Origin of the sequence: Tahibacter harae, from assembly GCF_024437735.1 — a bacterium.
GTDB classification, from domain to species: Bacteria; Pseudomonadota; Gammaproteobacteria; order Xanthomonadales; family Rhodanobacteraceae; genus Tahibacter; species Tahibacter harae.
The window spans coordinates 1-187855 of record NZ_JANFQO010000012.1 but is presented as its reverse complement, the minus strand read 5'-3'; the positions used below and the strand labels follow the sequence as shown (position 1 = coordinate 187855).

Annotated in this window: 143 protein-coding genes; 79 read left to right on the top strand and 64 right to left on the bottom strand. The window is 68.7% G+C overall.

The genetic code is table 11. The features are described from left to right. Positions 1–14: 14 nt before the first annotated feature. Both NM961_RS14260 and NM961_RS14255 read left to right on the top strand, forming a co-directional pair. Complete coding sequence (locus tag NM961_RS14260) at positions 15–9995, top strand: putative Ig domain-containing protein (protein WP_255915072.1); 9981 nt, start codon at positions 15–17, stop codon at positions 9993–9995. 8 nt (positions 9996–10003) lie between these two features. After that, on the top strand, positions 10004–10558 hold the full coding sequence (locus NM961_RS14255) for an ankyrin repeat domain-containing protein (protein ID WP_255915071.1): 555 nt from the start codon (positions 10004–10006) through the stop codon (positions 10556–10558). Positions 10559–10750: 192 nt separating this feature from the next. On the opposite strand, the gene NM961_RS14250 is transcribed toward NM961_RS14255, so the two are convergent. Together NM961_RS14250 and NM961_RS14245 are read right to left on the bottom strand one after the other, a co-directional pair. Next, positions 10751–11941 (bottom strand): GGDEF domain-containing protein, encoded by a 1191-nt coding sequence (locus NM961_RS14250; RefSeq protein WP_255915070.1) that lies wholly within the window; start codon positions 11939–11941, stop codon positions 10751–10753. 95 nt (positions 11942–12036) lie between these two features. Continuing rightward, complete coding sequence (locus NM961_RS14245; protein ID WP_255915069.1) at positions 12037–13806, bottom strand: DUF885 domain-containing protein; 1770 nt, start codon at positions 13804–13806, stop codon at positions 12037–12039. Between the two features lie 196 nt (positions 13807–14002). Here NM961_RS14245 and NM961_RS14240 point away from each other — a divergent pair, with 196 nt between their 5' ends. Both NM961_RS14240 and NM961_RS14235 read left to right on the top strand, forming a co-directional pair. Beyond that, positions 14003–14782, top strand: coding sequence for a rhomboid family intramembrane serine protease (locus NM961_RS14240; protein ID WP_255915068.1), 780 nt, complete (start codon positions 14003–14005; stop codon positions 14780–14782). 136 nt (positions 14783–14918) lie between these two features. Continuing rightward, a complete protein-coding gene (locus NM961_RS14235; protein WP_255915067.1) occupies positions 14919–16154 on the top strand; it encodes a DUF3142 domain-containing protein in 1236 nt (411 codons plus the stop codon). Positions 16155–16306: 152 nt separating this feature from the next. Here the strand turns inward: NM961_RS14235 and NM961_RS14230 are convergent, their stop codons facing one another. Beyond that, positions 16307–16774, bottom strand: coding sequence for an Lrp/AsnC family transcriptional regulator (locus NM961_RS14230; protein WP_255915066.1), 468 nt, complete (start codon positions 16772–16774; stop codon positions 16307–16309). A 130-nt stretch (positions 16775–16904) separates the two neighbouring features. On the opposite strand from NM961_RS14230, the gene phhA reads away from it, so the two are divergent. Beyond that, positions 16905–17795, top strand: a complete 891-nt coding sequence (phhA, locus tag NM961_RS14225) for a phenylalanine 4-monooxygenase (protein WP_255915065.1) — start codon at positions 16905–16907, stop codon at positions 17793–17795. A 447-nt stretch (positions 17796–18242) separates the two neighbouring features. On the opposite strand, the gene NM961_RS14220 is transcribed toward phhA, so the two are convergent. The 5 genes from NM961_RS14220 to NM961_RS14200 all read right to left on the bottom strand — a co-directional run bounded on the left by NM961_RS14220 (position 18243) and on the right by NM961_RS14200 (position 23728). Next, the gene (locus tag NM961_RS14220; RefSeq protein WP_255915064.1) at positions 18243–20729 is read right to left on the bottom strand and encodes a Calx-beta domain-containing protein; all 2487 of its coding nucleotides are present in this window, start codon (positions 20727–20729) and stop codon (positions 18243–18245) included. 550 nt (positions 20730–21279) lie between these two features. Continuing rightward, positions 21280–21744 carry a hypothetical protein gene (locus tag NM961_RS14215; RefSeq protein ID WP_255915063.1) on the bottom strand — a complete coding sequence of 155 codons (465 nt, stop codon included), beginning with the start codon at positions 21742–21744 and terminating at the stop codon, positions 21280–21282. 478 nt (positions 21745–22222) lie between these two features. Further along, positions 22223–22780, bottom strand: a complete 558-nt coding sequence (locus tag NM961_RS14210) for a lysophospholipid acyltransferase family protein (protein ID WP_255915074.1) — start codon at positions 22778–22780, stop codon at positions 22223–22225. A 35-nt stretch (positions 22781–22815) separates the two neighbouring features. Then, positions 22816–23238: an alternative ribosome rescue aminoacyl-tRNA hydrolase ArfB gene (gene arfB, locus NM961_RS14205; RefSeq protein ID WP_255915062.1), complete on the bottom strand. Its 423-nt coding sequence runs from the start codon at positions 23236–23238 to the stop codon at positions 22816–22818. Between the two features lie 4 nt (positions 23239–23242). Further along, positions 23243–23728, bottom strand: a complete 486-nt coding sequence (locus NM961_RS14200) for a YajQ family cyclic di-GMP-binding protein (RefSeq protein WP_255915061.1) — start codon at positions 23726–23728, stop codon at positions 23243–23245. Between the two features lie 112 nt (positions 23729–23840). On the opposite strand from NM961_RS14200, the gene NM961_RS14195 reads away from it, so the two are divergent. The 3 genes from NM961_RS14195 to NM961_RS14185 all read left to right on the top strand — a co-directional run bounded on the left by NM961_RS14195 (position 23841) and on the right by NM961_RS14185 (position 29661). After that, entirely contained in the window at positions 23841–27074 is a 3234-nt protein-coding gene (locus NM961_RS14195) for a CHAT domain-containing tetratricopeptide repeat protein (RefSeq protein WP_255915060.1), read from the top strand. Positions 27075–27875: 801 nt separating this feature from the next. Then, positions 27876–28295, top strand: coding sequence for a hypothetical protein (locus tag NM961_RS14190; RefSeq protein ID WP_255915059.1), 420 nt, complete (start codon positions 27876–27878; stop codon positions 28293–28295). A 61-nt stretch (positions 28296–28356) separates the two neighbouring features. Further along, positions 28357–29661, top strand: coding sequence for a S8 family serine peptidase (locus NM961_RS14185; protein ID WP_255915058.1), 1305 nt, complete (start codon positions 28357–28359; stop codon positions 29659–29661). 55 nt (positions 29662–29716) lie between these two features. On the opposite strand, the gene NM961_RS14180 is transcribed toward NM961_RS14185, so the two are convergent. The 5 genes from NM961_RS14180 to NM961_RS14160 form a co-directional block, all read right to left on the bottom strand. After that, complete coding sequence (locus tag NM961_RS14180) at positions 29717–30457, bottom strand: pseudouridine synthase (RefSeq protein WP_255915057.1); 741 nt, start codon at positions 30455–30457, stop codon at positions 29717–29719. Further along, entirely contained in the window at positions 30454–32640 is a 2187-nt protein-coding gene (locus NM961_RS14175; protein ID WP_255915056.1) for a S46 family peptidase, read from the bottom strand. Before NM961_RS14175 ends, NM961_RS14180 begins: the two co-directional genes overlap by 4 nt. A 141-nt stretch (positions 32641–32781) precedes the next feature. Further along, entirely contained in the window at positions 32782–33534 is a 753-nt protein-coding gene (map, locus tag NM961_RS14170; RefSeq protein ID WP_255915055.1) for a type I methionyl aminopeptidase, read from the bottom strand. A 131-nt stretch (positions 33535–33665) separates the two neighbouring features. Next, positions 33666–34343 carry a hypothetical protein gene (locus NM961_RS14165; protein WP_255915054.1) on the bottom strand — a complete coding sequence of 226 codons (678 nt, stop codon included), beginning with the start codon at positions 34341–34343 and terminating at the stop codon, positions 33666–33668. A 68-nt stretch (positions 34344–34411) separates the two neighbouring features. Next, a complete protein-coding gene (locus NM961_RS14160) occupies positions 34412–34708 on the bottom strand; it encodes a 7(1) septoil knot domain-containing protein (protein WP_255915053.1) in 297 nt (98 codons plus the stop codon). A gap of 472 nt (positions 34709–35180) precedes the next feature. On the opposite strand from NM961_RS14160, the gene NM961_RS14155 reads away from it, so the two are divergent. From NM961_RS14155 to NM961_RS14135, 5 genes are all read left to right on the top strand, one after another. Then, on the top strand, positions 35181–36035 hold the full coding sequence (locus tag NM961_RS14155) for a hypothetical protein (RefSeq protein ID WP_255915052.1): 855 nt from the start codon (positions 35181–35183) through the stop codon (positions 36033–36035). Between the two features lie 44 nt (positions 36036–36079). After that, positions 36080–36787: a PspA/IM30 family protein gene (locus NM961_RS14150; protein ID WP_255915051.1), complete on the top strand. Its 708-nt coding sequence runs from the start codon at positions 36080–36082 to the stop codon at positions 36785–36787. 10 nt (positions 36788–36797) lie between these two features. Then, entirely contained in the window at positions 36798–38621 is a 1824-nt protein-coding gene (locus NM961_RS14145) for an ATP-binding protein (RefSeq protein ID WP_255915050.1), read from the top strand. A gap of 159 nt (positions 38622–38780) precedes the next feature. Then, positions 38781–39221, top strand: a complete 441-nt coding sequence (locus tag NM961_RS14140; protein WP_255915049.1) for a TerB family tellurite resistance protein — start codon at positions 38781–38783, stop codon at positions 39219–39221. 64 nt (positions 39222–39285) lie between these two features. Continuing rightward, positions 39286–39711, top strand: a complete 426-nt coding sequence (locus tag NM961_RS14135) for an OsmC family protein (RefSeq protein WP_255915048.1) — start codon at positions 39286–39288, stop codon at positions 39709–39711. 212 nt (positions 39712–39923) lie between these two features. On the opposite strand, the gene NM961_RS14130 is transcribed toward NM961_RS14135, so the two are convergent. Then, complete coding sequence (locus NM961_RS14130; RefSeq protein ID WP_255915047.1) at positions 39924–40901, bottom strand: hypothetical protein; 978 nt, start codon at positions 40899–40901, stop codon at positions 39924–39926. A gap of 14 nt (positions 40902–40915) precedes the next feature. Beyond that, positions 40916–41749 carry a hypothetical protein gene (locus NM961_RS14125; RefSeq protein WP_255915046.1) on the bottom strand — a complete coding sequence of 278 codons (834 nt, stop codon included), beginning with the start codon at positions 41747–41749 and terminating at the stop codon, positions 40916–40918. A 354-nt stretch (positions 41750–42103) separates the two neighbouring features. Here NM961_RS14125 and NM961_RS14120 point away from each other — a divergent pair, with 354 nt between their 5' ends. Further along, a complete protein-coding gene (locus tag NM961_RS14120; protein ID WP_255915045.1) occupies positions 42104–42694 on the top strand; it encodes a DUF4303 domain-containing protein in 591 nt (196 codons plus the stop codon). 18 nt (positions 42695–42712) lie between these two features. Here the strand turns inward: NM961_RS14120 and NM961_RS14115 are convergent, their stop codons facing one another. After that, positions 42713–43282, bottom strand: coding sequence for an ECF-type sigma factor (locus NM961_RS14115; protein WP_255915044.1), 570 nt, complete (start codon positions 43280–43282; stop codon positions 42713–42715). A 127-nt stretch (positions 43283–43409) separates the two neighbouring features. Here NM961_RS14115 and NM961_RS14110 point away from each other — a divergent pair, with 127 nt between their 5' ends. From NM961_RS14110 to NM961_RS14085, 6 genes are all read left to right on the top strand, one after another. Further along, positions 43410–43892, top strand: coding sequence for a hypothetical protein (locus tag NM961_RS14110; RefSeq protein WP_255915043.1), 483 nt, complete (start codon positions 43410–43412; stop codon positions 43890–43892). A gap of 3 nt (positions 43893–43895) precedes the next feature. Continuing rightward, on the top strand, positions 43896–44675 hold the full coding sequence (locus NM961_RS14105) for an ADYC domain-containing protein (protein ID WP_255915042.1): 780 nt from the start codon (positions 43896–43898) through the stop codon (positions 44673–44675). A gap of 320 nt (positions 44676–44995) precedes the next feature. Then, positions 44996–45325 (top strand): hypothetical protein, encoded by a 330-nt coding sequence (locus NM961_RS14100; protein ID WP_255915041.1) that lies wholly within the window; start codon positions 44996–44998, stop codon positions 45323–45325. Between the two features lie 260 nt (positions 45326–45585). Further along, positions 45586–48345 (top strand): protein kinase domain-containing protein, encoded by a 2760-nt coding sequence (locus tag NM961_RS14095; protein WP_255915040.1) that lies wholly within the window; start codon positions 45586–45588, stop codon positions 48343–48345. 132 nt (positions 48346–48477) lie between these two features. After that, positions 48478–49206, top strand: a complete 729-nt coding sequence (locus tag NM961_RS14090) for a helix-turn-helix domain-containing protein (RefSeq protein WP_255915039.1) — start codon at positions 48478–48480, stop codon at positions 49204–49206. Positions 49207–49447: 241 nt separating this feature from the next. After that, entirely contained in the window at positions 49448–52159 is a 2712-nt protein-coding gene (locus NM961_RS14085; RefSeq protein WP_255915038.1) for a serine/threonine-protein kinase, read from the top strand. Positions 52160–52381: 222 nt separating this feature from the next. Here NM961_RS14085 and NM961_RS14080 read toward each other — a convergent pair whose 3' ends face one another. From NM961_RS14080 to NM961_RS14065, 4 genes are all read right to left on the bottom strand, one after another. Next, a complete protein-coding gene (locus tag NM961_RS14080; RefSeq protein ID WP_255915037.1) occupies positions 52382–53068 on the bottom strand; it encodes a phospholipase D-like domain-containing protein in 687 nt (228 codons plus the stop codon). Between the two features lie 284 nt (positions 53069–53352). Continuing rightward, positions 53353–55017 (bottom strand): ubiquinone biosynthesis regulatory protein kinase UbiB, encoded by a 1665-nt coding sequence (ubiB, locus tag NM961_RS14075; RefSeq protein WP_255915036.1) that lies wholly within the window; start codon positions 55015–55017, stop codon positions 53353–53355. After that, positions 55014–55655: a ubiquinone biosynthesis accessory factor UbiJ gene (locus NM961_RS14070; RefSeq protein ID WP_255915035.1), complete on the bottom strand. Its 642-nt coding sequence runs from the start codon at positions 55653–55655 to the stop codon at positions 55014–55016. Before NM961_RS14070 ends, ubiB begins: the two co-directional genes overlap by 4 nt. Positions 55656–55902: 247 nt before the next feature. Then, positions 55903–56859, bottom strand: a complete 957-nt coding sequence (locus NM961_RS14065) for a helix-turn-helix transcriptional regulator (RefSeq protein ID WP_255915034.1) — start codon at positions 56857–56859, stop codon at positions 55903–55905. 165 nt (positions 56860–57024) lie between these two features. Here NM961_RS14065 and NM961_RS14060 point away from each other — a divergent pair, with 165 nt between their 5' ends. The 3 genes from NM961_RS14060 (at position 57025) to NM961_RS14050 (ending at position 61229) form a co-directional block, all read left to right on the top strand. Continuing rightward, positions 57025–58890 (top strand): winged helix-turn-helix domain-containing protein, encoded by a 1866-nt coding sequence (locus tag NM961_RS14060; RefSeq protein WP_255915033.1) that lies wholly within the window; start codon positions 57025–57027, stop codon positions 58888–58890. A gap of 134 nt (positions 58891–59024) precedes the next feature. Further along, entirely contained in the window at positions 59025–60380 is a 1356-nt protein-coding gene (locus NM961_RS14055; protein WP_255915032.1) for a hypothetical protein, read from the top strand. Positions 60381–60596: 216 nt separating this feature from the next. Next, entirely contained in the window at positions 60597–61229 is a 633-nt protein-coding gene (locus NM961_RS14050) for a LysE family translocator (protein ID WP_255915031.1), read from the top strand. Between the two features lie 36 nt (positions 61230–61265). Here NM961_RS14050 and NM961_RS14045 read toward each other — a convergent pair whose 3' ends face one another. Both NM961_RS14045 and NM961_RS14040 read right to left on the bottom strand, forming a co-directional pair. After that, positions 61266–61871 (bottom strand): hypothetical protein, encoded by a 606-nt coding sequence (locus NM961_RS14045; RefSeq protein ID WP_255915030.1) that lies wholly within the window; start codon positions 61869–61871, stop codon positions 61266–61268. Next, positions 61868–63031 (bottom strand): mannosyltransferase family protein, encoded by a 1164-nt coding sequence (locus NM961_RS14040; RefSeq protein WP_255915029.1) that lies wholly within the window; start codon positions 63029–63031, stop codon positions 61868–61870. The genes NM961_RS14045 and NM961_RS14040 overlap by 4 nt, the downstream gene beginning before the upstream one ends. Positions 63032–63614: 583 nt before the next feature. Between NM961_RS14040 and NM961_RS14035 the strand changes: the two genes are divergently transcribed. Then, a complete protein-coding gene (locus tag NM961_RS14035) occupies positions 63615–69767 on the top strand; it encodes an RHS repeat-associated core domain-containing protein (protein ID WP_255915028.1) in 6153 nt (2050 codons plus the stop codon). A 10-nt stretch (positions 69768–69777) separates the two neighbouring features. Further along, on the top strand, positions 69778–70002 hold the full coding sequence (locus tag NM961_RS14030) for a hypothetical protein (RefSeq protein ID WP_255915027.1): 225 nt from the start codon (positions 69778–69780) through the stop codon (positions 70000–70002). 152 nt (positions 70003–70154) lie between these two features. Here the strand turns inward: NM961_RS14030 and NM961_RS14025 are convergent, their stop codons facing one another. Then, positions 70155–71165 carry an NAD-dependent epimerase/dehydratase family protein gene (locus NM961_RS14025; RefSeq protein ID WP_255915026.1) on the bottom strand — a complete coding sequence of 337 codons (1011 nt, stop codon included), beginning with the start codon at positions 71163–71165 and terminating at the stop codon, positions 70155–70157. 114 nt (positions 71166–71279) lie between these two features. Beyond that, positions 71280–73169 carry a biosynthetic arginine decarboxylase gene (speA, locus tag NM961_RS14020; protein ID WP_255915025.1) on the bottom strand — a complete coding sequence of 630 codons (1890 nt, stop codon included), beginning with the start codon at positions 73167–73169 and terminating at the stop codon, positions 71280–71282. 235 nt (positions 73170–73404) lie between these two features. On the opposite strand from speA, the gene speE reads away from it, so the two are divergent. Together speE and NM961_RS14010 are read left to right on the top strand one after the other, a co-directional pair. Then, positions 73405–74256 carry a polyamine aminopropyltransferase gene (gene speE / locus NM961_RS14015; protein WP_255915024.1) on the top strand — a complete coding sequence of 284 codons (852 nt, stop codon included), beginning with the start codon at positions 73405–73407 and terminating at the stop codon, positions 74254–74256. Between the two features lie 218 nt (positions 74257–74474). Beyond that, positions 74475–75386 (top strand): AEC family transporter, encoded by a 912-nt coding sequence (locus tag NM961_RS14010; RefSeq protein WP_255915023.1) that lies wholly within the window; start codon positions 74475–74477, stop codon positions 75384–75386. Between the two features lie 73 nt (positions 75387–75459). On the opposite strand, the gene NM961_RS24195 is transcribed toward NM961_RS14010, so the two are convergent. Next, positions 75460–76716, bottom strand: coding sequence for a glycosyltransferase (locus tag NM961_RS24195; protein WP_255915022.1), 1257 nt, complete (start codon positions 76714–76716; stop codon positions 75460–75462). Positions 76717–76823: 107 nt separating this feature from the next. Here NM961_RS24195 and NM961_RS14000 point away from each other — a divergent pair, with 107 nt between their 5' ends. Further along, positions 76824–77993, top strand: coding sequence for a glycosyltransferase (locus NM961_RS14000; protein ID WP_255915021.1), 1170 nt, complete (start codon positions 76824–76826; stop codon positions 77991–77993). A gap of 84 nt (positions 77994–78077) precedes the next feature. Here NM961_RS14000 and NM961_RS13995 read toward each other — a convergent pair whose 3' ends face one another. The 7 genes from NM961_RS13995 to NM961_RS13965 all read right to left on the bottom strand — a co-directional run bounded on the left by NM961_RS13995 (position 78078) and on the right by NM961_RS13965 (position 87289). Further along, a complete protein-coding gene (locus tag NM961_RS13995; protein ID WP_255915020.1) occupies positions 78078–78671 on the bottom strand; it encodes a hypothetical protein in 594 nt (197 codons plus the stop codon). Next, entirely contained in the window at positions 78668–79987 is a 1320-nt protein-coding gene (locus NM961_RS13990; protein ID WP_255915019.1) for an O-antigen ligase family protein, read from the bottom strand. The genes NM961_RS13995 and NM961_RS13990 overlap by 4 nt, the downstream gene beginning before the upstream one ends. Next, positions 79987–81366 (bottom strand): FG-GAP repeat domain-containing protein, encoded by a 1380-nt coding sequence (locus NM961_RS13985; RefSeq protein WP_255915018.1) that lies wholly within the window; start codon positions 81364–81366, stop codon positions 79987–79989. Before NM961_RS13985 ends, NM961_RS13990 begins: the two co-directional genes overlap by 1 nt. A gap of 110 nt (positions 81367–81476) precedes the next feature. Then, a complete protein-coding gene (locus NM961_RS24385; protein WP_255915017.1) occupies positions 81477–84113 on the bottom strand; it encodes a putative Ig domain-containing protein in 2637 nt (878 codons plus the stop codon). Positions 84114–84128: 15 nt separating this feature from the next. Next, positions 84129–85367, bottom strand: a complete 1239-nt coding sequence (locus NM961_RS13975; protein ID WP_255915016.1) for a DNA-directed RNA polymerase — start codon at positions 85365–85367, stop codon at positions 84129–84131. A gap of 258 nt (positions 85368–85625) precedes the next feature. Further along, on the bottom strand, positions 85626–86408 hold the full coding sequence (locus NM961_RS13970; RefSeq protein ID WP_255915015.1) for a cupredoxin domain-containing protein: 783 nt from the start codon (positions 86406–86408) through the stop codon (positions 85626–85628). Between the two features lie 158 nt (positions 86409–86566). Further along, on the bottom strand, positions 86567–87289 hold the full coding sequence (locus NM961_RS13965; protein WP_255915014.1) for a TorF family putative porin: 723 nt from the start codon (positions 87287–87289) through the stop codon (positions 86567–86569). Between the two features lie 166 nt (positions 87290–87455). Between NM961_RS13965 and NM961_RS13960 the strand changes: the two genes are divergently transcribed. The 8 genes from NM961_RS13960 (at position 87456) to NM961_RS13925 (ending at position 95270) form a co-directional block, all read left to right on the top strand. Next, positions 87456–88085 carry an RNA polymerase sigma factor gene (locus NM961_RS13960; protein ID WP_255915013.1) on the top strand — a complete coding sequence of 210 codons (630 nt, stop codon included), beginning with the start codon at positions 87456–87458 and terminating at the stop codon, positions 88083–88085. Between the two features lie 4 nt (positions 88086–88089). Further along, a complete protein-coding gene (locus tag NM961_RS13955; protein ID WP_255915012.1) occupies positions 88090–88764 on the top strand; it encodes an anti-sigma factor in 675 nt (224 codons plus the stop codon). Next, a complete protein-coding gene (locus tag NM961_RS13950; protein ID WP_255915011.1) occupies positions 88754–90070 on the top strand; it encodes a S8 family serine peptidase in 1317 nt (438 codons plus the stop codon). Before NM961_RS13955 ends, NM961_RS13950 begins: the two co-directional genes overlap by 11 nt. 47 nt (positions 90071–90117) lie before the next feature. Beyond that, positions 90118–91143 carry a DmsE family decaheme c-type cytochrome gene (locus NM961_RS13945; RefSeq protein WP_255915010.1) on the top strand — a complete coding sequence of 342 codons (1026 nt, stop codon included), beginning with the start codon at positions 90118–90120 and terminating at the stop codon, positions 91141–91143. Between the two features lie 13 nt (positions 91144–91156). Beyond that, entirely contained in the window at positions 91157–93709 is a 2553-nt protein-coding gene (locus tag NM961_RS13940) for an MtrB/PioB family outer membrane beta-barrel protein (RefSeq protein ID WP_255915009.1), read from the top strand. A gap of 88 nt (positions 93710–93797) precedes the next feature. Further along, on the top strand, positions 93798–94199 hold the full coding sequence (locus NM961_RS13935; RefSeq protein ID WP_255915008.1) for a cupredoxin domain-containing protein: 402 nt from the start codon (positions 93798–93800) through the stop codon (positions 94197–94199). Between the two features lie 54 nt (positions 94200–94253). Beyond that, complete coding sequence (locus tag NM961_RS13930) at positions 94254–94913, top strand: c-type cytochrome (RefSeq protein WP_255915007.1); 660 nt, start codon at positions 94254–94256, stop codon at positions 94911–94913. Positions 94914–94940: 27 nt separating this feature from the next. Then, positions 94941–95270 carry a high-potential iron-sulfur protein gene (locus NM961_RS13925; protein ID WP_255915006.1) on the top strand — a complete coding sequence of 110 codons (330 nt, stop codon included), beginning with the start codon at positions 94941–94943 and terminating at the stop codon, positions 95268–95270. 30 nt (positions 95271–95300) lie between these two features. On the opposite strand, the gene NM961_RS13920 is transcribed toward NM961_RS13925, so the two are convergent. The 4 genes from NM961_RS13920 to NM961_RS13905 form a co-directional block, all read right to left on the bottom strand. Continuing rightward, complete coding sequence (locus tag NM961_RS13920) at positions 95301–96140, bottom strand: ABC transporter six-transmembrane domain-containing protein (RefSeq protein ID WP_255915005.1); 840 nt, start codon at positions 96138–96140, stop codon at positions 95301–95303. Positions 96141–96480: 340 nt separating this feature from the next. Continuing rightward, positions 96481–96924, bottom strand: coding sequence for a rhodanese-like domain-containing protein (locus NM961_RS13915; RefSeq protein WP_255915004.1), 444 nt, complete (start codon positions 96922–96924; stop codon positions 96481–96483). Between the two features lie 123 nt (positions 96925–97047). Then, entirely contained in the window at positions 97048–97464 is a 417-nt protein-coding gene (locus NM961_RS13910) for a hypothetical protein (RefSeq protein ID WP_255915003.1), read from the bottom strand. Positions 97465–97543: 79 nt separating this feature from the next. Further along, on the bottom strand, positions 97544–98020 hold the full coding sequence (locus tag NM961_RS13905; RefSeq protein WP_255915002.1) for a YiiD C-terminal domain-containing protein: 477 nt from the start codon (positions 98018–98020) through the stop codon (positions 97544–97546). On the opposite strand from NM961_RS13905, the gene NM961_RS13900 reads away from it, so the two are divergent. The 3 genes from NM961_RS13900 to NM961_RS13890 all read left to right on the top strand — a co-directional run bounded on the left by NM961_RS13900 (position 98019) and on the right by NM961_RS13890 (position 101333). Then, entirely contained in the window at positions 98019–98906 is an 888-nt protein-coding gene (locus tag NM961_RS13900) for a uroporphyrinogen-III synthase (RefSeq protein ID WP_255915001.1), read from the top strand. The genes NM961_RS13905 and NM961_RS13900 overlap by 2 nt on opposite strands. A 76-nt stretch (positions 98907–98982) precedes the next feature. Then, a complete protein-coding gene (locus NM961_RS13895; protein ID WP_255915000.1) occupies positions 98983–100071 on the top strand; it encodes a uroporphyrinogen-III C-methyltransferase in 1089 nt (362 codons plus the stop codon). Next, positions 100068–101333: a heme biosynthesis HemY N-terminal domain-containing protein gene (locus NM961_RS13890; protein WP_255914999.1), complete on the top strand. Its 1266-nt coding sequence runs from the start codon at positions 100068–100070 to the stop codon at positions 101331–101333. The genes NM961_RS13895 and NM961_RS13890 overlap by 4 nt, the downstream gene beginning before the upstream one ends. Before the next feature lie 183 nt (positions 101334–101516). Here the strand turns inward: NM961_RS13890 and NM961_RS13885 are convergent, their stop codons facing one another. The 3 genes from NM961_RS13885 to NM961_RS13875 form a co-directional block, all read right to left on the bottom strand. Continuing rightward, a complete protein-coding gene (locus NM961_RS13885; RefSeq protein ID WP_255914998.1) occupies positions 101517–101888 on the bottom strand; it encodes a GFA family protein in 372 nt (123 codons plus the stop codon). Between the two features lie 125 nt (positions 101889–102013). Continuing rightward, positions 102014–102577, bottom strand: coding sequence for a DUF2845 domain-containing protein (locus NM961_RS13880; protein WP_255914997.1), 564 nt, complete (start codon positions 102575–102577; stop codon positions 102014–102016). Further along, a complete protein-coding gene (locus NM961_RS13875) occupies positions 102574–103626 on the bottom strand; it encodes a CDP-6-deoxy-delta-3,4-glucoseen reductase (RefSeq protein ID WP_255914996.1) in 1053 nt (350 codons plus the stop codon). Before NM961_RS13875 ends, NM961_RS13880 begins: the two co-directional genes overlap by 4 nt. A 123-nt stretch (positions 103627–103749) precedes the next feature. Here NM961_RS13875 and NM961_RS13870 point away from each other — a divergent pair, with 123 nt between their 5' ends. The 4 genes from NM961_RS13870 (at position 103750) to NM961_RS13855 (ending at position 107142) form a co-directional block, all read left to right on the top strand. Then, a complete protein-coding gene (locus NM961_RS13870; protein WP_255914995.1) occupies positions 103750–104178 on the top strand; it encodes a hotdog fold thioesterase in 429 nt (142 codons plus the stop codon). Then, a complete protein-coding gene (locus NM961_RS13865; protein ID WP_255914994.1) occupies positions 104175–105125 on the top strand; it encodes a serine/threonine protein kinase in 951 nt (316 codons plus the stop codon). Before NM961_RS13870 ends, NM961_RS13865 begins: the two co-directional genes overlap by 4 nt. Before the next feature lie 157 nt (positions 105126–105282). Continuing rightward, on the top strand, positions 105283–106125 hold the full coding sequence (locus tag NM961_RS13860) for a lysophospholipid acyltransferase family protein (RefSeq protein ID WP_255914993.1): 843 nt from the start codon (positions 105283–105285) through the stop codon (positions 106123–106125). Positions 106126–106137: 12 nt separating this feature from the next. Then, positions 106138–107142, top strand: a complete 1005-nt coding sequence (locus NM961_RS13855; protein ID WP_255914992.1) for a YheT family hydrolase — start codon at positions 106138–106140, stop codon at positions 107140–107142. 38 nt (positions 107143–107180) lie between these two features. Here the strand turns inward: NM961_RS13855 and NM961_RS13850 are convergent, their stop codons facing one another. Continuing rightward, a complete protein-coding gene (locus NM961_RS13850; protein ID WP_255914991.1) occupies positions 107181–108677 on the bottom strand; it encodes an AAA family ATPase in 1497 nt (498 codons plus the stop codon). Positions 108678–108789: 112 nt separating this feature from the next. Here NM961_RS13850 and NM961_RS13845 point away from each other — a divergent pair, with 112 nt between their 5' ends. Together NM961_RS13845 and NM961_RS13840 are read left to right on the top strand one after the other, a co-directional pair. Beyond that, entirely contained in the window at positions 108790–110871 is a 2082-nt protein-coding gene (locus NM961_RS13845; RefSeq protein ID WP_255914990.1) for a tetratricopeptide repeat protein, read from the top strand. A 26-nt stretch (positions 110872–110897) separates the two neighbouring features. Continuing rightward, positions 110898–112214, top strand: coding sequence for an aspartyl/asparaginyl beta-hydroxylase domain-containing protein (locus NM961_RS13840; protein ID WP_255914989.1), 1317 nt, complete (start codon positions 110898–110900; stop codon positions 112212–112214). Positions 112215–112305: 91 nt separating this feature from the next. On the opposite strand, the gene NM961_RS13835 is transcribed toward NM961_RS13840, so the two are convergent. The 5 genes from NM961_RS13835 to NM961_RS13815 form a co-directional block, all read right to left on the bottom strand. Continuing rightward, a complete protein-coding gene (locus tag NM961_RS13835; protein ID WP_255914988.1) occupies positions 112306–113067 on the bottom strand; it encodes an ABC transporter permease in 762 nt (253 codons plus the stop codon). Continuing rightward, a complete protein-coding gene (locus NM961_RS13830; protein WP_255914987.1) occupies positions 113064–113990 on the bottom strand; it encodes an ABC transporter ATP-binding protein in 927 nt (308 codons plus the stop codon). The genes NM961_RS13835 and NM961_RS13830 overlap by 4 nt, the downstream gene beginning before the upstream one ends. 257 nt (positions 113991–114247) lie before the next feature. After that, positions 114248–115300 carry an RNA 3'-terminal phosphate cyclase gene (gene rtcA, locus NM961_RS13825; RefSeq protein WP_255914986.1) on the bottom strand — a complete coding sequence of 351 codons (1053 nt, stop codon included), beginning with the start codon at positions 115298–115300 and terminating at the stop codon, positions 114248–114250. Positions 115301–115332: 32 nt separating this feature from the next. After that, positions 115333–116010 (bottom strand): hypothetical protein, encoded by a 678-nt coding sequence (locus NM961_RS13820; protein WP_255914985.1) that lies wholly within the window; start codon positions 116008–116010, stop codon positions 115333–115335. Between the two features lie 13 nt (positions 116011–116023). Beyond that, on the bottom strand, positions 116024–117247 hold the full coding sequence (locus NM961_RS13815; RefSeq protein WP_255914984.1) for an RtcB family protein: 1224 nt from the start codon (positions 117245–117247) through the stop codon (positions 116024–116026). Between the two features lie 1441 nt (positions 117248–118688). On the opposite strand from NM961_RS13815, the gene rtcR reads away from it, so the two are divergent. Continuing rightward, complete coding sequence (gene rtcR, locus NM961_RS13810) at positions 118689–120311, top strand: RNA repair transcriptional activator RtcR (RefSeq protein ID WP_255914983.1); 1623 nt, start codon at positions 118689–118691, stop codon at positions 120309–120311. Positions 120312–120418: 107 nt separating this feature from the next. Here rtcR and NM961_RS13805 read toward each other — a convergent pair whose 3' ends face one another. Together NM961_RS13805 and NM961_RS13800 are read right to left on the bottom strand one after the other, a co-directional pair. Further along, complete coding sequence (locus NM961_RS13805) at positions 120419–122278, bottom strand: TPM domain-containing protein (protein ID WP_255914982.1); 1860 nt, start codon at positions 122276–122278, stop codon at positions 120419–120421. 23 nt (positions 122279–122301) lie between these two features. Next, positions 122302–123090: a DUF3667 domain-containing protein gene (locus NM961_RS13800; RefSeq protein WP_255914981.1), complete on the bottom strand. Its 789-nt coding sequence runs from the start codon at positions 123088–123090 to the stop codon at positions 122302–122304. A gap of 107 nt (positions 123091–123197) precedes the next feature. Here NM961_RS13800 and NM961_RS13795 point away from each other — a divergent pair, with 107 nt between their 5' ends. The 6 genes from NM961_RS13795 (at position 123198) to NM961_RS13770 (ending at position 130451) form a co-directional block, all read left to right on the top strand. After that, on the top strand, positions 123198–124088 hold the full coding sequence (locus tag NM961_RS13795) for an HAD family acid phosphatase (RefSeq protein WP_255914980.1): 891 nt from the start codon (positions 123198–123200) through the stop codon (positions 124086–124088). A 4-nt stretch (positions 124089–124092) separates the two neighbouring features. After that, a complete protein-coding gene (gene pyrF, locus NM961_RS13790; protein ID WP_255914979.1) occupies positions 124093–124812 on the top strand; it encodes an orotidine-5'-phosphate decarboxylase in 720 nt (239 codons plus the stop codon). A 356-nt stretch (positions 124813–125168) separates the two neighbouring features. Continuing rightward, on the top strand, positions 125169–126095 hold the full coding sequence (locus NM961_RS13785) for a hypothetical protein (protein WP_255914978.1): 927 nt from the start codon (positions 125169–125171) through the stop codon (positions 126093–126095). Between the two features lie 84 nt (positions 126096–126179). After that, the gene (gene plsB, locus NM961_RS13780; RefSeq protein WP_255914977.1) at positions 126180–128708 is read left to right on the top strand and encodes a glycerol-3-phosphate 1-O-acyltransferase PlsB; all 2529 of its coding nucleotides are present in this window, start codon (positions 126180–126182) and stop codon (positions 128706–128708) included. Positions 128709–128807: 99 nt separating this feature from the next. Next, complete coding sequence (locus NM961_RS13775; RefSeq protein ID WP_255914976.1) at positions 128808–128972, top strand: hypothetical protein; 165 nt, start codon at positions 128808–128810, stop codon at positions 128970–128972. A gap of 141 nt (positions 128973–129113) precedes the next feature. Further along, positions 129114–130451 carry a Na+/H+ antiporter NhaC family protein gene (locus tag NM961_RS13770; RefSeq protein WP_255914975.1) on the top strand — a complete coding sequence of 446 codons (1338 nt, stop codon included), beginning with the start codon at positions 129114–129116 and terminating at the stop codon, positions 130449–130451. Here NM961_RS13770 and NM961_RS13765 read toward each other — a convergent pair. Then, positions 130439–130645 (bottom strand): YdcH family protein, encoded by a 207-nt coding sequence (locus tag NM961_RS13765; protein WP_255914974.1) that lies wholly within the window; start codon positions 130643–130645, stop codon positions 130439–130441. The two genes, NM961_RS13770 and NM961_RS13765, sit on opposite strands and share 13 nt — an antisense overlap. Positions 130646–130800: 155 nt before the next feature. On the opposite strand from NM961_RS13765, the gene NM961_RS13760 reads away from it, so the two are divergent. From NM961_RS13760 to NM961_RS13740, 5 genes are all read left to right on the top strand, one after another. After that, a complete protein-coding gene (locus tag NM961_RS13760; protein WP_255914973.1) occupies positions 130801–132918 on the top strand; it encodes a TonB-dependent receptor in 2118 nt (705 codons plus the stop codon). A gap of 31 nt (positions 132919–132949) precedes the next feature. Continuing rightward, on the top strand, positions 132950–134017 hold the full coding sequence (locus tag NM961_RS13755; RefSeq protein ID WP_255914972.1) for a PepSY-associated TM helix domain-containing protein: 1068 nt from the start codon (positions 132950–132952) through the stop codon (positions 134015–134017). A gap of 557 nt (positions 134018–134574) precedes the next feature. Continuing rightward, the gene (gene ttcA / locus NM961_RS13750) at positions 134575–135450 is read left to right on the top strand and encodes a tRNA 2-thiocytidine(32) synthetase TtcA (protein ID WP_255914971.1); all 876 of its coding nucleotides are present in this window, start codon (positions 134575–134577) and stop codon (positions 135448–135450) included. 72 nt (positions 135451–135522) lie between these two features. Then, the gene (locus NM961_RS13745; RefSeq protein WP_255914970.1) at positions 135523–136437 is read left to right on the top strand and encodes a recombination-associated protein RdgC; all 915 of its coding nucleotides are present in this window, start codon (positions 135523–135525) and stop codon (positions 136435–136437) included. A 116-nt stretch (positions 136438–136553) separates the two neighbouring features. Beyond that, positions 136554–137312, top strand: a complete 759-nt coding sequence (locus tag NM961_RS13740) for a M48 family metallopeptidase (RefSeq protein ID WP_255914969.1) — start codon at positions 136554–136556, stop codon at positions 137310–137312. A 120-nt stretch (positions 137313–137432) separates the two neighbouring features. Here the strand turns inward: NM961_RS13740 and NM961_RS13735 are convergent, their stop codons facing one another. Beyond that, positions 137433–138287, bottom strand: a complete 855-nt coding sequence (locus tag NM961_RS13735) for an alpha/beta fold hydrolase (protein WP_255914968.1) — start codon at positions 138285–138287, stop codon at positions 137433–137435. Continuing rightward, a complete protein-coding gene (hemH, locus tag NM961_RS13730) occupies positions 138277–139332 on the bottom strand; it encodes a ferrochelatase (RefSeq protein WP_255914967.1) in 1056 nt (351 codons plus the stop codon). Before hemH ends, NM961_RS13735 begins: the two co-directional genes overlap by 11 nt. A gap of 144 nt (positions 139333–139476) precedes the next feature. Here hemH and NM961_RS13725 point away from each other — a divergent pair, with 144 nt between their 5' ends. From NM961_RS13725 to NM961_RS13700, 6 genes are all read left to right on the top strand, one after another. Then, entirely contained in the window at positions 139477–140424 is a 948-nt protein-coding gene (locus NM961_RS13725) for an NHL repeat-containing protein (protein WP_255914966.1), read from the top strand. A 110-nt stretch (positions 140425–140534) separates the two neighbouring features. Next, positions 140535–141227 carry a lipid-binding SYLF domain-containing protein gene (locus NM961_RS13720; protein WP_255914965.1) on the top strand — a complete coding sequence of 231 codons (693 nt, stop codon included), beginning with the start codon at positions 140535–140537 and terminating at the stop codon, positions 141225–141227. A gap of 214 nt (positions 141228–141441) precedes the next feature. After that, on the top strand, positions 141442–141681 hold the full coding sequence (tatA, locus tag NM961_RS13715; protein ID WP_439334217.1) for a Sec-independent protein translocase subunit TatA: 240 nt from the start codon (positions 141442–141444) through the stop codon (positions 141679–141681). A 9-nt stretch (positions 141682–141690) separates the two neighbouring features. Further along, the gene (tatB, locus tag NM961_RS13710; protein ID WP_255914964.1) at positions 141691–141987 is read left to right on the top strand and encodes a Sec-independent protein translocase protein TatB; all 297 of its coding nucleotides are present in this window, start codon (positions 141691–141693) and stop codon (positions 141985–141987) included. Then, on the top strand, positions 141974–142726 hold the full coding sequence (gene tatC, locus NM961_RS13705; RefSeq protein WP_255914963.1) for a twin-arginine translocase subunit TatC: 753 nt from the start codon (positions 141974–141976) through the stop codon (positions 142724–142726). The genes tatB and tatC overlap by 14 nt, the downstream gene beginning before the upstream one ends. Before the next feature lie 171 nt (positions 142727–142897). After that, positions 142898–143119 carry a hypothetical protein gene (locus tag NM961_RS13700; RefSeq protein WP_255914962.1) on the top strand — a complete coding sequence of 74 codons (222 nt, stop codon included), beginning with the start codon at positions 142898–142900 and terminating at the stop codon, positions 143117–143119. A gap of 386 nt (positions 143120–143505) precedes the next feature. Here the strand turns inward: NM961_RS13700 and NM961_RS13695 are convergent, their stop codons facing one another. Together NM961_RS13695 and tfpB are read right to left on the bottom strand one after the other, a co-directional pair. Then, complete coding sequence (locus tag NM961_RS13695) at positions 143506–144231, bottom strand: glutamine amidotransferase (protein ID WP_255914961.1); 726 nt, start codon at positions 144229–144231, stop codon at positions 143506–143508. A 4-nt stretch (positions 144232–144235) separates the two neighbouring features. Next, positions 144236–146071, bottom strand: coding sequence for a type IV pilus assembly ATPase TfpB (tfpB, locus tag NM961_RS13690; RefSeq protein ID WP_255914960.1), 1836 nt, complete (start codon positions 146069–146071; stop codon positions 144236–144238). A gap of 71 nt (positions 146072–146142) precedes the next feature. Between tfpB and glyQ the strand changes: the two genes are divergently transcribed. The 4 genes from glyQ (at position 146143) to NM961_RS13670 (ending at position 152952) form a co-directional block, all read left to right on the top strand. Further along, the gene (gene glyQ, locus NM961_RS13685) at positions 146143–147060 is read left to right on the top strand and encodes a glycine--tRNA ligase subunit alpha (RefSeq protein WP_255914959.1); all 918 of its coding nucleotides are present in this window, start codon (positions 146143–146145) and stop codon (positions 147058–147060) included. Then, positions 147053–149185, top strand: a complete 2133-nt coding sequence (gene glyS, locus NM961_RS13680; RefSeq protein WP_255914958.1) for a glycine--tRNA ligase subunit beta — start codon at positions 147053–147055, stop codon at positions 149183–149185. The genes glyQ and glyS overlap by 8 nt, the downstream gene beginning before the upstream one ends. A gap of 548 nt (positions 149186–149733) precedes the next feature. Further along, positions 149734–151332, top strand: coding sequence for a DNA recombination protein RmuC (locus tag NM961_RS13675; RefSeq protein WP_255914957.1), 1599 nt, complete (start codon positions 149734–149736; stop codon positions 151330–151332). A 120-nt stretch (positions 151333–151452) separates the two neighbouring features. Further along, positions 151453–152952 carry a DUF4139 domain-containing protein gene (locus tag NM961_RS13670; RefSeq protein WP_255914956.1) on the top strand — a complete coding sequence of 500 codons (1500 nt, stop codon included), beginning with the start codon at positions 151453–151455 and terminating at the stop codon, positions 152950–152952. Between the two features lie 45 nt (positions 152953–152997). Here the strand turns inward: NM961_RS13670 and NM961_RS13665 are convergent, their stop codons facing one another. Together NM961_RS13665 and secB are read right to left on the bottom strand one after the other, a co-directional pair. After that, complete coding sequence (locus NM961_RS13665; protein ID WP_255914955.1) at positions 152998–154020, bottom strand: NAD(P)H-dependent glycerol-3-phosphate dehydrogenase; 1023 nt, start codon at positions 154018–154020, stop codon at positions 152998–153000. A 4-nt stretch (positions 154021–154024) separates the two neighbouring features. Next, positions 154025–154510: a protein-export chaperone SecB gene (gene secB / locus NM961_RS13660; protein ID WP_255914954.1), complete on the bottom strand. Its 486-nt coding sequence runs from the start codon at positions 154508–154510 to the stop codon at positions 154025–154027. Positions 154511–154829: 319 nt separating this feature from the next. On the opposite strand from secB, the gene rpmB reads away from it, so the two are divergent. Both rpmB and rpmG read left to right on the top strand, forming a co-directional pair. Then, a complete protein-coding gene (rpmB, locus tag NM961_RS13655; RefSeq protein WP_255914953.1) occupies positions 154830–155066 on the top strand; it encodes a 50S ribosomal protein L28 in 237 nt (78 codons plus the stop codon). Between the two features lie 11 nt (positions 155067–155077). Beyond that, on the top strand, positions 155078–155242 hold the full coding sequence (rpmG, locus tag NM961_RS13650) for a 50S ribosomal protein L33 (protein WP_255914952.1): 165 nt from the start codon (positions 155078–155080) through the stop codon (positions 155240–155242). Between the two features lie 218 nt (positions 155243–155460). Here the strand turns inward: rpmG and NM961_RS13645 are convergent, their stop codons facing one another. The 4 genes from NM961_RS13645 to NM961_RS13630 form a co-directional block, all read right to left on the bottom strand. Then, positions 155461–157470 (bottom strand): serine hydrolase domain-containing protein, encoded by a 2010-nt coding sequence (locus NM961_RS13645; protein ID WP_255914951.1) that lies wholly within the window; start codon positions 157468–157470, stop codon positions 155461–155463. Positions 157471–157553: 83 nt separating this feature from the next. Beyond that, entirely contained in the window at positions 157554–159173 is a 1620-nt protein-coding gene (locus NM961_RS13640) for a hypothetical protein (protein WP_255914950.1), read from the bottom strand. 91 nt (positions 159174–159264) lie between these two features. After that, entirely contained in the window at positions 159265–159630 is a 366-nt protein-coding gene (locus NM961_RS13635) for a hypothetical protein (protein ID WP_255914949.1), read from the bottom strand. Between the two features lie 163 nt (positions 159631–159793). After that, the gene (locus NM961_RS13630) at positions 159794–160990 is read right to left on the bottom strand and encodes a DesA family fatty acid desaturase (protein WP_255914948.1); all 1197 of its coding nucleotides are present in this window, start codon (positions 160988–160990) and stop codon (positions 159794–159796) included. A gap of 172 nt (positions 160991–161162) precedes the next feature. Between NM961_RS13630 and NM961_RS13625 the strand changes: the two genes are divergently transcribed. The 6 genes from NM961_RS13625 (at position 161163) to NM961_RS13600 (ending at position 166787) form a co-directional block, all read left to right on the top strand. Further along, positions 161163–161912 carry an ABC transporter ATP-binding protein gene (locus NM961_RS13625; protein WP_255914947.1) on the top strand — a complete coding sequence of 250 codons (750 nt, stop codon included), beginning with the start codon at positions 161163–161165 and terminating at the stop codon, positions 161910–161912. Continuing rightward, the gene (locus NM961_RS13620; RefSeq protein ID WP_255914946.1) at positions 161909–162661 is read left to right on the top strand and encodes an ABC transporter permease subunit; all 753 of its coding nucleotides are present in this window, start codon (positions 161909–161911) and stop codon (positions 162659–162661) included. Before NM961_RS13625 ends, NM961_RS13620 begins: the two co-directional genes overlap by 4 nt. Beyond that, entirely contained in the window at positions 162661–164007 is a 1347-nt protein-coding gene (locus NM961_RS13615) for a GldG family protein (protein ID WP_255914945.1), read from the top strand. The genes NM961_RS13620 and NM961_RS13615 overlap by 1 nt, the downstream gene beginning before the upstream one ends. Position 164008: 1 nt before the next feature. Continuing rightward, positions 164009–164815: a DUF4340 domain-containing protein gene (locus tag NM961_RS13610; protein WP_255914944.1), complete on the top strand. Its 807-nt coding sequence runs from the start codon at positions 164009–164011 to the stop codon at positions 164813–164815. Then, positions 164815–165627 carry a bifunctional DNA-formamidopyrimidine glycosylase/DNA-(apurinic or apyrimidinic site) lyase gene (gene mutM, locus NM961_RS13605; RefSeq protein WP_255914943.1) on the top strand — a complete coding sequence of 271 codons (813 nt, stop codon included), beginning with the start codon at positions 164815–164817 and terminating at the stop codon, positions 165625–165627. Before NM961_RS13610 ends, mutM begins: the two co-directional genes overlap by 1 nt. A gap of 83 nt (positions 165628–165710) precedes the next feature. Beyond that, on the top strand, positions 165711–166787 hold the full coding sequence (locus NM961_RS13600; protein ID WP_255914942.1) for an OmpA family protein: 1077 nt from the start codon (positions 165711–165713) through the stop codon (positions 166785–166787). Between the two features lie 19 nt (positions 166788–166806). On the opposite strand, the gene NM961_RS13595 is transcribed toward NM961_RS13600, so the two are convergent. Then, positions 166807–167427: a thymidine kinase gene (locus NM961_RS13595; RefSeq protein WP_255914941.1), complete on the bottom strand. Its 621-nt coding sequence runs from the start codon at positions 167425–167427 to the stop codon at positions 166807–166809. A gap of 195 nt (positions 167428–167622) precedes the next feature. Here NM961_RS13595 and NM961_RS13590 point away from each other — a divergent pair, with 195 nt between their 5' ends. Next, a complete protein-coding gene (locus tag NM961_RS13590; protein ID WP_255914940.1) occupies positions 167623–169602 on the top strand; it encodes a UvrD-helicase domain-containing protein in 1980 nt (659 codons plus the stop codon). Positions 169603–169693: 91 nt separating this feature from the next. Here NM961_RS13590 and NM961_RS13585 read toward each other — a convergent pair whose 3' ends face one another. The 3 genes from NM961_RS13585 to NM961_RS13575 all read right to left on the bottom strand — a co-directional run bounded on the left by NM961_RS13585 (position 169694) and on the right by NM961_RS13575 (position 178155). After that, the gene (locus NM961_RS13585; protein ID WP_255914939.1) at positions 169694–173047 is read right to left on the bottom strand and encodes a DEAD/DEAH box helicase; all 3354 of its coding nucleotides are present in this window, start codon (positions 173045–173047) and stop codon (positions 169694–169696) included. 471 nt (positions 173048–173518) lie between these two features. Continuing rightward, positions 173519–177070, bottom strand: coding sequence for an indolepyruvate ferredoxin oxidoreductase family protein (locus tag NM961_RS13580; protein WP_439334218.1), 3552 nt, complete (start codon positions 177068–177070; stop codon positions 173519–173521). A 155-nt stretch (positions 177071–177225) separates the two neighbouring features. Next, positions 177226–178155: a lysophospholipid acyltransferase family protein gene (locus NM961_RS13575; protein ID WP_255914937.1), complete on the bottom strand. Its 930-nt coding sequence runs from the start codon at positions 178153–178155 to the stop codon at positions 177226–177228. 87 nt (positions 178156–178242) lie between these two features. On the opposite strand from NM961_RS13575, the gene NM961_RS13570 reads away from it, so the two are divergent. After that, positions 178243–179412, top strand: coding sequence for a hypothetical protein (locus NM961_RS13570; RefSeq protein ID WP_255914936.1), 1170 nt, complete (start codon positions 178243–178245; stop codon positions 179410–179412). 307 nt (positions 179413–179719) lie between these two features. Here NM961_RS13570 and NM961_RS13565 read toward each other — a convergent pair whose 3' ends face one another. Next, positions 179720–181480 carry a beta-helix domain-containing protein gene (locus NM961_RS13565; RefSeq protein ID WP_255914935.1) on the bottom strand — a complete coding sequence of 587 codons (1761 nt, stop codon included), beginning with the start codon at positions 181478–181480 and terminating at the stop codon, positions 179720–179722. 208 nt (positions 181481–181688) lie between these two features. Further along, positions 181689–184613 (bottom strand): TonB-dependent receptor, encoded by a 2925-nt coding sequence (locus NM961_RS13560; RefSeq protein WP_255914934.1) that lies wholly within the window; start codon positions 184611–184613, stop codon positions 181689–181691. Positions 184614–185208: 595 nt separating this feature from the next. Here NM961_RS13560 and argS point away from each other — a divergent pair. Continuing rightward, the gene (gene argS, locus NM961_RS13555) at positions 185209–186894 is read left to right on the top strand and encodes an arginine--tRNA ligase (protein WP_255914933.1); all 1686 of its coding nucleotides are present in this window, start codon (positions 185209–185211) and stop codon (positions 186892–186894) included. 14 nt (positions 186895–186908) lie between these two features. Beyond that, complete coding sequence (locus NM961_RS13550) at positions 186909–187559, top strand: SPOR domain-containing protein (protein ID WP_255914932.1); 651 nt, start codon at positions 186909–186911, stop codon at positions 187557–187559. Positions 187560–187855: the final 296 nt, after the last annotated feature.

The following is a 187855-nucleotide window of genomic DNA, read 5'->3' as shown; positions in this document are numbered from 1 at the left end:
ATGTGACCGTGCAGGTGCAGGACGCCCACGGCGCCAGCGACGACCAGGTGTTCCGCGTGATCGTGAATGCGGATCTGGTGGGGCATAGTCATGTGGGGAGGGAGTTCTGGTTCACCCATAGCCCCAACTATTGCGTAGCGGACAAGATCGGCTGTACTCCGGCCAGCGACCCCGCCCGCAGCCACTGGGTCACCGTGGCCGCGCTGGAAGGCGCCGAAGGCTATGTCGAGATCGCCGGACTGAACTACCGCCAGAACTTCACCCTGGCCGCCGGCGGCATTGCCGAAATCCAGCTGCCCTGGCAGGCGATGAATGTCGCCAACCTGATGGCGGCGAACAAAGGTATACATGTGGTATCCGACCGGCCGGTGACCGTGGTGTCGCTGAACCGGCTCATGGCTTCCACCGACGCGGCGGTGATCTATCCGGTGGAAGTGCTGGGCACGCACTACACCGTCATCGACTATCCGCGCCTGTTCGGCGAAGGCGGCCAGGCCGCGATCGTCGCGACCCAGGACAACACCGTCATCAGCATCGCGCCGCCGGCCACCGGCCGGCCGGTGCAGCGCCCCGGCGCCGCCGGCACAGACGCCTGGAGCGTCACGCTGCAGCGCGGCCAGGCTTACGCCATGAGCGCCTGGGAAGGCTTGTCCCACTTCGCGCCGTACAGCGGTACGCGCATCGTCGCCTCCGCGCCAATCGCGGTGTTCGGCGGCAGCCTCTGCGCCGATGTGCCGGACGAAGTCAGCGCCTGCAATCACCTCTACGAACAGCTGCTGCCGGACCGCAACCTGGGCCAGGATTTCCTCGCCGGCGATCTGGCCACCCGCGCCGTGGGCAATATGTACCGCTTCGTCGCGACCGAGGACGATACGGCCATCTATGCCGGCAACCGCCTGATCGCGGTGCTGCGCGCCGGCCATACCGCCCAGCGCATCCTCGACGGCCCGGTGGCCATCCACGCGACCAAGCCGGTACAGGCTTTCCTGATCGCCCTGGGCGAGCACGCCGACAGCGGCCGCCGCGATGTGCCGCCGGGCGTGCCGGTCTCGCCGTCCGGCGATACCGATGGCGACCTGCTCGATCCGTTCGCGATCGCGCTGCCGCCGGTGGGCACCGAGCTGTCGGACTACCTGTTCACGACGGCGCAAGAGCCGGCGATGAAGCTGCATTACGCCGGCATCACCATTCCGGAATCCGCCGTGGCCAGCCTGCGCCTGGACGGCGCCGCCGTCAGCGGCGTGACCTGGCGCGCCATTGCAGGCACCGGCAAGGTGCACGGCAACCTGCGCGTCAGCGTAGGCCGTCATCGCCTGGACGCTGCCGCGCCGTTCGGCCTGATCGTCTACGGCTACGGCTACTACGAAGCCTACGGCTACGCCGGCGGCCTGCTGATCGGCAACCAGGACCGCGTGCGCCGGCTCGAAGTCACGCCGCTGGCGCAGACACGCACCGTCGGCGACAGCGCCTGCTTCGCCGTGGTCGCCCGCGATGAGCAGAACAAGCGCATTCCCTACGCGCGCTTCGCCGTGCGCGTAGAAGGCCCGCTGCCGCGCGCCGAGTCGGGCTATCTCGACGGCACCGGCCGCGGCGAATACTGCTTCGACCAGCCGTTCCCGGGCCTCACGCCGGTCACCTTCCAGTCCGGCCAGGCCCAGCTCGAAGCCCAGGTGGAATGGCTGGCGCCGACCGACGGCGTCAACCGTGCGCCGGTGATCGTGTCGCTGCCGCAGCTGGAACTGCGCGATCCACAGTTCAGCTACGACCTGGACGCGGTCGATCCCAATGGCGACGTACTGGAATATGTGCTGGTCGCCGGCCCGGCCGGCGCGCAGATCGACGCGCAGAGCGGCGTGCTGAGCTGGACCCCGGCCATCCCGGCCAACCGCAAGGCGCTGCTGCAGGAGTTCACCGTGCGCGCCCGCGACGCGCAGGGCCTCTACGACGAACAGATCTTCGAAGTGCAGGTGCATTTCCCGCCCAAGCTGGAATTCATACCGCAGCCGGCTGGCTTCGATGACCAGGTTGCCTACGAGAACACCAACTACAGCGTGCCCATCCGAGGCCTCGGCGGTTTTGCCGCACTGCTGCGCACGGACGTCATACAGGGGCCGCCGGGCATGTCGGCCTATCTCAGCGACCGCGAGGGCTCCATCCTCTGGCGCGATGCGCAGTCTCCCGCCTTGCGCCATGCCGATACCTTGCAGCTGGGCAGCTGGGACAACCGCGTCGGCAGCGCCGACATCGCCATGGACACGGCCTGGAGCCAGACCAGCAACCTGATCGCCGTGCCTGTGTTTGGCCGGCCGCTGGATACCAATGCCGACGGCGTGGTCAATGCCAGCGACCGCCTGGTCGTCGTCGGCATCGGCGGCGGCCGCGTCATTGCGCGCTATGTCGATACCGGCGACCTGCTGCCCTGGTCGGGCACGCCCGTCGCCAATGCGGCGCTGGTGCCGGCCTTCGTCGATCTCAACGGCGACGGCAAGGACGAAATCCTCTACAGCAGCGGCAGCCCGCCCAAGCTCATCGCGATCAACGGTGCCAACCAGCGCGTATGGGCCACCGACCCGCTGCTCGGCGCGAATAATCTGATCTATCTGCAGTCCAGCATAGAAAGCGCCGACCTGGACGGCGACGGCAGCCCCGAGATCATCGCCGCCGGCAGCGTGCATGGTGCCGACGGCGTGCGCCGCTGGACCATAGGCACGACCAGCGCCGGCAATATCGGCTCCGACACCGTGCATCCGCTGATCAGCGACCTGGATGGCGATGGCAGCAAGGAAGTGCTGTTCTTCAATGAAGTGCGCCGCGCCAACGGCACATTGTGGTGGAGCGTGCCTGCGGACGGCATGCCCAACAATGCTTCGTCCGAGTTCGCCGTCCACGATTTCGATGGCGACGGCAAGAAAGAGGTCATCGCCCGCGTCGTCAGCAAGGGCGGCAGCGGCATCTATCGCCTGGAACGCCTGGCCTACAACGGCACGCGCCTGGGGCCGTCCATCACGCTGCAGACTGAAGGCTGCATGCCGTCGATCTTCGATATCGATCGCGACGGCAGCGCGGAAATCTACCTGCCCTGCGAGCGCAAGGCCTATGCCATCGACGGCAGCGTGCGCCTGGCGCGGCGCGCCAACATGCCTGGCGTGACCACGCACAGCCCGTTGCTGGGCGACGTCAATCGCGACGGCGCCGTGGAAGCCTTCGGCATGACCAGCGCCGCGCGCATCAGCGATGTGCAGTCGGACTGGATCTGGTCGACACTGCGTTCGGCCTCCGGCGCCGACAACCGCGGCCTGGGTGCCTTCGTCGACAGCGACGGCGACGGCAACGCGGAATTGTTCGTCGCCGGCTATTCCAATGCACTGGAAAAACCCATCCGCGGTGTATGGCCGATGGACCGCGCCGGCCGCCGCAGCTACCGCGACGGCGTGGAACGCCATGCCGGCAGCTTCGGCCTGGAACTGCCGCCGGCCACGCAAGTCGCCGGCCTGCGCTACGACGCCTGGATAGGCGATCTGCGCCAGCGCGCCGGCAGCGATGCCGCGCACAAGCGCTATGAAGTCAATGTGCGCAACCGCGGCCTGCGCAGCATGGATCATCCGCTGACGGTGAGCCTGTACGCCGGTTCCCGCGGCGGCGGCGGCCGCGAGCTGGCGCGCACCACGGTGGCAGCGCTTCGTTCCGACGCAGTGACGGCCGTGCAGTTCCCCGAAGTTCCGGTGCAGCAGCTCAGCGGCTGGATCTACGCCTATGTCGATGCGGCCGCCGCGGAAGCCACGGCCGATATCCGCCTGGACAACAACGTCATCGGCGCGCATGTGATCGAGGTCGCGCTGACCGACGGTGCCGACCGCCTCGACAGCATCGTGCACAGCGTGGAGGTGACCGAGAAGAGCATCGCGCTGAGCCTCAGCGGCGGCCTGCCGGAAAAAATCTATTCCGGCCATCCGGTCACCTTGCAATTGCTGGCCAACCAGATCGACGCCGACAACGCGCCGCATTTCTCCCTGGTCGCGCCGCCCAAGGGCGTGCGCATCGATCCGTGGACCGGCGTGCTGACCTGGACGCCGACCGCGGCCCAGGCCGGCAATCACAGCTTCTCCGTGCGCGTGAAGCTGTTCCGCGGCACGGAAGTGCTGCACACCTTGTACACCCAGGTCATCGCCAATCCGAACCGGCCGCCGGTGATCACCTCCACCGCGCCGGGCTACGCCGTGGTCGGCCAGGCCTGGAGCTATGCCGTCGCGGCAAGCGATCCGGACGGCGACACGCTGAGCTATGCGCTGGATGCGCCGGTACTCGCCGGCATGAGCATCAACGCCCAGACCGGCGTCATCAGCTGGACACCGGACGCGGCCCTGGAAGGCACGCGCCGCGCCACCGTGCGCGTGACCGACTCGGCCGCCAATGCGACGACCCAGCTGTTCACCGTCATCGTGCAGACGCCGGCGACTTCCATCCCTGTCTTCACCAGCAATCCGCCGGCGATGGCCAAGGTCGGCTGCGTCTACACCTACGACGCCAATGCGGCCAGCGCCAGCGGCGCGAGCCTGGTCTACGGCCTCTACACCAAGCCCGCCGGCATGACCATAGACAGCGCCAGCGGCGTGCTGCAGTGGACGCCGACCGCGGCCCAGGCCGGTACGCAGGCGGTTTCCGTTTCCGCGCGCAACACGACGTCCTATGCCTACCAGACCTGGAATGTCACCGTGGTCGGCGCAGAACGGCCGCTGCGGCTCGATGTGCTGGCGGAACCGCGCTACATCACGCTGGGCCAGAGTGCGCTGATCGGCACCGTGGTCACGGATCCCGCGGGCGCCTACACGCTGACCGCCACGGCCAACGGCACGCCGTTGACCCTGGATGCCCAGGGCGGCGCGAGCTATACGCCGGCCAGCATAGGCGCGCACACCATCGCGGTGAACGTGAGCGACGGCTGCCAGACGGCACAGGCCACGACTACCGTCTATGTCGCCGATCCGGCCGACGCCGACGCGCCGGCGGTGGACCTGATCTCGCCCGAACCCGATGCGGTCATCACCAAGCCGACCGCCGTCGTGGGCACAGTCAACGACAGCCACCTGGCCAGCTGGCGCCTGGCGCTCAAGGAAAACCAGGGCGACAGCCAGTACCGCGTCATCGCCAGCGGCACGAACAACTTCAGCAGCGCCGCGTTCGCGACCCTGGATCCGACCCTGCTGATGAACGGCATCCACATTCTGGTGCTGGAAGCCACCGACACCAGTGGCCGCAGCAGCACCGACTCGGTCGCGGTCAGCATCGAGGGCGACATGAAGGTCGGCCACTACTCGGTCACCTTCCTCGACGTGGAAGTGCCGCTGAGCGGCATCCCCATCCGCGTCACGCGCACCTACGACACGCGCCGCGCGCATGAGGATCTCGACTTCGGCTACGGCTGGAGCGTGGACTACCAGAACGTCAGCGTGCGCGAGAACCGCAAGCTCGGCTTCAGCTGGCGCCTGGCGCAGAGCGGCGGCGGCCTGACGCCCTGGTGCGTACGGCCGCTGTCGGATCCCATCGTGACGGTAACCCTGCCCCACGGCGAAGTAGAAAAGTTCAAGGCCTACTTCCATCCGGAGTGCCAGCCGTACACGGCGACGGTCTACGGCGAACTGCGCTTCGCGCCGGTGGGCAATACGCACAGCCAGCTGGAACAGCTGGACTACGGCACCATCCGCGTGATCGAACAGGGCGAAGCCGCCAACCTGGCCGATCCGGATTCGCCGAACGTGCCGCTGGATCCGGGCACCTACCGCCTGACCACCGAAGAAGGCCTGGTCTACACCATCGACCAGAACTTTGGCATCCGCACCATTCAGGACCAGGCGGCCAACACCATCACCTACAGCCGCGACGGCATCGTGCACTCCAGCGGCCGCCGCGTCGGCTTCGAGCGCGACGACATGGGCCGCATCGTGCGCATCACCCTGCCCGACGGCGAGGCGCGCAAGTACACCTACTCGCCCGCCGGCGACCTGCTCACCGCGGCCGATCCGCTCGACAACACCAGCCGCTTCGGCTACCTGCAGAACCCGCGCTGGCCGCACTACCTGGAGACCATCCACGACCCGCGCAACACCCTGATCGCGCGCCACGAATACGACGCCGAAGGCCGCCTCGTCGCGACCACCGACGCCAACAACAAGCGCATCGAATACACCCATAACATCGCCGGCAAGATCGAGACGGTGAAGAATCGCCGTGGCTTCACGACGACGTATGTGTATGACGACAACGGCTGGGTACTCAGCGAGACCAATGCGCTGAACGAGCAGACGGTGCATACGTATGACGAGAACGGCAATGAGCTGACGACCAAGGATCCGCTGAATCGGGTGACCATGCGGACGTTCGATGCGCGCGGCAATCTGTTGACGGAGACGAATCCGGCGGGTGAAACGATCACGCGGACTTACGGGCGGTACAACCAGTTGCTGACGGAAACGGATGGACAGAATCGTGTCGTCCTGACCAATACCTACTGGCGCAATCTGGTCGGAGAGCAGACAGGATTCCTGACCTCGTCGACGGATGGGTTGGGGAACGTCACTTCCTACGAGATGGACCTGTGCCTGACCATGACCTGTGCCAATACCGGCGATCTGACCTCGATCGTCGATGGCAACGGTAACCGGCTCTCCTTCGACTACGACCTGTACGGCAACATGACCCAGCAGACGGATGCTCAGGGCAATGTGACCGCGCGTCAGTACGACGCCATGGGCCGTGTGCTCACGGAAACACGCCGGCGCATGGTCAACGGCCAGCGCGAAGAACTGGTCACGACCAACGAGTACGATGCGGCCGGCAATCTCATCAAGAGCACAGCGCCGGACGGTGTGATTACCCTCAACACCTACACCGAAGGACTGCTGCAGCACGCGCAGGTCGGCACCTTCCGCAAGACTCATATCTACACGCCAGACGGGAAGGTAGACACGACCTACTTCGGCAGCTCGGGTGGTACCGAGCGTTCGATCTATGACGCCGAAGGCAATGTCGTGGAACAGCGCGACCGCATGGGCCGTGTCACCAAGATGGTCTACGACGCCGCCAACCGGCTGACCGAAACCATCCATCCGGACGGCACCGGCGGTGATACCGACAATCCGCGCAGCAGGCAGGCATTCGACAAGGCCGGTCAGCTCAAGACCAGCTGGGACGAGCGCAACCAGGCGACCTCGTATGAGTACGATGCGGCAGGCCGCCAGATCGAAGTACGCAATGCGTTGAACCAGGTCACGGCGGTGGAGTACGACGACAACGGCCGCCGTGTTCTTGAGCGCGATGCCTTGGGGCGTGACGTACACAGCATCTACGACATCGCCGGGCGACTCACACGGACCGTGCTGCCGGATCCGGTCGTGGAAGACCAGGACCTGTCCAACAATCCCTACATCGACTACAGCTACGACAGGATGGGCCGCAAGATTGCCCAGACCGACGTTGCTGCCCCCCTGTCGGGAATTCCGCCGAAAACGACGCGCTACGCCCATGACGCTGCGGGACGGCTGACTGCTGTTGTACTGCCCAACCCACAGACGGGCCAGAACCCGGAAGCCATCGCCGAGGCGCTGGCGCGCGGCGAATATCCGGCAGCCGCCATCAGCAGCAACGGTGTGCTGGTCACGCGCTACAGCTATGACGAACAGGGCAACAAGATCCGCCAGATCGATGCGCTGGGACGCGCCACGAACTGGACCTACGACAAGGCCGGCCGCGTCATACGCCGTACGTTGCCGCTGGGCCAGTACGAGGAGTTCCGTTACGACTCCCGCGGCGTGCTGGACTGGAGCACGGATTTCAACGGCCAGTTCACCAAGTACACGCACGACCCGGACCACCGGCTGACAAATACGCGCTTCGGCGACAACAGCGAACTCGTACTCACCTACGACAACCTGACGCGCCCGCTGACCTTGAGCTATGGCGGGATTACGGAAACCCGCCGCTACGACGAGCGTGGACGCATGGATCAGGTCAAGTGGTCCGACGGCCAGCAAATCGACTACGCCTATGACAAGGCGGGCAACCGCACGTCTATCGCCACCGGTACGCGAACCGTCACCTTCGGTTTCGACGAGTTGAACCGCCTGAAGACCGTCAGCGAAGCCGCCAGCGTCGCGCTGGGCCAGACCGGCGCAGCCAAGGTCACTACCTTTGGCTACGACGACATCGGCAATCGCGATCACGTCGTTCATAGCAACGGTACCCGCGTGGACTATCGCTACGACCGCATGAACCGCCTGGTCAGTCTTATGCACAAGAAAGGCGCGGCAGTGTTGCTGGCGCTGGGCTATACGCTGAATCCGGACGGCACGCGTGCGCAGATCGCCGAACAGGTGCAACAGCGCGATGCGCAGGGTCAGTACCTGGTCGACAGCCTGGGACAGCCTGTACTCGACAGTACGCGTACCACGGACTATGTCTATGACGCGGTCAAGCGGCTTGTCGAAGAGTCAGTCACCTCGGCGACTCCGGGCCATGCGCGAACCACGCAATGGAGCTATGACGGGGTTGGCAATCGGCGCAGCCAGATATTGGCAACTGCGGGAGGCGGGATGGTAGTGCCTTCGTCGACGACAACGAGCTATAGCTACGACGACAACGACCGGTTGCTGAATGAAACCGCCGTCAGCAATGGTGTCAGCCACACCACTACGAACCGCTACGACCTGAACGGCAATCTGACGGAAAGCATCACGCCAGAAGCAACGATCGCCTACCGCTGGAATGCCCAGAATCGTCTTTCACAAGCCGAGCAGCGTGTAGGAAGCCTGCTGGACATAACGCAGTACACCTATACGACGGAAGGGGTACGCCGCAGCCAGATACGCAGGGCCGGTACGCCTGACGCGAGGGAAATACGCTATCTGATCGACCCCAACCAGGCTCACGCGCAGGTGATTGAGGAGCGCATTGGCAATCCGCTGGCTATCGGTGGTCAGGTAAGCAGCCTTGCACTGAAGGCAGCCTACACCTACGGCGAAGATCTGCTTGGTCAATACGCGCTGCGTGATGCGACAGGCTCGCTGCTTCCGGGCGTCGGCTTGCCCAGTGGTACCCCGAACCCGGTTGCTGTCGCAGGTACTTTCCACTACGACGGTTTGGGTACTACGCGGCTGTTGACCGACGCCGCAGGCAATCCAGTCGACCAGTACGCCTATCACGCGTTCGGAGACCGGGACGAACTTGCAAGCGTACTGGCCGCGCCGGATCAGCCGGCTACGGACTATCAGTACACGGGAGAGCAGTTCGATTCGAATCTCGGGTTCTACTACTTGCGGGCAAGGTACATGGATCCGAAGGCCGGCCGTTTCACGGCAATGGATTCGTGGCTCGGTGACGTCGGCACGCCGGAATCGCTGCACAAGTATGTATACGCCAATGCCAGTCCGACGATGTTCGTGGATCCGACGGGTCACTACACGGCGGATTTCGGAAGAGCGGTTGAGGATGAAGTGTGCGACCAGTACATTACCCAGGTGCCAACTGGACCTGCTACCGAATGCGGAAAGGTTGTCTATTACGACCCCAGCAGCTACTTCAAGCCAGACATCATGGATTGGGGGATTTTCAAGTTCAACGAAATCAAGCCGCTGAGTCTGTCAGGTATTGCGAAAGGAATAGTGCAGATAGAATTGTATACAAAGGCATACCAGCAGTGGGGTTTCTCGCCGAATCTCTTCTGGGTTCCACAAACGGCCGTGGTAAATGGCGATCAGGTGGATTTCTTTAACCTGTCCGGCGTGATTTTCTATACGGATGACACAGCCCTGAGGCGGGAAATGGCTGCTGCCACCCTTGCGACTGCTGCCGCGATTGTGCGAAGGCATGCCGTGAGAATCACAACCAAGCTGGGGGCGGATGCCGTAGCCAGAGCCGCGCTGACGCGGGGGTTGATGGCTGTGTCAGCGGCGAATACGGCTCGAATCCATGCCACGTTTACCATGGCCTTGATGCCTCTATGAAAAGTCCATTGGACGATCTGTTTGCTGCAGCTCACAAGAATGACGCCAGGACAGTAGCGGCTGCGATTCGCGCTGGTGTCGATCCTGATGAACCGCATCCGCGGGCAGGAACGATATTGTTGCAGCTGGCTTGTCAAGGTGACGCTGTTGACGTCATCAGAGAGCTTATTGCTCTTGGCGCGGATGCGAATTTGCGGTTCACGCGGCGGTCGCGAGTCGATGGACACGTATTCGCCAACCACACACCACTGATGTACGTAAAAAGTGAGCTGGCGGCGAAGTTGCTGATTGATGCAGGAGCCGATGTCGATCCTGCCGATGAAAGGGGTTGGACACCGTTGGCCAAGGCTGCGCTAGCCGGGAATGTTGCGCTATCCAGGTACCTTTTGAGTAAAGGTGCCGACCCGGATGTGAAAGTCCAATACGATGGAAAGCAGATGAAGATCCGCGATGTGATTGGCTTCAACATTGCTGATCTCACCGAAGCCATCAGGGGCGGCCGTAGAGACTTGGTTGAGTCGTTGGACCAGCTGCGTGAGGTCAGGGAGTTGTTTGCGTCGTAGAGCGGATGCGAAAAATCGGTGTTGGATTCACCTGCGGCTGAAGCAAAAGCCCCGCATTCACGGGGCTTTTGCCAAGCTGTTATGGTCGATCTGCCGTGGTCCGGTATTGGCCCACAATGTTCCGCGCCTTCACAGGCGAAGCAGGGGCAGGAGAAGAGACAAGGAGAGGATGCTTCGGGAGAGTCTCGTACCTCAATGCACCACCGTCACCACCGGCATCTCAATCTCCCCCGTAACCACCCGGTTCCTCCCCGCGCTCTTGGCCGCATACATCGCCCGATCCGCTCTCCGCACCAGCTCGCCGAAATCACTGCGCTCGGACTTGCGGCTGGCCACGCCTATGCTGATCGACAGCGGCACGCGGTAGTCGCCTTCGCCCAGGTCCAGGCCGGCGACGGCGGCGCGCAGGCGTTCGGCGACCTGTACGGCTTCGGCTTCGCCGGTGTCGTCGAGCACGATGAGGAATTCCTCGCCGCCGAGGCGGCCGATCAGGTCGCCGGGGCGCAGTTGCAGGCGCGAGGCGGCGACGACGGCCTTGAGCACCATGTCGCCGACGTCGTGGCCGAAGTTGTCGTTGATGTTCTTGAACTTGTCCACGTCCAGCAGCAGCACCGACAGCGGGCGCGGACGGCGGCGGGCCTCGGCCAGCTGGGTGGTGACCAGCTGTTCCAGCATGCGCCGGTTCAGCGAACCGGTGAGCGGGTCGGTCGCGGCCAGCTGTTCCAGTTCGGCGCGGGCGTGTTCGCTGCACATCAGCACGAAGCCGAAGGTGGCGATCACCGGCACCAGCGCGGCATAGCCGAACATCAGGCCCTGCATGGGCGTGCTGGCCATGCCGCTGGTCAGCGGCGCCGGATTGACTGCCTCGAAAACGGCGCGCGCCAGCAGCAACAAGGCGCCCAGCAGGAACGTGGATGCGGTGATCAGGCGGCTGGCGGAACGCGGCCGCGGCGCACGCAATGCCTCATAGGTGGCGATCAGGAACAGCAGCAGCACGATGGTCGAGGTGACCACCGTACGCATCGGTACGTTGCTCTGCGGCCAGGTATACGCGGCGACGGGTGCGATGACGCTGAGCGCGATCCAGTTCGGCAGCTGCCAGTTGCCGCTGTTGCCGTTGAAGGCATGCAGGGCGCGCGAATACTGCGCGTAGGCCAGGCAGATCGCGGTATTGCCCAGCAGCACCGAGAGCAGATCCGGGATCAGGTCGCGCAGGCCCAGCAGCAGCCAGGCCACGGGTTGCAGTGCGGTGCCGTATACCCACAGCACCGCCGCCCGGCGCTGCGGGCCGCGTTGGCGCCACAGCGTGAACGCCAGGGCGATGGAAAGCAGGAAGGTGATTCCCGCCGTGAGCAGCATCGCCGTGCGTACATCGATCAGCACCTGGCCCCCTTGTTGCCGCCGGCAGGGTCCGGCGGCAACTTTCTATACTGCTCGCATCTAACTGCAGCCCGGGGGCGGCCGCAATTCAAGAATGGTTAAAGATTCTTGCCGCCATCGCGGATGAATTGCTCCACGCGCTGGTCCAGCAGCGGCAGCGGCACGGATCCGAGCGACAGTACGGCGTCGTGGAATGCCCGCAAATCAAAGCGTTCGCCCAGTTCCCGCTCCGCTTTCGCGCGCAATTCGCGAATGCGCAGCTCGCCGAGTTTGTAACTCAGCGCCTGGCCCGGCCAGGAAATATAGCGATCGACCTCTGTAGTTATTTCATGCTCGGAAAGCGCCGAATTGTCGCGCAGCAGGGCCAGCGACTGTTCCCGCGTCCAGCCCTTGGCGTGCACGCCGGTGTCGATGACCAGGCGGCAGGCGCGCCACATTTCGTAGGTCAGGCGGCCGAAATGATCGTACGGCGTCTCGTAGATACCCATTTCCACGCCGAGGTGTTCGGTATACAGCGCCCAGCCTTCGCCGAACGCGGAAATGTAGGCGTAGCGGCGGAACGGCGGCTGTTCGCCCTGTTCATTGGCCAGCGCGCCCTGCAGATGATGGCCGGGCACGGCTTCGTGCAGGGTCAGCGCGGTCAGTGCGTACAGCGGCCGCGCTTCCAGCTTCCAGGTGTTGACCCAGTAGAAGCCGGCAGTCTTGCCGTCGGCCGGCGCGCCGGCGTAGCGGCCAGTGGTGTAGTACGGCGCGATCGCGGCGGGCACCGGTGCGATACCGTACGGAAGGCGCGGCAGCTTGCCGAAATATTTGGGCAGTTCGCCGTCGATGCGCTTGGCGATGTAGCTGGCCGTCATCAGCAGCTCGCGCGGCGTCTTGGCGTAGAACTGCGGATCGGTGCGCAGGAACTTGAGGAACGCGGCGAAATCGCCGTCGAACTTCGCGTCCTTCATCACCTTTTCCATTTCCGCGCGGATCCGCGCGACTTCGCGCAGGCCGATGTTGTGGATCTCGTCGGGGCTGAGATCCGTCGTGGTGTATTCGCGGATCTGCTGCTGGTAGTACTCCTTGCCGCCGGGCAGCTGGTAGGCGCCCAGGGTCTTGCGTGCCTTGGGCACGTAGTCGTTGACGAAATACTTGTGCAGCTTGGCGTAGGCCGGAATCACCTTCTCGCGGATCGCCTTCTGCGCATCGCGGCGCAGCGACTCGGCCTCTTCGGCCTTCATCGTCGCGGGCATCTTGAGGAAGGGCTTGTAGAACGGGTTCTGCTGGATGTCGGTGCCTTCGGCGATGTCGCGTATCGGGCCGTCGCGGCCCTGCAGCACGACCTGGGGCAGAGTCATGCCGATCTTCACGCCTTTTTTCAGCAGATCGATGTGTTCGTCGAAATAGGCCGGGATGGCATCCAGGCGCTTGATGTAGTTTTCGTAATCCTCGCGCGTGGACTGCGGTGCGGATTCGCCCATCTGGGTGAGGTCGGCGTAGAAGCTGGAATCCGAGGTCATCGGCAGCAGGTAGGCGCGCACGCGGATCGCGCCGATGCTGTTGGCCAGCTGCTCGCGGTAGATGGCGTAGTTGACCTGGTCCGCCGGCGGCAGCTCCGCGGCCGGGATTTCCTGCAGTTCGCGCTGGAACGCTTCCAGCTGCTTGAGGCGGCGCTGCTGGCTGGCCTCGTCCACATGGCCCAGTTCGCCGTCGCGGGCGTGGTTGCCCACATAGGTTCCCAGCTGCGGGTATTCGTCCTGGCGCCAGCTCCATTCGCGCTCATACAGCGACTTGAAACGCTCGGCGGCGGTGGACGGCGCGGCGGCGGCGGTGCCGGCCAGGCCTAGGCAGAGCAGTGCGGCGGCGATGCGGGACAGTGTCATGATTTCCTCCTGGGCAACCCGCCAAGGCTAGCCCATGCCGCCCGCGCGCTGCCCCTGCAAAAGGTCGTAGCCGATTGTTGGCCAGCCCGGCCGGCCCCGGCTTGCGCAATCCGGCGGCCCGGGCGTGGCTGGGGCACTTTTCCGCCGCGGCGGCGGCGCCTCTTGTGCCGGCCGCTGCTGCCCCAACCTCGCCGCGATGGATACCTCAGCTCCCATTCCCCGCCGCGATACGCAGGAACTCCGGCGCGCCGGCTGGATCGCCCTGGCCTTCGTCGCCGTGCTCTGGCTGGTCAAGCTGGTGGAGGAATTCGCCGGGCTGGATTTCAGCGATTTCGGCGTGCGCCCCGGGGAAATCCTCGGTCTGGCCGGTGTGCTGACCGCGCCGCTGATCCACGGTTCGTTCCAGCACCTCATCATGAACAGCCTGCCGCTGGCGGTGCTGCTGGCCCTGGCCCTGTTCAACTACCCGCGCGGCGCCTGGCGCGCGCTGCTGCTGATCTGGCTGCTCGGCGGCCTGGGCATCTGGCTGATCGGCCGGCCGTCCTCGCATATCGGCGCGAGCGGGCTGACCCACGGCCTGATGTTCTACCTGTTCCTGCTCGGCCTGCTGCGGCGCGACCGCAACGCGACGGTGATCGCGATGGTGGTGTTCTTCCTCTACGGCGGCATGGTCATGACGGTGCTGCCGCGCGAGCCCGGCGTGTCCTGGGAGGCGCACCTGTGCGGCGCTGTGGCCGGCGCGCTGGCGGCGGTGCTGTGGCGCAGGCTGGATCCGCCGGAGCCGCTGCCGCGGCCGAGCTGGGAACTGGAGGAAGAAGCCGCCGCCGCTGCCGCCCGGGACGATGCCGATACCTACGAGCTGCCGCGCCCGGCCCAGGTGCCGGTGCTGTGGCAGCGCCTGCCGGACGAGCGCGGCGTGATCCTGGAATTCCCGCGCCGGCGCCGCGACGAGGACGTGCCGCCCACCCTGCATTAGCCGGCCGGCGCACTGCGCTGCGCCTTCAACTCGGCCGGATCAACTGGCCGCCGTACCGGACGGCTGGCGCAGCCGGCGTCCGCTGTCGCGGCGATGCCGGCGCGGTTTCCCGGCCGGACATGGCAGACTGCCGCGGATGCGTCCGACTTTTCTTCCGCGCCCGCCGCTGCGGCGCCTGATCGCTGCCGTCGCCGTACTGGGCGCGCTGGGCCTGGCTTGGTATTTCGTCGCCGCGCGCCGCGCGCCCGCGCCGCTGGCGCAGGATGTCTACGTCTGGCAGCGCGTCTGGGACGCACAGCTGCACGATGCGCTGCGCGAATCGCGCGATTTCCTCGCCGGCCTCGGCGTGCTCGGCCTGCAGCGCGATGCGCGCGGGCGCTGGGTGGAGCCCGCGGTCGATCTGGCCGCACTCGTGCGCGACGGCCGTCCGCTGCAACTGGTGGTGCGCCTGGATGGCAGCGCGCCGGACTGGCCGGCGGCGGAACTGGCGCAGCGCGTGCAGGCCGTGCTGCAGCGCTGGCGCGAAGCCGGGCTGGCACCGGCGCTGCAGCTGGACCACGACTGCGCCACCGCGCGCCTGGGCGACTACGCCGCGCGCGTGGCCGAGCTGCGCCGGCAATTGCCGCCGGGGCAGGGCCTTTCCATCACCGCCTTGCCCGACTGGCTGCAATCGCCGCAGCTGGAAACGCTGCTTGCTTCGGCCGATGCGAGCACTTTGCAGGTCCACGCCGTGCAAAGCCCCACCGACGGGCTGTTCGACGCGGCCCTGGCGCAGCGCTGGGTCCGGGCCTGGGCCAGGCGTGCGGGCGCGCGGCCGTTCCGCGTCGCGCTGCCGGCCTATGGCGCGCGGTTGAAACTCGATGCCGAGGGCGGCGTGGATGCGGTCGAAAGCGAGCAGCCACTGCCGCGGCGCAGCGCGCAGTCGCGCGAACTCAAGGTCGATCCGCGCGCAGTCGCCGGTTTTCTGCGCTGGCTGGAACGTGCGGATCTGCCCGGCCTGGCCGGCGTCACCTGGTTCCGCCTGCCGCGCGCCGGCGACAGCCGCGCCTGGGCGCTCGCGACCTTGCGCGCCGTAGCGCGCGGCGAGGCGCTGTTCGCGCAGCTGGAACCGCGCTGGCAGGCCCAGGCCGGCGGCGCGCTGGATCTGGAACTGCACAATACCGGCACGCTGGATGCCGAACTGCCGGCGCGTCTTGAACTGGCCGGCGATTGCAGCGCGGCCGATGCGCTGCCGGGCTATCGCCTGGAGCGCGCGGGCGCCGGCTGGGTGCTGCTGCGCACGGCCGAAGGCGAGCTGGGTGCCGGCCGCGGCCGCGCACTGGGCTGGCTGCGCTGTGCGGCGCGGCCGCGGCTGCGGGTTGGCGCGGACTGAAGGCGCGCAGCGCCGGTGTCGGCGCGCCGGCTCGTGTCGTTGGGCGCGGCATCAGGCCGGAATGCCTGTCCGCCAGGTGCGAAGCGGCGGCGCAGCACCGTGGCTGCGCCGCATCACCGTCAGGGGCCGCCACCGCTGCCAGTATCCGCACCTCACAAAGGCAGCGCGCCCGTCTGCTTCACCGTGCGCAGCACGAAACTGGAATTCACATCGGCCACGCCGGAATCGTTGAGCAGGCGGTCGAGCAGGAAGCGCGAGAAGTGGTCCAGATCCTCGACCACGACGTGCAGCAGATAGTCCATGTCGCCGGTCAGCGCATGGCAGGCCACCACCTCGCGCGATTCATTCACGCGCTGCACGAAATGATCGATCGACGGCGCATCGTGCCGCGCCAGCTGTACGCGCACGAAGGCCTGCAGTCCCAGGCCCACCGCCTGCGGATTCACCCGCGCCGCGTAGCCGGCGATCACGCCGGCCTGCTCCAGCCGCTGCAGCCGGCGCAGGCAGGCCGAGGCCGACAGGCTGACGCGCTCGGCCAGTTCGGCATTGGTGATGCGGCCGTCCTGCTGCAGCACTTCGAGGATGCGCAGGTCGGTCCTGTCGAGACTGGCGTCGGTCATTTATTGCTTTGACAAAGCGGATGGCGACGGAATATTGCGCCGAAACGCCGTACTGCCGCAACAAAGCAAGCCTCTTGCGCCGCCGCGCACCTAAACTGCGCACTGCCAGAACGGCTCCCCGGAGAACGCCATGCAGACCGCCGCCCAGAAAGTCGAACACCAGCTCACCGACAAGGGCTATGTGCCGGTCTATACCACCCGCGTGATCGAGCAGCCCTGGGACAGCTACAGCGCCGTCGAACACCAGACCTGGGCCACCCTGTTCCGCCGCCAGCGCGAGCTGCTGGCAGGCCGCGCCGCGCGCGAGTTCGTGGAGAACCAGGAACGCTTCGGCATGTCCGCCGACGCCATTCCCAAGTTCAGCGAACTCAACAAGGTGCTGCGCAAGGCCACCGGCTGGGAGCTGATCGGCGTCGAAGGCCTGCTGCCCGAACTCACCTTCTTTGAACACCTGGCCAACCGCCGCTTCCCGGTGACCTGGTGGATACGCAAGCCGGAGCAGCTGGATTACCTGTCCGAGCCGGACCTGTTCCACGACCTGTTCGGCCATGTGCCGCTGCTGCTCAACCCCGTCTTCGCCGACTACATGCAGGCCTACGGCGCCGGCGGCGTCAAGGCCGCGGCGATCGCGCCCGAGGCGCTGGTCAACCTGACCCGCCTGTACTGGTACACCGTGGAATTCGGCCTCATCAACACCGCCGAGGGCCTGCGCATCTACGGCGCCGGCATCGTCAGTTCCAAGGGCGAATCCATCTACAGCCTGGAATCCGCCGCCCCCAACCGCATCGGCTTCGACCTGGAGCGTGTGATGCGCACGCGCTACCGCATCGACACCTACCAAAAGACGTACTTCGTCATCGACAGCTACGAACAGCTGATGGAAGCCACGCGCCCGGACTTCACGCCGCTGTATGCGCGGCTGGCGCAGCAGGAATCGTTCCCGGCGGGCGAGGTGCAGTCCGGCGACCGGGTGTTCCAGCGTGGTAGTGGCGAGGGGTGGCTTGATGGGGGGGATGTTTGAGGGGGGTTTTTTGGGTTAGGGATATGGGGTTCGGGAGTCGGGGGCGGGAGTCGAGTCGGGAGTCGCAGGAGCAGGCCTCGAAAAAGCCCGCCGTCCCAAGCGCGTTCACACGCTTGGGGCAGCGGGTTGGATGAGTGGGCAGCGCGTCAGTTTGCGCAGGATTGCGGTTTTCGCCGGCTTTTCGTGAATTGAAGATTCCGGCGAAAATTCAAGCAGCTAGGCGTGTTGATCGTCGCCCCCTCACCCTAGCCCTCTCCCCCAAGCGAGCTTGGGGGAGAGGGGCCTTCCCGCTTCTTCTCGAAGCAATACGGCAAATTTCACTTGCCAAAAAACCTCGGATTCGCCGCAGAATGACTGCGAATCTCGAATCTCGAATCTCGAATCTCGAATCTCGAATCTCGAATCTCGAATCTCGAATCTCGAATCTCGAATCTCGAATCCCGCCCCTCACTCCACCTCGAACGACTGCAACATCACCGGCGTCGAAACGTCGATCGTCACTGCCGCGCCGGTTGGGTCGACCAGTTCCACACCGCCCTGCGGATTCGACAGCTGTACCGCGAACGTCTGCGCCGGTTCCGTGACCAGGTCGTTGACGATGGGCACCTGTATCGTCTTGCTGCCGCTTTCGCCGTCGTTCCAGTGCAGGCTGCCGCTGGTGGTGGCGTAGTCCTCGGGGGCGGTCGCGGTGCCGTCGGCGGTGGTGTAGTCGATATCGACGGCGCCTTCGCTGGCGCCGAAGCGTTCCACTTGTATGGTGGCCAGTCCTACGGACTCGGGCACCGTGAACGCGATGGAGGCGGACGCCACGCGCACCGAGCCCGGTATCGGCACGCGCACCGGTGCGGAGAATTCCGACGTGTTGTTGGCCGGGCCGGGCACGAGCAGTCCGGGCGGATTGGGTTCGCTCGCGCCGGGATCGGTGGGTTTCAGGTCAGTCACCGTGGCGGTGATGTATTTGCCGCGCGTATCGGTGGGCGTGGCCGGGTTCAGCGGCGCGGTGCCGCTGGCCAGGCCGGCGGCGTCCGTATTCGCCGTGGTTTCGCCGATGAAGGTCTTGCCGCCTGAACTGTTGTCGTCGTTGAGGTAGAACTCGATGCGGTACTGGCCGCTGGCGCCGGATTGCAGGCTCCAGCCGGCCGAGCTGGCGCCGCTGCCCGGGGTATAGCCGGCTGCGCCCAGCACCACCGTGTTCTGCTGCCACTGGGCGTAGTTCTGCGCCGTGGGCACGCGGTCGCCGCCGTTGCTGCCGTCGGTGGGATCCGCGCCGTTGTCGACCACGTCCAGATCTATGCCCAGGCTGCCCGCGGGCACGCCGTAGATCGAGTTCTTGCGCAGCAGGTTGGACCAGGCGAACGCGGTCTGGAATTTCACCCCGTGCGAACCGTTGAAGGCGATCACGTTCTTTTCCGCGTCGCCGTCGCCGCCGATGCGTGTATTGCCCGACAGCACCCACAGGCCTATGCCGGCATTGCCCTGGTCGGCGCCTTCCAGCGGCGGCGGCAAGGTGCCTATGGAATTGCCGCGCACGACATTGCGCACCGTGCCGCTGCCGCCGCGCACGACCACGCCGTGGCGGCCGTTGGCGCCGACGATATTGCCTTCGACCACGGTGGCGCCGCCGATCTCGTGATCCGTGCCGACGATATTGATGCCGTCGGCCGCATTGCCTATGTCGATGGCGCTGCCGTCGGGCGAGGACAGGCCGACGATATTGCCCCAGATGCGCACATGGTTGGAGTTGCCGTCGGTGACGACGATGCCGCCCTTGTCGTTGTTCGCATCATTCGCCGCCACGCTGGCGCCGCCGCGATTGTGGCCGACGATATTGCCCGGGCCGACCACCACCGACAGCTGCACCGGATTGGGCACCGGATCGGCATTGGTGGTGATGCGCGCATCGGCCACCCGTATGCCGGACTGCGCGTTGCCCAGATCGGTCACCGGATTGAGCGGCGAGAAGCCGACGAAATTGCCGGCAACGAAATTCGGGAATGGCACCTTGCCGGTGGAAATGTGGATGCCGTCCGACAGCGGCGAGGCATTGTTGCCGGCGACGCGGTTGTCGATGCCGACGAAGTTCAGATAGGCCGAGGCCGTGATCAGGATGCCGTGGCTGGCGCTGTTCTGGCCGTTGGGTACGGCTGCCGTGCCGCTGGCGTTGAGGCCGATGATGTTGTCGAAGATGACATTGGTCGCGGTGTACTGGCCGAAGACCTCGATGCCGTCGCCGTCGTTGCCGGAAATGACATTGGTGACGATGCCGTTGGGCGCCAGCGCCGGTGCGGCGCCGGCGACGAAGGCGAGGATGGCCGGCAGGTCGGCCAGCTCGCCGGGCAGCGGGATGCCGGAAAGATCGGGTATGTCGCCGTCGCTGATATCCGCGGAGATCGACACGCCGTCGCCGGAGTTGCCGTCGGCCGTGCTGCCGTTGGGCAGCAGGCCGATGTAGTTGTTGTAGACCACGTAGCCGTGGCCGTCGAGGTTGACGCCATTGCCCGAGCAGTTGTGGATGACCCAGTTCTCCACACGCGAATTGTTGGCCTGCGGCACCAGCGGATTGGGCGCCTGGCCGCCGCCGCCGGGCGAGGACAGGCTGAAGCAGCCGTTGCTGCCGTTGCCGTCGAGTTCGGCGCGGCCGCCGCCGAAGCTGCCGTCGATGACGACGCGCTCGGTGGCCGCGGGCAGGCTCTGCGCCAGGGTGATCTTGGCCCGGCCCATGGTGATGCGGTCGAAGCCGGCAGTGGCATTGGCCTGCTGTATCGCCGCATGCAGCGTGCAGCCGCCGCCGGCGATATCGCAGACATTGTTGGCCAGGTTGTTGTCGCCGGCCGAACCATCGGTGACGACGTTGAAGGTGGCCGCGCCGGCCGGCAGGGCGGCCAGGGCGAGCAGGGCGGTTGCGGCCCGGCGCAAACGTGGAGAAATGGACATAGCGGACTCCCTCGTGACGCGGCGCTGCGAGTTGCGCCTTCTGGCTCAACGCCCGCCGACGAACAAAACGAACGTTGCGCGGCGCAGGGGCCAGGAGGTTTTGGCAGGTTGTGCGAACGGTGTCGCAAAGCGCGGGTGAGATGCGCCGTCTGCAGCGGGCTGTGCAGGAAAACGCCGTGTTTGCGGGCCAATCCGCGCTTTCGTGTCTTGCAAACGACAGGGAGACAAGCGCGGCCTCGGCGACGCACGTTTCCGCCGCGCGCGAACCGCAGACCGCGTTTTCGGGTGGGCCGATGTTCGGCGCGTTCCCGGCGCGCTGCGGCTGGCGGGCCTGGGTTCCCGCTGGCGTGTAATCGGCCGCGTCTCCGGAATGGTGCTGCGTGGCGCCGCCGCGCGATATCGAGAGCTGACCGTGTTTCGGGGTGCACGGATGCGCGGGGCGCGTTCCGCGCGCTGCGAATGAGGGGCCGTGGGTTTCAGCCTGGGCCGGGTGGTCGGCCGTGTCTTCCGGATGATGCCGCGAGATGGAAGCGTTTCCGCGGCGGCCGCCTCAGCTCCAGCGCTTGCGCAGCAACCCCGCGCGCTGCGGCCAGCGCAGCGCGCCGGCGGCGAGATTGAGCAGGGCCGCGGTCACCACCACGCCGACGCCGGGCAGTTCCAGCGGCGGCCAGCCGCCCTGCAGCGTGGTCAGTACGGTGGACAGCAACAGGGCCGCGCCCGGAATCAGCTGGAATACCCAGCGCCGCCAGGACCAGTGCAGGCGCTGGTGCCGCGCGCGCCACCAGAACGGACCTACCAGCATGGGCAGCGGCAGGCCCAGCAGGGCCGGCAGGGGGAACATCAGGCTCAGCGGCGAAGCCAGCAATACCAGCTCCAGCGCCGCGGCGCCGAGCACGAAGGCAAAGGCCGCATCCCAGCGCCTGGCATGGCCGGCCTCGTCGCGGCTCCAGGCCGCCGCGCAGGCGAAGCCGGCGAGGGTGAGGCAGAGCAGGGCGAGGAGCAGCAGGTTGGCCATGGCGGCCAGTGTGGGCTGGCTTCGTGACAGTAGTGCTACGAGGCCGGGACTGGCGCTTCGGGAATCGCGCTTCCGGTTGCGATCTGATGCCGGACATTCGCATTCCGGATTGCGCGTAGAAATCGGGAAGGGGGAGTTCGCCGAATGCGCTGGGCCCGCATCTCGATCCCGGATCCAATCGCGAGCCCTGCGCCTGAGCCGCAGCCTGGAAAGCCCTGTCCTCCAAGCTCGCTTGGGGAGCGGGTTGGGTGAGGTGGCAGCGCGTCAGTTCGCGAAAGAGTCAGGATTTTGCCGGCTCTCCGTGTGTTGGATATTCAGGCGAAAATTCAACGGAGGGGCGGATTGAGCGTGGCCCCCTCACCCCGGCCCGCTCCCCCAGGCGAGCTTGGGGGAGCGGGAGCAGAGGAGTGAATCCGGATCCCGACCGCTGAGTCCCAATCCCCAATCTCGACCTCGACCCCGACGCCCGAACCCCGGCTCAAAACGCCCCGCGCCGCTTCCCCTGCCAAGGCCGGTAGAACTCGCGGATGCGCGCGATATCCGCCTCGCGGTCGTCGCTGAGCTGGAATACCGGCCCCAGGCCTATGGTCTTTTCCGGGTAGTGGAAATACACCGTGAACACCGGCACCTTGGCCTCGTGGGCGATCTGCCAGAATCCCGATTTCCACTTTGTGACTGCCTTGCGCGTGCCTTCGGCGGCAATGCCCAGCCACAGCCGTTCGCGTTCGTCGAAGCGCGCGACCATCTGCTCGACCACGCCGTGGGCCGCGCTGCGTTCGATGGGGATGCCGCCCATGCGGCGCAGCAGCCAGCCCAGCGGCCAGAAGAACAATTCCTTCTTGGCCATGAACGAGGCGTCCAGGCCGATCGCGGCCTTGAACATCAGGCCCCAGACGCCGTCCCACCAGGACGAATGCGGTGCGGCGACGAAGACCAGCTTGGGCAGGTTGGGGAATTCGCCGACCAGCTTCCAGCCGCACACACCCAGCAGCCAGGTGAAGAAGCGGCGATACCAGTTGCGCGGCGCCAGCGGCATCTGCGCCGACAGCTGTTCGGGACGGAACGCCGGGCTCACTCGTCTTTCCAGTTCTTGGCGCGGCCGCGCTTGTGCGAGGCGCGGGTCTTCTTTTCCTGCAGGCGGCGTTCCTGCGAGCCCTTGGTCGGCTTGGTCGCGATGCGCTTCTTCGCCACTACGGTGGCGGCGCGGATGATCTCGGCCAGGCGCGCGCGCGCATCCTCGCGGTTGCGGCCCTGGTCGCGGAAGCGGCTGGCGGAAATCACCAGCACGCCTTCGTCGGTGAGGCGGCGGTCGCGCCGGGCCAGCAGGCGGGCGCGCACGGCATCGGGCAGCGAGGGCGAATGGGCCACGTCAAAGCGCAGTTCGACCGCGCTGGCCACCTTGTTGACGTTCTGCCCGCCGGGGCCGGAGGAACGCACGAAGCTTTCGCTCAGTTCGTCGTCGCCGATGCGGATTTGCGGAGTGACTTCGAGCATGGCCTCAGTCGCGGAAATTTTCGTACTGCAGCGGCATGTCGATGTCCGGGCTCTTGCGCAGGAAGGCGATGGCCACCTGCAGGTCGTCGCGCTTCTTGCCGCTGACGCGCAACTGGTCGCCCTGGATCTGCGCCTGCACCTTGAGGCCGGCGTCCTTGAGCAGCTTGACGATCTTCTTGCCCAGGGCCTGGTCTATGCCCTGCTTGAGGGTGACCTTCTGGCGCGCGGCGGAAAGATTGACCTCGGCCTCGCCGATGTCGGCGCAGCGGATGTCGATGCCGCGCGCGACCAGGCGCTGGAGCAGGATTTCCTGCATCTGCTTGAGGCGGAATTCGGCATCGGCCTTGAGCGTGACGATGCCGTCGGCCAGCTCGGCGCTGGCGTTGGCACCGCGGAAGTCGAAGCGCTTGTCCAGCTCGCGGTTGGCCTGGTCGACGGCGTTGGCGACTTCGTGCTGGTCGAGTTTGGAAACAATGTCGAAGGATGGCATGGGCCGGATTCTAGCCGGGTTGACGGCCGACTCATGCTGCGCCGCGTTGCAGCCGCTGCAGCGGGGCCGTGCTGTGGGAAACTGCGGCTTCGCCGCCGCCCACGGAAGACGCATGCCGCCCGCCCCGTCCCAGGCCCGTCCACTGGCCGCACTGCTGCTGTTCTGCGCCAGCCTGCTGCCGCTGGCCGCGCCGGCCGAACCCGCCGCGCTGGTGCCCGGCGAGACCGCGGCGCTGACGCTCGCGCCGGGCCAGACCCTGCGCTTGCCGCTGGCCGTCAGCCCCGGCCAGGCTCTGCGCGTACAGGTGGACGAGCAGGGCGTGGACGCGGCCGCCGCCCTGGTCGGCCAGGCCCAGCGCTGGCCGGCCGAGGATGACGACATCCTGCGCTGGGGCAGCCTGCGCCTGGCCGTGGCCGCGGCTGAAGCCGGCCTGCAGCTGGAACTGCGCGCGCCGCGGCTGGGTTCTCCGCCGGCCACGGTGAAGGTGCGGCTGGAGAACGTGGATCTGAGCGACAGCGCCGCCAGCCGCGCGTTCGGCCTGGACCTGGCCGCGGCCGAGATCGCCCAGCGCTTCGCCGATCCACGCCGGGTGCGTGAGCCGGAGACCGCGCGCATGCTGCAGTCTCTGTGCGCAGCGCGGCGCGAGGCCGGCGACGAGGCCGGACTGCTGCGCTGCGTCGGCGTGCTGGAGCGCGTGCTCGCACGCCAGCAGCGCCGCGCCGAGGCCGTCGCCGCGCTGGAACAGGTGCTGCCGCTGTGGCGGCGCTCGTCCGACCGCCGTGGCGAAGCCTCGGCGCTGAACAACCTGGCCATGCACCACAATGCCCTGGGCGACGGGCGCCTGAGCCGCGCGCCGCTGCGCCAGGCACTGGCCGTGCTGGACGGCGTGGACGACAACCTGCTGCGCGCGGTGATCCAGAATAATCTCTGCCTGACCGGCGTCCTGCGCGACAGCCTGCAGTCCGCACGTACCTGCTACGAGGAAGCGCTGGCTTTATCCCTGGCCAGCGGCGATGAAATGCGCATCGCCACGGCGCTGAACAATCTCGGCGGCGCCTACCTGCTGCTGGGCGATGCGAGCCGTGCGGCGGATCTGTTCAGCCAGGCCATCGCCCGGCGGCGCCAGTTCGACGACCAGGCCGGCAGCGCCGATCCGCTGCAGAACCTGGCCCTGACCGACTTCGCCCGCGGCCGCTATTCCCAGGCCCTGCGCGGCTTCGAGCAATCCGGCGCGGCCTATCGCAGCGCCAACGACCGTGCCGGCGAGGCGCGCACCCTGCGCCACCGCGGCCATGTGCAGCTCGTGCTGGGCGAGCCCGCCCGGGCGATAGACCTGATGCAGCAGGCGCTGGAACTGCAACGCCAGGCCGGCCGCCGCAGCGATATGGCCAAGACCTTGTCGCGCCTGGCCGAAGCCCAGTTGGCCGAGCAACAGTTCGACGCCGCCCGCGCCTCCGCGCGCGAGGCGGCGGAAATCGCCGCCGTGGACGCCGATCCGGCCGTGCTGGCCGATGTGTGGCTGCGCACTGCGCGCGTGCAGCGGCGCAGCGGCGATCTCGCCGGCGCCGGCGAATCGGCGCGCCAGGCCGAGGCGCTGGCGCGCAAGCTGGAGCAATACAGCACGCTGGACCAGGCGCGGCTGGAACTTGCACAAGTGAAAATGGCGCGGAACGAGCCGGCCGCGGCACGCCGGCTCGCCGCGGCCACCTTGCAGCACGGCCGTCTGGGCCAGGTCTTCGCCCTGGAAGCGCGCAACCTGATCGCCGCCGCACTGCGCGCCCAGGGCCGCAAGGCCGCGGCGGAACAGGCCTACCGCGAGGCGCTGGCGGCGATCGAGAACGCCGGCTCCTACGTCTACGACCTGGAGCTGCGCGCGATCTTCCTCGCCACCCAGCGCGAAGCCCAGCGCGGCCTGCTCGCCCTGCTGCTGGAATCCGACGGCGCCGGGCCGGCCCGTGCCGCCGAAGCCCTGGTGCTGAGCGAACGCCTGCGCGCGCGCAGCCTGCGCGAACGTCTCGATGCCGCGCCGGCGCCGCCGCTGGCCACGGCCGAGCGCGAACAACATCTGGCACGCCTGGCCGAACTGGGACTGGCGCGCTGGAAATTGCAGGAGGACCGCGCCACGCCGGCGCGGCTGGCCGAACTGGATGTGCAGATCCGCGCCGCCGAAGCCGCGCTGCGCAGCGCCGACGCTGCCGCACAGGAAAGCGCCGCGCTGCCGCCGCCGGGCGGCCGGCGCGCCGACTTGGCCGTCGCCGATCTGCAGCAGGCGCTGCCGGCGGAGGCGAGCCTGGTCGTCTATCGCCAGCTGCCGCAGCAAAGCTACGCCTGGGTGCTAAGCCGCGACAGGCTGCATGCGGTACCCCTGGCCGACGAGAACGAACTGGGCCAGGCCGTGCGCGAAGTGCGCGCCGCCCTGGCCGGCAGCGATACCACCGCGGCGGCGGCGGCCCTGGAGCATGCCCATGGCCTGCTGTGGCAGCCGCTGGCGCCGTTGCTGAAGACGCCGCGCGTATTCGTCGTCGCCGATGCGTCGCTGGATGCGCTGCCCTTCGCCGCGCTGCGCCCGCCCGCCGGCGGCTATCTGCTGCAGCAGCACGAGATCAGCCTGCTGCCGGCGGCCTGGCTGCTGCTGCGGCCGCCGCCGCCGGCCCTGCGCGCCGACTACCGCGCCCTGCTGGTCGGCGATCCGGTCTACACCCGCGACGATCCGCGCCTGGGCGTGGCGCCGGAGGTCGAATACATCGCCGCGGCGCCGGTGCTGCGCAACGGCATCAGCCGCCTGCGCGGCAGCCGTGACGAAGTGCAGCGCGTACAGTACCGCCTCGGCGCCGCGCACAGCACCGTGCTGCAGGGCCTGGACGCCAGCCTGCCCGCGCTGCAGGAGGTGAACATGGGATCGTTCGACCTGCTGCACTTTGCCACGCACGGCGTGGACGGCCGCGCCGGCATCAGCGGCTCCGGGCTGGTGCTGTCGCTGTTCGATGCGCAAGGCAGGAGCGCGGACGGATTCCTCTCCAGCCGCCGCATAGGCGCCGGCCGCCTGGACGCCCGCCTGGTCGTGCTCGGCGCCTGCGATACCGCCGTGGGCCGCGCCATCGGCGACGAAGGCAGCGCCGGCGTCGCCCACGCCTTCCTGCAGGCCGGCGCCCGCCATGTCGTCGCCACCCTGTGGCCGGTGCAGGACGGCGTGATGCCCGAACTGATGACCGACTTCTACGCCGACCCCGCACTCAGCGCCCGCCGCCCCGCCCAGGCACTGCGCCAGGCGCAGCTGCGTTTCCTGCAGCGCTATCCGCAGGCCAGTCCCGCGTTGTGGGCCGGGGTGGAGGCCTGGGGCTGGTAGGGCGTGGCGGCGCGCGGGCTGTGGTTGGGGTGTGCGGGTGGTGGGGCGATGGTGTCTGGCTGGTTGCGAATTCCGGGGTGTGTGTTGCGCTGGGGATTCGGCATTCGGCATTCGGCATTCGAGGTTCGAGGTTCGAGGTTCGAGGTTCGGACTTCGAGACTCGGACTTGGAGATTCAGGATTCAGCACGTCACGCCCTGTATCCGGAGCCTGGAAAAGCCCTCTCCCCCAAGCGCGTTCACGCGCTTGGGGGAGAGAGGGTTGGGTGAGGGGGCGAAGCTTCAGATTGCGAAGAATTCCGGTTGTAGCCAGTTCTTAGCGCGTTGAATAATTCCGCGAAAATCCAAGCGGCGAGGCGCGTTGATCGTCGCCCCCGCCCCGGCCCTCTCCCGCGGCGCAGCCGGGGGAGAGGGAGTTTCCGCATTCCCCCGGTGGATCGTGGAGTTCCGCGCGCCGCAGTTCTTGCGTATCGCGGGCCGTCCGCTGCGGACCTCGCACGAGGCCGATTCCGGAAACGCCCGGACATTCCACCGTGCCGGACCTCGGCGCCACCACCCGCGCCCGTCCCGCCGCTTTCACCCAATCGATCCTGTCGGTAGCTAATCCCGTCGGCGGCTAATCCCGCCAGCAGCCAATCCTGTCAGCAGCCAATCCTGTCAGCAGCCAATCCTGTCAGCAGCCAATCCCGCCTGCCGCGCTTTTTCGGGCCAGGTGCGATAACCCGCATCCGCGATGCACTTGAATGCTGCGGGAAACGCTTCCCGTGCAATCGACCTATCAACGGCAAGATCAGGGGACTGTCATGGCACTGACCGATTTCGAACTGAAAGAATTCGCCATCCACCACAGCATTACGCTGACCGATATCGTCGCGGCAGCGGAGGACGATGTAATGACGATCGAACTGGACACGCTTCCCGTCAGCGGCGAGAAGTACATCAAGAGTCTCAACATGGACTCGGCCAACGCGGACTATGTGAACATCTGGAAGAACGCGACCAACGTGGCTTACAACGCCGCCTACGACAACATCACCGGCAACATCTATACGCTCGGCCCGATCGTCGAGGAGGAGCAGACCTATATCGAACGCAGCTTCTGCATGAGCCTGACCGGCAATCCGTCCGACCGCGGGATCTACCTGCACGTCTATGTCAGCGGCGCGGTCGGCGGCGGCGGCGGCGATCCGGACGACGGCAGCTGGACCGGCGATACCAACTGAGGCCGGCCTGAAAACGGGCGCCGCATCCGGCGCCCGTGCACCGCACAGGGGAGCGAGTGTCATGCTGCGCGACTTGCCCGGCCGCCCGCAGCGGCGGTTGCTGCTGCTGTCGCTGGCCTTGCTGGGGCTGAAGACCGGCCAGTTCGCCGCCGATCTTTCCGCCGCGGCGCGGGCGCAGGACGCGCTGCCGGCGATCTTGCCGCTGGCGGCCGCCGCGCTGCCGCGCTGCGCGGACGATGAAGCGCAGATGCCGGATCCGTCGGACCTGCGCTTCGCCGAACCGTACGACGCCCAGGGCGACGCCGGCGACACTGAAAATCCAGAAGAAAATTCAAGTGCCGCGGCCGCCGCGCCGCCGCCGCAGGCGCCGCCTGCCACCCTCCCCGCGCACTACGAGGATCCGCTGCAACCGCACAACTTCAAGCTGCTGGCTGCGATCCGTGCGCCGCGGGCGGCGCCGCGCGTGCATGTGGCGGTGCTCGACGGCGCGGTGCGCGCCGATCATCCCGATCTGCCGCCCCTGGTCTGGATACAGCCGCGCCTGCGCGCTGCCGACGGCGGTTGCGGCGGCGAGGACTGCTGTCCGCGCCGGCCGCCGCAGCGGCCCAGCGGCCATGCCACTGCCGTGGCCGGGCTGATTGCCGCGGTGCGCGAGAACGGCCGCGGCATCGCCGGGCTGGCCGAGGTCGGCGATCTGGTTTCCATCGCCGCACCGGTGGAGGCCGCCGACGGCGACCTGCGCCTGGCAGCGGCCCTGTACTGCGCCATCGAATACCGCGGCACGGACGGACAGCCGCTGCGCGTGGTGAACATGAGCCTGGGCCTGCAAGCGCTTCACGGCACCGCTCTGCGCGATGCGCTGGCGGCGGCCAGCCGTGCCGGGTTGCTGCTGGTCGCCAGCGCCGGCAACAAAGGCCGCGACATCGCGCGCCTGCCGCGCTGGCCGGCCTCTTTCAACTCGGATACGGCAATCACCGTGGAAGCGCGCCGCTACGACGGCGGCCTGGCCCGGAAGTCCAACTACGGCGCCGGCGTAGACCTGGGTGCGCCGGCGCCGGAGCCCGGCGAGGACACGCCGCTGTGCACCACCGCCCTGGCCGGCACCGCGGCAGACCCAGCGGCCTGCGCCGGCGATTACGGCGAATTCGACCGCACCTCGGCCGCGGCGGCGGTGGTCAGCGGCGCCGCCGCGCGGGTCTGGCGCGATCCGCGCTACGCCGGCTGCAGCGCGGCCCAGGTGCGCCGCATCCTGATGGCCGAAGGCCGCTACTGCCGCGATTCCGGCCGGCCCGGTGTCGCGCCGGTATGCATGCTGGACCTGGGTTTTCTCGATGAATCGCGCAGTGTGGAAGATTGCAGAAAATGAGGCTGTGCCGGGTGCCGTCTGGTCCGGCGCATTCATCCCGGCGGATGCGGCATCCTCAGTTTTCGTCCGTCGCTTCCTGCGCCAGCGCCGCCTCCCAGCCGAACGCCTGTATCACCCGCTGCCAGCTCGCATCCAGCGGCGCCTGCACGCTCATGCGCCGGCCGTCGGCGGGATGGTCGAATTGCAGCCGGCGCGCGTGCAGCAGCAGGCGGTGCATGGACCAGTGGATGCGGAACAGGCGGTTGTGATCGCCGCGGCCGTGCGTGGTGTCGCCGATAAGGTGGTGCGAGGCATGGGCGAAATGGCGGCGTATCTGCTGGTAGCGGCCGGTTTCCGGTTCCACCCGCAGCAGGGCGTAGCGCTGCTGTTCGTAGCGGCCCATGGCGATGGGCAGCTCCACCGTGGCCAGCCGGCGCCAGCGCGTGCGGGCCTCTTTCGCCGGGCCTTTCAGGCTGGAGCCGCTGAGCGGATGGTCGATGCAGCCGCTTTTCCCGGGCCAGCCGCGCACCACGGCGAGGTAGTGCTTGGCCACGCTGCGGTCCATCAATTGCTGGCCCAGGGCCGCGGCGATTTCGCGCGAGCGCGCCACCAGCAGCACGCCGCTGGTGGCGCGGTCCAGGCGATGGGCAAGGTACAGCGGCCCTTCGACCTGGGCGCGCAGCCGGTCGATCACGTAGTCCTCGTCCGCGCCGACCAGGTTGCTGCGGTGCACGGCCAGCCCGGCCGGCTTGTCCACTACGACCAGGCCCTCGTCCACATGCAGCAGGGGCAGGGCGCCCGCGGCGGATTCGCTCACGGTGCGGCCACGCCCATCTCGGCCAGCAGCGCCGGCGCGGGATAGACCTTTTCCATCAGGAAACGCAGATAGCGCATGTCGACATGCACGGCGCGCTTGTAGCGCGGATCGAACCACCAGCTTGCGCTGACCGATTCCCAGTTGCTGTCGAAATTCAGGCCGATCAATTCACCGCGCGCATTCAGCACGGGCGATCCGGAGTTGCCGCCGGTGGTGTCGAGGTTGGTGAGGAAATTCACCGTCTGCGTGTTCAGCGCCGGGTCCTTGGTATCGCCGAAGTCGCCGCGCGCAATCGCCGCCAGCAGCGGCTCGGGCGCGTTGAACGGTTCCTTTCCGGTGTGCTTTTCCACGATGCCGGCGACCGTGGTCACCGGCTGGTACTGCACGCCGTCGCGCGGGCTGAAGCCGCTGACGCGGCCGTAGCTCACGCGCAGCGTGGCGTTCGCATCCGGGAACAGCGGGCGCTGCTGGCTGCGGTACCAGCGCTTGAGCGCGGCCATGTAGGCCGGGCGCAGCCGCTGCAGTTCGCCTTCGCGCTGCTTGCGTTCCTGTTCCAGGCGCAACAGGGCCGGCTGCAACTGGCGGGCGAGGACGAGCAAGGCGTCGTCATCGGCGCGCACGCTGGCGGGTTCGGCCTTGAGCAGTTCCAGCCGCGCGGCTTCGTCGCCGAGCCGGGTCGCGCCGTAGACGCGCGCCAGCACAGCCCTGGCGCCGGCCTCGTCGCTGCCGAAAGCGGCGTCGAATTCGGCCACATGCTGTGCCGCCGGCAGCGCGCGGTAGCGCCGCAGCAGTTCCAGCAGCAGGGCCTGTTCGGTGCCGGCGGCGTAGCGGCGCTGCACCTGCTTGAGCTGGGCTTCGATCAGGTTCTCGTCGCGGCGCTGGTAGCCGGTCTCGCGTTTCGCATCGGGCTTGCCGCGTTCCAGCGCGAGGCGCTGCAAGGTGTTGGCCGCGCGCAGCAGCTGGGTCTGGTTGAGGATGGCGCCCAGGACCAGGTCGCGCTCGCGCGTCGCGCTGGCGGCATCGAGCTGGGCCTGCACCAGGCCGATGCGGCGCAGGGTCTCGGCGGCGCTCAGGCACTTCGCGCCGCTGTCGCAGCGCGCCGCGGCATCGCTGCGCAGCCAGTCCAGCATGGCCTTTTCCGCGTCGGTGCGCAGGCGCTGCGCGTCGCTGCGCAGCAGGCCGGTGCGCTCGCCGCTGAAACGCTTGGAGTTGTTCTTCAGGCTGGCCAGCTGGCTCGCGTACTTCACCGCCGCATCCTTGTCGGTGGCGCCTTCGCGCTCGATGATCGCGATGAGCGCATCGAGCAAGTCGACATTGGCGGCCAGGCCCCAGCCTATGCGCTCGGCGAATTCGCTGGCCAGGCGGTGGCGGTAGGTGATGCCGGGATAGCCGGCGAGCATGGCGAAATCGCCGTCGCGCGGACCGTCCCTGGCGATCTGCAGATGGCCGGGCGGCGTATACGGCTTGTTGTCCGGGCTGTAGTCGGCCGGCTGGCCGTCAGCGCCCACGTAGGCGCGCAGCAGGGTGAAGTCGCCGCTGTGGCGCGGCCACATGAAGTTGTCGATCTCGTCGCCGTATTTGCCGATCGCGCTGGGCGGCGCGTAGACCAGGCGTACATCGCGCAGTTCCAGCTGCTGGATGCGGTAGAACTCCGCGCCGTAGTCCATGCTGGCGACGCTGCAGCGGCGGCCGCGCTGGGTCTCGCACTCGGCGACCAGGGCCTTGCTCGCGCTGTCGACGGCGTCGAAATAGTCCAGCCCCTTCTTGCCCGCGGCGGCCTTGAGCACGCGCTCGGTGACGCGCTCGAAGCGTTCGGTCACCAGCACGCGGAAATCCGGGCTGCCGCGCAGTTCGCCGGCCTGGTCGGGCGCCGCGAAGCCCAGCTCCAGCAGGTTGCGCTCGGGCTTGCTGTTGTACTGGATCACGCCGTAGGCGACGTGATGATTGGTGACCAGCAGACCCTGGCCGGAAACGAAGGCGCCGGTGCCGCCGCCGGATTTGACCACGGCGTTGAGCGGCGCCGCGGTCAGGTCGGCCAGCGCGGCGGGATCGCCGCTGAAGCCGGCCGCGCGCAGCTGCGGCGCGATCTCCGGCAGCTGGCTGGCCATCCACATGCCTTCGTCCGCGGCGGCGGGCAGGGCCAGGCTCAAACAGAGGGCGAGGACGAGACGGCGCAGCGGCATGGCGGTTTCCGGCTGGGAAAGGACCGGCAACCATAACAACCCGGGCGCGGCCCCGGTAGTGCGGAAAGTCGCCGTGGTCCCGGCGTATCCGCGAGCGGTTGCGCGCGGCACTGCGGGTGGGCAGCCGCTCCGTTCCCGACCTCAGCCGGCCAGACGTGTCACCACGATGGGTTCGCCCCGGGTCACGATCAGCGTGTGTTCGTACTGCGCGGCCAGGTTGCCGGGAGCGGCTTTCAGGGTCCAGCCGTCCTCGGCTTCCTCGACCCAGTCGCTGCGCGTGGACAGGAAGGGCTCGATGGTGATGACCATGCCTTCGTGCAGCAGGCGCCGGTCGCCGGCGTCGAAATAGCCGGGAATGTGTTCCGGTTCCTCGTGCAGGGCGCGGCCTACGCCGTGGCTGCCGAGATTGCGGATGATGCGCAGCCGATGACGCTTGGCGACCTGCTCTATCGCGCGGCCCAGGCGGTTCAGCGGCGCGCCGGCGCGGGCCTGCTGCAGCGCGGCGTTCAAGGCCTGCTTCGTCGCATGGCACAGTTGCAGTTTCTGCGGCGTGACCGGCGGCACCGCGCGGCTGCCGCCGGTGTCGGCGAAATAGCCGTCGAGTTCGGCCGACACATCGACATTCACCAGATCGCCGGCCTGGATGCGCCGCGCGCCCGGAATGCCGTGGGCGACTTCTTCGTTGACGCTGATGCAGGTCGTGCCGGGAAAACCGTAGGTCAGCTGCGGCGCCGGCCGCGCGCCGGCTGCGGCGAGCAGGCGCGCGCCCAGGGCATCGAGTTCGGCCGTGGTCATGCCGGGTTCCAGTGCGTCCAGCATCTGCTGCAACACGGAGGCGACGACGCGGCCTATGCGGTGCAGGCCCTGGATATCGGTTTCGTTCTGTATGGTCATGGCGGCCTCCGGCGCAGAGGCGCGCAGTCTAGGCGCTGCCGCCGGGTTCGCGCAGGCCCGCGCCGGGCCTGGAGTTTTCGCCGCCGCCGCAGTGTTGCGCGGGACGCCGGACGCGCCGCCGTGCCGCCGTCTCAGGCTTCGCTCAGCGCAGCGAGCAGTGCCGCCGCCCAGCGCTGCCAGCGCGCTGCGGCGGCGTCGGTGACGGGATGCAGTTCGCTGCGCGGGTCTGCCGGCGGCGGGTTGTGGGCGGGAAACGGCTGCATGCGATTCTCCTGGTCGTAGGGCGCTGCGGGTGATCGGCCAGCCGCGGATGGCGACGGCTGTTCATTGAAAATATGTTGGAAATTGCAATCGCTGCCTCTGATGCGCGCGGGATCGGTGGCGATGGCGTCCGGCGCGATTGCGGTTGCGCCGTTCCCGGCCGGGCCTGGCCTGCCTCCGCCGTGCGCCGGGCGGGCGGCGATGGCGTCCTGTATCGCCATCAGGTCGAGGTTGACGCCGCTGCACTGGCCGACGCTGCCGGCGAACCGCGCGCTGGAGCCGGGGCCGGGCGCCTGCGCGCCGTGGCGGTATTCAGAAGGGACAGACGCATGAATGACCTCCGCCGGGATGCGCGAAACAGGGACTGCGCGCGCCCATGCCCGACACATACGCAGGCGCCGCCGCGCGGGGATCACGCGCGGAAAAAATTCTTCCCGCGGCGTTGATTCCGGGCGGCGGCCGGGATTGCCGCAAGCCCGGACGTCGGCGCCTGTCCTGCGCCGGCGCGTTTGCGTGCTGGCGGGGGAACACGCCGGGATTGCGCCCATGAACCGATCGCCCGCCCTGTTCCCGCCGCCGGCGCGGCTGCGCGGTGCTGTGAGCGCTGCTGCGCTGCCTACTGCCGCGGGCCGGGAAAACTATCCACGTAGCGGATGGTGAAGTCGGGGAAGCTTTCCACGATCTGGATCTTGTAATCGGGGAAGCTCTCGACGATCTGCCATTTGCCCGGCGCGTCGGGGAAGCTTTCCACGAGCTTGACGTGCAGGTCGGCGAAGCTGTCGACCAGTTTCACCTTGTAGTCCGGGAAGCTGGTGACGAACTGGATACGGCCGTGGATGCGCGCCACATCGATCTTGTCTCCGGCCGCAGCGGGCAGGGCGGCCAGCAGCAACAGGGCGAGCAGGACGCGCATGGGAAGGCTCCGTGGCGAGGGATGACGCTCCCAGCCTAACCCAGCCGTGCGCCGGTCTGCGCCATTGGTCATTCTTGCGGCGGCGCCGGCCGCCCTCATTGCCGATCCGCAGAGGCAGCGGGCGGGCGAGGCTTGTCATCGGCCAGCAAGCGGCCGCTGGTATCGCCTACACTGCGGCAGTCGGTTCCGGGGCGATGGGGAGATCGCAATTGAGCAGATTCCTGTGCGCGCTGCCGCAGGCGGGCCTGGTGCAGCGGGAGGAAAGGGCGGCGGCCTGCCGCCGCCGCATGGCTCGCGCCGCCGCCGCGGCTGCGCCGGCGGGCCCGCGGCTGCGGCCCTCGGTGCCGCTGCGGCAGGGGCGATCCGCGCCCGGCGCGCCGCCGGCCATCTGCACAGGCCGCGCCCTGCCGCCATCGCCACCGTACCGCGCCGCGCGGACGCCCGCGGATGCCGTCCGCCAGAGAGCCCTGCCGTGAACAAGATCAATCGTGGAGAACTGGAAAGCCTGGTCAACTTCAGCGCGCAGGAGCGGCTGGTGTACGAGGCGATCAGCCAGGCCCTGGGCGAGCCGCGCCAGCGCCTGCGTTTCCTCGGCCGCTACACCAGCTGGAACGGCCTGTTCGGTTCCGGCGTGGCTGCGCTGGCCGGCAAGATCGGCCGCGCGCGCCGCCTGTTCCTGGATCCGGACGAACCCATCCACGCCCTGGCCGACCGCAGCGTCTACGTCGCCAGCTTCTTCTTCGACGCCGCGCGCAACGAATTCGACGACCACGACAGCGTGCACCGCGACACCCACCGCTGCCTGGCCCAGGCCCTGCTCAAGGGCGTGCTGCTGCTGGAGGCGGCGCAGCTGCCGGCACTGTCCGACCCGCACAGCGCGAATGTCCTGCTGGCCGAGCCGGAGTGGCTGCTGCAGCTCAACCAGAAAGTCGCGCGCGGCTACGGTGCGCACAGCGAGGACGACCTGCCGGCGATCTTCCACGCCATCGGCTATCACCTGGGTTCGGCGCTGCTGGCCGATCGCGAGTTCTCCCTGATCGACGAGACCCTGCGCCGCACCGCGCCGGAACTGGTGCAGCACCTGCTGGCCACGCGCATCGCCATCGCCGGGCAGGAACACGTGGCCTACCACTGGATCGCGCTGCATTCCGGCCACGGCGGCGGCATGGAGGCCGACCATTTTGAATGGGCCACGCAGGGCGCGCGCCTGGCCCTGCGCTTCACGCCCGAAGCCGAGCACCCGGCGCTCAAGCGCGCACTGATCGACGGCTTCATCAGCTTCGCCCAGGATCACCGCCGCTTTTTTGAACAGGTCAACCAGGCCTGAGTCCGCGGCCAACCCATCGCAGCCCGCAAGGAGACTCCCGCATCATGGCAAGCATCAATTTCTTCGACCGGCTAGGCAACCTCTGGCGCGGCTTCGTGTCGCTGTGGATCGCCGACGTGGAAAAGAAGCACCCGGAAATCGCCTACGAGAACGCGATCAACAGCCTGGTCGCCAAGTACACCACGCTCAAGGGCGCGACCGCAGCCATCATCACCCGCCGCGACGAGATCGATCAGCGCGTGGAAAGCGAACGCCAGTCCCTGGCCGCGATCGCGCGCGACCTGGACGCCGCCCTGGCCACCAACCAGGACGATCTGGCCCTGGTACTGCTGCAGAAGAAGAGCGCGGTCGAGGCCGAGCTGACCTCGCTCGCCACGGAGGCCGAACAGGCCAAGGCCGAAGCCGACGACGCCAAGAACGCGCTGCTCGCGGTCAAGAGCGAGATCGACAAGCTCAAGGCCGAGCGCGACCGCATGCTGGCCAAGATGAAGAGCGCCCAGGCGCGCATCCAGATCCAGTCGCAGCTCGACGGCCTCAGCGTCGAGGCCGACGTGCAGGCGCTGGACAAGGTGCGCGACCACATCCGGAACACGATCTCCGAAGCCAACCTCGGCAAGGAACTGCGCGATTCCGACCTCGACGTGCGCCTGGACAAGCTGCGCCAGCAGTCCGGCGCCATCACCGCGCGCGCCCAGCTGGAAGAGCTCAAGCGCCAGCGCGCCGCCCAGGCCGCGGCCGGCAAGCAGATGTAAGGAGTGCCCCATGCCGGCCCGTCCTGCCGCCATCCTGCCGCGCTGGGCCGAAACGGTCCGGCGCAAGTACATCGGCGGCGAAGCCTCGATGTTCGTGCTGCACCACAACGTGTTCGACGAGATCCTGCACGGCGGCGAATTCCATTCGCTGGTGGAATTCCTGACCGAGGTGCTGCTCAAGGACAACAAGGACACCATCATCGTCTACGACCCTTCCGCCGGCGTGCGCTATGCCAAGCGCACCAGCACCCTGGGCACCGAGCCGGTGCGGCCGAACAGGCCGCCGGAAGAAGCGCTGGCGGACATCGAGCACGAGATCCTGCAGCGCCACAGCGCCGCGCTGATCGTGAGCTACGCCGGCAGCCTGGCGCCGCCGGGCGAGGAGAATTTCCTCTCCCACGCCGACCGCATGGCGGCGATACGCCTGCACCGCTGGTCGCTGAGCCCGGAGCTGGAGAGCAAGGACAACGTGGTGTTCCTGCTCAGCGAATCGCTGGCGGAACTCAATGCCAAGCTCATCGCCAACCCGCGCGTGGCCGCCGTGGAAATCCCGCTGCCGGACCTGGACGAGCGCGCCGCGGTGGTCCGCAGGGTCGACCCGGCCATGCATGAGGACAATGTCGAGCGCCTGGCCGAACACAGCGCCGGCCTGCGCGCGGTGCAGCTGCGCCAGCTGCTCACGCCGCGTTCCTCCGACAATGCCCTGGGCGACCGCGAGCGGCTGGAGCTGATCCGCTCGCTGTTGGGCAACAGCGCCGACGCCGCCCAGCGCGCGGCCAAGCTGGCGGGCATCACGCGCGGCATGGATACCGAGGAAATCCGCCACCTCATCAATCCCGACCTGCCGCTGCCGGAGACCGACGCCGGCGATCCCTACGCCGCGGTGATCGAGCTGGTGCACAAGCGCAAGCGCGAAATCATAGAGAAAGAATGCGCCGGCCTGATCGAATTCGTCGACGCGCGCCACGGCCTGGAGGCGGTGGGCGGCGCCGAGGGCATCAAGCAGGAACTGCTGCAGATCGCCGCGGCGATCAGGAACGGCGACCGCCACCGCGTGCCCCTGGGCCTGCTGTTCGTCGGCCCCATGGGCACCGGCAAGACCTTCATCGCCAAGGCCTTCGTCAAGTCGTCCGGCCTGAGCGCGGTCACGCTGAAGAACTTCCGTTCCAAATGGGTGGGCTCGACCGAGGCCAACCTGGAAAAAGTGCTGCGCATGGTCAAGGCGCTGGGGCCCATCATCCTCATCATTGACGAGGGCGACCGCAGCTTCGGCGGCCAGTCCGGGGAAACCGACGGCGGCACGTCTTCGCGCGTGATCGCGCGGCTCAAGGAATTCATGAGCGAGCCGGACAACCGCGGCCAGGTGCTGTTCATCCTGATGACCAACCGGCCCGACAAGCTCGACATCGACATCAAGCGCGCCGGGCGCATAGACCGCAAGATCCCGTTCTTCTACCCGGATACGGCGCAGGATGTGGAAGCCGTGCTGCGCGCCATCTTCACGCGCTACAAACTGGGCGATGCCCTAGATTGGACGGCGGCGCGGGAGACCACCAGCGCGAAACTGGTCGGCTATTCCAATGCGGACCTGGAAGCCGTCTGCCTGCTGGCGCTGAACCTGGCCGGCGAAGGCAGTACCGTGGACCAGGCCTGCTTCGAGCGCGCCATCGCCGACTATGTGCCGGCGCGCGACGCGGGCATGCTGGAATACATGGAAATGCTCGCCGTATTCGAAGCCTCGCGCCGCAGCCTGCTGCCGGCGCGCTACCGCGACATGAGCCAGGAGGATTTCACTGTGCGCCTGCGGGAATTGAAGCGGGAATTGCGGTTGTGATGGGTTGGCGGTGCGTCAATCGCCGCGGCCTGGTTTGCTTTCTTCCCGCCGCATGAAGATCTGCGGAAAACCCCGCAACACCATGTACTCCCTCTTCTCCGCGCCTGCGCGGGGGAGAGGGCTTTTGAAGATTTCAGCGGAATTCAACGGGACACCATCATGCCCACCCTGGAACTCTCCCACCTGCAGACCATCGTCCGCGCCATGCACGACATCGCCGTCACCGACGGTGTGCACGATGCCGAACGGGTGATGCTGCGCAGCTTCTACGAGAACTGCCAGCGCGAAGCCTCGGCCCTGGCGTCGTTTGACGACCTGATCGCGATGCCGTTCGATCTCGCCGCCGTGGCCGGCGATTTCCGTCAGCCCGGGCAGCAGGCCGCGCTGCTGCATTCCTGCCTGCTGCTGGCCCATGCCGATGGCAATTACTCTGCCGGCGAGCGCGCCAAGGTGCAGGAATTCGCTGCGGCGCTGGGTGTTTCGGCCGCCGAGCTGGGCCGTATCGAGGAAGGCGTGGCCGACCATCTGCTGCAACAGATCTCGCGTATCAGCAACATGGACGCGCTGCAGGAAGTGGCGAAGGAATTGCAGCAGTCCTGATCCGCCCGCGCCGGCAGCGCCGGCCGGACCCGCACATCGTTTCCCAACCCCTGGAGCAGAACCCATGAAAAAGACCGGATCGGCAGAGTGGAAGGGCAGTATCAAGGAAGGCGGCGGCACCATTTCCACGGAAACCGGCGTGCTCAACAACGCGCCCTACGGTTTCAAGTCGCGCTTCGAGGATGGCCCGGGCACCAACCCGGAGGAACTGATCGGCGCGGCGCACGCGGGCTGCTTCTCCATGGCCCTGTCCAATATCCTGGGCCAGAGCAATCTCACGCCGGAATACATCCGTACCCGTGCGGAAGTCAGCCTGGTCAAGACCGACGCCGGCTTCACCATCAACGCCGTCCACCTCGTCGTCAATGCCAAGGTGCCCGGCACCGATGCGGCCGGCTTCGCCGAGCATGCGGCCAAGGCCAAGGCCGGCTGTCCGGTGTCGCGCCTGCTCAATGCGGAAATCAGCATGGATGCGACGCTGGATGCATGAAGCCGCGGGTGCACAACGGTCAATGAGCCGTCTTGCGCCCCGCATCCCCGGATGACGGTGTGATCCGGCCTGCGCAACAAACCGGACTTGGCTGAATCCGTTTCCGGCGTGCGTGGATTTTCCCGCGCCGGACAACGCCGCAATTCGCTGCGCCAGCCGAAAAGAAGGAGGCCGCCTCGCGGCGGCCTCCCCGGTCGGCCCGATCGTCCTGATCAGCGGTCGATCACATCGCCTTCCTTGTACGCCAGCGCCTGCTGCGGCAGGTCGACGTAGAACACCGCGCCGGCCTCTTCCTTCGGCAGCACGCCGACCTTGAGCGAAGGCACGAACACGCGGCGGCCGTCCAGGCTCACCGGGCGCAGCACCACGGCCATCTGCAGATTCACCACCGCGCCGTTGGCCGCCTGCTTCACCTGCGGCAGGATCTCGCGCTTGAGTTCCTCGGCGCTCTTGAGCTTGAAGCTGGTCAGCTGCGGATGCAGCTGCAGCGCCGGCCAGCGCAGGCTCAGGCTGACCAGGTCGCCGCCGCTGCGCGAAGCCAGGCGGGCCTCGCTGCCTTCGACCTGCAGGCCTTCGATGCTGCGCAGGGCATAGGTATAGACCGAATCCGCTGCGAGCAGGGCCTTCTCGTCGCTCATGTCGGCTGACTGCGTGCGCAGCGAGACGATACCGCTGGTGGTGAACAGCACCTGCGCCGGCGAGATGCCCGCGCGCTGCAGCAGATCGAAGTGGCGCGCCTCGATCTCGCGCTGGCTGCGCTGTGCTTCCTCGAACGCCATCGGCGGCTGGCCTTCCAGATTGCGCGCGAAGTGCACGCGGCCGGAACCGGCGCTGATGCCGTAGGCGTGGGTCTTGGTCGCGACGTAGTCGGAGCCGCCCGTGGTCGCATGCGGCAGGCCCAGCAGCGCTTCGATGTCGCTGAGCTTGCGCAGCGTCACGGTGTTCTCGCCGTTGGGATATTTCTCGCGCAGCAGCGCCAGGCGGCGGGCGAGTTCGTCGCTGCGGAAGGCCGGCAGCGTGGCCTCGATCAGGCGCGCATAGTCCTCGGAAAAGAGCTGGGCGGTATCCGCCGGCGAACCCAGGTCGCTGGCGGTGGCGACGGCCGCGCCGGCGCCGGCCAGCGGTGCAAGCAGGCCGAAGCCGATCAGGCCGGCGAGGCCGGCGCGCAGGCGGAGTTTCTTCGTGATCATGGTGGTCTATTCCCTTAGTTCGGCAGCGCGCCGCCGCCGGTGGACGGATCGCAGCCGCTGATGTAGCGGGTCGTGGCCCAGTTCGCGGCCGTGTCCGACCACTTGCTCGCATAGCGCTCGTTGAGCACATCGGCCGAACGCGCCGCGGTATTGCCGAAGCCCATCGCCACCGGGCAGATGGTCTTGTAGCTGTTGTACCAGTGGTCGACGTGATGCATGTTGTCGACCCAGGCCTTGCCCACGCCCTTGGACACGGTACCGTCGGCGGCCAGTTCCTCGTACTCGTCCACATACTGCGAGCCGATGTACATGAGGCCGTGGAAACCGGCGATCACGTGTACGCCGCCCTTGGCTGCGCCGAACCAGGACAGGCGGTTGTCCCACTGCATGCTCTGGCACGAAGACATGTGGAAAAAGCGCAGCCGTCCACCCGAAGCCTTGCCCAGCTTCATCTGGTTGACGTTGAGGCCGCATTCGCCGCCTTCCCGCGTGTGCATGGTGCCGACCCAGCCGGGGCCGTCGATGGAACCGTGCGTGCAGATCAGGCCCGCGTCGTGCGCATCCATGCGGCTATTGTCGTAGGCCCAGCTGGTGATCGACGGATCCGCATACTTGCCGACCTTGACCAGCTGGAAGTTCTCCCACACCGGCACGAAACCGCGGTCGGCCATCTCATGGCGCCAGGCCATGCACATGTCGTCCCACCAGTCGCGCTGGCTGCCGGAGCAGTCGCCGTCCCACTTGGTGATGGCCGAACTCCAGACCGAATCGGCCAGTGCATTCCCTGCGCCGCCGAGCAGGGCCAGCACGAGGCCTGCGCCCAGCAGTGTCTTGCGTGTCGCTTTCATTTGATGCTCCATGTCGATGAATGACGCTGCGACTCCATGCGCGTACTTCACGATTCTGAACAGCGCGTCATTGTCGCTACCGTCGATGCTTTCCTGTCGCGCTTTCCCTTTCCCTGTGCGGGAAAACGCAACGGTTATACGAACGAAGCATGTGAACTAATCCGAACAGATTTTTTTCGGCGCGGTTGCGCCGGCGTTCATGCGGTGAAGTGGAGAGCGGCGCACACGGCGTATGTCGAGGCCGTCACAGCATGGCGCTGCCGCTGATGATTGGCGGAACGCATCCGTTCCGCGCTGCGGGTGCTGCTGCGGGGAAGATCTGGCACGATACGGCGCCAGCAAAGGAGCCTGCCGATGAATGCCGATACCGCTGGCGACAGCGACTCAGCCGACGCCAGCCTGGATTGGACGAGCTTCCCCGGACGCATTGCCGCCGCCGCGAGAGCTTCCTTCGCGGATCTGATCGAACGCAGAAAGCAGGAGGACTTCTACGCCTTCGCCCTGTACACCGACGCGGACTGCTATACGGTTCTTCCCTGCGCGAACTCCATCGAGAAACACAGCGAGAAGCTGTCGAAGGCCGGCGTGGACGATCCTGCGGAGATGGCGGGCTACCAGTGGTACATCGGCGAATGGGCTTACGAGGCGTGGAAGGATGAAGCGTTCACGGCGATCTGCCGCGATCTGAGTGCGGCGAGCCAGGCCGCCTGTGAGACGGGTTCGTTCGCCGCGTTCCGGCAGCAGGTGCATGCGTCGATGATCGCGGCGATGGCTTTGCTGGATGGAGAAGGCCTTTTCGCCCCGGCCGGAAGCGAGACCGTCATTTTCATTTCATCGACGGACCAGGACGAAGCCTTCGCGCTCGAAAACAACTCGGCGGAAGTGCTGAATTCTTCCACGGTCTACCGGAAGTTCCTGCGGCGCTACGCAGTTGGCGGGACGTGAACGGGACAGCGCCGCCGTTCAATTTCCCAGGGACAACTCCCGTTGCAGGAATGCCTTCGCCGCCCGTGTGTCGCGCTTGACCGTGGGCTCGGATACGCCCAGCAGTTCGGCGATGTCTTTCACTTCCAGGCCGGCGAAGAAGCGCATCTCGACCACGCTGACCAGGCGTTCGTCCAGGGCGGCGAGTTTCTGCAGGGCGCGGTCCATGCCGACCAGCTGTTCGGCCTGTTCGTCCACGGGCAGGGGCATGCCTTCGAGCGAGTCCAGTTCCACGTGCTCGGCGCCGGCGCCGCGGCGTTCGGCCAGGCGCGCGCGGGCGTAGTCGATCACGACCTGGCGCATGGCGCGGGCGGCGGTGGCGAAGAAGTGCTTGCGGTTTTCGTACTGGCCGTTGGCGCGCTCGAACAGCTTGAGGTAGGCCTCGTTGACCAGGGCGCGGGTGTTGAGGGTGTCGCCGCGGCGGTGGCGGGCCAGCTCGGCCCGGGCGATGCGCAGCAGGTCTTCGTAGACCAGGTTCAGCGCCTGGTCGCGCTCGGCCGAGCCCTGGCTGGCGGCGGCGATGCGGGCGGTGATCTCGTTCTCGTTCATGCCTTTCCCCCAGTTGGTGCACACCGTACTCCCTGAGTGCGGCGCCGGCAGCGCCTGATCCCTGGCGGCCTGCCGCTGCGTACGTCCCTGCGAGTGCCGATTGGGCACCTTTGAACCGGAGTATGCAATGAAGCGCTTCCTGATCGCCCTTGGCCTGTTCGCCGCCGCGGGTTCCGCCAGCGCCTGTGTCGGCTGCGGCATCAAGTTCAACGGCCGCAGCGACAATGGCATTGCCCTGAATGGCATCAATTTCAACGGGATGCAGACCAACGGCATCGCGCTCAACAGCTTCAAGCTCAACGGCATGGCGCTGAACGGCGTCCAGGGCAACGGCTATCGCTGGAACGGGATCGCCTTCAACGGCATGCGCATGAACGGCACCCGGTTCAACGGGGTGGATCTCAACGGCCTCAGCCTCAATGGCCTGAGCCTCAACGGCCTCCTGCTGAATGGTTTCAACCTCAACGGCACCAGCTTGCGGGGCGCGCAGCTCGGCAGCGCGGCCGATCCGGAGCGGGAAGCGGCTTTCGACGCCACGGCCTGGCAGGCGCCGGACTGGTCGGCGGTGCCGTTGGACCAGGTCCAGGTGCACCTGCCGGAGTCGCGCTGAGCCATGGCGCCGCGCTGGCTGGCACGGCTGCTCGCCCTGGCCGCGGCCCTGCCTGCGGCCGCTGCGCCGCCGGCGCGGCTCAGCGTCGAAGGCACCGAGTTCGTGCTGTACCGGCTGGACGGCCGCGTGCTGCGCAGCGCGGAGCTGATCGGCGCGGAGCTGGACCTGGGCGGCGGCCGCCAGCTGCGCATAGACGCGGTGCGACCGGATCCGTCCGATCCCAGCGGCACGGTATTGCTGCATCGTTTCAGCCAGCGCGAGCGCGGCGGCGCCTGGGCGCCCGCCTGCGAGGCCGACCGCGAAGGGCGCCAGGAAGGCTTTCCGGTGCCGGGCCGCTGGGTGGATGGACGCTACCAGCCCGGGCGTGACCATTTCGCGCTGAGCTGCACCGCCGGCGCCCAGGCCAAGTGCGTGCGCTGGGGCTACCGGCCCTGGGCGCCCGCCCCGGATGGCACGCCCATGGCGCCGATGTACGAAGCCTGCGTGCACATGGTGCGCGCCGATTACTGCGGCGACGGTACGGCGACCACGCGCGACGGCACCGCCATCGACATCTACGACGGGCACGGCGTGCAGCAGCCGGCCAATGAAGCCGGCTTCCGCTTCGAGGCCGGCTGGGCGCCGCACGGCGCGGTCTGCGTCAACCACGCGCGCGTGCCGCAGAACCTGAAGCTGGAAGACCTCGCGCAGCGCTGCCCGCGCCTGAAGGATGCGCTGGGGCGGCGCTGCGACGAAGCCAGCGCCAGGGCTGCGGGCGCGCTGCTGTTCAACCGCTCGAAATAAGTCGGCAGGAGCCGGATCGTCTGCTGTCGCCGCACAGCAGCCGCGTTGCGCGATTCGCGGAGCATTTTTCCAAACAGTGCCGCAATAGAAAAAACGGTTTGTTGCATCTGATTTATTTGCGCCGATGCGGGTATGCTCGCGGTTTGCAAGGCGACTTTGCGACTATTTATAAAGTTCATGTTAAGCAGATCGCGCCGCGCGAAAGCGGCTGTTATTTGCTTGGCGCGTGCTTCTGCGCCCCCGGCGCTGCTTTGTCGCCTGCGATCACGAACAGGTTCCGGCCTGCGCATCCGCGCCGGCCCACTGCGAGGAGAAAAGCGATGAAGGCTCTGCTTGTTATCGGTGTGATCGGCGCAGCACTGTTCAGTACCCAGGCTTCGGCGGTGACCTATTACGGCACCTGCCCGACCTGTACTCCGCCCATGACCAGCGTGTCCTGGCACACCGCCGCGGCCAACGTCGCTGCCTATTACGGTGCAACGACAGCGGACGACATCGCCATGTGCAGGGACGGCGGCGGCGGGACGCTGACGGCGGCGGTGGCGCAGTACCTGGTCATCAATGCGCCGGTCAGCGGTCCCGGCGATGTGCAGTGGAACTACACCCAGGGCTATGTCGACGCCACCTGCGCCGATCTGGGTTTCGAGTAAGACAGGCTTGCGGCTCCGCGCCCCGGCCGGGCGCGGAGCCGTTTCGCCGGCAGCGCCCGAAGGCGTGGATTTTTGCGCCGCCCCGCCGCGCCCCGCGGCAGCGGTCCTGCCGCACCGTTTTTGCACCCTCGCTGCGTGCGTCCGCGCTGTCGCCGCAGCGCAAAGCCGGCCGCCGCCGCCGGCATGCTGATCCCTGTGGCAGCGACTTTGCGTACGCTATCCACGGCGCTGTCCGTGGCGTCGTCGGCAGGCAGTCACCCATGGATGCGCAACGCTGGCGCCGCGCGCGCGAATTGTTCGATGAGCTGATCGAGCTGCCGCGCGAGCAGTGGCAGGAACAGCTGCTGCGGCGCTGCGGCGGCGACGCCGGGCTGGAACACGAGGTGCGCGAGCTGCTGGCCGCCGATGCCGGCGCGACCACCGGGGCGGGCCTTCCTGCGCAGGCGCCGGCGGTGCTGGCCGATATTGCCGCGCAGGAAGAAGCCGCCGAATACGCCCGCCTGCAAGGCCAGCGCGTGGGCCCGTTTCGCCTGCTGCGGCCGCTGGGCCGCGGCGGCATGGGCGCGGTATGGCTGGCCGAGCGCGCCGACGGCGCCTTCCGGCAGCAGGTCGCGGTCAAGCTGATCCGCAGCGGCTGGGATGCGGAAGCGGTGATGGCGCGCTTCCAGGCCGAGCGCCAGATCCTCGCCGGCCTGCAGCATCCGCATATCGCCCACCTCATCGACGGCGGCGTCACCGCCGACGGCAAGCCCTGGCTGGCGCTGGAATACGTCGACGGCGGCGATATCGCCAGCTACTGCGACCGCGAGCGCCTGGGCCTGGACCGGCGCCTGGCGCTGTTCACCACGGTCTGCGCGGCGGTCGCGCATGCGCATGCGCGGCTGGTCGTGCATCGCGATCTCAAGCCGTCCAACATCCTGGTCAGCGCCGACGGCACGGTGAAGCTGCTGGATTTCGGCATTGCCAAGCTGATAGACCCGGCCTCGCTGCAGGTCAGCGGCAGCCGCGTGTTCACGCCCGAATACGCTGCGCCGGAACAGCTGCGCGGCGAAGTGGCCACGATCTCGGTCGACATCTATGCGCTGGGCCTGCTGCTGTACGAACTGCTGACCGGCCGCCGTCCCTACCGCGCGGCGAATTCGACGCCGGCCGCCTACGAGCGCGCGATTCTCGATCACGAGCCGACGCGCCCCAGCCAGGCCGTGGTCGAGGGCGAGACCGGCAGCGACGCGCAGGCACTGGCCCAGGCGCGCGATCTCAGCCCGCGGCGCCTGCGCCAGCAGCTGCGCGGCGACCTGGATGCCATCGTGCTCAAGGCGCTGCGCAAGGATCCGGCCCAGCGCTATGCCACGGTGGGCGAACTGCTGGCCGATATCGCCGCCTATCAGGCGCAGCGGCCGGTGGCGGCGCGGCGCGGCAACTGGCGCTACCGCGCGCGGCGCTTCGTCGCGCGGCATGCGCTGGCGACAGGGCTGGCCGTGGCCGCGGTGCTGGCCCTGTGCCTGGGACTGGGCCTGGCGCTGTGGCAGGCGGAGCAGGCGCGTCAGCAGCGCGACCTGGCCGTGCGCGAATCGGCCCGCGCCCAGCGCACGGCCGATTTCCTCGCCGACCTGTTCACCCAGGCCGACCCCAACGTCAACCAGGGCAAGGAACCCGGCGCCGGCCAGTTGCTCGACGCCGGTGCCGATCAGCTGCTCAACGGCGAGCTGGACGAAGATCCGCACGCCAAGGCCGGCCTGCTGCTGGTGCTGGCCCAGGCGCGCCGGGCGCTGGGCGGCGGCAGCAGCGGCGATGGCCTGATCGCCGAGGCATTGCGCCAGGCCGAACGCAGCGGCGATGCGCTGCTGCAGCTGGAAACGCGCGAGCTGCACGGCGCCATGCTCGGTTCCGAATCGCGCCTGCCCGAGGCGCTGGCCTTGCTGCAGCAGGTGCACGCCGAACTGCCGGCGGACGATCCGCGCTTCCTGCGCCTGCGCGTGCGCACCGGCATAGACCTGTCCAACGTGGCCAGCGGCCTGGCCCGCGACGAGGACACCGAACGCTATCTGCGCGAAGCCTACGCGCTGCAGCAGCAATTGCCCGACGACGCGCAGACCTGGCGCGCCGACGCCGTGGTGCCGCTGGCCTTCCGCCTGATCCGCACCGACCGCGCCGCCGAAGCCGAAACGATGCTGCGCCAGGCCCTGGCCGCCGAGCAGGCCAAGCCGCGGCCGCATCTGCTGCGCCAGGCGCGCATCAGCGAAGTGCTGGGCATGAGCCTGCAGAACCGGCCCGATCTGTCGGAGGCACTGGAGTGGAGCCGGCGCGCGCTGGAACTCAAGGCCCAGGTCTACGGCAAGCGCCCGCACGGCGGCCTGACCACCTCGATCAACAACTACGGCGTGATGCTGATGCGCGCCGACCGGGTCGAGGAAGCTTTGCCGCAGCTGCGCCGCGCGCTGGAGCTGCGGCGCGAACAGCTCAGCCCGGAACACGGCTGGATCGCGCAGAGCCTGTACAACTACGGCCGCGCGCAGGACCGCGCCGGCGATCTGGCCGGCGCGCGCGCCTCGCTGGAGGAAGCCAAGGCGCTGCTGATCGCGACCGATACCGACAAGGGCCGCGACGAAACCGCGATCCGGCGCGAACTGGGCAGCATCGCCCGGCGCCAGCAGCGCTGGGACGCGGCGCGTGCCGAACTGGATCTGGCCCTGGAACGCTTCCGCGCCCTGCCCAGGCCGGATGCGGCCGAGACCGCGCGCACCCTGGCCGAGCGCGAGATGCTCGATGCCCAGTCCGGCAGCGCCCGGCGCGACTGCGCCCAGGCGCGCGAAGCGCAGACCCTCGCCGCGAGCGCCAGCCGCATCAACGCGGCCGAACGCGCCTTCCTGCAGATCGTGCTGGCCGGCTGCCTGGCCGATACCGGCGCGCAGGCCCAGGCGCGTGCCCTGTTCGCGGCCAATGCGGCCGCGGTGCGCGCGACGCCGGCCTATCCGCTGCGGCAGCAGTATCTGGCCTGGGTGGAGCAGCGCATCCGCTAGCCGCGGCCGCGGCGCGGCGTTGCGCGCCGGGTGCCGCGAGGTGCCGCTGACAGGACTGCGCCCGCGCTGCCGTTTTCCTGTGAACCTGCATGCAGGTAGCCGATACTCTGCCGCCGGGAGGAGCAGTGCGTGATGACGACGAAGAAAACCGGCGGCAGGGTCCGCAATCCGGCGCCGGACGGCGAGCGCGGCGCCGGGCAGACCAATCCGGGCGCGGCCCTCAACGCGGCGCGCAAACGGCAGGGGTTGACCCTGGTGGAACTGAGCGGGCGCTGCGGCCTGCCGGTCTCGACCCTGTCCAAGCTCGAAAACGGCAAGATGGCGCTGACCTTCGACAAGCTCACGCGCATCAGCGAGGCGCTGGGCGTGGACATCGCCGAACTGTTCGCCAGCGCCGGCGGCAGCGATCCGGCCCGCTTCAGTGGCCGCCGCAGCATCACCCGCGCCGGCGAAGGCTATGCCATCGAAAGCGCGATGTATGCCCACCGCTATCCCGCCGCCGATCTGCTCAACAAGCGCTTCGTGCCCATCGTGGCCGAACTGCACGCGCGCACGCTGGAGGAATTCGGCCCGCTGGTACGCCACGCCGGCGAGGAATTCACCTTCGTGCTGGAAGGCACGGTCGACCTGCATACCGACCTGTACGCGCCGACCCGGCTGTACGCCGGCGATTCCATCTATTTCGACAGCGGCATGGGCCACGCCTACCTGGTCGTGGGCGCGGGGCCGGCGCGGGTGCTGTCGATCTGCTCGGCCAGCGAACTGCACCTGCGCGAGACCATCATCGCCGACGCGAACAAGGCCGCCGCGCACAGGCCGGCCCGTGCCGGCGGCCCGCGCGGCCGCGGCAAGGACAGCTAGGCGCTCTCGGCGGCGCTTCGCGGCACCGGGACATCCGGCGCCGCGGCGGGAAAATCCGCCGGTTCGCAAACCGGCGCATCGCGCTGCCGCCCGCAACCATTCTGCGCCGCACGGCGGGAAAGTCCTCGCGTTTGCAAACCGCCACACGGCGGCGCCGTGCAGCGTGATCCCCGGGCCTGCGTTCTGCCGTATAAGTCCGGTTACACGCGGACCCTGGCCGCCGCGTCGATGAGCCGATTCCATGGATGCACAACGCTGGCGCCTTGCGCGTGAATTGTTCGAAGCCGTGGTCGACTTCGCGCCGGCGCAATGGGAAGACCAGCTGCTGCAGCAATGCCCGCACGATGCCGCGCTGCGCGAGGAAGTGCTGGCCCTGCTGCAGGCCGATGCGGCCTCCACCCGCGGCACCGCCATGCTCGACCGCGCCCCCGACATCGTCGCCGAGCTGGCCGAACAGCTCACCGGCAGCGCGCGCGGCGAGGCGCCCGGCGCGGTCAGCGGCATGCGCCTGGGGCCGTTTCGGCTGGTGCGCGAGATCGGCCGCGGCGGCATGGGCGCGGTATGGCTGGCCGAGCGCGCCGACGGCGAATTCCAGCAGCAGGTCGCGATCAAGCTGATCCGCGGCGGCTGGGACACCGCCGAGACCCAGGCGCGCTTCCGCGCCGAGCGGCAGATCCTGGCCGCGCTGCAGCATCCGCATATCGCCCATCTGGTCGACGGCGGCGTCAGCGCCGACGGCAAGCCCTGGCTGGCGCTGGAATACGTCGACGGCGTGGATCTGCGCGCCTGGTGCGACAGCCGCCAGCTCGACCTGCGCCAGCGCCTGCAGCTGTTCCTGACCGTGTGCGAGGCGGTGCAGCACGCGCACCAGCGCCTGGTCGTGCACCGCGACCTGAAGCCGTCCAACATCCTGGTCAGCCGCGACGGCGTGGTGAAGCTGCTGGATTTCGGCATCGCCAAGCTGATCGGCGCCGACAGCGCCGCGGTCAGCGCCACGCGCATCTTCACCCCCGAATACGCTGCGCCCGAGCAGGTGCGCGGCGAACTGGTCACCACCGCGGTCGATGTCTATGCGCTGGGCCTGCTCCTGTACGAACTGCTCAGCGGGCAGCGTCCGTACAAAATGGAAAATTCCACGCCGGCCGCGTACGAGCGCGCCGTGCTGGACCAGGAGCCGACCCGGCCCAGCCTGGTGGTGACCCGCGACGGCGCCCAGGCCGAGGCCATCGCGGCCAGGCGCCACCTCACGCCGGTGCGGCTGCGGCGCGAGCTGCGCGGCGACCTGGACGCGATCGTGCTCAAGGCCCTGCGCAAGCAGCCCGCGCAGCGCTATGCCAGCGTCGGCGACCTGGCGGCGGACCTGGAACGCCATCTGCGTCGCCAGCCGGTGCTGGCGCGGCGCGGCAACTGGCGCTACCGCGCCGCGCGCTTCCTGCAGCGCCATGCGCTGGCCGCGGCGCTGGGCCTGGTCGCCGTGTTCGCCCTGCTGGGCGGCCTGGGCGCGGCGCTGTGGCAGGCGCAGATCGCGCGCAGCGAACGCGACACCGCGCGCGAAGCGCTGCGCTTCATGACCACCTTGTTCGATAACGCTGATCCGGCCAACCAGAAAGGCGAGGCGCTGAGCGTGCGCGAACTGCTGGACGCCGGCGCGCGTGACATCCGCAGTGCGCTGGCCGGCCAGGATGCCGCGCGCGGTCCGCTGCTGGTCACCATGGCTTCCGCCTATCTCGGCCTGCAGCAGCTGGAGCCGGCCGCGCCGCTGCTGGACGAGGCCCTGGCCATTGCCCGCCGCCGCGGCGACCGCGCGCTGGAAGCCGCCGCACTGACCCAACAGTGCCGCCGGCTCGATCTGGCCAACGACAGTGCGAAATGTCCGCCGCTGCTGGACCAGGCCGAAGCGTTGCTGGATCCGCGCGATCCGGAACAGGCGCGGCTGATTGCCTACGGCCTGGCTCTGCGTGTGTACGGCCTGCAGCTGGAAAACCGCAACGACGAGATCGTGCGCCAGATGCGCCGCGGCCTGGCCCTGCTGGACGCGCGGCAGCCGGCGCACCGCTTCATGATCGTGGAGCTGAGCGGCCACCTGGCCTATGCGCTGAACGAACTGGGCCAGAACGCCGAGGCCGAAACCGTGCTGCAGCCGCTGCTGGCGCAGTTGCGCCGCGACAGCGGTGCCGAGCGCGTGCTGCTGCCCGACACGCTGGGCACCTTGTCGGCCGTGGTCGCCGAACAGGGCCGCACCGAAGAAGGCATCGCCCTGCAGCGCGAGGCGGTCGCGGCGATGGAGGCGCTGTATGGCAAGGACAGCCCCATCATCAGCGGTCATCTCAACGGCCTGGCCCGCGCGCTCAACGCCGCCGGCCGCGGCGAGGAAGCGCTGCCGGTGATGGAGCGCACCGTCGCGCTGGACCGCAGCCGCGGCCAGGCGGTGAACCCGGAGCTGGCCAGCGGCCTGTGCAACCTCGGCGTGCTGCGCCTGCAGCTGGGCCAGGACGACGCCGCACTGACCGCACTGGACGAGGCCGTGCGGGTGGCGCAGCGCTCGGATATCGCCATGGAGCTGGGCCGCAGCCTGCTCTGGCGCGCCAGCCTGCATGTGCTGGCCGGCCGCGCGGCTGCCGCCGCGGCCGATGCGCAGCAGGCCGCAGGCGTGCTCGCGCCGACCTATCCGCCCGACAGCGAGCTGATGCTGCGCGTGCGCACCGTCGCCCTGGCCGCGCGCCTCGCCGGCGGCGGCGCCGTGGCCGGCCTGCGCGAGGAAGCCGCCGCGATCGACCAGGCGTTCCAGGCCGGCAACGCCAGGAACGGCCCGGATGCCGCCTTCGCCCGCTTCCTGCGCGCGCGCACGGCGGCGGACGGCGCCGGCGCGGCCGCACTGGAACAGCTGCGCGCGGCATTGCCGCGGCCAGGCGACTACCGCGTGCGCATGGCGGGACGGCTGCCGGGCGGCTGACTGCAGCAGCGGAGTGATTTCCGCACGGGCCTGTCCGCTGGCAGGCAGCGACGCCGCAAGCGCCCGTCCGGTGTGATTGCCGCGCAGGCCAGCCCGGTATGCGAAGCGGACCGCCCGGCAAGGCAATGCCGCGAGCCGGCTGACGGCCGCCGTTGCTGCGCGGCGCCTTCGGTACCGCCCGGATGCGGCGCGCACTGCCGCGCCGCAGCCTGCGCGTTCGCGTCAGCCCGTATAGCGCTGCCAGAGCAGGTCGAACTGCCCGGCGAAGCAGCGCACCAGATAGGCGTCGTTGCTGACGATGAGGTTCTCGTCGTTGCTGTGGCTGGCGCTGCGCGTCCAGTTGAAGCTGCCGTTGGCAAGCAGGCGGCCGTCGAACACGGCGAACTTGTGGTGCATATGCGCCGGGCTGCGGTCGGTGCGCACGGCGATGCCGGCGCGGGCCAGGCTGAGGATGTCGCTGCCTTCGTCGTGGCGCTTGTCGTCGTCGGTGACGATGCGCACCTGCACGCCACGTTCGTGCGCGGCCAGCACCGCTTCGGAAAGGCGGTCGTCGGCCAGGGTGAATACGCAAATATCGATCTGGCGCCTGGCGCCGCCGCAGAGTTCGCGCAGTTTGCGCAGGCAGGCGTCGCCGGGCGTGAAATAGGCGCTGTGCGCCGCGGCGGCGACGCTGCTGCACAGGTCCAGGGTCTTCACCACCTGTTCCAGCCAGCGCAGCAGTGCGGCGGCCTGGGCCGGCTCGGCCTCGATACGCTCGCGCGCGATGGCGAAGGCGGTGTTGCGCAGGCGGCGCAGCTGCTCGGTCTGCAGCTGTGCGCCGATTTCGCGCAATTGGAACTTTTCCTCATTATCCAGGCGCTGGTCGGCGGCGCTGGCGCGCAGGGTCTGGTCCAGTTGTTCGAAGTTCATGGAGTGCGCCGCCGCGGGTGGAGAAGCGCATTCTGCAGGCGGCGGCGTCGCGCCGGAAGACCGGGCCCTGGCGGCGGCACCCTCGCCTCAGGCGTGGCTCATTCTCTGGCGACAATCAGGGGCGGCCTGGCACAGACCCTGTGTTTCGGGCTCGGTCTGCACTCCGTTTCTCTGGTCGTGTCGTCGCCGCCATGCCGTTGTGGCCTCGTGCCTTCATGCTTCAGCTCCAATCCCCGGACCGAACCGAACCCGAACTAGAACCCCGAATTCGAACTCCGCCTCCATCAACTGCGCCGGTTCGCCGCCCAGAAACACAGCGTCCCGGCGATCGCCGTGAACCAGGCCGTCCATGGCACGCCGCCGAAGCGCGGTGCGGCGCCGTCCAGTGCGTACAGCAGCACGGCGGAAAGGATCAGGGTGGCGCCCAGGGCCAGCGGCACGATCTGGGCGCGGCTGGCGCTGGCGTCGGCGTGCAGGTTGCGCAGGTCTTCGGAGTGCACGCGCATCTGGATGCCGCCGCTGCTGGCTTTCTGCAGGTAGTCGTGCAGCAGCTGCGGCATGTCGGGGGCGGCGGCCAGCCACTCGGGCACGCGCCGGCGCAGGGCCTTCCACAGGGCGGCGGGGCCGTGGCGGTCGCGCCACAGGCGTTCCAGCACTGGCTTGGCCACGGCCCAGATGTCGATTTTCGGATCCAGCTGGCGGCCTATGCCTTCGATATTGAGCAAGGTCTTCTGCAGCAGGATCAGCTGCGGCTGGATCGTGAGTTCGTAGCGGCGCGCGGTCTGGAACAGCTTCACCAGCACCTCGGCCAGCGAGATCTCGCTCAGCGGCCGGGTGAAGTAGGGTTCGCACACGGCGCGCGTGGCGGCTTCCAGTTCGTCCAGGCGCGTCGTCGCCGGCATCCAGCCGGCCTGTACGTGCAGCTGGGCGATGCGGCGATAGTCCTGGTTGAAAAGCGCGATGAAGTTTTCAGCGAGCCAGTACTGGTCGGCCTCCGGCAGCGAACCCATGATGCCGAAGTCGATGGCGATGAAGCGCGGCTCGGCCGGGCGCGTGGGATCGACCCAGATATTGCCGGCGTGGGCGTCGGCATGGAAGAAGTTGTCGCGGAACACCTGGGTGTAGAACAGCTGCACGCCTTTCTGCGCCACCTTGACCCGGTCTATGCCGGCGGCGTCCAGCGCGGCGATGTCGTCGGCGGGAATGCCGCGCACGCGCTCCAGGGTCAGCACGGTCTCGCGCGAATGGCTCCAGTACACCTCGGGCACGTAGAGATCGGGCGAGTCGCGGAAATTGCGCCGCAGCAGGCAGGCGTTGGCGCCTTCGCGCTGCAGGTCCAGCTCGTTGCGCAGCGTGGTCTCGATCTCGGCCACGACTTCGCGCGGGCGGATCTTGTCGGCGTTTGGGTGGAAGCGTTCGGCCAGGCTGGCGAAATCGTGCAGCAGGGCCATGTCGGCGGCGATGCGCCTGCCCACGCCGGGACGCAGCACCTTGACCACGACTTCGCGCCCGTCCTTGAGCTGCGCCGCGTGTACCTGGGCGATGGAGGCCGAAGCCAGCGGCGTCTCGTCGAAATGCGCGTACAGCTCGGCGATGGTCGCGCCCAGCGCGGTTTCCACCGCCGCGCGCGCCTGTGCGCCGGGGAACGGCGGCACCTGGTCCTGCAGCAGGGTGAGCTCGTCGGCGATGTCCTGCGGCAGCAGGTCGCGCCGGGTGGAGAGGATCTGGCCGAACTTGACGAAGATCGGCCCCAGCTCGGCCAGCGCCATGCGCAGGCGCGCGCCGCGACTCAGTGCGCGTACGTCGGCGTGGGGGCGGCCGAACAGCGGGCGCACCCATTTCAGCGGACGGAACAGGTGGACGGCCTCGACCAGGTCGTCCAGGCGGTAGCGCAGCAGTACGCGGGCTATGCCGATCAGGCGCGGCACGCTGGTCAGCTGCCGCTTCATGCGCGCTTTTCCGCGGCGGCGCGCAGCCGGCTCAGGCGCGCTTCCAGGCGCTCGGCGCGTTCGCGCAGGCCGTCGACGCCGTCGAGGAATTCTTCCATTTCCGCCGGCGCGATCAGGTCGCCGCTTTCCTCGCGCAGGTAGTCCGCCCCGTCGCGCAGCAGCGCCTCGCCGCGCTCGCGTGCAAAGCGCAATGCACCGGCGAAGCCCTGCGCCAGCTTCACCCCGATCACGTCGCCGAACACGCGGCTGAAGGCTTCCTCGAAATCCGGACGATAGCCGCCGGCGATCTTTTCCAGCCGGCGTGCGAGTTCGGCGTCGCCGGCGATCTCGACCTTGCCCGGCGCGATGGCGCCCTCGTCGCCGCGGCGCAGCAGCAGGCCGATCAGGCTGCCCGGCGAGGCCGCGACGCGCAGTGCGCTGTCGCCGGCGAAGGCCGGGCCGACTTCGAGCCGTTCGCCCGCCACCTGCAGGCGCAGCGCGAGCGGCGTATCGCGGAATGTCACGCTGAGGGCGCGGCCGTCCAGGCGGCGCAGCTGGGCGCGGGTATCGGGGTCCAGCGCCAGGGCGCGATTCAGGGCGGTTTGCAGCAGGCCGCCGAGCAGGGTGAGCAGAGGGTTGGGCTTGCGCGGAGTATTCATGAGGGGGCGATTCTACGTGAGCCGGCCGAACACGCGCGTTCGTGCGGCGATCTGTCGTGGAACGTGCGGATTTGCGCGGCGCCGCCGCACCGGCGCGCCTGGGCCGGCGCCGGAACGCAGGGCACGGGCGCGCCGCGCGCAGGTGTCGGCGTACCGCTGCCGTCGCGCTGAAGACGGCAGCGCTGTCGTGCCTGAATCCGCGTCGAAGCGGCTGTTGCGGGAATGTTGCGCTGTACCTCGCCGGCGCTCAGGCGCGCGGCTGCGCCGCCTGCTGCAACTGCGCCACGTGCGTGGCCAGGGCCTCGCGCAGCGCGTCCGGCGCGACGATCTCGAAACGGAACGGCAGGCGCGCAAGCTGGCGGGCGAACCAGTCCAGGCAGTCGGTGCCGCCGCGCAGGCGCACGCCTTCGGGCACAGCCTCGAACACGCCTATGCTGCCGAGGAATTCGGCCTGGACGCCGGCGAGGTCGGTATACAGCAGCACCTCGACCGCGACCGCCCGCGGCATGCTGGCCAGGCCCAGCGCAAGCTGTGCCGCGGCGTCGAAATTGGCCGGCCGGCCGAAACTCTGGTCCAGCGGCAGCACGCTGACGATGCGGTCCAGGCGGAATGAGCGCAGGTCGCGGCGCAGGTGGCAATGACCCAGCGCATACCAGCGGCCGCTGCGCCAGGTCAGGCCGTAGGTGTCGAAATCGCGCCGGCTGGTAACGCCGTCGGCGGCGCGGTAGTCCAGCCGCACCCGGCGCTGGCCCTGGGCCGCGGCGCTGAGTTCCAGCAGGGCTTCGGTATCGGTCGCGGTGACCGGGTGGCTGAGGTCCAGGGTCACCGTCTCGGCCACCGCGCGCACGCGCCGCTGCAGATTGGCCGGCATCACCCGTTCCAGCTTGGCCTGGGCGCTGGCCACGGCCGGCGCTGCATCGGCCAGGCCGAGCCGGCGCGCGGCGAGCAGGCCCAGCGACAGGGCCAGGGCCTCGTCGTCGCCGAACATCAGCGGCGGCAGCTTGAAGCCCGGCACCAGCGAGTAGGCGCCGTAGCGGCCGCGCTCGGCGGTGATGGGGATGCCGATGTCCTCCAGCACGCGGATATAGCGCCGCACCGTGCGCACATCGACCTCCAGCCGCTGCGCCAGCTCCACGCCGCTGATGCGGCCATGGGCCTGCAGCAGTTCGAGGACGGTCAGTACGCGGGAGGCGGGGTGGCTCATGCGGCAGGTGGCTCCGGCTCGGGGCAGGACGGTCTTGTCTGCGCCAGCGGCTTAAGCTTAGTTTGAATCAGGGCCAATTCCGCCCGCATTTGAGCATTATCCCGGACTTACCGGCGCGGCGGCGCCTTCGCTACGATCACCGTGATCCCCGTGCCCGACCGACCGATGGCCTTACCCGAGTCTTCCCGCGCGCCCGAGCCGCGTGTCGTGGGCTATCGCTTCGCCGGCGTGGCGCTGGACCTGCGCCGCGGCAGCCTGTCCATCGACGGCAACGACGTGGGCGCGACCCCGCTGCTGTTGCAGTTGCTGCAGATCCTCTGCGAATCCGAGGGACGCCTGCTGACCCGGCAGGAACTGTTCGACGCACTTTGGCCCGGTGGCCAGACTGTCTCGGATTCGGCGCTGTCGCAGCTGATCTGGCGCCTGCGCTCGCTGCTGGGGCCGTACGGCAGCCTAGTCACCACGCTGCGCCGCAGCGGCGTGCGGCTGGAGGCGCCGGTCAGCACCGAGTTCGACTTCCAGCGCAGCCCGCGCAAGGCGCTCCCCGAGCCGTCCGGCGCCGAACCGTCCGCCGCGCCGGTGCCGCCGGCCGTGGAGCAGGCCGGGCCGTTGCCGCCCGGGCCGCCACAGCCGGCAGGGGATGCCGCGGCGCCCCGGGCGAAGGACGCGGCGGTACCGCAGCCCGTGGCCAGCCCTGGGGGCCCGGCCGCGCCGCGCCGGCGAGTTCTCGCCGCGGTGCTGGTGCTGGCGGCGCTCGCGGCCGGCCTGGCCGCCTGGCTGCTGCGCGATCCGCTGATCTTCGACGGCTATGCCCTGCGCGAGAGCGACCTGCAGGCCGACCGCAGGGAAACGGCGGGCATCGCCCGCGCGGCCTTCGCCGCCGAGGAAGCCGGCGACCGCGAGCGGGCGATCGCGCTGATGCGCAGCCTGCACGCGAGCGATCTGGCTACGCCGGTGCCCGCGGCCATGCTGGCGTGGTGGCGCTCGCATACGGCGCCGGAGGAGGCGGCCGCCTGGGGCCGTGCGGCGCGGGCGCGGCTGCGCCCGGACACCCCGCCCTATCTGCGCCTGTTCGTCGACTATTTCGTGACCCGCAGCGGCAACGACTCTTACCGCGGCGCGCTCAATGCCGCGCTGGAGCTGCGCCCGGCGGCCTGGCGCATGCAGTACGCCCGCGCCCATGTGCTGCTGGCCGACCGCGACTTCGCCGGCGCGCTGCGCTCGCTCCAGCAGGTGCCGACACGCGGGCCCGAGGCAGGCTTGCTGGCCGACGTGCTTGCCGATCGCCTGTCGCTCGGCGACCCGGCTGTCGCGGCGATGGCGCGCGCGCTGCCGGCCATCGCCGGCAATCCGACGCTGCGCACCTACCTGCAGGGCCGCGAGGCCTACAGCGCCGGGCGCCTGGCCGAGGCCGTCGCGGCGCTGGACGAAAGCGCCCGCCATGCCCAGCAGGCCGGCGACTATCTCCGCCAGATCATGGCCACCGAGCTGGCCGGTATTGCCGCGTTCGAGGCGGCCAGCGCCGACACGCTGCCGCGGCTGTCGGCCACGCGCCGGCTCTGCCAGGACCGCGGCCGTTTTGACTGCGTGGCCACGGCGCTGGGCTTGCAGGCGGTCATGGAGGCGCGCCGCGGCGAAGCCGGCCGCGCCTCGGCATTGCTGGCCGAGGCCTGGCAGCTGGCGCCGCATCTGTGGATGCGCCCGGCGCTGCTGCTGGTCGCGCTGGAAAACCAGCTCGCCCTGCCCGGCGACCTGCGGGCCGTGGCTGCCGACATTGCCGACGACCCGGCCTTCGCCGGTGTCGCCGAGCTGCTGCGCGGTTGGCAGGCGCAGGCCCGGGGCCAGCCGGAACAGGCACGGCGCGAGCTGGACCTGGCCGTCGAGCGCGGCGTGCGGCAGACCTACAGCGCCGAGGACGCGCTGCTGCTGGCCGCGCGCCTGGGCGCGCCTGTCGCCCCGTGCCGCACCGATCCGCCTTATCCGAACCCGCTGCGGCTGAGCGCCTGCCTGCAGCTGCGCGAAAAAAAATAGTTTCGGATCAGTGATCTGGAACTCTGTGATGTTGCTGTTAACTTGTTCCTGGGCGGCAGTGAAGCAGGCCGCCGGGGGCAGGCCCAGGCTCCGTTCCGAAGCCGCCGCCGGCGGCATTGCCTACGGAGCCTGCCATGTCCTTTCTTTCCTGGATCACCCGCGCGATCTTCTGCTTCTGCCTGATGCCCGGCGGTCCGGCCGCCGCTGCCGGTGACCTTGATCCCAGCTATGCCAGCTACGGCTACGCCCGCCTGACCGGCGCCGGCGCGCCCGGGCCGCAGGCGCTCACCGTACTGCCCAACGGCAGTACCGTCTTCGCCGCCTCGCGGCCGACGACGGTCCACGACATCGTGGTGGGCGCGCTCAACCGCGACGGCCACCCCGATACCCGCTTTGCCGCGGGCGACCTGCTGCAGATCACGAGCACCGGCACGCTGTACCGGCCGCTGCTGCGCTATGACGCGCGCACGGACAAGACCCTGCTGGCCGCGAGCGACTTCCGCAATGGCGCCTATCACCTGCTGCTCTGCCGCATACGCCAGGACGGCACGCTGGATCCGACGTTCTCGACGGCCGGCTACACCAGCCAGACCGGTTGCGTCAGCATCCCGCCGCCGGCCTTCGCCGCCAGCGGCATCCTCGTGGCCGGCCTCCAGCCGCTGGCCGACGGCCGCATCCTCGTCGGCGGCAGTGCCTACAACTTCACGACGAACTCGTTCCGCGCGTTCGATGGCCGGGTTACGCCGCTGGACGTCGATCCCGGCCAGGCGCCGGCCATCAACGACGTGCCGAATCTCGACAATGTATTCATCAATGCCGTGGCCTTCGATGCGCCGTTGGGCGACGTCTACTTCGCCGGCTCGCAACGCTTCGTCACCGGCGATTCGGCCCTGATCGTCGCGCGCCTGGGCGTATCGACCATCCAGACCTATCTCTACAACGCCAACAACGTCGCCAACGGCAGCGAGGAAGCCCGCGCGATCGTGTTCCGCGGCAGCAGCGAGATCTACGTGGCAGGCACGATAGAGACCGCCGGCGGCAAGTCCGACTGCATGGCGTTCCGCCTCAACCGCACCATGCAGCCGGACTTCGGTTTCGGTCCGGGCTCCAACGGCCGCCGCACCGTGCGCTTCAACGGCGCGGCGCTGGACAGTGCTTCCTGCGACGCGGTGCTGACCGACGCACAAGGCGACGTCTACGTCGGCGGCCGCGTAGGCCTCAACGGCGACCAGTCCTACGAGGCGGCGGTGGCCAAGCTGACGCCGGGCGGCGATTTCGCCGCGAACTTCGGCCTCAACGGTGTGGCGCGCCCGGCCGGGGGACTGAATCCGCTGCGCAGCGAGCGCACGCTGGCGCTGGGCCTGCAACTCGGCCGCGTGATCCTTGCCGGCCCCAGCGAACTGGCGACCGGCGCCACGCCCAAGACGACCGACATGGTGCTCGCCCGCCTGACCCATGCGGACGTAATCTTCGATAACGGCTTCAACTGACTGTGGCGAATCAGGTCCGGACTGGTCCTGATTCGCGGGCAGACTGCCGCGGTCGAAACCCGCAGAGCGGATCATGGCGATCAGAAGAATGACAGGCGTGTTCCGGGTGGTTGGCGCGTTCGCGCCGGCCGGGTGCGGTCCCGGCGGCGCGGCGCATGCCGGGGCCAGGCCTTCTGCTGGCGCGAAGCGCCCGGTGCAGCAGCTGGCGGTGGCCGCATGCAGAGCCTGACCCAGCTGTGGCTGTTCTTTCTCATCGTACTGGCCGTGGTCATCCTGCCCGGCATGGACATGGCCTATATCGCCGGCAGCTCCCTGGTCGGCGGGCGCCGCCAGGGCCTGCTCGCCCTGGCCGGCATTGTCGCCGGCGGCATCTGCCATGTGATTGCGGCGGCCTGCGGCATAGGTCTGCTCATCAAGCTGGTGCCGGGTCTGTTCAACGCGGTGCTGCTGGCCGGCGCGGTCTACCTGGCCTGGATCGGCGTATCCCTGCTGCGCAGCCGCAGCGCCGCGGTGCTGGAGGCGCAGGCGCCGCGCCTGTCCGACCGCAGCGCCGTGTTGCGCGGTGCGCTGACCTCGCTGCTCAACCCCAAGGCCTATCTGTTCATGCTGGCCATCTTTCCGCAGTTCATCGACCCGCAGCGCGGCGCGGTCTGGCTGCAGGCGCTGGTGCTGTGGACGATCATCGCCGTGACCCAGGCCGGCATATACGGCGGCCTGGCCCTGGGCCTGGCCGGCGGCCGCGACTGGCTGCAGCGGCGGCCCAGCGGCGGGCTGCTGCTCAACCGCGGCGTGGGCGCATTGCTGCTGCTGACGGCGCTGTGGACGGTGACGGCCGGCTGGCAGCATTAATACAATGCGCCAAATGGAAAAGTAATTTATCGACGATTATTGCTGCGCTGCGGCCGCGCTGATGCGCAGTTCGCGCAGGACCAGCAACCGCTTGTGCTGCGGCCGCGTGAACGGATCGTAGGGCAGGGGCTGCAGTGCGCCGACGATCTGCAATTCCAGATCGATGGGCGCGCGCCGCACGCGCGCGGCCGGCACGACCAGGCTGGCGTCCGCGATGCGTCTTTCCGTACCTGCCGGCCAGCGCGCCAGTTCCTGCCCGTCCACGCGCGCGCTGATCGCCGTGCCCGGCGGCAGACGGTAGGCATCCAGGCTCAGCTCCAGGCGCAGGTCGCCCGGGAGCAGGAACAGCGGCAGCAGCACGTGGCCGGGCGAATGGATCAGGTTCGTGCCGTCGGCCTCGGCCGGCCACCAGCCAGCGCCCAGCAGCCGGGTTTCCTCGCGGCCGGCGCTGAACACCCAGTGCTGCGGCAGGCTGCGCGGCGCCAGCGGCCATTGCGCGATCTCGGCGCGGCGCTGTGCCTCGGTGTCGAGGAAATTGCGGCTGTGGCGGCGGAAATGATTCACCGCGGCCAGATACATCAGCCCCAGCAGCAGAAGCAGGGCGAACAAGGTGTAGCGGCGCCAGGCGGGATCGGTGCTCATAGGCTGACGTAGGCTCCCAGCGTCCAGGCGACCATGAGCCAGCCGCCGAGCAGCCCGAAGCTGGCCAGCGTCGCCGCCGTCGCCAGCGGGCGGCGGTCCAGTGCGTGGGCCAGCACCAGCCACAGCGGGAACAGCACGATGCAGTAGCGCAGCATGGCGTTGGAGATCAGCGAGATCCAGAACAGGCCGAACAGCCCGGCGCACAGCGCGAATTCCGCATACAGGCGCAGCCGCAGCAGCCCCAGCGACACCACCGCCGCGACCAGGCTGCAGATGGCCCAGAAGCGGCTGGGCCCGCCCTGCTGCAGGTGATTGGCCATCACACGCCAGGGCAGGTCGGCGGCCCAGCCCCAGCCCTGGCGTATCGTGGTCTGCTGCGCGAAGGCATCGCCGGTGGCGTAGAAACACCAGCTCCAGAACAGCAGCAGGCCCAGCGGCGCCAGCACCACCGGCACGAAGGCCTCCGGCCGCCGCCAGGGCTGCAGGAACACGCGCGGACCGAACTCCTGCACCAGCCAGGCCAGCGCGAACAGCAGGAAGAAAAACCCGTTTGGCCGCGCCGCCGAAAGTAGCGCCCCGGCCAGGCCGGAAACGAGGTAGTGCCGCCGGCGCAGGTGGTACATGGCCATCACCAGCAACAGCAGGAACAGGCTTTCGGTGATGCCGGCGGAAAACACATAGCTCTGCGGCGTGAAGCAGAGCAGGGCGACGGCGATCAGGCTGGCCTGCAGCGACAGTCCCACCAGCACCGCGTAGCGCTGCACATAGAACAGCGCGGCGATGAAACAGAGGTTGGTGGTGAGCAGCAATGCGTGCAGCGCATCCAGTCCCAGTGCGCCGACACCGCGCGCGAGCAGCGGCAGCAGCGGAAAAAACGAGTAGTTGGTCATGCCCGGCCCGTTCTCCAGGCTGGCCGTGGAATAGCCGCTGCGCTGCACCTGCAGATACCAGTCGCAGTCCCAGCGGCAGAACAGGTTGGCCAGCGGCTCGGCCACGCCATCGCCCAGGGTCTGCCGCGTCAGCGAGCCCACCGCGATCAGGCCCAGGCGCGAGAGCAGGTACAGCGCCAGGATCACCAGCGCGATGCGCGCGGGGTGGTCTTCCCGGCGCAGCGCGGCCAGCACGCGCGAGCCGCGGCTGCCGGTCGTTGCCGCATTCATGGGCCGCGGCCGTCTGCGCCTGTCCCGGCGCAGCGGGCGGGTTCTTGCCGCTGCGGCGCGATGGCGCAGGCGGTGCGGAAAAGGTTGGGCGCGATCATGGCAATCCGCAGCGGGGGCGAGAAAGGTGGATTGTGGCCAAGCCGCGCGGCGATGGCGATGGTCCGGCGGCCGCCTGGTGCAGATCCGTGCCGGCAACAGGCGGCGCGTGTCCGCCCGTACGTGCTGGCAGCGCAGACAGAACAGGCGCAAGGGTGGCCGGACATCGGCGGCCGCCGGCCGCGCTGCTGCGGGGCGCGAGAGCGCAGCCCCGCAGGCCCTTTGCCTGCGGCGGCGGTCACCTCAGCCGTTGAGACGGTGGTTGATCATGATTTCCGCGCGAATCCGTAAAGCTCTTCTGCAGCCCCGTGCAGGAAGCACGGCCGCTGCAGCGAAGCCCTCCGTCTATCGCCTCGTTTCCGCTCCCATCCGGCACTGCTGTCACGGCAGAGGCCGGTCCCTGGGCGAGGCGCGGCCGCGGGGATCGGTGATCGGGGGCCGGATGTCGCTCGACGTCCGGCAGAAATGAACTATCTCGGAGTTGCCCATGCATCGAGTTTTTTCCCAACGGCGGCGCGCGCTGCTGTTGCTCTACGCCCTGGCCCTGGCGCCTGCCCAGCAGGCTGCCAGCCAGACCATCGCCTTCCAGGATGAATACGCCAAGCTGATCGAGGCCGACCAGACCGTCGCGCCGCTCACCGACAACCTGTTCGGCGATTCGGTCAGCCTCTACAACGGTTCCACCGAGTTCGTCCAGACTGACGTCAGCCTGCCGGGCAACAGTGCAATACCCGTCAGCATCGGCCGCCGCTTCGCGGTGGAAAATCGCGGCGGCGGCGGCTTTACCAGCAATCGCTATGCATTCGGCGACTGGGACCTGGAAGTTCCCTACATCACGACAATACAGGCAGCGGGCACGAACTGGCCGGTGAGCAGCAGCGGCGATCCCCTGATGCGCTGCTCCGGGCCGCAGTCCGCCGACCAGGCCGTGCCGCCGATGGCGCTGGACATTGAAGGCAGCAATCCGGTCGAGGCCGACCTTTTCTGGTCCGCGCCCGCCCTGCACGTTCCCGGTGCGGGCAACAAGCCGCTGCTGTTCCGCGGCAACGGCGCCGTACCCGCGCCCACCGATGGCAAGAATTATCGCTGGCTGACCAAGGACAATTGGTTCGCCGCCTGCATCGTTCCCAGCGTCGACGACGGCAGCGGCGACGGCTTCGTGGTGCGCTCGCCCGACGGCCTGGTCTACTACTTCGACCACATGGTCAAGCTGACCCATCCCGCGGTCACGCGCAAGAAGCCGTCGGGCGCGTCCTCGACGGTGAACCGCGAGGAAGTACGCCTGTACGTCACGCGAATCGAAGACCGTTTCGATGCCGGCGGTTCGGGCAAATTCCCGCACAACTACGTGAAGTACACCTGGGTCGGCGCGCAGCTGCATGAAATCGCCGGCAACGACGGCCGCAGGATCACGCTGACGTACAACGGCGCCGGCCGCATCGACAGCATCAGCGACCAGACGCGGACCTGGACCTACAACTACAGCGGCGTCTACCACACGCTGTCCAGCGTGACTTTGCCGGACCAGAGTCGCTGGGAGTTCGGCCTGACCGCGCTGCAGGACGGCAAGACCAATTACGATCCGCTGGTCGCGCCGACCTACGAAGGCCCGCACTGCCATCGTCAGCGCGTGCTGCCGGCGGCCGGCGGCCTGAACCAGCGTTCGGGCACCATCACCCATCCCTCCGGCGCGACCGGCACTTTCGTCTTCGATGTGCGGCGCCATGGACGCACCAAGGTCGACTACGACTGCAGCCATGATCCCGGGAGTGGCGGCGATCCCAACTTCTTCACGCCCAACGGCGCGCCGGCCCTGTTCGATACGTTGGCCCTGATCGAGAAGACGATCACCGGGCCCGGCATCGCCAAGGGATACACCTGGAGCTACAGCTACGAGACCGTGGCGGCGACGACCTGCGGCGGTCCTTCGGGCTGCAACCTCGGCGACGCCGACAAAGACGTCAGCGTCACTGCACCGGATGACTCCGTCACACTGAACAAGTTCGGTGTGCGCTATGGCGAGAACGAGGGCCAGCTGCTCAGCAGCGAGACGTTTGAAGGCAGCGTTTCCAGGCGCCGCCAGGAATACGCCTACGTCACCAATGCCGAGGCGCCGCTGCATCCGTTTCCGCAGCAGATGGGCCATGTGCTCAATCCGCGCGTGGATAATCTGTCCTCCACCTGGCTGCGCCCGCAGAAGCAGCGCCTCACCATCCAGGACGGCGTTACCTTCCGCTGGACGGCGCAGAGCTTCGACGTGTTCGCCCGGCCGGTCGATGTCGCCCGCGGCAGCAGCCTGAGCGGTGTGGACCGCGTTGAGCGCACCGCCTATCACGACAGCTATGCGCACTGGCTGCTCGGCCAGATCGCCAGCGTCAGCACGGTATTCAGCGACGGCTCCAGCGTGGTCAGCAGCAACAAGACCTATCATCCGCTCTCGGCCCAACTGACCCAGGAATACAGCTGGGGCAAGCTGCAGAAGGAATACAGCTATCACGCCAACGGCCTGCTGGCGAGCGTGACCGACGGTGCCGGCGCCGCCCATGCGACGGCGCTCAGCGACTACTACCGCGGTGTGCCGCGCCTGGTGCAATACGCCGACGGAACGCAGGAGCGGGCCGAGGTGAACAATCTGGGCCGCATCACCAAGGTCTACGATGAGCTGAACAATGCGACGACGTTCAACTACAACCTGACCAACGGCCGGCTGGAGTCGATGATTCCGCCCGGCGGCGATCCGGTGAGCTGGACGGCGACCACCTACGTGCTGGCCAAGATCAACGCGCCGGAATTCGGCCTGGCCGAGGGACACTGGCGCCAGACCGTGACCACCGGCGCGCGCAAGAAGGTCGTATACCTCGATGCTTTGTATCGCCCGGTCGTGGTCGAGGAGTGGGACACGGCGCTGCCGGCGCAGAAGCGCTATTCGGTGCGCCGTTTCGACCATGCGGGCCGTGAGACCTTCTCCTCGACCCCGCAATTCGATGTGTTCGCCGATTTCGGTGCGGTCAGCACCGGCCTGAGCACCACGTATGACGCGATCGGCCGCCCCATTGGCACGGCCCAGACGGCCGAGACCGGCACGCTGCTGACCTCGACCACCTACCAGCCCGGCTTCAAGCGCCGCGTGGTGGATGCGCGCAACCAGGCGACGACGACGTCCTTCCTGGCCTGGGACGAACCCAGCTACGACTATCCGACGCGGGTGGAAGGACCCGAGGGGCTGGTTGTGGCCATCCAGCGCAATATCTGGGGCCAGACCACGCGCCTGCGCCGCGACGCCACGATCAACGGCGTGCCGATGTCGGTCAACCGGGTCTATTCGTACGATCAGCACAAGCGGATATGCCGCATCGCCGAAAACGAAACCGGCAGCACCATCATGGATTACGACGATGCCGGCAACACCCGCTGGGTGGCCAGCGGCCAGCCGCTGAATCTCTCGTCGACCAGCTGCCTGCGCGAGACGGTGGCCGAGACGGCGAAGAACATGCGCTACTACGATTTGCGCAATCGTCTGTACGGCTCCACGTATCCGGCCGGTACCGAGGGGGTATCGCACACCTATTACCCCGACGGCGCGCTGTGGACCATCAGTTCCGCCGGCGCCACCTGGACCTACGAATACAACAATCGCCGCCTGCTCGAAAAGGAAACGCTGACCTACGACGGCAAGACCTTCGTTTACGACTGGGGCTACGACAGCCTGGGGTCCGTTGCCTCCCTGACCTATCCCGACGGCCAGTACATCGACTACGCGCCGGATGCCTTCGGCCGTCCGACCAAGGCCGGCAGCTACGCCGCCAATGTGCAGTACCACCCCAACAGCGCGGTCAAGCAATTCACCTACGGCAACGGCGTGCAGCACAGCATGACGCAGAATGTGCGCCAGCTGCCCCAGCGCGCCACCGACAGCAAGAACGGCACGGCGGTGATCGACTACGGCTACAGCTATGACGGCAATGCGAATATCGCCAGCGTCGATGATTACGCGCAAGGCGGCATTGAATCCAAGGTCATGGGCTACGACGGCCTGAACCGCCTGACCAGCGCTTCTGCGGCCAACCTCTGGGGCAGTGCAAGCTTCCAGTACGACCTGTTCGACAATCTGCGCCGCACCCAGGTCGGTGTCCGGGTTTATTCCTATGTATACGATGCGGCGCGCAACCTGCCGCAGCGCATAGAGAACGGCGCCGGCCAGACTCTGTTCGACATCGGCCATGACCCGCGCGGCAATCTGAACAGCAAGGGCAGCCAGGGCTTCACCTTCGACGCAGCCAACCGCCTGATCGTGGCCACCGCGGCCCCCGGCGGCAGCGGCACCGAAACCTACGTCTACGACGGCCACGGCCGCCGTGTGTCGGTGCAGAAGAGCGGCCAGAGCGGCAAGCGCTACGCCGTCTACAGCAAGCAGGGCCAGCTGCTGCACGAACTCGATGCCCAGGGCAAGGCGACCGACTACGTCTATCTGGGCAGTACCCTGGTCGCGCGCCTGAAGGACGGCACGCCGAACCAGGCCCTGCTGCAGGTCGATCCGCCGGGCCAGACCAGCGGCAATTTCACGTTGAGCTGGACCAGCGTACTTACCAGCGGCAACTACCAGCTCAGCGTGCGGCGCGACAACGACCCGGCACAGAACTACACCATCGCCGCACCCGGCCTGAGCAAGCTGTTCACCAATCCCGACGGCGGTTCCTACGACTTCAGCCTGACCGCCTGCGCGCCAGGGAATACCTGCAGTACGGCCACGCTGAACGACTATGGCGTGACGCCCAAGCCGGTCGCGTCGATCGGCGTGCCGACGTCGCCGCAGAGCGGGCAGTACACGGTCAGCTGGCAGCGCTCCGTCGGTGCACGCAGCTATCGTGTCGAGGAATCCAAGAACAGCGCCGCGTATGTGCAGCTGGCGGATTCGCCGACGGCCAGCCTGTCGGTCTCGCGCCCCGGCAATGTCGCCGGCACCTACCGCTACCGCGTGACCGCGCTGAACGAGTTCGGCGAGCGCGCAGGCGTGATTTCCGCCGAGGTCACCGTACCGACCATCATCACCTGCGACAACATTCCCTCGCTGACCACGCCGACGATCTCGCCCATCACGCTGGGCAATCCGGCCAACAGCTATCGCGTGCAGTGGTCGGCTTCCGAATGCGCCACGGCGTATGACTTGCAGGAATCGCCCGACGGCCTGAACTGGTCTGCCGCGCCGGGCACCTTGGGTCCGGTGAGCACGACCTATTTCGACTTCAGCAGCCGTGCCAACGGCACCTACTACTACAGGGTGCGCGCCAGCCGGCCCGGCAATACGCCGGTACCCTTCAGCGGCTGGAGCGATACGCGCGCAGTAACGGTGAGCGTTGTGCTGTCGCCGCCGATTCCGGCCAATGTGCGGCTCAGGAGCGATGGTCAGGAAGGCACAAACATCATCGTCTATGGCAACAACAAGACGGTCGATGTGCTGTGGGACAGCGTGCCCGACGTCACGCATTACATCGTGCGCCAGGCAACCAGCCATCCCCAGTGCAGCGCGCTGCACGGCGGCGAATACCAGGTGCCCGCACTTCCGCCCAGCCTGCTGGGCCGGCCCGTGCCCTACCGCTGCAACAATGTGACGAACCAGCCGACGGCGTATGAGTTCACGGTCAAGGCCTGCAGCGGTGCGAACTGCTCGCTGGAGTCCGCCATCGCCATGGTCACGGTGGAGTCCGGCACGGGCGGCAGCGGCGGCAACGGCATGGAAGCGCTGACGGCCCTGCAGCCGACCTATTACCACACCGACGCCCTCGGCAGCCCGGTCGCGGAAACCAACGCGGTTGGCAGCATGATTCCCGCCGACATCACGCGGCTGCGCTACGAACCCTACGGCGTGCCGCTGAATGGCTATACCGATGCGCCGGGCTATACCGGCCATGTGGCGGATTCGCATACGCAGCTGAGCTATATGCAGCAGCGGTACTACGATCCGGTGCTGGGACGGTTCCTAAGTGCGGATCCTGTCGCGGTCGACACCCGTACAGGCCTGAATTTCAACCGATATTGGTACGCCAACAACAACCCATATACCTACACCGATCCCGACGGGCGCTATGTCGAGGCAGCGTTTGAAGCGGCAAGCCTCACTTTGGACGTGGTTGAACTCGACAGTGCAATACAGAACGGTTCTGCACTCGATGTGGCAGCGGCTGCTGGAATTCTGATAGCAGATGCAGTCTTGGCCGCATTGCCTCTCGCGCCTGGGGTAGTAGGTCTGGGCGTGCATGGAACAAGTGAGGTTGCCGCCGTGGGAGCCCGACTCCCCGATGAAGCGCTCGTGGTTCGTGGTGGATCAGCGCAAGGCGCCAATTCGGTCGATGGCATTGCAGCGGGTACGTCTAAGCACCATGACGTTGACGTCACCGGTTTTTCGGTCGAGAGTGCTGAAGGAGCGACGTTCTGCGATTTGTGCAGGAACGTGATTCATAATCAGGTGGGCACTACGACGGTTGGAGATATTCGCAAAGCTGGTGGCGATGTAGTGCCGACGCCAGGGAAATCGCCGACTCATGCCACGGTAACCGGGCTCTCGCCGGACAAGGCGAGCACGCTTCTCACGCCGACGCAGAAGAATCCAATTCCTAAGGATGAACGGCGTAATTTTGATTGAGGATGCGAGCATGATCGTGTTTGCCGATTTCAACAGCTTCGACAGCGATGGCTTCATCCGCCTGCACTATCCGAAAACTGAAGCCCAGCTGAAAGCAGCCAACATTGCAATGCGCGAAGGCCTTGAGCTGACGGTGTCAGACGGGGACATCACGGCTGATGTTGTGGTTTGCGCACCTGGCCCGGAGGGTATCTGGCGTGGAAAGATCGTTGGAGAAATGCATGACCGCTCGTAGCCCGCGTCAAGGCGGTTCGCTGAACTGATTGCGGAGCGCTTGCCAGCCAAGTTTCATCATCGCTGGAAAGCGAATTTCTATTCGCCGAGCGGCTGCTCAGGCCGCTCGGCATTTTGTTCTGCGGCAGATTGCTTCCGTGATATCCGCTTACGTCACCCCTTGCGCTGTTGCATCCTCGCCCGCGCCAGCTGCTCGCCCACCCGCACCAGCCCCTCGCTGGTGCTGACCTTCGGCGCATAGCCCAGGTCGCGCCGCGCGGCGGCGATGTTGAACCAGTGGGCGGTGGAGAGCTGTTCCACGATGAAGCGGGTCAGCGGCGGCTCGGACTTGAGGCGCAGCAGTTTCCAGATGCGCTCCATCCAGGTGCCGGCGAAGCGGGCGAAGTCCAGCGAGACGCGGCGGTGTTCCGGCGGCAGGCCGGCGGCCTTGAGCAAGGCATTGATCATCGCGTCCTGGTCCATGGGCTCGCCCTGGGTGATGAAGTAGGCCTTGCCGGCGATGGCGCTGCCCGGCTCCAGCCGGTCCAGCGCGAGCACATGCGCTTCGGCGGCATTGTCCACATAGACCGTATCGATTTTCTTCGGCTTGTCGCCGATATGGCGCAGGCGGCCCTTGTTGGAGCGGTCGATGATGCGCGGCAGCAGGTGCGGATCGCCCGGGCCCCAGATCAGGTGCGGGCGCAGCGCGACGGTGGCGAGCTGGGGCGAGTTGGCCGCCAGCACGCGCTGTTCGGCGCGGGCCTTGGTCTGCGGATACGGCGCGAGGAAATGCGTGGCGTACGGCGCGGATTCGTTGACGCCATTGAGGTCCTGCCCGTTGTGCACCACGCTGGGGCTGGAGGTGTAGACCAGCTTGTTGATGCGGTGGATCTCGCAGGCGGCGAGCACGTTGTCGGTGCCGCGCACGTTGATTTCGTAATACTCCTGCAGCGGCCCCCAGGCGCCGGCCTTGGCCGCGGTGTGGACGATGGCGTCGCAGCCTTCGGCGGCCGCGGCGACGAGATCGAGATTGCGCAGGTCGCCGGCATGCTGCTGCACGCCCATGGCCTTGAGTTCGGGATAATCCTGGCGGTTCAGCGCATGCACTTCATGCCCGCGCGCAAGAAGCTGCTTGCAGACGGCCTTGCCCAGGAATCCGCCGCCGCCGGTCACTAGCACTTTCATGGTTGGGCTTGCTCCTGGGCCTGCGGACGCCGCGGTCTGCGGCGGGTGTCGTGGGAATGCAGCTTTATAGCCGGAAATGCGCCGCGGGCGGCGCCGCCGCCCGCGGCGCGCCGGTCAGGGCGCTTCGGCCAGGTAGGTGTAGCCGGTCAGGCCGGTCTCCAGCACGGCCTCGAAGGCCTGTGCGGTTTCCTCGCCCAGGCCGGCCGCGGCGATCTTGTCGCGGTAGGCCTGGCGCAGTGCCTTGAGGTCGTAGCCGACGTAGTCGAGCATCACGTCGCAGGAGTCGCCGCGCTTGAACTGCGACAGCTGGGCCTGGCCGGATTCGTCCACGTGCACGCTGACTGCGTCGGTGTCGCCGAACAGGTTGTGGATGTCGCCCAGCGTTTCCTGGTACGCGCCGACCATGAAGATGCCCAGGCGATACGACTCGCCGGCGCGCAGCTCATGCAGCGGCAGGCTCACGTCCAGGCCGTCCTCTTCCACGTACTGGTCGATGCGGCCGTCGGAATCGCAGGTCAGGTCGCCGATCACGCCGCGCCGGGTCGGTTCCTCGTCCAGCCGGGTCAGCGGCACGATGGGGAAGACCTGGTCTATGGCCCAGACGTCGGGAATCGATTCGAACACCGAGAAGTTGACGAAATATTTGTCCACCAGGCGCAGGTCGAGTTCGTCTATGGCCTGGCGGTGGGCGCGTTCCTCGGGCTTCAGGCGCCGGCGCACCACGGTGACGATGGCGTAGAACAGATCGTCCAGGCGCGCGCGGTCGGCCAGCGAGAGCTGGCCCAGCGCATACAGGGTCTGGCCTTCGGCGACGTGGTGCAGCGCTTCCTGGTACAGCTCCAGCAGCGGACGTTCGTCCAGTTCGGCGTGGATTTCGCGCAGGTGGCGCAGCACGGCCGGCTCGTTCGCGCGTTCGGGCGGAATGGCGCCCTGCGGCGCCTGTTCCACTTCGCTGACGTTGACGATGAGCACGGCGTGATGCGCCGTCATCGCGCGGCCGGCTTCGGTGATGACGCGCGGCGCCTTGAGGCCGTGTTCGGAACACGCCTCCGCCAGCGGCTGCACGATGGTGGCGGCGTACTGTTCCAGGCCGTAGTTGATCGAGCAGAACGAACGCGAGCGCGAGCCTTCGTAATCCACGCCCAGACCGCCGCCCACATCCATGGTGCCTATGGGCAGGCCCATCTTGGACAGTTCCACGAAATAGCGCACGGCCTCGCGCATGCCCGCGGCGATATCGCGCACGTTGCTGAGCTGCGAGCCCATGTGGAAATGAAGAAGTTTCAGAGTGTGGTCGAGCTTGTGCGTGCGCAGCTGCTCGACCAGGTCCAGCACCTGGCGCGGGGTGAGGCCGAACTTCGCCTTGTCGCCGCCGGTGTTCTGCCACTTGCCGGCGCCCAGCGTGGCCAGGCGCATGCGCACGCCCAGCAGCGGCTCCACGCCGAGTGCGCGCGATTCCTCGATCACATGGCCGAGTTCCGAGGGTTTCTCGATGACGATGTAGATTTCCAGCCCCAGGCGGCGGCCGATCAGGGCCAGGCGGATGTATTCGCGATCCTTGTAGCCGTTGCAGATCACGGTGCTGCCGGGCCTGGCCAGGGCGAGCACGGCCATCAGCTCGGGCTTGGAGCCGGCTTCCAGGCCGAAGCCCGCGTCGCCGCGCCCGGCCAGCTCGCCGGCCACGCCGCGCTGCTGGTTGGTCTTGATCGGGAACACGGCGGTATAGCCGCCGGCGTATTCCCAGTCGGCCATGACCTTGGCGAAGGCCGCCTGCAGGCGCGCGCGGCGGTTGTGCAGGATGTCGGAGAAGCGCAGCAGCAGCGGCAGGCGCGAGCCCTGCGCCTGGGCCGCAGCGACGATCTCGTCCAGGGCCAGGGCCGGGCCGCCCGGACCCTGCGGCTGGGCGGTCATGCGCCCCTGCGCATCGATGTCGAAATAGCTCTCGCCCCAGTAGGGCACGGCGTAGCGCTGGCGCGCCTGTTCCACGTTCCACACGTTCGTCATTGACGGGGTTCCTCAAAGTCCGAAAGGTGCGTCGCAGCGGCGGGGCCTGGACGTAAAGCCGGCGGCATGGGCCGCCTTCACTATGGCCGGAAGCCTCGCACGCCGCGGGGCCATAGGGCCGGACATTGTACCGGGCCAAGGTCTAAGGTCGATGACGCCGGCGGACGCGACCAATCCGGACTGGGAACCGGTACAATCGCGCGCCCCGTTCACCCCCGAATCCGAGAACTGCGCCATGTCCGACAGCACCTGGTTTACCGAACAGCACGAGCACTCCGGCTCGTCCATCGGTTTTCGCGTGAAGCAGCAGCTGCACTCGGAGAAGACGCCGTTCCAGACCATCGAGATCTACGACACGACGGACTGGGGCAAGCTGATGGTCATCGACGGCTGCATGATGGTTTCCAGCCGCGACAATTTCCTCTATCACGAGATGATGTCGCACCCGGCCCTGTTCACCCACGCCCGCGCCAAGCGCGTGGTCATCATTGGCGGCGGCGACTGCGGCACCCTGCGCGAAGTGCTGCGCCACGACGAGGTGGAAAAGGCGGTGCAGGTCGAGATCGACGAGCGCGTCACCCGTCTGGCCGAGAAATATTTTCCCGAGCTGTGCGAGGCCAACAACGATCCGCGCGCGGAGCTGCTGTTCATCGACGGCATCAAGTACATGGCCGAATGCGAGCCGGAGTCGCTGGACCTGGTCATCGTCGACTCGACCGATCCGGTGGGCCCGGCCGAAGGCCTGTTCAACGCCGCGTTCTACACCAGCTGCTACAAGGCGCTGCGCCACGGCGGCATCCTGGTACAGCAGTCCGAATCGCCGCTGGTGCACCTGGACCTGATCAAGTCCATGCGCCTGGCCATGAAGAGCGCCGGCTTCCAGGCCGCCAAGACCCTGAGCTTCCCGCAGCCCTGCTATCCCACCGGCTGGTGGAGCTGCACCATGGTGCGCAAGGGCGCCGACCTCGCCGGCTTCCGCGAACGCGGCGCGGCCAGCAAGCAGTTCCCGACCCGCTACTACAACGTCGACGTGCACCGCGCGGCGCTGGCGCTGCCGGAGTTCATGCGCGAGGCGCTGGGCGAATAAGCCGTACCGGCATGCCGCTGGAAACCGCAGCGGCTGCCGTCAGGGTTCCGCTGCGGATGCCGGTTTCCCGGCGCGGCAGCTGATCCGCACACAGAGGCAGAAACCGCAGCGCGGCATCCCGCCGCTGCTTCGGTTTCTGCCTTGCTGTTTTGGGGCCCTGCACTTCCGACCATCGCCGCATTGCCGCGCCGCAACAAGCCGCCGATACTCGCGGCCCGATGAGCGTCCTCGCCTCCTTCGCTTTCGTCCTGCTGCTGATGGGACTGGGCCGCAGCCTGGTCTGGCGGCGGCTGGTGCCCGACAGTGCGCCGGATGCGCTCAACAGCGTGGTGCTCTACGTCTGCATGCCGGCGTCGATCCTGCTGCAGGTGCCGCGGCTGGAGTTCCAGGCCACTGCCTTCGGCGTGGTGCTGATTCCCTGGCTGCTGGTGGCCGTCAGCACCGGCCTGATGCTGCTGGCGGCGCGGCTCTGGCGCCTGGCGCGGCCGGATACGGCGGTGCTGCTGCTGGAGGTGCCGCTGGGCAATACCTCGTTCCTCGGCTACGCCCTGGTGCCGGTGCTGGCCAGCCAGGATGCGCTGCCTTTTGCCGTGCTGTACGACCAGTTCGGCAGTTTCCTGATCCTGTCCACCTTCGGTCTTACCGTTATCGCGATCTATTCCGGCGGCGCGCGGCCCACGCCGGCGGCCGTGCTGGGCCGGGTGCTGCGTTTTCCGCCGTTTCTGGCCCTGGTGTTCGCCCTGACCCTGATGCCGGCGCAGCCGCCGGAAGCGATACGCAACGTGCTGCAGCAACTCGCCGGCGCCATGCTGCCCCTGGTCGGGCTGGCCCTGGGCATGCAGCTCAAGCTGCGCCTGCCGCGCGCGCAGCTGCTGCCGCTGGGCCTGGGCCTGGCCGGCAAGCTGCTGCTGCTGCCGCTGCTGGCCTGGCTGCTGTGCCTGGCATTGCAGCTGGCGCCGGATGCGCGCGCCGCGGTGGTGCTCGAATCCGGCATGCCGCCGATGATTACCGCCGCCGCGCTCGCCGCCATGGCGCGGCTGGCGCCGGAGCTGGGCGCGGCCCTGGTCGGCTACGGTGTGGTGCTGTCCATGCTGACGCTGCCGCTGTGGCGGTGGTGGCTGGGGCTTTGAGGGCGGGGATCCGGGATTCGCGCGGCTGTGCGATGCCCTCGCTGAGTTCCGGCTCCGTCCGTCCGGCGCCTGCTCAATCCGCCAGCGCCAGCGCGTATTCCCGCAGCAGCGCCTGCGTACACCGCTCGGGATCGTGGTGCCGGCGCAGGTAGGCGCGGCCGGCTTCGACCAGGCTGGCGGCGAGTTGCGGTTCTGCGGCCAGCCGCAGCAGGGCCGCGGCGAAATCGGCCGCTGTGTCGGCGATCAGCAGCTCACGGCCGTGAACCACATCCAGGCCGGCGGCGGCGACGCGGCTGGCCACGGCCGGCAGGCCGCGGGCCCAGGCTTCGAGCAGGCGCATGCGCAGGCCGGAGCCGATCAGCAGCGGGACGGCAGCGATGGCGCCGGCGGGAAAGGCATCCACTGCATCGGCTGGCGCCGCATGCCAGCGCACGCCGGGCAGGGGCCGCGGATCGCCGCCGAAGACGTGCAGCGGCAGTCCGGCGGCGGCCAGACGCGGCGCCACGCCGGCCAGCAGCCAGTCCAGCGCCTGCCGGTTCGGCCACCAGCCGCCGCTGCCGGCGACGCAGACCAGCGGCCCGGCCTGTGGTGCCGTGCCGGCCGGCAGTTTTACCGGAAACGCCGGCGCCACCGCGTGCGCACAGTGCGGCGCGGCCGCGGCGCCGAGGGCGGCGGCGTCGCGCGCGGTCAGCGCGAGCGTGCGCGTCGCGGTGCGCAGTGCACGGATTTCGTCGCGGCGCAGGCGGCGCGCTTCCAGGCGCAGCGGCCAGGCGGCGGTGCGTGCGTCGGCAACTTGTTGCCAAAGTGAAGATTCCACATTCTGCATGCGCAGCACCAGCGGCAACCCGGCGTCCAGCGCCGGCGCCGCATTGGCCAGGGCCTGCAGCTGTTCGGCGTGGACCAGGTCGGGGCGCCAGTCTTCTATGCAATCGGCAACTGCCCGTTCCAGCACGGCATGATGATGGCGCGCGACGCTGAGCGCGCGGCCGGCGCGCAGGGCGGCCGCGGCGGCGGCCGGCCAGCTGCGCGCCGCAACAGGGATCAGCTGCGGATCGCAGAGCGTGCGCAGCATGGCGAGCGGTGGGGTTTCAGGACTTGCCTGGGTACTCGTGCCTACATCGACCCCGGCAGCACCGTCGCCGATGCCAGCACCAGCCGCAAGACTTTCGCCATCGCCATCGCCATCGCCATCGCGACCGGCCGCGCCGCCGGCCGGCACCGGCGCGATCAGGCGGATCTCATGCCCGGCCCGGGCCAGGCCGCGCAGGGTGTGCCACAGCACCAGCCGGCCACCGTCGCAGGCGGGCCAGGGCGGCTTGGTGGCAACCACGAGGATTTTCATGCGGGCGAGTGTAGAGAACCTGCGCGCCGGCCGGCTGCCTTGCGCCGCGTCGCGCGTCGACAAGCCGCCCGGCCGCGCCGCAGAATCGGTGCGCCATGCGCGTCCTGTTCATCACCCAACGCCTGCCGGCGCGGAGCGCGCGCGGCGATCAGTGCCGCGCCTTCGCGCATATCCGCGCGCTGTCGCAGCGGCATCGCATCACCTCGCTGAGTTTCAGCAGCGCCGGCGCGGCCGAGCGCGCCGCGCTGCAGCCGTATTGCGAGGATGTCATCGTGCTGCCGCGCTCGCGCCTGCGCGCCGCCGTGCGCGTGCTGGCGGCGCTGCGCGGCATACAGCCGCTGCAGGTGGCCCTGCATGCAGACGCGGGCAGGGAACTCGATCTGGCGGCGCTGCGCGGCCGCGGCTTCGAGCTGGTCCATGTGCAGCTGGCGCGGCTGGCGCCGGTGCTGGATGAATTCGCGCCATTGCCGCGGGTGCTGGATTTCGTCGATGCGCTGTCGCTGAACATGGCCCGGCGCGCGCGCTACGACCGCGGCCCGGCGGGCTGGCTGGCGGCGCTGGAAGCGCCGCGGCTGCGGGCCGTGGAGCTGGCCGTCAGCGAGCGTTACGTCACCACGGTCTGCGCGGCGGCCGACCGCGCCGCCATCCGCAGCGATGCGCGTGCGCCGCGGCTGGTGCGCAACGGCGTGGACCTGGATGAATTCCCGTTCCATCGCGGCCAGGCGCGGGCGGAGGAAATCGTGTTCGTCGGCAATCTTGGCTATTTTCCCAATGTGGACGCAGCCTGCTGGTTCGCCGCCGAGGTGCTGCCGCGGCTGCGGCGCGAGCGCCCGCAGCTGCGCCTGCGCCTGGTCGGCGCGCGGCCGGCGCAGGCGCTGCGGCGGCTGGCCGCGGCGCAGCCGAATATCGAGCTGGTCGGCCCGGTGGACAAGGTGCAGCCGTATCTGGCCCGCGCGGCGGCGGCGATTGCGCCGCTGCGCGCCGGTTCCGGCCAACAGTTCAAATTGCTCGAAGCCATGGCCCTGGGCACGCCGGTGGTCAGCAGCGCGCAATCGGCCGAGGCCATGGGCGCGGTGGACGGCGAACACCTGCTGGTGGCCGACGATGCCGCGGCCATGAGCGCGGCGCTGCTGCGCCTGCTGGCGCAGCCGGAGCTGGGCCAGGCGCTGGCGCTGCGCGCCCGCGCGCTGGTGCAGGCCGAGTATTCCTGGGCGCGTTCGGCGCAGGAGCTGGAAGCGGTATGGCAGGAGGCGGCAGCGGTCTGAGTGCGCGTGCCTGATCCGCTGTGCGGAATTGTCGGCGGCGGCTTCGCGGGGCGCCGCCGTCGCGGCAGCGGTGGCGCGATGCCGCTACGGCACAGGAGCAGGCAGCTGCGTCGGATTTGACGCCGGCGCCGGCCGCAGCGGCGGCGGCGCCGGGAGGTTTCCCGCGCGCAGCCGGGCTTCCAGTTCCGCGACCTGGCGCTGCAGCGTTTCGCGCAGCGCCCGCGGCAGCGTCGCCGTCGCCTGCGCGCTGGCCCAGGCCGTGCGCAGATAGGCCGCATCGGCGCCGGCGCTGTCGCCCTGGGTGGTGCGCGCGCGGCCGAGGTTGAGGGTGAATTCCGGCCGCTCGCTCGCGGCGACGGCGGCGTCGAGCAGGGACGCGGCCTCGCCGCCGCGGCCGCTCAGCAACAAGCCCACGGCGCGGGCCAGAGTGACGCGGGCATCGCCGGGCAGGGCGGCCGCCGCCTGCCCGGCCAGCCGCAGGCCCTGGGCGGCGTCCTGGCGGATCTGCGCCACATCGCCGGCCTGGCCCTGGCGGGCGGCCTGCTGCACGCCGTCCAGTGCGCGTTCCAGCTGCTGGTTCGCCGCGCGCAGGCGCCATTCGGCTGCGTAGCGCGGCAGTTCCGGCCACACGGCCGCAGCCAGCGCGGCGATGGCGAGCAAGCGCCACAGCCGGCTCACGCGCCCGCCTCCGCATCGTCCAGCAGCAGCCGCCAGGCGCGGCCGCAGGCCAGCAGCAGCACGACGGCGACGAACGGGATCTGCAAGGGAAACCAGGCCAGCGCGGCGACCATGCCGGCAACCAGCACGCCGAGCAGGATGCGCGCCTCCAGCGCCGCCGCGCGCCGCGCCAGGCGCAGCAGACCGCCGAGCAGGCAGCTCAGTGCGGCAAGCACGGCCAGCAGTACGGGCAGGCCGGCTTCGGCCGCCAGTTGCAGGTAGTCCTGGTGTGCCTGGCTGAAATACGTGCCCGGCGGGGCCGGCGCCAGGCGCTGGCGCAGGGCGATCTCGGCGGCGAAGCGCTGTGTCTGCGACTGCTCGGCATAGCTGCCCGGGCCATGGCCGGTCCAGGGCCGGCTGCGCAGCATTTCCAGCGCGGCGGCCCAGGCGCCCAGGCGGTAGGTGGTCAGCTGCTGGTATTGCTCGACGGTGTACGGCAGGCGCGCCCAGGTTTGCGCACGCAGCGCGGGCAGCGCCGCGCTGAGCGGCAGCAGCAGGGCCAGCAGCGCCGCCGCCGGCAGCAGCCGGCGCGTGCCGTGCCAGCGCAGGGCGAGCAGTGTCGCGCCGGCGGTGAGCAGCGCCGCGGCCGCGGTGGTCTGCCGATTGAAGGTGATCACGGCGACAGCCAGGCCGCACAGTCCCCAGCCCAGCCAGCGCGTGCGCGGCGCCGCCGCGGCCAGGCCCAGGGCGACGCCGGCCGCGCCGAGCAGGGCGCAGGCCAGGGCGACATAGGCTTCGTTGCCGAGCAGGGCGCCGGTGGGATAGCGCCCGCCGAGCTGGCTCATGGCCAGCGGCAGGGCCACGCCGGCGCCCTGCAGCAGCGAAAGCAGGGCGTTAACCGCGCTGGCGACCACGGCGGCCAGGAACACCCGGCGCGCGGCCGCGCCGTGCAGCGCCCGCGCCGCGCCCAGCGGCAGCAGCAGCAGGTACAGCAACTGCACGCGCAGGCTGTGCCAGGCGCCGGCGGGCTGGTCGGCGAACAGGGCGGAGAGCAGCAGGCCGGCCAGGGCCAGCGCCGCGGCAACCAGGCTGGCGCGGGCCAGTCCGCGCGTGGCCGCGGCGCCGTCAGGCCGGGCCAGGTCGCGCCGCAGCGCGTGCGTATTCAGCTGCCACAGCAGCAGGGCCGCGCCCGCGCCGGCCGCCAGCAGCGCGGCCAGGCGCTTGGGTGCGTCAAAGCCGGCCTGGGCGTAGGGATCGATCAGCCAGGCCGTGCCGACAAGGGCCGCGACCAGGCAGCCGGCGATGCCGCGCGCCGCCGTGGCGCCGGCTGCCGCCATCAGCGCGTTCCCGCGGCCGCGTGCAGGCGCCAGGCGCGGAAGCCGCCGCCGCCGGCGCACTGCGGGCCGCCGGTGCCTTTGTCGTCGCCGGCGTAGCTGACGATGAGTTCCAGTTTGCCGTCGCCGTCGATATCGGCCAGCGCGGCGCCGAAGGCGTTGCATTCGGCCATTTCCGCCGGCGGTGCGATGGTCAGGTCGCGGCTGAAGCCGCGGCGGGTCCCGGCGAAGCTCAGGATCTCGCCGCCGCTGCGCACGGCGACGAGGTCGTCCTGACCGTCGCCGTCGATATCGCCGGTAGCCAGGGCGACCACCGGATCGCGCGATACCGCGCTCCACAGCGCCAGCGCCTTCTCGCGGCCGCTGCCGGCGCCGTGTACCACTTGCAGCAAGGTACAGAACTGGCCGCCGCTCAGGGCGCGCGTGCCGTCGATCACTTCCTGGCGGCCGTCGCGGTCGAAATCGTGCAGCGCCACGGCGGAAATGGTCGCGTCCAGCGGCAGCGAGCGCAGTTCGGCGGACTGGAACAGATTGCCGTCGCCCAGTTGCAGCGCCAGGCGCGCGCCGCTGATCTGCAGGCCGAGCACCGCGTCGATATCGCCGTCGCCGTCGATGTCGCCGGCCGCGATGCTGTCGCCGAAGCTGGTCAGCGGGCGCTCGGGTATGGCGCGGTCCCACAGTCCGTCGCGGTTGAACCACAGCGCCAGCGCCTGGGTCTCGCCCAGGCCGCCGCGCAGGCTGGGGCCTTCGTTGATGGCGAGCAGGTCGGGCTTGCCGTCGCGGTTCCAGTCGGCCACGGCGATGGCGCGCGAAGTGAAGGCGGGGGCGCCGACCTGATCGGCCGGTGTCTGCAGCGCCAGGCCTTCGTTCCAGGGGGCGAAATTGCCCTGGCCTTCGTTGATCAGCACGGTCACGCCGCGCAGATGGGCCGCGAGGGCGATGTCGGGGCGGCCGTCGCCGTTGAGGTCGGCCGCCTTGATGTCGCCGTAGTCGTAGGGCAGGGCGGGAAAATGTGCTTTTTCCCACAGGCTGAAATGTCCACTGCCGTCGCCGCGGAAGATCAGCGGCTGGCCGCGGCCCTTGCGCGGCGGGCCGTGCAGCAGGTCCAGCCTGCCGTCGCCGTCCAGGTCGGCCAGATCGAAGCCGTTGCGCCACTGGCCGGTGTTGGGCAGGCCGGTTTCCAGCACGTCGGCGGCGAATCGGCCCGAGGCGGCCAGCTTGACCGGCGCACAGGCCGCCTGGGCGTCGCGCTGGCGCTCGGCCACCGCGCGCGGCAGCTTCTGCGCGCAGCCGGCGGCGCCGAGCAGGAGCGTGGCCAGCAGCGCCGCGGCGCCGTGGTTCAGGTGAGGACGGAAGCGGCCTGCGTGCACAGCATCACTCATGCGTAAGCGCCTGGCGGCGAAGCCGGGATAGTAACCGTGCCGGCGGCGGCGCGGCCAAGAAAAAGGCCCCGGGGTTGCCGGGGCCTTGGGAGTACAGCGCAGGTACCGGATCAGAAGCGCCGCAGCGCCGTCCAGCCGGCCAGGCTGAGCAGGCCGAGCAGGGTGACCAGGCTCCACAGCGACAGCGTCGGCACCGATACCGAGGTGAACGCGGTATTGATCGCGATGGCGTAGTTGCGCGTGCCGGTGAAGGCATTCTGGTCGGTCGCCGTGACGCTGAAGTTGTACAGGCCGACCGCGGTCGGTACGCCGCTGATGGTGCCGTCCGCCGCCAGGGTCAGGCCCGGCGGCAGCGTGCCACCGTTGAGGCTGAAGGTGTACGGCGCCAGGCCGCCCGTGGCCGTCAGCGAGACGCTGTAGGCCTGGCCGGCAATGCCGGCCGGCAGCGTGGGCGGATTGATGACGATGGCCACGCCGGTGCCGGTCGGCGAGTACTCGACGTCGTCCCACTTGCTGCTGCAGCCCGTGTCGGCCGGGAAGTCGATGGCGCCGTCGCCATCGTTGTCGATACCGTCGGAGCAGGCGCGGGTCAGTGCGTTGGACAGCTCGTTCAGATCGTTCGCGCTGGCGCAGCCCGGGTCGTTCGGGAAGTCGATCAGGCCGTCCAGGTCGTTGTCTTCACCGTCGGAACAGTCCGGCGCCTCGTGGTTGTCGCCGGCCGAGGTGCAGGTCTGATCGTTGGGGAAGTCGATCAGGCCGTCGCCGTTGTTGTCGATGCCGTCGCTGCACTGCGGCGCGTTCACTTCGCTGGTGTCCTGCAGCGAGGTGCAGCCGATGTCTGCCGGGTAGTCGATCAGGCCGTCGCCGTCATTGTCGAAGCCGTCGCTGCACTGGGTCTGCTCGGCATTGTTGCTGGCCACGCCGCCGCAGACCGGGTCGGCCAGGTCGATCAGGCCGTCGCCGTCGTTGTCCGTGCCGTCGCTGCACTGGGTGGTTTCGCTGTTGGCGCTGGCGGCGGGGCAGCTGGTGTCGGCCGGGAAGTCGATCAGGCCGTCGCCGTCATTGTCGATGCCGTCGCTGCACAGGGTGACTTCGGTGTTGGCGTTGGCATTCGGACAGCTGGTGTCGGCCGGGAAGTCGATCAGGCCGTCGCCGTCGTTGTCGACGCCGTCGCTGCACTGCGGCGCGGTTTCGCTGGAGTCGGAAGCCGAGGTGCAGCCCGGATCGGCCGGATAGTCGATCAGGCCGTCGCCGTCATTGTCGATGCCGTCGTCGCACTGGCCGAAGTTCTCGGTATTGTCGGTCGGGTTGTTGCACTGCGGGTCGCTGCCGACGTCGATGCGGCCGTCGCCGTCGTTGTCGATGCCGTCGGAGCAGGCGAACACGGTGTCTTCGATCGGGCTGTAGGCGCGCGGGCACTGCGGATCGTTGGGGAAGTCGATCAGGCCGTCACCGTCGTTGTCGGCGCCGTCGTTGCACTGCGGATTCTCGGTCGTGCCGGGGCCGTTGGCGGCGTAGCAGCCCGGATCGGCCGGGAAGTCGATCAGGCCGTCGCCATCGTTGTCGACGCCGTCGCTGCACGCCGGGAACGAGAGCGGCGGCGAGAAGGCCTGAGTGCGCGGCTGCGCGAACGCGGGCAACTGGGCGGTATCGCCGCTGAGTGCGGTGAAGGTGTTGCTGACGAAGGACTGGTTGGGGGCGCCGGCGACCTGCAGGTCATACCAGATGAAGCCCAGCGAGACCGGCACCAGCGCCTGGCTGCTGTCGCTCAGGCGCACCGACTGCGTGGCCAGCGGGAAGCTGGCGACGGTGCTCATGCCGGTGGCTTCTTCCTGGTGATCAAAGGCGAAGATGGTGTTGGTCGGCAGGCTAGCCGGCGGCGTGGCGCAGGCGAACGGCGTCACCGTGCCCGGATCGCGCCAGACCTGCACGGTGGTGTCGAACAGCACGTCCTGCAGGGAGAAGCGGCCGTGCCAGTTGGTCGGCAGGGATTCACGGTTGTCGGCGCCAGTATTGCCGACGCGGCGGGCGTAGAAGGTGTAGTCGCCGGCGCCGTCGGTGTCGGTATCCGAGGAACTGGCTTCGATATGCACCAGCGCATCGCCCTGGGCGCGGCCGAAGGCGGTGTTGTAGGTGGACTGTTCGCCCCAGAGCACGTTGTCGTTGCGTGCGATGCCGCTGCCGCCGAGCACGAAATAGCCGCTGTCGCCGGGCACCAGCGAGGTACAGGCATTGACCACGTCGACGGTGGCATAGCCGCGCGCGCGGCTGTCGCCGTGCGAGCTGCTGGCGCACTGGCCGCCGACCAGGGGCAGGCTGGAAGCCTGGCCGGTATGGGCGTTGCGCAGCGCGGTCAGGGTGGTGGCATCCAGTGCCGCGGCCGGCAGCTGGCCGGCGCAGGTGGCGAAGCCGCCGGCGCTGGAATTGGGCAGGGTGCCGTTGCGGAACAAGTCCGACAGGCTGATTTCCTTCACCCCGTAGCCGTCCAGGCGCACGTCGAAGGTATAGGTCGGCACACCGCGGTCACTCCACAGGGTGACGTGGGCCAGCTGCTCGCTGGCGCTGCGGTTGCCGATGGTGATGACGCTGTGGGCGGCCGGGCTGGCCGTATCGATCTCGAAATACGGCAGCAGCAGGGTCGCCGCCGGCACGTTGTCGTGGGCGTTGATGATGGCCTGGCTGGGGCCGGCGAAGGCGCCCAGCAGCAGGGCGGCGCCGAGGCTGAGCAGGGAAGCAGTCTTTTTCATGGCTAGGCTCCTGGCTCAGGGAACGGTCGGGTCGTCGCCGTAGGCGGCGTTGCCGAGCTGTATGCCCGGGACTACATAGGTCGCGCCGGTGCCGGCCGGCAGGCCGGACGGGATCTGACGCAGACTGAGCCAGGACTGGCGCACCGAACCCAGCGGGCCGGACGGTGCCGCGAGGTTGAGATTGGCGAACAGCCAGCCCAGCGGCGCGTTGATGCCGAGCGTGGCACCGCTGGTGCTGCCGGCGAGGAACGGGAACAGGTCGCCGCCGGGGGCACCGGCCGCGGCACCCTGATCGTTGAACAGGGCGACCTGGCGCTGGCTGCTGGGCAGGCCGGCGGGGGCGGTGCCGCAGGTGAACGGCGCGGTGACCGTGCCCGGGTCGCGCCAGTAGTCGACATCGGTGCGGCCGGCGGCGGCGCGGCCGGCCCAGGCGGTGGGCAGGGGCTCGCGGTTGTCGGCGCCGGTATAGCCGATCAGGCGGCCGTAGAAGGTCTGCTTGTTGACGCCGCCGCTGGTGAGCGGATTGGTGGGGCTGGCCTGGATGTGCACGGCGCTGTCGGCGATCACGCGGCGCGTCACCGGGTTGATGATGACGTAGTCACCGGTCATGGTGTTCTGGTTGGTCGCGTCGCCGCCGCCGCCGTTGATGAAATAGCCGGCCTCGCCGGGGAAGCGCCGGGTGCAGTTGTTGACCGTGTCCACGGTCACGTAGCCGCGGGCAATGCCGTCGCCGAGATTGCGCGAGCCGCACAGGCCGCCGAAGTAGTCGGCCGAGGGCTGGCCGCTGTGGGCGCCGACGATGTCACGGCTCAGCGCGCTGCCGTTCTGGACGTCGGGCAGCAGGCCGTTGCAGCTGGCGAAGTTGATGTCCTGGGAGATCGGCCCGTGCGGGCTGATCGTGTCGGTGGGATCCTGGCCGGCCGAGCCGGTACGCGGCAGGATGCGGCGGAACACCTGGCCCAGGTCCACCGTCTCCTGGTCGTAGCCGGTCAGATAGATCAGGAACTTGTCGGTGGGCAGGCCGTAGTCCGTCCACAGCACCACGTTGAGCAGGATCGCCGTGGCGCTGGCGTTCTGGATGGTCAGCACGGTGTTGGTGCCGTTGGCCGAGGAGGTGTCCACCTCGAAATGCGGGAACAGCAAAGTGGCGCCGGGTGCCGAATCGATGGTGCCGATCTGGTCCGGATTGAACCCTGCCCGTGCGGACAGGGCGAAAAGCGCGAGCGCGAGAAACGCGAAAAGACGGGCCAGCATGACTACCCCCGTTGCAACGTGGCTATTTGATCCCCTGGGCGCAGGCCCCTACCCCGGCCGGCGCGCACAAAGGTTAGCACCCTTCTGCGACCGGACAGATAGTGGCCTTCAGGCTGTTCGCAAAGACGCAACAATGTGCCGAGCCAGCCGGAAATACCCCACGGTTGAAGCGCAATCTGGCAGTGAAAACCATCACGGCGGCCAAAAAAGAAGCCCCGCGGCTGCAACGGTAGCCGCGGGGCCGGGAACGCGGCCGGTTTACTGCGGGCAGTTCACGCCGGCGATCGAGGTCACGCGCTCCAGCGGCAGGGTTCCGCTGGCGGTGAAGTTCGGATCCACCGAGGTCCAGTCCACCTTGCCGGCATTGCAGCCGGTGAAGGTGAAGGTCAGCGTGCCCCAGGGCGGGTTGGTGATGTTGGCTGGGTTGAAGTTCGGCGGGAAGCGGCCGCCCGTGCTCTTGACGGCCTGCATCACCAGGCGGTTGCCGTCGATGGTGCCGCTGCCGAAGATCCAGGCCTGGTTGCCGGCATTGTCGAAGGTGAACCAGATGACGATGGCGGTGGTGGCATTGACCACCTCGAACTGGAAGCCATGGCCGTTCTCGGCCGGATTGAACCAGTTGCCGCTGAGCGAGGGGCCGACGGCGAACGGCGGCGTGCCGTCGTCCTCGACGATGATGCGGCCGGACATGCCCACGCCGCCGGGACCGCCGTGGGCGCTGCAGTAATAGCCCTTGGTGCCGGTCTCGTTGAAGGCGACGGTCTGCGACCAGTTGCCGGAGACCGCGTTGCCGCCGTTGGGATTGCCCGGGCCGGCGCAGGTGGTGGAACAGCGGAAGGAATTGTCGTCGGCGACGACATTGTGCACACCGCCGCGATTGATGAATGTCACCGTGTCGCCGCGCTTGATGGTCAGCGTCGCCGGGCTGTAGCTGAAGCCGATGACGCCGCCGACTTCGACGGTATGGTTGGCCGCGCCGGCCTGGCCGGCCAGCCAGAGCAGGCCGGCGCCGGCCAGCCAGCGTACGAGTCGCAGATTCATGATGCCTCCGTAGCAGGGGAACGCCCGCGGCAGCACCGCCGGGCGAAACTCGGTTGCAACGCCGCTGCACAGGCGTTGTGCGAACTGAGTACCGCCGGCGCGGAGAATGGTTGTCGCCAGGCGCGGATCGCGCGTCGGCCGCTGCGCTGCGCGCCGCCTCAGAAGCTCCAGACCAGCGTGGTGACCCAGCGCGTGCGGTCCTGCGCGCCGGTGTTGTAGCGCAGCGCGCCCGGCGTGGACCAGAGTACGGATGAATAAATGTATACATCGCCTGCGCCGTAGCTCAGGCCGGCGCTGCCGTAGCCGTAGACCAGGTCGGCGACCTGCTTGAGGTTGGCATAGCCCAGGCCGAAGTTTGCCGCCAGGCGGCCGGCGACGGGCTGCTGGTAGCTGAGTTCGGCGGAGGCGACGAAGCCCACCTTGGCGCCGCTCGCGCTGAAGATGCCGGGCGTGTCCGGCGACAGCGCCAGGCTCAGGCGCCAGCGGCCGCGCCAGCCTATGGCGGCGTTGAGTTCGTTGTAGTTGAGTTCGTCGCGCCAGACGTTCCACGGCGACTCGTAATGCATCACGCCCAGCTTGGCCGACCAGTCCTCGTCCAGCTGCCAGAGCCGGTCCAGGTACAGGGTGAACTGGGCGCCGGAAGACTGGTACTGCGGCCGCTCGGCGCTGGCGCCCAGGCCGGCGGTCCAGTTCTCGTCGAAGCGGTAGTGCACGTCGGCCAGCCAGGAAGGCCGGCCGGAGGTCTGGCTGACGCCGCGGTACACATTGTCGCTGCCGAAACCCAGCGCGCCGCCCCAGTCCTGCGCCGCGGCGGGCAGGGCCGCGGCCAGCAGCAGGCCGGCGGCCGCGTGCGGCAGTCTGTCGAAGCGGGGTGAGGCCATGCCGCAGAATCTGCCTGGGTTCTCGGTTCTCACGCGACCTTACACTGACGGGGAACAGGGGTTTGCGGCAGCCTTCACGCCAGCGCGGCACCGGGGTTCCTGCGGGACGCAACCTTTCGCCGCCGGCGCGGCACTCACGGTCCAACAGGTGACCCATGTGGAGCCGATGAAATCTATCACCGACGAGCTGGAGACGCGCAACGGCGGCGAACCCGACGCCGACACCGCCGAGCGCCGCCTGCTGACGGCGGTGGCGGGCGGCGACCGCATCGCCTTCGAGCGGCTGTACCTGCGCCAGCATCCGCTGCTGGCCCGTTTCATCGGACGGCATACGGCGCGGCGCGACCTCGTCGACGAGATCATCAACGACACCTTCTGGGTGGTATGGCGCAAGGCGGCGGAGTTCCGCGGCGAGTCCAAGGTCGCCACCTGGATCGTCGGCATCGCCTACCGCTGCATGCTCAAGGCGCTGCGGCAGAACCCGCCGGCGGCCGAACAGCAGGACGAGGCTGGCCTGGCCGAACTGGCCGGACAGGAAAGCGGCGAGAGCGAGCAGCGCGAACTCAGCGACTGGGTGCGCCGCGGCCTGGACCTGCTCTCGCCGGAGCAGCGCATGACCCTGGAGCTGGCCTACTACCTGGGGCAGTCCTGCGAGGAGATCGCCGCGATCATGAACTGCGCCAGCGGTACGGTGAAGGCGCGCATGTTCCATGCCCGCCTGCGCCTGCGCAATTCGCTGCCGGGCCTGGGCGGCGAGCCCGCGCCGGCCGCGAACTCATCTTCGGTACGGAATTGAAGCCATGAACCAGGAACCCAACGCCCATTGCCAGACCTGGGAGCTGATTCCCTGGGTGGTCAACGGCACGGCCACCGCGGCGCAGCGCGAGCGCGTGGAAGCGCATCTGCGCACCTGCGCCGACTGCCGCGAGGAATTCGCGCTGCAGCAGCAGTTCCACGCCGCGATGCTGGCCCGGCCCGCGGTCACGTCCGATCCGCAGCCGGCGCTGGCGCAGCTGTTCGCACGCCTGGAATTGCAGGGCGAACTGGCGCCGGTCGAGACGGTGCCGCGCCGCCGCCACCGCGCCAACGCCTGGCTGGCCGCCGCCGTCGTGGTACAGGCCGTAGGGCTGGGCTTGCTCGGCGCCGCGCTGCTGCACCGCTCCGGCAACGGCAGCGCCGCGCCGGCCGAGGCCGGCTACCGCACCCTGAGCAGCACCGCCCCCGGCCGCGCCGCGGCCGCGATCCGTCTGGTCGCCGCGCCGGACATGACTCTGGCCACCCTGCGCCAGCTGCTGGGCGAGACCGGCCTGCACATCGTCGAGGCCAATACCGACAACAGCATCTTCGGCCTGGCGAGCGTCGATGCGGCGCAGACCGCCAATGCCGAATTCATCAATGCGGCCCTGCTGCGCCTGCGTGCCCAGCCTGGCGTGCTGCTGGCCGAACCCGTGGGCGATGCCGGCCGTGCGCCCTGAGCGCTGTCTTTCCGCCGCGCTGAGCCGCCTGCGGCATGCCGGCCTGTGCCTGTTGCTGGGCTGGGCCGCCAGCGTCGCGGCCGCGCCTGCGCCGCCGGCACCGGACTGGTCCGCGGGCCAGGACGCCGCGCGCATGATCGTCGTGGCCGTGGCCAACAAGCCCGATCCACAGCTGGGCGCCGGCGCCACGCCGCGCGGCTACGGCGGCCTGCCCGACTATGCCGGCGGCGAGCGCGCCGTGGCGCTGGCGCAGCGCCTGTCCGGCGACTACGGCCTGCGCGAACTGTCGGCCTGGGTGATCGAACCGCTGCGCCTGCGCTGCATGGTCTATGCCGTCCCCGCGGATACCGACCGCGACCAGCTGCTGCAGCGCCTGCAGCAGGACAGGCGCGTGCGCATCGCCCAGCCGCTGCAGGAGTTCGAGACCTTCAGCGCGCCGGCTGCGCCTGACGAAAAGGTATACAACGATCCTTATTTGCAGCTGCAGCACAATTTCTCCGCCATCGCCGCTGCGGGGGCGCAGCGCTCCAGCCGCGGCGACGGCGTGCGCATCGCCCTGATCGACACCGGCCTGGATGCGGACCATCCCGAACTCGCCGGCCGCATCCTGGAGCAGCGCGATTTCGTCGGCGGCGCGGCCATGCCGGCCGAGCGTCACGGCACCGAGGTGGCCGGCGTGATCTCGGCGGTGGCGAACAACAATCTCGGCATCGTCGGCATCGCGCCGGCGGCGCAGCTGCTGGCCTATCGCGCCTGCTGGTCGCTGCCCGGCGCCGCGGCCGGCGCGCGCTGCAATTCCTTCACGCTGGCCCTGGCCCTGACCGCGGCGCTGTCTTCGGATGCGCGCATCATCAATCTGAGCCTGGGCGGGCCGGCCGATCCGCTGCTGCAGGAACTGCTCAGCCACGCCATCGCGCGCGGCACCGTCGTTGTCGGCGCGGTGCCGCCCAGCCGCGATCTCGGCGGTTTTCCGCTGGGCGTGCCCGGCGTGATCGCGGTGGCGTCCAGCGAAGATCCGGCGCCGGATGCGCCGGTGCTGCGCGCGCCCGGCCGCGACATCCTGACCCTGGAACCGGGCGGCCGCTTCGACTACGCCTCGGGCAGTTCGCTGGCCACGGCCCAGGTCAGCGCGGCGCTGGCGCTGTTGCTGGCGCTGGAACCAAAACGCGATTCCGCGGAACTGTATACCTTGCTCAGCCGCAGCCAGGCTGCGGCCGGCACGAGCATCAATGTCTGCGCCGCGGTCGCCGCCCTCGGGCGCGACCGCGGCCATTGCCAAAACCGGACGCCACCAGCGGAGCATTGACCATGCCCAGCGCACCACACACGTCCGCCGCGAGGCGGGCGAGCGGGTTGCTGTCGCTGATTTTCCTGATCCTGGCCGCGCTGCCGGCTCTGGCCGCACAGACGCGCGAGGAACTGGCGCGGGAGCTGCCGGCGTCGGATCTGTCCGGCGGCGATGCCGCGCAAGCCGGACGGCGCTTTCTGGCCGCGCCCGGCTTCGCCACTGCCCGCGTCGCCGACAATCCGCTGGCGCCCGCGGCCGCGCCGGTGGGCGAGAAGATGTGCGTTTCCTGCCACCAGCTGGAAAGCGAGCACTTCACGCACACCTTGCACGCGCTGGGACTGTTTGCCGCGGCCAAGGCCGATGCGCGCATCCCGGTCTGCGAAACCTGTCATGGCCCCGGCTCGGCGCATGCGCAGCAGCCGGCCGCGCCCGGACTCATCCTCGGTTTCACGCGCACCTCGGCCACGCCGGTCGCGCAGCAGGTGAAGACCTGTCTCAGCTGCCACGCCGGCGGCGCGCGCGACCACTGGGCCGGTTCCATCCACCAGCGCAACGAGCTGTCCTGCAGCGACTGCCACAACCCGATGGCGAAGTTCTCCGGCGAAGGCCTGCTCGCACGCCGCTCGATCAACGACACCTGCGCCCAGTGCCACAACGACGTGCGCCAGCAGTTCAACCGCCGCTCGCACATGCCCCTGGCCGAGGGCCAGATGAGCTGCGTGGACTGCCACAACCCGCACGGCTCGCTGACCCAGCCCCTGCTCAAGACCGCGACCGTCAACGAGACCTGCTACCAGTGCCACGCCGAGAAGCGCGGCCCCTTCCTGTTCGAGCACGCGCCGGTGCGCGACAGCTGCCTCAACTGTCACACGCCGCACGGGTCCAACCAGCACGCGCTTTTGTCGGCGCCGGTGCCGTTCCTGTGCCAGCAGTGCCACAGCCAGCTGGGCCACCCCAACGACTTGCAGACGCCGGCCTCGCTGGCCGGTGGCGCGCATCCGGACGAGCGCCTGATGGGCCGCGCCTGCCTCACCTGCCACGCCCAGATCCACGGCTCGAACGCGCCGTCCGGGCCCAAGTTCCACGAATAGGGAGGCCAGCGCGATGCCCAGGACATGCATACCAGTTCGCGCGCCGCTGACTCTGGCGCTGCTGCTGGCCCTGCCCGCGGCGCAGGCCGACAGCGGCGTGGGCGTGGACAGCTGGCGCGGCAACAAGCTCGATCCCAGCGCCGGCGCGGCCAGCGCAACTACCGATGCACGCGGCATGAGCTGGCTGCGGCCGGATCTGCGGCGTTCGCCCGGCGGCCATCTGTACGTCTGCCCGGCCGAGTCGCCGCAAATGCAGCCGATTGGCGAATGGGAATATGCCGGCCGCGTGCAGCTGGGCTATCTCATCACCTTCGGCGACGACGCCAACGGCCACTGGAACCGCTACGTGAAATGGGACAGCGGCCTGATCCTGGGCCTGCTGGAAATCGCCCTGCGCCGGCCAGAGGACGGCAGCTACGCCGACATCCGCGCCAGCCGCATCAGCGATGACGATGCGTTCTTCCAGGCTGCTTTCGGCCGCGCCGGCAGCTATAAGGTCGAAGCCTTCCTGCGCGAGCTGCCCAACGTGGTCTCCGGCGATGCGCGCAGCATCTGGAGCGGCGTCGGCGGCAACGATCTGCGCCTGATCGGCGGCCTGCAACCCGGGCGCAGCAGCAGCGCCGAAGTGGCCGCGGCCGCCGCGGCCGCGCCGCGGCGCAGCCTGGAGGTGGTGCGCAGCAAGACCGGCCTGGGCCTGGATCTGTACCTGACGCCGCAGTGGAGCGGCTATGCCCGCCTCAGCGAGGACCGGCGCCGCGGCGCGCGGCCGTTCGGCGGCGCGTTTTTCTACAATTTCGTTTTTGCGCAGAATGCCGGCGTGCTGGAGACGCCGCGCCCGGTCGCCGACAGCACCATCAACATGAACCTGGGCCTGCGCTACGCCGGCAGCGCCTGGCGGCTGGATTTCGGCTATGACGGCTCGTTCTACCGCGACCGTTACACCCGCTTCGATTTCGACAATCCCTTCCGCATCGCGCCGTCCCAGCCCGGCGCAAGCGCGCCGCCGGTGGAGCGCGGCCAGTTCGCCACCGAGCCGGACAACGACTATCACAACCTGCGCGCCAGCCTGACCCGGCGCCTGCCGCTCGATGGCGAGTTCTCGCTCAGCGCCGCGGCCGGACGCCTGCGCCAGGACGACGACCTGATCGCGCCGGTGAACTGCCAGGGCCTGTTCGGCATCGACCAGGACGGCAGCGGCCAGCCCGGCCCGGCCAACCGTTTCCTGTATGCCTGCGCCGACTGGAACACGCCGGCCGCGCTGTCGCGGCGCAGCGCGGACCTGCAGATCGACACGCTGCTGCTGGACAGCCGCTTCACGCTGCAGCCGCTGCAGCGCCTGCACCTGCGCGGCGGCCTGCGCTTCAACCGCGAGGACTATCGCAACACCTACCTTGCCTACAACCCGCTGACCGGCGACTACGGCTACATCGCCGAGAACGCCGCGCCGGGCAGCATCCTCGGCGGCCAGACCGGCATCTGGAACCCGTTTGCGGCGCGCTCCATCCTGACCCGCGTGCGCAGCATCCCGCTGGACCAGCAGGAAATCGCCGCCCACCTCGGCGCCGACTGGCGCCTGTCCGAACGCAACAGCCTGGGCGCGACGTATACCTTCACCCGCGACGAGCCCAGCAACCGCGAACGCCGCCGCATCGACGACGACAGCCTCAAGATCGCCTGGAGCAACCGCGCCTGGGAGCGGCTGACCCTGCGCGCCAGCTACACCTGGCTGCAGCGCGGCGGCGACGCCTACGACTACCGCCTGTACGCGCCGGCCTATTCCTCCAGCCTGCCCGGTTTCGTCGCGCCCTTCGGCGGCCTGCCTGCGCCGGTGGTCGAGGCCATGCGCAAATACGATCTCAGCGACCGGCGCGAGCACAAGGTCGACCTGATCGCCAGCTACGCGCTGCGCGAGGACATGACGCTGAGTGCAAATCTGCGCGGCGATTTCAACAACTACGCCGCGCAGATCGGCCGCCAGGCCTATGACACCGGCGGCATCAGCCTGCAATGGGACTGGCAGCCCGGGCCGGATACGCAGGCCGGCGCCTATTTCGGCTACGACCGTTCGCGCCTGGTCATGGCCAATGTGAACGAGGAAGTGTTCGGCCCGGATCCCCGGCTCGGCGGCGAGACCTTTCCCGACACCGCGCGCTGGTGGGCCTACGACAAGCAGCGCAACCGCAGCGCCGGCGCCAATCTGGTGCAGCGCCTGGGCCGGGTGAAGCTGGACGCGGCCTGGAACCTGATTGATTCGCGCGGCATCACCAGCTTCCGCTTCAACTCGCCGCTGGCGCTGGCCTATTTTGAAGACGGCGCGGCTGCGCTGCAGGGCGCGTTCTCGCCGCTGCGCTACCGCGTCGACAGCCTTACGCTCGGCTTCAGCCTGGCGCTGACGCCGCGCCATTCGCTGCGCCTGTTCGACTACTACGAACGCGGCCGCCTGCAGGACTGGCACTACCAGGGACTGCAAGCCGGCAGCGTGATCGACCACCGCGTGTACACCGACGCGGGACCGCAGAGCTATACCGCCAACCTGATCGGACTGCTGCTCGACATCAGGTTGTAGGCGCGCGGCGCAGGGGCTGCGCGCGTTTCGCCGGCAACGGCCTCAGGCAGCACGAGAAGCACGTCCACAACATCGCAAGGAGAGAGAAATGATCCGACTGAACACCCTGCGCAACGCCGTCCCGCTGCTGTTGCTGCTGCCGTTCGCGGCCACGGCGGAAAATTTCGAGGTCGTGATCGGCCAGGGCGGCAACAACTTCTCGCCGTCGACGCTGACGATCAAGGTCGGCGACACGGTCACCTTCCGCCAGGTCGCCGGTTTCCACAACGCCATGTCCGCGCCCGGTGCGGTGACCAGCTTCCGCTGCGGCCCCGGCGGCTGCGGCAACGGCCCCGAGGGCGACGGCGGCGGCGGCACCTGGCAGCAGACCGTGCTGTTCCCGACCCAGGGCTCGGTGCCATATCTGTGCGAAGTGCATGGGCAGAGCATGTCCGGCCTCATCACGGTGAATCCGGTGCCGGTCACGCTGCAATCCTTCGATGTCGACTGAGTGCGCGCCGGCCTGCGCAGGCCGCAGGCCGGCGGCGATCACGGGAGAGCCGGGATGAAACGGATCACTGCACTGGGCCTGCTGTGTGCGGCGGCACTGGCGACGGCCGGCCCGCCGGACCTGCGCCGGGCCGGCCGCATCGAAGGCGATGCGGCGGCGGGCGCGGCCAAGGTGGCGGTCTGCGTGGCCTGCCACGGCCCGGAAGGCAATTCGGTGGTGCCGGCGTTCCCGGCGCTGGCCGGCCAGCGTGCGGCCTATCTGTACCAGAGCCTCGCCGGCTTCCAGCGCCGGGCCGATCCGGCTTCGCCGATGACGGCGCAGGTCAAGGATCTCAGCGACGCCGATCTGCGCAATATCGCCGCGTACTTCGCCTCGCGCCCGCGCACGCCGGCAGCGCCGGCGACGGCCGCGGGCAGCGGCGAAGGCGCGCGCCTGTTCCGCGAAGGCGACAGCGCGCGCGGCATTCCGCCCTGCCAGGGCTGTCACGGCGCCGTCGCCGGCGGCCATCCGCTGGCCGGCACGGCGCCGCGCTACGACTACTACCCGGCGCTGGCGGCGCAGCACAGCGACTATCTGATCGCGCGCCTGGGCCACTACCGCGACGGCAGGATCGCCGACACCAGCAATGCCCAGATCATGCGCGGCGTCGCCCACAACCTGGACGATGCCGCTATCCGCGCCCTGGCCGAGTGGCTGGCCGCCACGCCGCGCTGAGCGCAATTCCTTGGTGGAGAGATGGCGATGAAAACCCGACATACCGACGGTGCGACCGATGCGCGCCGCCGCGCGCTGCTGATCCTCGGCCTGTTCGGCGGCGGCGGCCTGCTTGCGGCCGGCCGAGCGCCTGCCCAGGAGCCGCTCGCGGAAACCGATCCCACCGCCCAGGCTCTGGGCTACAAGGCCGACGCCGCACAGGTCGACGCGGCCAAGTTCCCCAGGCACGCGGCCAACCAGACCTGTGCCAGCTGCAACTTCTTCAAGGCCGAAGGCGCCGGCGGCAGCTGCCAGCTGTTTCCCGGCAAGACCGTCAGTAGCAAGGGCTGGTGCTCGGCCTACGCGGCCAGGCCGTGACGGCGCGGCGGCGGCCGTGCCGCCGCCGGCTTATTCGGCCTTGTGTGCCATGCGCTGGTTGAGGTCGCGCAGCTTGGCCACCTGCTGCACCAGTTGCGGCACCTGGTCCAGCGCCATCACGTAGCGCCAGACGTAGGCGAAGATCGCGTACACGTCGCCGGCGCGGGCCGCGCCGGCTTCGGCCAGGCGCATCAGCGCAACCACGAACAGCACGATCACGGTGATCTCCATGGCGCCGAAGGCCCTGGCCTCGGTATCCGACAGGCGCACGCGCCAGCCGCTGAGGGCGCGGAAATGCCGCCGCACGGCCGCCGGACGGCCGCCGCGCAGGATCGCGACCTCGCGTTCGAGCCGGTCGTTGAGGCCGCGGTTGAGCACCAGCGAACGCCGCGCCAGCCACTGGTTGATCAGCGCCAGCGGCAGCACCAGCACCAGGCAGGCGGCGCCTACCGCGGGCTCCAGCCAGAACAGCGCGCTCAGCGACACGCTCAGGCCGATCAGCGCGTACAGCAGGGCCGGCACGTCGCGTTCGAGGAAGGTGACGTATTCCCGCGACAGCGAGGTGCGCGCGGCGATGATGGACGGATCCACCCCGGCCTCGTGCGCGCGCAGCACGAAGGCGCCGGCCATGGCCGCATACAGCCGGGTGAACACGCGCGTGTCGTACATCTTGGCGCTGACTTCCAGCACCAGGGCCGCGGCATGGCAGGCGACCAGCCAGCCGACCGCGGCATAGTTCTTCTCCAGCACGCCGTTGATCGCGAGCGCGGTGGCAAAGGGGTACAGCTGGCCGGCGATGCTGCCGGCCACGCCCAGCGACCAGGCGGCGCAAAGCCTGCCCAGGTAGGCGCGTACATGCGGAAAAATCATGTGGGACCTGCGTCAGAAACGGGGGCGACGACGCGCTGCGTCGCCGCCGGGCGTTTCCCGGCGCCGTTCCCGAATGGCGGCTGCGGCCGGCGCGCCGTCGCAGACGGCATGCCGGGGCGATCCGGCGTTGGATCGCGGGGAAATGGTCGCCATGGCGACGTGTTCCCGCGACGGCGCGCGCGTTCGCTGGCGCCGTCCTGCCGGATGACGGGCTCGCGCCCGTCCTTCAGAAACCTACCGCAGGCCGCGGCTCAGGCGCGGCGGGAAAAACGGGGCCGGAAAACGGACGATGAAAGGCTGTGGCAGCTATTCATTCTTCATCTCGCTCCTTGAGGAATCGCTAGCGCCTGCCCTTGTGCAGCGGCAGATCCGCCGCCTGCCACGCGGCCGTGCCGCCGGCGAGGGTGTAGACGCGGGTGAAACCCGCCTTGGCCAGGCGGGCGGCGGCGCCGGCGGAAGTCTGTCCGCTGCGGCAGATCACGGCCACGGGCTTGTCCTTCACCTTGGCCAGGTCCTTGTGTTCCGGATCGAACTGGGACATGGCCACGTTGCGCGCCGTGGGCACGTGGCCCTTCTCGTAGTCCGAGGCGGAGGAAACGTCGACCACCAGCGCGTTCTCGCCGTTGATCAGGCGGGTCAGCTCGGCCGGGGTCAGTTCCTTGTAGCCGCGGAACCAGCGCGTGGATTCGTTCGCGATCAGCGCGAGCAGCACGCCGAAGAACGCCATGGCCAGGAAAGGATGGTTGCCCAGGAACTCGGGCAGGCGATGCAGGAACTCGGACATGGGGCGGTGGAAATACGCGGAGGATCGGGGATTATCCGCGACGGCGGCGCCGGCGCATAGGCCGGAATGGCCGGACGGTCATCAAACTGTCCCGGCTGCGGCGGCTTCCGGGCCGCGGCGGCCTCAGTTCTTGGCGGTGATCGAAGGCAGTCCGCTGACCAGCCACCAGCGCTTGGCCTTTTCGTCCCAGCGCCAGGTCTGGCGGTCGTACACCACGCGCTCGGCCTGGCTGTGCTCATTGATGATGCCGATTTCGGCCAGCACCTGGATCTCGGTCTTGCTGACTTCCACCGGCGACTGCTGGCGGTAGTAGCTGACCCGGACCTGGCGGTAGCGGTTCATGTCGATGGTCGGTATCGGCCTGGCCGCGCGCACTTCGGGGTCGATGAAGGAGATGGCCTGCTCGAAGCCGCCCCAGCGCAGCGTGGCGCCGTAGTCGAGCAGGATCTGGTCCATGGCCTTGTCTTTACGGCTGCGCGCTTCGGCGGTGCCGGCGAACAGGACCAACAGCAGCAGGGGCAGCCACAGCCAGCGACGCATGGGGAAGCTCCGTAGGCGCAATCGGCGCCGATTGTGCCGCAAGCCCGGCCGGGAATCAGCCGGGGCGCAGGTCTGCGGTTCAGGCAGCGCTGGACTTGGCCTCGCGGCGCAGCGCGACGAAACGCGCTTCCAGCGTCGTCGCCGGCTTGCCGGATTCGTCGCAGACGCTGGCGACCAGGCGGGCGCGGCTCTTGCCGCGGGCGGCGAGCAGGTCGAAAAAGCCGTCCCAGCTTTCGCCCTCGGCCAGGCGGGATTCGGCGCGTATGCCGCCCCAGACCGGGGCCAGGTAGCGCAGCTGCGAATCCTGCACGTAGACATCGCAATCCTCGCCGGCCGCGCGCAGGCGCAGCACCACCAGGGCCCAGCAGGAAAGCGTCAGCAAACTGGCCAAACTGCCGCCGAAGGCGCAGCCTTTGTCGTTGATGTTCGGTGCCAGCGGCGCGCACAGCGCAAGGCGGTCGCCGTGATAGTCCGTCAGGCGCAGCTGCATGGCCTGGGCCAGCGGGATGTCGGTGAGGATTTCGCGCTCCAGCGCATGGATCAGGGCTAAGGTCATGGGTACTACGAAGGGCAGGACGGACAGGGCGCGCACGGTGCCACGGGTCGGTGAACGTAACAAGACTGAGCTTGCAACCCAGACCGTTCCGCAGCGTGTGGCGGCGCGCCTGGCGCTGCCCCTGGCCGGCGCCGGCGTGATCGTGACGCGGCCGGCCGGTACCGCCGCCGGCCTGTTGCTGCGGCTGCAGCGGCTGGGCGCCGATACCGTGACCTTGCCGGGCCTGAGCCTGCGTTCCGCGCCCGATCCCGCCGCCGCGCGCGCGGCCCTGCGCACGGCGCTGCAGGGCGACGGCCTGGTCTTCGTCAGCCCGGCGGCGGTGAAATTCGCCTGGAAATTACTGCCGGCGCTGCGTCTGCCGGCGCGCCTGCGCCTGGCCGCGGTGGGCGCGGCCACGGCCCGCGCGCTGCGCGCCCGCGGTGCGCGCGAGGTGATCGTGCCGCGCGGCAGCCAGGACAGCGAAGGCCTGCTGGCCGAAGCCGCCCTGCGCGGCGTGCGCGGCCAGCGCTGGGGCCTGGTCGCGGCGGCCGGCGGGCGCGATCTGCTCGCCGCCGGCCTGCGCCGGCGCGGCGCGCGGGTAGTGCCGGTGGAGGTCTACCAGCGCGCCGCGCCGCGCTGGAACCGGCTGCATTACGCCCGCCTGGAAACCGCGCCGCGGCCGCTGATCGTGCTGATTTCCAGCGCCCAGGCCCTGGCCCATCTGGCCACGCTGCTGCCGCCCGGGCTGGTGCTGGCCCTGCGCGAGGCCGACTTCGTGCTCAGCAGCGAACGCCTGGCCGCGCTCGCGCGCGAGCACGGGTTCACTCGTGTACATGTGGCCAAATCCGCGCTGTCGGCCGATCTGGTCCAGGCCGCCGAAGCCGCGCTCGCCTGCCACCGGCTGTGAGCGCCGACACATAACTTTCCCTGCGCCGACCTTGGTCGTTCTGATCCTCGACCCGGTTCTTCGGTAGGATTGGCACATGGACATGGATACGCCCGATTCCGCTCAGCCGGCGTCGTCACCCGCGCCCGAGGCCGTGACGCCGTCCCGTTCCCCCGCGCCGGCGCCGCGCCGGACCCTGGCGGCCGCCGGCCTCGTCGTCGGCGTCGCTGCACTGGCCGTAGGCGGTCTGGCCTGGTGGCAGGCCGCACGCGAAGGCAGCGCCAGCAGCGGCATCGCCACCGAACTGGCCCTGGCCCGCACCGATATCGACGGCCTGCGCCGCGCCATAGACCTCGACCGGCGCGAACGCGATCTGCTGCGCCAGCGCCTGGGCGATGCCGAAACCATCAACAAATCCCTGCGCGAGGAAGTGCTGGGCGTTTCCGAGCGCGCCCGCGTGCTTGAGGACGCCATCGCCAACCTCGCCGACAAGCGCCTGTCCGGCCACGACGCACTGCTGCTGAACGAGGCCGAGATGGTGCTGCTGCTGGCGCAGCAGCGCTACGAGCTGTTCCATGACGCCGCCGCGGCCGCGCGCGCCTACCGCATCGCCGACGAGGCCCTGGCCGCGCTGCAGGATCCGCTCTACGCCACCGCGCGCGAAACCCTGGCGGTGGAACTGCGCAGCCTGGAGCAGCTGAACCAGCCTGCCGCCGGCGCGGCCCTGGCCGAGCTTGCCGCACTGCGCGCCCAGGTGGCCGAGCTGCCGCCGGCCGCGGCCCTGGCCGGCAACCGTGCCGATCCGGATTCGCGCCTGTGGCGCGCCCTGGGCCAGTTCGTGCGCATCAGCCGCAGCGGCGCCGACGGCGCGGTCAACGATCCGACCCTGCTGCGCAGCTTCGTCGGTCTGGAACTGCGTGCGGCCGAGCTTGCCCTGCTGGAACGCAATGAAGCCGCCCTGCGCGCCGCGCTGGCGCGGGCGCGCAAGCAGCTGCAGGACGGCTTTGCCGCGGACGATCCGGCCGTGATCGCGGCGCTGGCCACGCTGGCCCGGGTCGAGGCGCAGAATCCGGCGCCGGCGGCCGAGCCGGTGCTGGGCGCCACGCTGAAAGAATTGCGCAACCTGCGTGCGGCCCAGGGCCTGCAGTCGGCGCCGCGGCCGGCCGTGGGGACAGAGCAGTCATGAGGTACTGGCTGGCGGGACTGTTGCTGGTGGCCCTGATGCTGGCCGCCGCGGTGGGCTACCACTGGCTGGCCAGCGATCCGGGCTACGTGCTGGTGCGCCTGGGCGATACGCGCTACGAAACCACCGCCGTGGTCGCCTTCGTCGCGCTGGTGCTGCTGTGGGCGCTGATCGGCGTGCTCTGGCGCCTGGGGCGCTGGCCGCTGCGGCTGTGGTTCCGCCGCGCGCGCAAGAAGAGCCGCGAGCGCCTGGCCAACGGCCTGGTCGCCCTGACCGAGGGCCGCTACCTGCGCGCGGAAAAGGAACTCGCCCGCGCCACCCAATACCGCGAACTGCGCGCGCCGGCCATGCTGGCCACCGCCCGCGCCGCCCTGGCCCTGGGCGAGAGCGCCCGCGCCGACGCCGCCCTGGACGAGGCCGCCGAGACCGCCCCGGCCGCCGCCCTGGCCCTGCGCGCCCGGCTCAAGCGCGAGCGCGGCGAACATGCCGAGGCCTACCGCCTGCTCGCCGCCGAGGCCCGCACCGCCAGCCTGGCGCCGTCGGCCTGGGTGGAATACATCGAAGCCGCCCTGGCCACCGGCGAAGCCGAGGCCGCCATGAGCGCGCTGGCGCCGCTGGCGCGCAGCCAGGCGCTGGCGCCGGCCACGTTTGCCGCGCTGGAAGCCCGCGTGCTGGCCGCCGCCCTGGCCGCCGCGCGCAGCGCCGACGGGCTGAACGCGCAATGGGCGGCGCTGACCCGCGCCCAGCGCCGCGTGCCGGTTGCCCTGGCCGCCTATGCCACACGCATGGCCGAACTGGGCCAGCCCCTGCCGGGCATGAGCGAGATCGAGGCCTACCAGCGCAAGGACTGGTCCGACCAGCTGGCCCTGGCCTATGCCGGCCTGGCCGGTGCCGACACCGGCGCCCGCCTGCGCCAGGCCGAGGGCTGGCTCAAGCAGCATCCGAACAACGCCGCCCTGCTCACCGCCCTGGGCCGGCTCTGCGTCGCCGGCAGCCTCTGGGGCAAGGCGCGCGAATACCTGGAGCGCGCCCTGGCCCTGCGCGAGGACGCCGCGACCTGGGAAACCCTGGCCGACGGCTACGCCGGCGAAGGCAACCATGCCAATGCCGAGCAGTGCTACCGCAACGCGCTGCGCCTGGCCCGCGCCGAAGCCAGCCAGCCGCTGCCCGACCAGGCGCCGCGCCTGGGCCTGGATACCAAGGCGCTGGCCTTCGAGGAACGCTCCGAGCACGGCGTGCCGCGCCTGCCCGATCTGTCGCGCTGAACCGGCGGGCCTGCGCGCCCGCTGCGTTGCCGGGAGTCCCTGAGCGGGCCGGAATGTCGAGCGGGTCTGTGCAGCGCTTGAATCCAGGGCTGCCCGCTGTCTGCGCAGCAAGTCTCCGGCGGGATTGCGGCGCCAAGCGGCCGGATGCGGCAGCCTCGCCGCGGATCCGCGCCCGGAACTTCTTCAAGGCATGTCCGCGCCGACGGTCTGCCGCACCGGAATGCCCTGCGGCGAAAAGTCCTGCAGGCAATACACGTTGATGCCGAAATAATCGGGCGTCACCCGTTTGCGGTGGAACGGATAGATGCCGCAGACGCGGCAGAAATAATGCGTGGCGGTGCGGGTGTGGAACTGGTATTCGCTGAGGAAGTCCGCGCCGGCGAGCAGGCGGAAATCGCTTTCGTGCACTTTTACCATCAGCGCGTTCTTCCTGCGGCAGATGGAGCAGTCGCAGGTGGTCAGCTCGGGGAAATCCGTGCGGATCTCGAAGCGGACCGCGCCGCAGTGGCAGGCGCCGGCATGGGTCTGGAGGGTGCGTGCGGGCGTTTCGGTCATGGCTGGATTTCCGGGCTTGCCGGCCGCCCGGCGCGGCCGCCGTGGAAGGGCGGTCGCTGCAACGGCGCGGCAATCATCATCACAGTATTGCCGCTGCCGGTGCGGCGAATGTTCGCGCCGGAGCCTCAGCGCCCTTCCACGTCCACGCTCTGCAGCCGCCCGTTGTGCAGCGTGAGTATGCGCAGCAGCTGGTTGGCGCCCAGGTCGTAGGTCCACTCCTCGCGCCTAACCGGCCGGTACTGCTCGTTGCCGCGGCCATCGCGGCGTACGACCGCCTCGCGCTGGGTACGTCGCGTGGCCGGCTCGCCGCAGTAGGCGACGATCTCGCCGGCGCTGGTGCCGGCGGGCAGGGCGTCGACATTGCAGCTGTCGCCGATGGCGTTGACGCCGTAGCCCAGGGTTTCCTCGTTCTGCAGCTCGCCGTTGCGGAAAACCAGGCGCACCATCAGGCGGCGCGGGCCGAAGTTGTAGTACCAGGCGTCGTAGAGGTCCTCCACCTGGGTTTCATACGGACCGTCCGCGCCGCGCACATCGATGCTGGAGAACTGCTCGACATAGAACGGCGCGCCGCAGCGCTCGCGCACGGCGAAGTCGCGGTCGCCGTCGTTGACCACGCGGCTGCCGCAGCGCAGGGCGTAGGCGGGTGCGGCCAGCAGCAGGAGCAGGCAGAGCAGGGCGAGTCGCTTCATAAGCCATGGATCCCGGCACGGTTGCGCAAGATTTCCGCCAGTACGTCTGGCGCGTAGTCGAAACTGTCGTAGTACAGGCGGTCCTCGTCCAGGCCCGCCGCGACGAAGCTGCGCCGGCCCGCATCGACCATGGCCGGCGGACCGCCCATGTAGACATCGAAGCCCGACAGGTCCGGGTGATCCTCGATCACTGCCTCATGTACGAGCGCGCAGCGCAACCCGTCGCTGAATTCGGGATCGGAGACCACCGGCACGTAGCGGAAGTTCGCCAGCTGGCGCTGCCAGGCCTGCGGCAGAGCGGCCTGGTACAGATCCTCGGCGCGCCGGGCGCCCCAATACAGCTGCATGGAACGGCGCGTGCCCAGGTGCAGGAAGTGTTCGATCAGCGCCTTGACCGGAGCGAAGCCGGTGCCGCCGGCGACGAACAGCATGGGCCGCTCGGAATCCTCCCGCGGCACGAAGGTCCCCAGCGGTCCCTCCACCTGCAGCACCGCGCCGACTTGCAGGGTATCGAACACATAGCCGGTGAAGCCGCCGCCAGCGACGTGGCGTATGTGCAGTTCGATCGCGGTGTCGCCTTCCGGCGCATTGGCGATGGAAAAGGCGCGCCGCTTGCCGTCGGGCAGCAATATGTCCAGGTACTGGCCGGCCAGCCGGTTCAGGCGTTCGCCGGGCGGCGGCTGCAACACCAGCTGCATCACGTCGGGCGCCAGCAGCTGCCTGCGCGCGACCGTGAGCGTGAGCACCCGCCGCGGCAGGTCGGCCACCGAGGCCACTTCGCGCGCGCGCAGGGTCAGGTCGCTGCAGGGCGCGGCCTGGCACAGCAGGATCTGGTGCCGCGCCTGCTCGCTCGCGTTCAACGCCGCCGGCGGATTGCGCGGATAGGCTACTTCGCCCTCGACCAGTACGGCCTTGCAACTGCCGCAGACCCCGGCCAGGCAGGAATAGGGCAGGGCCAGGCCGGCGCGCCGGGCGGCTTCGAGCACGCTTTCGCCGGGCTGCACGGCAAAATGCTTGCCGCTGGACTGCAGGGTGACGGTATGGCTCACACGGCGTTCCGCTGGAATTGACGCCGGATTGTCGCATGTGCGGAGCGGCCTCTGGCGAACCCCGCACTTCCGGCGCGGCGGACTAACCGCTCTAATCGTCTTCCCCATCCGCGCGAGCCGCCCATGAGCCTGTGGAAACAATCCTCCGATGTGGATGCCGTCAACCGCTGGAGCGAACGCACCGCGGCCCAGGCGCTCGGCATCGTCGTCACCGAGATCGGCGCGGACTACGTGCGCGGCACCATGCCGGTGGACGAACGCACGCGCCAGCCCTTCGGCCTGCTGCACGGCGGCGCCTCGGTGCTGCTGGCCGAGACCCTGGGCAGCCTGGCCGCCAACCTGTGCCTGGATCCGCAGCAGGAAGTCGCGGTCGGTCTGGACATCAACGCCAACCATTTGCGCGCGGTCAGCGCCGGCCAGGTCACCGGCACGGCCCGGCCCATCCATGTCGGCCGCACCACCCAGGTATGGGAAATCCGCATCGTCACGGACAAAGATGAACTTTGCTGCATCTCGCGCCTGACCATGGCCGTGGTGCCGCGGCGCCGATGAGCACGCCCGCGCCCTATGCCGACCTGACGCCGGAGCGCGTGCTCGCTGCGGTCGAAGCCGTGGGCCTGGTCACCGACGGGCGCCTGCTCGCGCTCAACAGCTACGAAAACCGGGTCTACCAGGTCGGTCTGGAGGAGGCCGCACCGGTCGTCGCCAAGTTCTACCGGCCCGGGCGCTGGTCGGATGCGGCCATCGCCGAGGAACACGCCTTCGCCGCCGAGCTGGCTGCGGCAGAGCTGCCGGTGGTCGCGCCGCTGCTGCTGGACGGCGTCAGCCTGCACCATGTCGACGGCCATCGCTTCGCGCTGTATCCGCGCCGCGGCGGCCGCGCGCCGCAGCTGGAATCGGCCGAGCATCTGGAATGGACCGGCCGCCTGATCGCGCGCCTGCACACGGTTGGTGCGCGCCAGCCGTTCCGGGCGCGCGGCAGCATCGACATCGCCACCTTTCTGCACGCGCCGGCCGCGGCCGTGGCCGCGTCGCCGCTGCTGCCGGCGGCGCTGCAGGCGCGCTACCGCGCCGCGGTCGGGGCGCTGGCGCCGCCGCTGCGCGAATGCTTGGACCAGGCCGGCGCACGCCACCTGCGCCTGCACGGCGACTGCCACCCGGGCAATGTGCTGTGGACCGACCAGGGACCGCATTTCGTCGACCTGGACGATGCGCGCCAGGGCCCGGCGGTACAGGACCTGTGGATGCTGGCGCCGGATCCGCGCGCGCTGGAACTGCTGCTGCAGGGCTATACCGAAATGCGCGATTTTGATTACGCCGAACTCGCCCTGGTGGAACCGCTGCGCGTGCTGCGCCAGGTGCACTGGGCCGGCTGGATCGCCCAGCGCTGGCACGATCCGGCCTTTCCGCAGGGCTTCCCCTTCGTCGGCGAGGCGCGCTGGTGGGAACAGCACGTGAACGATCTCATCGAGGCGCGCCTGCGCCTGGAAGAACACTGAACCGGCCGCGGACACAAAATTGTCACGCCGGCCGGCCGCGCCGGAGGGTGCCGGAACGGGGCCGGACACACAAAATCCGACAGGCGATGTTTTGAAACGCCGGCTCCGGCGCGTTGTTCATTGGCGCTGGCTGTTCCGCTTCGCTACCCTTGCACCGATGAACGCTACAGCCGATACCGCCGTGACCGCCGCCCGTCCCGACCGCCTGCGTCCACTGCGCTACCTGTGGCGTACCCCGCTGCTGCTGGTGCATATCCTCATCGCGTTGCCGCTGGCCCTGCTGGTGATCAATCCGCTGGGCGCGCGCCTGCGCATCGGCGGCCAGCGCCTGGATCACTGGATGACATCGTGGTGGTCGCGCTGGCTGGTGCGCTGCTTCGGCTTCCGCCTGCGCCGCTTCGGCCAGCCGCAGCCCGGCGCCACCCTGTTCGTCGCCAATCACCTGTCCTGGCTGGATATTGAACTGCTGCACAGCCAGGCTTTCATGTGCTTCGTCGCCAAGGCCGAGATCAGCCGCTGGCCGCTGGTCGGCTGGCTGGCCAGCCGCGCCGGCACCATCTACCACCAGCGCGGCAGCGGCCATTCCCTGGCCGCGGTCATGGCCGTGGTGGTGGAGCGCCTGCGCCAGGGCCTGCCGGTGGGCGTGTTTCCCGAAGGCGGCACCGGCGCCGGCGACCGCGTGCGCACCTTCCATGCGCGCATCTTCCAGGTCGCGGTCGAGGCCGGCGTGCCGGTGCAGCCGGTGGCGCTGCGCTACGGCAGCGACGGGCGCCAGGATCCGGCCGTGGCGTTCGCGCCGGGCGAAAGCTTCTTCGGCAACTTCCTGCGCGTGCTCGGCGGTCCGGGTATGGATGCGGAAGTGCATTTCTGTACACCGATACCCGTCGCGGCCGACGGCCGCCGGCGCCTGGCCGAAAGCGCCCGCGCCGCCATCTGCCAGGCCCTGGGCCTGCCGGAGGCCAACGAACGCAGCAGCGCCGCGGCCGCCGCGGACGACTGAACCCTCGTGGACATGAAGCAGCTGCCGATGCGCGCCACCGATTTCCGTCCCCACCGCCTGCTGCGCAATGCGCATGTGCAGTCGGTGCTGGCTTCCAGCAGCATCCGCCGCTGGCTGCTGCGCGAACGCAGCCGCGCGGTGGAGCAGGCTTCGGTCGAATACATCCTGGACTGCGGCCACGGCGTGCGCCTGCAGGGCTTCCATTCCGCACAGAACCTGCGGCCGCAGCCGCGCGGCCTGATCGTGCTGCTGCACGGCTGGGAAGGCAGCGCCCAGTCCAGCTACCTGCTGCATACCAGCGCGCGCCTGCTGGCCGAAGGCTGGGACGTATTCCGGCTGAATTTCCGCGATCACGGCGATACGCATCATCTGAATGCGGAAATGTTCCATTCTTGCCGTCTGGACGAAGTGGTCGGTGCGCTGCTGGAAGTGCAGCGCCGCTTCGCGCAGCGGCCGCTGGCCCTGGTCGGTTTCTCCCTGGGCGGCAATTTCGCGCTGCGCGTGGCGCTGCGCGCGCCGGCGGCGGGACTGGAACTGAGCTATGCGCTGGCAGTGTGCCCGGCGGTGCATCCGCCGGCGATACTGGAGGCGATCGAACGCGCGCCCTGGTTCTATCACGCCTATTTTATGCACAAATGGCGCGATTCGCTGCGCCGCAAGCAGCGCATGTTTCCCGAGTCCGCGCGTTTCAGCGCACAGGAGCTGGCCCAGTCCATGCGCAAGCTGACCGCGACCATGGTCGCGCGGCATACCGATTTCGGCACCCTGGACGCCTATCTCGACGGCTATTCCATCGCCGGCGACCGCCTCGCCGACCTGGCCGTGCCAACCACGATACTGACCGCCTCGGACGATCCCATCATTCCGGTCAGCAGCTTCCACGACCTGAAGCTTTCCGACAGCACCGAGCTGGAAATCGCGCCCACCGGCGGCCACTGCGGCTTCATCCGCGATTTCAGCCTGCGCAGCTGGACCGAAGACTACATCGCCGAACGGCTGGGCCGGCTGGCCGCCTGAGCCGGCGCGCGGCGCCTGCACGCCGCTGCGGCGCGTCTTCAGTCCGCCGCGACCGTGCGCTCGCGCGCCCAGTTGCGCAGATCCTCCACCTGCTCGGCCATCAGCACCGACAGCGGCCGGGTGCGGCGGATCTCCTCCAGCACGTCCTGCTGGATCAGTCCGCGCTGCGCCGCCGCGGCGGTGTACAGCGAGGCAACCACCGCCTGTTCGATCTCGGCGCCGGAAAAGCCGGCGGCTGCAGCGGCCAGCACCGCCGGGTCGCAGCCCTGCTTGTCCAGGCCGCGCTTGTGCAGGTGGATGCGGAAGATCTCGGTGCGGACGGCCGCATCGGGCAGGTCGACGAAGAAGATCTCGTCGAAGCGGCCCTTGCGCAGCAGCTCCGCCGGCAGCTCGTGCACCTGGTTGGCGGTGGCGACCAGGAACACGTTCGCCTTGCGCTCGGCCATCCAGGTCAGCAGATAGCCCAGCACGCGGCGCGATACGCCGTCGTCGGAGGTGCCGGCGGCCAGGCCTTTCTCGATCTCGTCTATCCACAGCACGCAGGGCGCGAGCAGTTCGGCGTTCTTCAGCGCGGCGCGCAGGTTGCGTTCGGTCTCGCCGTGGAACTTGTTGTACAGCGAGCCGAAATCCAGCCGCGCCAGCGGCACGCCGAAGCCGCCGGCGATGGCCTTGGCGGCGAGGCTCTTGCCGCAGCCCTGCACGCCCAGCAGCAGCACGCCCTTGGGCGGATCCAGCGGCACCGCGGTCTTGGCGCCGAGGAAGGCGCCGCGGCGCTGCGTCACCCAGGTCTTGAGCCGGTTCAGGCCGGCCACGTCGGCGAACTGCGCGGTGTGGTATTCGAAATGCAGCAGGCCGTCGCGGTTGAGCAGGGCGAACTTGGCCTTGGCCAGCTCGGGCAGGTCGTCCGGCCCCAGTGCGCCGTCGCGCCAGATCAGCTGGCGCACGATCTGGCGCGCGTCGCTCAGGCCCAGCCCGATCAGGTTGCGCACCATGGTGCGCGCAGCATCCGCGTCCACTTCCACGCGCTTGCCCGTCTCGCGCGAATAGGCGAAGGCTTCCGCGCGCAGCAGGTCGGCGATGGCCTTGGCATCGGGCAGGCTGAGCGCGACCCGGGTGGTATACGGCTGCAGTTCCTCGGGAATTTCCAGCTTGGGCGCGACCAGCACCACCGTATGCGGCGCGCAGCCGCCCTGGCGCTGCACGATCTCGCGCAGCAGGCGCAGGGTCATCGGGTAGCGCAGGTAGGGGTTGAAATCCAGCAGCAGGTAGATGCCGCGCCGGCTCTGCTGGCGCATGTACTGCAGGGTATAGGAGGCGTCCGGGGCCAGCGAATCGACGCCGTCGCCCTCGCTGTCCACGTCCATATCCAGCCGGCGCAGACCTTCGGTGATGCTCCAGCGGTGCAGTGGCAGCAGAACCTCGCCGATGGCGTGACGGAAACTGTCGATTACGCGCTCTTCCTCCGGCGATTCGATCACGAGCAGGGGCGTGGCGGCGCGGAGCAGGGTGACGAGGTCATGGTGGGTGCTGGACATAGGGGCCGAATGCTAGCAGTGTGGCGCCAGGACCGGGCGCCGCGCCCCGCGGCAGCCTGCGGCATAATGGCCGGCTCGCGGGTAATCCGCCCCTAGCCAAGTCGTGAATTCCATGCTGCAAGAACTTGTCCGCCTCCATTCCCAAGGCCGCCTCGACGAGGCCGAATCCGGCTACCGCGCCCTGCTCGCGGAAAACCCGGACAACGTCGACGCGCTGCACATGCTGGGCGTGTTGCGCCGCCAGCGCCAGGACCTGGGCGAGGCGCGCCGCCTGCTGGACAAGGCGCGCGGTCTGGCGCCGGAACGCGGCGACGTGGCGCTGGAGCTGGCGGGCCTGTATTTCCTGGAGCAGGACCTGGTCGGCGCGCGCGCACTGATCGAGAACGTGATCCAGCGCAATCCCAACCAGCCCGGCGCGCATACCCTGCTCGCCCGCATCGCCCTGCTGCAGAACGACCTGGCCAAGGCCGAATCCCTGTTCCGCACCGCGCTGCGCAGCAACGAACACGATCCGCACGCGATCTCCGGCCTGGGCCGGCTGCTGCTGGACCGCGGCGAGGTGCAGAAATCCCTGCCTTACCTCAGCCGCGCAGTGGAACTGGCGCCCAAGGACGGTGCCATGCAGTACGCCCTGGCGCGTGCCCTGGTGCTCAACGACAATCGCGCCTTCGGCGAGCAGGCCGCGCGCAACGCGCTGGCGCTGCAGCCGGAACTGCACGGCGCGCGCTACCTGCTGGCGCAGCTGCTGCTGGAAAGCGGCAAGCTGGAGGACGCCCAGGCCCTGTTCGCCGTGCTGACCGAGGCGCCCGGCCATCAGCTCATCGGCCATCTCGGCCTGGGCGATGTGGCGCGCCAGCAGCAGCGGTTCGACGCGGCGGTGGATCACTACCGCGCCGGCCTGGCGCTGGACCGCGACCACGCCCGCGCCGTGCGCCTGCTCGGCGGCTGCCTGGTCACCGTCGGCAAGCCGGAAGAGGCGCTGCAGCTGTACGCGGAATTCGTGGCGCGCAATCCGGACGTGGTCGCCATCGAGGCGGCCCTGGCCGATCTGCTTTCCCACGTCGGCGATGAGGCCGGCGCACTGCGCACCTGGCAGGGCATCGCCCGGCGCCGGCCGGACGACCCGATCCCGCTGGGCCGCATGGCCCTGCTGCACGAGCGCGCCGGCGACTATGCCGGCGCCCAGGCCCTGGCCGGCCGCGTCGCCGCAGCCCTGCCCGAGGATGCCGAGCTGATCCTGCTGCGCGCCCGCGCCGCGCTGCGCGAAAACCGCGACGCCGACGCGCTGGCCCTGCTCGAATCCCTGCGCGCGCTGCAGCTGTCGCCGTTCAGCGTGATGCAGGCGGCGCACCTCTACGGCGTGCTGGCCGACCGCCGCAACGACGTGCGGACCGCGGTGCCGGCCTGGCTGGAATCCCAGTCGGCCCTGCCGGCCCTGATCCACGAACAGGCCCCGCTGCCCGAGGCGCTGGAACAGGCCCTGGCCGCGCCTGCGCCGGCGGCCCAGGCGGACGCGCCGATTTTCCTGCTGGGCCTGCCCGGCAGCATGGTCGAGCGCGTCGCCGCCCTGCTGCACCAGCAGCCTGAGGTGAGCCTGCTGCGCGACCGCCCGTTCGCCCCGCAGCGCCGCGATGCGCTGAGCGAACCCGATTTCGCGCGCTGGACCGAAGGCGTGGACGAAGCCACCGCCGCCGCCGCGCGCGCGCAATGGGCCAGCGAGGTCGAACGCCTGGGCAGTGCGCCCGGCGCGCGCATCGTGGACTGGCTGGCACGCTGGGATGCGCGCTTCCTGCCGCTGCTGCGCCAGGCCTTCCCGGGCGCCACCCTGGTCATCGTCGAGCGCGATCCGCGCGATCTGCTGCTGAACTGGCTGGCCTACGGCTGGCTCGGCGGTTTCGCCCTGCTCGACGTGCTGGCCGCGGCGCGTTGGCTGGAATCGGCCCGCACGCACATGGCACGCTGTGAAAATGTGGAAGGATTGAAGGTGCTGCGCGTCGACGCCGACGCGGTGCTGGCCGATCCGGCCGGGCCGGCCGGCGCCGCCCTGGCCGCCCTGCTGGGCCGCGAAGCCCTGCTGCCCGGCGCGCCCCAGGTGGGCTTGGGCGGCTTGCCCATCGGCCTGCCCGCGGGACGCTGGCAGGCCTACGCGGACGTGCTGGCGCCCGGCTTCGCCGAACTGTCCCCGCCGCGCTGAGCGGCCGCTGCCGGAACCCACCAGGCATGAACGCATCCGCCGCCAGCTCCGCGCCCGCCCTTCTGGCCCAGCTGGAGCTGGCGCGCAGCAGTGCGTCCCAGGGCCGCATACTCGAAGCCGAGCAGGCTTTCCAGCGCGTGCTGGACATTGCGCCGGAGCAGGTCGAGGCGCTGAACTTCCTCGCCATGTGCGCACTGGCGCGGCAGCAGCTGGAACAGGCCGGCGCACTGCTGGAACGGGCGCGCCGGCTGCAGCCCGCGGATGCGGAAACCCTCAAGAACCTGGCCCAGGTGTACCGTCGCAGCGGGCGCCTGGAGCCGGCGGTGGAAGCGCTGCAGGCGGCACTGCAGGCGCAGCCGGACTACTTCCTCGCGCGCCTGCACCTGGGCCAGACCCTGGAGCAGCTGCAGCGTCCCGACGACGCCCTGCCGGCCTATTTCCGCGCCATCCGCGATGCCCAGGCGCGCGGCGAATGGCTCAGCGACGCCAGTACGCCGCCGGGGCTGCGCCAGGGCGTGCTTGCCGCCATGCGCTATGTCGACGCCGGCCGCCACCGCCTGTTCGACAACACTTTGCAGCCGCTGCGCGCGCGCTACGGCGCGGGAGAGCTGCGCCGCATGGAACAGGCCCTGGCCATCTACCTGGGCGACCAGCCGGCGAACTACCCGCATCCGGCGCAGCGGCCGCTGTTCCTGTTCTTTCCCGGCATCGCCTCGCAGCCGTATTACGAGCGCGAACGTTTTCCCTGGCTGGGCGATCTGGAAGCGCAGACCGCGGCGATCCGCCTGGAGCTGCTCAATCTGCTCGCCGCCGAGCAGGGCTTTGAACCCTTCCTGCATTTCGATGCCGACACGCGGGTGGAGGATTACCTGATCGGCAGGGAAGGCGGCGCGGCCTGGACCGGCTTCTTCTTCTACCGCCACGGCGAGCGCCGCGAGGAAAACTGCCGGCGCTGTCCGATCACGGCGGCGGCGCTGGAAGGCACGGCCATGGTGCGTATCCGCGAGCACGCGCCGGAAGTGCTGTATTCGCTGCTCACGCCCGGCGCGCATATCCTGCCGCACCGCGGCGTGACCAATACGCGCCTGGTCACCCATCTGCCGCTGATCGTGCCGGACAACTGCGCCCTGCGCGTGGGCGGCATCGACCATCATTGGCAGGAAGGCCGCTGCGTCGTCTTCGACGATACCTACGAGCACGAGGCCTGGAACCGCAGCGACCGCACCCGCGTCGTGCTGATCTTCGACACCTGGCATCCGGACCTGACCGAGGCCGAGCGCGCCGCCATCACCGACCTGGTCGGCGTGATCGGCGATTTCAACCAGCGCGCCGGCCTGAAGTGAGCGCCGACGCCGGCGGCGCCACGAAGCGGATTCCCGCCATTGCCACCTGCGGCTGAGCAGCCGGCGCAGTGCCGCGCCGGCCGCAGCCCATTCAATTGCGCAGCTTGTAGCCCGTGCGGAAGATCCACCACACCGCGAACAGGCAGACCGCCAGGAAGGCGCAGGTCATGCCGAAGCTCAGTGCTGCGTTGACGTCGGACACGCCGTAGAAGCTCCAGCGGAAACCGCTGACCAGATACACCACCGGATTGAACAGCGCGATCTTCTGCCACAGCGGCGGCAGCATGTTGATCGAATAGAAACTGCCGCCGAGGAAGGTCAGCGGCGTCACTATCATCAGCGGGATCACCTGCAATTTCTCGAAGCCGTCGGCCCAGATGCCGATGATGAAGCCGAACAGACTGAAGGTGACCGCGGTCAGCGCGAGGAAGCCCACCATCCAGAACGGATGGGCGATCTCGTAGGCGACGAAGAAGCGTGCCGTAACCAGGATCAGCAGTCCCAGGATCACCGACTTGGTCGCCGCCGCGCCCACATAGCCGATCACCACCTCGATCCAGGACACCGGCGCCGACAGCAGTTCGTAGATCGTGCCCGACCACTTGGGCAGATAGATGCCGAACGAGGCGTTGGAAATGCTCTCGGTCAGCAGGGTGAGCATGATCAGGCCGGGAATGATGAAGGCGCCGTAGTGCACGCCGTCGACCTCGCCCATGCGCGAGCCTATGGCCGCGCCGAACACGATGAAGTACAGCGACGTGGACAGCACCGGCGAGGCGATGCTCTGCATCAGCGTGCGCCCGGTGCGGGCCATCTCGAAGCGGTAGATCGCGCGGATCGCGTGCAGGTTCATGCGTTCGTCCTCACCAGGCTGACGAAGATCTCTTCCAGCGAGCTTTCGCTGGAATGCAGGTCCTTGAAGTCGATGCCGTGATCGGTCAGCCGGCGCAGCAGGCCGGCGATGCCGGTGTGCTCGCCCTGGGTATCGAAGGTGTAGACCAGTTCCTGGCCGTCGGCCGACAGCTCCAGCGGATAGCCGGCCAGCTCCGCCGGTATCGCCGCCAGCGGCGCCTGCAGCTGCAGGGTCAGCTGCTTCTTGCCGAGCTTGCGCATCAGCTGGGTCTTGTCCTCGACCAGGATCAGCTCGCCCTTGCTGATCACGCCGATGCGGTCGGCCATTTCCTCGGCCTCCTCGATGTAGTGCGTGGTCAGGATGATGGTGGTGCCGCGCTCGCGCAGGCCGCGTACCAGGTTCCACATGTCGCGGCGCAGTTCCACATCGACGCCGGCGGTGGGCTCGTCCAGGAACAGGATGGACGGTTCGTGCGACAGCGCCTTGGCGATCATCACGCGCCGCTTCATGCCGCCGGAGAGCGTCATGATCTTGGAATCTTTCTTGTCCCACAGCGACAGGTCGCGCAGGATCTTTTCCACCAGCGCGTGATCGCGCGGCTTGCCGAACAGGCCGCGGCTGAAATTCACCGTGGCCCAGACCGTTTCGAACGCATCGGTGGACAGTTCCTGCGGCACCAGGCCTATCGCGCTGCGCGAGGCGCGGTAGTCGCGCACGATGTCATGGCCGTCGGCCAGCACCGTGCCAGTCGTCGGATTGACGATGCCGCAGATGACGCTGATCAGCGTCGTCTTGCCCGCGCCGTTGGGGCCGAGCAGCGCGAAGATCTCGCCGCGGCGGATCTCCAGATCGATGTTCCTGAGCGCGGCAAAACCGGATTTGTAGGTCTTGCTCAAGCCCGTGATGCGGATGACAGGTTCCACGCAACCTCCCGGGTCCAGGCGTGCCGGCGACACGGTGAAACGGCCGGCGGGCGCAACAGCTGGGGGCGCATGCCGGGCTTGCAAGCGGCTGCCGATCTTGCACGAACGAAGCGGGCAGGGGTACTGGCGGGCCGGGCGGTGAGTATCGGGCTATTGCGGACAACCGCTGTCCTGCTTTGGATGAGGCTTGGCAGAAATGACGCCGGCCGGGGCCGTCATGGCCCCGGCCGGGATTGCTCAAGCGCGGGTCGGCGAAGTCACCGGTCCGCGCCGACTTCGACCGTGACGCGGTAGCGCCGCTGCGGATCGCTGTCGTCCGGCGCGATGCTCACCGCGGCGGCGCCGAAGGCGCGGATCACGGCCGCATTGGTCTCCAGATGCGGGCTGGGCCGCCCGGTGACGAAGCAGCCGCCGCCGGCAATCACCAGCGGCAGCAGCAGCTGGTCGGCCAGGTGCTCGCCGGCCGGCGCGCCGTGGGCGAGGTAGTGCAGCAATTCGTCGCAGGCGCCGTCGGCGACGCGCTCGGCGCTGACGCCGTGCTCGCCCAGGCCGACCACGATCTCGCTGACGTGCTCGAAATCCGCGCGCAGCACCAGTGCGTTGGCCGGGCCGAAGCTCTGCGGCAGGTGCTCGATCTGCGAGCTCGCCAGCGGCAGCCGGCGCAGCGCGACTTCGAGTTCGCGCTCGCCGATATGCCGCGGCAGCGTGCGCAGCAGCACATTCGCATCCATGCCCGCGCCGGCACCGCGCTGCAGCAGCTGCAGCGGGACCAGCGGCGCGGGCGTGATCCCGACCTCGACCAGGCCGCCGCCGGCCGGATAGAAGCCGTGCCGGTGCAGCTTCATCGACACCTGCGCACCCATGCGCCGCAGCTGCGGCAGGAACACGCCGGCGACGAAATCCGCCGACGGCGCCATCTGGTTGTGCGTGCCGCCTTCCAGCAGCAGCCGGCTGGGTGCGCCGGCGCGCAGCAGCGCGGGCAGTACGGTCTGCAGCACCAGCATGGTGCTGCCGGCGCTGCCGACCTTGAAGGTGTAGTCGCCCGCGCGCGTGGTGCCCGGCCGGAAGCTCAGCGCGGTGGCGCCGATTTCCGCGCCTTCCACCTGGGCATCGCAGACTTCCGCCGCCGCGCGCACGCAGGCCAGATGCTGGCGCATCAGCCCGGGCTTGCTGCGGCCGGCGCGGATATTGCTCATGCGCAGCGGGCGGCCGCCGAGCATGGACAGCGCCAGGGCGCTGCGCAGGATCTGTCCGCCGCCTTCGCCCTGGGCGCCGTCGAGTTCTATGGGGGAATCCGTTCTCTTGTTCATCTCGGTCTCTTCCTACCCGAGCTGCGAGAGACTCAGGCGTCGTTCTTCAATCCGTGTTCGCGCAGTTCGCGCGAACTGAGCTGGCGCTTGCGCACGATGGTGTAGCAGCCGTCGAACCACCGGATATGCGGTTCCACGCGGTAGCGCGGAGCGTAGGGCAATGGCGTGACCTCGGCTTCGAACCAGATACCGTTCCGCCTGAACTGGAAACGGTCCGGGGAAACTTTTCGCGTATCGCCTGATACCTCTCCCAAAAAGACCAGCGCTCTGCGTCGCCGCTCCGGCTGCTTCCAGCACAGCAGGCAATGGCGCGGATCCACATAAAGCCCGTCGACCAGATCATGCCCGCGTCGCTGTTCCTTGGTCACCACGCGCCGCCGCACCGGATCGTAGGCGCAATCGACGGCGACTTCGCGGCGCACATGCTCCAGCAGATGCTGACCGACTACGCTGCGCGAGTCGATGCCGCCGCACAGCTCACTCCATACCTTGTCCCACGGCCGGCCCACCTGATGCCGCAGCCAGCGTCGCAGCGGCGACAGCAGATCGTCGAAATGCTTGGTGCGCGGCTGCCTGGGCCGGTAGCTGCGGGCGTAATCGTCCTCACTGCCGGTCCATTCCCGTACACGAGGCTTGTTTCCCCGCGGCGTCTTCAGGCGAAGGCCGCCGCGGGGACGTTCTATCAGCACTTCATGCATGTCACTGCGCACGGCTCATCTCCCCTTAGCCCTTGACGCAGACGACCTGGCGCAGCGTGTGCACGATCTCGACCAGATCGCGCTGCGCCTCCATCACCGCGTCGATCGGCTTGTAGGCCGCCGGCGATTCGTCGATCACGTCCGCATCCTTGCGGCATTCCACATGCGCCGTGGCTTCGCGGTGCTCGCCCAGGGTGATGCGCTTCTTGGCCTCGGTACGGCTCATTACGCGGCCGGCGCCGTGGGAGCAGGAGCAGAAGCTTTCCTCGTTGCCCAGTCCGCGCACGATGAAGCTCTTCGCGCCCATGCTGCCCGGGATGATCCCCAGCTGGCCCTGGCGCGCGCTGACCGCGCCCTTGCGGGTCACGAACAGCTCGCGGCCGAAATGCGTCTCGCGCTGCACATAGTTGTGATGGCAGTTGATCGCCATGCGGGTGAGCTGGAACGCCGGCAGATGCTTGCGCAGTACCGTGAGCACGGTCTCCATCATCTGCTCGCGGTTCTGTGCGGCGTATTCCTGCGCCCATTCCACTGCGGCCACGTAGTCGTCGAACAGCACGCTGCCTTCGCTGAAATAGGCCAGATCGCGGTCGGGCAGATTCGCCTGCTGCTTCTGCATCTCGTTGCGCGCCTTTTCGATGAAGTACTGGCCTATCGCATTGCCGGCGCCGCGCGAGCCCGAGTGCAGCATCACCCAGACCTTGCCGGCCTCGTCCAGGCACAACTCGATGAAATGATTGCCGCCGCCCAGCGAGCCGAGCTGGCTCAGCGGCGACTTGTGCGAGATGCGCGGATGCCGCTCGACCAGGCGCCGGTAGCGCTGCTCCAACCCGCGCCAGCGCGTGCCGGCCGAGTTCGGCGCGATCACCCAGTTGCCCTTGAGGCTGCGTCCCGGCACGGTGACGAAGCCGTGCGGCACTGCGCGTTCAATATCGTGGCGTATGTCGCGCAGCGAGTCCGGTAGCTGCCCGACGCTCAGCGTGGTCTGGTAGGCCATCATGCCGCAGCCGATGTCCACGCCGACCGCGGCCGGGATGATGGCGCCTGCGGTAGGCACCACCGACCCCACAGTCGCGCCTATGCCCGCATGTACGTCCGGCATCGCCGCGACCCAGGGGCCGACGATGGGCAGGCGCGCCAGGTTGCGCAGCTGGTCGCGCGCCTTGCTGTCCAGGGTGACGCCGTTGATCCAGGCCTTGACCGGAACGGCGCCGGGATCCTGCAGAGTCTGGTGTAGTGAAGTGTCCATGGTGATTCTCGTTCTTCTTCTGTGTGCACTGTCGCGACAAGAGTCGCCAGTCGGATCGTTGCTCTACCCATCTGAGCTACGGCGCCGGCAGGAGCGTTCCGGCACCGGCGGGACTTGAACCCGCGACTCACGCATTAACTGTAGACCGGCAGGCATTCGCGACACTGCAGCAAGCGGCGACAAGGTCGTGGGCGAGATTCGTTTTGGGATGTAATCCCGCCCGGGATTCGCCGCTTGCGGCAAGGCCGCAGGCGATTCTGTGTCCAAAAAAATGTTGCTGCAGCAAACGGCAACAAGGTGCAGCTGGCGAGACCTTGCCATTCTGGAAAAATGTAGTCCCGCCTGGCATTTGCCGCTTGCGGCAGCAACACCGCTTCTATGGCGTCAGTGCGGTCCTGCGGCAAGCGGCGACGAGAGACAGCAGTCGCCGAGAGCGCGCACGTGACAGGTGTAGTCCCGGCGGGGCATTCGCCGCTTGCCGCAGGACCGCACTGACAGGTGTTGCCTGAAACTGGCGAGATCCTTTGTGCGGACGGGATCTCTTCGTCCTGGCCGGCGGTGCCGGGTTCGTGCGGCGGAGTTTCCACCTCGCAACGCCCTTGCGCGTTTCGTCCACTGATGCAGCCCTGCCGGGATCCGCCGTCGCATTCCAGCACACGCATTCGTTGCGGCGGCCACGGCGCCAATTCGCCGCGACCATTTTTCAGTCCCGGACTTCCGTTCCGGCCTCCGATTGCACGCCGCGGCGACAAATGGATCGCAAGACATTCAATCAGTGCGTCTGTATTCCGCCACGGTGTCTAACCACCGGCCCGGGACTTTCACCTGGGCATGCCTGAGCGCTGATTCCCTATGTAGTCCTGCAGGCATTCGCCGTTGCGGGCAACCCCCTGCTCCCTGCATCCCTGGCGCGTCGCGCCAGGGATGTACTGCTTACGGACCTTCCTGGTCCGAACGGATTGGACGCCCCGGCAACAGCGAGGCAAGACATGGTCGGCGCGGCCTGGTCCGTTGCCGTGGTGGCGCGCCGCCGAGGCGCGCCGCCTCGCACCCGTCAGGGAGCCAACCTTCTGTAGTCCTGCGGACATTTGCCGCGGCGTCCAAACCTCCGTATCCAATGCGGCCGCAGCGCCAATTCGCTGCGGCCATTTCTCCTGTTGCCGCGTGCGCCCGGGGCCAGGTCGGGAACCGGTGCGGCGGCGAAACAGCGCCGGCGGAAAAGGGAGAGGATTTGCCCTGTTCCGCCGTCGCCAGGCCCGCCGGCCCGGCACCGGCTCATCCCGGCGCGGAGTTCCTATATCAAGGGCCGTGCCAAGTGCGACGGAAATTCGATTTCCATTACAAATCAATTGGTTGAAATTTCATCTCAATTTCGATCCGCTATTGTTACCGCTCCAGCGGGCTCGTGTATTATCCGGTTGGATAAGCAAGGGGCAGGGATATGCGCAGCAAGCCACTGGTCGTGATCGGCTTCATCGGCACCGTGCTGGACGCGGCCGACGGCCCGGGGCGCTGGGAGCGCTGGCGGCCTACCGTAGCCCTGGGCATGTTCGAGGACCTGCTGGTCTCCCGCGTGGAACTGCTGCTGGACGAGCGCCGCTACGCCAAGCTGGCCGAGCGCATCCGCGCCGACCTGGGGCAGGTCAGTCCGGAAACCGAGGTGCGCCTGCACGACACCTTCCTGGCCGATCCGTGGGATTTCGAGCAGGTATTTGCCGCGCTCCACGAGTTCGCCCGCCGCTATCCGTTCGACAGCGAGCGCGAGGACTATCTGGTGCATATCTCCACCGGTACCCATGTCGCGCAGATCTGCTGGTTCCTGCTGACCGAGGCACGCTTCTTCCCGGCGCGGCTGCTGCAGACCTCGCCGCCGCCCAAGCAGCGCGTGGGCGATGCGGGCAAGTACACCATCATCGACCTGGACCTGGCGCGCTACGACCGTATCGCCCAGCGCTTCGCGCGCGAACGCGACGATACCAACAGCTTTCTCAAGAGCGGCATCGCCACGCGCAGCCCGACCTTCAACCGCATGATCGAGCAGATCGAACGCGTGGCCGTGCGCTCCAAGGCGCCGATGCTGCTGCTGGGGCCTACCGGTGCGGGCAAGAGCATGCTCGCGCGCAATTTGTTCGAGCTGAAGCAGAGCCGGCACAGCCTCAAGGGCCGCTTCGTCGAAGTGAACTGCGCCACCCTGCGCGGCGACGGCGCCGGCAGTGCGCTGTTCGGACATGTGCGCGGCGCCTTCACCGGCGCCCAGGGCGAGCGCGCCGGCCTGCTCAAGAGCGCCGACGGCGGCCTGCTGTTCCTGGACGAGATCGGCGAGCTGGGCCTGGACGAACAGGCCATGCTGCTGCGCGCAATCGAGGATAAGCGCTTCCCGCCGCTGGGCGGCGACCGCGAAGTCAGCAGCGATTTCCAGCTGATCGCCGGCACCAACCGCGACCTGGCCGAAGCCGTGGCCCAGGGCCGCTTCCGCGAGGATCTTTACGCGCGCCTCAACCTGTGGACCTTCTACCTGCCGGGCCTGAAGGAGCGCAGCGAGGATATCGAGCCCAACCTCGACTTCGAGCTGGAACGCTACGCGCGCCAGCAGAGTGAGCGCGTCACCTTCAACCGCGAGGCGCGCGAACGCTACCTGCGCTTCGCCATGAGCGTCGACGCGACGTGGCCCGGCAATTTCCGCGATCTGGGCGCGTCAGTCACGCGCATGGCCACGCTGGCACCGCAGGGCCGCATCACGGTCGAAGTGGTGGACGAGGAAACCCGCCGCCTGGGCCGTATCTGGGGCAATTCACGCCGCGGCGGCAACGGCGGCGATGACGACGCGCTGCTCGAAACCCTGCTCGGCGATCGCGTCGCCGATCTCGACCGCTTCGACCGCGTGCAACTGGTCGAAGTGCTGCGCGTCTGTGCCGCCTCGCGCAGTGCCAGCGAAGCGGGACGGACGCTGTTCCAGGCCAGTCGCGAAAAGCGCAGTTCCACCAACGACGCAGACCGGCTGCGCAAATACCTCAAACGATTCGAGCTGGAATTTGCGCAGATACGCGAGGCGGCGCGGGGATAGCTGGCGCGGGGATTGGTGGTTCGGGATTCGGGATTCGCTTGCCGGAAAAGCCGCACTCCGCCGCAAACTCCCCCGAATCCCGAATCCCGAATCCCGAATCCCTCCCATCACTGCATCAGCGAATAGCTCAGCAGCTCCACCCGGATCGGATCTTTCAGGTTGTAGAAGCCGGCGTCCTTCACCCGCACGATGAAGTCGTAGCGCTTGCCGCTGCTGAGCGGCGAGGGCATCAGGCGTTCGGTGTGCGGGTCGGTTTCGATCAGCACCTGGCGGCCGTTTTCGGCGCTGGCCTGCAAGGTATGCAGGTCGGCGTCGTCGGTGTCGTTGCGGTCGATGACCCACTTGGCCAGCTCGCCCTTGCGTGCGTCGAGGCTGGACAGGTCGGCCTGCAGGCGCAGGATCTGGCCGCGCACCGGATCCTTGGCCGGATCGTAGCGGCGGTTGTTCGCTTCGCGGTCGGCCTGGTCGGCGGCGTCGGCCGCGGCGAGTTCGGCCAGGCTCTGGTAGCGGATGGTCCAGGGCAGGAAGCGCGTGTCGTTGGCGATGTGCTCGGCGGCGCTGAAGAAGCTCTCGCTCCAGCTGTCGTTGCAGGCCGACTTCTTCTGGCACTGCGGCCAGCCCAGCTTGAGGAAGTTGCCCAGACGTTCCTTTTCCAGGCTCACGTAGGACTTCATGTGGCGCTGCACGCCCGGTCCCATGGCGACGCCGACCTGTCCTTGCCCCGGCGCGACGACCAGCACTGCGCCGTTGCCCACGTCGAGCTTGCCTACGCGCAGCTGGCGCATCATGGCGTAGGCGTAGTCGTCGGCGCTGAGGCCATGCAGATCCTTGACCAGCAGGCTGACGATTTCCACGTTGTGTTTCGCTGCATGGTCGAACAGTTTCTGCTCGAAGGTGGCGCGGGTGGCCGGATCGAGCAGGCCGCTCTCGTCGTAGACGAAACGGTCGAACTTGGAGGGCAGGGCGTTGGTATCGGGCACGGGCAGGGTGTCGACGGCGCCGCGGCCGGCGGCGGGTGCGGCGCGCACAGCGGCAGCATCGTCGCGGGTCGCCTGCGCGACGGCCGGCGTCGCATCGTCGCGCACAGGTGCTTGCGCCACCGCCGGCGCGTCGGGCGCACGGCCGGTGCCGAAGTCACCGCGAGTTTCCGGCGCGGATGCCGGCGCCGTGGCGGCCGTATTGTTCGCCGCAACGGCGGGTCCGGCCGGCTTGGCCGAGGTCAGCGCGATGCCGCTGCTGCAATCGCCCGACTGCTGCGTGCAGGCCTGCTGCCAGCCGTCGCGGATGGCCGCGACACGCTTGCGCCGGCCCGGATGGGTCTTGCCGTCCTGCTCCGGCACCAGGGTTTCCAGCGCCTTCTGCGCATCCGCCAGTGAAGAGCCCATCTTGTACAGCACGAAGCCGGAGAACTTGTCCGCTTCCAGCTCGGTCGGCGGCTGGCTGCCGCCGGGCGTGATGGTATGGCCGGAAAGGTGATGGCCGATCTCGTGCGCCATGATGCTGACCGGCGCCCAGTCGTTGTTGCGCGTGGCTTCGCGCACCTGTTCCATGAAGCGGCGGTTGTAGGCGATCACGCGGCGCGGCAGCTGGTCCGGCCCCAGCACGATCACCGCCGCGGCATTGGGCACCTGGCCCTCGATCACGTCGAAATTCTGCGGCAGACCGGTGAATTTCATGATTTCGGCGACCACTTTCGCGCCGGCGCCCTGGCCGCTGAAATTCAGCGCGGACTTGGACAGGGCCAGCGGCGAGCCGTCGTAGGAACAGGCCTGCAGCGAACTGGCGACTTCGGCGATGAGAGCCGCCTCGTCCGCCGGCGCGGCGGCGGGTGCCGCGCGCTGGGGCGCCTGGGCCAGGGTAGGCGCAGCGGGCTTGCCGCCGGGCTGGGCCGCGTCGCCGCAGCCGGCGATGGCCAGGCTCAGCGCGGCGCAGAGCAGGTTTCGGTGCAGCAGGATGTTCGCGTTCATGGCGGTTGCGTCTCGGCAGGGGTTCAGGAAATGAGCTTGGCCAGCACCAGCTTGACCAGGAGCCAGGAGTACAAATAGATAAGTAGCTTCTTGCTCAGCACGAACACGGCGGCGGCCAGCGCCAGGCGCCACCAGTGGCGGCGCAAATCGAGCTGGAAGAACTGGGTGCAGGCCAGCAGCACCAGGGCAAGTTCGATCAGGTCCATGTAGCGGCCAGACCAGGCCCGGTGCCAGGCCAGCCAGCCGGGCGCACGCAGGAACAGCAGCGGCAGCTGGTTGAGGATGTTGGCCAGGATGATCAGGAACTGGGTGTACAGCGCCAGTACCAGGTGTTCGGCGGCGTTGTAGCCGCGCCAGCGCCGGAACACGGCCATGGAGGCCAGCCAGACCGCGGCCAGGCCCAGCGAGAACGACCATTCGGCGTATTTGCGGATCACCGCCAGCGTCTTCGACACATTGGCGTCGGCCGAATCGAGGTAGCGCGTCTGCGCCAGCACGAGCAGCAGCACGGCGATGGCGAGCAGCAGCAGCTTGAGCGGATGGGTATGCCGCTTGCGCATGCCCAGTACGTATTCGTGGGCGACCCGGCCCGGGCCGGTCAGCAGGCGCAGGGCGGACTGCAGCGCGTCGATCTCGAACAGGCGCAGCTTCTCCCAGGCCTCGCTGCGCAGATTGCCCAGGCCCAGCCGCTGCGCTTTCTTCTGCCCGCATTGGGCGCAGTGTGGGCCGTGCAGCACCGCGCCGCAGTTGCGGCAGCAGGCCGCGGCGAAATAGGCCGTGCTGGGTGTGTGGTCGGGTTGCGGCAGGGACATGGTAGCGGCGGCAGCGGTGTCCTGGGGCAGTACGCAATCGCGCGGGGTTTTCTCCGGCGGCGGGCAAGGCCGTTAGAATCGGTGGTCCTGCCCGCCTGGAGACCCGCATGTTCCGTTCCGCTGCTGTGCTTTCCCTGCTGCTGCTGGCCGGCTGCGCGGCGGGTCCCACCCGCAACGCCCAGGCGCCCGCAGCGGCCGAACCGCCGCCGCCGGCCCTGAACTATGCCGAGACCAATCTCAACGCGACCCTGTGGGCGCAGGCCTCGCTGGAACATGACCTGAGCTACCGCGGCATCTACGCCCAGGCCACGCGCCAGCTCGGCGCGGCGCTGAAGCAGAAGGACTGGGACGCCCTGCCTAAGGGCGAGCGCAAGAAGCCGCTGAGCAAATCCCTGAAGCCCGCGGTGATCGTCGATGTGGATGAGACCGTGCTGGACAACTCGCCTTACCAGGCGCGCCTGATCCGCGACGGCAAGGAATACGACGAATTCAGCTGGGACGAATGGTGCCGCGAGCAACGCGCTATGGCCCTGCCCGGCGCGCTGGATTTCGCCCGCGCCGCGGCGGCCAAGGGCATCACCGTGTTCTACCTGACCAACCGCGCCCAGCACCTCAACGAGGCCACGCTGGCCAACTTGCGCAGCGCGGGCTTTCCGGTGTCGGACAAGGAAACCGTGTTCCTGGGCCTGGGTACCGTGGTAGAGGGCTGCGAGGCCAACGGCAGCGCCAAGGGTTGTCGGCGCGAGCTGATCTCGCGCAAGTACCGCGTGCTGGCCATGGTCGGCGACCAGCTTGGCGACTTCATCGACGTGGAAAACAATGCCCCGGCCGCGCGCGCCGAGGCCGCCCAGCCCTATCAGGCCTGGTTCGGCGAGCGCTGGTTCATGCTGCCCAATCCCACCTATGGCTCGTGGGATGGCGCGATCCTGGGCAACGAGCGCGGCGCCGATGCGCCGACCAAGCACCGCATCCGCCGCGAAGCCCTGCGCACGGAGTGAAGCCATGAGCTATGCCGCCAAGAACATCGACGTGAAAGACCGCCTGATCTTCGCCCTGGACGTGCCCACCCGCGCCCAGGCGCTGGAGTGGATGGACCGCCTGGGCGATGCGGTCAGCTTCTACAAGATCGGCATGGAACTGCTCACCAGCGGCGAGTATTTCCAGGTGCTGCAGGATCTGGCCGACCGCGGCAAGAAGATCTTCGTCGACCTGAAATTCTTCGATGTGCCGGCCACTGTCGCCTCGGCGGTAAAGGGCCTGACCCGCTATCCGGTGTATTTCTGCACCATCCACGGCAACGACGGCATGATGCGCGCGGCGGCCGAGGTCAAAGGCAACATCCGCGTGCTGGCGGTGACCGCGCTGACCAGCCTGGACCAGCACGACCTGGACGACCTCGGCTTCCAGTGCGACCCGCAGCAGCTGGTGCTGTCCCGGGCCAAGGCGGCCCTGGCCGCCGGCTGCGACGGCGTGGTGTCGTCCGGGCTGGAAGTGGCCGCGCTGCGGCGCGAGGTTGACCACGCCCTGATCACGGTCTGCCCCGGCATACGTCCGGTCGGCAACAGCGACGATCAGAAGCGCACCCTGGACGTGGCCGAGGCCTTTGCGGCGGGCGCCGACTACATCGTGGTCGGACGGCCCATCCGCCAGGCGCCGGATCCGCGTGCCGCCGCCCTGGCGATGCAGGCGACGATTGCCCAGGCGCTGGCCGCCGCGGGCTGATCCGGGCCTTGTCGTGGTCGGATCCGATACGCTCGGATCGGGAAGAAAATCGAATTCTTACAACGATTTGACGCACGGTATTTGAGGAGTTGCATTAACTTTGTTCACCAAGTACGATTCGCCCCGTACCTGAACCAGGCGCGGCTACAACTCCACATAGCCGACCGCGCCCTACAATGCGATTCCCCCTCCGGTTATGCCGGATTTGCCCGGAATGTTCACCCGAACATCCGGGTTTTTCTTTGGCGGGAATGCCCAAGCGCCCAGCCACGCCGCATACAAGTTTGCTGGAATGCCCGCCGGCTCTCGGCTACAGTGCATCGCTGTTTCACCTAAATTGAACCCTGGGGATTAACATGTCCACGAAATTCGCTCGCGTCGCGCTGGCCGCGGCTCTCGGTCTGGCTCTGGTTGGTTGCGGCAAGGAAGAAGCTCCGGCAGGTGCGCCGCCGCCGGCCGCCGCGGCCAAGGCCGCTGCTACTCCGGACGGAGCCATCACCGCCTCGGTGCAGCACCTGAAGGCCGGCAACATCGACGCGCTGCTGCAGAGCGTGCTGCCGCCGGATGAATACGCCAAGGCCAAGGCCGACTACGCCAAGGACATGAACAAGGAGCCGGCTTCGGAAGAAGACAAGGCCAAGTTCGCCGAGAACATGGCCAAGCTGACCGCCTCCGACGCCGAAGCCAAGCTGTGGGCCGAGCTGGAACCCAAGCTCAAGGAAATGGACGCCCAGATGGCGCAGCAGATGCCGATGATGGTCGCCATGGGCAAGGGCTTCATCCAGAGTTCGATCCAGCAGAACCAGGAACTGACCGAAGCGCAGAAACTGCAGGCCACCCAGGCCGTCGATGCGCTGGGCAACTGGGTCTCCACCGCCAAGTTCACCGATCCGGCGCTGGCGCAGAAGTCCATCAAGATCGTCTGCGACACCGCGCGCAAGATCAACCTCAAGACCCTCGACGAAGCCCGCGCCCTGAGCTACGAGCAGGCCATGGGCAAGTTCGGCGTGGCCTTTCTGGGCCTGAAGGACGTGCTGGCCGTGTACGGCTTCTCCATCGACCAGACCCTGGATTCGGTCAAGGCCGAGACCGTGTCCTTGGATGCGAACGCCGCCAAGGTCAAGATCAGCTACTCGCTGCTCAACACCCCGCTGTCGGTCGAGAGCGATCTGGTCAAGGTCGGCGACCGCTGGTACGGCAAGGAAATGCTGGAAAGCCTGAAGAAGAAGGACGAGGCTCCGGCCGAAGTCGCGCCGGCTCCGGCCGCTCCGACCAGTAACTGATTTTTTGGCGCTTTTAACGCGCCCGTAACGTAAACGACGCCGCCTCCGGGCGGCGTTCGTTTTTGTGCCGGTTACAATTCCCGCATGGACGACATTACCTCCTCCGCGCGCGCCGAAGCGCCGCGTGTACCCTGGCGACTGCGCCTGTTCGGCCGCCTGCTCGAATCCTGGATCCGCATCAAGCCCGATCCGGTCGACCCGAAAACCCTGCTGCTGCCCGGCGTGCCGGTCTGCTACGTGACCGAGCGCTACGGCCTTTCCGATGCGCTGATCCTGGAACAGGCCTGCCGCGAGGCCGGCCTGCCCTCGGCCCTGGTGCCGCTGGAGAACGTCACCACCCGGCGCAAGCGCAGCTACTTCGCCACCTCGATGCGCAACAGCCTGTTCTGGAACCCGGCCCGGCGGCGTCCGCCGACCGAGCCGCTGGCCGAACTGATGCAGCAGCTGCAACTGCTGCCCGATACCGATGTGCAGCTGGTGCCAGTGTCGATCTTCGTCGGCCGCGCACCGAACCGGCAGAGCGGCTGGTTCAGCGTGCTGTTCTCGGAAAACTGGGTCGTGGTCGGCCGCTTCCGCCGCCTGCTTGGCCTGATCCTCAACGGCCGCGACACCCATGTGCAGTTCTCCCAGCCGGTGAGCCTGCGCAGCGTGCTGGCCGAGGAACAGGGCCAGCCGCAGGAGCGCACGGTACGCAAGATCTCGCGCGTGCTGCGCGCGCACTTCCGCCGCATCCGCGCCGCGGTCATAGGCCCGGATCTTTCCCACCGCCGCACCATCGTCGATGCGGTGGTGAACGCCGAGCCGGTGCAGGAAGTGATCGCCTCCACCGCGCTGAAGGAGAACATCCCGCGCGAACAGGCGCGCAGCCGCGCCCACGACTACGCCCTCGAAATCGCGGCGGACTATTCACATACCGTGGTGCGTTCGCTGTCGTTCCTGCTCACCAGCTTCTGGAACAAGCTCTACGACGGCGTCACCATGAGCCACTTCGAGCGCGTGCGCGCCGCGGCGCCGGGACACGAAGTGATCTACGTGCCCTGCCACCGCAGCCATATCGACTATCTGCTTATCAGCTGGCTTTTGTATACCAATGGCATTGTTCCGCCGCATATCGCCGCTGGCGTGAACCTCAATCTGCCCCTGGTCGGCCCGCTGCTGCGCCGCGGCGGCGCGTTCTTCCTGCGCCGCAGCTTCAAGGCCAATGCGCTCTACTCGGCCGTGTTCACCGAATACGTGAGCCAGCTGTTCGGCCGCGGCGTGTCCATGGAGTATTTCATCGAAGGCGGGCGTTCGCGCACCGGCCGCCTGCTGCAGCCCAAGGCCGGCATGCTGGCCATGACCTTGCGCGCCTTCCTGCGCGAATCGCGCCGGCCGGTGATGTTCCAGCCGGTCTACATCGGCTACGAGAAGCTGATGGAAGGCAACAGCTACATCGGCGAGCTTTCCGGCCAGCCCAAGGAAAAGGAATCCCTGTTCGGCCTGCTGCGCTCGGTCAAGAAGCTGCGCCAGCATTACGGCCGGGTCGCGGTGAACTTCGGCGAGCCGGTATTCCTGGACGACCTGCTGCAGCAGGAGGCGCCGGACTGGCGCGCCAGCGCCAGCGAGGAAAAGCCCGAATGGCTGGGCCGCACCGTCGACGCCCTGGCCGAGCGCATCCAGGTCAGCATCAACCGCGCCGCGGACGTGAATCCGATCAACCTGCTCGCCGTCGCGCTGCTGGCCACGCCCAAGCACGCCATGGCCGAGGTCGATCTGATTGCACAACTGGATCTGTATAAAGCGCTGCTTGCCGAGCTGCCCTACGGCGAGCGCATCACCCTGACCACGCTGACGCCGGCGCAGATCATCGCCTACGGCGAGAAGATGCAGTGGATACGCCGCATCCGCCACCCGCTGGGCGATGTGCTGACCAGCGAAGGCAAGCAGGCCACGTTGCTGTCCTACTTCCGCAATAACGTATTGCACCTGTTCGCCGCCTCGGCCTGGATCGCCTGCTGTTTCATCAACAACCGGCGCATGGCGCGGGCTTCGCTGCTGCGGCTGTCGCGGCTGATCTATCCCTTCATCCAGTCCGAACTGTTTCTGCCCTGGGACGAGGCCGGCTTCATCGAGCGCATCCAGGCCACGCTGGATTTCTTCATCCGCCGCGGCGTGATCGCACTGGATGCCGAAGGCCGCGTGCTCAACCGCGGTGCCGGCCAGGGCGATGCCGCCTTCCAGCTGCGCACGCTGGCCCACAGCCTGCTGCAGGCCTTCGAGCGCTACTACATCACCATCGCCGTACTGGTGAAGCACGGCCCGCATACGATCAGTTCGGCCGAGCTGGAAAACCTCTGCACCCTGACCGCGCAGCGTCTGACCCTGCTGCACGAACTCAACGCACCGGAGTTCTTCGACAAGGCGCTGTTCAAGGGCTTCATCCAGCAACTGCGCGAACGCAAGGTGATCTGGACCGACGACGCCGGCAAGCTGGATTTCGATGCCGCGCTGAACATCGTAGCCAAGGATGCGAAGGTGATCCTGAGCCGCGAGATCCGCCACGGCATACTCAAGCTGGCGCCGGAGCCCAAGCCGGCGCCGCCGCCGCCTGCGGCGGCGGACAGGGCCGCCTGATACAGGGCCGCGGACGTAAGCGCGCCGCGGTCCTGGGAATACTGGGTCGGCGCCGCCGCCACGCTGCTGTGGTTGGGGGATCTCTGGCGGCACCGGCCGTTGCGGCTGTCGCCGCGGTTCGCGCCGCCGGGCACGGTGTTCGCCGCGGTGCAGATCAGCGATGCCGACTTCGACGGCGCGGCCGGCCGGCTGCGTGCCGAGGTATTCGGCCTGGACGCGCGTGTCGGCAGCGCCGAGGTGGGCAGGCTGGCCGCAGCGCAGTAATAAATCCGCTCCTGGTGGAGAAGGCATATGTCCAAATCGACATATGCGGCCGGTCTGCTGACATTTCCGTATGGCCGTCCAGCCGTCTATGCTGCTATGCAGCAAGGCGCCCCGCGCCCCCACTTCTGTTCTGGAATCGCCATGTCTTCCCCCGTTTCCGCCCGTGCGCTGCTGCCGCTGGGCCTGTTCCTGGTGCTGTTTCTCGGCACCGGCCTGTGGTTCACCTGGCAGGGCCATGCGGACGCCTTCTACCAGTTGCGTGCGCCCATCGCGATCCTGCCGGCGATCGCCCTGGCGCTGTGGCTGGGCCGGCGCGCGCGGCCGCTGGATACCTTTCTCGGTGGCATGGGCAACAGCGACGTGATGCTGATGTGCCTGATCTTCCTGCTCGCCGGTGCGTTTGCCGCGGTGAGCAAGGCGATCGGCGGCGTCGATGCGGTGGTCTGGATTACCTTGAGCCTGATTCCGTCCTGGCTGGCCTTGCCCGGGCTGTTCCTGGTCGCGGGCTTCGTCGCCCTGGCCATGGGCACGTCCATGGGCACCATTGCCGCGGTCGCGCCCATCGCGCTGGGCGTGGCCCAGGCCGCCGGCATAGAACCGGCGCTGGCCCTGGGCGCGGTGCTCAGCGGCGCCACCTTCGGCGACAACCTCTCGGTGATTTCCGACACCGCCATCGCCGCCTCGCGCCTGCAGGGCGCCAGCCTGCGCGACAAGTTCCGCGCGAATTTCTGGCTGGCCCTGCCGGCCGCCCTGGCCTGCCTGGTACTGCTGGCGGTGCTTGGCGGCAACAGCGCCCCGCCGCAGGTGACGCCGGCCTCGCCCTGGCTGGCCCTGCCTTACCTCGTCGTGCTGGTGCTGGCCCTGATCGGCATAGACGTGCTGATCGTGCTCAGCGTGGGCCTGCTGCTGGCCGGTGCGGCCGGGCTGGTGTTCAAGAGCGGCTACGGCCTGGCCACCTTCAGCAACGATATCTACGCCGGCTTCGAGGGCATGTTCGAGATCACCCTGCTGTCCCTGCTGATCGGCGGCCTGGCCGCCCTGGTGCGGGCCCAGGGCGGGCTGGCGTGGATAGCGGCGCGTATCGCGCGCTTCGCCGGCGGCCACGCGGGAAGGCGCAGCGGCGAGGTGTCCATCGCCGCGGTGGCGACGGTGACCGACCTGTTCACCGCCAACAACACCGTTGCGTTGCTCATCAGCGGCAGCACGGCGCGGGAAATCGCAGAGAAGCACGGCGTCAGCCCGGCGCGCGCGGCCAGCCTGCTGGACGTGTTCGTCTGCGTGACCCAGAGCGTGCTGCCCTACGGCGCGCAGATCCTGCTGGCGGCCTCGATCGCCAAGGCTTCGCCGCTGCAGCTGGTCGGCCAGGTGCACTACGGCTGGCTGCTGGCCCTGGCCGCGCTGGTCTCCATCGTGTTCGGCCTCCCGCGCGGACTGGTGCGGGCCCAGCCCGCCCCGGCGCTGGCGGCTCAGGCCGGCTGATCGGGAATCAGCTGGTTTTCCAGATAGGCGATCATGTCCTTGAGGCGCAGCTTGCGCTTCTTCAGGCGCTTGAGTTGCAGCTCGTCGCTGGCGTTGTCGATCGACAGGCGCTGGATCGCCGCGTCGAGGTCGCGGTGTTCGATGCGCAGTTCGATCAGCTGACGGGTGATTTCGGCAGGATCCTGGCTTTGCATTGGCGCTGAGCGTAGGGATTCGGCCGAGTGTAGCCGGCTTGCGCGGCTGCTCGTAAGGCGGCGCAGGCTGGCTGGGGCGAACGCCGCGCCGGTCCCGCTTGTTGATGCGAATGGTTCGCAATAACATGCGCGCCCCGAAGTCCTCCGATCCTGCAATGACCTCACGCCGTCTGCTTTGCCTCGCCCTGGCCCTGGCCTGCTCCCATACGGCTGCGGCCGTGGATGCCTCGGCGCCCGAGAAGCTGGAGCGCATCACCGTCTCGGCCTCCACCTCGCGCTCGCCGGATTCGGAAGCGGCCCTGCCCAATACCGTCACCGTAATCACGGCCGAGGAATTGCGCCAGCAGCTGACCTTCACCAACGACCTTTCCGTGGTGCTGGCCAATCTGGTGCCGGCCTTCGCGCCGGGGCGGCAGAAGCTGACCAGCTTCGGCGAGAGCCTGCGCGGTCGCCAGCCGCTGTATCTGATCGACGGCGTGCCGCAGTCCACGCCGCTGCGCGACGGCTCGCGCGATGCGCACACCATTGATCCCGCTTTCATCGAGCGCGTCGAGATCATCCACGGCTCCAACGCGCTGCACGGCCTGGGCGGCAGCGGCGGCATCATCAACATCATCACCAAGCAGGCACCGGCCGAGGATGGCCGCGCCCAGGAACTCAGCCTCAATGCCAGCACCGCGCTGCCCGACCGCGCCGACGGCAGCGGCTGGCGCGCGGCCTACCTGTTCGGCGCGCACAGCGGCGACTTCGACCTGGTCGCCGGGGCGGCCTACGCGCGCCAGGGCATCTATTACGACGCCGAAGGCCGCCGCATCGCGGTGAACACGGTGCAGGGCGAGCTGATGGATGCCGACAGCTACGATCTCTACGCCAAGGCGGGCTGGACGCCAGCGGAAGGCCAGCGCCTGCAGCTCAGCGTGAACCGCTACAACCTGCAGGGCGACGGCGACTACGTCTCGCGCCCCGGCGACTACCTGCGCGGCCGGCCGGCGACCTCGGTCAAGGGCGTGCCGCTGGGCGAGCCGGCGCGCAACCGCAGCGATTCGGTCAGCCTGGACTACAGCGCCGGCGCCGCCGGCGGCAATCTGCTGGCGCAGCTGTTCTGGGTCGATTTCAAGGCCCTGTTCGGCGGCAGCCTGTTCCGCAATTTCTACGGCACCGATCCGAATTCCACCTGGCTGGACCAGTCGCAGAATGTGTCGCAGAAAAAAGGCGGCAAGTTCTCCTGGTCGCGCGGCGACGTGGCCGGCCTGCCGCTGCGCCTTACCGTCGGCCTGGACCTGATCCGCGACCAGACCTACCAGCACCTGCAGATCAGCGACCTGGACTGGGTGCCGCGCACGGTCTACGAAAGCGTCTCGCCGCTGCTGCAGGCCGAATACTGGCTGGGCGACAGCGTGATGCTCGCGGCTGGCCTGCGCCACGAGCGCGGCAAGCTCAAAGTGGACGATTACACAACGCTGCCGTCCTACGGCCCGCAGCGCGTGCAGGGCGGCGAGCCGCGCATGAGCGAGACCTTGTCCAACCTCGGCGCGGTCTGGCATGTGACCGACGCGCTGAATGTGTACGCCTCGTACGCCGAGGGCTACAACGTCGCCGACGTAGGCCGCATCCTGCGCGCGATCAACCGGCCCAACCAGCGCGTGGAGGATCTGGTCGATCTCACGCCGGTGGTTTCCGACAATCGCGAGCTGGGCATCGAATACGACGATGGGCGCTGGTCGGGCCAGCTTGCGGCGTACTGGTCGGATTCGGACCTGGGTTCCATCCTGGTCTACGATCCGGCAACCGATGTATACAATGTCCAGCGCCAGGCGACCAAGATCAACGGCGTGGAAGCGAGCTTCGGCCTGCGCCTGGGCAGCGCCAGCAAGATCGGCCTGGCCTACGCCGCCGCCGACGGCTCCTACGCCAGCGTTCCCGGCGGCCGGCCCGACACCGATCTGCAGGGCATCAACATCGCACCGGACCGGCTCAACGCCTACTGGGAACAGCGCTGGAGCGAGAATCTGGCCACGCGCCTGCAGGCCAGCCAGAACCACAGCCGCAGTTTCGACAACGCTGCCGGCCGCCGCATCGCGCGCTTCGACGGCTACACCACGCTGGATCTGCAACTGCGCTACAGCCTGCCGCTGGGCACGCTCAGTGCCGGCGTGGAGAACCTGACCAACCGCCAGTACATCACCTACTACTCGCAGACCACGCCGTCCAACGACGATTACGCCGCCGGCCGCGGCCGCAGCCTGTCGCTGGGCTGGAACTACCGCTTCTGATTTCCGCGCCGCGCCGCCGCCGGGAGAACGCATGCGCCGTGTACTGAAATGGCTGCATCTGTGGACTGGGCTCAGCATCGGCTTGGTGTTCGCCATGCTCGGCCTGACCGGCACCTTGCTCGCCTATCAGCCGGAGCTGCTGGCTGCGCGCAGCGAGTTCGCCGGGCTGGAACAGGAAACGCGCGCCGACGCCAAGGTGCTGACCCTGCTGCAGGCCGACAGCCGCGGCGTGTCCTCGGCCGAGCCGCCCCGGCCCGGCCTGCCCGTGTGGCAGGCCTATGCCAAGGACGGCCTGCGCCTGTACCTGCATCCCGGCGACGGCCGCGTGCTGCTGGAGCGCAGCACCCGCAGCGATGCGGTGCTATGGCTGCGCGATCTGCACGTGCACCTGCTGGCGGGCAAGCAAGGCGAGGCGGTGCTGGGCATCTGCGGCATCGGCATGCTGTTCCTGCTGCTCAGCGGTGTGTACCTGTGGTGGCCGCGGCCCGGTGCCTGGCTGGAAAGCCTGCGCTGGCATGCACAGCCGCCGCTACGGCGCTGGCTGAGTTGGCATCGCAGCCTGGGCGCACTCACCCTGCCGCTGCTGTTGCTGCTGGCCGGCACCGGCACGCTGATGGTCTACGACGGTTTTTCCCGCGCCAGCCTGGGCTGGCTGTTCGGCAGTTCCGGCGCGGTCAAGGCACCGCCGCCGCTCAAGCCCGAACCCGGCCGCGCCATCGACTGGGATGCGGTGATGGCTGCAGCCCAGGCGGCGCTACCCGAAGCCCAGCTGCGCCGGATCAGTCTGCCGCGGGCCGACAACGCGCTGATTTCGGTGCGTGCCCGCATGCCGGGCGAATGGCATCCGGTAGGCCGCAGCACGGTCTGGCTGGACCCTTACCAGGCCAAGGTGCTCGCCGTGATGGACGCGACCCGCCAGGGCGCCGGCACGCGGGCCAACTACGCGGTCTATCCGCTGCATATGGGCGGCGGACTGGGCGAGGGCTATCGCACGCTGATCGCACTCGGCGGCCTGGTGCCGGCGGTGTTGCTGGTGACGGGATTCCTGTTCTGGCGCCGTCGCACGCGGCGTGGTGGTGAGTCGTCCGCAGGCGACTAGCCGCACGCAAAAGCCCTCGCCCCCAAGCGCGTTTACGCGCTTGGGGGCGAGGGGTAGGTGACGAGGCAGCGCTTCGGTCGCGAAGAAATCTGGTTTCGGGTTGAATATTCTGGTGAAAATCCAAACGAAGAGGTGCGCTGATCGTCGCCTCGTACCGCAATCCTCACCGGCCGGTAGAGCGTCCGGGAGCGTCAGAATCTGCGCTACCGGGCACCCGCCCCGCTCACCCCGGCTGAACTGGGGAGAGGCAGTTTCGCGCTTTCTTCCTGGCGATGCGCCGCTTAACCACTTGTTGTCGCTTTCCGCTGCAACGCTGTCCAGCATGCCTGCGACAACGACTCCCCGACGGCGCAGATTGCCCCCAGTCCGGCTGCGCATACGCGCGCCGTCTGCGCCATCGCCGAGCGAGGTATAGCCGCTGCCGCAGGATGCCGCCGCGCGCCACCACGCGCTTCTCCCCGGCCGACTGCATCCGCGCCGCCGGCCCGGCCTGAGGCGGCCGGCCCGGGCCGGGCAGCCCTGGTACAATCGGCCGGTTTCAGTACCGCCATGCGCCCATGAGTGCCGTCGCCGCCCGCAAGCAGGAAATCAACGCCAACAAGCTGGCCAAGCGGCTGCGCCGCCAAGCCGGCCAGGCCATCGCCGATTTCCAGATGATCGAGGAAGGCGACCGGGTCATGGTCTGCCTGTCCGGCGGCAAGGATTCCTATACCCTGCTGGACCTGCTGCGCCAGCTCCAGGCCAAGGCGCCGGTGAACTTCGAGCTGCACGCGGTGCACCTGGACCAGAAGCAGCCCGGCTACGATCCGGACACGCTGCCGCGCTATCTCGAATCGGCCGGCGTGCCATACACCATCCTGGAACAGGACACCTACAGCGTGGTCAAGCGCGTGGTGCCCGAGGGCCGCACCATGTGCAGCCTGTGCTCGCGCCTGCGCCGCGGCAACCTGTACGACCATGCCCATGCCGAGGGCTTCACCAAAATCGCCCTGGGCCATCATCGCGACGACATCGTCGAGACCCTGTTTCTCAACCTGTTCCACCAGGCCAAGCTCAAGGCCATGCCGCCCAAGCTGCGCTCCGACGACGGCCGCAACGTGGTGATACGGCCGCTGGCCTATTGCCGCGAGGACGACATCGCCGACTACGCCGCGCTCAAGGGCTTTCCCATCATGCCGTGCAACCTCTGCGGCTCGCAGGAGAACCTGCAGCGCAAGGCGATCAAGGCCATGCTGGGCGAGTGGGAGCGCAAGTTCCCGGGCCGGGTCGAGAACGTGTTCCGCGCGATCGGCGACGTGTCGCCCTCGCAGCTGGCCGACCGCAACCTGTTCGACTTCGCCAGCCTGGGCAGCCGCGGCGGCACCCGCCTCAGCGGCCAGGACTGGCTGCGCGGCGAGCCGGCCGACGCAGGATCTGAGACGGCGCCGGACTAGGTTCGGCGGCCCGCTTTCAGCCCATGACTTTCCATTGCCACGGCGGGCCGGGTGCCTGCCTCCAGGGGTTCCATGTTCTTCCGTAATCTGAGTCTGTTCCGCTTTTCCGAGGCCATGGCTGCATCCCTGGCCGAGCTGGAAACCCACCTTGAGCAAAAGCGCCTGCGGCCCTGCGGCCCGCTGGAGCAGTCCACGCGCGGTTTCGTCTCGCCGCACGGGCGCAACGCCGAGCTGTTGGCGCACCGTGCCGGCAACTTCGTCCTGGTGGCCCTGGGTGGCGAGGACAAGCTGCTGCCGGGTTCGGTCGTCAACGAGGAATTGTCTGCACGATTGCAGAAAATCACCGAAGAACAAGGCCGTCGCGTGGGCGCGAAAGAGCGCAAGCGCATGAAGGACGAAATCCTCACCGACTTCCTGCCGCGCGCCTTCGTCAAGCCGTTCCGCATGCTGGCCTATGCCGACCTCAAGAACGGCTGGCTGGTGGTCGACACGTCCAGCCGCAAATCGGCCGAGGAAATGCTGTCGGAGCTGCGCGAGGCCGTGGGCAGCTTCCCGGCCACCCCGATGGCGCCGGAAGAGTCGCCGCGCACCTTGATGACGGACTGGGTGGTTAGTGGCAAGCTACCGGCGGGCCTGGCCCTGGCAGACGAATGCGAGCTGCGCGATCCGGCCGAATCCGGCGCCATCGTGCGCTGCCGCCGCCAGGACCTTGAAACCGACGAGGTGCGCGAGCACCTGAAGACCGGCAAGCAGGTTTACCAGCTTGGCCTGACCTTCGACGACCGCATCAGCCTGGTGCTTGGCGAGGATCTCGTCATCCGCAAGCTGCGCTTCCTCGACCAGGTGCTGGACGAGCTGAACGAGACCGACGCCGATTCGGCCGCCGCCGAGCTGGACTCGCGCATGGCGCTGATGACGCTGGAAGTCGAGCGCCTGCTGGCCAAGCTGGACGAATGGTTCAAGCTGCCGCGGCCGACAGATCACTGAAACACCGGCCACGCAGACTTCACGGCAGGAACGGCCGCCTCCGGGCGGCCGGCAAGGCGAGGGATAGGCTGTTTGCACCGCCGCGCCCACCGGCGCGGCGGCGGTGAGGAGCAGGCATGACCCCGGACGACAACTACCTCGAACTGTCCACCCCGAACGGGGAGACGATCAAGGTGCTGAAGAAGGCCCATCCCCAGGCGCGCCGCCTGCGCCTGACCGTGACTTCCAGCGGCGCCCGTCTGTCCTATCCGGAAGGCACCCATCCGGCCCAGGTTTTCGCTTTTCTGCGCAAACACGTGGACTGGCTGGAGCGCAAACTCGACCAGCTCCAGCTCGACGGTGGCGGCCCGCCGCCGCTGCAGCCCGGCAGCCCCACCCTGATCCCGCTGCGCGGCGAGACCACCCAGATGGTCTGGCGCGAAGGGGTGTTTCCGGGCGTCGCCCACGACGGCGAGAAGCTGGTCCTGACCCTGCCGCATTCGCACAGCAAGCGCGCCCTGCCGGCGGCGCGCGGCCTGCTGCGCTCCTACCTGGAAACCCAGATCCGCCGCGACGTGTCGCGTCTGCTGGCGCGCTATACCGGCGAACTGCAGGCTTCGCCGGTGGCGGTGCGGGTCAAGCCGCTGAAAAGCCTGTGGGGCAGCCTGGACACGCGCGACTGCATGACCCTGGACCTCGCCCTGGCTCTGGCGCCGCCGGCGGCGCTGAAATACGTGGTGATCCACGAACTTTGCCACCTCAAGATCCGCAACCATTCGCCGCGCTACTGGAACCTGGTCGCCAGCTTCTATCCGGAATGGAAGGAGCAGCGCGATTGGCTGCGCGAGAAGGGGCACGCGCTCAAGGCGGAGCTTGCGCGGCTGATCGGCGGCTGAGGGCGGCGATCAGAGCGTAGCCGCACGCTGGGTCTGCGGCGGCCGCGGAGCCGCCCAGCTTGCCCACCTGCGGTCCGACGGCCGGCGATCAGGCCGGAGCGGCAGGCGCCTGGGCGCGGCTCAACCGTCCAGTCCGCAGAAATCCCGTATCGCTGCGGCCACCGGCTCCGGATTCTCCAGATGCAGATGATGATTGCCCGGCAGATGCACTACGTGCGCATCGGCCACGCAGGCGGCGCGCGCCTGCATCAGGCTGTCGGGCAGGTAGGACGTCGCCGGCTGGGCCAGCACTACCAAGGTTGGTGCGGCGATGCCGCGCAGGATGTTCTGGATCTGCGCCTCGGTATAGCGCAGCGGCGAGGCCAGGGTCAGGCGCGGGTCGCTGGACCAGGACCAGCCGCCCGGCACCGCGGCCAGGCCGCGCTCGACCAGGGCGCGGGCGGCGGCTTGGCTGAGGTCGTTGGCCTGCATGCGGGCGCGCACGGCCGGTTCCGCATCGGCGAACACGCGCAGCGGCCTGCCGCCGAACTCGGCGCGCTGGCGCAGGCCGCGGCGCAGCTGTTCCAGGGCGGATTCCGGCGCTGCGGTCAGCGGCCCCAGCGATTCGATCAGCAGCAGCTTGTCCACCGGCTCGGGCTGGGCCGCGGCGAAGATGCTGGCCGTGGCGCCGCCCAGGGAATGGCCGAGCAGGGAATAGCGCGACCAGCCCAGCGCAGCCACGACGGCTTGCAGGTCGGCCAGGTATTCGACGTAGTGATACCAGCCGCCGGGCGGGCGGTGGTCGGAGCGGCCATGGCCGGGCAGGTCTATGGCGACGATATGAAAATGCCGCGCCAGCAGCGGCGCCAGCGTGCTGAACGAGGCTGCGTTGTCGAGCCAGCCATGCACGGCCAGCAGCGGCGGCAGCGCGGCATCGCCCCAGCTCAGCGCCGCCAGGTTCAGCTGCGGCAGTTCCAGGCGCAGCTCATGCGGCATGGGCAGTCTCCGCCGCGGACCAGCCTTGGCAGTGCTGCAGCACCAGCGCGAGCAGGGCTGCGACCTGATCCTCGCCGTCGTTGAGGGCTGCGATGTATTCGTAGCGTTCGCCGCCGGCGTGCAGGAAGCGCTCGCGGTTCTCCACCGCGATCTCCTCCAGGGTTTCCAGGCAATCCACGGCAAAGCCCGGGCACAGCACCTGCACCGAGCGCACGCCGTTCTGGGCCAGCTCGGCCAGGGTCTGGTCGGTATAGGGCTTCAGCCATTCCTCACGGCCGACGCGGGACTGGAACGAGACCACCAGCCCGGCCTCGTCCAGGCCCAGGCGCTGGCGCAGCCGTTCGGCCGTGCGCCGGCACTGGGTGGCGTAGGGGTCGCCCTGTTCCACGCAGCGCCGGGGTATGCCGTGGAAGGACAGCAGCAGGCGCTCGGCGCGGCCGTGGCTCTGCCAGTGCCGTTCCACGCTGCGCGCCAACGCTTCCACATGCAGGGACTGGTCGTGGTAATCGCTGACGGTGCGCAGCTCCGGCGGCCAGCGCAGGGTCTTCAGGGTGTCGGCGACGGCATCGAGCGCGGCGCCGGTCGAAGTGGCCGAGTACTGCGGGTACAGCGGCAGCAGCAGCACGCGGCGCAGCCCCTGGTCGGCCAGTTCGGTCAGTACGGCGGGAATGCCAGGCTCGCCATAGGTCATGGCCAGGTGCACGCTGATGCGGCCGCCGCTGGCGGCGCCGGCGGCGCGGTCCAGGGCCTGGGCCAGGGCGCGGCTGTAGACCAGCAGCGGCGAGCCGGCTTCGGTCCAGATGCTCGCATAGGCCCGCGCCGAGCGCGCCGGGCGCAGGCGCAGGATCACCCCGTACAGTATCGGCAGCCACAGCCAGCGTGGCTGCTCGACTACCCGAGGATCGGACAGGAACTGAGCCAGGTAGCGCCGCACCGCGGCCGTCGTCGGCGCCTGCGGCGTGCCCAGGTTGACCAGCACGACGGCAATGCGGCCGCTCTCGTCTGCCGCCCGCGCCGGGGCGTGATAACGGGTTGTTCCGAACATGGCTTCCCAGGGGTGGCTGCGTTACGTGCGGCGGGCGTTCAGCCGGCTTGCCGGCGGGCGCGAAGCTGCTAGACTGGCCCGGCCGTGTCAGCGCCCGACCGGCCGACGATTACCAGAACGATAACAAAAGAAAGACGGTGGACAATGAGCCTGCGCGCACGCCCTGCCGCTGCGGCACTGCTTTCGCTGTTGGCCGCATCCGCGGCTACGGCGGATCCGCTTGCGCTCGCCCCGGCTTTTGACCAGATCTACAGCGTCGACCTGGCTACCGGCAAGGCAACCCTGGTCGGTCCCACCGGCGCCTATGCCGGGCTTCCTGTTCTCATCAAGGGCTTGGCCTTTTCCCCCGACGGCCGCCTGCTCGGCGCCTCGGACAACACCAAGACCCTGTTCCAGATCGACTACCGCCGCGCCACCACGGCGCCGGTCGGCTCCCTGGGTCTGGCCGGTCAGGGCGATCCGGCGCGCTTCGATGCCATGGACCTGTCCTATGCCGTGACCTGCGACGGCTCGGCCTGGCTGGCTTCCGGCGTCAACCGCAAGCTCTGGCGCGTGGATCCGAATACCGGCATGACCAGCCTGGTCGGTTCCACCGGTGTGCGCCTCACCGGCCTGGCCGCGCGCGGCCGCGAACTGTTCGGCACCGGCGACTACGAGAACCCGTCCCTGTTCAAGGTCGACACGGCCACTGGCGCGGTCACCACGGTGGGTTCGTTCAATCTCCCGGCCGCCACCGCCAACAAGATTTCTTCCGTCTGGCCAGCCTTCGATCCCAATGGGACGCTGTGGGCCGCGGTCAGCTATATCCCGCCGCCGCCGCCGGCTGCCAATCCGTTTCCGCCGGACTGGAGCGACCTGGCCCGCATCGACGCCAGCAGCGGCTTCATGAGCATCCTGGGCCCGATCACCGGCCCCGAGGACCTGCGCGGCGTGCCGTTGTTCGGCCTGGCCATTGCGCCGCCGCAGGCCTGTCCGCGCGGGACGCCGGATCCGCAGCCGGTTCCCGCCGGTTCGCCGCCGCTGAACCTGCTGCTGGGCGGCCTGCTCGCCCTGGGCGCCTGGTTCGGCCTGCGCCGCCGCGTCCTGCGTTAAGCGCCGATTCCCGCAGCCGCGGGGACCATGCCTGCGATCGCGGGCGCCTTCTGCCGCGATTTTTCCGCCTGCCGGCGGCGCCGGCTTCCCGAGTCCACCGCGAGGTTTCCGTGAGCAGAACCGCAGCCCGTTTCCTGATCCTCCTGAGCAGCCTGCTGCTGGCCGGCGCCGCGCTGGCCGGCGAAACCGAGGCCAAGCGCGCGCGCGAAGCCACCCGGGTACTGGACGAGATCATGCAGGCGCCGGACCGGCGCATCCCGACCAACCTGCTCGCCGAGGCCCAGGCCATCGCCGTGATTCCCGACCTGATCAAGGCCGGCCTGGTCGTCGGCGGCCGCCGCGGCCACGGCCTGATCGTGGTCAAGGGCGCCGACGGCACCTGGTCCAATCCCAGCTTCATCACCATGACCGGCGGCAGCGTCGGCTTCCAGGCCGGGGTGCAGTCCACCGACGTGGTGCTGGTGTTCCGCAGCAAGCGCGGCGTCGACTCCATCGTGCACGGCAAATTCACCCTCGGCGCCGATGCCTCGGCCGCCGCCGGGCCGGTCGGCCGTTCGGCCCAGGCCTCCACCGACGCCCAGCTCAAGGCCGAGATCTATTCCTACTCGCGCGCCCGCGGCCTGTTTGCCGGTGTCGCCCTCGACGGTTCGGTCATATCCATAGATCACGATTCCAACCAGGCCGTGTTCGGCAGCGGCGTCACGCCGCGACGCATCTTTGAAGGCGGTGTGGCCAATGTGCCGGAAGTCGTGGTCGATTTTCGCGACCGTCTGGAGGAGTACACTGCGCAATCGGCCGAGTGAACAGGCGGCGTCATGACCCCTGTGCAAAGCGCGGCTACACTGTCGCGCTTTGCCGTTCCTGACAGCGTCTTTCCACCGGCCAGCCAGCCCGGCGGAGCGCCGCCGCGGGGATGTGACAGCCGGCACGGCCGGAAAACCGCGAGCGGGCGCCGCCCGCCGCGGCCGTTCCAACCGGATGCGACGCCGCCGATCTTTCCGGGTCGGCGGACCACAAATGCAGGAGTGGGTAATGGGAAGTTTCAGCCTTTGGCATTGGTTGATTGTGCTGCTCATCGTGGTGCTGGTGTTCGGCACCAAGCGGCTGCGCAACATGGGCGGCGATCTCGGCAGCGCGATGCGCGATTTCAAGAAAGGCCTGCAGGGCGATGACGAAGAAGCCCCCAAGCTGAAGGCCGATCCCGCTCCCGACGCGGAAAAGACCGTCAGCGAAGCCAAGCGCGAAAAAGCCGAATAAGCCGCCGCGATGTTCGATATCGGCTTCAGCGAGTTCGTGCTGATCGGCATTGTCGCGCTGATCGTGCTCGGCCCGGAGCGCCTGCCCGGCGCCGCGCGCACGGTCGGCGCGCTGCTGCGCCGCGCGCGCAACAGCTGGGCCAATGTGCGCAACGAGGTCGAGCGCGAACTGGCCGCCGAGGAACTCAAGCGCAGCATGCGCGAGACGGCTGCCGCAGCCGACCCCAGCGAGGAACTGCGCAAGACCGCCGACCAGTTCCGCGACACCACCAGCGAAGTCGGCAGGAAGCTCGATGAGCGAAGCTGAGCACGACCCCGGCGCGGAAGCGTCGTTCTTCTCCCACCTGATCGAACTGCGTTCGCGGCTGCTCAAGGCAGTGCTCGCCATCGGCGTGGTGCTGCTGGGACTGCTGCCGTTCGCCAACAAGCTTTACGCCTGGCTGGCTGAGCCGCTGCTGCGCAACCTGCCCGCCGGCGGCCAGCTGGTTGCGATCGAAGTCGCCTCGCCGTTCTTCACGCCGCTGAAACTCGCCTTCTGCACCGCGCTGGTGATCGCCATGCCGGTGGTGCTGTACCAGCTCTGGGCCTTCGTCGCGCCCGGCCTGTACCGCCACGAGAAGCGCCTGGGCCTGCCGTTGCTGGTGTCCAGTGTTGTCCTGTTCTATCTGGGCGGGGCGTTTGCGTACTTTCTCGTCTTGCCGATGGTGTTCTCGTTCCTGGCCAAGATCACGCCCGAAGGCGTGGCCATGATGACGGACATTGGCAAATATCTGGATTTCGTACTTGTGATCTTCTTCGCATTCGGCCTCTGCTTCGAGGTGCCGGTCGCGGTGGTGATCCTGGTGGCGCTGGGCTGGGTAACGCCGGCGCAGCTGACCGAGAGCCGCGGCTACGTGATCGTCGGCGCTTTCGTGATCGCAGCCATCCTCACGCCGCCGGATGTGGTATCGCAGGTGATGCTGGCGATTCCCATGTGCCTGCTCTACGAAGTCGGCATCGTTGCGGCCCGCATGGTGGCAACGCGCGCCGTCGATACCGCTGCCTGATGGTTTTCCCGCGGCGTCCCTGCGTAAAGCGGAGCGGCAACGGCTCAGTGTTACGGGCGATTTACAATTCGTAACATGTGCCTCCGGCCCATTGCCGGTTTTTCATCCAACTGCCACGTATACTAATCCCGCAATACACGTAGCAGCACTTCTTAACTCAGGGTGAAAATTATGAAAAAGTCCGCCGCCGCAGCTGCCGCTGTTGACGAAGATACTCGCGACGCCAGCCTGCGCGTCTCCAAGCGCATGCGCGACAGCCTCAAGGCCGCCGCTGCCGTGATGGGCCGCCCGCTGTATGACGTCACGAACGAAGCCATCAATGATTATCTGGGCGGCCTGAAGCTGCCGGATCCGCTGGCCGGCCTGCGCAAGGGCGGCAAGGCCCGCAAGTAAGCACTTCTGCAACACCACGCCGAGGCGGCTGCGCCGCCTGCTGGCCGCTACGAACGCCGCGCCATTTGCGCGGCGTTCGGCGTTTTGGGGCTTTGCATTACTTTCGGCCTACGCGACCAAAGTCGAATACGCCACTTGTGTATTTGACCCGTTGTGACGTTGTAATCCGTCAAAACGAGTTGCATCTGTCGCCAAGACAGCGTCGCGGGACGTGGACTTTGCTGCACCGCGTCCGGCTGACAGGGCATTTCGGCCCGCGCATCGGCGGGCCGCGCAGTACGCCGCCCTGCGCCGGCGGTGCCTGTCGATCCAAAAAATACGTGATGACTTGTGCCTGACAGCCGGCCGCCGGCAATCCCGGTTTTGCAGCAGGTGGAAATTTGGGATCAGTCGCGTCGCGAGCGGGCCAAATGCACGAAGCGGCGCAGCAGCCGGCGCGCCGCCGGGGCCGGTCCGCATTCGCGCAGCAGGGTCTGCGGATCCTGGCCTTCGCTGCGTAGCCGCTCGCTGCGGCCGCGGATATAGCCGGCCATGATGCCGGCGCTGAATTCCGGATGGAACTGCACGCCCCAGGCGCGCTCGCCCAGGCGCAGGGCCTGGTGCGGATCCAGCGCGGAACTCGCCAGCACCGTTGCGCCCGGCGGCGCCACGGTCACCACCTGCTGGTGCGTGGTCTGGGCGCGGAAGTTTTCGTCCAGGCCATGGAACAGCGCATCGCCGCGCGCCGCCGCGGAGCGGCTCAGCGGTTTGGTGCCGATCTGGCGTCCGCGCGGGTTCCAGTCCACCGTGCCGCCCAGCCCGTGCGCGAGCAGCTGGTGGCCGTAGCACACGCCCAGCACCGGCACGGTGTCGGCGTGTACCAGGCGGGCCAGCCATTCCGCGCTGCGTTCGCTCCAGTCGGCGCGTTCAGTGACCATGCTGGCCGAGCCGGTGACCAGTACGCCGGCATAGCGCGTCGCGGCCGGCAGCGCCTCGCCGCGGTCGCAGCGCACCACATCGAATTCACCGCGGCCCAGGCCGGCGCCGCGGGCGAACCAGGCGGCGAAGTCGCCGTGGCGTGCGGCCAGTTGCGGCAGCGTGGAGCCGGTCTGCAGGATCAGCAGTTTCTGCATGGGTTTATTCGATCGGCGGCAATACCGTCATCACCTCGGCCACCGTGGTGACGCCGCGGGCGACCTGGGCCGCGGCGGAGATGCGCAGCGGCCGCATGCCTTCGGCCAGCGCCGCCTCGCCGAATTTGATCAGGTCGGTATCGGCCTGGATCAGCTGCCGCAGCTTGGTCGATATGCGCATCATCTCGTAGATGCCGGTGCGGCCCAGGTAGCCGGTGTTGCGGCACTCCAGGCAGCCCACCGGTCCCTGGGTGCGTTCGGGCAGGGCCAGGTTCCAGCGGTGCGTGAGCGCGTCCCAGGCGCGCGGATCCACTGCCAGGGTGGTCTTGCAATGTGGACAAAGCGTGCGGATCAGGCGCTGCGCGACCACGCCGGTCAGGGTCGACTGGATCAGGTAGTGCGGCACGCCCAGGTCCAGCAATCGGGTCACCGCCGTGGGCGCGTCGTTGGTATGCAGCGTGGACAGCACTAGGTGGCCGGTCAGCGAGGCCTGCACCGCCATCTGCGCGGTCTCCAGGTCGCGGATTTCGCCGATCATGATGATGTCCGGATCCTGGCGCAGCAGTGTGCGCACGCCGGAGGCAAAATCCAGGTCGATGGCCGGCTGCACCTGCATCTGGTTGAATTCGGGGCTGACCATTTCAATAGGGTCTTCCACCGTGCAGACGTTCAGGTCCGGCGTCGCCAGATGCTTGAGCGTGGAATACAGCGTCGTGGTCTTGCCCGAGCCGGTGGGGCCGGTGACCAGCACGATGCCGTGCGGCCGCTCGACCATGGCGCGCCAGAGGTTTTCCTCGTCCATGGAGAAACCGATCTGACGGAACTCCTTGACCACGATGTCCGGGTCGAAGATGCGCATGACGATCTTCTCGCCGAAGGCCGTCGGCATGGTCGAAAGACGCAGTTCCACCTCGCGCCCGCCGGGCGAGCGGGTCTTGATGCGGCCGTCCTGGGGCCGGCGCTTCTCGGCCAGGTCCATGCGGCCGAGGATCTTGATGCGCGCCGTCACCGCCGTCATCACCGGCGGCGGGAACTCGAACACCTTGATCATGTTGCCGTCGATGCGGAAACGGATATTGCCGGCGTCGCGGCGCGGCTCCAGGTGGATGTCCGAGGCGCGCTGATCCAGCGCGTACTGCAGCAGCCAGTCGACGATGTGCACCACGTGGCGGTCGTCGGCGCCGATGTCCCCGGACTTGCCCAGCTCCAGCAGCTGCTCGAAATTGAGCAGGGTGGACGGGTCGTAGCCGCTGTCGCCCTTGGCATCCTTGGCGCGCTGGATCGAGCGCTGCACGCCGAAGAACTCGGTGAGGTAGCGGTTGACATCCAGCGGGCTGGCGACCACGCGCACAATCTCGCGCCGCAGGATATGGCCCAGGTCGTGCACCCAGCGCGTGTCGAAGGGTTCCGCCGAGGCGATGGTGACCTTGTCCGGCGCGACCGCGACCGGCAGGATGCGGTAGCGCGTGGCGTACTGGTGCGAGATGACCTGGGTCACCGCGGCCACATCGATCTTCATGGGATCGATGCGCAGATAGGGCAGGGCGGCCTTTTCCGCCAGCCATTGGGTCAGTATCTCCAGCCCCAGCGTCTTTTCCGGCGTGCGCTGATCCGGCGGCTTGAGATTGGCCACCAGCACCAGCGGATGCAGGGCCAGCTTGTCCTTGCCGCTGCGCGAATCGGCGCGGATGCGGCGGGCGTCGTCGGTGGCGAGCAGGCCGTCCTGGACCAGGGCCATCAGGGTCTCGTCCAGTTCCAGGCGGCCGTGCAGGCCCAGCCGGACCGGGCTGGCGGCGACCGGCGCGTTGGCCGCGGCGGGGCGCTGGGGAATGGTGGCCATATCGGTTCCTGTGGGACGGCAAGGCGCTCGTTATACTAACGCGCTTTGCAGCGCCTTCCGTGAGCCCAACCATGTCTACGCCCACGCCCACCTTCCAGGATGTGATCCAGACCCTGAACCGCTATTGGGCGGAGCAGGGCTGCGTCCTGATCCAGCCCTTCGATACCGAAGTCGGTGCCGGCACCTTCCATCCGGCCACCTTCCTGCGGGCGCTGGGCCCCGAGCCCTGGGCCGCGGCCTATGTGCAGCCCTCGCGCCGGCCCACCGACGGCCGCTATGGCGAGAATCCGAACCGCCTGCAGCACTATTACCAGTACCAGGTGGTGCTCAAGCCCAATCCCGACAATATTCTCGATTTATACATTGGCTCGCTGCGCGCACTGGGACTGGACCCGCTGGTGCATGATCTGCGCTTCGTCGAGGACAACTGGGAATCGCCGACCCTGGGCGCCTGGGGCCTGGGCTGGGAAGTCTGGCTCAACGGCATGGAAGTGACCCAGTTCACCTATTTCCAGCAGGCCGGCGGCCTGGAATGCCGCCCGGTTACCGGCGAGATCACCTACGGCCTGGAACGCCTGGCCATGTACCTGCAGAACGTGGACAACGTCTACGACCTGGTCTGGACCGTCGCGCCCCACGGCGTGGTGACCTACGGCGACGTGTTCCACCAGAACGAAGTCGAGCAGTCCACGTATAACTTCGAGCACGCCAACGTGGCCGAACTGCTGCACTGGTTCGACGTGTGCGAAGGCGAGGCGAAGAAGCTGATCGAGGCCAAGCTGCCGCTGCCGGCCTACGAACAGGTGTGCAAGGCCTCGCACAGTTTCAACCTGCTCGATGCGCGCCGCGCCATCAGCGTGACCGAGCGCCAGCGCTACATCCTGCGCGTGCGTACCCTGGCCCGTGCCGTGGCCGAGGCGTACTACGCCCAGCGCGAAAAGCTGGGCTTCCCCGGACTGAAGAACCGCCAGGAGAAGGCGCATGGCTGAGCAGCCCCTGCTGATCGAGATTGGCACCGAAGAGCTGCCCACGCGCAGCGTGGATGAACTGGCGCGGGCCTTCGCTGCCGGCATCGTCGACGGCCTGGCCAAGCGCGGCTTCGCCGTATCCAGCGAAAGCGCCGCTGTGTATTGCTCGCCGCGCCGCCTGGCTGTGCTGCTGCCGGCCGTGGCCGCGGCCCAGCCCGACCAGACCATAGAACGCCGCGGCCCGGCTGCAAACGCCGCGTTCGGCCCGGACGGCGCGCCGAGCAAGGCGCTGACCGGCTTCGCCGCGTCCTGCGGCACCACGGTGGAACAGCTGCAGAAGCTGGAAACCGACAAGGGCGCTTGGTACGTGTTCCGCAGCGAACAGGCCGGCCAGCCGCTGGCAAAACTGCTGCCCGACGTCATTGGCGAAGCGCTCAAGGCCCTGCCCATTCCCAAGCCCATGCGCTGGGGCGATCACGACTACGCCTTCGTGCGCCCGGCGCACTGGCTGGTGATCCTGCACGGCAGCGACGTGATCGACGCGGAACTCCTCGGCCTGCGCAGCGGCCGCGATTCGCGCGGCCATCGCTTCCATCACAACCGCGCCGTCGCCATCGCCGATGCCGGCAGCTGGCTCGCCAGCCTGCGCGAGGCGCGCGTGCTCGCCGATCCGGCCGAACGCCGCGCACGCATCCGCGCCGAGGTCGCCCGCGCTGCGGCCGAGACCGGCGGCCAGGTCCAGCTCAGCGATGCCCTGCTCGACGAAATCGCCAACCTCACCGAATGGCCGGCGGCCATCGCCTGCGCCTTCGACGACGACTTCCTGCGCGTGCCGCAGGAAGCGCTGATCATGACCATGGAGACCAACCAGAAATTCGTCTCTGTGCTCGACGCCGAAGGCCGCCTGACCCGCCATTTCATCGGCGTGGCCAATATCGACAGCACGAATCCCGCCGAGATCCGCAAGGGCTACGAGCGCGTGATCCGACCGCGCTTCGCCGACGCGCGCTTCTTCTTCGACGAAGACCTCAAGACTCCGCTGATCGACCAGCTGGAAACGCTGAAGAACGTCACCTACCAGCAGGCGCTGGGCTCGGTCTGGGACAAGGTGATCCGCGTGGCCGAGCTGGCCCGCACCATTGCCAACCGCGTCGGCGTCGATGCGGGCGCGACCATGCGCGCCGCGGCCCTGGCCAAGTGCGATCTGATGACGCGCATGGTCGGCGAATTCCCCGAGCTGCAGGGCGTGATGGGTCGCTACTACGCAGCGGCCAACGGCGAATCGGCCGAGGTCGCCCAGGCCGTGGACGAGTTCTACTGCCCGCGCTTCGCCGGCGACGGCATCGCCCGCGGCCGCATCGGCCAGGTGCTGGCCATCGCCGAGCGCATAGACACCTTGTGCGGCATCTTCGCCGTCGGCATGAAGCCCAGCGGCAACAAGGATCCGTTCGCGCTGCGCCGCGCCGCGCTGGGCCTGGCGCGCACCTTGATCGAAAGCGGCCTGAGCCTGGAACTGCCGCCGCTGCTGGCCGAAGCCCTGGCCCAGCTGCCGGATGCCGCGCTCGCCGCCGGCCTGCCCAAGGGCAAGGACGGCAAGGCGCCGCCGCTGGATCCGGCTGCGCGCCGCAGCGAACTCGCCGCCGAGCTGTACGACTTCATCCTCGACCGCCTGCGCGGCTACTACGCCGACGCCGGCGTCGGCGCCAACCGCTTCGAGGCGGTGCGCGCGCTGACTCCGGCCGACCTCGGCGATTTCGACGCCCGCGTGCGCGCCGTGTCCGCCTTCGCCGGTCTGGCCGAAGCCGAGGCCCTGGCCGCGGCGAACAAGCGCATCGCCAATATCCTGCGCCAGGCCGACCCGGCTGAAAGCCGCGGCAGTGTAAATCCCGCCCTGCTCGCTGCCGGTGCCGAGACCGCGCTACACGCCGCGCTGAGCGAGGCCCGCGGCGCGCTGGAACCGCTGCTGGCCGCGCGCGATTACGTCGCCACGCTCAAGCGCCTGGCCGGCCTGCGCGATCCGGTCGATGCGTTCTTCACCGATGTAATGGTGATGGCCGATGACCCCGCCGTGCGCGCGAACCGCCTGCGCCTGCTGGCCGGGCTGCGCGAGAGCTTCCTGCAGGTCGCCGACATCTCGGTGCTGTAAGCGCCGGAATTGGGGCTTCGGGACTGGCCGGGCGGCAGCGGGGTTGTTGCGGAGCAGGGGCCTCGATCCAGCGTGAAACTCCGCTCTCCCGGGCGCGTAATGCGCTCGGGAGAGCGCCCTCAGGCTGCACGGGGTTTTCCTCGGCCCCCGGCCGGCGCCGCTCTCCCGGGCGGTAGGACATATTTGTCCTCAGGACAAAAACGCCCTCTTCTGGCGGCCCCGGCCGTACCAGGCCGTCCACGTCTAAAAACCCCGCCCGGCCGGCCGCCTGGCCTCAAAACCATTGACGCCGCTTAACGTTTTGACTACGTTCAGCCACAGGGAGTGCCGAACGTCATGCGCGAGGTTGCAGCATCAATGCTTCGGTAAGCCGGCCGGCACGGGGATGCCGGCGGGCGAGAGACGGTCTGGGGTATACAGCGTGGTGCATGGGGATGGCGGCGGTTCGCGAGAACCGCCGCGGCTTTTTCCGGCATCGGAAAAGCACGCCCGCCTGAGCCGTGACGGCAGCCGGTACACTGGCTGCCGTTTTTGTTGCGGATCCCTCCATGTCCCTGCTTGAGATCCTGCTGCTGGCCGCCGTCGTGCTGTTGCTGCTGCTGGCGGTGATGCTGCTGATCCTGCTGCAGCGCAGCCGCGCCGATGTGCTCGCGCCGCTGCGCCGCACGCTCGAAGAACTGCACGCGGACGGCGAGCGCCTGGAGCGAGCCCTGCGCGAGGAACAGCGCGCCGGCCGCGGCGAGCAGTCGCAGCGCCTGGAACAGCTGCGCGATGCGGTGCAGGGCCAGTTCGGCGCGCTGGCGCAGATGCAGCACCAGCGCATCGAGGATTTCGGCCAGCGCCTGGAACAGACCGGCCTGCGCAGCGATCAGCGCCTGGAAGCCTTGCGCCAGGCCCTGCAGGAAGACGCCCGCAAGGCGCGCGAGGAAGGCGCTGCGGCCCTGGGCCGCTTCGGCGAACTGCTGCGCGCCGGCCTGCAGGAACAGGCCGAGCACAACCAGCAGCGCCTGGGCGAGATGCGCGCCACGCTGGAAAGCCTGCGCCAGGTGTTGCAGGACGATGCACGCAAGGCGCGCGAAGAGGGCGCCGCCTCGCTGTCGCGCTTCGGCGACCAGCTGCGCCAGGGCCTGCAGGAACAGGCCGAACACAGCCAGCAGCGACTGGGCGAAGTGCGTGCCACGCTGGAAACCCGGCTCAAGGAGCTGCAGGCCGACAATGCGCGCCAGCTCGACGCCATGCGCGTGACCGTGGACGAGAAACTGCACGCGACGCTGGAAACGCGCCTCGGCGAATCCTTCAAGCTGGTCTCCGAACGTCTGGAACAAGTGCACCGCGGCCTGGGCGAGATGCAGGGCCTGGCCCAGGGCGTGGGCGATCTCAAGCGCGTGCTCGGCAATGTGAAAACCCGCGGCATCCTCGGCGAAGTGCAGCTGGCCGCGCTGCTGGAACAGCTGCTGACGCCGGAGCAGTACGCCAGCAACGTGGCCACCGTGCCCAATTCCAGCGAGCGCGTCGAATTCGCCATACGCCTGCCCGGCGGCCGCGACGGCGGCGCGCCGGTATGGTTGCCGATCGACGCCAAGTTCCCGCGCGAGGACTACGAACGCCTGCTCGACGCGCAGGAGCGGGCCGATGCCGAAGCCGCCGCGGCGGCCGCCCAGGCGCTGGAGCGGCGCGTGCGCGAGGCGGCGCGCGGCATCCGCGACAAATATATTTCTGTGCCGGCGACGACCGAGTTCGCCATCATGTTCCTGCCCACCGAAGGCCTCTATGCCGAGGTGATACGCCGGCCCGGCCTGTTCGAGGCGCTGCAGCGCGACCTGCGCGTGGTCGTCACCGGCCCGACCACGCTCAGCGCCACGCTCAACAGTCTGCAGATGGGCTTCCGCACGCTGGCGATCGAAAAACGCTCCAGCGAGGTGTGGCAGCTGCTGGGCGCGGTCAAGACCGAATTCGGCAAGTTCGGCGTGGTGCTGGAGAAGACCAGCAACCAGCTGGATACGGTGCGCAAGAGCATTGACGCCGCCGGCGTGCGCACGCGCGCCATCGAGCGCAAGCTGCGCAGTGTGGAATCGCTGAGCAGCGAGCAGAGCCAGGGCCTGCTCGGCGACGAAGGCGCGGACATGAACGTCGACGAGGAAAAATGAAAGGATGCGTGACAGCTTGTTTCACCGGCCCGCGCCGCGGGGTTTAATCCGCCACACCGGCCCCACCTAACCCTGCCCCGCTCATGCTGCCGTTGCAGCGCAGCCCTGCCAGGAGTCGCCATGCGCACGATGCTCGCCCTAGGAATCGCCGCCGCCATGACCAGCACCGCCCTTGCCGCCGATGCGGCGCCCGATTACTCCCTCACCATCTACAGCTCCGCCCAGCCCGGCCAGGTCAACACCGAAAGCCTGGCCAACTACGGCCCGGCACTGCCCGGCTATGCGCTGGTGCGCGACGGCCGCAAGATGAGCCTGCAGGCCGGCAACGGCGTGCTGCGCTTCACCGACGTGGCCAAGCGCATAGATCCGACCACCGTCGCCTTTGAATCGCTGACCGACCCCGCCGGTACGCGCGTGGTGGAACAGAACTACCAGTTCGACCTGGTCAACCGCGACAAGCTGCTGGAGCGCTACGTCGGCCAGCCGATCACGGTGGAACAGCAGCGCGGCGAAACGCTGGAACGCATCGGCGGCGTGCTGCTCTCGGCCGCCGACGGCAGCCTGATCCTGCAGCGCGATTCGGGCGAGGTCGTCACCATCGGCACCTACAGCAACGTGCTGTTTCCGAGCCTGCCCGGCGGCCTTATCACGCGGCCCACCCTGGTCTGGCTGGTCAATGCCAAGCAGGCCGGCACGCACGACACGCGCGTGAGCTACCAGACCCAGGGCATGACCTGGTGGTCGGACTACAACGTCACGCTGCGCGAGAGCGCCGGCGGCTGCGACATGGATCTGTCGGCCTGGGTCACCATCGTCAACCAGTCCGGCGCCAGTTATCCGCAGGCCCAGCTCAAGCTGGTCGCGGGCGAGGTCAACCGCGCGCCGGCCGCGCCGCAGCCGGCGCCGATGCTGATGAAGCGCGCCATGGCCGCTTCGGTGGCCGAGGCCGATGCAGGATTCCAGGAATCCTCATTGTTTGAATACCACTTGTATACCCTGGGCCGGCGCAGCGACCTGCCCGACAACTCGACCAAGCAGCTGGAACTGTTCCCGACTGCGGTGAAGGTCGGCTGCAGCAAGCAGCTGGTGTTCACCGCCGCGCCGCAGCCCTGGTCGCACTGGGCCGCGCCGATCTCCGACCAGGGCTATGGCGCCACCGGCCAGGGCACGGTCGGTGCCTTCCTCGAATTCGACAACAAGGAGGCCAACCGCCTGGGCATGCCGCTGCCGGCCGGCCGCGTGCGCGTGAACCAGGCTTCGGCCGACGGCACGCTGGAGTTCATCGGCGAGGATGTGATCAAGCACACGCCGCGCAACGAGACCTTGCGCATCAAGCTGGGCAACTCCTTCGACGTGGTCGGCGAGCGCAAGCAGATCAGCTTCAACATCGACATGGCTGCCAAGACGATGGACGAGAGCTTTGAAGTGATGGTGCGCAACCGCAAGAAGACGGCGACCAAGGTGATCGTGCGCGAATACCTGTACCGCTGGAGCGGCTGGGACGTGACCGCGAAGAACCGCGAATTTACCAGGCGCGACGCCTCGACCATCGACTTTCCCGTCGAAATCGCCGCGGACGGCGAAGCCAAGGTGACCTATACCGTGCGCTACAAGTGGTGAATCAAGATGTGAGACAGCGCGGGCGCCCGAGGCGCCCGCGGGTTTTCACTGGACCGGAAACGGCTCGGGATATTCCGGTTTCTGCTCGCGTGCCAGCAGCAGGCGCAGACCTTCGGCCGGCGTGATTTCCTCGTGCAGCACGCGCTGCACATGCCGGGCGATGGGCAGTTCCACCTCGTGGCGCGTAGCCAGGCGCATCACCTCGTCCACGGTCTGCACGCTTTCGACTACCTGGCCGATCTCGGCCACGGCCTGTTTCAGCGGCGTGCCGCGGCCCAGGGCCAGGCCCAGGCGGCGGTTGCGCGACAGGTCGCCGGTACAGGTCAGCACCAGGTCGCCGAGGCCGGCCAGGCCCATCAGCGTTTCCGCCCGCGCGCCCAGGGCCACGCCCAGGCGCAGCATCTCGTTCAGGCCGCGGGTGATCAGGCCGGCGCGGGCATTCAGGCCCAGCTGCATGCCATCGGCGACGCCGGTGGCCACGGCCAGCACGTTCTTCATCGCGCCGCCGAGTTCGGCGCCGAGCAGGTCGCTGCCGGTATAGGCGCGGAAAGTCGGCCCGTGCAATTGCTCGGCCACGGTCTGGGCGAAGTCGGCGTTGTCGGAATGCACCGTCACCGCGGTGGGCAGGCCGTCGACCACTTCGCGCGCGAAGGAGGGGCCGGTGACCACGGCGCCGGGCTGGCCGGGCAGGATCTCCTCGACCAGCTCGTGCAGGAAGCGGCCGGTGCCGGGCTCGAAGCCCTTGGTCGCCCAGGCAATGCCGTGGAAGCGCGAGGGCAGCGTGGCGAGTTTCTCGATCAGTTCGCGGAAGGCGTGGCTGGGGGTGACCACCAGCAGCCAGTCGGCCCCGGCCACGCTGGCGGCGAGGTCGGCGCTGTAGTGCAGGCTTTCAGGCAGCGGGCTGTGCGGCAGATAGCGCACATTGAGCCGCTGTTCGGCCATGCCGCGCATCGCCGCGGCATCGCGTCCCCACAAGGTGGTATGGACGCCATGCCGGGCGAGCAGGCTGGCCAGCGCGGTGCCCCAGGAGCCGGCACCCAGGACGGCAACCCGGGCTTGCGCGCTCATGGCTTCAGGCGTTCAGGACCGGTGCTTCGCCGCCTTCGCTGGCGCGGCGCGACATCGCCTCGGCGTAGAGCGCGTCGAAATTGATCGGCTGCAGGAAGAAGGGGGGGAAACCGCCGTTCTGCACCATGTCGGAGATGGCCTGGCGGGCGTAGGGGAACAGCACGTTGGGGCAGTAGCTGCCCAGCACGGCGTCGCGGTTGGCATCGTCGAAACCGGCCACGCCGAAGATGCCGGCCTGCTGCACTTCGCACAGGTAGGCGATCTTCTCGCCCAGCTTGCAGGTCACGGTCACGCTCAGCACCAGTTCGTACACGTCCTGCGCCAGGGCGTTGACCTGCTGACCCAGCTGCAGCTGGATCTGCGGCTGGCCCTGCTCCTGGAAGATGTGCGGCGCGGCCGGCGCTTCGAAGGAGGAGTCCTTGATGTAGATTTTCTGCACGGACAGCTGCGCCTGGGCAGCAGCCTGGCCGTTGGCGGCGGTATCGGACATGGGTGTCTCCGGTGGGAACGGTGAGAAAAGGAGCGGGAGTATCCCATAACTCCGCGCCTGCGGTTCATGCGCCGGAGGTACCGGGCCGGAGCGATGGCCGGCTATCTGCCCGCTTGCCTGCGCGGCGCTGCCCTGCTATAAAGCGCGGCTCGCTTTGCGGCGCCCGTATTCCCGGGCCAGGAAACCCGGCATGCGTTCCGGGGTTTTCGCGCAGCTTCCGCTGACGCAGGCGTCTTCCAGCAACGCATGGCATGCCCGCATGCCGCTGGGCCGATACCGCCCTGGCCAAGGGCGGCCCAATGAATCTGATGAGGTACGTATGGCCCGTAAATGCCAAGTTACCGGCAAGGGTGCGCTGAGCGGCAACAACGTCTCGCACGCCAACAACAAGACCCGCCGCCGCTGGCTGCCCAACCTGCACGAGCGCCGCTTCTGGGTGCCGAGCGAGAACCGCTGGATCAAGCTGCGCCTTTCCAACCACGCCCTGCGTACCATCGACAAGAAAGGTATCGAGGTCGTCGTCGCCGAGCTGCGCGCTCGTGGCGAAAAGATCTGAGGAGATAAACCATGGCATCCAAGCGTGACAAAATCCGCCTGATCTCCACCGCCGGCACCGGCCACTTCTATACCACCGACAAGAACAAGAAGAACACGCCGGAAAAAATGGCGATCAAGAAGTACGACCCGGTCGTGCGCAAGCACGTCGAGTACAAGGAAGCGAAGATCAAGTAATCGGCTGCTTCCGGCTGAATTACCAAAGCCCGCCGTAAGGCGGGCTTTTTCGTTCTGGCGATGCGCCCGCGGCGAAGCGGGCTTTTCATTTCGCCGATGCACCGCTCATCCGGCGGGATTCTCAGGCCGGAGCCTGACGGCTGGCCGGCTGCCTTTCCGGCCCGGTTGTGCAGCGCAGCCGGCGCTCATGGCCGGATGCGGCGTGCTTCCCACGGCTCTCACAGCTTCCATCCCACCGCATTCCACACCCAAAGCCCCCAGCCTGTAGCCAGGAATACGGCCACGGCCGCGGTATGCCGCAGCTTGCGCCAGGCGTTCCAGTCCCGGCTGCGCCAGGCCGGCCACAGCAGGGGCAGGCAGAGCAGGGACAGCAGCAGCGCCGGCAGGGCCAGCCACAGCGCCACGCGCAGCAGCGGCGTGGGATAGTGGAACAGAGCCAGGGCTTCGTCGCCGGCGAGCTGGGCAAAGGCGACGGCGAAGGTGCCGGCGAATACCAGCCAGGCAGCCGCAGCCAGGCCCAGCCAGCGCGCACTGGCGACGGCGGCGCCGGGCCGGCGCGGCTGGCGGCGGCGCTGCCACAGGCCGAACAGCACGCCCACTGCGCTCAGGGCGCTCAGGCCCAGCAACAGCAGCACGTTCTGCGAACTGTCGAAGAAGCCGGCGCGGTCGAATACGTCGTGGCCGCCGGGGCTGACGAAGCCGCCGATCCGGCCGCTGCCGTCGCGCAGGAAGACCAGCCGGCCCGGGCCGCGTTCGGCGCGGAATACGTCGGGTTTTTCCGGCAGCCAGCGCGTGCTATCGCCGTTGGCGCTGAGCACCAGATGATCCTTGCCCACGCGGATCTCGGCATTGGAAGAAATCAGCATTTTTTCAAACGTGGTGTAGGTGCGCCGCTCGCCCAGATAGCTGCCGGCGTAGGCCTGGGCCGTGGCGGCGAAATCCGCCGGCGCCGCCGCGGCGGCCGGTGTGCGGGCGCGGGCGAAATAGCGTTCGATCAGCAGTCCCGGCAACTCGGCGGCGAACTGGCGGCCGATGTCGGTATTGGTGGAGACGAACACGCCGAAGCCCAGTTCCGGCAGCACGACCAGGTTGGAATGGAAATACAGGGTCGCCCCGCCGTGCTCCAGGCTGGTGACCTCGCCGTAGCGCTTGCGGAAGAAGCCATGGGCGAAACCGGTGGCGTCGGGCGCGTTGCGCACCAGCGGATCGTCTTCCAGGCGCTGGAAGACGCCGGGCGGCAGGATCTCGCGCCCGTCCAGCCGGCCGCGGTTGAGCAGCATGCGCAGGTATTTCGCCATGTCGGAGGCGCTGCTGGAGACGGCGCCGGCCGGGCCGATCTGGGCGATGTATTCAAAACCTTTGCTCTCGAAGCCGCCGTCCTTGCGCGCGAAGCCGGCCGAGCGCAGTGCCTGCAGCGCGGCCGGCGCGCTGCGCGGATCGCCCGCGTCCAGCGGTTCGCGGAAGCCGCTGTCGTGCATGCCCAGGGGCTGGAACAGGTCGCGCTCCAGCAGCGCCTCGAAGCCCACGCCCTCGACCTGGGCCAGCACGGCGCCGAGCAGGGCCACGCTGTAGTTCGAATACACCGCATGAGTACCGGGTTCGCGCACGCGCGCCGGACGGTGGCGTTGCAGATAGTCATTCAGCGGCAGCGAGGCCTGCGGCGTCGCGGCGAACAGATGGCCCAGGGCAGAGTCCTCGAAGCCGGCCGTATGCGTCATCAGATGCCACACCAGCACCGGCGCATAGCCGTCCTCGGGCAGGCGCAGCGCCGGCGGCAGGTAGTCGTTGGCCGGCGCATCCAGCCTGAGCTTGCCTGCGTCGGCCAGTTTCAGCGCTTGTAGGTAGGTGAAGGTCTTGGACACCGAGCCGATGCGGAACAGACTGCGCTCGTCCACCGGCCGCTCCGGCTCCAGCCCGGCGAAGCCGTAGCCGCGCAGCAGCAGCGGCCCCTGCGCATCGACCACGGCCACACTGACGCCGGCCAGGCCGACACGGCGCCGGTAGGCCTCCACCGCGCCATCGACGAAGGCCGCCAGATCGGCCGCATCCAGCCGCGCCGGCGCTGTTTCGGTGATCGCCGGCGCAGCCCCCGGTTCCCGCGCGGGCCTGGGCGGCGCGACCGGCGCAGGCAGCTGGGCCTGGCCGGCGCCGGCCAGCAGCGCCAGGACGAAGCCAACGGCCTGGACGGAACGCGACGGCGTGCGGACGGCGGGAGCGGCTGGCGTCATGATGATTTCCGGGATTTTCCAATTCAGAAAATATTCCCGCCGACTATAGCAACGCCCGCCCCGTTGTGAAGTGCCGCGGCCGGCTAGCGCGCCGGCGCCAGATCCTGCTGGTAGGGCGGCGAGAACCAGAACGGGATGCGATAGACGACCGGCGGCGCTGCGGTGCCGGATGCGCCGGCGGCGGTGGGATTCGCGGGATTGGGGACACCCACTTTTTCGCTCATCGGCGCGAGATTCGGGACACTCGCGAGATTCGCAGTGGGATTCGGGACATCCACTTTTTCAGTGGGATTCGGGACACCTGGGGAATTCGGGACACCCACTTTCCCCTCTGCTACTGCAACAGAATCCGCCGCCCCAGGAGCCATCCCCGGCGCCGCTTCCCCGGTTTTCGCCGCTTCTCCCATCACCGTCTGCCCGTTCTCCAGCGCCGCCGCCCCCTGCCACTCCACCCGCAGCTCATGCCGCCCCGGCGCCAGCCCGGACAGGCTCAGATAACCCTGCAGGCCGCGCATGCCCAGGTCGCGGCGCTCGGCCACGATGAAGTCGTCCAGCGCGGCCGGCCTGTCGTCGATGCGCACTCGCCACAGGCCGGCCAGACAGCGGCGGCGCGCCGGCTGGTCGCCGGCCCCGGGACAGCCTTGCCGCAGCTTCGGGTTGTCGCGGCCGGGCAGGTAGGGCAGGAACAGGCGCAGATGGCCGTCGGCGACCATGTCCGCCGGGATCAGCGGCACCCGCGCCAGGGCGTCGCGCTCGCTGCGCAGGTTTTCGTAGAAGGCACTGCGCAGGCCGCCCTCGGCGTCGCTGTCGCTCAGGTAGTCGTAGCTGGAGATCGGGGCGAACTGGCGCAGCAGCTTCTCCTGCAGGCCGCCCAGTACCACGCTGACGGCCACCAGCAGCAGGAAGATCGCGGTGAAGATCCAGCTCGGCAGGTTGCTTTCCAGCGACAGCTGCACCGGCAGTATCAGGCGTTGCGGAAACAGCAGGCTTTGCCAGCGGGTCAGCTGTTCGATCACCGCGCGCCGACGCGGCCCGGGCGGGCCCAGGCGGCGGCGCAGCCAGTCGCTGTCGAGCAACATCGCGGGCATCACGACCAGGAAGGTCAGGCCCATGAAGAAATTGAAGCCCCAGCGGCCGGCGTCGTCGTCGCTGGCGCCCAGCAAGGCGCCCACGCCCATCGCGCCAAGCAGGACCAGGCCCATCAACAGGCCTATCCACAGCATCGCCAGCGTAACCAGGCTGACCAGGGCGAAGATGATGGAGGCGGCGCGGTCGGCCTTGTCGATGGCCTTGTCCAGGTCGACCACATGGGCGCGCTGGTAGGCGCGGGTGACCTCGCCCATGCTGCGTATGGCGTGCCAGCGTATGCCTTCGGGAAAGGTAGCCTTGAGTCCGATCAGGCCCACCCAGTAGGCGCGCACGGCCAGATGCAGCAGGAAAGCGACGGCCAGGGTCATGCTCAGGCCGCTGACGATACGGAAGCCCAGCGCGAGCAGCACATGGCGCTGGCCTTCGGCATGCAGCTCCAGCTGCAGCCAGTGCTGGAACAGCCAGGACGGCAGGGCGAGCAGGGCCAGCAGACTGATACCGGAGATGATCAGCTCCAGCTCGTCGGTGCGCTCGCGCAGGTTTTCGAAGGCAATGCGGCCGGCCTGGCGGGCCTGGCCGGCTTCGTTCGTTGCGGCGGGTTCTGCGTCGCTCACGGCGGCTTCCGGCGAATCAAAGCGCGCAGTGTAGCGGCCGCCGCGACAGCAGCCGCGTCCGCCGTGGCGGGCGCGGCTGCGAAAGCGGGACTTACTCGCCCTGCGTGGCGGCCTGGCAGCCGAGCAGGTCCTTGTCGGTGATGACCCAGGTGTCCTTGGTCGCGCACAGGCCGACGTCTTCGATGATGCACTCGTCGCCGTCCTCGTCGACCACGCGCACATCGTAGGCGGCGCACGGCACGCCGCTCAGGGTGAAGGTCTCGCCGGTGTTGATGGTGTGGTTGCCCAGCTGATCCGGGCCCCATTCGCGCTCGCTGGTGGGCGAGAAATACAGCTGGTGTATGGCCCAGGCCGACTGGTTCTTCAGTACGACCTTGGAATCGTTCTCGCTGGCGGAGGCAGCGGTGGAAGCGAGCACGGCAACGGCGGCCAGCAACAGCCCGGAAGACTTGATCATGGATTTTCCCCTATGCGCAACATGCGCAACGGGATGGTCTGACTTCTCATGCCGCCGCGCAATATGCAAATTCCGTCACATTCCGCCGCGGCCCGGCCGGGGGCCGGAAACGGCGAGGGCGCCCTGGGGCGCCCTCGCTATTTCAACGGCCTGGCTGTGCGGCTCAGTGCGCGGCGGCCAGCGAATAGCCCTTCAGGCGCGAGGCGAACTCCTGCAGCGCGCGGATGCCGCTGGCCTCGGCCTCGCGGCACCATTGCTTGAGCGCTTCCAGCATGGCATCGCCGTTGCGGCTTTCCATCAGCTCGTGCAGGCGGCCGCGGTATTCCATGACGGTGGCCATGGCCGGACGCTGGTTGACCCACTGGCCCAGGCGTTCGCGTGCATCGTTGTCCAGCCAGCGGCCGCCGCTGGACAGGCCCTTGCGCAGACGGCGCGGCAGGTCCTTGAGGTTGTTGCCGGCCTGGGCGGCTTCCTCGCGCAGGGTCGGCGCGATGACGTTGCCGAAGTAATCGGTCATCACCTGGAATTTGTGTGCGATCAGCGCCTTGATGGTGTCGCCGTCGGGCAGGTGCATGTTCGGGCGCACGTCCAGGCTGGGCGCGACGCGCAGCACCTTGGCCAGGCCCACCGACTTGAACGCGCAAATCGCGATCCAGCCGATGTCCAGTTCCCACTTGCGCAGGGCGAACTTGGACGAGCTGGGGAAGGCGTGGTGGTTGTTGTGCAGCTCCTCGCCGCCGATGATCAGGCCCCAGGGGCTGAGATTCGTCGCCGTGTCGTTGCTTTCGAAATTGCGGTAGCCCCACCAGTGGCCCAGGCCGTTGACGACGCCGGCGGCCCAGAACGGTATCCAGATCATCTGGCAGGCCCAGATCACCACGCCCCACAGGCCGAACAGGGCGAAGTTGAGGAACAGCATCAGGGTCGGGCCGACTTCCGGATACGGCGTGTAGATGCGGCGCTCCAGCCAGTCGTTCGGCGTGCCCAGGCCGTACTTGTCCATGCACTCGCTGTCGCGGCGGGCCTTGCGGTAAAGGTCCACGCCGTCCCACAGCACTTTCTTGATGCCGTAGATCATCGGGCTGTGCGGATCTTCCTCGGTCTCGCACTTGGCGTGGTGCTTGCGATGGATGGCCACCCATTCCTTGGTGATCATCGCGGTGGAGAACCAGGTCCAGAAACGGAAGAAATGGTTCAGCACCGGATGGAAGTCGACGCCGCGATGGGCCTGGCTGCGATGCAGGTACAAGGTCACCGAGAAGATCGTGAGCTGGGTGACGAGGACGAAGTACGCGATCAGCCATGGCCAGCTGGCCTGGGTGAGGCCGCCGGTCAGGAATTCGGTAACGGCGTTAAACATAGGTTAAGGGACTCAGGAGGAAGGAGAAGGCAGGCGGGCACTATACGCGACGCTGTTGGTGGGGACTACGTGAAGCAAACCAAGTGCCATCTGCGCAAACGTTCGTTTTTGCACGGCAATCTGAACCAGTGCGCTTGGCAGCGCCGCAGCGTATGCCCACAATCCCGCCCCTGTGACCGACCCCAGCCCCGCCCCCCTGCTGCAACTGGACCGCATCTCGCGCAGGCTCGCGGGGCGCGCGGCCGTGGAAGAACTGAGCCTGGAGCTGGCCCGCGGCGAAGTGCTGGGCCTGCTCGGCATCAACGGCGCCGGCAAATCGACCACCTTGCGAATGATCGCCGGCGTGCTGGCGCCGGACGGTGGCCAGGTGCGCCTGGACGGCGCCGACCTGTATGAAAACCCCGAGCGCGGCCGCCGCGGCATCGGCTATCTGCCCGAGCGCGCGCCGCTGCACGCGGAACTGGGCGCGGATGAATTTCTCTACTTTTGTGCGCGCCTGCACGGCCTTTCCGCCGCCGCCGCGCGCACGGCGGTGAAGCGCGAGATCGAACGCTGCGATCTGGGCGAAGTCGCGCGCCGCCCGCTGGGCCAATTGTCCAAGGGTTTCCAGCAGCGCGTCGGCATCGCCCAGGCCCTGGTGCACGGGCCGGCCCTGGTGGTGCTGGACGAACCCGCTTCCGGCCTGGACCCGGTCCAGTCCCTGCGCATGCGCGATCTCATCGCCAGCCTGCGCGGCGACCATGGCGTGATCCTGTCCACCCATCTGCTGGCCGAGGCCGAGGCCTGCTGCGACCGCATCGCCGTGTTGCACCGCGGCCGCCTGCGCCATCTGGAAGCCGTGCACAAGGGCGAGACCGAGCGCCTGGAACAACTGTTCCTGCGCATCGCCGCCGATCTGGAACCTGCCGGAGCCGGCGCATGAGCGCGCTGCTGCTGATCGCCGCCCACGAATGGCGCCGCCTGTGCGCACAGGCCTGGACCTGGTTCCTGCTGGCCGGCCTGCTGGCGGTGCTGGCCTGGATCTTTCTCAGCCATCTCGACAATTTCCTGCTCGCCCAGGCGGGCAGCGGCAACACCGCGGCCGGCGTGACCAGCCTGGTCGCCGTGCCTCTGCTCGGCCGGCTGGTCCTCCTGCTGTTGCTGCTGGTGCCGCTGCTGGGCGCGCGCCTGATCGCCGGCGAACGCCGCGCGCATACCTTAAACCTGCTGCTGGCCTCCGGCGTCAGCGACGCGGCCATCATCGGCGGCAAATGGCTGGGCCTGTGGCTGTGGCTGTTGCTGCTGATCGCGCTGACCGTGCTGATGCCGCTGTGCCTGGCCGGCGCCACCAGCCTGGACCTGGGCCGCCTCGCCGCCAACGTGCTCGCCCTGTGCCTGCTGGCCGGCACGCTCGCGGCGATCGCGCTCTACGCTTCCAGCGTCTGCGCCCAGCCGGTGCTGGCGACGGCGCTGGCGCTGCTCATCAACGCCGTGTTCTGCCTCATCGACCTCGGCGCCCGCGCGGCCGGCCTGCGCCATGGCCTGATCAACTGGCTTTCCCTGCCCACGCATTACGAAGGCCTGATGGAAGGTGTGGTGGCCAGCGGCGATCTTGCCTGGTTTGCCATCGTCGGCGCCGTGTTCCTGGCCCTGGCCACGCGCCAGCTCGCCAGCCTGCGGAGCGCCGACTGATGCGCGGCGGCCTCTCCCGCCTGATACACGCCTTGCTCTGCGTGGCGCTGGCTTTGCTCGTCGGCTTCCTCACTACCCGCTTCGGCTTCCGCAGCGACTGGAGCGCGAACGGACGCAGTTCGCTCGCGCCGCAGTCGCTGGAACTGCTCAAGCGCCTGGACGGGCCGGTGGAAGTGGTGTCCTACGTCGGTCCCGGCGGCACCCGGCGCGCCGAGATCGCGGGCTTTCTCGCGCGCTATCAGCGCGAGAAGCCCGACATCAGCCTGCGCTTCGTCGATCCGGCCGACGATCCGGCGGCGATGCGCGAACTCGGCGTCAGCGAAGGCGGCGAGATCGACCTGCGCTATGCCGGCCGCAGCGAGCGCCTGACCCTGCTCAGCGAAAGCTTGGTGTCCAATGCGCTGCTGCGCCTGTCGCGCCGCGAGGAACGCATGGTCGCGTTCCTGGCCGGCGACGGCGAGCGCAAGCCCGACGGCGAGGGCAATGCCGACCTGGGCCAGTTCACCCGCTACCTGCTCAACCAGGGCGTGCGCTGCGTGCCGCTGGTGCTCGGCGCCGGCGCGCGCATTCCCGACAACACCGATCTGCTGGTCATCGCCAACCCGCGCGTGGCCGTGGCCGCGCCGGTGCGCGAGGAGATCGTCGACTGGGTCGAACGCGGGGGCGCCGTGCTGTGGCTGACCGAGCCCGGCGAGAACGCCGGCCTGGACAAGCTGGCCGAGGCGCTTTCCGTGCGTGTGCTGCCGGGCGTGCTGGTCGACGGCACCGGCGCGAGCCTGGGCCTGGGCGACCCGCGCTTCGTCGTGCTGGCCGGCTATCCCGTGCACGCCCTGACCAAGGGCCTGGAACTCACCACGCTGTTTCCCCAGGCCGTCGCCCTGGCTCAGCTCGGCGCGCCGCGCTGGCAGCTGCAGCCGTTCCTGCGCAGCAGCGCGCAGAGCTGGACCGAGACCAGCGCGATCAGCGAACGCGGCGACAGCACCGTGCGCTTCGACGAGAACAGCGACGAGATGCGCGGGCCGCTGGACCTGGGCTTCGCCCTGTCGCGGCTGTCGCCGCGGCCGGACAGGCGCGAACAGCGCGCCGCGGTGATCGGCGACGGCGATTTCCTCTCCAACCAGTTCCTGGCCAACGGCGGCAACCGCGATCTGGGCCTGCGCCTGTTCAACTGGCTGCTGGCCGACGACAGCCTGATCCAGCTGCCGCCGCGCGAGCCCGCCGATCGCCTGCTGCAGCTCAGCCCCGGGCGCACGACTCTGATCGGCGTCGGCCTGCTGCTGGCCCTGCCGGGACTGCTTGCGCTGATCGGCGGCCTGACCGCCTGGCGCCGCAGGCGGCGGCGCTGAGATGCGCCGCAGGCAGCGCCAGAACCTGCTGCTGGCCCTGATCACCGGCATTGCCGCCGCGCTGGTCTGGTGGGTGGTGCAGCGCGAACAGCAGACCCGTCCGGCGCCGTTGACCAGCCTGGACGCCGCCGCCGTGCGCCGCCTCAGCGTGCGCAGCGCGCACAAGCCGCCGCGCCGCTTCGAACGCGCCGCCGACGGCTCCTGGTGGATGCGCGAGCCCTACGACCTGCCGGCCCATGCCGACGCCGTGGCGCGTCTGCTCGCCATCGCCTCGGCGCGGCCGCGCACGCCGCCGCAGCCGCGCGATCCGGCCAAGGTGGGCCTGGATCCACCCCAGGCCGTGCTGGAACTGGACGGCGAGCGCCTGGAATTCGGCCTCACCGACGCCATCAACGGCGACCGCTACGTGCGCAGCGCCGCCGGCATCGCCCTGGTGCCGGACCGCTTCAGCGCCTGGCTGCTGGCGCCGGCCGAATCGGAACTGGACCACCGCCTGGCCGCGCCGCTGGGCGGGGTGCGCGAGGTCCGTGTCGACGGCCTGGCGCGGCCCGAGCTGGCTGCAGCCTGGGGCCGCGTCGCCACCAGCCAGGTCGGCGCGGCCGAGGCGGCGCCGGCGGCCGGTGCGGTCCAGGTGGAACTGCTCGGCGACGCCGGCCAGGCTGTGCGCTATACCGTCTGGCGCCGCGAGGACGGCCGCTACGCGGCGCTGCGTGCCGAGCCGGCCCTGCTCTATCCGCTGGAAGAAGCCCAGCTGCAGTTCCTGCTGCCGCCGGCCCTGGCCGCTTCCACCGAACCCGCGGTGCGCTGATGCCTGAACTGCCCGAAGTCGAAACCACCCGCCGCGGCCTGGCGCCGCACCTGGTCGGCCAGCAGGTGCGCGGCCTGATCGTGCGCCAGGCCCAGCTGCGCTGGCCCATCGCCCAGGCCCTGCGCGATCACCTGCCCGGCCAGCGCGTCGAGGACATCGAACGCCGCGCCAAGTACCTGCTGGTGCATACCCAGGCCGGCAGCGCCCTGCTGCACCTGGGCATGTCCGGCTCGCTGCGCGTGCTGCCCGAGGCCACGCCGGCCGGCCTGCACGACCATATCGACTGGCGCCTGGGTTCGGGCCATGTGCTGCGCTATACCGACCCGCGCCGCTTCGGCTGCCAGCTGTGGCAGGAGCCCGGCGAAGTGCATCCGCTGCTGGCCGGGCTGGGCCCGGAGCCGCTGGGCGACGGCTTCGACGGCGACTACCTCTGGCGCCTGTCGCGCGGCCGCAAGAGCGCGGTCAAGCTGTTCCTGATGGACCAGAAGATCGTCGTCGGCGTCGGCAACATCTACGCCGCCGAAGCCCTGTTCGCCGCCGGCATCCATCCGGCGCGCGCGGCCGGCCAGGTGTCGCTGGCGCGCTACCGCGTGCTGGCCGCGCAAGTGAAGCGCATCCTGGCCTATGCCATCCGCCGCGGCGGCACCACCCTGCGCGATTTCATCAGCCCCGACGGCCTGCCCGGCTATTTCGAGCAGGAGTTGTTTGTCTATGGCCGCGCCGGCGAACCCTGCCGCACCTGCGCCACGCCGGTCAGATCCATCACGCTGGGCCAGCGCAGCACCTTCTTCTGTCCGCGCTGCCAGCGCTGAGCCCGCCGTTTCACGGTTGCGCACCGGACTGCGTACTCCCCGACAGCGGCCACAGGCGGTGGCCATGCAGCGTGGAGAATCCGATGCGATCGCGTCTTCTGTTGGTCCTGCTCAGCACCCTGGCCGCCGCGGCCGCATTCGCCGACGCGACCGTTCCCACGGCCGACAAGGCCGGCAGCGCCGATCCCGCCGGCCTGGGCCGCTACGAAGGTGCCTTCATCGTCGAGCAGCAGGCCAAGGCCTATGACGAAGTGGTGCTGCCGACCGCCGCGCTGACGCTGCATCCCGACCCGGACAAGCGCGACGGCATGAACAACCGGCTGCTGCAGTCGGCCACGCAGCTGGCGCTGGAAGGCAAGCTGACGCGCACCGTCTACGTGCTGCCGGAAGGCCGCAGCCCGCTCGAAGTGCTGCGCAACTACCAGCAGTTGGTCAAGGAAAAGGGCGGCGAGTCGCTGTACGAATGCAAGGCCGAAACCTGCGGCGGCGACGTGAACTACGGCGCCGGCCACGGCGGCGGCGAACAGGGCCTGATCAACTACCTGCTGCCCAAGGACGCCATTCCCGGCCCGGCCTTCAGCAACGGCGCCTGCGCCGTGGAGATGAACTTCGCCGACCTGCGCTACGGCGTGCTGCGCCTGAGTGCCGGCGGCAGCGAGACCCATGTCGGCGTGCTCGCCTATACCGCCAGGGACGATCTCTACTGCAAGGCGCTGAACGGGCGCACCGTCGCCGTCGTCGTCACGCTGGAGGCCAAGGCGCGCGAACAGAAGATGGTCACCGTGAAGGCCAGCGAGATGGCCCAGGCCATCGCCAGCGGCGGCAAGGTGGCGCTGTACGGCATCTATTTCGATTTCGACAAGGCCACACTGAAGCCCGAATCGAAGCCGCAGCTGGAGGAAATCGCCGGCCTGCTCAAGGCCGACGGCGCGCTGAAGCTGGTCGTCGCCGGCCACACCGACAACCAGGGCGGCGCCGCCTACAATCTGGATTTATCCAAAAAGCGCGCCGACGCGGTTGTCGCAGCGCTGGTGGCCGACTACGGCGTGGCACCCGGGCGCCTGCTCGCCCAGGGCATGGGCAGTGCCGCGCCGGTCGCGAGCAACGACGACGAAGCCGGCCGGGCGAAGAACCGCCGCGTGGAGCTGGTCAAGCAGTGAGGCGGCGCGGGCTGCCGCGCTACAGCGGCAGCTCGGCCTGTTTCAGCTCGATGCGGCCTTCGCCGCTGACGATCTTCTTGAACTCGGCACGGCTGACCGAGACATAGCGGTCGTTGCCGCCGATCTGCACCTGCGGCCCCTGGGTCACGGCCCGGCCCTGCTCGTCCACGCGCACCACCATGGTCGCCTTGCGGCCGGTGTGGCAGATGGTCTTGATCTCGGTGAAGGAATCGGCCCAGGCCAGCAGGTACTGGCTGCCTTCAAACAGCTCGCCGCGGAAATCCGTGCGCAGGCCGTAGGCCAGCACCGGAATATTCAGCGCATCGACGATCTCGGTCAGCTGCCACACCTGGGCCTTGCTCAGGAACTGGGCCTCGTCCACCAGCACGCAGTTGAGCGCGCCCGCGGCGGCGACATCGGCACGCACCAGCTCCAGCAGATCGTCGTCGCGCTCGAAGATGCGGCCGTCGGCCTTGAGGCCTATGCGCGAAGCCACCACACCGGCGCCGTAGCGGTCGTCCAGTCGCGGCGTGAAGATCAGCGTGCGCATGCCGCGCTCGTGGTAGTTGTGCGCGCTCTGCAGCAGGGTGGTGGTCTTCCCGGCGTTCATGGCCGAGTAGTAGAAGTAGAGCTTGGCCATGGCGGGCGCGGGAACTGGCGGAGCCCGGGATGATAGCCGGGATTGGAGATTCGGGATTGAGGATCGGGATTGGGGATTCGCAAGAGCGGCGGCGGCTCTGCCTTTGCCAATCGCGAATCCCCAATCGCGAATCCCGGCTTTAGAATAGGCGACCGTGCCGCGCCTGCCCGCGGTCCGCCATTGCCGATCAGAACCATGCTCAATCCCGCCCAACGCGCCGCCGTGGACTATTGCGACGGCCCGCTGCTGGTGCTCGCCGGTGCCGGCTCGGGCAAGACCAGCGTCATCACCCAGAAGATCGCCCACCTGGTCTCGCGCCGGCATATCCCGGCCAAGAAGATCGCCGCGATCACCTTCACCAACAAGGCCGCGCGGGAAATGCGCGAGCGCGTGGCCAAGCTGGTCTCCAGCGAGGCGGCGAACGATCTCACCGTCTGCACCTTCCACGCGATGGGCCTGAAATTCCTGCAGATCGAGCACGCCAAGCTCGGCCTCAAGCGCGGCTTCTCCATCCTCGACACTGACGATGGCGAATCCATCATCAAGGACCTGCTGCCCAAGGGCCTCAAGCCCGACCAGCTCTGGGCGCTGCGCAACCTGGTTTCCACGGCCAAGAACAACGGCCTGGATCCGGTCCAGGCCCTGGCCGCCGCGCGCAGCCCGCGCGAACTGGAAGCCGCGCAGCTCTACGAGGGCTACCAGAAGCGCCTCAGCGCCTTCAACGCGGTGGATTTCGACGATCTGATCCGCCTGCCGCTGAGCCTGCTCGAAAACGACGAGGAAACCCGCAACGCCTGGCAGGAACGCATACGCTACCTGCTGGTGGACGAATACCAGGACACCAACTCGGCCCAGTACCGCTTGATCCGCAATCTCTGCGGCCCGCGCGGCATGTTCACCGCGGTGGGCGATGATGACCAGTCCATCTACGCCTGGCGCGGCGCGAATCCGGAAAATCTCGACGACCTCGCGCGCGATTATCCGGCGCTGAAAGTGGTCAAGCTGGAGCAGAACTACCGCTGCGGCCGGCGCATCCTGCGCGCGGCCAACAAGCTGATCGCGAACAACCCGCACAAGCACCTCAAGCAGCTGTTCAGCGACCTGCCCGAAGGCCCGCCCATCCGTGTGATGGAGTGCAAGGACAACGAGCACGAAGCCGAGCGCGTCGCCGCCGATCTCACGCATCTGGCAGAAAAGAACCAGGCCAAGTGGATGGAGTTCGCCATCCTCTACCGCGGCAATCATCAGTCGCGCGCGCTGGAAAAGGCGCTGCGCCTGGCGCGCGTGCCGTATCACATCAGCGGCGGCACGGCTTTCCTCGACCGCGGCGAAGTCAAGGACATCCTGGCGTATCTGCGCCTGATCTCCAATCCGGAAGACGATTCCGCCTTTCTGCGCATCGCCAACGTGCCGCGCCGCGACATCGGCGCAACCACGCTGGAGAAACTCGGCGAAATGGCGCAGCAGCGTCACGCCTCGCTGCTGCAGGCCGCGCAGAGCGACGGCGTGCTCAAGCAGCTGGCGCCGCGCTCGGCCTCGTCGCTGGCCGGCTTCGCCGATCTCATCGCCGGCCTGCGCGCGCAGTCGCGCCAGCTCAGCGCCGCCGACCTGGTCGATGAACTGATCCGCCGCACGCGCTATGCCGAACACCTCGTCGCCGAAATCAAGGATCCCGCCGCGCGCCAGCGCCGCCTGGACAACCTGACCGAACTGGCCGAGTGGTTCCGCGCCATGCAGAAAACCCCGGCCAGCGCCGGCGACCTCGCCGCCCAGCTGGCGTTGCTTACCCATTCCGACCGCGACGATCCCGGCAATGCCGTGCGCCTGATGACCCTGCACGGCGCCAAGGGACTGGAATTCCGCTATGTCTTCATCGTCGGCATGGAAGACGGCCAGCTGCCGCACGAAGGCAGCATCGAGGAAGGCCGCCTGGACGAGGAACGCCGCCTGATGTACGTCGGCATCACCCGCGCCAAGGAACGCCTGTGCCTGAGCTACGCCGCGCGCTCGCGCCGCTTCGGCGAAGTGATGCGCAACGACCCCAGCCGCTTCCTCAGCGAGATTCCGGCGGAAGACCTGCACTGGGACGGCCGCGACGCGGAACAGGATGCCCAGGCGAAGAAGGACGTGGCGGCGGCGCATCTGGCGCGGCTGGCGAGTTTGCTGGCGGATTGAGGGTGCGGGACGTCCGTTCCCGGTGCGGCGGCTGGCTTCGCTGGGTGCAACCTTCGTCCACGACGTGTATTGAAACGTCGCGGCGGGCCGCTCACTTCTCGCCGTCGATCCCGAACAGCTCCGCCAGGTCGCTCTCGTCAAACCGCAGCGCCTGCGTAGTCCCGCCTTCCAGCACCGCGCGGGCGAGATCCGCCTTGCGCTGCTGCATCTCCTGGATCTTTTCCTCGACGGTCCCGCTGCAGATCAACTTGTATACGAATACCGGCTTTTCCTGGCCGATGCGGTGGGCGCGGTCGGTGGCCTGGGCTTCGACGGCGGGATTCCACCAGGGATCGTAGTGGATGACGGTGTCGGCCATGGTCAGGTTCAGGCCCACGCCGCCGGCCTTGAGGCTGATGAGGAACACCGGCACGCGGCCGCTCTGGAAATCCTCGACCAGTTCGGCGCGGTTGCGGGTCTGGCCGGTCAGGGTCTGATAGGGAATGGACTCCTCCGCCAAGGCCTTTTCGATCAGTTCCAGCATCTCGGCGAACTGGGAGAACACCAGCACGTGGCGGCCTTCGGCGACGAGTTCGCGCAGCAGGTCCAGCAGCAGGTCCAGCTTGGCCGATTCGGGCGCCTTGCGCGCGCGTTCGAGCTTGACCAGGCGCGGATCGCAGCAGACCTGGCGCAGCTTGAGCAGGGCGTCGAGCACGACGATGCCGGACTGGGCCAGGCCGCGTTCGCGGATGGCCTCGCGCACGCGCTCGTGCTGGGCCAGGCGCAGGGATTCGTACAGTTCGCGCTGCTTGCCGGCCAGCTCCACGCCGCGTTCGATCACGGTCTTGGGCGGCAGCTCGATCAGCACGTCTTCCTTGCGCCGGCGCAGCATCAGCGCGGCGATGCGCTTGTGCAGCTTGAGCTGGCGCTCGGCGTCGCCGTGTTTCTCGATCGGCGTGCGGTAGTGGCGCACGAAGGAGCGCTCGTCGCCGAGCAGGCCGGGTTCGACCGCGTCGAACTGCGCCCAGAGTTCCCCCAGGTGGTTTTCCAGCGGCGTGCCGGTCATGGCCAGGCGCCGGCGCGCGTCCAGTTCGCGCACCACCTTGGCGGCCTGGGTACGCGCGTTCTTGATCGCCTGGGCTTCGTCGAGGATGACCAGGGCGAAGCGCTGTTCGACCAGGATCTCGCGGTCGCGCGCCAGCAGCGGATAGGTGGTGATGACGAGGTGGTGTTCGGGAATCGCGGCGAAATTCGCGTCGCGCGCGGCACCGTGCAGAATCAGCACCTTGAGGCCGGGCGCGAAGCGACGCGCTTCGGCGCGCCAGTTCCACACCAGGCTGGTCGGCGCCACCACCAGGGCCGGCTGGTCCAGTTCGCCGCGCTGGCGCATGGCTTCGAGGTGGGCCAGTACCTGCACCGTCTTGCCCAGGCCCATGTCGTCGGCCAGGATGCCGCCGAGATTGGCGCGGCCGAGGAATTCCAGCCAGGCCAGGCCGTCGCGCTGGTACGGGCGCAGGGTGGCGCCGAAGCCTTCGGGTTCGCTGACCGGTGCGCGCTCGGCGCGCAGCTGGGCCAGCATGTCCTTGAGGCGGTTGGCGCCGCGCCAGGGCAGGGCGGCGGCGCCGTGGGAGAGTTCTTCCACCACTTCGGCCTGGGCGCGGCGCAGCTGCAGGCTGCCGCGGGCATTGCCCTGCTCCAGCCATTCCAGCAGCGGCGCGATCAGCGCGCGCACGCGCGCCACCGGCAGCGGCACGCGGCGGCGCTCGTCCACCGGCGCCAGCCAGACCGCGTCGGCGGCTTCCTTGGCCGGCGGCGTCAGCGGGAAGGACGGATCGGTCAGCGCGCGCTGCAGTATCGGCAGCAGGTCGACGCGCTCGCCGGCCACGTCTATGCCCAGCGAAAGATCGAACCAGGCGTTGCCGCTGTCGTTGACCTCCGCGTGCCAGGCTTCGGGCGCGGGCAGGATCTCCACCGGCGAACCGGCGTCGAATTCGAGCTGGAAGCCGTCGGCCTGCAGGCGCAGCGCCAGGGCCAGCAGGTGGTCCGGTGGGGCGAGTTCGTTGCGCCCGCGCTCCAGCACGAAGGTGCCGGAATACAGGTTGGGCAGGCTGATGCCGTGGGCATAGGCCACGTCGCCGACTTCGACCAGCTTGTGCCGGTCCAGCCGCTCGCAGGCCGCGATCTCGGCGCTGCGGTCGCGGCGTATGTCGATGATGCGGCCGTCGACCAGGCGGCGTTCGCGCTGGGTCGCGCTGCCGTATTCCAGGCGCTGGCCGGCGTAGTCGAAGCTCATGTGCAGGCAGCCGGCGACGTAGCTGCCGGCGCGGCCGGGCTGGCGCGCCTTGAGCGTGCCCAGGCGCAGCACCGGCGTGGGCGCGGCCTGGATCACCTCGATCTCGCCGTGATCGGCCGGCATGGGCAGGGCGGCCAGGGACTGGGTGTTCTTCCAGCGTTCGCGCAGCAGCGGCGCCTGTTCGGGCTGCACCGAGGGCGCGCGCAGCAGGCGTTCGGCCATGCCGACGTCGCCCTCGACCGGGCCTATCTCGTTGCTCTGCGGATCCCAGTACCACAGCCCGGCGATGCGCAGCAGCTGGGTCGCGGCGCTGGCCTCGCAGATGCGCGGCGCCATGTGCTGGGTGCCGTCGCCGTGGGTCTGCCAGGTCCATTCCACTTCGCGGCGCGGGCCCAGCTTGAGCGCGGCGCTGCCGGGCTTGCCGAAATAGCAGGGCGTATGCGCCAGCACATCGTTGAGCCAGGCTTCGTGGCGCGGCGAGGCCAGCCGCTGCCAGCTGCCGTTGCGCAGGTATTCGGCCTGGGCCATGCGCAGTTCGGCGATGCGCTGGAATTCATCCGGCGAAAGCCCGACCCAGGGATCGCCGCGCCCCTGCGCCGGCTGCACCGGCCGCGGCGAGACCAGGCCGCCGCGCTTGCCGTGGCGGAACCACACCGCCTGGGCGCAGAGGCCGGCCGGCGCGCCGGAGGCGGTCTCGAACAGGAAGCCCAGTACGCGCGCCTCGGCCGGGCCGCTGCTGGGCGTGGCCGGCAGGTTCAGGCTGGACAGCCACTGCTCCCACGGGCGCAGATCGGGCTTGGCCTGGGCCGGCGACGGCGGCGGGCTGAGGACGAAGGCGTCGTCGTCCTCGTCCTCGGGCCAGTCTTCCTCGCCCATGGCTTCCAGCATCATCGCCGCAACGTGCTTGCAGTAGCCGCCGACCGGGCAGCTGCAGAAGGTGTCGACCTCGGCGCGGCGGCCGCGCGGCACCAGGCGGATGCCGCAGCTGTACGGCTGCGGGGCATTGCCCTGCACCCGGCCCAGCAGCACGCCGGCGGCGCCTTCGGCCTTGTAGGTCTTGTCCAGCACACGGCCGCTGTCGACGTAGTCGGAACCCCGGCTCAGCGTGTGCACGCTGAACAGCGCATCGAGATCGGCTCGCGCCAGCAGCTGGACAAAATGCGACCTATCCATGGGTCTCCCGGAGAACTAACCCCACGCTTCGGCGTGACAGCTAAACGCCGATTATGCCCTCAATCGCCAGGCAGGAAGCTAGCCGCCGGAGCGGATGCGGATTGGCGCGCCGCCGCCGGCGCCGGAGATGAATGCGTTGCTCGTCCGAAGCGGTGGTGCGATGTGGGCGGGCTGAATGCAGGCGGAGCTGCGGCCGCGGGCGGCGGCTGGCATCTGGCCCGCAGGCTTCGCCTCGGCTGGTGTCCGGCGGGGCCGCAGCGGACCGGCGATCTTCCGCGCCGGCCCGGTAGACAAATCCACGCGCCGGATAAAGCGCAATTGCCACAAAGCCGGGTGCGGATCGAGGTGTGTAAGTGCTGCGCGGACGCAGCGGTCTGCTGCGACGGCCTCACGTTCGCAGCGCGCGGCGGCGGAGCGCTTGCGTTCTTGCGCCCGCACGGCGCGCGCCGTGCGGGCGGATCGACACGCGGCTCAGGCGACCAGCTTGACCGCCACGGCCTTGGGATTGCGCCAGGTCGCCAGCAACGCGTTCCAGTGCTCCCTGGCCTTGGCCTCGTGCGCTTCCTTGACGTGGCCGTAGCCGCGGATCTGCTCGGGCACGCTGGCGATGTCGACGGCGAGGCTGCGGTTGTCCGCGTTCAGCGTGCGCAGCAGTTCGTCGACGGCGGCGAAGTAGTCGGCGATCCATTGCCGTTCCATGCGCCGCTCGGCGGTCTTGCCGAAGATATCCAGCGCGCCGCCGCGCAGGCCCTTGAACTTGGCCAGCAGCTTGAACGCACCCAGCATCCAGGAACCGTATTCACGCTTGACCAGATGGCCTTCGCTGTCGCGCCGCGCCAGCAGCGGCGGGGCCAGGTGGAAGTGCAGCTTGTAGTCGCCGTCGAAGGTCTCGGCGATCTGCTGCAGGAACTGCGGCCGGGTGTAGAGGCGGGCGACTTCGTACTCGTCCTTGTAGGCCATGAGCTTGAAGGCGTAGCGCGCCACGGCCTCGGTCAGGGCGTGGCTGCCGGCGGCCTGGGCCGTCTCGGCGGCGCGCACCTTGTCGACCAGGGCGCGGTATTTCTGCGCGTAGGCCGCATCCTGGTATTCGGTCAGGAAGGCGACGCGGCGGGCGATGACGGTGTCCAGGTCAGGCGAGATCTTGCGGTCGTCGAGCAGGCTGTCGCCGCCCAGGGCCAGTGCATCAGGCACTCCGGGCTGGCTGTCGTCCTTGCCGGCGGCGGCGAGCACGGCCTTGGCATCGTGCGCGGCCAGGCGGCCCCAGTTGAACGCGGCGCGGTTCTGTTCGATCGCCGCGCCGTTGAGTTCGATGGCGCGGATCAGCGCATCCAGGCTCAGCGGCACCCAGCCCTTCTGCCAGGCGTAGCCCAGCATGAACAGGTTGCCCATGATGGAGTCGCCGAGCAGGGTGGTGGCGAGGCCCGTGGCGTCGACCAGTTCGGGCGCCTCGGCGCCGAGCGCGATCTTGACCGCGTCTATGATCTGGGCCGACGGGAACTGCATGTCCGGGCGCGTGGTGAAGGTGCCGGGCATGGCTTCGTAGGTGTTCAGCACCGCATGCGTGCGACCGGCGCGGATCTTGGACAGCGCCCAGTAGTCGTTGACCACGACCATGTCGCAGCCCAGCACCAGGTCGGCCTCGCCCGCGGCGATGCGCACGGCGTGGATATCGGCCGGCGCGCGCGCGATGCGCAGGTGGCAAGTGACCGCGCCGCCCTTCTGCGCCAGGCCGGTCTGGTCCAGCACGGTCGCGCCCTTGCCTTCGAGATGGGCGGCCATGCCGACGAGGGCGCCGATGGTGACTACGCCGGTGCCGCCGATGCCGGTGACGAGGATGTTCCACGGCTGCGCCAGATCGCTGGCGAAGGTCGGCTGCGGCAGCGCGTCGAAGTCGACCTTGCCCACGCCCTTGCGCTTCTTCAGCCCGCCGCCGTGCACGGTGACGAAGCTGGGGCAGAAGCCCTTCACGCAGGAATAGTCCTTGTTGCAGTTGCTCTGGTCGATCTCGCGCTTGCGCCCGAACTCGGTTTCCTTGGGCAGCACCGAGACGCAGAACGACTTCTTGCCGCAGTCGCCGCAGCCTTCGCACACCTGGGTGTTGATGAAGACGCGCTTCTTCGGATCTTCCATCTTGCCGCGCTTGCGCCGGCGGCGCTTCTCGGTGGCGCAGGTCTGGTCGTAGATGATGACGGTGACGCCGGGCGTCTCGCGCAGGCGTTTCTGCACCGCGTCCAGCTCGCTGCGGTCGAGGAATTCCACGCCCTCGGGGAAGATCTCCGGCCGCGTCCACTTGGCGATGTCGTCGGACAGCAGCACGATGGTCTTCACGCCTTCGGCGCGCACCTGGTGCGCGATGTCGGGCACGGTCAGCGTGCCGTCCACCGGCTGGCCGCCGGTCATGGCCACGGCATCGTTGTAGAGGATCTTGTAGGTGATGTTGACCTTGGCCGCGATGGCCTGGCGTATGGCCAGCGAGCCGGAATGGAAATAGGTGCCGTCGCCGAGATTCTGGAAGACGTGCCTGGTCTCGGTGAACGGCGCCTGGCCGCACCAGGTGGTGCCTTCGCCGCCCATTTGGGTGAAGGTTTCGGTGCGGCGGTCCATCCAGGTCACCATGTAGTGGCAACCGATGCCGCCCAGGCCGCGCGAGCCTTCCGGCACCACGGTGGAGGTGTTGTGCGGACAGCCCGAGCAGTAGTGCGCGGCGCGGGGGAAGCTGGCGCGCGGCAGGGCCAGTTCCTTTTCCTTGGCGGCGAGGAAGGCGAGGCGGTTCTCGATGGTTTCCGAGGTGAAGAAGCGCGCGAGCCGCTTGGCGATGACGCGGGCGATGCGCGCCGGCGTCAGTTCATTCGTCGACGGCAGGATCCAGTTGTCCTCCTCATCGTACTTGCCGACGATGGAAGGCCGCGTGTGATGATCCCAGTTGTACATGTGTTCCTTCATCTGCGATTCGATGAAGGAGCGCTTTTCCTCGACCACGATGATGTCTTCGAGGCCGCGGGCGAATTCGCGGATGCCGATGGGCTCCAGCGGCCAGGTCATGCCGACCTTGTACACGCGCAGGCCGATATCGGCCGCCTCGCGCTCGCCTATGCCCAGGTATTCCAGCGCCTGCAGCACGTCGAGATAACTCTTGCCGGTGGTGACAATGCCCAGGCGCGCCTTGGGCGAATCCATCACGGTGCGGTCGATGCGGTTGGCGCGGGCGAAGGCCACGGCGGCCTGCACGGCGTACTGGTGCAGGCGCATTTCCTGTTCCAGCGGCGGATCCGGCCAGCGGATGCTGAGGCCGCCCGCGGGCAGGATGAAATCCTCGGGGATGACGATATCGAGCTGGTGCGGATTGACGTTGACCGAGGCCGAGGATTCCACCGTCTCGGCGATGGTCTTGAAGCCGACCCAGCGCCCGGTGAAGCGGGACATGGCCCAGCCCAGCATGCCCATGTCGAGAATGTCCTGCACGCCGGCGGGATTGAGCACCGGCATCATCGCCGATACAAATTCCAGTTCGGAACCATGCGGCAATGTGGAGGAACGGCAGGCGTGGTCGTCGGCGGCCAGGGCCAGCACGCCGCCGTGCCTGGAGGTGCCGGCGGCGTTGCCGTGCTTGAACACGTCGCCGCAGCGGTCCACGCCCGGGCCCTTGCCGTACCACATGGCGAACACGCCGTCGTATTTCGCGCCTGGGAACAGGTTGGCCTGCTGCGAGCCCCACACCATGGTCGCGCCCAGATCCTCGTTCAGGCCCGGCGTGAATTCGATGTTGGACGACTTCAGGTGCTTCTTCGCCTTCCACAGCTCCAGGTCGAAGCCGCCCAGCGGCGAGCCGCGGTAGCCGGAAATGAAGCCGGCGGTATTCAGGCCGGCAGCGCGGTCGCGCATCTGCTGCATCAGCGGCAGGCGCACCAGGGCCTGTACGCCGGAGAGATAGATGCGGCCTTCGCTACGTGTGTACTTGTGTTCGAGGCTGTAGTCGCGGTCGATCGCGGCGGCTGGCTGTATGGCTGGCACGGACATGGGCAGAACCCGTTGGGCGAGCGTGGGGAATCGCAAAGTTTAACTGCCGCGGCATGGTGCCATGAGTGGGGCAGGTCCGGACAACTGGGCTCGGGGCCCGGATTCGGCAGTGGGATTCGGGATCCGCAGGGTCGGAGCCGGGGCGTATGGAGGCCGGCGGCTTACTCGTCGTCGCCGGGTGCGGCGGCTTGTTGCAGTGCGGCGGGGGCGTCTTGCAGCCAGCGCGGCCACTCGGGCCAGAAGAACCAGGCCGAAGGCGTCTGGCGCAGGGCGCGGTCCAGCACATCGGCCAGGGCCTGCAGGGTGGCCGGATCGGCCGGGTCCAGCGGCTGGCCTATGACCAGGCGGCGCACGCCGCTGGCCAGGTCGAATTCCATCCAGTACGGCACTACCGGCAGGCCGGCGGCCCGGGCCAGTTCCAGCGCGCCGTCAGGAAAGCACACGTCGCGGTCCAGCAGCCGCACCGGGCGCTGGCCGCGCGGCGCCAGCCGCGGCGGGATGTCGAACAGGCTGACCACGACGGCGCGCTCGGCCAGCACCTGGGCCAGCTGCGCGCGGGCGCGCGGGCGGAACACCACCGGGCGGCCGCCCAGGCGTTCGATATCCGCGCCGCGCAGGCGGCCGTACCAGTAGCGCAGCGGCACGCCGGCGTAGTCGGCGCGCTGCCAGCGCGCGGAAATGAAGGTGGAATTGAAGCCGGCGCGGGCCAGGCTCTTGAACACCCAGTGGCCGTTGCCGTGGTGGAAGCTGGCGGCGACGAAGTTGGTGTCGCGGGGCCACTGCCCGACCTGCTGCACATGCCATGGGAGGGCGCCGAGGCGCGGCCGGCGCAGCGACAGATACAGGTCGGCTACGTCCAGCAGGCAGTTCAGGCGCACGTTCGCGGCGAACGCGGCGGTATCGGCCAGTTCCAGGTGCTGCGGCGCGACCGCGACCGCAGCCCGGGCCGGCTCGTCGAAGGCGCCGCCTTCGCGCCGGCTCAGCCAGCGCAGCCAGCGGTAGCCCAGGCGCCAGGGCAGCAGGGCCGCCAGCGCCGGCGCCAGGAAGTATTGCCAGGCATCGGAAATCTGGGTGCGAAGCCTGGCGATCACGAAACCTGCGGCAATGGGCGGCGGAACGCGAATGCTACACTCGCCGGCCCTCCGCGCACGCCTTCCGCCGGCGAACAGCCTGATTCCATGACCGAAATCCTGCACAGTCCCGGCGTGCTTGCGCTGGAGCTTTCCCAAGGCGGCGCGCCGGCGCGCCTGAGCCTGAGCCGCGACGAGGCGGCCGAACTGGCCGCGCATATCGCCGCCGACCTGGCCCGCCTGCTGCCGGCCGGCCCCGCCGGCCCCGGCGCCGAGGCGGTCGACCTGATCGTGCTCGGCGCGCTCTACGACCACGCCCAGCTGCTGCGCCCGGGCTGGCCGCTGTACGCCGAGCTGGCCCAGCTGTCCCAGCCCAATCCGGCCCTGCAGGACAGCGGCGAGCGCCGCGTGATCGCGTTCGGCAGTCATGCGGGGGCGATGCCCACGCCGGTGCTGGCGCCGGAAGCGGGCCTGGGCGGCGGCGCGATGCTGCTGCTGCCGTGGATGCTCAGCGGCGCCGAGGCCCTGGTGCAGCAGCTCGGCCAGCGCATGGAGCGCGATTTCGTCGCCCGCGGCGAGGCCGGTTCGCGCACCGCCGACTTCCTCATGCGCACCCTGGGCATGCGCCTGGAACATGCGCGCTACCTCACCCGCCACGATGTCTGCGCACTGACGTGCGTACAGATGGAACATGCGGGCTTTTCCGCCTTGTGGCAAATGCTTGAACTGGCGCTGCTCTCGCCCGAGCGCGGCGGCAGCGCGCTGACTTCGCGCGGACGCAGCCTGCGTTATGCCGACGGCGCTGTGTATTGCGCGCTGCCGGTCTATGCCGACTGGCTCGCCGCCCACGGCCATGCGCTGGCTGCGGCCGAACGCGCGCACGCCTACGCGGGCTGGCTGTTCGAGCTGCGCCAGTGCGCCGCCCTGCTCGCCGCCCACGGCCTGCCGCTGCGTTTCGAGGATGACGCGGGCTATGCCGGCCTGCCGTTGCAGGCCATCGCCGAGGCCGATCCGGCGCTGCCACCGGCGCAGTTGTATGCGCACGAGGCGCGTGGGCTGGGCCTGGTCGTGGTCAGCGTCGCCCAGCCGCGCGTACAGGCCGCGGCGCGGCTGCTGGCTCAGGCCTGGCCGGTCGATCCGGCACAGCTGGATACGGCGCTGGCGCAGCTGGCCGCGCGCTATGGCGCGGCGCCTTCGCTGCAGCGGCTGGGCTGCATCCTGCTCGATGCGGCGGCGGCGGATCTCGCGGTGCCGGATTCCGGTCTCAGCCTGCACTGAGCCAGGCGCTGCGCGGGAAAAACAAGGGGACGGCTGCGCGCAGTTGCGCCTGAAAAAGCCGGGTGCTATTGCCCCTGTGCTTTTGCTTCCGGAAAGAAGGCTGGTTTTCCGTGCTTGCGCCAGCAGAAAGCAGGGCGCGATTGCCCGCGTCTCCGCTTCAAAAAACAAGGCGCGGTTGCCCGCGCCCTGCCAGAAAAAGATCGGCGCTTCCCTGCACCGCGGCGCGCCGTGCGCATCCCGCACGCCGGGCCGTACTGCACTAGCGGCTTCCCTGCGGCACTTCCCTGTGCCGGATCATCCGTGAAACTCAGCGCTTGACGTTGTGGGTCCAGCCCAGGGTCCAGTCGTCGCCGGCGTTGCGGAACGCGCCGATGTATTCACCCGGCTGGAACCAGTTGGCGGTCGGAGCCAGGCCGCCGTCGAGCAGCGGCGAGCCGTTCTGCGGCAGGAAGCCCTGCAGCAGCGCGTTGCCGGTCTTGTTGCCGGCCTGGGCGTTGTAGAACTGTTCGGCGGTCCAGGGCGCGTCGGCGGCCTGGGCGAAGTTCAGCGCGTCGCAGGAGACCAGGTTGTGGTCCATGGTCAGCGTGCCGGTCAGCGCGGCCGGCGTGCCGGCGGCGGCGAAGGTCGGGCCGTTGGTCAGGTACAGGCAGCCCTTCTTGAAGCCGGCGAACAGCGAGTTCTTGATGCGGCCGCCGGTGCCTTCCTTGAAGTACACACCGTAGCCGCCGTTGCCGTTGCCCAGCAGGGTCAGGTTGGATACGGTCGGGGTGGCGCGCGGGGTGGCGTCCTGGTTGGCGTTCTGGTTGGAGGCTTCGATGCCGTTGTCTTCGCCCAGGCCGGTGCCGTGCTGCAGCAGCACGTACTGGATGTTGCCGCTGTAGCCTTCGTCCCAGTCCAGGCCGTCGTCGCCCGCTTCGGTGATGACGGCGTGCTTGACGTTGACGTTGCCGCCGAAGAATTCGATGCCGTCGTCCTTGCCGCGGTAGGCCTGGATATGGTCGACCACGGTGCCGTCGCCGACGGACTGGAAGGTGAAGGAGTTCACCTCGCGGCCGGTCTGGAAGATGTAGCCGGCGTAGCGCGACTGCACGTACTGGATCACGCCCGAGCTTTCACGCGGCTTGTCGCCGCCGTAGCGCAGGTTGGGATCGAATTCGCTGCGGCAGTCGAACGGCGCGGCCAGGCATTTGTTGTTCGGCGCATTGCCGGAGACCACGATGCCGCCCCAGTCGCCCGGCGCCGGCGTGGTGGAACCTGTGCCGTCGGCCGGGCTGGTGAAGATGATGGGCGCGCCCGGCGTGCCCTGGGCGAAGATCTGCGAACCCGGCTCGACATAGAGATAGTCGGCGGCCTGGCCCGAACCCGTGATGAGGGTGCCCGGCTCGATGGTGAGCTTGACCTTGTTGCTGTTGTCGGCGCCGACCTTGACCAGGCCCTTGAGCACCCAGGTGGTCTCGTTGGTCAGGGTCATGTTGGTGGCGATGGTGCCGGTGAGCTGGCAGGTGCGGTCGGCAACCAGGGTGGAGCCGGCCGGGCAGGCGGTGAACTTGCGCTTCTGCACGCACTTCTGGTTGATCGCGTCATTGCCCAGCGAGGCGGAGAAATCGGCACTGGCGATGAGGGTCTGGCTGGAGTTGGGCAGGCCGGTCGCGGCGTCCGGGCGGATCGCGATTTTCAGCTCGCCGCAGCTCATCAGTTCCACGTCCATCTTGCCCGACAGCTTGATGTCGATGGGGTTGGGCCAGTTCTCGCCGAAGCGGCCGCCGGCGGTCATGGCGAAGGGAACGTCGGTCTTCTTGTACTGGAATTCGCCGATCTCGAAGTTCGTGGTCAGCCAGATCTGCTTGCCGGCTTCGTCATAGGCCGCGCCGTACAGGTACAGCGTGCCGCCGCCGGTGGAGCGCGGAATGAAATCGACCACCCAGCCGCGGTTGCGCACGGCGTCGGAATACAGGCCGTCGGTGGCTTCGGAGAAGCGCACGGCCGCATTCACGGTCGGAGCCGCGATCAGCGCGGCGGCCAGCGCGCCGCCCAGGGCGCTCAGTTTCAGCTTGTTGACACGCATCATTTCAACCCTCGGTTTGCTTGGCGGAGACGCCCTGCGGCGCGGTAGCCGGGAGAACTTAGCCGAGGGAGGTGACGGTCTTTATTCGGGTCTGTGACGCTTTGGCGGCAGCGGGCGCGGCTGGCGCAAAAAACGACAGCGGCAGCGCCGCGGAACTCGCGTGCGCTGCCGCACTGTTGCCTTGTCTGCAGTTGCTGGCGGGGTTGGCGTCTTACTGCGGCTTCCACTCCAGGGTCAGCAGCAGCGAACGGCCCTTCCTGTATTCGCGCGTGGTCTCCGCACCCTGCGTATAGCGCACCGCCGGATCGAGCAGGTTGCGCAGGCGCAGCTTGAACGACCAGTCCTCGCCCAATTCGCGGCGGTACTGGAAATCAAGCTGGCGGAATGCTTCCTCGTAGATGTCCGGCTGGCCGGCCACGCCGACCGCGGCGATGCGGCGGCCGGAGACGTTGTACAGCAAGGTGGCTTCGCGGCTGCCGTCGCCGCTGTGATGGCCCAGCTGCAGGTTGGCCACGTACGGCGACTGGCCCTGCATGGGGCGGTTGAGATTGGTCTGGAAGCTCGCGTCCAGCGGATCGAGCTGGATGCTGGACTTGATCCGCGCGTAGTTGAAGCCGACGCTCCAGTTGGCCCAGTCGCCGTGCACGGAGCGGAAGCCCGGCCAGTCGGCGACGAATTCCAGGCCCTTGCTCACATCCAGTTCAATGCCGTAGTTGCGCGCGGACTGGGCGTTGTCCAGGCTCAGCAGCACGCCGGAGCCGGGCAGGCGGGTTTTCTCGATCGGATCCTCGAATTCCTTGAGGAAGTAGCCGATGGAGAGGCTTTCCACCGGCGAGAAATAGTATTCCCAGCGCAGGTCGTAGTTGCGGATGCCGGCCGAGACCAGGTCGGGGTTGCCGATCACCTGCACGTCCAGCAGCGGATCCAGGTACGGCGCCGGCGACAGCTCGCGGAAATCCGGCCGCGACAGGGTCTTGGCATAGCTCAGGCGCAGCTGCGCATCGTCGCTGTAGGCCCAGGTGAACGCGGCGGCGGGCAGGGTGGAGCGGGTGTCCTCGCCGGCGACTACGGGCGGCGCTTCCGGGTTAGACAGGGCGAAGGTGGTCACCGCCTGGTCGTTCTTCTCCCGCCGCGCGCCCAGTGCAATACGGTACTTCTGCGCAATGTTGGCATCGATGCCGAGGAACAGGCCGGTCAGGTCCTGGCGCGCGAAATAATTGTCGGTGGGCAGGGTGGATTCGGTCAGCACGAAGCCGTCGGGGCCGATGTGGTCCGGGCTCAGTACGTCGTTGATGGGCCGGCCCAGCAGCGCAGGGTCGCGCGCGAGCGGACCGATTGCGTTGAACGAGAAACTGCGCAGGCTGGCGTCGCGGTTGCGTTCCACGCGCTCGCCGCCGAAGCTGACGTCCAGGGTGTTGCCGCCGAAATCGAAGGGCAGCTTGCCCTTCACGTTGAGGCCGCGCTGGTGGTCGTCCAGCTCGGCCCAGCTCTGCTGGTTGGAGTCCGAGCGCTGCGAGAAGGCGAGCGAGCCGTCGCTGTCGCGGTCGTAGCGGTAGCGGCGCGTGTCGGGTTCCTTGCGCGTGGCGCGGGCCCAGGTGTACTGCCAGTCCAGCGAAAGGTCGTGGGCGGCGGGGAACAGGTGGTTGCCGCCGAACTGCTGCGCGAACAGCTGGTTCTCGGTCCAGCGCAGTTCGGTGAACAGCGCGGCCTGTTCGTCCTGCACGCCGTCGGACAGCTTGGTGCGGTCCTCGGTCTGGCGCAGCAGCACGCTGGTGGCGCTGAAGCGGTGCTGCCGGTTCAGCTCGTAGCCGATATTGAGAAAAGCAGAAAAGTCCACATTGCGGTGCGTGTCGTCGACCTGCAGGCGGTCGGCCAGCTCCAGTCCGGCCGAGGACGCCTGGAAGGTGCGGCGCACTTCCTCATTGCGGTCCCAGCCCTGGTTGTAGCGCAGCGCAGCGATGAAGCCGAGCCTGGATTCCCCGCCCAGCTCCCAGCGGTTGCCGACCGCCGCCGATACGCCCATGTCCGGCGCCAGCGTTTCGCGCTGCACGCCGTAACCAGCGGCGGCGACGTCCTCGCCGTAGCGTTCCAGCTCGGCCGGCGTGGCGCCGCCGGGATTGAGCGGCGTCTGCGGCCGCAGCACGGTGCCGCCGGCAGTAGCGCCGGCCAGCGAGCCGGGCAGCGCGCGCGCGCCGTTGTCATGGCCGGTCCAGTCGCTGCCGCCGCCGTCGTAGGTATAGCCGTCGTCGAAGCTGGTGCCCTGCTGGTAGCCCAGGGTGCCGTTGATGCGGAAGAAGAATTTGTTCGGCACATCGCGCGTGCGCAGCAGCACCGAGCCGCCGCCGAATTCGCCGGGCATGTCCGGCGTATAGCCCTTCTGCACCACCACGCCGTCGAGCAGGTCGGTGGGGAACAGGTCCAGCGGCACGACGCGGCGGGTCGGATCGGGGCTGGGAATCTGCGCGCCGTTGAGGCTGACGCTGGAATAGCGCTCGCCCAGGCCGCGCACGTAGACGAAGCGGCCATCGACCAGGGTCAGGCCGGTGACGCGCTTGAGCGTGGTGGCGGCGTCGGAGTCGCCGGTGCGGGCGATCTGTTCCGCGCCCAGGGTTTCGGCCACCACCGGCGCGGCGCGCTTCTCGTCCAGATACAGCGCTTGGCCACCGCGCTGGTAGCTGCCGCGCACGTTCACGCCGCCCAGGGTCTGGGCGCCTTCGCCGGCGTTGCTGTCCTGCGCCAGCGGCGCGACCAGCGCGGCGGCGGAACCCAGCACCAGCGTGGCCGGGGTTTCGGCGCCGGCCTTGACCACGAAGCCGTCCTGGATCAGCAGGTCGAAGCCCTCGGCCTGGGCGGTGAGGCCGAATTCGCCGGCCGGCACGCTGGCCTGGAAGCGGCCGTCGGCGTCGCCGAGCAGGTCCTGGGAAATGTTCTGCACCGCCTCAGACATGCCCTGCACGGTGACCTTGGCGCCGGCAACCGGCCGCTGGTCCGGACCGAGCACGCGGCCGCGGATCAGGCCCTGGCGCTGCGCCGTGGCGCTGGCGGCGGGTTCGGCGGCCAGCAGCGGCTGGGCCAGGCTGGCGGCGAGGAAGACGGACAGGAGGGTGCGGCGCAGGGGCAGGCGTGTGCAGTACATGGGCATTCCGGCAGCGGTGCCGGCACGGTCCGAGCCGCGCCGGGCCGGCGGCGCGGAGGCTACTGGCTGCGGCTGTCGGGCGGGGAGCGCCGGCGCGTTCGTGGGGACGGTTGTCGGCGCGCAGCCTAGGCAGTGCGGATTGCGCTTGCGTGACTGCGGTGAGTCAGCCGGAAGTCAGCAGCGGCGCCGCCTGCAGCCGTAGTCAAGCGGTATTTACAAGGTTATGCACATGCGCTGCCGGGCCGGCCGAGCCCGCCTGCAAAACTGCGAAGCACGTCCGTAAACCGCGCTAACTGTTTGACAAAGCTGAACTCTTGCGCGGCGCCGGGAAAAATTTTCGCCCCACCAAATACAGCCCGGGCGCAAAGTCCGGACGATTGCCCACAAACTTATCCACAAGCCTGTGGACAGCGGCCAGATCGGGAATCCGCTCAAGCGTTTGCTGCCGGCTTTTGCATTTCCTGCGAGCAAGCGGCGCCAAGCGGCCGGTGATTAACGAATTGTTGCAACGCATCAGGCGGGAAACCCGGTGTTGGCTTGGGCCGGCGCCGCGGCCCGACTACAATCGACGGCCTTTCCCTGTTCCGGCTCCCCCGTGAAAGACTTCCTCCGCGACCAGCTGCTGCAGGCGCTGGCAGCGCTGCAGCGCAATGGCAGCGTGCCCGCCGACGTGCCCACCGCGTTCGTGATCGAGCGCACGCGCAACAAGGAGCATGGCGATTTCGCCGCCAATGCCGCCCTGCTGCTGTCCAAGGCCGCCGGCCAGAAGCCGCGCGACCTGGCCCAGGCCCTGGTCGCCGCACTGCCGGAATCCAGCCAGGTCGCCAAGGTGGAGATCGCCGGCCCGGGCTTCATCAATTTCTTCCTCAGCCCCGCCGCCTACCGGGCCCAGGTGCGCAGCGTGCTGGAGCTGGGCGCCGCCTACGGCCGCAACGACAGCGGCGGCGGGCGCAAGGCGCAGATCGAATTCGTCTCGGCCAACCCGACCGGCCCGCTGCACGTGGGCCATGGCCGCGGCGCCGCCGTCGGCGACTGCCTGGCGCGCCTGCTGCAGGCCACCGGCTGGGACGTGACGCGCGAGTTCTACTACAACGACGCCGGCCAGCAGATCGCCAACCTGGCCGTGTCCACCCAGGCCCGCGCCAAGGGCGTGGCGCCCGGCAGCGAAGGCTGGCCCGAGGACGGCTACCGCGGCGACTACATCGCCGATGTGGCCCAGGCCTATCTCGCCGGCGAGACCGTGCATTCCGACGGCCACGACGTCACCGGCGCCAAGGATGTCGAAGACCTCGACGCCATCCGCCGCTTCGCCGTGGCTGCGCTGCGGCGCGAGCAGGACCTGGACCTGCGCGCCTTTGGCGTGGAATTCGACGTGTACTACCTCGAATCCTCGCTCTACACCGACGGCAAGGTCGAGGACACGGTGCAGGCGCTGATCGCCGCCGGCCATACCTACGAGCAGGATGGCGCGCTGTGGCTCAAGACCACGGACTTCGGCGACGACAAGGACCGCGTCATGCGCAAGGCGCAGGGCGGCTATACCTATTTCCTGCCCGATATCGCCTACCACGTGACCAAGTGGCAGCGCGGTTTCGGCCGCGTCATCAACGAGCAGGGCGCCGACCACCACTCCACCGTGACGCGCGTGCGCGCCGGCCTGCAGGCGCTGGACATCGGCATCCCCAAGGGCTGGCCGGAATACGTGCTGCACCAGATGGTCACGGTGATGCGCGGCGGCGAGGAAGTGAAGCTGTCCAAGCGTGCCGGCAGCTACGTCACGCTGCGCGACCTGATCGACGAAGTCGGCCGCGACGCGACGCGCTGGTTCCTGGCCGCGCGCAAGGCGGATTCGCAGCTGACGTTCGATATCGACCTGGCGCGCTCGGCCACGCGCGAGAATCCGGTGTACTACGTGCAGTACACCCATGCGCGCATCTGCCGTGTCGCCGACCGCTTCGCCGAGAAGGGCTGGAGCTGGGACGCGAACAACGGCCTGGCCAAGCTTGAGCGGCTGGACACGGTGTTCGACCAGGACCTCATGGTCGCCCTCGCGCGCTTCCCCGAAGTGGTGGAGCTGGCGGCGACCAACCTGGAGCCGCATGTGATCGCGACCTACCTGACCGAGCTGTCCGCGATCTTCCATACCTGGTACGACAACAACCATATCCTGGTCGACGACGCCGACCTGCGCGACGCCCGCTACGCACTGGCCCAGGCCGTGCGCACGGTGGTGGCCAACGGCCTGGATCTGCTCGGCGTCAGCGCGCCGCAAAGCATGTGAGCAAGGAATAGACGATGGCCGCCAAGCGCAAGCAAGCAACCCGCAACGGCAGCCCTGGCGCGGCCGCGTGGCCGGCCTGGGTGTGGCTGGCGCTGGGCGTACTGCTCGGTCTGGGCATAGCCACCCTGCTATTGCTGCAGGGCTGGGCGCCGACCCTGCGCAAGTCCAACTCGCCGCAGCCCAATCCGCAGGCCACCGCGGCCAAGCCCAGCGAGCCGGCCGTGGCGGACGAAGCCAGGAAGTCCGCCACCGCGCCGCGCAAGAACTACGATTTCTATTCGGTGCTGCCGGAAATGGAAGTCGTCATCCCCGACGCCGAACTCAGCGCCAAGGCCCGCGCCGAACAGCAGCGCCAGCAGTCCGCCGCGCAGAACCCAGCCGCGACCGGCACCCCGCCGCCGCCGGAACCCGCCGTCGCCGCCGGCGGCGCGCGCTACGTACTGCAGGCCGGTTCCTACCCGGACCCCAAGGCCGCCGAGGAACTCAAGGCCAAGCTCGCCCTGTCCGGCTTCGTCGCCCGCGTGCAGTCGGTCAACGTCAACGGCAAGACCTGGCACCGCGTGCGCGTAGGCCCCTACAGCAGCGCCAGCGACGTCGAGACCGCCAAGGCCGGGTTGTCGGAGGCGGGCGTCAACGCGATCGCGTTGAAGGATGCGGGGGAATAGGAGCCGGGATTCGAGGCTCTACTGGATTCGAGCCTCGATCTTCAGGTTTCGGGCTTGAGGCTTCGAGATTCGAGATTCGAGATTCGAGATTCGAGATTCGAGATTCGAGATTCGAGATTCGAGCGGCGGCGTGTCGCGACAGCGCCCGGACTCCCTCTCCCCCGCGCTTGCGCGGGGGAGAGCAACTGTCTTGCCCCTCACGCCGAAACAAGCGTTTAGACGGCCGCCAGCGCAGATAGCTCGTCGCGCACACGCGCATTGAGAATGATCAATAGCTTTCGCATGCAGGCCACCAG

What these genes read in the sequence shown, in the direction of transcription:
- NM961_RS14045 (WP_255915030.1), bottom strand. Translation starts at nt 61,871, where the DNA reads ATGAGCACCGATCCCGCCTGGCGCCGCTACACCTTGTTCGCCCTGCTT.
- NM961_RS13960 (WP_255915013.1), top strand. Translation starts at nt 87,456, where the DNA reads ATGAAATCTATCACCGACGAGCTGGAGACGCGCAACGGCGGCGAACCC.
- NM961_RS13645 (WP_255914951.1), bottom strand. Translation starts at nt 157,470, where the DNA reads ATGACGCCAGCCGCTCCCGCCGTCCGCACGCCGTCGCGTTCCGTCCAG.
- NM961_RS14125 (WP_255915046.1), bottom strand. Translation starts at nt 41,749, where the DNA reads ATGAAAGCGACACGCAAGACACTGCTGGGCGCAGGCCTCGTGCTGGCC.
- NM961_RS13850 (WP_255914991.1), bottom strand. Translation starts at nt 108,677, where the DNA reads ATGTCCAGCACCCACCATGACCTCGTCACCCTGCTCCGCGCCGCCACG.
- NM961_RS14055 (WP_255915032.1), top strand. Translation starts at nt 59,025, where the DNA reads ATGTCCTTTCTTTCCTGGATCACCCGCGCGATCTTCTGCTTCTGCCTG.
- NM961_RS13900 (WP_255915001.1), top strand. Translation starts at nt 98,019, where the DNA reads ATGGGTACTACGAAGGGCAGGACGGACAGGGCGCGCACGGTGCCACGG.
- NM961_RS14185 (WP_255915058.1), top strand. Translation starts at nt 28,357, where the DNA reads ATGCTGCGCGACTTGCCCGGCCGCCCGCAGCGGCGGTTGCTGCTGCTG.
- NM961_RS14240 (WP_255915068.1), top strand. Translation starts at nt 14,003, where the DNA reads ATGGATACCTCAGCTCCCATTCCCCGCCGCGATACGCAGGAACTCCGG.
- phhA (WP_255915065.1), top strand. Translation starts at nt 16,905, where the DNA reads ATGCAGACCGCCGCCCAGAAAGTCGAACACCAGCTCACCGACAAGGGC.
- NM961_RS14025 (WP_255915026.1), bottom strand. Translation starts at nt 71,165, where the DNA reads ATGAAAGTGCTAGTGACCGGCGGCGGCGGATTCCTGGGCAAGGCCGTC.
- NM961_RS14195 (WP_255915060.1), top strand. Translation starts at nt 23,841, where the DNA reads ATGCCGCCCGCCCCGTCCCAGGCCCGTCCACTGGCCGCACTGCTGCTG.
- tatC (WP_255914963.1), top strand. Translation starts at nt 141,974, where the DNA reads ATGAGCGAAGCTGAGCACGACCCCGGCGCGGAAGCGTCGTTCTTCTCC.
- NM961_RS14215 (WP_255915063.1), bottom strand. Translation starts at nt 21,744, where the DNA reads ATGGCCAACCTGCTGCTCCTCGCCCTGCTCTGCCTCACCCTCGCCGGC.
- NM961_RS13985 (WP_255915018.1), bottom strand. Translation starts at nt 81,366, where the DNA reads ATGAGTGATGCTGTGCACGCAGGCCGCTTCCGTCCTCACCTGAACCAC.
- NM961_RS13965 (WP_255915014.1), bottom strand. Translation starts at nt 87,289, where the DNA reads ATGGCCTCACCCCGCTTCGACAGACTGCCGCACGCGGCCGCCGGCCTG.
- mutM (WP_255914943.1), top strand. Translation starts at nt 164,815, where the DNA reads ATGCCTGAACTGCCCGAAGTCGAAACCACCCGCCGCGGCCTGGCGCCG.
- NM961_RS14165 (WP_255915054.1), bottom strand. Translation starts at nt 34,343, where the DNA reads ATGGGCGCAATCCCGGCGTGTTCCCCCGCCAGCACGCAAACGCGCCGG.
- NM961_RS13890 (WP_255914999.1), top strand. Translation starts at nt 100,068, where the DNA reads ATGAGGTACTGGCTGGCGGGACTGTTGCTGGTGGCCCTGATGCTGGCC.
- NM961_RS14050 (WP_255915031.1), top strand. Translation starts at nt 60,597, where the DNA reads ATGCAGAGCCTGACCCAGCTGTGGCTGTTCTTTCTCATCGTACTGGCC.
- NM961_RS13755 (WP_255914972.1), top strand. Translation starts at nt 132,950, where the DNA reads ATGCGCCGTGTACTGAAATGGCTGCATCTGTGGACTGGGCTCAGCATC.
- NM961_RS14000 (WP_255915021.1), top strand. Translation starts at nt 76,824, where the DNA reads ATGCGCGTCCTGTTCATCACCCAACGCCTGCCGGCGCGGAGCGCGCGC.
- NM961_RS14160 (WP_255915053.1), bottom strand. Translation starts at nt 34,708, where the DNA reads ATGCGCGTCCTGCTCGCCCTGTTGCTGCTGGCCGCCCTGCCCGCTGCG.
- NM961_RS14010 (WP_255915023.1), top strand. Translation starts at nt 74,475, where the DNA reads ATGAGCGTCCTCGCCTCCTTCGCTTTCGTCCTGCTGCTGATGGGACTG.
- NM961_RS14145 (WP_255915050.1), top strand. Translation starts at nt 36,798, where the DNA reads ATGCCGGCCCGTCCTGCCGCCATCCTGCCGCGCTGGGCCGAAACGGTC.
- NM961_RS14230 (WP_255915066.1), bottom strand. Translation starts at nt 16,774, where the DNA reads ATGACCGACGCCAGTCTCGACAGGACCGACCTGCGCATCCTCGAAGTG.
- hemH (WP_255914967.1), bottom strand. Translation starts at nt 139,332, where the DNA reads ATGTTCGGAACAACCCGTTATCACGCCCCGGCGCGGGCGGCAGACGAG.
- arfB (WP_255915062.1), bottom strand. Translation starts at nt 23,238, where the DNA reads ATGCTCGAAGTCACTCCGCAAATCCGCATCGGCGACGACGAACTGAGC.
- NM961_RS13765 (WP_255914974.1), bottom strand. Translation starts at nt 130,645, where the DNA reads ATGCAAAGCCAGGATCCTGCCGAAATCACCCGTCAGCTGATCGAACTG.
- NM961_RS13880 (WP_255914997.1), bottom strand. Translation starts at nt 102,577, where the DNA reads ATGAAGCGACTCGCCCTGCTCTGCCTGCTCCTGCTGCTGGCCGCACCC.
- rpmB (WP_255914953.1), top strand. Translation starts at nt 154,830, where the DNA reads ATGGCCCGTAAATGCCAAGTTACCGGCAAGGGTGCGCTGAGCGGCAAC.
- ubiB (WP_255915036.1), bottom strand. Translation starts at nt 55,017, where the DNA reads ATGAAGCGGCAGCTGACCAGCGTGCCGCGCCTGATCGGCATAGCCCGC.
- tatA (WP_439334217.1), top strand. Translation starts at nt 141,442, where the DNA reads ATGCAGGAGTGGGTAATGGGAAGTTTCAGCCTTTGGCATTGGTTGATT.
- NM961_RS13630 (WP_255914948.1), bottom strand. Translation starts at nt 160,990, where the DNA reads ATGTTTAACGCCGTTACCGAATTCCTGACCGGCGGCCTCACCCAGGCC.
- NM961_RS13940 (WP_255915009.1), top strand. Translation starts at nt 91,157, where the DNA reads ATGCCCAGGACATGCATACCAGTTCGCGCGCCGCTGACTCTGGCGCTG.
- NM961_RS13760 (WP_255914973.1), top strand. Translation starts at nt 130,801, where the DNA reads ATGACCTCACGCCGTCTGCTTTGCCTCGCCCTGGCCCTGGCCTGCTCC.
- NM961_RS14095 (WP_255915040.1), top strand. Translation starts at nt 45,586, where the DNA reads ATGGATGCGCAACGCTGGCGCCGCGCGCGCGAATTGTTCGATGAGCTG.
- NM961_RS14235 (WP_255915067.1), top strand. Translation starts at nt 14,919, where the DNA reads ATGCGTCCGACTTTTCTTCCGCGCCCGCCGCTGCGGCGCCTGATCGCT.
- NM961_RS13800 (WP_255914981.1), bottom strand. Translation starts at nt 123,090, where the DNA reads ATGTCCCTGCCGCAACCCGACCACACACCCAGCACGGCCTATTTCGCC.
- NM961_RS14120 (WP_255915045.1), top strand. Translation starts at nt 42,104, where the DNA reads ATGAATGCCGATACCGCTGGCGACAGCGACTCAGCCGACGCCAGCCTG.
- NM961_RS13860 (WP_255914993.1), top strand. Translation starts at nt 105,283, where the DNA reads ATGAACGCTACAGCCGATACCGCCGTGACCGCCGCCCGTCCCGACCGC.
- NM961_RS13695 (WP_255914961.1), bottom strand. Translation starts at nt 144,231, where the DNA reads ATGCAGAAACTGCTGATCCTGCAGACCGGCTCCACGCTGCCGCAACTG.
- NM961_RS13840 (WP_255914989.1), top strand. Translation starts at nt 110,898, where the DNA reads ATGAACGCATCCGCCGCCAGCTCCGCGCCCGCCCTTCTGGCCCAGCTG.
- glyS (WP_255914958.1), top strand. Translation starts at nt 147,053, where the DNA reads ATGGCTGAGCAGCCCCTGCTGATCGAGATTGGCACCGAAGAGCTGCCC.
- NM961_RS14210 (WP_255915074.1), bottom strand. Translation starts at nt 22,780, where the DNA reads ATGCCGCTGGCGCCGCGCAACTGGTATCGCCGCTTCTTCACCTGGCTG.
- NM961_RS14080 (WP_255915037.1), bottom strand. Translation starts at nt 53,068, where the DNA reads ATGAACTTCGAACAACTGGACCAGACCCTGCGCGCCAGCGCCGCCGAC.
- NM961_RS13560 (WP_255914934.1), bottom strand. Translation starts at nt 184,613, where the DNA reads ATGTACTGCACACGCCTGCCCCTGCGCCGCACCCTCCTGTCCGTCTTC.
- tfpB (WP_255914960.1), bottom strand. Translation starts at nt 146,071, where the DNA reads ATGGCCACCATTCCCCAGCGCCCCGCCGCGGCCAACGCGCCGGTCGCC.
- speE (WP_255915024.1), top strand. Translation starts at nt 73,405, where the DNA reads ATGTCCGACAGCACCTGGTTTACCGAACAGCACGAGCACTCCGGCTCG.
- NM961_RS13665 (WP_255914955.1), bottom strand. Translation starts at nt 154,020, where the DNA reads ATGAGCGCGCAAGCCCGGGTTGCCGTCCTGGGTGCCGGCTCCTGGGGC.
- NM961_RS14070 (WP_255915035.1), bottom strand. Translation starts at nt 55,655, where the DNA reads ATGAATACTCCGCGCAAGCCCAACCCTCTGCTCACCCTGCTCGGCGGC.
- ttcA (WP_255914971.1), top strand. Translation starts at nt 134,575, where the DNA reads ATGAGTGCCGTCGCCGCCCGCAAGCAGGAAATCAACGCCAACAAGCTG.
- NM961_RS14085 (WP_255915038.1), top strand. Translation starts at nt 49,448, where the DNA reads ATGGATGCACAACGCTGGCGCCTTGCGCGTGAATTGTTCGAAGCCGTG.
- NM961_RS13895 (WP_255915000.1), top strand. Translation starts at nt 98,983, where the DNA reads ATGGACATGGATACGCCCGATTCCGCTCAGCCGGCGTCGTCACCCGCG.
- NM961_RS14065 (WP_255915034.1), bottom strand. Translation starts at nt 56,859, where the DNA reads ATGAGCCACCCCGCCTCCCGCGTACTGACCGTCCTCGAACTGCTGCAG.
- NM961_RS13675 (WP_255914957.1), top strand. Translation starts at nt 149,734, where the DNA reads ATGTCCCTGCTTGAGATCCTGCTGCTGGCCGCCGTCGTGCTGTTGCTG.
- NM961_RS13700 (WP_255914962.1), top strand. Translation starts at nt 142,898, where the DNA reads ATGAAAAAGTCCGCCGCCGCAGCTGCCGCTGTTGACGAAGATACTCGC.
- NM961_RS13740 (WP_255914969.1), top strand. Translation starts at nt 136,554, where the DNA reads ATGACCCCGGACGACAACTACCTCGAACTGTCCACCCCGAACGGGGAG.
- NM961_RS14060 (WP_255915033.1), top strand. Translation starts at nt 57,025, where the DNA reads ATGGCCTTACCCGAGTCTTCCCGCGCGCCCGAGCCGCGTGTCGTGGGC.
- plsB (WP_255914977.1), top strand. Translation starts at nt 126,180, where the DNA reads ATGGACGACATTACCTCCTCCGCGCGCGCCGAAGCGCCGCGTGTACCC.
- NM961_RS13725 (WP_255914966.1), top strand. Translation starts at nt 139,477, where the DNA reads ATGAGCCTGCGCGCACGCCCTGCCGCTGCGGCACTGCTTTCGCTGTTG.
- NM961_RS13845 (WP_255914990.1), top strand. Translation starts at nt 108,790, where the DNA reads ATGCTGCAAGAACTTGTCCGCCTCCATTCCCAAGGCCGCCTCGACGAG.
- NM961_RS13795 (WP_255914980.1), top strand. Translation starts at nt 123,198, where the DNA reads ATGTTCCGTTCCGCTGCTGTGCTTTCCCTGCTGCTGCTGGCCGGCTGC.
- NM961_RS13600 (WP_255914942.1), top strand. Translation starts at nt 165,711, where the DNA reads ATGCGATCGCGTCTTCTGTTGGTCCTGCTCAGCACCCTGGCCGCCGCG.
- NM961_RS14220 (WP_255915064.1), bottom strand. Translation starts at nt 20,729, where the DNA reads ATGTCCATTTCTCCACGTTTGCGCCGGGCCGCAACCGCCCTGCTCGCC.
- NM961_RS14090 (WP_255915039.1), top strand. Translation starts at nt 48,478, where the DNA reads ATGACGACGAAGAAAACCGGCGGCAGGGTCCGCAATCCGGCGCCGGAC.
- glyQ (WP_255914959.1), top strand. Translation starts at nt 146,143, where the DNA reads ATGTCTACGCCCACGCCCACCTTCCAGGATGTGATCCAGACCCTGAAC.
- NM961_RS13910 (WP_255915003.1), bottom strand. Translation starts at nt 97,464, where the DNA reads ATGCGTCGCTGGCTGTGGCTGCCCCTGCTGCTGTTGGTCCTGTTCGCC.
- NM961_RS13610 (WP_255914944.1), top strand. Translation starts at nt 164,009, where the DNA reads ATGCGCCGCAGGCAGCGCCAGAACCTGCTGCTGGCCCTGATCACCGGC.
- NM961_RS14190 (WP_255915059.1), top strand. Translation starts at nt 27,876, where the DNA reads ATGGCACTGACCGATTTCGAACTGAAAGAATTCGCCATCCACCACAGC.
- NM961_RS13835 (WP_255914988.1), bottom strand. Translation starts at nt 113,067, where the DNA reads ATGAACCTGCACGCGATCCGCGCGATCTACCGCTTCGAGATGGCCCGC.
- NM961_RS13745 (WP_255914970.1), top strand. Translation starts at nt 135,523, where the DNA reads ATGTTCTTCCGTAATCTGAGTCTGTTCCGCTTTTCCGAGGCCATGGCT.
- NM961_RS13955 (WP_255915012.1), top strand. Translation starts at nt 88,090, where the DNA reads ATGAACCAGGAACCCAACGCCCATTGCCAGACCTGGGAGCTGATTCCC.
- NM961_RS14200 (WP_255915061.1), bottom strand. Translation starts at nt 23,728, where the DNA reads ATGCCATCCTTCGACATTGTTTCCAAACTCGACCAGCACGAAGTCGCC.
- map (WP_255915055.1), bottom strand. Translation starts at nt 33,534, where the DNA reads ATGACCATACAGAACGAAACCGATATCCAGGGCCTGCACCGCATAGGC.
- NM961_RS14035 (WP_255915028.1), top strand. Translation starts at nt 63,615, where the DNA reads ATGCATCGAGTTTTTTCCCAACGGCGGCGCGCGCTGCTGTTGCTCTAC.
- NM961_RS13805 (WP_255914982.1), bottom strand. Translation starts at nt 122,278, where the DNA reads ATGAACGCGAACATCCTGCTGCACCGAAACCTGCTCTGCGCCGCGCTG.
- NM961_RS13885 (WP_255914998.1), bottom strand. Translation starts at nt 101,888, where the DNA reads ATGACCGAAACGCCCGCACGCACCCTCCAGACCCATGCCGGCGCCTGC.
- NM961_RS14105 (WP_255915042.1), top strand. Translation starts at nt 43,896, where the DNA reads ATGGCGCCGCGCTGGCTGGCACGGCTGCTCGCCCTGGCCGCGGCCCTG.
- NM961_RS13865 (WP_255914994.1), top strand. Translation starts at nt 104,175, where the DNA reads ATGAGCACGCCCGCGCCCTATGCCGACCTGACGCCGGAGCGCGTGCTC.
- NM961_RS13915 (WP_255915004.1), bottom strand. Translation starts at nt 96,924, where the DNA reads ATGTCCGAGTTCCTGCATCGCCTGCCCGAGTTCCTGGGCAACCATCCT.
- NM961_RS14115 (WP_255915044.1), bottom strand. Translation starts at nt 43,282, where the DNA reads ATGAACGAGAACGAGATCACCGCCCGCATCGCCGCCGCCAGCCAGGGC.
- NM961_RS13930 (WP_255915007.1), top strand. Translation starts at nt 94,254, where the DNA reads ATGAAACGGATCACTGCACTGGGCCTGCTGTGTGCGGCGGCACTGGCG.
- NM961_RS13615 (WP_255914945.1), top strand. Translation starts at nt 162,661, where the DNA reads ATGCGCGGCGGCCTCTCCCGCCTGATACACGCCTTGCTCTGCGTGGCG.
- tatB (WP_255914964.1), top strand. Translation starts at nt 141,691, where the DNA reads ATGTTCGATATCGGCTTCAGCGAGTTCGTGCTGATCGGCATTGTCGCG.
- NM961_RS13785 (WP_255914978.1), top strand. Translation starts at nt 125,169, where the DNA reads ATGTCCACGAAATTCGCTCGCGTCGCGCTGGCCGCGGCTCTCGGTCTG.
- rtcA (WP_255914986.1), bottom strand. Translation starts at nt 115,300, where the DNA reads ATGAACAAGAGAACGGATTCCCCCATAGAACTCGACGGCGCCCAGGGC.
- NM961_RS13620 (WP_255914946.1), top strand. Translation starts at nt 161,909, where the DNA reads ATGAGCGCGCTGCTGCTGATCGCCGCCCACGAATGGCGCCGCCTGTGC.
- speA (WP_255915025.1), bottom strand. Translation starts at nt 73,169, where the DNA reads ATGACGAACGTGTGGAACGTGGAACAGGCGCGCCAGCGCTACGCCGTG.
- NM961_RS13925 (WP_255915006.1), top strand. Translation starts at nt 94,941, where the DNA reads ATGAAAACCCGACATACCGACGGTGCGACCGATGCGCGCCGCCGCGCG.
- NM961_RS14135 (WP_255915048.1), top strand. Translation starts at nt 39,286, where the DNA reads ATGAAAAAGACCGGATCGGCAGAGTGGAAGGGCAGTATCAAGGAAGGC.
- rpmG (WP_255914952.1), top strand. Translation starts at nt 155,078, where the DNA reads ATGGCATCCAAGCGTGACAAAATCCGCCTGATCTCCACCGCCGGCACC.
- NM961_RS14130 (WP_255915047.1), bottom strand. Translation starts at nt 40,901, where the DNA reads ATGATCACGAAGAAACTCCGCCTGCGCGCCGGCCTCGCCGGCCTGATC.
- NM961_RS13550 (WP_255914932.1), top strand. Translation starts at nt 186,909, where the DNA reads ATGGCCGCCAAGCGCAAGCAAGCAACCCGCAACGGCAGCCCTGGCGCG.
- secB (WP_255914954.1), bottom strand. Translation starts at nt 154,510, where the DNA reads ATGTCCGATACCGCCGCCAACGGCCAGGCTGCTGCCCAGGCGCAGCTG.
- NM961_RS13815 (WP_255914984.1), bottom strand. Translation starts at nt 117,247, where the DNA reads ATGGACACTTCACTACACCAGACTCTGCAGGATCCCGGCGCCGTTCCG.
- NM961_RS14100 (WP_255915041.1), top strand. Translation starts at nt 44,996, where the DNA reads ATGAAGGCTCTGCTTGTTATCGGTGTGATCGGCGCAGCACTGTTCAGT.
- NM961_RS14150 (WP_255915051.1), top strand. Translation starts at nt 36,080, where the DNA reads ATGGCAAGCATCAATTTCTTCGACCGGCTAGGCAACCTCTGGCGCGGC.
- rtcR (WP_255914983.1), top strand. Translation starts at nt 118,689, where the DNA reads ATGCGCAGCAAGCCACTGGTCGTGATCGGCTTCATCGGCACCGTGCTG.
- NM961_RS13565 (WP_255914935.1), bottom strand. Translation starts at nt 181,480, where the DNA reads ATGATGCGTGTCAACAAGCTGAAACTGAGCGCCCTGGGCGGCGCGCTG.
- NM961_RS13905 (WP_255915002.1), bottom strand. Translation starts at nt 98,020, where the DNA reads ATGACCTTAGCCCTGATCCATGCGCTGGAGCGCGAAATCCTCACCGAC.
- NM961_RS24385 (WP_255915017.1), bottom strand. Translation starts at nt 84,113, where the DNA reads ATGAAAAAGACTGCTTCCCTGCTCAGCCTCGGCGCCGCCCTGCTGCTG.
- NM961_RS13735 (WP_255914968.1), bottom strand. Translation starts at nt 138,287, where the DNA reads ATGCCGCATGAGCTGCGCCTGGAACTGCCGCAGCTGAACCTGGCGGCG.
- pyrF (WP_255914979.1), top strand. Translation starts at nt 124,093, where the DNA reads ATGAGCTATGCCGCCAAGAACATCGACGTGAAAGACCGCCTGATCTTC.
- NM961_RS14110 (WP_255915043.1), top strand. Translation starts at nt 43,410, where the DNA reads ATGAAGCGCTTCCTGATCGCCCTTGGCCTGTTCGCCGCCGCGGGTTCC.
- NM961_RS13870 (WP_255914995.1), top strand. Translation starts at nt 103,750, where the DNA reads ATGAGCCTGTGGAAACAATCCTCCGATGTGGATGCCGTCAACCGCTGG.
- NM961_RS13570 (WP_255914936.1), top strand. Translation starts at nt 178,243, where the DNA reads ATGACCGAAATCCTGCACAGTCCCGGCGTGCTTGCGCTGGAGCTTTCC.
- NM961_RS14040 (WP_255915029.1), bottom strand. Translation starts at nt 63,031, where the DNA reads ATGAATGCGGCAACGACCGGCAGCCGCGGCTCGCGCGTGCTGGCCGCG.
- NM961_RS13590 (WP_255914940.1), top strand. Translation starts at nt 167,623, where the DNA reads ATGCTCAATCCCGCCCAACGCGCCGCCGTGGACTATTGCGACGGCCCG.
- NM961_RS14030 (WP_255915027.1), top strand. Translation starts at nt 69,778, where the DNA reads ATGATCGTGTTTGCCGATTTCAACAGCTTCGACAGCGATGGCTTCATC.
- NM961_RS13970 (WP_255915015.1), bottom strand. Translation starts at nt 86,408, where the DNA reads ATGAATCTGCGACTCGTACGCTGGCTGGCCGGCGCCGGCCTGCTCTGG.
- NM961_RS13585 (WP_255914939.1), bottom strand. Translation starts at nt 173,047, where the DNA reads ATGGATAGGTCGCATTTTGTCCAGCTGCTGGCGCGAGCCGATCTCGAT.
- NM961_RS13975 (WP_255915016.1), bottom strand. Translation starts at nt 85,367, where the DNA reads ATGCTGGCCCGTCTTTTCGCGTTTCTCGCGCTCGCGCTTTTCGCCCTG.
- NM961_RS13770 (WP_255914975.1), top strand. Translation starts at nt 129,114, where the DNA reads ATGTCTTCCCCCGTTTCCGCCCGTGCGCTGCTGCCGCTGGGCCTGTTC.
- NM961_RS13920 (WP_255915005.1), bottom strand. Translation starts at nt 96,140, where the DNA reads ATGATTTTTCCGCATGTACGCGCCTACCTGGGCAGGCTTTGCGCCGCC.
- NM961_RS13990 (WP_255915019.1), bottom strand. Translation starts at nt 79,987, where the DNA reads ATGGCGGCAGCCGGCGCCACGGCGGCGCGCGGCATCGCCGGCTGCCTG.
- NM961_RS13635 (WP_255914949.1), bottom strand. Translation starts at nt 159,630, where the DNA reads ATGATCAAGTCTTCCGGGCTGTTGCTGGCCGCCGTTGCCGTGCTCGCT.
- NM961_RS14175 (WP_255915056.1), bottom strand. Translation starts at nt 32,640, where the DNA reads ATGCCGCTGCGCCGTCTCGTCCTCGCCCTCTGTTTGAGCCTGGCCCTG.
- NM961_RS13855 (WP_255914992.1), top strand. Translation starts at nt 106,138, where the DNA reads ATGAAGCAGCTGCCGATGCGCGCCACCGATTTCCGTCCCCACCGCCTG.
- NM961_RS13595 (WP_255914941.1), bottom strand. Translation starts at nt 167,427, where the DNA reads ATGGCCAAGCTCTACTTCTACTACTCGGCCATGAACGCCGGGAAGACC.
- NM961_RS14140 (WP_255915049.1), top strand. Translation starts at nt 38,781, where the DNA reads ATGCCCACCCTGGAACTCTCCCACCTGCAGACCATCGTCCGCGCCATG.
- NM961_RS13670 (WP_255914956.1), top strand. Translation starts at nt 151,453, where the DNA reads ATGCGCACGATGCTCGCCCTAGGAATCGCCGCCGCCATGACCAGCACC.
- NM961_RS13935 (WP_255915008.1), top strand. Translation starts at nt 93,798, where the DNA reads ATGATCCGACTGAACACCCTGCGCAACGCCGTCCCGCTGCTGTTGCTG.
- NM961_RS14245 (WP_255915069.1), bottom strand. Translation starts at nt 13,806, where the DNA reads ATGACACTGTCCCGCATCGCCGCCGCACTGCTCTGCCTAGGCCTGGCC.